Origin of the sequence: Thauera sp. WB-2, from assembly GCF_027594845.1 — a bacterium.
Classification (GTDB): Bacteria; Pseudomonadota; Gammaproteobacteria; order Burkholderiales; family Rhodocyclaceae; genus Thauera; species Thauera mechernichensis.
The window spans coordinates 856,013-1,079,048 of record NZ_CP088935.1 but is presented as its reverse complement, the minus strand read 5'-3'; the positions used below and the strand labels follow the sequence as shown (position 1 = coordinate 1,079,048).

The 223,036-nt window shown below is 66.7% G+C and carries 223 protein-coding genes, 1 tRNA gene, 1 other RNA gene and 1 riboswitch (2 of these 226 cut by a window edge); of the genes, 73 read left to right on the top strand and 152 right to left on the bottom strand.

The features are described from left to right. The 10 genes from LQF09_RS04990 to rsmI all read right to left on the bottom strand — a co-directional run. A protein-coding gene (locus LQF09_RS04990; RefSeq protein ID WP_002926951.1) for a UDP-N-acetylmuramoyl-tripeptide--D-alanyl-D-alanine ligase crosses the window boundary here: on the bottom strand, window positions 1-1,355 show its 5' portion. It extends 73 nt beyond the left edge of the window; 1,355 of the gene's 1,428 nt are visible here — the first part of the coding sequence; it begins with the start codon at window positions 1,353-1,355; its stop codon lies beyond the left edge, outside the window. Next, window positions 1,352-2,857, bottom strand: a complete 1,506-nt coding sequence (locus tag LQF09_RS04985) for a UDP-N-acetylmuramoyl-L-alanyl-D-glutamate--2,6-diaminopimelate ligase (RefSeq protein ID WP_002926952.1) — start codon at window positions 2,855-2,857, stop codon at window positions 1,352-1,354. Before LQF09_RS04985 ends, LQF09_RS04990 begins: the two co-directional genes overlap by 4 nt. After that, on the bottom strand, window positions 2,854-4,623 hold the full coding sequence (locus LQF09_RS04980; protein WP_002926953.1) for a peptidoglycan D,D-transpeptidase FtsI family protein: 1,770 nt from the start codon (window positions 4,621-4,623) through the stop codon (window positions 2,854-2,856). The genes LQF09_RS04985 and LQF09_RS04980 overlap by 4 nt, the downstream gene beginning before the upstream one ends. Continuing rightward, the gene (gene ftsL, locus LQF09_RS04975) at window positions 4,620-4,886 is read right to left on the bottom strand and encodes a cell division protein FtsL (RefSeq protein WP_002926955.1); all 267 of its coding nucleotides are present in this window, start codon (window positions 4,884-4,886) and stop codon (window positions 4,620-4,622) included. Before ftsL ends, LQF09_RS04980 begins: the two co-directional genes overlap by 4 nt. Further along, window positions 4,883-5,818 (bottom strand): 16S rRNA (cytosine(1402)-N(4))-methyltransferase RsmH, encoded by a 936-nt coding sequence (gene rsmH, locus LQF09_RS04970; protein ID WP_002926957.1) that lies wholly within the window; start codon window positions 5,816-5,818, stop codon window positions 4,883-4,885. Before rsmH ends, ftsL begins: the two co-directional genes overlap by 4 nt. Next, window positions 5,815-6,258, bottom strand: coding sequence for a division/cell wall cluster transcriptional repressor MraZ (mraZ, locus tag LQF09_RS04965; RefSeq protein ID WP_002926958.1), 444 nt, complete (start codon window positions 6,256-6,258; stop codon window positions 5,815-5,817). The genes rsmH and mraZ overlap by 4 nt, the downstream gene beginning before the upstream one ends. A gap of 436 nt (window positions 6,259-6,694) precedes the next feature. Then, window positions 6,695-7,124, bottom strand: an RNA gene (rnpB, locus tag LQF09_RS04960) — RNase P RNA component class A. Window positions 7,125-7,149: 25 nt separating this feature from the next. Then, the gene (locus LQF09_RS04955) at window positions 7,150-7,584 is read right to left on the bottom strand and encodes a hypothetical protein (protein WP_002926959.1); all 435 of its coding nucleotides are present in this window, start codon (window positions 7,582-7,584) and stop codon (window positions 7,150-7,152) included. 2 nt (window positions 7,585-7,586) lie between these two features. Continuing rightward, window positions 7,587-8,630: a dihydroorotase gene (gene pyrC / locus LQF09_RS04950; RefSeq protein ID WP_002926962.1), complete on the bottom strand. Its 1,044-nt coding sequence runs from the start codon at window positions 8,628-8,630 to the stop codon at window positions 7,587-7,589. Window positions 8,631-8,726: 96 nt separating this feature from the next. Next, window positions 8,727-9,608: a 16S rRNA (cytidine(1402)-2'-O)-methyltransferase gene (gene rsmI, locus LQF09_RS04945; RefSeq protein ID WP_270069345.1), complete on the bottom strand. Its 882-nt coding sequence runs from the start codon at window positions 9,606-9,608 to the stop codon at window positions 8,727-8,729. Between rsmI and LQF09_RS04940 the strand changes: the two genes are divergently transcribed. From LQF09_RS04940 to LQF09_RS04930, 3 genes are read left to right on the top strand one after another with little or no spacing between them, the layout of a single operon-like run. Then, entirely contained in the window at window positions 9,607-10,017 is a 411-nt protein-coding gene (locus tag LQF09_RS04940) for a YraN family protein (RefSeq protein ID WP_002926966.1), read from the top strand. The genes rsmI and LQF09_RS04940 overlap by 2 nt on opposite strands. Window positions 10,018-10,061: 44 nt before the next feature. Then, window positions 10,062-10,655: an SIS domain-containing protein gene (locus tag LQF09_RS04935; protein WP_002926969.1), complete on the top strand. Its 594-nt coding sequence runs from the start codon at window positions 10,062-10,064 to the stop codon at window positions 10,653-10,655. Next, window positions 10,655-11,329: a BON domain-containing protein gene (locus tag LQF09_RS04930; RefSeq protein WP_270069344.1), complete on the top strand. Its 675-nt coding sequence runs from the start codon at window positions 10,655-10,657 to the stop codon at window positions 11,327-11,329. The genes LQF09_RS04935 and LQF09_RS04930 overlap by 1 nt, the downstream gene beginning before the upstream one ends. Before the next feature lie 4 nt (window positions 11,330-11,333). On the opposite strand, the gene mpl is transcribed toward LQF09_RS04930, so the two are convergent. Next, window positions 11,334-12,692 (bottom strand): UDP-N-acetylmuramate:L-alanyl-gamma-D-glutamyl-meso-diaminopimelate ligase, encoded by a 1,359-nt coding sequence (gene mpl, locus LQF09_RS04925; protein ID WP_270069343.1) that lies wholly within the window; start codon window positions 12,690-12,692, stop codon window positions 11,334-11,336. An 81-nt stretch (window positions 12,693-12,773) separates the two neighbouring features. Here mpl and LQF09_RS04920 point away from each other — a divergent pair, with 81 nt between their 5' ends. The 6 genes from LQF09_RS04920 (at window position 12,774) to LQF09_RS04895 (ending at window position 18,338) form a co-directional block, all read left to right on the top strand. Continuing rightward, on the top strand, window positions 12,774-13,391 hold the full coding sequence (locus LQF09_RS04920; protein WP_270069342.1) for a hypothetical protein: 618 nt from the start codon (window positions 12,774-12,776) through the stop codon (window positions 13,389-13,391). After that, window positions 13,388-13,939, top strand: a complete 552-nt coding sequence (locus tag LQF09_RS04915) for a TlpA family protein disulfide reductase (RefSeq protein WP_002936317.1) — start codon at window positions 13,388-13,390, stop codon at window positions 13,937-13,939. Before LQF09_RS04920 ends, LQF09_RS04915 begins: the two co-directional genes overlap by 4 nt. Before the next feature lie 339 nt (window positions 13,940-14,278). Then, window positions 14,279-14,734, top strand: a complete 456-nt coding sequence (gene accB, locus LQF09_RS04910; RefSeq protein WP_002926980.1) for an acetyl-CoA carboxylase biotin carboxyl carrier protein — start codon at window positions 14,279-14,281, stop codon at window positions 14,732-14,734. Between the two features lie 7 nt (window positions 14,735-14,741). Beyond that, window positions 14,742-16,100: an acetyl-CoA carboxylase biotin carboxylase subunit gene (gene accC / locus LQF09_RS04905; RefSeq protein ID WP_002926983.1), complete on the top strand. Its 1,359-nt coding sequence runs from the start codon at window positions 14,742-14,744 to the stop codon at window positions 16,098-16,100. Window positions 16,101-16,107: 7 nt separating this feature from the next. After that, on the top strand, window positions 16,108-17,010 hold the full coding sequence (gene prmA, locus LQF09_RS04900) for a 50S ribosomal protein L11 methyltransferase (RefSeq protein ID WP_002926986.1): 903 nt from the start codon (window positions 16,108-16,110) through the stop codon (window positions 17,008-17,010). After that, window positions 17,007-18,338 carry a DUF3426 domain-containing protein gene (locus LQF09_RS04895; protein ID WP_270069341.1) on the top strand — a complete coding sequence of 444 codons (1,332 nt, stop codon included), beginning with the start codon at window positions 17,007-17,009 and terminating at the stop codon, window positions 18,336-18,338. The genes prmA and LQF09_RS04895 overlap by 4 nt, the downstream gene beginning before the upstream one ends. A gap of 51 nt (window positions 18,339-18,389) precedes the next feature. On the opposite strand, the gene LQF09_RS04890 is transcribed toward LQF09_RS04895, so the two are convergent. The 3 genes from LQF09_RS04890 to LQF09_RS04880 all read right to left on the bottom strand — a co-directional run bounded on the left by LQF09_RS04890 (window position 18,390) and on the right by LQF09_RS04880 (window position 20,330). Next, window positions 18,390-18,863 (bottom strand): glycine zipper 2TM domain-containing protein, encoded by a 474-nt coding sequence (locus LQF09_RS04890; RefSeq protein ID WP_270069340.1) that lies wholly within the window; start codon window positions 18,861-18,863, stop codon window positions 18,390-18,392. After that, on the bottom strand, window positions 18,857-19,792 hold the full coding sequence (locus tag LQF09_RS04885) for a carbohydrate kinase family protein (RefSeq protein ID WP_270069339.1): 936 nt from the start codon (window positions 19,790-19,792) through the stop codon (window positions 18,857-18,859). Before LQF09_RS04885 ends, LQF09_RS04890 begins: the two co-directional genes overlap by 7 nt. Window positions 19,793-19,910: 118 nt before the next feature. After that, a complete protein-coding gene (locus LQF09_RS04880) occupies window positions 19,911-20,330 on the bottom strand; it encodes an HIT family protein (RefSeq protein WP_002936320.1) in 420 nt (139 codons plus the stop codon). Window positions 20,331-20,441: 111 nt separating this feature from the next. Here LQF09_RS04880 and LQF09_RS04875 point away from each other — a divergent pair, with 111 nt between their 5' ends. Together LQF09_RS04875 and LQF09_RS04870 are read left to right on the top strand one after the other, a co-directional pair. After that, window positions 20,442-21,209, top strand: a complete 768-nt coding sequence (locus LQF09_RS04875) for a GNAT family N-acetyltransferase (RefSeq protein ID WP_002926998.1) — start codon at window positions 20,442-20,444, stop codon at window positions 21,207-21,209. 89 nt (window positions 21,210-21,298) lie between these two features. Next, window positions 21,299-22,093, top strand: a complete 795-nt coding sequence (locus tag LQF09_RS04870) for a lysophospholipid acyltransferase family protein (RefSeq protein WP_270069338.1) — start codon at window positions 21,299-21,301, stop codon at window positions 22,091-22,093. Here LQF09_RS04870 and LQF09_RS04865 read toward each other — a convergent pair. Next, complete coding sequence (locus LQF09_RS04865) at window positions 22,078-22,875, bottom strand: symmetrical bis(5'-nucleosyl)-tetraphosphatase (protein WP_002927006.1); 798 nt, start codon at window positions 22,873-22,875, stop codon at window positions 22,078-22,080. The two genes, LQF09_RS04870 and LQF09_RS04865, sit on opposite strands and share 16 nt — an antisense overlap. Window positions 22,876-22,896: 21 nt before the next feature. Next, window positions 22,897-23,904, bottom strand: a complete 1,008-nt coding sequence (locus LQF09_RS04860) for an NAD-dependent epimerase (RefSeq protein WP_270069337.1) — start codon at window positions 23,902-23,904, stop codon at window positions 22,897-22,899. 169 nt (window positions 23,905-24,073) lie between these two features. On the opposite strand from LQF09_RS04860, the gene waaA reads away from it, so the two are divergent. After that, window positions 24,074-25,378, top strand: a complete 1,305-nt coding sequence (gene waaA / locus LQF09_RS04855; protein ID WP_270069336.1) for a lipid IV(A) 3-deoxy-D-manno-octulosonic acid transferase — start codon at window positions 24,074-24,076, stop codon at window positions 25,376-25,378. Here the strand turns inward: waaA and LQF09_RS04850 are convergent. From LQF09_RS04850 to LQF09_RS04835, 4 genes are all read right to left on the bottom strand, one after another. Beyond that, a complete protein-coding gene (locus LQF09_RS04850) occupies window positions 25,356-26,657 on the bottom strand; it encodes a TolC family outer membrane protein (RefSeq protein ID WP_270069335.1) in 1,302 nt (433 codons plus the stop codon). The genes waaA and LQF09_RS04850 overlap by 23 nt on opposite strands. Before the next feature lie 37 nt (window positions 26,658-26,694). Further along, window positions 26,695-27,018: a rhodanese-like domain-containing protein gene (locus LQF09_RS04845; RefSeq protein WP_002927010.1), complete on the bottom strand. Its 324-nt coding sequence runs from the start codon at window positions 27,016-27,018 to the stop codon at window positions 26,695-26,697. A 7-nt stretch (window positions 27,019-27,025) separates the two neighbouring features. Further along, a complete protein-coding gene (locus LQF09_RS04840; protein WP_002927011.1) occupies window positions 27,026-27,679 on the bottom strand; it encodes a protein-L-isoaspartate O-methyltransferase family protein in 654 nt (217 codons plus the stop codon). 132 nt (window positions 27,680-27,811) lie between these two features. Further along, window positions 27,812-29,635 carry a carbonic anhydrase gene (locus LQF09_RS04835; protein WP_270069334.1) on the bottom strand — a complete coding sequence of 608 codons (1,824 nt, stop codon included), beginning with the start codon at window positions 29,633-29,635 and terminating at the stop codon, window positions 27,812-27,814. 96 nt (window positions 29,636-29,731) lie between these two features. Beyond that, a riboswitch (TPP riboswitch) is annotated at window positions 29,732-29,826 on the top strand. Between LQF09_RS04835 and thiD the strand changes: the two genes are divergently transcribed. The 3 genes from thiD (at window position 29,819) to LQF09_RS04820 (ending at window position 36,199) form a co-directional block, all read left to right on the top strand. Further along, window positions 29,819-30,706: a bifunctional hydroxymethylpyrimidine kinase/phosphomethylpyrimidine kinase gene (gene thiD / locus LQF09_RS04830; RefSeq protein WP_002932729.1), complete on the top strand. Its 888-nt coding sequence runs from the start codon at window positions 29,819-29,821 to the stop codon at window positions 30,704-30,706. Its footprint overlaps the riboswitch before it by 8 nt. An 82-nt stretch (window positions 30,707-30,788) precedes the next feature. After that, a complete protein-coding gene (thiC, locus tag LQF09_RS04825; protein ID WP_270069333.1) occupies window positions 30,789-32,705 on the top strand; it encodes a phosphomethylpyrimidine synthase ThiC in 1,917 nt (638 codons plus the stop codon). Window positions 32,706-32,908: 203 nt separating this feature from the next. Continuing rightward, complete coding sequence (locus LQF09_RS04820; protein WP_270069332.1) at window positions 32,909-36,199, top strand: DEAD/DEAH box helicase; 3,291 nt, start codon at window positions 32,909-32,911, stop codon at window positions 36,197-36,199. 276 nt (window positions 36,200-36,475) lie between these two features. Here the strand turns inward: LQF09_RS04820 and LQF09_RS04815 are convergent, their stop codons facing one another. Then, window positions 36,476-37,141, bottom strand: a complete 666-nt coding sequence (locus LQF09_RS04815) for an OmpA family protein (RefSeq protein WP_270069331.1) — start codon at window positions 37,139-37,141, stop codon at window positions 36,476-36,478. 102 nt (window positions 37,142-37,243) lie between these two features. Continuing rightward, window positions 37,244-37,627 (bottom strand): fluoride efflux transporter CrcB, encoded by a 384-nt coding sequence (crcB, locus tag LQF09_RS04810; protein WP_270069330.1) that lies wholly within the window; start codon window positions 37,625-37,627, stop codon window positions 37,244-37,246. 182 nt (window positions 37,628-37,809) lie between these two features. Between crcB and LQF09_RS04805 the strand changes: the two genes are divergently transcribed. From LQF09_RS04805 to mnhG, 15 genes are all read left to right on the top strand, one after another. Further along, window positions 37,810-39,543 (top strand): glutamine--tRNA ligase/YqeY domain fusion protein, encoded by a 1,734-nt coding sequence (locus LQF09_RS04805; protein ID WP_270069329.1) that lies wholly within the window; start codon window positions 37,810-37,812, stop codon window positions 39,541-39,543. Between the two features lie 23 nt (window positions 39,544-39,566). After that, complete coding sequence (locus tag LQF09_RS04800; RefSeq protein WP_002932713.1) at window positions 39,567-39,899, top strand: nucleotidyltransferase domain-containing protein; 333 nt, start codon at window positions 39,567-39,569, stop codon at window positions 39,897-39,899. Further along, window positions 39,883-40,302 (top strand): HEPN domain-containing protein, encoded by a 420-nt coding sequence (locus tag LQF09_RS04795; protein ID WP_270069328.1) that lies wholly within the window; start codon window positions 39,883-39,885, stop codon window positions 40,300-40,302. Before LQF09_RS04800 ends, LQF09_RS04795 begins: the two co-directional genes overlap by 17 nt. After that, window positions 40,299-40,448 carry a hypothetical protein gene (locus LQF09_RS04790; protein WP_002942897.1) on the top strand — a complete coding sequence of 50 codons (150 nt, stop codon included), beginning with the start codon at window positions 40,299-40,301 and terminating at the stop codon, window positions 40,446-40,448. The genes LQF09_RS04795 and LQF09_RS04790 overlap by 4 nt, the downstream gene beginning before the upstream one ends. Before the next feature lie 13 nt (window positions 40,449-40,461). Next, window positions 40,462-41,604 (top strand): efflux RND transporter periplasmic adaptor subunit, encoded by a 1,143-nt coding sequence (locus LQF09_RS04785; RefSeq protein ID WP_270069327.1) that lies wholly within the window; start codon window positions 40,462-40,464, stop codon window positions 41,602-41,604. Window positions 41,605-41,640: 36 nt separating this feature from the next. After that, window positions 41,641-42,336 (top strand): ABC transporter ATP-binding protein, encoded by a 696-nt coding sequence (locus tag LQF09_RS04780; protein WP_270069849.1) that lies wholly within the window; start codon window positions 41,641-41,643, stop codon window positions 42,334-42,336. Further along, window positions 42,333-43,541 carry an ABC transporter permease gene (locus LQF09_RS04775; protein ID WP_002932690.1) on the top strand — a complete coding sequence of 403 codons (1,209 nt, stop codon included), beginning with the start codon at window positions 42,333-42,335 and terminating at the stop codon, window positions 43,539-43,541. Before LQF09_RS04780 ends, LQF09_RS04775 begins: the two co-directional genes overlap by 4 nt. 6 nt (window positions 43,542-43,547) lie before the next feature. Continuing rightward, window positions 43,548-44,747 carry an ABC transporter permease gene (locus LQF09_RS04770; protein WP_002942910.1) on the top strand — a complete coding sequence of 400 codons (1,200 nt, stop codon included), beginning with the start codon at window positions 43,548-43,550 and terminating at the stop codon, window positions 44,745-44,747. Window positions 44,748-44,916: 169 nt separating this feature from the next. Next, window positions 44,917-45,132 carry a hypothetical protein gene (locus LQF09_RS04765; RefSeq protein ID WP_270069326.1) on the top strand — a complete coding sequence of 72 codons (216 nt, stop codon included), beginning with the start codon at window positions 44,917-44,919 and terminating at the stop codon, window positions 45,130-45,132. Window positions 45,133-45,339: 207 nt separating this feature from the next. Further along, window positions 45,340-48,126 (top strand): hydrogen gas-evolving membrane-bound hydrogenase subunit E, encoded by a 2,787-nt coding sequence (gene mbhE, locus LQF09_RS04760; RefSeq protein ID WP_270069325.1) that lies wholly within the window; start codon window positions 45,340-45,342, stop codon window positions 48,124-48,126. A gap of 3 nt (window positions 48,127-48,129) precedes the next feature. Continuing rightward, a complete protein-coding gene (locus LQF09_RS04755; RefSeq protein WP_002932681.1) occupies window positions 48,130-48,555 on the top strand; it encodes a Na+/H+ antiporter subunit C in 426 nt (141 codons plus the stop codon). After that, window positions 48,552-50,045, top strand: a complete 1,494-nt coding sequence (locus tag LQF09_RS04750; RefSeq protein WP_002932680.1) for a proton-conducting transporter transmembrane domain-containing protein — start codon at window positions 48,552-48,554, stop codon at window positions 50,043-50,045. Before LQF09_RS04755 ends, LQF09_RS04750 begins: the two co-directional genes overlap by 4 nt. Before the next feature lie 2 nt (window positions 50,046-50,047). Further along, complete coding sequence (locus LQF09_RS04745; RefSeq protein ID WP_232433309.1) at window positions 50,048-50,557, top strand: Na+/H+ antiporter subunit E; 510 nt, start codon at window positions 50,048-50,050, stop codon at window positions 50,555-50,557. Then, complete coding sequence (locus LQF09_RS04740; RefSeq protein ID WP_002932674.1) at window positions 50,554-50,922, top strand: monovalent cation/H+ antiporter complex subunit F; 369 nt, start codon at window positions 50,554-50,556, stop codon at window positions 50,920-50,922. Before LQF09_RS04745 ends, LQF09_RS04740 begins: the two co-directional genes overlap by 4 nt. After that, on the top strand, window positions 50,919-51,293 hold the full coding sequence (gene mnhG / locus LQF09_RS04735; protein ID WP_270069324.1) for a monovalent cation/H(+) antiporter subunit G: 375 nt from the start codon (window positions 50,919-50,921) through the stop codon (window positions 51,291-51,293). The genes LQF09_RS04740 and mnhG overlap by 4 nt, the downstream gene beginning before the upstream one ends. Window positions 51,294-51,312: 19 nt before the next feature. Here mnhG and LQF09_RS04730 read toward each other — a convergent pair whose 3' ends face one another. From LQF09_RS04730 to LQF09_RS04700, 7 genes are read right to left on the bottom strand one after another with little or no spacing between them, the layout of a single operon-like run. After that, window positions 51,313-52,398, bottom strand: a complete 1,086-nt coding sequence (locus tag LQF09_RS04730) for a pseudouridine synthase (protein WP_270069323.1) — start codon at window positions 52,396-52,398, stop codon at window positions 51,313-51,315. After that, window positions 52,395-52,778: a Na+/H+ antiporter subunit G gene (locus LQF09_RS04725; protein ID WP_002932391.1), complete on the bottom strand. Its 384-nt coding sequence runs from the start codon at window positions 52,776-52,778 to the stop codon at window positions 52,395-52,397. The genes LQF09_RS04730 and LQF09_RS04725 overlap by 4 nt, the downstream gene beginning before the upstream one ends. Window positions 52,779-52,785: 7 nt before the next feature. Beyond that, entirely contained in the window at window positions 52,786-53,055 is a 270-nt protein-coding gene (locus LQF09_RS04720) for a K+/H+ antiporter subunit F (protein WP_002932388.1), read from the bottom strand. Further along, window positions 53,052-53,576, bottom strand: a complete 525-nt coding sequence (locus LQF09_RS04715) for a Na+/H+ antiporter subunit E (protein ID WP_002944701.1) — start codon at window positions 53,574-53,576, stop codon at window positions 53,052-53,054. Before LQF09_RS04715 ends, LQF09_RS04720 begins: the two co-directional genes overlap by 4 nt. Beyond that, window positions 53,576-55,099, bottom strand: a complete 1,524-nt coding sequence (locus tag LQF09_RS04710) for a monovalent cation/H+ antiporter subunit D (protein ID WP_002944700.1) — start codon at window positions 55,097-55,099, stop codon at window positions 53,576-53,578. The genes LQF09_RS04715 and LQF09_RS04710 overlap by 1 nt, the downstream gene beginning before the upstream one ends. After that, window positions 55,096-55,518, bottom strand: coding sequence for a Na+/H+ antiporter subunit C (locus LQF09_RS04705; RefSeq protein WP_002932377.1), 423 nt, complete (start codon window positions 55,516-55,518; stop codon window positions 55,096-55,098). Before LQF09_RS04705 ends, LQF09_RS04710 begins: the two co-directional genes overlap by 4 nt. Next, entirely contained in the window at window positions 55,518-58,379 is a 2,862-nt protein-coding gene (locus tag LQF09_RS04700; protein WP_270069322.1) for a monovalent cation/H+ antiporter subunit A, read from the bottom strand. The genes LQF09_RS04705 and LQF09_RS04700 overlap by 1 nt, the downstream gene beginning before the upstream one ends. Window positions 58,380-58,635: 256 nt before the next feature. Here LQF09_RS04700 and LQF09_RS04695 point away from each other — a divergent pair, with 256 nt between their 5' ends. Continuing rightward, complete coding sequence (locus LQF09_RS04695) at window positions 58,636-59,433, top strand: IclR family transcriptional regulator (RefSeq protein ID WP_002944693.1); 798 nt, start codon at window positions 58,636-58,638, stop codon at window positions 59,431-59,433. Between the two features lie 34 nt (window positions 59,434-59,467). On the opposite strand, the gene LQF09_RS04690 is transcribed toward LQF09_RS04695, so the two are convergent. From LQF09_RS04690 to LQF09_RS04680, 3 genes are all read right to left on the bottom strand, one after another. Continuing rightward, on the bottom strand, window positions 59,468-60,577 hold the full coding sequence (locus LQF09_RS04690; RefSeq protein ID WP_270069321.1) for a serine hydrolase: 1,110 nt from the start codon (window positions 60,575-60,577) through the stop codon (window positions 59,468-59,470). A gap of 165 nt (window positions 60,578-60,742) precedes the next feature. After that, entirely contained in the window at window positions 60,743-61,882 is a 1,140-nt protein-coding gene (locus tag LQF09_RS04685; protein ID WP_002932365.1) for a patatin-like phospholipase family protein, read from the bottom strand. Between the two features lie 86 nt (window positions 61,883-61,968). Then, complete coding sequence (locus tag LQF09_RS04680) at window positions 61,969-64,242, bottom strand: NADP-dependent malic enzyme (protein ID WP_270069320.1); 2,274 nt, start codon at window positions 64,240-64,242, stop codon at window positions 61,969-61,971. 430 nt (window positions 64,243-64,672) lie between these two features. On the opposite strand from LQF09_RS04680, the gene LQF09_RS04675 reads away from it, so the two are divergent. Further along, window positions 64,673-66,520: a phosphoenolpyruvate carboxykinase (GTP) gene (locus tag LQF09_RS04675; RefSeq protein ID WP_270069319.1), complete on the top strand. Its 1,848-nt coding sequence runs from the start codon at window positions 64,673-64,675 to the stop codon at window positions 66,518-66,520. Window positions 66,521-66,622: 102 nt separating this feature from the next. After that, a complete protein-coding gene (locus LQF09_RS04670) occupies window positions 66,623-67,795 on the top strand; it encodes a pyridoxal phosphate-dependent aminotransferase (protein ID WP_270069318.1) in 1,173 nt (390 codons plus the stop codon). Between the two features lie 36 nt (window positions 67,796-67,831). Here the strand turns inward: LQF09_RS04670 and LQF09_RS04665 are convergent, their stop codons facing one another. From LQF09_RS04665 to LQF09_RS04620, 10 genes are all read right to left on the bottom strand, one after another. Beyond that, on the bottom strand, window positions 67,832-68,713 hold the full coding sequence (locus tag LQF09_RS04665; RefSeq protein WP_270069317.1) for a transglycosylase SLT domain-containing protein: 882 nt from the start codon (window positions 68,711-68,713) through the stop codon (window positions 67,832-67,834). Between the two features lie 294 nt (window positions 68,714-69,007). Continuing rightward, on the bottom strand, window positions 69,008-69,592 hold the full coding sequence (gene ampD, locus LQF09_RS04660) for a 1,6-anhydro-N-acetylmuramyl-L-alanine amidase AmpD (RefSeq protein WP_443081779.1): 585 nt from the start codon (window positions 69,590-69,592) through the stop codon (window positions 69,008-69,010). Between the two features lie 41 nt (window positions 69,593-69,633). Further along, window positions 69,634-69,945 (bottom strand): hypothetical protein, encoded by a 312-nt coding sequence (locus LQF09_RS04655; protein ID WP_002932341.1) that lies wholly within the window; start codon window positions 69,943-69,945, stop codon window positions 69,634-69,636. Between the two features lie 152 nt (window positions 69,946-70,097). Then, window positions 70,098-70,649, bottom strand: coding sequence for a hypothetical protein (locus tag LQF09_RS04650; protein WP_270069316.1), 552 nt, complete (start codon window positions 70,647-70,649; stop codon window positions 70,098-70,100). A 63-nt stretch (window positions 70,650-70,712) separates the two neighbouring features. After that, window positions 70,713-71,537, bottom strand: a complete 825-nt coding sequence (locus LQF09_RS04645; RefSeq protein ID WP_270069315.1) for a transposase — start codon at window positions 71,535-71,537, stop codon at window positions 70,713-70,715. 165 nt (window positions 71,538-71,702) lie between these two features. Next, window positions 71,703-72,038 carry a type II toxin-antitoxin system HicB family antitoxin gene (locus tag LQF09_RS04640; protein ID WP_002932339.1) on the bottom strand — a complete coding sequence of 112 codons (336 nt, stop codon included), beginning with the start codon at window positions 72,036-72,038 and terminating at the stop codon, window positions 71,703-71,705. After that, window positions 72,035-72,289 carry a type II toxin-antitoxin system HicA family toxin gene (locus tag LQF09_RS04635; protein WP_270069314.1) on the bottom strand — a complete coding sequence of 85 codons (255 nt, stop codon included), beginning with the start codon at window positions 72,287-72,289 and terminating at the stop codon, window positions 72,035-72,037. Before LQF09_RS04635 ends, LQF09_RS04640 begins: the two co-directional genes overlap by 4 nt. A gap of 126 nt (window positions 72,290-72,415) precedes the next feature. Continuing rightward, window positions 72,416-73,429 carry a porin gene (locus LQF09_RS04630; RefSeq protein WP_270069313.1) on the bottom strand — a complete coding sequence of 338 codons (1,014 nt, stop codon included), beginning with the start codon at window positions 73,427-73,429 and terminating at the stop codon, window positions 72,416-72,418. Between the two features lie 174 nt (window positions 73,430-73,603). Next, window positions 73,604-74,005 (bottom strand): type II toxin-antitoxin system VapC family toxin, encoded by a 402-nt coding sequence (locus LQF09_RS04625; protein WP_270069312.1) that lies wholly within the window; start codon window positions 74,003-74,005, stop codon window positions 73,604-73,606. Continuing rightward, window positions 74,002-74,232: a type II toxin-antitoxin system Phd/YefM family antitoxin gene (locus LQF09_RS04620; protein WP_270069311.1), complete on the bottom strand. Its 231-nt coding sequence runs from the start codon at window positions 74,230-74,232 to the stop codon at window positions 74,002-74,004. Before LQF09_RS04620 ends, LQF09_RS04625 begins: the two co-directional genes overlap by 4 nt. Window positions 74,233-74,382: 150 nt before the next feature. Here LQF09_RS04620 and LQF09_RS04615 point away from each other — a divergent pair, with 150 nt between their 5' ends. The 6 genes from LQF09_RS04615 to rpoH all read left to right on the top strand — a co-directional run bounded on the left by LQF09_RS04615 (window position 74,383) and on the right by rpoH (window position 77,039). After that, complete coding sequence (locus tag LQF09_RS04615) at window positions 74,383-74,691, top strand: type II toxin-antitoxin system Phd/YefM family antitoxin (RefSeq protein WP_270069310.1); 309 nt, start codon at window positions 74,383-74,385, stop codon at window positions 74,689-74,691. Then, window positions 74,688-74,978 carry a type II toxin-antitoxin system RelE/ParE family toxin gene (locus LQF09_RS04610; protein ID WP_270069309.1) on the top strand — a complete coding sequence of 97 codons (291 nt, stop codon included), beginning with the start codon at window positions 74,688-74,690 and terminating at the stop codon, window positions 74,976-74,978. Before LQF09_RS04615 ends, LQF09_RS04610 begins: the two co-directional genes overlap by 4 nt. A 189-nt stretch (window positions 74,979-75,167) precedes the next feature. Continuing rightward, complete coding sequence (locus LQF09_RS04605; protein WP_270069308.1) at window positions 75,168-75,416, top strand: type II toxin-antitoxin system Phd/YefM family antitoxin; 249 nt, start codon at window positions 75,168-75,170, stop codon at window positions 75,414-75,416. Next, a complete protein-coding gene (locus LQF09_RS04600) occupies window positions 75,409-75,819 on the top strand; it encodes a putative toxin-antitoxin system toxin component, PIN family (protein WP_270069307.1) in 411 nt (136 codons plus the stop codon). The genes LQF09_RS04605 and LQF09_RS04600 overlap by 8 nt, the downstream gene beginning before the upstream one ends. Continuing rightward, complete coding sequence (locus LQF09_RS04595; protein ID WP_443081772.1) at window positions 75,816-76,100, top strand: PIN domain-containing protein; 285 nt, start codon at window positions 75,816-75,818, stop codon at window positions 76,098-76,100. Before LQF09_RS04600 ends, LQF09_RS04595 begins: the two co-directional genes overlap by 4 nt. An 87-nt stretch (window positions 76,101-76,187) precedes the next feature. Next, the gene (rpoH, locus tag LQF09_RS04590) at window positions 76,188-77,039 is read left to right on the top strand and encodes an RNA polymerase sigma factor RpoH (protein WP_270069306.1); all 852 of its coding nucleotides are present in this window, start codon (window positions 76,188-76,190) and stop codon (window positions 77,037-77,039) included. Between the two features lie 85 nt (window positions 77,040-77,124). On the opposite strand, the gene LQF09_RS04585 is transcribed toward rpoH, so the two are convergent. The 11 genes from LQF09_RS04585 to LQF09_RS04535 form a co-directional block, all read right to left on the bottom strand. Beyond that, window positions 77,125-77,742, bottom strand: a complete 618-nt coding sequence (locus LQF09_RS04585) for an SCO family protein (protein WP_270069305.1) — start codon at window positions 77,740-77,742, stop codon at window positions 77,125-77,127. A gap of 191 nt (window positions 77,743-77,933) precedes the next feature. Beyond that, window positions 77,934-78,392 (bottom strand): nuclear transport factor 2 family protein, encoded by a 459-nt coding sequence (locus LQF09_RS04580; protein WP_002932320.1) that lies wholly within the window; start codon window positions 78,390-78,392, stop codon window positions 77,934-77,936. A gap of 11 nt (window positions 78,393-78,403) precedes the next feature. Continuing rightward, entirely contained in the window at window positions 78,404-79,234 is an 831-nt protein-coding gene (locus tag LQF09_RS04575; RefSeq protein ID WP_270069304.1) for an SDR family NAD(P)-dependent oxidoreductase, read from the bottom strand. A gap of 40 nt (window positions 79,235-79,274) precedes the next feature. Continuing rightward, window positions 79,275-79,805, bottom strand: a complete 531-nt coding sequence (locus LQF09_RS04570; protein WP_270069303.1) for a DUF3833 domain-containing protein — start codon at window positions 79,803-79,805, stop codon at window positions 79,275-79,277. 2 nt (window positions 79,806-79,807) lie between these two features. Beyond that, on the bottom strand, window positions 79,808-81,199 hold the full coding sequence (locus LQF09_RS04565; protein WP_270069302.1) for an MFS transporter: 1,392 nt from the start codon (window positions 81,197-81,199) through the stop codon (window positions 79,808-79,810). Then, on the bottom strand, window positions 81,196-81,786 hold the full coding sequence (locus tag LQF09_RS04560) for a chalcone isomerase family protein (protein ID WP_270069301.1): 591 nt from the start codon (window positions 81,784-81,786) through the stop codon (window positions 81,196-81,198). Before LQF09_RS04560 ends, LQF09_RS04565 begins: the two co-directional genes overlap by 4 nt. Further along, a complete protein-coding gene (locus LQF09_RS04555) occupies window positions 81,786-83,027 on the bottom strand; it encodes an SAM-dependent methyltransferase (RefSeq protein WP_270069300.1) in 1,242 nt (413 codons plus the stop codon). Before LQF09_RS04555 ends, LQF09_RS04560 begins: the two co-directional genes overlap by 1 nt. Further along, a complete protein-coding gene (locus LQF09_RS04550; protein WP_270069299.1) occupies window positions 83,027-83,785 on the bottom strand; it encodes a DUF1365 domain-containing protein in 759 nt (252 codons plus the stop codon). The genes LQF09_RS04555 and LQF09_RS04550 overlap by 1 nt, the downstream gene beginning before the upstream one ends. Next, window positions 83,785-85,131, bottom strand: coding sequence for an NAD(P)/FAD-dependent oxidoreductase (locus tag LQF09_RS04545; protein ID WP_270069298.1), 1,347 nt, complete (start codon window positions 85,129-85,131; stop codon window positions 83,785-83,787). The genes LQF09_RS04550 and LQF09_RS04545 overlap by 1 nt, the downstream gene beginning before the upstream one ends. A gap of 4 nt (window positions 85,132-85,135) precedes the next feature. Next, entirely contained in the window at window positions 85,136-85,942 is an 807-nt protein-coding gene (folE2, locus tag LQF09_RS04540; RefSeq protein WP_002928678.1) for a GTP cyclohydrolase FolE2, read from the bottom strand. Continuing rightward, window positions 85,939-86,259 (bottom strand): hypothetical protein, encoded by a 321-nt coding sequence (locus LQF09_RS04535; protein WP_270069297.1) that lies wholly within the window; start codon window positions 86,257-86,259, stop codon window positions 85,939-85,941. The genes folE2 and LQF09_RS04535 overlap by 4 nt, the downstream gene beginning before the upstream one ends. 345 nt (window positions 86,260-86,604) lie before the next feature. On the opposite strand from LQF09_RS04535, the gene LQF09_RS04530 reads away from it, so the two are divergent. Next, complete coding sequence (locus tag LQF09_RS04530) at window positions 86,605-88,230, top strand: Na/Pi symporter (protein WP_083491449.1); 1,626 nt, start codon at window positions 86,605-86,607, stop codon at window positions 88,228-88,230. A 33-nt stretch (window positions 88,231-88,263) separates the two neighbouring features. Here the strand turns inward: LQF09_RS04530 and LQF09_RS04525 are convergent, their stop codons facing one another. Further along, a complete protein-coding gene (locus tag LQF09_RS04525; protein WP_270069295.1) occupies window positions 88,264-89,175 on the bottom strand; it encodes a MerR family transcriptional regulator in 912 nt (303 codons plus the stop codon). A 1,129-nt stretch (window positions 89,176-90,304) separates the two neighbouring features. Here LQF09_RS04525 and recQ point away from each other — a divergent pair. Further along, window positions 90,305-92,194 (top strand): DNA helicase RecQ, encoded by a 1,890-nt coding sequence (gene recQ, locus LQF09_RS04520; RefSeq protein ID WP_002940845.1) that lies wholly within the window; start codon window positions 90,305-90,307, stop codon window positions 92,192-92,194. A 47-nt stretch (window positions 92,195-92,241) separates the two neighbouring features. Here the strand turns inward: recQ and cyoE are convergent, their stop codons facing one another. The 4 genes from cyoE to LQF09_RS04500 form a co-directional block, all read right to left on the bottom strand. Continuing rightward, entirely contained in the window at window positions 92,242-93,150 is a 909-nt protein-coding gene (gene cyoE, locus LQF09_RS04515; RefSeq protein ID WP_270069294.1) for a heme o synthase, read from the bottom strand. Window positions 93,151-93,239: 89 nt separating this feature from the next. Continuing rightward, the gene (locus tag LQF09_RS04510) at window positions 93,240-94,301 is read right to left on the bottom strand and encodes a COX15/CtaA family protein (protein ID WP_002940842.1); all 1,062 of its coding nucleotides are present in this window, start codon (window positions 94,299-94,301) and stop codon (window positions 93,240-93,242) included. After that, window positions 94,298-94,828 (bottom strand): hypothetical protein, encoded by a 531-nt coding sequence (locus LQF09_RS04505; RefSeq protein ID WP_002940840.1) that lies wholly within the window; start codon window positions 94,826-94,828, stop codon window positions 94,298-94,300. Before LQF09_RS04505 ends, LQF09_RS04510 begins: the two co-directional genes overlap by 4 nt. Beyond that, window positions 94,815-95,582, bottom strand: coding sequence for an SURF1 family protein (locus tag LQF09_RS04500; RefSeq protein ID WP_270069293.1), 768 nt, complete (start codon window positions 95,580-95,582; stop codon window positions 94,815-94,817). Before LQF09_RS04500 ends, LQF09_RS04505 begins: the two co-directional genes overlap by 14 nt. A gap of 26 nt (window positions 95,583-95,608) precedes the next feature. On the opposite strand from LQF09_RS04500, the gene LQF09_RS04495 reads away from it, so the two are divergent. Then, a complete protein-coding gene (locus LQF09_RS04495; protein ID WP_002928648.1) occupies window positions 95,609-95,818 on the top strand; it encodes a DUF2909 domain-containing protein in 210 nt (69 codons plus the stop codon). Between the two features lie 26 nt (window positions 95,819-95,844). Here the strand turns inward: LQF09_RS04495 and LQF09_RS04490 are convergent, their stop codons facing one another. The 4 genes from LQF09_RS04490 to coxB are packed head-to-tail and all read right to left on the bottom strand — an operon-like array spanning window position 95,845 to window position 100,109. After that, window positions 95,845-96,726: a cytochrome c oxidase subunit 3 gene (locus LQF09_RS04490; protein ID WP_002940831.1), complete on the bottom strand. Its 882-nt coding sequence runs from the start codon at window positions 96,724-96,726 to the stop codon at window positions 95,845-95,847. Between the two features lie 60 nt (window positions 96,727-96,786). Then, window positions 96,787-97,311: a cytochrome c oxidase assembly protein gene (locus LQF09_RS04485; RefSeq protein ID WP_002940819.1), complete on the bottom strand. Its 525-nt coding sequence runs from the start codon at window positions 97,309-97,311 to the stop codon at window positions 96,787-96,789. A gap of 32 nt (window positions 97,312-97,343) precedes the next feature. Further along, window positions 97,344-98,942, bottom strand: coding sequence for a cytochrome c oxidase subunit I (gene ctaD / locus LQF09_RS04480; protein WP_002928641.1), 1,599 nt, complete (start codon window positions 98,940-98,942; stop codon window positions 97,344-97,346). Between the two features lie 3 nt (window positions 98,943-98,945). Further along, the gene (gene coxB, locus LQF09_RS04475; protein ID WP_270069292.1) at window positions 98,946-100,109 is read right to left on the bottom strand and encodes a cytochrome c oxidase subunit II; all 1,164 of its coding nucleotides are present in this window, start codon (window positions 100,107-100,109) and stop codon (window positions 98,946-98,948) included. A 215-nt stretch (window positions 100,110-100,324) separates the two neighbouring features. Between coxB and LQF09_RS04470 the strand changes: the two genes are divergently transcribed. From LQF09_RS04470 to LQF09_RS04460, 3 genes are all read left to right on the top strand, one after another. Then, window positions 100,325-100,516, top strand: a complete 192-nt coding sequence (locus LQF09_RS04470) for a hypothetical protein (RefSeq protein WP_270069291.1) — start codon at window positions 100,325-100,327, stop codon at window positions 100,514-100,516. 200 nt (window positions 100,517-100,716) lie between these two features. After that, window positions 100,717-101,133 carry a hypothetical protein gene (locus LQF09_RS04465; RefSeq protein WP_270069290.1) on the top strand — a complete coding sequence of 139 codons (417 nt, stop codon included), beginning with the start codon at window positions 100,717-100,719 and terminating at the stop codon, window positions 101,131-101,133. A 152-nt stretch (window positions 101,134-101,285) separates the two neighbouring features. Next, window positions 101,286-101,414 (top strand): PEP-CTERM sorting domain-containing protein, encoded by a 129-nt coding sequence (locus LQF09_RS04460; RefSeq protein ID WP_270069289.1) that lies wholly within the window; start codon window positions 101,286-101,288, stop codon window positions 101,412-101,414. Window positions 101,415-101,480: 66 nt separating this feature from the next. On the opposite strand, the gene LQF09_RS04455 is transcribed toward LQF09_RS04460, so the two are convergent. Both LQF09_RS04455 and LQF09_RS04450 read right to left on the bottom strand, forming a co-directional pair. Continuing rightward, window positions 101,481-102,530 (bottom strand): Glu/Leu/Phe/Val dehydrogenase dimerization domain-containing protein, encoded by a 1,050-nt coding sequence (locus LQF09_RS04455; RefSeq protein WP_270069288.1) that lies wholly within the window; start codon window positions 102,528-102,530, stop codon window positions 101,481-101,483. 100 nt (window positions 102,531-102,630) lie between these two features. Next, a complete protein-coding gene (locus LQF09_RS04450) occupies window positions 102,631-106,224 on the bottom strand; it encodes an indolepyruvate ferredoxin oxidoreductase family protein (protein ID WP_270069287.1) in 3,594 nt (1,197 codons plus the stop codon). 524 nt (window positions 106,225-106,748) lie between these two features. Here LQF09_RS04450 and LQF09_RS04445 point away from each other — a divergent pair. Next, window positions 106,749-108,092 carry a sodium-dependent transporter gene (locus LQF09_RS04445; RefSeq protein WP_002940808.1) on the top strand — a complete coding sequence of 448 codons (1,344 nt, stop codon included), beginning with the start codon at window positions 106,749-106,751 and terminating at the stop codon, window positions 108,090-108,092. Window positions 108,093-108,143: 51 nt separating this feature from the next. Here LQF09_RS04445 and LQF09_RS04440 read toward each other — a convergent pair whose 3' ends face one another. The 16 genes from LQF09_RS04440 to LQF09_RS04365 all read right to left on the bottom strand — a co-directional run bounded on the left by LQF09_RS04440 (window position 108,144) and on the right by LQF09_RS04365 (window position 126,549). Continuing rightward, window positions 108,144-108,602: an Lrp/AsnC family transcriptional regulator gene (locus tag LQF09_RS04440; protein ID WP_002928610.1), complete on the bottom strand. Its 459-nt coding sequence runs from the start codon at window positions 108,600-108,602 to the stop codon at window positions 108,144-108,146. A gap of 12 nt (window positions 108,603-108,614) precedes the next feature. Then, on the bottom strand, window positions 108,615-108,959 hold the full coding sequence (locus LQF09_RS04435) for an FKBP-type peptidyl-prolyl cis-trans isomerase (RefSeq protein ID WP_002928608.1): 345 nt from the start codon (window positions 108,957-108,959) through the stop codon (window positions 108,615-108,617). A gap of 33 nt (window positions 108,960-108,992) precedes the next feature. Then, the gene (gene msrA, locus LQF09_RS04430; protein ID WP_002928607.1) at window positions 108,993-109,559 is read right to left on the bottom strand and encodes a peptide-methionine (S)-S-oxide reductase MsrA; all 567 of its coding nucleotides are present in this window, start codon (window positions 109,557-109,559) and stop codon (window positions 108,993-108,995) included. A gap of 92 nt (window positions 109,560-109,651) precedes the next feature. Beyond that, on the bottom strand, window positions 109,652-113,785 hold the full coding sequence (locus tag LQF09_RS04425) for a translocation/assembly module TamB domain-containing protein (RefSeq protein WP_270069286.1): 4,134 nt from the start codon (window positions 113,783-113,785) through the stop codon (window positions 109,652-109,654). 9 nt (window positions 113,786-113,794) lie between these two features. After that, the gene (gene trpC, locus LQF09_RS04420) at window positions 113,795-114,595 is read right to left on the bottom strand and encodes an indole-3-glycerol phosphate synthase TrpC (RefSeq protein ID WP_270069285.1); all 801 of its coding nucleotides are present in this window, start codon (window positions 114,593-114,595) and stop codon (window positions 113,795-113,797) included. Then, on the bottom strand, window positions 114,592-115,632 hold the full coding sequence (gene trpD, locus LQF09_RS04415) for an anthranilate phosphoribosyltransferase (RefSeq protein WP_270069284.1): 1,041 nt from the start codon (window positions 115,630-115,632) through the stop codon (window positions 114,592-114,594). Before trpD ends, trpC begins: the two co-directional genes overlap by 4 nt. Window positions 115,633-115,653: 21 nt before the next feature. Continuing rightward, on the bottom strand, window positions 115,654-116,241 hold the full coding sequence (locus tag LQF09_RS04410; protein WP_002928596.1) for an aminodeoxychorismate/anthranilate synthase component II: 588 nt from the start codon (window positions 116,239-116,241) through the stop codon (window positions 115,654-115,656). A gap of 62 nt (window positions 116,242-116,303) precedes the next feature. Continuing rightward, window positions 116,304-117,776: an anthranilate synthase component I gene (gene trpE / locus LQF09_RS04405; protein ID WP_002928589.1), complete on the bottom strand. Its 1,473-nt coding sequence runs from the start codon at window positions 117,774-117,776 to the stop codon at window positions 116,304-116,306. 261 nt (window positions 117,777-118,037) lie between these two features. After that, window positions 118,038-118,718, bottom strand: coding sequence for a phosphoglycolate phosphatase (locus tag LQF09_RS04400; RefSeq protein WP_002928588.1), 681 nt, complete (start codon window positions 118,716-118,718; stop codon window positions 118,038-118,040). Next, complete coding sequence (gene rpe / locus LQF09_RS04395) at window positions 118,715-119,410, bottom strand: ribulose-phosphate 3-epimerase (RefSeq protein WP_270069283.1); 696 nt, start codon at window positions 119,408-119,410, stop codon at window positions 118,715-118,717. The genes LQF09_RS04400 and rpe overlap by 4 nt, the downstream gene beginning before the upstream one ends. Before the next feature lie 70 nt (window positions 119,411-119,480). Beyond that, window positions 119,481-121,841: a GspE/PulE family protein gene (locus tag LQF09_RS04390; RefSeq protein ID WP_270069282.1), complete on the bottom strand. Its 2,361-nt coding sequence runs from the start codon at window positions 121,839-121,841 to the stop codon at window positions 119,481-119,483. Between the two features lie 68 nt (window positions 121,842-121,909). Further along, window positions 121,910-122,677, bottom strand: coding sequence for an MBL fold metallo-hydrolase (locus LQF09_RS04385; protein ID WP_002928572.1), 768 nt, complete (start codon window positions 122,675-122,677; stop codon window positions 121,910-121,912). A gap of 121 nt (window positions 122,678-122,798) precedes the next feature. Next, a complete protein-coding gene (locus tag LQF09_RS04380; RefSeq protein WP_270069281.1) occupies window positions 122,799-123,530 on the bottom strand; it encodes an FHA domain-containing protein in 732 nt (243 codons plus the stop codon). Window positions 123,531-123,681: 151 nt separating this feature from the next. Beyond that, window positions 123,682-124,575, bottom strand: a complete 894-nt coding sequence (gene sucD, locus LQF09_RS04375) for a succinate--CoA ligase subunit alpha (protein ID WP_002928570.1) — start codon at window positions 124,573-124,575, stop codon at window positions 123,682-123,684. Between the two features lie 12 nt (window positions 124,576-124,587). Continuing rightward, the gene (sucC, locus tag LQF09_RS04370) at window positions 124,588-125,748 is read right to left on the bottom strand and encodes an ADP-forming succinate--CoA ligase subunit beta (RefSeq protein ID WP_002928569.1); all 1,161 of its coding nucleotides are present in this window, start codon (window positions 125,746-125,748) and stop codon (window positions 124,588-124,590) included. Window positions 125,749-125,982: 234 nt separating this feature from the next. After that, complete coding sequence (locus LQF09_RS04365; RefSeq protein ID WP_002928568.1) at window positions 125,983-126,549, bottom strand: DUF2889 domain-containing protein; 567 nt, start codon at window positions 126,547-126,549, stop codon at window positions 125,983-125,985. A gap of 228 nt (window positions 126,550-126,777) precedes the next feature. Here LQF09_RS04365 and LQF09_RS04360 point away from each other — a divergent pair, with 228 nt between their 5' ends. Further along, window positions 126,778-128,652 carry a type IV pilus assembly protein FimV gene (locus LQF09_RS04360; RefSeq protein WP_270069280.1) on the top strand — a complete coding sequence of 625 codons (1,875 nt, stop codon included), beginning with the start codon at window positions 126,778-126,780 and terminating at the stop codon, window positions 128,650-128,652. 33 nt (window positions 128,653-128,685) lie between these two features. Here LQF09_RS04360 and LQF09_RS04355 read toward each other — a convergent pair whose 3' ends face one another. Continuing rightward, a complete protein-coding gene (locus tag LQF09_RS04355; protein WP_002940786.1) occupies window positions 128,686-129,441 on the bottom strand; it encodes a Nif3-like dinuclear metal center hexameric protein in 756 nt (251 codons plus the stop codon). An 88-nt stretch (window positions 129,442-129,529) separates the two neighbouring features. On the opposite strand from LQF09_RS04355, the gene LQF09_RS04350 reads away from it, so the two are divergent. Beyond that, a complete protein-coding gene (locus LQF09_RS04350; protein ID WP_002928564.1) occupies window positions 129,530-130,687 on the top strand; it encodes a Do family serine endopeptidase in 1,158 nt (385 codons plus the stop codon). 41 nt (window positions 130,688-130,728) lie between these two features. On the opposite strand, the gene tatC is transcribed toward LQF09_RS04350, so the two are convergent. The 10 genes from tatC to hisB all read right to left on the bottom strand — a co-directional run bounded on the left by tatC (window position 130,729) and on the right by hisB (window position 136,282). After that, window positions 130,729-131,550, bottom strand: coding sequence for a twin-arginine translocase subunit TatC (gene tatC / locus LQF09_RS04345; RefSeq protein WP_002928562.1), 822 nt, complete (start codon window positions 131,548-131,550; stop codon window positions 130,729-130,731). Beyond that, on the bottom strand, window positions 131,547-132,008 hold the full coding sequence (gene tatB, locus LQF09_RS04340; RefSeq protein WP_002940782.1) for a Sec-independent protein translocase protein TatB: 462 nt from the start codon (window positions 132,006-132,008) through the stop codon (window positions 131,547-131,549). The genes tatC and tatB overlap by 4 nt, the downstream gene beginning before the upstream one ends. 96 nt (window positions 132,009-132,104) lie before the next feature. Then, complete coding sequence (gene tatA / locus LQF09_RS04335; protein WP_002928559.1) at window positions 132,105-132,335, bottom strand: Sec-independent protein translocase subunit TatA; 231 nt, start codon at window positions 132,333-132,335, stop codon at window positions 132,105-132,107. 10 nt (window positions 132,336-132,345) lie between these two features. After that, window positions 132,346-132,693, bottom strand: a complete 348-nt coding sequence (locus tag LQF09_RS04330; RefSeq protein ID WP_002928558.1) for a histidine triad nucleotide-binding protein — start codon at window positions 132,691-132,693, stop codon at window positions 132,346-132,348. Window positions 132,694-132,702: 9 nt separating this feature from the next. After that, the gene (locus LQF09_RS04325) at window positions 132,703-133,026 is read right to left on the bottom strand and encodes a phosphoribosyl-ATP diphosphatase (protein ID WP_002928557.1); all 324 of its coding nucleotides are present in this window, start codon (window positions 133,024-133,026) and stop codon (window positions 132,703-132,705) included. After that, complete coding sequence (hisI, locus tag LQF09_RS04320; protein WP_002928556.1) at window positions 133,023-133,418, bottom strand: phosphoribosyl-AMP cyclohydrolase; 396 nt, start codon at window positions 133,416-133,418, stop codon at window positions 133,023-133,025. The genes LQF09_RS04325 and hisI overlap by 4 nt, the downstream gene beginning before the upstream one ends. Further along, complete coding sequence (gene hisF / locus LQF09_RS04315) at window positions 133,415-134,173, bottom strand: imidazole glycerol phosphate synthase subunit HisF (RefSeq protein WP_002928554.1); 759 nt, start codon at window positions 134,171-134,173, stop codon at window positions 133,415-133,417. The genes hisI and hisF overlap by 4 nt, the downstream gene beginning before the upstream one ends. Before the next feature lie 22 nt (window positions 134,174-134,195). After that, window positions 134,196-134,945, bottom strand: a complete 750-nt coding sequence (hisA, locus tag LQF09_RS04310) for a 1-(5-phosphoribosyl)-5-[(5-phosphoribosylamino)methylideneamino]imidazole-4-carboxamide isomerase (protein WP_002928550.1) — start codon at window positions 134,943-134,945, stop codon at window positions 134,196-134,198. Between the two features lie 43 nt (window positions 134,946-134,988). Next, complete coding sequence (gene hisH, locus LQF09_RS04305) at window positions 134,989-135,627, bottom strand: imidazole glycerol phosphate synthase subunit HisH (protein ID WP_002940776.1); 639 nt, start codon at window positions 135,625-135,627, stop codon at window positions 134,989-134,991. A gap of 67 nt (window positions 135,628-135,694) precedes the next feature. Continuing rightward, window positions 135,695-136,282 (bottom strand): imidazoleglycerol-phosphate dehydratase HisB, encoded by a 588-nt coding sequence (gene hisB, locus LQF09_RS04300; protein ID WP_002928543.1) that lies wholly within the window; start codon window positions 136,280-136,282, stop codon window positions 135,695-135,697. A 166-nt stretch (window positions 136,283-136,448) separates the two neighbouring features. Between hisB and hisC the strand changes: the two genes are divergently transcribed. Then, window positions 136,449-137,522: a histidinol-phosphate transaminase gene (gene hisC, locus LQF09_RS04295; RefSeq protein WP_270069279.1), complete on the top strand. Its 1,074-nt coding sequence runs from the start codon at window positions 136,449-136,451 to the stop codon at window positions 137,520-137,522. Between the two features lie 43 nt (window positions 137,523-137,565). Here hisC and hisD read toward each other — a convergent pair whose 3' ends face one another. After that, on the bottom strand, window positions 137,566-138,873 hold the full coding sequence (hisD, locus tag LQF09_RS04290) for a histidinol dehydrogenase (RefSeq protein WP_002940771.1): 1,308 nt from the start codon (window positions 138,871-138,873) through the stop codon (window positions 137,566-137,568). A gap of 10 nt (window positions 138,874-138,883) precedes the next feature. Then, on the bottom strand, window positions 138,884-139,528 hold the full coding sequence (hisG, locus tag LQF09_RS04285; protein WP_002928533.1) for an ATP phosphoribosyltransferase: 645 nt from the start codon (window positions 139,526-139,528) through the stop codon (window positions 138,884-138,886). A gap of 164 nt (window positions 139,529-139,692) precedes the next feature. Here hisG and rnk point away from each other — a divergent pair, with 164 nt between their 5' ends. Beyond that, complete coding sequence (rnk, locus tag LQF09_RS04280; RefSeq protein WP_002928531.1) at window positions 139,693-140,100, top strand: nucleoside diphosphate kinase regulator; 408 nt, start codon at window positions 139,693-139,695, stop codon at window positions 140,098-140,100. Between the two features lie 82 nt (window positions 140,101-140,182). Here the strand turns inward: rnk and murA are convergent, their stop codons facing one another. Genes murA through LQF09_RS04230 form a run of 10 tightly spaced genes read right to left on the bottom strand, consistent with a single transcriptional unit; the run spans window position 140,183 to window position 147,350 of the window. Beyond that, a complete protein-coding gene (murA, locus tag LQF09_RS04275; RefSeq protein ID WP_002928528.1) occupies window positions 140,183-141,433 on the bottom strand; it encodes a UDP-N-acetylglucosamine 1-carboxyvinyltransferase in 1,251 nt (416 codons plus the stop codon). A gap of 7 nt (window positions 141,434-141,440) precedes the next feature. Next, window positions 141,441-141,698 (bottom strand): BolA family protein, encoded by a 258-nt coding sequence (locus tag LQF09_RS04270; RefSeq protein ID WP_002928523.1) that lies wholly within the window; start codon window positions 141,696-141,698, stop codon window positions 141,441-141,443. Between the two features lie 12 nt (window positions 141,699-141,710). Continuing rightward, the gene (locus LQF09_RS04265) at window positions 141,711-142,484 is read right to left on the bottom strand and encodes an ABC transporter permease (RefSeq protein WP_198291802.1); all 774 of its coding nucleotides are present in this window, start codon (window positions 142,482-142,484) and stop codon (window positions 141,711-141,713) included. 37 nt (window positions 142,485-142,521) lie between these two features. Further along, on the bottom strand, window positions 142,522-143,418 hold the full coding sequence (locus tag LQF09_RS04260; RefSeq protein WP_002928516.1) for an ABC transporter ATP-binding protein: 897 nt from the start codon (window positions 143,416-143,418) through the stop codon (window positions 142,522-142,524). Then, a complete protein-coding gene (locus tag LQF09_RS04255; RefSeq protein WP_443081778.1) occupies window positions 143,415-143,657 on the bottom strand; it encodes an STAS domain-containing protein in 243 nt (80 codons plus the stop codon). Before LQF09_RS04255 ends, LQF09_RS04260 begins: the two co-directional genes overlap by 4 nt. A 47-nt stretch (window positions 143,658-143,704) precedes the next feature. Next, complete coding sequence (locus tag LQF09_RS04250) at window positions 143,705-144,358, bottom strand: MlaC/ttg2D family ABC transporter substrate-binding protein (protein ID WP_002928510.1); 654 nt, start codon at window positions 144,356-144,358, stop codon at window positions 143,705-143,707. A gap of 9 nt (window positions 144,359-144,367) precedes the next feature. Next, window positions 144,368-145,201 (bottom strand): MlaA family lipoprotein, encoded by an 834-nt coding sequence (locus LQF09_RS04245; protein ID WP_270069278.1) that lies wholly within the window; start codon window positions 145,199-145,201, stop codon window positions 144,368-144,370. A 27-nt stretch (window positions 145,202-145,228) separates the two neighbouring features. Further along, a complete protein-coding gene (gene mlaD / locus LQF09_RS04240) occupies window positions 145,229-145,696 on the bottom strand; it encodes an outer membrane lipid asymmetry maintenance protein MlaD (protein ID WP_002940762.1) in 468 nt (155 codons plus the stop codon). Continuing rightward, a complete protein-coding gene (mlaE, locus tag LQF09_RS04235; RefSeq protein WP_386040592.1) occupies window positions 145,696-146,490 on the bottom strand; it encodes a lipid asymmetry maintenance ABC transporter permease subunit MlaE in 795 nt (264 codons plus the stop codon). Before mlaE ends, mlaD begins: the two co-directional genes overlap by 1 nt. Before the next feature lie 5 nt (window positions 146,491-146,495). Further along, on the bottom strand, window positions 146,496-147,350 hold the full coding sequence (locus tag LQF09_RS04230; protein ID WP_270069277.1) for an ABC transporter ATP-binding protein: 855 nt from the start codon (window positions 147,348-147,350) through the stop codon (window positions 146,496-146,498). 197 nt (window positions 147,351-147,547) lie between these two features. On the opposite strand from LQF09_RS04230, the gene LQF09_RS04225 reads away from it, so the two are divergent. The 12 genes from LQF09_RS04225 to LQF09_RS04170 all read left to right on the top strand — a co-directional run bounded on the left by LQF09_RS04225 (window position 147,548) and on the right by LQF09_RS04170 (window position 160,114). Then, entirely contained in the window at window positions 147,548-149,296 is a 1,749-nt protein-coding gene (locus LQF09_RS04225) for a type II secretion system protein GspD (RefSeq protein WP_270069276.1), read from the top strand. After that, the gene (locus LQF09_RS04220; RefSeq protein ID WP_270069275.1) at window positions 149,293-150,987 is read left to right on the top strand and encodes a GspE/PulE family protein; all 1,695 of its coding nucleotides are present in this window, start codon (window positions 149,293-149,295) and stop codon (window positions 150,985-150,987) included. Before LQF09_RS04225 ends, LQF09_RS04220 begins: the two co-directional genes overlap by 4 nt. Then, window positions 150,984-152,180 carry a type II secretion system F family protein gene (locus LQF09_RS04215; protein ID WP_270069274.1) on the top strand — a complete coding sequence of 399 codons (1,197 nt, stop codon included), beginning with the start codon at window positions 150,984-150,986 and terminating at the stop codon, window positions 152,178-152,180. Before LQF09_RS04220 ends, LQF09_RS04215 begins: the two co-directional genes overlap by 4 nt. A 6-nt stretch (window positions 152,181-152,186) precedes the next feature. Further along, window positions 152,187-153,563: a hypothetical protein gene (locus LQF09_RS04210; RefSeq protein ID WP_270069273.1), complete on the top strand. Its 1,377-nt coding sequence runs from the start codon at window positions 152,187-152,189 to the stop codon at window positions 153,561-153,563. Then, window positions 153,560-154,795: a hypothetical protein gene (locus LQF09_RS04205; RefSeq protein ID WP_270069272.1), complete on the top strand. Its 1,236-nt coding sequence runs from the start codon at window positions 153,560-153,562 to the stop codon at window positions 154,793-154,795. Before LQF09_RS04210 ends, LQF09_RS04205 begins: the two co-directional genes overlap by 4 nt. A 92-nt stretch (window positions 154,796-154,887) precedes the next feature. After that, the gene (locus LQF09_RS04200) at window positions 154,888-155,508 is read left to right on the top strand and encodes a type II secretion system protein (RefSeq protein WP_270069271.1); all 621 of its coding nucleotides are present in this window, start codon (window positions 154,888-154,890) and stop codon (window positions 155,506-155,508) included. Between the two features lie 45 nt (window positions 155,509-155,553). Next, the gene (locus LQF09_RS04195; RefSeq protein ID WP_002938583.1) at window positions 155,554-156,192 is read left to right on the top strand and encodes a prepilin-type N-terminal cleavage/methylation domain-containing protein; all 639 of its coding nucleotides are present in this window, start codon (window positions 155,554-155,556) and stop codon (window positions 156,190-156,192) included. 109 nt (window positions 156,193-156,301) lie between these two features. Continuing rightward, on the top strand, window positions 156,302-157,291 hold the full coding sequence (locus LQF09_RS04190) for a KpsF/GutQ family sugar-phosphate isomerase (RefSeq protein WP_002928486.1): 990 nt from the start codon (window positions 156,302-156,304) through the stop codon (window positions 157,289-157,291). Beyond that, window positions 157,292-157,867 carry an LPS export ABC transporter periplasmic protein LptC gene (gene lptC / locus LQF09_RS04185; RefSeq protein WP_002928484.1) on the top strand — a complete coding sequence of 192 codons (576 nt, stop codon included), beginning with the start codon at window positions 157,292-157,294 and terminating at the stop codon, window positions 157,865-157,867. Beyond that, window positions 157,864-158,421: a lipopolysaccharide transport periplasmic protein LptA gene (gene lptA, locus LQF09_RS04180; RefSeq protein ID WP_002928481.1), complete on the top strand. Its 558-nt coding sequence runs from the start codon at window positions 157,864-157,866 to the stop codon at window positions 158,419-158,421. The genes lptC and lptA overlap by 4 nt, the downstream gene beginning before the upstream one ends. 53 nt (window positions 158,422-158,474) lie before the next feature. Then, window positions 158,475-159,251 (top strand): enoyl-CoA hydratase, encoded by a 777-nt coding sequence (locus tag LQF09_RS04175; RefSeq protein WP_002928478.1) that lies wholly within the window; start codon window positions 158,475-158,477, stop codon window positions 159,249-159,251. A 296-nt stretch (window positions 159,252-159,547) separates the two neighbouring features. Further along, a complete protein-coding gene (locus tag LQF09_RS04170) occupies window positions 159,548-160,114 on the top strand; it encodes a phasin family protein (RefSeq protein ID WP_002928474.1) in 567 nt (188 codons plus the stop codon). A 73-nt stretch (window positions 160,115-160,187) separates the two neighbouring features. Here LQF09_RS04170 and LQF09_RS04165 read toward each other — a convergent pair whose 3' ends face one another. The 11 genes from LQF09_RS04165 to LQF09_RS04115 all read right to left on the bottom strand — a co-directional run bounded on the left by LQF09_RS04165 (window position 160,188) and on the right by LQF09_RS04115 (window position 171,826). Further along, a complete protein-coding gene (locus tag LQF09_RS04165; protein WP_002938578.1) occupies window positions 160,188-160,562 on the bottom strand; it encodes a 4a-hydroxytetrahydrobiopterin dehydratase in 375 nt (124 codons plus the stop codon). Between the two features lie 241 nt (window positions 160,563-160,803). Next, a complete protein-coding gene (locus LQF09_RS04160) occupies window positions 160,804-161,577 on the bottom strand; it encodes a lysophospholipid acyltransferase family protein (RefSeq protein WP_270069270.1) in 774 nt (257 codons plus the stop codon). Between the two features lie 63 nt (window positions 161,578-161,640). After that, window positions 161,641-162,174 (bottom strand): D-glycero-beta-D-manno-heptose 1,7-bisphosphate 7-phosphatase, encoded by a 534-nt coding sequence (gmhB, locus tag LQF09_RS04155; protein ID WP_270069269.1) that lies wholly within the window; start codon window positions 162,172-162,174, stop codon window positions 161,641-161,643. Window positions 162,175-162,235: 61 nt separating this feature from the next. Continuing rightward, a complete protein-coding gene (glyS, locus tag LQF09_RS04150; protein ID WP_270069268.1) occupies window positions 162,236-164,323 on the bottom strand; it encodes a glycine--tRNA ligase subunit beta in 2,088 nt (695 codons plus the stop codon). Next, window positions 164,323-165,249, bottom strand: a complete 927-nt coding sequence (glyQ, locus tag LQF09_RS04145) for a glycine--tRNA ligase subunit alpha (RefSeq protein ID WP_002928462.1) — start codon at window positions 165,247-165,249, stop codon at window positions 164,323-164,325. The genes glyS and glyQ overlap by 1 nt, the downstream gene beginning before the upstream one ends. A 423-nt stretch (window positions 165,250-165,672) precedes the next feature. Continuing rightward, entirely contained in the window at window positions 165,673-167,163 is a 1,491-nt protein-coding gene (lnt, locus tag LQF09_RS04140; protein ID WP_270069267.1) for an apolipoprotein N-acyltransferase, read from the bottom strand. Beyond that, window positions 167,163-168,002, bottom strand: coding sequence for an HlyC/CorC family transporter (locus LQF09_RS04135; RefSeq protein ID WP_051018563.1), 840 nt, complete (start codon window positions 168,000-168,002; stop codon window positions 167,163-167,165). The genes lnt and LQF09_RS04135 overlap by 1 nt, the downstream gene beginning before the upstream one ends. A gap of 64 nt (window positions 168,003-168,066) precedes the next feature. Continuing rightward, window positions 168,067-168,876: an rRNA maturation RNase YbeY gene (gene ybeY, locus LQF09_RS04130; RefSeq protein ID WP_270069266.1), complete on the bottom strand. Its 810-nt coding sequence runs from the start codon at window positions 168,874-168,876 to the stop codon at window positions 168,067-168,069. After that, the gene (locus tag LQF09_RS04125) at window positions 168,857-169,882 is read right to left on the bottom strand and encodes a PhoH family protein (RefSeq protein ID WP_002928457.1); all 1,026 of its coding nucleotides are present in this window, start codon (window positions 169,880-169,882) and stop codon (window positions 168,857-168,859) included. The genes ybeY and LQF09_RS04125 overlap by 20 nt, the downstream gene beginning before the upstream one ends. Then, a complete protein-coding gene (gene miaB, locus LQF09_RS04120) occupies window positions 169,883-171,247 on the bottom strand; it encodes a tRNA (N6-isopentenyl adenosine(37)-C2)-methylthiotransferase MiaB (RefSeq protein ID WP_270069265.1) in 1,365 nt (454 codons plus the stop codon). A gap of 57 nt (window positions 171,248-171,304) precedes the next feature. Continuing rightward, complete coding sequence (locus LQF09_RS04115) at window positions 171,305-171,826, bottom strand: hypothetical protein (RefSeq protein ID WP_232433256.1); 522 nt, start codon at window positions 171,824-171,826, stop codon at window positions 171,305-171,307. 32 nt (window positions 171,827-171,858) lie between these two features. Here LQF09_RS04115 and LQF09_RS04110 point away from each other — a divergent pair. Both LQF09_RS04110 and LQF09_RS04105 read left to right on the top strand, forming a co-directional pair. Continuing rightward, window positions 171,859-171,935: transfer RNA gene (locus tag LQF09_RS04110), tRNA-Met, on the top strand. Between the two features lie 263 nt (window positions 171,936-172,198). Continuing rightward, window positions 172,199-172,513 carry a hypothetical protein gene (locus tag LQF09_RS04105; RefSeq protein WP_270069264.1) on the top strand — a complete coding sequence of 105 codons (315 nt, stop codon included), beginning with the start codon at window positions 172,199-172,201 and terminating at the stop codon, window positions 172,511-172,513. A gap of 93 nt (window positions 172,514-172,606) precedes the next feature. On the opposite strand, the gene LQF09_RS04100 is transcribed toward LQF09_RS04105, so the two are convergent. The 9 genes from LQF09_RS04100 to LQF09_RS04060 form a co-directional block, all read right to left on the bottom strand. Beyond that, the gene (locus LQF09_RS04100) at window positions 172,607-173,185 is read right to left on the bottom strand and encodes a hypothetical protein (protein ID WP_270069263.1); all 579 of its coding nucleotides are present in this window, start codon (window positions 173,183-173,185) and stop codon (window positions 172,607-172,609) included. A 167-nt stretch (window positions 173,186-173,352) separates the two neighbouring features. Beyond that, window positions 173,353-173,889 (bottom strand): hypothetical protein, encoded by a 537-nt coding sequence (locus LQF09_RS04095; RefSeq protein WP_270069262.1) that lies wholly within the window; start codon window positions 173,887-173,889, stop codon window positions 173,353-173,355. Beyond that, window positions 173,879-175,849, bottom strand: a complete 1,971-nt coding sequence (locus LQF09_RS04090) for a DUF927 domain-containing protein (RefSeq protein ID WP_270069261.1) — start codon at window positions 175,847-175,849, stop codon at window positions 173,879-173,881. Before LQF09_RS04090 ends, LQF09_RS04095 begins: the two co-directional genes overlap by 11 nt. Continuing rightward, window positions 175,839-176,726: a toprim domain-containing protein gene (locus LQF09_RS04085; RefSeq protein ID WP_270069260.1), complete on the bottom strand. Its 888-nt coding sequence runs from the start codon at window positions 176,724-176,726 to the stop codon at window positions 175,839-175,841. Before LQF09_RS04085 ends, LQF09_RS04090 begins: the two co-directional genes overlap by 11 nt. After that, on the bottom strand, window positions 176,726-177,118 hold the full coding sequence (locus LQF09_RS04080; protein ID WP_270069259.1) for a helix-turn-helix domain-containing protein: 393 nt from the start codon (window positions 177,116-177,118) through the stop codon (window positions 176,726-176,728). The genes LQF09_RS04085 and LQF09_RS04080 overlap by 1 nt, the downstream gene beginning before the upstream one ends. Window positions 177,119-177,128: 10 nt before the next feature. Beyond that, window positions 177,129-177,356 carry a helix-turn-helix domain-containing protein gene (locus LQF09_RS04075; protein ID WP_270069258.1) on the bottom strand — a complete coding sequence of 76 codons (228 nt, stop codon included), beginning with the start codon at window positions 177,354-177,356 and terminating at the stop codon, window positions 177,129-177,131. 132 nt (window positions 177,357-177,488) lie between these two features. After that, a complete protein-coding gene (locus LQF09_RS04070; RefSeq protein WP_270069257.1) occupies window positions 177,489-178,049 on the bottom strand; it encodes a hypothetical protein in 561 nt (186 codons plus the stop codon). Between the two features lie 109 nt (window positions 178,050-178,158). Further along, window positions 178,159-179,379 (bottom strand): tyrosine-type recombinase/integrase, encoded by a 1,221-nt coding sequence (locus tag LQF09_RS04065; RefSeq protein ID WP_270069256.1) that lies wholly within the window; start codon window positions 179,377-179,379, stop codon window positions 178,159-178,161. A 341-nt stretch (window positions 179,380-179,720) separates the two neighbouring features. Further along, window positions 179,721-181,352, bottom strand: coding sequence for a methyl-accepting chemotaxis protein (locus tag LQF09_RS04060; protein ID WP_270069255.1), 1,632 nt, complete (start codon window positions 181,350-181,352; stop codon window positions 179,721-179,723). A 210-nt stretch (window positions 181,353-181,562) separates the two neighbouring features. Between LQF09_RS04060 and LQF09_RS04055 the strand changes: the two genes are divergently transcribed. Further along, complete coding sequence (locus LQF09_RS04055; protein ID WP_002938554.1) at window positions 181,563-182,594, top strand: nucleoid-associated protein; 1,032 nt, start codon at window positions 181,563-181,565, stop codon at window positions 182,592-182,594. A 21-nt stretch (window positions 182,595-182,615) separates the two neighbouring features. Here the strand turns inward: LQF09_RS04055 and LQF09_RS04050 are convergent, their stop codons facing one another. From LQF09_RS04050 to LQF09_RS04010, 9 genes are all read right to left on the bottom strand, one after another. Then, window positions 182,616-184,781, bottom strand: coding sequence for a methyl-accepting chemotaxis protein (locus LQF09_RS04050; RefSeq protein ID WP_270069254.1), 2,166 nt, complete (start codon window positions 184,779-184,781; stop codon window positions 182,616-182,618). Window positions 184,782-185,119: 338 nt separating this feature from the next. Then, on the bottom strand, window positions 185,120-186,076 hold the full coding sequence (locus tag LQF09_RS04045) for a D-2-hydroxyacid dehydrogenase (protein WP_002930512.1): 957 nt from the start codon (window positions 186,074-186,076) through the stop codon (window positions 185,120-185,122). A 22-nt stretch (window positions 186,077-186,098) separates the two neighbouring features. Beyond that, window positions 186,099-188,078 carry a transketolase gene (tkt, locus tag LQF09_RS04040; protein ID WP_002930509.1) on the bottom strand — a complete coding sequence of 660 codons (1,980 nt, stop codon included), beginning with the start codon at window positions 188,076-188,078 and terminating at the stop codon, window positions 186,099-186,101. Window positions 188,079-188,177: 99 nt separating this feature from the next. Further along, the gene (locus LQF09_RS04035) at window positions 188,178-189,425 is read right to left on the bottom strand and encodes a TRAP transporter large permease (RefSeq protein ID WP_270069253.1); all 1,248 of its coding nucleotides are present in this window, start codon (window positions 189,423-189,425) and stop codon (window positions 188,178-188,180) included. An 8-nt stretch (window positions 189,426-189,433) separates the two neighbouring features. Continuing rightward, window positions 189,434-189,997: a TRAP transporter small permease gene (locus tag LQF09_RS04030; protein WP_232433279.1), complete on the bottom strand. Its 564-nt coding sequence runs from the start codon at window positions 189,995-189,997 to the stop codon at window positions 189,434-189,436. Between the two features lie 2 nt (window positions 189,998-189,999). Beyond that, on the bottom strand, window positions 190,000-190,971 hold the full coding sequence (locus tag LQF09_RS04025; RefSeq protein WP_002930504.1) for a TRAP transporter substrate-binding protein: 972 nt from the start codon (window positions 190,969-190,971) through the stop codon (window positions 190,000-190,002). Between the two features lie 102 nt (window positions 190,972-191,073). Next, complete coding sequence (locus LQF09_RS04020) at window positions 191,074-191,838, bottom strand: SDR family NAD(P)-dependent oxidoreductase (RefSeq protein WP_270069252.1); 765 nt, start codon at window positions 191,836-191,838, stop codon at window positions 191,074-191,076. A gap of 83 nt (window positions 191,839-191,921) precedes the next feature. Further along, the gene (locus LQF09_RS04015) at window positions 191,922-192,923 is read right to left on the bottom strand and encodes a transketolase family protein (protein WP_002930499.1); all 1,002 of its coding nucleotides are present in this window, start codon (window positions 192,921-192,923) and stop codon (window positions 191,922-191,924) included. Then, window positions 192,920-193,771: a transketolase gene (locus LQF09_RS04010; protein ID WP_002930497.1), complete on the bottom strand. Its 852-nt coding sequence runs from the start codon at window positions 193,769-193,771 to the stop codon at window positions 192,920-192,922. The genes LQF09_RS04015 and LQF09_RS04010 overlap by 4 nt, the downstream gene beginning before the upstream one ends. 201 nt (window positions 193,772-193,972) lie before the next feature. On the opposite strand from LQF09_RS04010, the gene gcvA reads away from it, so the two are divergent. After that, window positions 193,973-194,872 (top strand): transcriptional regulator GcvA, encoded by a 900-nt coding sequence (gcvA, locus tag LQF09_RS04005; RefSeq protein WP_232433278.1) that lies wholly within the window; start codon window positions 193,973-193,975, stop codon window positions 194,870-194,872. A 78-nt stretch (window positions 194,873-194,950) separates the two neighbouring features. On the opposite strand, the gene LQF09_RS04000 is transcribed toward gcvA, so the two are convergent. Then, window positions 194,951-195,640: a LysE family transporter gene (locus LQF09_RS04000; protein WP_270069251.1), complete on the bottom strand. Its 690-nt coding sequence runs from the start codon at window positions 195,638-195,640 to the stop codon at window positions 194,951-194,953. A 149-nt stretch (window positions 195,641-195,789) separates the two neighbouring features. Here LQF09_RS04000 and LQF09_RS03995 point away from each other — a divergent pair, with 149 nt between their 5' ends. Beyond that, window positions 195,790-196,635 carry an SIR2 family NAD-dependent protein deacylase gene (locus tag LQF09_RS03995; RefSeq protein ID WP_270069250.1) on the top strand — a complete coding sequence of 282 codons (846 nt, stop codon included), beginning with the start codon at window positions 195,790-195,792 and terminating at the stop codon, window positions 196,633-196,635. 72 nt (window positions 196,636-196,707) lie between these two features. Here LQF09_RS03995 and LQF09_RS03990 read toward each other — a convergent pair whose 3' ends face one another. Both LQF09_RS03990 and LQF09_RS03985 read right to left on the bottom strand, forming a co-directional pair. Beyond that, the gene (locus LQF09_RS03990) at window positions 196,708-197,142 is read right to left on the bottom strand and encodes a bacteriohemerythrin (protein WP_232433277.1); all 435 of its coding nucleotides are present in this window, start codon (window positions 197,140-197,142) and stop codon (window positions 196,708-196,710) included. A gap of 141 nt (window positions 197,143-197,283) precedes the next feature. After that, complete coding sequence (locus tag LQF09_RS03985) at window positions 197,284-197,892, bottom strand: DUF938 domain-containing protein (RefSeq protein WP_002930487.1); 609 nt, start codon at window positions 197,890-197,892, stop codon at window positions 197,284-197,286. Window positions 197,893-198,018: 126 nt separating this feature from the next. Between LQF09_RS03985 and LQF09_RS03980 the strand changes: the two genes are divergently transcribed. Both LQF09_RS03980 and paaG read left to right on the top strand, forming a co-directional pair. Continuing rightward, window positions 198,019-199,218, top strand: a complete 1,200-nt coding sequence (locus LQF09_RS03980; RefSeq protein WP_270069249.1) for a CaiB/BaiF CoA transferase family protein — start codon at window positions 198,019-198,021, stop codon at window positions 199,216-199,218. 52 nt (window positions 199,219-199,270) lie between these two features. Continuing rightward, the gene (paaG, locus tag LQF09_RS03975; protein ID WP_270069248.1) at window positions 199,271-200,068 is read left to right on the top strand and encodes a 2-(1,2-epoxy-1,2-dihydrophenyl)acetyl-CoA isomerase PaaG; all 798 of its coding nucleotides are present in this window, start codon (window positions 199,271-199,273) and stop codon (window positions 200,066-200,068) included. A gap of 4 nt (window positions 200,069-200,072) precedes the next feature. On the opposite strand, the gene LQF09_RS03970 is transcribed toward paaG, so the two are convergent. The 7 genes from LQF09_RS03970 to LQF09_RS03940 all read right to left on the bottom strand — a co-directional run bounded on the left by LQF09_RS03970 (window position 200,073) and on the right by LQF09_RS03940 (window position 206,700). Then, window positions 200,073-201,287, bottom strand: a complete 1,215-nt coding sequence (locus LQF09_RS03970) for a multidrug effflux MFS transporter (protein ID WP_270069247.1) — start codon at window positions 201,285-201,287, stop codon at window positions 200,073-200,075. A 114-nt stretch (window positions 201,288-201,401) separates the two neighbouring features. Further along, window positions 201,402-202,046 (bottom strand): maleylacetoacetate isomerase, encoded by a 645-nt coding sequence (gene maiA / locus LQF09_RS03965; protein WP_002930480.1) that lies wholly within the window; start codon window positions 202,044-202,046, stop codon window positions 201,402-201,404. Window positions 202,047-202,072: 26 nt separating this feature from the next. Then, window positions 202,073-203,398 (bottom strand): TRAP transporter large permease, encoded by a 1,326-nt coding sequence (locus LQF09_RS03960; RefSeq protein ID WP_002930478.1) that lies wholly within the window; start codon window positions 203,396-203,398, stop codon window positions 202,073-202,075. Beyond that, window positions 203,395-203,937 carry a TRAP transporter small permease gene (locus tag LQF09_RS03955; protein ID WP_002930476.1) on the bottom strand — a complete coding sequence of 181 codons (543 nt, stop codon included), beginning with the start codon at window positions 203,935-203,937 and terminating at the stop codon, window positions 203,395-203,397. Before LQF09_RS03955 ends, LQF09_RS03960 begins: the two co-directional genes overlap by 4 nt. Window positions 203,938-204,008: 71 nt before the next feature. Beyond that, the gene (locus tag LQF09_RS03950) at window positions 204,009-205,043 is read right to left on the bottom strand and encodes a TRAP transporter substrate-binding protein (protein ID WP_002930470.1); all 1,035 of its coding nucleotides are present in this window, start codon (window positions 205,041-205,043) and stop codon (window positions 204,009-204,011) included. A 98-nt stretch (window positions 205,044-205,141) separates the two neighbouring features. Next, complete coding sequence (locus LQF09_RS03945; RefSeq protein WP_002930468.1) at window positions 205,142-206,152, bottom strand: fumarylacetoacetate hydrolase family protein; 1,011 nt, start codon at window positions 206,150-206,152, stop codon at window positions 205,142-205,144. Then, entirely contained in the window at window positions 206,149-206,700 is a 552-nt protein-coding gene (locus tag LQF09_RS03940) for a VOC family protein (protein WP_002930467.1), read from the bottom strand. Before LQF09_RS03940 ends, LQF09_RS03945 begins: the two co-directional genes overlap by 4 nt. Before the next feature lie 138 nt (window positions 206,701-206,838). Between LQF09_RS03940 and LQF09_RS03935 the strand changes: the two genes are divergently transcribed. Beyond that, window positions 206,839-207,750: a LysR family transcriptional regulator gene (locus tag LQF09_RS03935; protein ID WP_002930466.1), complete on the top strand. Its 912-nt coding sequence runs from the start codon at window positions 206,839-206,841 to the stop codon at window positions 207,748-207,750. Between the two features lie 34 nt (window positions 207,751-207,784). Here LQF09_RS03935 and LQF09_RS03930 read toward each other — a convergent pair whose 3' ends face one another. The 3 genes from LQF09_RS03930 to LQF09_RS03920 form a co-directional block, all read right to left on the bottom strand. Continuing rightward, the gene (locus tag LQF09_RS03930; RefSeq protein ID WP_002930465.1) at window positions 207,785-208,021 is read right to left on the bottom strand and encodes a DUF2783 domain-containing protein; all 237 of its coding nucleotides are present in this window, start codon (window positions 208,019-208,021) and stop codon (window positions 207,785-207,787) included. Window positions 208,022-208,032: 11 nt separating this feature from the next. Further along, on the bottom strand, window positions 208,033-209,700 hold the full coding sequence (locus LQF09_RS03925; RefSeq protein WP_002930464.1) for an FAD-dependent oxidoreductase: 1,668 nt from the start codon (window positions 209,698-209,700) through the stop codon (window positions 208,033-208,035). A gap of 136 nt (window positions 209,701-209,836) precedes the next feature. Further along, entirely contained in the window at window positions 209,837-210,799 is a 963-nt protein-coding gene (locus LQF09_RS03920; RefSeq protein ID WP_002930461.1) for an MBL fold metallo-hydrolase, read from the bottom strand. Window positions 210,800-210,958: 159 nt separating this feature from the next. Between LQF09_RS03920 and LQF09_RS03915 the strand changes: the two genes are divergently transcribed. After that, window positions 210,959-211,795 (top strand): IclR family transcriptional regulator, encoded by an 837-nt coding sequence (locus tag LQF09_RS03915; protein ID WP_270069246.1) that lies wholly within the window; start codon window positions 210,959-210,961, stop codon window positions 211,793-211,795. Here LQF09_RS03915 and LQF09_RS03910 read toward each other — a convergent pair. The 7 genes from LQF09_RS03910 to ftsY all read right to left on the bottom strand — a co-directional run bounded on the left by LQF09_RS03910 (window position 211,771) and on the right by ftsY (window position 220,922). Then, window positions 211,771-213,540 carry a diguanylate cyclase domain-containing protein gene (locus LQF09_RS03910; protein WP_270069245.1) on the bottom strand — a complete coding sequence of 590 codons (1,770 nt, stop codon included), beginning with the start codon at window positions 213,538-213,540 and terminating at the stop codon, window positions 211,771-211,773. The genes LQF09_RS03915 and LQF09_RS03910 overlap by 25 nt on opposite strands. Before the next feature lie 38 nt (window positions 213,541-213,578). After that, window positions 213,579-215,474: an ABC transporter ATP-binding protein gene (locus LQF09_RS03905; protein WP_002930455.1), complete on the bottom strand. Its 1,896-nt coding sequence runs from the start codon at window positions 215,472-215,474 to the stop codon at window positions 213,579-213,581. A gap of 242 nt (window positions 215,475-215,716) precedes the next feature. Continuing rightward, window positions 215,717-217,276 carry an alkyl hydroperoxide reductase subunit F gene (gene ahpF, locus LQF09_RS03900; protein ID WP_270069244.1) on the bottom strand — a complete coding sequence of 520 codons (1,560 nt, stop codon included), beginning with the start codon at window positions 217,274-217,276 and terminating at the stop codon, window positions 215,717-215,719. Between the two features lie 130 nt (window positions 217,277-217,406). Continuing rightward, window positions 217,407-217,970, bottom strand: a complete 564-nt coding sequence (gene ahpC, locus LQF09_RS03895) for an alkyl hydroperoxide reductase subunit C (protein WP_002930451.1) — start codon at window positions 217,968-217,970, stop codon at window positions 217,407-217,409. Between the two features lie 185 nt (window positions 217,971-218,155). Beyond that, on the bottom strand, window positions 218,156-219,052 hold the full coding sequence (gene ftsX, locus LQF09_RS03890) for a permease-like cell division protein FtsX (protein ID WP_002938475.1): 897 nt from the start codon (window positions 219,050-219,052) through the stop codon (window positions 218,156-218,158). Further along, the gene (locus LQF09_RS03885) at window positions 219,049-219,741 is read right to left on the bottom strand and encodes a cell division ATP-binding protein FtsE (RefSeq protein ID WP_002930448.1); all 693 of its coding nucleotides are present in this window, start codon (window positions 219,739-219,741) and stop codon (window positions 219,049-219,051) included. The genes ftsX and LQF09_RS03885 overlap by 4 nt, the downstream gene beginning before the upstream one ends. Next, entirely contained in the window at window positions 219,738-220,922 is a 1,185-nt protein-coding gene (gene ftsY / locus LQF09_RS03880; RefSeq protein ID WP_270069243.1) for a signal recognition particle-docking protein FtsY, read from the bottom strand. Before ftsY ends, LQF09_RS03885 begins: the two co-directional genes overlap by 4 nt. 164 nt (window positions 220,923-221,086) lie before the next feature. Here ftsY and LQF09_RS03875 point away from each other — a divergent pair, with 164 nt between their 5' ends. Both LQF09_RS03875 and LQF09_RS03870 read left to right on the top strand, forming a co-directional pair. Continuing rightward, window positions 221,087-222,463: a M16 family metallopeptidase gene (locus LQF09_RS03875; protein ID WP_002930446.1), complete on the top strand. Its 1,377-nt coding sequence runs from the start codon at window positions 221,087-221,089 to the stop codon at window positions 222,461-222,463. Window positions 222,464-222,491: 28 nt separating this feature from the next. Further along, window positions 222,492-223,036 carry the start of a M16 family metallopeptidase gene (locus LQF09_RS03870; protein WP_270069242.1) on the top strand. The gene runs 829 nt beyond the window's last position, so only the first 545 of its 1,374 coding nucleotides appear in the window; it begins with the start codon at window positions 222,492-222,494; its stop codon lies beyond the right edge, outside the window.

Here is a 223,036-nt window from a genome sequence, read left to right as displayed (position 1 = left end):
ATGAACCGCGAGCCTTTCACCAGCACCACCGAGTCCGCATCCAGCCGCGCCACGAGCGCTCTCACGAGCGCTTCGGGCGAGCCGAAGTGATGGCCGCCATCGCCGAAGTTGCGCACCGCCACGGCGCTCATGTCGCCGAGCGCGAACAGGCCATCGATACCCTTGCTCTTCGCGTAGCCACCGATCTCGTCATGAACCTGTGCGCTGCTGTCGCCCACCTCGCCCATGTCGCCGAGTACCAGCCAGGTGTGGCCGGGGGTCGCGGCGAGCACGTCGATCCCCGCCCGCACCGAATCGGGATTGGCGTTGTAGGAGTCGTCGAGGATCAGCGCCCCCTTCGGCCCCGGGCGACGCTGCAGGCGCCCCTTGGTGCCGGAGAACCCACCCAGCCCCTCGACCACCGCCTCGAGCGCCACACCCGCAGCGAGGCAGGCAGCCGCCGCGCATACGGCGTTGCGTGCGTTGTGCAGACCCGGCACCTGCAGGGCGAACTCGACCTGCCCCTGCGGGGTGTCGAGCTCGAGCCGCGAGCCGAGGCCGCGCAGGGTACACCGGCCGCGCACGTCGGCCGCCTGGTCGACACCGAATGTCACAATCGCACGATCGGCATTGAGACCGCGCCAATAATCGGCATGCGCGTCGTCGGCATTGATGATCGCGGTACCGGCGGCCCCCAGTCCTTGGTAGATGCAACCCTTCTCGCGTGCCACCTCGTCGACCGAGCCCATGCCCTCCAGATGCGCACGCTGGGCGTTGTTGACAATGGCCACCGTGGGCAGCGCGAGGCCGCTCAGGTAGGCAATCTCGCCGGGCTTGTTCATGCCCATCTCGACCACGGCTGCACGGTGGTAGTCGCGCAGCTCGAGCAGCGTCAGCGGCAAACCGATGTCATTGTTCAGGTTGCCGCGGTTGGCGAGCACCACCTCCTCGCCGAATCCCTCCCGCTGCGCCTGGGCGCGCAGGATTGCGGCACACATCTCCTTCACCGTGGTCTTGCCGTTGCTGCCGGTGACGCCGATGAGAGGCAGCGCAAAGCGCGCACGCCAGGCGGCTGCCAGCGTACCCAGCGCGTACCGCGTGTCGTCCACGACGATCAGCGGCAAGGTCTCCCCAGCCGAGCCCGCCGCCTCGTGCGCCGCGGCCCAGCGGGCATCGACCATCGCAGCAACTGCACCGGCAGCCCCCGCCAAAGTCACGAAATCGTGGCCATCGAAGTGCTCACCGCGCAACGCGACAAAAAGCTGGCCTGGAACGACGGCGCGACTATCGGTGCCGACACGTTCGAAACGGGCCGCGCCAACGACACGGGCACCATGTACGGAAAGCGCGCGCAGCGCATCATGCAGGGTCATCATCGAGCAACTCCGCGCGCATGCCACCCCTGCAGGGCCAGGCGCGCCTGTTCAAGATCCGAGAATGGAATACGCTCACCGAGCACCTCCTGGTAGGGCTCGTGGCCCTTGCCAGCGATGAGGACAACGTCGTCAACTCCAGCCTCGGCGATCGCACGCGCGATCGCCTGCGCGCGATCCACGATGCGCTCGGCGCCCGGCCCGGCCCCCTCGGCAACAGCATCCATGATGCGTACCGGATCCTCGGAGCGCGGATTGTCACTGGTAACGACGACCCGGTCGGCAAGAGCGCGGGCCACCTCGCCCATCATCGGCCGCTTGCCCGGATCGCGGTCACCACCGCAACCGAACACGCACACCAGACGCCCCTTGCGGGTGTGCACCGTGGTGCGCAAGGCCTCGAGCACCTTGGCGAGGGCATCGGGAGAGTGAGCGTAGTCGATGACCACAAGCGGCTCGCACACACCGCCCACCAGCTGCATGCGCCCGGACGGCGGCGTCAGCCGTGACAGGACGGGGGGCAGCGCCTCGAAATCGATCCCCCGGGCGAGCAAGGCCGCAGCCACGGCAACCAGGTTCGAGACGTTGAACGGGGCGACCATGCGCACATTGACGTCGGCGCTGCGCCCTTCCCAGGCGAGGTTGAAGCGCAACCCCGCCGGCGCCGCCTGCAGACGATCGGCAAGCAGGACGCGCACGCCTGGCACCGCCTCCGTGTTCGCCGGATAGAGCGTGCACGCAATCACATCCCTGCCCTCGGCGACCAGGCGGCGCGCGAGCGCAAGTCCGAAGCTGTCGTCGATGTTGACGATGGCGGTGCGAAGCTCCGGCCTTGAGAACAGGCGGGATTTGGCTTCGCCGTAGGCCTCCATGCTGCCGTGGTAGTCGAGATGGTCGCGGCTGAGATTGGTGAAGATTGCGACATCGAAGCGGGCGCCATTGACGCGCCCCTGGTCGAGGCCGATCGACGACACTTCCATGGCCGTCTCGGCCGCACCAGCGGCGGCGAAGCGGGCGAACCAGCGCTGCAGTTCGAGCGCATCGGGCGTGGTGTTGAGCCCTTCCTCGAGCTCACCGGGAAAGCCGCAGCCCAGGGTGCCGACGATGCCGCAACGACTGCCGAGCTCTTCGAAGGCGCGGGCAAGCATCTGGGTTACCGTCGTCTTGCCATTGGTGCCGGTCACTCCGCACAACCACAAACGCTCCGACGGCCGACCGTGGATCTCGTGCGCAAGGTGGCCCGCCATCTCGCGCAAGCCCTCGACAGCCAGCCCAGGCACAGTCAGGTCGCCCGGCCGGAAGCCGTCCGCCGACTCCCAGAGCAGTGCCGAAGCCCCATGCGCAACAGCATCGCCGAGATAACGACGACCGTCTGTGCGCACGCCGGGCCAGGCGGCAAACACGCACCCCGGTCCGGCCTTGCGCGAATCGGCGCTGATGTCCCGAGCCTCGACGCCAAGCGCGCGCAGGCGTTCGAGCACAGCGAGAGCCTTGTCTGCGCTCACATGTTCTCCCGCGGATCTGCACCACGCGTTGCCGCCTCCTCGGCACCACGCCGGGCAAGCTGCAGCGGTGTCAATGGAATGTCGGGCGCCACGCCGAGGGTGCGCAGCGCCCCCTCGGTGACGCGCGAGAACAGCGGTGCGGCTACTGCACCGCCAAAATACTGGCCGGCCGTCGGCTCATCGACCATCACGGCAACCACGACGCGCGGATTGGAAGCGGGCGCAAAACCCACGAAGGACGAGATGTACTTCTTCGCGTAGCGTCCGTTCTCGAGCTTGTGGGCAGTCCCGGTCTTGCCGGCCACGGTGTAGCCCGCAACCTGGGCACGCGGTGCAGTGCCACCCGGGCCCGCAGCATGCTCGAGCATGGTTCGCATCTCACGCGCCGTACTTGCGGAGAACACGCGACGCCCCGAGCTGGGCTGACCATCGACGCGCGTGAGCGACAGGGGTACGAGTTCGCCGTCGCGGGCGAAGACAAGATAGGCACGGGCCATCTGGATCAAGCTTACCGAGATGCCGTGACCATAGGACATGGTGGCCTGCTCGATCGGGCGCCAGCTCTTGGCAGGCCGCAGGCGGCCGGAAGCCTCCCCTGGAAAGCCGAGGTTGAGCGCCGTACCGAAGCCGAGCTGATCAAACAGATGCCACATCTCGTCGGCGCTGAACTGCTGCGCCAGCTTGACCGTGCCGATGTTCGAGGACTTCTGGATGACTTCGGAGACGGTCATGACACCACGGCGCTTGACATCGGAGATGGTCGCAGTGCCAATGGTCATACGCCCATTGCCGGTATCGATAAGGGTATCGGCCTTCGCCTTCCCGCGCTCGATCGCCAGCGCAGCGATGAAAGGCTTCATCACCGAACCAGGCTCGAAGGTGTCGGTAAACACACGATTGCGCAGTTGCGCGCCACTCAGATTGGCGCGGTTGTTGGGGTTGAAGGTCGGCGCATTGGCAAGCGCCAGCACCTCGCCGGTACGCGCATCCAGAACGACGACAGCGCCAGCGAGCGCCTTGTGCTCGTGCATCGTGTCGCGCAGTGCAGCCCAGGCGTGATACTGGATCTTGCCGTCGATGGACAAGGCGACGTCCGCACCGTCGCGCGGCGGGCGGATGGCCTCGACATCCTCGACGATCTGGCCGCGGCGGTCCTTGATCACGCGCCTCGCCCCGGACATGCCGGCAAGCTGCTTCTCGAAGGCGAGCTCAATGCCCTCCTGGCCCTTGTCCTCGATATTAGTGAAACCGAGGATGTGGGACATCACCTCGCCGCCCGGGTAGTAACGGCGATACTCCTGCTGCTGATGGATGCCCGGCAGGCGCAACTCGGCAACCTGCTTGGCCACCTCGGGCGGCAACTGGCGCTTGAGATAGACAAAGTCGCGACTGGCCGCGAGACGGCGATTGAGCTCGTTGGCATCCATCTCGAGCAGGCGAGCAAGCTCACGCGCCTGCGCCGGCTCCAGCTGAGCGTCGGACGGCAGCGCCCAGACCGATCGCACCGGCGTACTGATCGCGAGGATGTCGCCATGGCGGTCGGTGATACGACCGCGAGTGGCCGGCACCTCGAGCGTACGCGCATAGCGCGACTCGCCCTTGGCCTGCAGGAAGTCGTTGTTGATACCCTGCAGATAGAGCGCGCGCCCCGCCAGCGCCAGCGAGCAGCCCATCAACGCCAACATGACCACGCGTGGCCGCCATGCAGGCAGGTCGCGCTTGAGCAAGGGATTGTGATTGAAGGTCACGGGGCGAGGATTCTTCATGATTTCGGCTCCACCACCAGCATCTGACCCGGCGCCGGATGGCGCATGCCAAGCCGTTCGCGAGCCATGCGCTCGATCCGGCCATGTGTTGCCCAAGTACTCTGCTCGAGTTGCAACTGCCCCCACTCCACCGCAAGCGCCTGAGCCCGCGCCTGCTCACGCTCGTACTGGGTGTGAAGCTTGCGTGCCTGGTGCTGGGCAGCCACCACGCCAAGCGCACTCGCAACCACCAGGGCAACCAGAACGGCGTCGGCGCGGATCATGCGACCTCCCGCGCGCGTTCGGCCACGCGCATCACCGCACTGCGCGCACGCGGATTGACCGCAAGCTCGGCCTCGCCTGGCCGTACAGCCTTGCCCACCAACAGCAAGCGCGGCGGCGGCAGGTCGGCCGCACGCAGCGGCAAGCGGCGCGGCAGCACAGGCGGACGCGATTCGTCACGCATGAAGCGCTTGACGATGCGGTCCTCGAGCGAATGAAAGCTGATCACCACCAGCCTGCCGGCCGGCGCCAGCCGCGCCACGCAGGCCGGCAGCACGCGACTCAGCTCCTCGAGCTCCTGATTGATGAAAATCCGAAGAGCCTGGAAGGTGCGTGTCGCAGGGTGCTGCCCCGGCTCGCGCGTACGGACCGCTTTTTCCACGAGCGCGGCAAGTTGTCCAGTGGTTGCGACAGCCCCCCCTGCCCGAGCAGTTGCAATCGCCTTTGCAATCGCATGAGCAAACCGTTCTTCTCCATATTCCCTGATGACCTCCGTGATCTCGCCGACGGAGGCATCCGCCAGCCATTCCGCCACGGTCTGGCCGTGGCTGGTATCCATGCGCATGTCGAGCGGCGCATCGAAACGAAAACTCATACCGCGCGATGCGTCGTCGAGCTGGGGCGAGGACACCCCGATGTCGAGCAGGACGCCATCAACCGTCTCGACGCCCAGCTCTGCAAGCTGCTCATCGAGCGCACTGAAGGCGGAGTGCACGAGCGTCAGACGCGGATCCTTAAGGGCACGACCTGCTTCGATCGCCGCAGGGTCGCGATCGAAGGCGATCAGACGCCCGCGCTCGCCAAGGCGCGCGAGTATCGCCCGACTGTGTCCGCCACGACCGAAGGTGCCGTCGACATAGACGCCATCTGCACGGATCGCGAGCGCGTCGACTGCCTCGTCGAGCAGGACGCTTACATGGGCGGCGGCGTTCACAGTGCGAGGCTCTCGAAGCCGGCAGGCAGATCTGCGGTCGCCATCTCGAACATGGCCTGCTGCTGACGCTCCCAGCCTTCGTCGGACCAGAGCTCGAAATGCGACCCCTGGCCAACCAGCCAGACCTGCTTGTCGAGCTTGGCGAACTTGCGCAGCGAAGCGGCAACCAGCACGCGACCTGCGCTGTCGAGCGCTTCCTCCTGGGCGAAACCGACCAAGAGCCGCTTGAGCATCGCAGCCTTCGGATCGAGGCTGGGCTGGGCGAGCACCTGATCGCGAATCGGCACCCAGGCGGGCACGGGATAGACGAGCAGGCAGCCATGGGGGTGCGCAGTCAGCACGACCTGCCCGTCCTGGACGGCCAGGGCGTCACGATGCCGCGAGGGAATCGCGAGGCGACCCTTGGCATCGAGATTGAGCGCTGCGGCTCCCTGGAACATCGTCCCCCCTGACGGCACCGGAAAAGCATCGGAATGACACTTTTCCCCACTTTTTTCCACTTGATCCCACTTTAGTGGAAAGGCCATACCCGGTCAAGGACGGTTCGCGCGAATACCGTTGTTACACAATGACTTATCGAATGCACACCAATCGTCGATAAATCCTGAAAAATCAAGGCCGCAATGCATTTCAGCTCAGGTTGAACACGAACTGGACGAGAAACGCGGGCGATGTGGGAAAAAGTGGGGATGCAGGCACACCACGACCCGGCATCGGGGCCGCAGGGAGGAAATCTGGGAACCAAGAACTGCGGATTGCCGCACAGACCGCAAGGCGGCGACCCAAAGTGGGAAACGCGCGCGCAGCATGAGGGGAATCTGCAAGCTTGCCTTGGCGCGTCCGCCGAGCGGTGACGCACCAACAGCAAAATGGGGGGGGGGAAGTTCGCCGATAAGCCGGGTTCTGTCGAACGGCAGCGGCCTAAGCCACCGCCATCGGGCAGTCATTCCTCTGGGAGCCGCGTTACCGCGACCCTCTAGCAGCCTACCCGGGAGCGACGCGAGCCACGCCAATGCTCCCCTATTTGGCCTTGCCCCGGATGGGGTTTGCCGTGCCAGTCCTGTTACCAGTCCTGCGGTGGGCTCTTACCCGCCGGCGCTTTCGCACCCGCCCGCGTCGTGCTTGCGCACGCCACGACACCGTTTCACCCTTACCTGATCACGCTTGCGCGAGCCATCGGCGGTCTGCTCTCTGTTGCACTTTCCGTCGCCTCACGGCGCCCGGCCGTTAGCCGGCATCCTGCTCTGCGGGGCCCGGACTTTCCTCCACGCACGACGAGGTGCGCAGCGACTGCCTGGCGAACTTCCTGTGCCGGATTATACGCGCTCGGCTCAATTCGCGCCGGACGCGCGCACGAACGCCGGCTTGCCATCCTTCAGGACAAAGGTGCCAAGGAGCTCACCGGGCGGCTGACCGCCCGGATTGTCCCAGTCCTGCACCACGCACTGCTCGGTACTGGCGAGATACCAGCGCCCACCCTGCTGCAGCGCCCAAAGTGCGTCGCCCGCTTCATAGACCTGCATTTCGACCAGGGTGGTACTGCTGGGATGGATGCGCACCCGCTTCTGGCACGCGGGCAGGCGCGAAACCACCACCGCCTGCCTGAGTTCGTCATGCCAGGGAAACTTCTGCTCGCGCACCAGGACGAGGGCATGCTGACTGCCGTCAATCATGAACGCGGTCGCAGTGTTCTCACAACCGGCAAGCGCCAGTGGCAAAGCTGCCACTGCCAGCATGCGCTTCAAGCCACACGATACCGCAGCCATGCTCAGGCGTCCTCCGTAACGAGCTTCCAGCCAACCTGCTCACCTGCACGCAGGGGGACGAGCGGATCGCTGCCAAGATAGGGGTAATTCACCGGAACCGTCCATGCTTCACGCACCAGGGTGATGGTGTCGGGGTTGGGTCGCAAGCCATAGAAGGCAGGGCCATTGAGGCTGGCGAAGGCCTCCAGCTTGTCGAGCGCGCCAGCAGCATCGAACACCTCGGCATACAACTCGATCCCCGCATGAGCCGTGTAGCAACCGGCACAGCCGCAGGCATTCTCCTTGGCACTCAGCGCATGCGGCGCCGAATCGGTGCCTAGGAAGAAGCGCGGATTGCCCGAGGTCACCGCCGCCACCAGCGCCTCACGATGCGACTCACGCTTGAGCACCGGCAGACAGTAATGATGCGGACGGATGCCACCCGCGAAAATCGCATTGCGATTGAGCAGCAGGTGATGGGCCGTCACCGTGGCAGCCACGTTGACGCCGGCCGCACGCACGAACTGCGCGGCCTCGGCCGTGGTGATGTGCTCGAACACCACCTTGAGCGCGGGGAACCTGCGCACCAGCGGCGACAGCGTGCGCTCGATGAACACGCGCTCGCGATCGAAGACGTCAACCTCATGCCCGGTGGCCTCTCCGTGCACACACAGGATCATGCCGAGCGCTTCCATGCGCTCGAGCACCGGGTAGACCTTGTCGATGGCGGTGACGCCAGCGTCGGAATTCGTGGTTGCCCCTGCCGGATAGAGCTTGCAGGCCACCACCCGACCGCTTGCCTGGGCCCGATCAATCTCGTCGGGCGACAGGTTGTCGGTCAGATACAAGCTCATCAGCGGCTCGAATCCGGTACCCGGCGCGGCGGCAACAATGCGCTCGCGATAGGCGAGCGCCTGTGCGGTGGTCGTTACCGGCGGCTTGAGGTTGGGCATGATCAGCGCACGGCCGAAGCGCGCAGCGGTATGCGGGACGACCGCGGAAAGCGCATCGCCGTCGCGAACGTGAAGGTGCCAGTCGTCCGGACGGACGAGGGTTATCGATTGCATGGAGTAGTCCTCATGACAGCCGCCGGATTATAGGCGCTTACGCCGGTCACTGGCGCGGCGCCAGCCGCGAGGATCTGAAGGCAGGCGCACCGGCGTCTACTGCGCATCACGCCCGCGCAGCTCCAGCGCACGCGCATACAAGGCCTTGCGCGGCGCACCGGTGATCTCCGCGGCCAGGCGTGCGGCAGTCTTGAGCGGGACCTCATCGAGCAGCAGTGCCAGCACACGCTCGATCTCGCCACCCAGGCCGTCGCGCGCCGGCGCACCGGCGACCACGAGCACGAACTCGCCGCGCAAGCGATTACTGTCGGCGGCAAGCCACGCAGCAGTATCGGCAAGCGACATGCGCACGATCTGTTCGTGCAGCTTGGTCATCTCGCGCGCAATGAGCACCTCGCGCTGCGCGCCGAACACCGCTTCCATGTCGGCCAGGCTCTCCGCAATGCGGTGCGGCGCCTCGTAGAAAACGAGGGCTTCGCCCGCGTCCACCAGCGCCTGCAGTGCCGCCTGTCGCGCACCCGGTCTGGCCGGCAGGAAACCGACGAAACGGAAGCCGGATTCGCCAAAGCCCGACACCGACAACGCCGCAACTGCGGCGCACGGCCCAGGCAGTGGGACGACCGGGTAGCCGGCGGCGCGCACCCGCGCCACCAGGCGCGCCCCGGGATCGGACACGGCCGGCGTGCCGGCGTCGGTGATGAGCGCGACCTGCTTGCCATCGGCGATGAGTTCGATGAGTTGTCCGGCCGCAGCCTGTTCATTGTGCTGATGCACCGCCAGCATGCGGCAGCGCAAGCCGAAGGCATCGAGCAAGCGCTGGCTGTGGCGCGTGTCCTCAGCAGCCACCACATCCACCGCGCCCAGCACGGCGAGCGCACGCAGCGTAATGTCATGCAGATTACCGAGCGGCGTAGCCACCACATACAATGACGGCGTACTTGAAAGCGGATGATCGGGGAGGCGGAAGGAAGCTGTCATGGAGAAGAACCGGAGCGCGCAGGCGCACAGTATCGACGGGCGCCGGACACCGGCGCAAGCGCGCGGCGCGGCCGCCGAGGCACTCGCATGCACCTACCTCGAGGCGCACGGGCTGCGCACCCTGGCGCGCAACGTGCGCTGCCGAGGCGGCGAGCTGGACCTCGTCTGCCTCGATCGCAACCATGTCGTGTTCGTCGAGGTGCGCCTGCGCACCAATGGACGCTTTGGCGGCGCCGCGGAAAGCATCACACCTACCAAGCAGCGCCGCGTGCTGATCGCCGCCCAGTGGTGGCTCAACGGCGCCGGACGGCGCTTCCAGAACGCCCCTTGCCGTTTCGACGCCGTGCTTCTCGACGACCTGTCCGTCGATCGCATCACTTGGTTACCCGGTGCCTTCAATGCGACATGAGGGGCCGTGCTAGACTCTAACGCCCTTCAGACGACACTGGCAGCATGAATCTGATCGATCGCATCTCAGCGCAGTTCGAGGACAACATGCGCACCACACTGGAGGCGCTCGAACTCCTCGCCGCACCGATCGCAGGCGCGGTAGAACTCATCACCGCCAGTCTGCTCGACAACGGCAAGGTTCTGGTGTGCGGGGGGAGCGGCTGCGCCGGAGATGCACGCCGCTTTGCAGCACAACTGGTCAACGGTTTCGAGCTCGAGCGACCGTCGCTTGCAGCCCTTGCGCTGAGTGCCGACACCTCGACGCTGGCGCCGCTCACAGGCGAACCCGACGCGGCATCGATGTTCGCACGCCAGATCCACGCCTTCGGCCACCCTGGGGACATACTGATCACCTTGTCGACGGGTGCCGACTCGGCGCGCATCGAGCAGGCGATCCACGCCGCCCACGAGCGCGACATGCACGTGATCGCTCTCACCTCCGGAAAGCCGGGGCGGATCGCCGAGTGCCTCGGCCCCGCCGACATCCACATTTCCCCGCCTGCCGATCGCAGGGCCCGCATTCAGGAACTTCACCTGCTCACCCTGCATTGCCTGTGCGACGGCATCGACTGTCTATTACTAGGAGTGGAAGACTGATGAAGACGCCCCCCCAAGCACTCGCCCCGTCCGCGGCCTCCGCAACCGCCGATGGCCGTCGTCGCACGCTTGTGCTCGGCCTTGCCGCCGCATCCACGCTCCCTTTGCTGCAGGGCTGCTTTCCGGTCGTCGCCACCGGGGTCGGAGCCGGCGCCGCCATGGTGTCGGATCGCCGTACGAGCGGCACCTACGTCGAGGACGAGAGCATCGAATGGAAGGTGTCGGGACGCATCCGCCAGCGCTTCGGCAACACGGTCAATGTGAACGTGACCTCGTACAACCGCAACGTGCTGCTCACCGGCCAGGCGCCGAACGCGACCGTGCTGGGCGAACTCGAAGGCATCGTGGCCGGAGTGGAGCATGTGCGCGGCGTGATCAACGAGGTCGTGGTGGGCCCGAACTCAACGCTCACCGCACGCGCCAACGACGCGCTCATCACCTCCAACGTCAAGGCCCGCTTTGTCGATGCAAAGCGCTTCTCGGCGCACCACGTCAAGGTGGTGACAGAGGCCAACGTGGTGTTCCTGCTCGGCATCGTCACCCGCACCGAGGCCGACGCCGCCGCCGAGGTGGCACGCACCAGCCAGGGCGTGCGCAAGGTGGTGCGCGTGTTCGAGTTCATCAGCGACGATGAGGCCCGCCGCCTGGACAACCCGACCGGCGCCCGGCGCTGACGCCTCAGCGCGCGCCGACGCTACCGAGTGCGTCGAGCAGCTTCTGGTGCACACCGCCGAAGCCGCCGTTGCTCATCACCAGCACGTGGTCGCCGGCGCGCGCCATCGCCGCGACGTCGGCAACAAGCGCCTCGAGCACGTCATAGCTGCGCGCGCGCGCGCCGAGCGGCGCGAGTGCTTCGCCCGTATCCCAGCCCAGGCCATGGCCGTAGCAGAACACCGCATCGGCAGCTGTCAGGCTGCCCGCCAGCTGCGCCTTCATGACACCGAGCTTCATGGTGTTGGAACGCGGCTCGAGCACCGCGAGGATACGCCCCTCGGGCTCGCGCCGACGCAGGCCATCGATGGTGAGGGCGATCGCGGTCGGGTGATGAGCGAAGTCGTCATACACGCTCACCCCCCGCTCGCTGCCGCGCAGCTCCAGCCGGCGCCGGATGCCGCGAAAAGCGGCCAGGCTGGCGATCGCTTGCGCCGGAGTGACGCCCACGTGACGCGCCGCCGCGATCGCCGCAAGTGCATTCTCACGGTTGTGGCTACCGGGAAGCGCCAAATCCACCCTGCCCAGCTCCGTCCCGGCCAGGCGGAACACCGCCTCGACATCCCGCCCGCCCGCGGCCGCCGACCACTGGGCGGCGTCATTGAACCACTCCAGTTCGGACCAGTTGCCACGCGCAAGAACCCGTCTCAGGCTGTCCTCGCGGGCATTGGCGATGATCCTCCCGCTGGCGGGAATCGTCCTCACCAGATGATGGAACTGTGTCTCGATCGCGGCCAGGTCGGCAAAGATGTCGGCATGGTCGAACTCGAGGTTGTTGAGGATGACGGTGCGCGGCCGGTAATGAACGAACTTGGAGCGCTTGTCGCAGAACGCGGTGTCGTATTCATCGGCCTCGATGACGAAGAATGGCGCCTCGGTGAGGCGCGCCGAAACGCCGAAATTCTGCGGCACGCCGCCGACCAGGAAGCCGGGATTGAGCCCCGCATCCTCCAGCATCCAGGTCAGCAGCGATGTCGTCGTCGTCTTGCCGTGGGTACCGGCGACCGCCAACACCCAACGCCCGGCAAGCACATGCTCGGCCAGCCACTGGGGGCCGGAAACATAGGGCAGGCCACGATCGAGAATCGCCTCCAGCAGCGGATTGCCACGCGACACTGCATTGCCGATCACGAACACGTCAGGCTCGAGCTCGAGCTGGGCGGGGTCATAGCCCTCGATCAGCCCGATACCCTGCTCTTCGAGCTGGGTGCTCATCGGCGGATAGACGTTGGCGTCGCAACCGCTGACGGTATGGCCTGCCGCGCGCGCCAGCAAGGCGACCCCGCCCATGAAGGTGCCGCAGATGCCGAGAATGTGGATATGCATGAGGCAATGTGCTCCGAAGGGCCGTCATCCGTATGAAACCGGCCCGTGTACAATGACTGCGCATCTTACCCGAGCCCCGTCATGCCCTCACATGCCCACGTATCCCGCAGCGGCGGCCTGAGACGCGAAATCGCCGCGCTCGCTGCCCGCATGATGGCCGAGGACGGCATCAGCGACTTCGGCTTCGCCAAACGCAAGGCCGCCAAGCAACTCGGCGCCACCGACGCCGATGCCCTGCCCAACAACGCCGAGATAGAAACCGAGCTGCGCGCCTGGCTGGCGCTGTACCAGGACGAGGAGCAACCCGAGCGCCTGCACGAGATGCGCAGCGTCGCTGTCGAGGTCATGCGCTTGCTCGCAGACTTTCGCCCCTACCTTACCGGCGGCGCACTCGATGGCACTGCGGGCCGCTACTCCGAACTCGAGATCGAGATCTTCCCGGAGAGCACCAAGGATGTGGAGATCTTCTTCCTCAATCTCGACCTGCCCTATGACCACCGCGAACCACGCCGCCCGGCGCCACACGCCCCCGAGGCGGTGCTGAGCTTCGACTGGAACGACGTACCGGTGAAGGTCTCGGTCTACCCCTCGTCAGCAGAGCGCAACGTCCGACGCGGCCAGGAGCGCGCCCGCCTGGCGCAGGTCGAAGCGCTACTCGCCGCGGGCGAGCACACAACACAAGGAACGCCCCAGGAATGAAACGCAAGATCCAGGCCGCGCTGTTCGCGACAGTCGCCATCGCCGCCGCAGCCGGCGGCTTTCTGCTCAACCGCGAGCAATCCCAGATCGCACCTGCGGGCATGCACACGGTCAGCCAAGACACAGTGGATGCCCTGCTCGCCCTGCGCTTGCCGGACACCAACGGCGAGGAGCAGGCCATGGCGCAGTGGCAGGGCAAGGTCGTCGTTGCCAACTTCTGGGCGACCTGGTGCCCACCCTGCCGCAAGGAGATCCCCGATTTCGCAGCAGCCAGCCAGGCGCTGGCGGACGAGCCGGTGCAGTTCGTCGGCATCAGCATCGACTCGGCCGCAAAGGTGCGCGCGTTCAATGAGGAATTCCGCGTCCCCTACCCCTTGCTGATCGCCGGCAACCACGTGCTTGACCTTGCCGAAGGCTTCGGCAACGCCGCCCGCGGCCTGCCGTTCACCGTCATCCTCGACACCGAAGGAAAAGTGCGCCACATCAAGCTCGGCGTCTTGCACCGCGAGGAACTCGAGCGCAAAATCCGCGCACTCCTGCCCTCCTGAGCCCGCCTCAGGCTGCGCAGATTCCAGCCAAAAGGTGGACAACGTGCAGCCATTTACGGCAAACTTGCCGGCATGAAGCATTCAAGCCGCCGGCAAGCACGTATCGCCACGCTTCCATCCGGATCGTGGCGAGAGGGCTCTTTTGCTGCCTGCAGCACGCCCTACAGGCCTCTTCGCCCCCCACGACGACGATCTTTCTGAGCCTCGCCAGGGCGGTCCGCATCAGCGGCGCGCTCGCGCCACACCTGCGTGCCCGGCGCCATTCGTCGTCCGAACCGAACCATCAATCATCCAACCGTGCAGCGCAATATCGTGCCGCGGTCCCGTACGGAGAACATCATGGATCTGCGCAAGCTGAAGAAACTCATCGACCTCGTCCAGGAATCGGGCATCTCCGAACTCGAGGTCACCGAAGGCGAAGAGAAGGTCCGTATCGCCAAGCATGCCGCCGCAGCCCAACCTGCCGCCTACTACGCGCAGATTCCGGCGCAAGCACCCGCAGCCCCTGTCGCCGCCGCCAGCAGCGCGGCACCGGCCGCAGCCGCTGACGCCCTGCCCGAGGGCCACATCGTGAAGTCGCCAATGGTCGGTACCTTCTACCGCGCCAGCGCACCGGGCGCGAAGCCGCTGGTCGAAGTCGGCCAGAGCGTGAATGAGGGCGACCGCCTGTGCATCATCGAAGCGATGAAGCTGATGAACGAGATCGAGGCCGATGCCAGCGGCGTCGTCAAGGCCATCCTGGTCGACAACGGCGAGCCGGTCGAATACGGTCAGCCCCTGTTCGTGATCGGCTGAGCCTGCCATGTTCGAGAAGATCCTGATCGCGAACCGCGGCGAGATCGCGCTGCGCATCCTGCGCGCCTGCCGCGAGCTCGGCATCAAGACCGTCGCGGTGCATTCCGAGGCCGACACCGAGGCCAAGTACGTGCGCCTGGCCGACGAATCCGTCTGCATCGGCCCGGCCTCGTCGACGCTGAGCTACCTCAACGTGCCGGCCATCATCTCGGCCGCCGAGGTCACCGACGCCGAGGCCATCCACCCCGGCTACGGATTCCTGTCCGAGAACGCCGACTTCGGCGAGCGTGTCGAGCAATCCGGCTTCGTCTTCATCGGCCCACGCCCGGAGACCATTCGCCTGATGGGCGACAAGGTGTCGGCCAAGGACGCGATGAAAGCGGCAGGCGTACCCTGCGTGCCCGGCTCGGAAGGCGCCCTGCCCGATGACCCGAAGGAGATCGTCAAGATCGCACGCGCCATCGGCTACCCCGTCATCATCAAGGCCGCCGGCGGCGGCGGCGGGCGCGGCATGCGTGTCGTGCACACCGAAGCCGCGCTGCACAATGCGGTGACCACCACCCGTGCCGAAGCCCAGGCGGCCTTCGGCAACCCGGTGGTGTACATGGAAAAGTTCCTCGAAAACCCACGCCACGTCGAGATCCAGGTGCTGGCCGACCAACACGGCAACGCGGTTTATCTGGGCGAGCGCGACTGCTCCATGCAGCGCCGCCACCAGAAGGTGATCGAGGAGGCCCCTGCGCCCGGCATCGACCGCAAGCTGATCGCCCAGGTCGGCGAGCGCTGCGCCGAGGCCTGCCGCAAGATCGGCTACCGCGGCGCAGGCACCTTCGAGTTCCTGTTCGAGAACGGCGAGTTCTACTTCATCGAGATGAATACCCGCGTGCAGGTCGAGCACCCGGTCACCGAGCTCATCACCGGCATCGACATCGTGCAGGCCCAGATCCGCATCGCTGCCGGCGAGAAGCTGTGGTTCCGCCAGCGTGACATCGAGTTCCGCGGCCACGCCGTCGAATGCCGGATCAACGCCGAGGACCCGTTCAAGTTCACCCCCTCGCCGGGACGCATCACCAACTGGCATACGCCGGGCGGCCCGGGCGTGCGCGTGGACTCGCACGTCTACAACGGCTACATGGTGCCGCCGCACTATGACTCGATGATCGGCAAACTGATCACTTACGGCGACACACGCGACCAGGCGATCCGCCGCATGCGCATCGCGCTCTCCGAGATGATGGTCGAGGGCATCAAGACCAACATCCCGCTGCACCAGACGCTGATGCTCGACCCGCGCTTCATCGAGGGCGGCACCAGCATCCACTATCTCGAGCACAAGCTCGCCGACCGCAGCGAAGTCAAGGAGTAAGGCGGCAATGTGGATCTCCGTCACCCTGCAGGCCGACGCCGACAAGGCAGAGGCCCTGTCCGACGCCCTGATGGAGGCCGGCGCGCTGTCGGTCTCGATCGAGGATGCGGACGCCGGCACCGAGGCGGAGAAGCCGCAATTCGGCGAACCCGGGCACCTGCCCACCGGACTGTGGGACCACAGCCGGGTGATCGCGCTGTTCGATGGCGACACCGCCGGCGACGCGCTCGCCGCCATGCTGGCAGAAGCCGCGCAAGCTGCCGGCCTGGGTGCAGTTCCGCCATTCACGACCGAGAAGATTGCGGAGCAGAACTGGGTGCAGCTCACGCAGAGTCAGTTCGACCCCATCCGCATCACCGACCGGCTGTGGATCGTGCCGTCCTGGCATGCGGCACCAGACGCGAACGCGATCAACATCGAGCTCGATCCCGGCATGGCCTTCGGCACCGGCTCGCACCCGACTACCCGGCTGTGCCTGCAGTGGCTGTGCGATGCGGTCACCCCAGGCTGCAGCATGCTCGACTACGGCTGCGGCTCCGGCATCCTCGGCATTGCTGCTGCCAAGCTCGGCGCAGGGGACGTCATCGGCGTCGACATCGACGCCAAAGCCGTGGAAGCAGCGCAGGACAATGCCGCCCGCAATGCCGTTGACATGCGGCTGCAGCACTCCGCGGTACCGCTCGATGAACACTTCGATCTCGTCGTCGCCAACATCCTCACCAACCCATTGTGCGTGCTGGCCCCGGCAATCGCGGCTCGCGTCGCCGCGGGCGGGCGGGTCGCCCTCTCGGGCGTTCTCGAGACCCAGGCCGAGCAGGTGATCGAAGCCTGGGCCCCCTTCATCACACTGCACGTAGGCGGCAGCCTGGATGGCTGGATACGCCTGGAAGGACAGCGCCCCAGGCCATGATGCTCACGCGCTGCCCCGCCTGCCAGACGGTGTTCCGGCTGCGGCCGGAGCAGTTGCACGCCAGGCGTGGAGAGGTCCGCTGCGGCCATTGCTTTCACCCCTTCAACGCGCCTGAGCACGCAATCGAGGCACCGCCTGCCGGCGCGACTCACGATCACGCCCACGGCACCGACTCGACGGCAGCCCCCGCGTCCCGCCAGGACGGCGCCCTACAGGCACGAGAAGGCACCGAGCGGACCGGGGAGGCATTCTTCGCCCTCGGCGGCAGGCGGACGGAAGAACCTTCCGCAGGTATCGGGCTCGACTTCGAGATTCCCGATTTCCATTTGCCGGACCTACCCGATGCCCCCACGCAGCCCCCCGCCCGACCGCCTGCCGACAGCAAGACGGATCCGGTAGAGGCGCCACTCGCCTTCGATCCGGTTTTCGACCCGGCTTTCGACACTGCACCCGCGCCGGTACAGCAGCGACACGACCCGCTGCCTCCTGTGTGGCCGGCAGCGGACGTGTCGACCACCAGCCAGGCGAGCCCCCTCGGGCACGACAGCCAGGACGAAAGACGCACCGCACCCACTCCAATGCCCGGGGTATTGCGCAGCGGCAGGCGCGGAACCGAAGCGCTTCATGAAGCGGGCATCGATGCAGCGCCGGGAGATCAGCTCGCCGCTGCGCCCTTTGCGCATGACGAAGCATTCGAGCGCGCCATGGATCGCGCCCTTGCGAGGGCGGAACCACGCCTCGCAGCGGACGCTGCAGCGCAACGTGCTCTGCCGATCGACGAAGGCCTGCATTCGGACGACGACATCCGCCGCCTGGACGCAACGTATGGCAAGCCCAGGCACACGCCCCACCCGGCCGCACGCGCGGCCGCGACGCTCGCCTTCACCGTGCTGCTCTTCCTGCTGGGCGCACAGCTGACCTATCTGTACCGCGTTGAAATCGCCCGCGACCTACCGGGCCTGCGCACAGTCCTGAGTGCAGCCTGCGCCCATGCCGGCTGCACCGTCCCCTACCCGCGCGATGCCGACCGCATCGCGATCGACTCTTCGGACCTGCAGTCCGAACCCGGACGCCCGGGCCACTACCTTTTGCATGCGACGCTCAACAACCGCGCCGACTACCCTCAGCAGTGGCCCCATCTCGAGCTGACGCTGACCGACGCTGGCGACAACCCGATCTCGCGCCGGGTCTTGGCCCCTTCCGACTGGCTACCTGCCGGACAGGTGGCGCCGGCCTTTCCAGCACGCAACGTGGTCGGCCTGCGTATTCCGTTCGCGGCGCCGGGGCTAGCGCCGACCGGCTACCGCATCTACGCGTTCTTCCCCTGAAGCGCCGAAGGGCAGCATTGCAGCGCCGCCCTCGTCAGGGACGAGCCGCAGTCAGCGCGTCACGCGCGTCGTCCCGCCGTCGCGCAGCACCCGCACACGCTCACCCGGCCGCAAACGCTCACCCTCATCGGCCTGCACGACAGCAAGGAACTGTCCGTTGTCCAGCCGCACGGTAACCTCCACGCCGGGAGTCCGCGTCATCCCCTCCTCCAGGGCGGAGCCAGCCGCCCCACCCGCCACCGCGCCAATCACGGTGGCCACAGCCTGGCCGCGGCCACCGCCTATCGTACTGCCGGCAATACCCCCCACCGCAGCCCCGGCAACGGTACCAACCGGCGACTTCGTGCCCTCCAGTTGAACACCGCGCACCGACTCGACCGTGCCGAACTGCACCGTCATCGCCCGCCGCGCCTCGGTACGCGAATAGGTACCGCCACCGAGCCCTTGAGCGCATCCGCCCAGCACCAGTACCGCAACGATCGCGCCTGCCGCAGCACGCAACTTCAATCCCTTGTGATTCACCATAGCTCCTCCCCAAATGCCGCTGCAAAGCGGGCGGCAATGTCGGCGCGCGTCGGCTGGTGGTTCTGCCCTCCACGATGAGCAATCTTGATTGCACCCATGACGGCAGCCAGGCGCGCGCTTTTCAATACATCCCAGTTGTTTACCAGGCCGTGCAACAGGCCCGCCCGGTAGGCGTCACCGCAGCCCGTCGGGTCAATCACCGCCGTGGCAGGCACCGCCGGCACATGGATCAACTCGCCGCGCCAGTGGATGCGCGAACCCTCCGCACCCAGTGTGACAACCAGCGCCTCGACCTCGCGCGCCAACGCCTCTTCGCTGCGCCCGGTCTTGTCGCACATCAGGCGGGCCTCGTAGTCATTGACCGTGCAGTAGCGCGCCTGTTGCAGGCAATTCAGTAACGCTTCGCTACCGAGAATCGGCAGCGCCTGACCCGGATCGAAGACGAACGGCACGCCCGCCTCGGCGAAACCGGCTGCATGGCGCAGCATGCCATCGGCACCATCCGGCGACACGATACCCAGACGCACGCCCTGCGCCTCGCGAACGTCGTTGAGATGAGAGTGGAACATCGCGCCCGGATGGAACGCGGTGATCTGATTGTCGTCAAGATCGGTGGTAATGAAGGCCTGCGCGGTGAACGTCCCCGGCACCTCACGTACGTGATCCTCACGCAGCCCCAGCGCCCGCATGCGTGCCCGATAAGGCCCGGCATCCTCGCCGACCGTCGCCATGATCAGCGGATCGCTGCCCAGCAGCTTGAGGCTGTAGGCGATGTTGCCCGCGCATCCCCCGAACTCGCGGCGCATGTCGGGTACCAGGAAGGACACGTTCAGGATGTGGATCTGGTCGGGGAGGATGTGGTGCTTGAAGCGATCGGGGAACACCATGATCGAGTCGTAAGCGACCGATCCGCAGACGAGAATGGACATTTTTGGGGGACCAGGATGGGAAAACCGCGATTATCCCAAAATGGCTGCACTGGCGCCGCGCCTGCATGGGACGATGTGCGCCGCGAGTTGCCCCCCGGCGCACATCCCCAGGCCGACATCAAGCGTCGGCGAGCACAGCACGCAGGCGGATCGCCATTTCCTCCAGCGCCTCGCGCGGCGGGTTCTTGGCCGGCCAGGCGAGCGCCATGCCGTCGCCCTCCCAGCGTGGCAGCACATGGATGTGGAAATGAAATACCGTCTGGGCGCCGGCCGGCTCGTTCGCCTGCAGCAAGGTCACGCCTTCACAGCCGAAAGCCTTCTTGACCGCACGCGCCATACGCGCTGCGGTGCGCATGGCAGCGCCGGCCAGCTCGTCCTCGAGCGCGTACACGTTTGCCCGATGCGGCTTCACCAGCACCAACATGTGCCCAGGATTGACCGACTGGATATCCATGATGACCAGGGTATTCTCATCCTCGTACACCCTCGAGGCAGGCAGCTCGCCGCTGACGATGCGGCAGAACACGCAGTTCTCCATGCTTTCAGTTCTCCATGCTGGTTTGTCGTCACCGCATCGTAATCAGGGCGTCACCGCATCGCAACGCGGGCTCTCGAGAATGCGTCCATCAGAACAGGACGGAAGCCTGCCATGCTCCAGCACATCAAGCCCCGCCAGGACGCGAATGCGCGCAAGTCGCGCAACCTTCACGTTGGTCTCGCCACCTGCGAAACGGAGATCCTCGAAGCGCAGAAGCTGCGCTACCGCGTGTTCGCGGACGAGATGGGCGCACGACTCAACCCGCGCAGCCCGGGCGTGGATCGCGACATCTACGACCCGTTCTGCGAGCACCTGATCGTACGCGATGAGGATGCCGGGCGCATCGTCGGCACCTATCGCATCCTGTCTCCGGCCGCAGCGCGCAAGGTTGGCGGCTACTACTCGGAGAACGAGTTCGACCTCACCCGCCTGCAGCACCTGCGCGGCAGCCTGGTCGAGATCGGGCGCTCTTGCATCGACGCCGATTACCGCAGTGGCGCGGTCATCGCCCTGCTGTGGTCCGGGCTCGCGCGCTACATGCAGGAAGGCGGCTACGGCTACCTGATCGGCTGCGCCTCGGTCAGCATGGCCGACGGCGGCCATGCTGCGGCCAGCTTGTATAATCAGCTCCGCGACAAGCATCTCGCGCCGCTCGAATACCACGTGTTCCCGCGCTGCGCGCTGCCGCTCGACGCCCTGCGCCACGACCTGCCGGCCGAGGCACCGCCGCTGGTCAAGGGCTACCTGCGCGCCGGGGCGTGGATCTGCGGCGAGCCGGCCTGGGATCCCGACTTCAACACCGCAGACCTGCCGATCCTGATGCCGATGGGCAAGGTCGATGGCCGCTACGCAAAGCACTTCCTGGGACGCAAAGACTGAACACGCCCGCGACACCACCCGAGATCGAGCAGGCCGCAACCGAGGCTCGCGACGCCATTGCAGCACAGGCAGCGACCGTCCGGCCTGCCGTGGCATCGCCCACGCTGCGCGCCTGGCGCGCGCTGCGCCTGGGCCTCCATCTGCTGCTCGGCCTGCTGACGATCGCGCTGGTGTTCCCGTTCTGCGGGCGCACTAGCCAACAGCGTCTGCGCCAGCGCTGGTCCAGCGGCCTGCTGCGCACGCTCGGGATTCGGCTCGAGCACGAGGGTGAGGCGGTGGCACCGGGCTGCATGCTGGTCGCCAACCACATCTCCTGGGTGGATATCTTCGTCATCAACGCGCTCGCTCCTGCCGCCTTCGTCTCGAAGGCGGAAGTGCGTCAGTGGCCGGCAATCGGCTGGCTGGCCGCACGCAACGACACCATCTTCCTGCGCCGCGGCAGCCGCGGCCACGCCCGCATCATCAACATGGAAACGGCTGCCCTGCTCGAGACCGGCTGCAACGTGGCGATCTTTCCTGAGGGGACAACAACCGACGGCTCGCAGGTGCTGCACTTTCACGGCGCACTGCTGCAACCGGCGATCGCGTGCAAGCACCCTGTGCAGACCCTCGCATTGCGCTACCAGACGGCAGACGGCCGCTACACGCGCGCACCGGCCTATGACGGCGACCTTAGCCTGGGCCAGTGCGTGCGCAACATCATCTCCACACCGGTCATCGTCGCCCGGGTCTGCGTCGCCGCACCGCTACCGACCGGTGACGGCACGGACCGCAGAGAACTGGCGCGTCTTGCACGCTCCCTGATCGTCGCGGCCCTCGAACTACCCGCCGACGCGGAGCAGCCAAGGGCAGCCCCCGCGTCCGGCACTCAGCCCGGGACCTGAAACACGGCGTCATCCTCGATGCGCAGTGCAGTAAGTTTGCCGCCCCACACACACCCCGAATCGAGCGCGATGAGCCCAGGCTCGCGATAGAAGCCGAGTGCGGACCAGTGGCCACAGACGATCGTGTGCGTGCGGCTGAAGCGGTCGGGCACCCGGAACCAGGGCATCATCCCCGCCGGCGCCTTGTGCGGCGCCCCCTTCGCGCTGAGGTCCATACGCCCGTCCGCCGAACAGAAGCGCAACCGCGTCAGTGCATTGACGATCACACGCAGGCGATCCCAACCCTTGAGCTTGTCCGACCAGCGCTCCGGACGGTTACCCGCGAGCTGGAGCAGGAAGTCCCTGGCCTTCGGCCCGGCAAGCGTGTCGCTGACTTCCTGGGCAAGCGCACACGCGCGCGTCACAGTCCATCCGGGCAGCAGACCGGCGTGAACCAGCACGTGATCACCCGCCACATGCATCAGAGGCCGCCGCGCCAGCCAATGCAAAAGCTCATCGCGGTCAGGCGCTTCGAGCACCTGGTACAAGGTGTCATCGCCCAGGCGGCGCTTGAGGCCGGCTGCGATCATCAGCAGGTAGAGATCATGGTTGCCGAGCACAACCACCGCAGCATCACCGAGGTCGCGTAGCGCGCGTAACACGCGCAGTGACTCCGGGCCGCGGTTGACCAGGTCGCCCACGATCCACAATCGATCGCACGCCGGGTCGAAATGCACCAGGTCCAGCATGCGCGCAAACGGGGTATGGCAGCCCTGGATGTCTCCGATCGCGTAGGTGGCCATCGTTGCGGGTGCTGCGCGGGATCAGACCCGGTAGTAGTCGCGGTACCAGGCGACGAAGCGCGCAACCCCGTCCTTGACGCTGGTCGCAGGCGCGAAGCCGGTCCAGGCGTTGAGCGCTGCCGTGTCGGCGTACGTGGCCGGCACGTCGCCATCCTGAAGCGGCATGAAGTTCTTCTGCGCCGTCATGCCAAGCGCGCCCTCGATCGCCGAAACGAACTCCATCAATTCGACCGGGTCATGGTTGCCGATATTGAAGACGCGGTAGGGCACGTTGCTCGTGCCCGGATCGGGCTGGTCGGCGTCGAAGGCGGGATCCGGCGCGGCAACGCGGTCGAGGGTGCGGAGCACGCCCTCGACGATGTCGTCCACATAGGTGAAGTCGCGCTTCATGCGCCCATGATTGAAGACGTCGATCGGCCGCCCCTCGAGGATGGCCTTTGTGAACAGGAACAAGGCCATGTCAGGCCGGCCCCAGGGGCCATAGACGGTGAAGAAGCGCAGGCCGGTGGTCGGCAGCCTGTACAAGTGACTGTATGTGTGCGCCATCAGCTCGTTGGCCTTCTTGGTCGCCGCGTAGATGCTGACCGGGTGATCGACACTGTCGCGCTCGGCGAACGGCATCTTGGTGTTGCCGCCATAGACGCTGGAGCTCGAGGCATACACCAGGTGCTTGACGCGCGCATGGCGGCAACCCTCGAGGATGTTCATGAAGCCGACGAGATTGCTATCGACGTAGGCATGCGGGTTCTGCAGCGAGTAGCGCACGCCGGCCTGGGCCGCGAGATGGATCACACGATCGAAGCCCTCCTCAGCGAACAGGCGCTCCATGCCCGCACGATCGGCCACGTCCAGCTTCACGAAGCGGAACTGCGGATGCGGCGCAAGCCGGGCGAGTCGCGCCTCCTTGAGCGAGGGGTCATAGTAGTCGTTGAGGTTGTCCAGTCCGACCACCTGGTCACCGCGAGCGAGCAGGCGCTCGGTCGTGTGCATGCCGATGAAACCGGCGGCACCAGTTACGAGAATCTTCATTGGGAGTGCATGAGCGAGGAGTGGGATCAGGGGCGGATTATCGCATGTAGATCCGTGCGCACGTGTGACAGAGGTCTTGCAGCGGCAGTGACGCCGCACGCATGCCGATGCACGGACCTCGACCACCATCCTTGCTTATACTTGCGCAGTCGCCTTCAGTCCGTGATCGATGCTGACCCGCCTGCCTTACACCCTGCTCTGGCTCCTCGCACTGCCCTTCGTACTGCTCAGGCTGTTGTGGCGGGCACGCCGCCAGCCCGGCTACATCCGCCACCTCGGCGAGCGCTTCGCGAGCTACCGCGTACGCGCGCCCGGCCCGGTGATCTGGGTGCACGCCGTCTCAGTGGGCGAAACGCGCGCGGCCGAACCACTGGTGCGTGCCCTGCTCGAGGCCTGGCCCGAGCACAGCGTCGTGATCACGCACATGACACCCACCGGCCGCGAGACCTCCAGGGCCTTGTTCGGCAGCAACGCCCGCGTGCTGCGCGCCTACCTGCCCTATGACCTGGGCTGCCTTGCAGAACGATTCCTGCGTCACTTCCGCCCGAGCTTCGGCGTAATCATGGAAACCGAGCTGTGGCCGAATCTGCTCGCTGCCTGCCGCCACAACCGCGTTGCCGTGATGCTCGCCAACGCTCGCCTGTCGGAACGCTCGGCGCGGCGCTACGCGCGCGCGCCAGTGCTGACTGGCCTGACCATGAAGGCTCTCGACGTGATCGGCGCGCAAACGGCCGCCGACGCTGCGCGCCTGCAGCAGCTCGGCGCAGCGCGTGTCAGCGTCACTGGCAACATCAAGTTCGACGTCACACCCACCGCGGCGGCACTGGCGCTCGCGACCCAGCTGCGGGAACGCGCAGGCGAGCGCCCGGTCGTGCTCGCCGCAAGCACCCGCGAAGGCGAGGAAGCGCTGCTGATCGACGCCTTCGTCCGCCTGGCACCGGCAAAAGCCTTGCTGCTACTCGTACCCCGCCACCCACAGCGCTTCGACGAGGTCGCCCGCCTCGTCGCCGGCCGCGGCGTAAAACTGCAGCGACGCAGCGCCGAGGAGGCGATCGAAGCGGACACGCGGATCCTGCTCGGGGACTCGATGGGCGAGATGTTCGCCTACTACGCCGCAGCCGACGTGGCGCTGATCGGCGGCAGCTGGCTGCCGCTGGGCGGCCAGAACCTGATCGAAGCCTGCGCCGTGGGCACGCCGGTGGTCGTCGGCCCGCATACCTTCAACTTCATGCAGGTGGCCGAAGAGGCTGTGCGCACCGGCGCAGCGCGCCGGGCCAAGGACGCCGCGGACGGCATCGCCGCCGCACTGGCCGTGCTGGGCGATGAGGACATGCGCGCGCAGATGGCTGCGGCCGGACGCGCCTTCGCCACGCAGCACCAAGGGGCGACGCGACGCACCATCGAGCTGCTACGCGGACTGCAGGTGCAGTCGCCCGCTCCGCGCCCGGGACTCAGGGCGCCAGCAGCGCGTTGATCGCCTGCACATCGTCCTCGCCGAGCGTTCCAGCGGCCGCCTTCAGGCGCAGTTGAGCGAGCAGGGTGTCATAGCGCGCGCGCGACAGCTGTTGCAGGGTGTCGGCAAGCTGAGTCTGCGCATTGAGCACATCGATGTTGATGCGCACGCCAACCTCGTAGCCAAGCTTGTTGGCCTCGAGCGCCGAAGTGGACGAAACCCGCGCCGCCTCCAGCGCCCGCACCTGCGCCATGCCGCTGGTCACGCCGAGCCAGGCCTGACGCGCCGCGAGCGCAGCGCTGCGGCGCGCATCATCGAGTTCGGCATCGGCCTTCACTCGCAGCGCGGCTGCTTCGCGCGTTACCGAAGACACCCTACCCCCGGCGTAGAGCGGCATGTTCAGCTGCACGCCGATGGCACTCGCCTCGGCACGGTCGGTCGAGGGCTGCGGACGACGATTCACGCCATGCGAGGCAACCACATCGATGGTCGGAAGGTGGCCGGCACGCTGACGCTCGACTTCGCGCACGGCGATCTCGCGTGCCAACTGCCTCGCCTGCACGCCAAAGCTGCCGGATTCAGCGGCAGCCACCCAGTCGGCGATGTTGTCGGGCTGCGGACGCTGGAGCGCCACCCCCTCGCGCAAGCCGGAAAGCCCCCCCGGCTCCTTGCCAATGATCTGCGCCAGCGTCTGGCGCGCGACCTCGAGCTGGTTTGCAGCAGCGATCTCCTGTGCCGAGGCAAGATCGAAGCGCGACTGCGCCTCGTGCACGTCGGTGATGGTGACCGTGCCAACTTCGAAGCTCGTTCGCGCCAGTTCAAGCTGCTCGGCTGCAGCGGCGCGCAACTGGTCCACGGCTGCGAGCGCATCCTGGGCAATCAGCACATTGAAATAGGCTTCCGCGACCCGCAGCACGAGATCCTGGCGGGCGATGCCGAACTGGGTTTCGGACAGCGCAGTCTGCAGTTCGCCCTGCTTGTACTGTACCCAGTTTTGCCAGCGGAACAGCGGCTGGGTGAGCTGCACGCCGTAGCCATTGCTGTTGTAGCTGCGCTCAGGACTGCCACTGGTAGGGCGCAGTTCGGAATCGTTCCAGGTCGTGTTGGCCGACAGGCCGATCTGCGGCAGCAAGCCAGCACGGCCCTGAACGACACGCTCCCGGCCGGCCTCGAGCTCGGCACGTGCAGCGGCAAGGCGCGCATCGTTGGCCAGCGCATCCTGATAAGCCTGCATCAGATCCGCTGCCATTGCACCGGCCGAGAACAAGCCTGCGATGCACACCGCCAACAGTCGCTTCATCCGAACCTCCGCTCCTTGCCTCATCCAGGGCGTGGCATCAGTACTGCGGCATGCGCGGGTCGACCTGCGCTGCCCAGCCAGCCACGCCACCTGCCAGGTTGATCACATTACTGAAGCCCTGGCGCTGCAGAAAGACGCATACCTGGGCACTGCGCCCGCCATGGTGGCAGACAACGATGGTCTCGCGGTCGCGGTCGAGTTCGCCGACGCGCGCGGGGACGCTTGCCATCGGCATCAGCACCGAGCCGTCGATGTGACAGATCTCGAACTCCCAAGGCTCGCGCACGTCGAGCAGCAGCGGCAGTCCCTGCTCTGATTCCGCGAGGCGCTCGGCAAGCTGCACTGGAGTGATCTGGTGCATGGCGGGCTCAGAAACTGAAAGTCTCGCCGCGCGCGGCGTTGCTGATCATGGGCACGACGGTCTCGAAGATGTCCTCGGTACGGAAACGCCCCTCGGCTTCGCAGGTGACCAGCCGCGCCTTCATGACCGGCGCCTCGCCAACGAACGCGAACAGACGGCCGCCGACCTTGAGTTGCTCTAGCAGCGCCTGAGGTACGAACGGCAGCCCACCGGAGACCACGATGACATCGTAGGGCGCGCGCTCGGGCCAGCCCGCGACACCGTCGCCCTGGATGACGACCACGTTGTCGACACCATTGCGCTCGAGGTTCGCGCCAGCGAGCCTGACCAGCTCCGGCTCGATCTCGATCGTGCGCACCCAGTCGCAGCGCGCCGCGAGCAGGGCGGCAAAATAGCCCGAGCCGGTGCCGATCTCGAGCACCGAATCACCCTTGGCAACGCGCAGCGCCTGCAACACCTTGCCCTCGATGACAGGCTTGAGCATCACCTGGCCGCAGCCAATGGGAATCTCGACATCGGCGAACGCCAGTTCGCGATGCGCCTTGGGCACGAACTCCTCGCGCTTGACGGTCATCAGGAGGTCGAGCACATCCTGATCCAGCACCTCCCAGGGGCGGATCTGCTGCTCGACCATGTTGAAGCGCGCTTTCTCGAAGTTCATCGGGGACTCCATGCAATATATTAGCACACGCTAATGGATAGCGTTATCCGGAAGGCCAAAACCTTGGCATTCTAGCGCAGATGCTGCAGCGCGATCCGCTGCATGTCACCAAGGCACATCCGAACGGAGCAATCAGCGTGACTCGAGCAGCAGACGACCGTTGTGCGGCTGGATGGGCCGGCCGTTGCGGGGATAGAGGCGCGCGAAGACCGCGAGTTGGTCATGGGAGATCGGCACCGGCTGCTTCATCACCACCCAAAGTACGTCTTCGGTGCAGGGAGGCGCAGGGAGTGAGCCGATGTAGAGGAAATGCCCCGGATTCGACGGCACCATCGAAGGCAGATCGAGCACGGCGTCAGGCGCGAACGCCCGTCCGCGATCCAGCGGCAGATTGTTGAAAATGGTCTGCAACACCTCGTTGGGCGTATCCCCAGCCTCGAGCAACAAGGACAGAATCGCAACCTGCCCGTCTTCGCTGCGGTGCTCCAGATACATGGCCATGTCGTGCGCCATGCCGCCGATGCGATCCTGCGAGGGACGATGCAGCGTGAAGCGCTCGAGCGCGTAGCGGGTGCCGCGCACCACGATGCTCAGGCCCTCGCCCACATCCACCTGAAGGGTGTTTCCGGTATCGCGGATGCGAAATCCGCTGCGGCGGTAATCGAACTCGACAGGCGCCAGATCCACAGCGATGCCGTCGCGCAGGTCGATCGGCGACTGACGCCGCCCCTCTGCGCACAGGCGCCACTCCGGCCGCAACGCGGCCCAATGCTCGGGGCCAGTCTCACCCGCGTAACTCCAGCTGGGCTCGAGCGCCGGCCGTGTCACACGGACGCCACCACGCTCGCCGACGGACTGCTCAGCGGCACGCGCGATACGGGCGCGCTCCGCTGCGCCGCCGTCGGCGGGCAAGCGCGGCCGGACCGGCTCGGTGCGCACCGGCGTGCGCGGTTCGGGCGGACGGGCGACTGGCCGCTGGGGCGCAGCCGCGGATGAACGGGGAGCGGGCTGCGCGACGGCTGCAGCGGACGCCGGCCGTGAAGCGGTAGCCTCGCTCCGCGGAGCAGGCGCCGAAACAGGCGCCGAAGCGGGCGTCGGAGAGGGCGTCGACACCTGCGCGGCCGCCCCCTGTGACGGGCCAATGCGGGGCAGTGCCGGCAAAATGGAGGGCTGCGCCTCCTGCGTGGCAGGGGACGCGTCCCCAGTGCGAATGGTGCCTGAGGCGAATTTCGCGGGGATGCGAACCACGGGCTCGGGAAGTGAAGGAGCAGGCTCCGCAGCCACGGCAACCGGCGCCGGAGCGGGCGGCGCCGAAGCAGCGGGCGGCATCGGCGCCGCGGCAGGCGTCACCGGCGGCGCTGGCTGCACCGGCGGCACGGATGGCCCCGGGGCCGATACCGGAGGCTGCACGGTAGCCGGCGCCACTGCAATGGCGGCAGGCGCGGCCGGCAGCACTGCAGCGGCAGGCCGGGCAGGCGGCGGCGCAGGAGCGGCATTGGCAACTGGCGCGGCAGCCGGTGCAGCAAGCCGAGCCGCCTCGTTGGCGAGCTTGAGCAACTCTGCGGCACTGGGCGGATCGCACACCTCCCGCCACATGCGCTCGTCCACGGAATTAGGCGTAACCATGACCGACGCCCCATCCACAGCCTCCTCGCGGAGGATATTGTCCGCGGCATCGACGTAGACGCGCTTGATCGTGGTAAAGCTGCGGTTTCGGCAATCGTAGCGGTTGAGCGCCTTGATCATCGCGTAGCCTGCGCTGCGTGCCTCGTCCGTCGTCAGCACGACACGTCCCCAAGAGATCTTCGTGCCCGCATCCGAAGACAGGATGCTGTCGCGGTCGATCTCGATGCGGCGATTACGGTCGCTCAACACGAGCTGCCAGTCAGCCGCAAGCACGGCGTGCATGGGCTGGGCGAGTAAGCAGGCGGCGAGCAGGAGTCGGATGGGCTTCATGGGCACTGAGCAAATTCGGCTGGCACGATGCTAAACGACCATTTCGGCGATATCTTGAGCACCTTGCCACATGCTGACGCATCCAGTATCGTGCGGCGATCTCGTTAGGGGTGCCCGCAGCACGGGGCTGAGAAAGACCCTTTGAACCTGATCCGGCTCATACCGGCGTAGGGAAACGTATCCATGCATACCCGCAACACCCCCTCCGGCGCCAGCGGCGCCGCTTCCGCCATTGTCAATGTCGTCTCGATCGCAGGCGTCGACCCCTCGGGCGGCGCCGGCGTGCTCGCCGATCTCAAGGCCTTCTCGGCACTGGGCGCCTACGGTTGCGGTGTCGTCGCCGCACTGACCGCTCAGAACACCCAGGGGGTGGCTGGCGTACACGTGCCGCCGACCGACTTCCTGCGCCTGCAGATCGACACCCTGTTCGGCGATGTCCAACTTCACGCCACCAAGATCGGCATGCTCGGCAGCGCAGAGGTCACGACCACCGTTGCCGAGCGCCTGGCACACTGGCAGGCAGCCAATGTGGTGCTCGACCCCGTGATGGTCGCCAAGAGCGGCGACAGCCTGCTCGCCCGCAGCGCGATCTCGGCAATGCGCGAGGCGCTCTTCCCACAGGCGTTCATGATCACGCCCAACCTCCCCGAGGCGGGCGTGCTGCTCGAACAGCGCGCGCCGGACACGGTAAAGGAAATGTACCGCGCCGCCGAGCGCCTGCGCGAGTTGCTACCGCTGTCTTCCGAACGCTGGGTAATGCTCAAGGGCGGCCACCTGCCCGGCAACGACCTGGTCGACCTGCTGTTCGACGGCGATCGCATGGTCGAACTGTCGTCGCCGCGCATCGACACCAAAAACACCCACGGCACCGGCTGCACGCTCAGCTCGGCAATCGCGGCGCTGCTGCCGCAAGCCAAGGGGCAGCTGCACCCGGTCGAGGCCGCCGTGCGCCATGCACGCCAGTGGCTGCTCGGTGCCATCGCACATGCGGGCGAACTCGCCGTCGGCAGCGGTCACGGCCCCGTGCATCACTTCCATGCCCTGTGGCGACGCTCGCAGAAGTCACCCTGAAGGCACAGCCCCAGGCCGCCCCGAGGACGAGCGGCATTTGCACACTCACACATAAACAGACCACCCCCAGGAGACTCAGCCCATGAACGCCAACGAAAAATTCATCGCCGCCGAAGCCCACGTCGACGAAGCCGCGATCGCCCCGCTGCCCAACTCGCGCAAGATCTACGTCGAGGGTTCGCGCCCGGACATCCGCGTGCCGATGCGCGAGATCACCCAGAGCGACACCCCGGCCTCCTTCGGCGCCGAACCCAACCCGCCGATCTTCGTCTATGACTGTTCGGGCCCCTACACCGACCCAGCGGCCAAGATCGACATCCGCTCCGGCCTGCCCGCGCTGCGCCAGCCGTGGATCGAGGCGCGCGGCGACACCGAAGTGCTGCCCGGCCTGTCCTCCGAGTACGGCCGCGCCCGCGCCGCCGACACGGCGCTCGACGAGCTGCGCTTTCCCGGCCTGCACCGCGCCCCGCGCCGCGCCAAGCCGGGTGCCAATGTCACCCAGATGCATTACGCCCGGCGCGGCATCATCACCCCCGAGATGGAATACATCGCCATCCGCGAGAACCTGAACCGCGAGCAGTACATCGCCTCGCTGCGCGCCACCGGCCCCAAAGGCCAGAAGATGGCCGACATGATGCTGCGCCAGCACCCGGGCCAGAACTTCGGCGCCAGCCTGCCGCCGGTGATCACCCCCGAGTTCGTGCGCGACGAAGTGGCGCGCGGGCGCGCCATCATCCCCAACAACATCAACCACCCCGAGAGCGAGCCGATGATCATCGGCCGCAACTTCCTCACCAAGATCAACGCCAACATCGGCAACTCGGCGGTCACCTCGTCGATCGCCGAGGAAGTCGACAAGATGACCTGGTCGATCCGCTGGGGCGGCGACACGGTGATGGATCTCTCCACCGGCAAGAACATCCACGAGACGCGCGAGTGGATCATCCGCAACTCGCCCGTGCCGATCGGCACCGTGCCGATCTACCAGGCGCTGGAGAAGGTCAATGGCAAGGCCGAGGAGCTGACCTGGGAGATCTTCCGCGACACCCTGATCGAGCAGGCCGAGCAGGGCGTGGACTACTTCACCATCCACGCCGGCGTGCTCTTGCGCTACGTGCCGCTCACCGCCAACCGCATGACCGGCATCGTGTCGCGCGGCGGCTCGATCATGGCCAAGTGGTGCCTGGCGCATCACAAGGAGAGCTTCCTCTACGAGCACTTCGAGGACATCTGCGAGATCATGAAGGCCTACGACGTGGCCTTCAGCCTGGGCGACGGCCTGCGCCCGGGCTCGATCTACGACGCCAACGACGAGGCCCAGCTGGGCGAACTCAAGACCCTGGGCGAGCTCACCGACATCGCCTGGCGCCACGACGTGCAGGTCATGATCGAGGGCCCCGGCCACGTGCCGCTGCACCTGATCAAGGAGAACATGGACCTGCAGCTCGAGTGGTGCAAGGAGGCGCCCTTCTACACCCTGGGCCCGCTCACCACCGACATCGCCCCGGGCTACGACCACATCACCAGCGGCATCGGCGCGGCCACCATCGGCTGGTACGGCACCGCCATGCTGTGCTACGTGACGCCCAAGGAGCACCTGGGCCTGCCCAACAAGCAGGACGTCAAGGAAGGCATCATCACCTACAAGCTGGCCGCGCACGCCGCCGACCTGGCCAAGGGCCACCCGGGCGCGCAGATCCGCGACAACGCCTTGAGCAAGGCGCGCTTCGAGTTCCGCTGGGAAGACCAGTTCAACCTCGGCCTCGACCCGGACAAGGCCAAGGAATTCCACGACGAGACCCTGCCCAAGGACTCGGCCAAGGTGGCGCACTTCTGCTCGATGTGCGGGCCGCACTTCTGCAGCATGAAGATCACCCAGGACGTGCGCGACTTTGCCGCACAGCAGGGCATCGACGAGGCCGAGGCGCTCAAGAAGGGCATGGAGGTGAAGTCGATCGAGTTCGTCAAGAGCGGTGCCGAGGTCTATCGCAACGTGTAAGGTCAATCGCCAGAGCGTAAGCCTCGACGGGCCGCACATGCGGCCCGTCGGCTTTTTGTACATCACGCTCGGAATTCGAAAGGCAACCGCCCCGGCAAACTGCAAGCCGCAGTTTCCAACGCGCTACACGAGCCAGCCCTCACGTTCGACGTGTAAACTGACGGGTTTTCCGCTCAAGCCCGTCTCGGGCGCGCCCCAAGCCCATGACCCCGCTCGACCGCTTCACCCAGGATGACCTGATCGCCCAACTCGGCATGGAGACCGTCGCCAAGGGGCTGGGCTATCTGAGCCGGGTGAGCGCACTCTCCGCCGACGGCTGCTCGGTGTCAGCCCTGGTCAAGGGCAGGCAACGTACGCCCTACGACGTTTCCGCTGACGTGATCGAGGAAGAAGGACGCCCTGCGCTTGTCAGCGCATGCACCTGCCCCATGGGTTACGGTTGCAAGCATGTCGCCGCGATGATGCTGGTATGGCTGCACCAGCGTCGCCGACCGGACCGCCCGCGCGAGCAGGTGCGGGCGTGGGTGGAGGGCTTTCGCCAGGCCGCTCGGGCGCTTGAGCCAGGAGCCGCGGGCAAGCCCCAGTCCAGCAAGACGACCCACGCACTGCACTACGTCATCGAGCACGATGCCTACAGCAGCGATCACCGCGTCGCTTGCTACAAGGTGCGCCTGGACCAACATGGACAGATACGCCAGCATGAACGCTGGAACAACATCGAGCGTGCGCTGCAGGCACCGCCCGCCTTCGTTGCCGATGACGACCACGAGATCCTGCGTCTGCTGTGGGCGCACAGGCCGCATGGCCGCCCCATCCCGGGCGATGGCGTGACACTGGAGGGCAGGCACAGCAACGCGCTGATGGCGAGCCTGCTCGCCAGCGGTCGCGCGCACTACGACAGTCTCGCCACACCGGTACTGAGCGCCGGCGAAGCGCGCCCGGGCACCCCGGACTGGACGCTCACCGCCGACGGCCTGCGCGCTCCGGTGCTCAAGCTCGACCCCGCCGCTGCCCGGGTCCTGCCACTGCTGCCGCCCTGGTACATCGACACGGCCAGCGCGAGTGCCGGCCCGATCACGCTCGACCTTGCCCCCGAACTGGTGCAACGCATGCTGTGGCTGCCGCCGCTGACACAGGCGGAGTCGGAACTGGTGGCCGAAACCCTTGCCGAAGTCGCCCCCACCTTGCCCCCGCCGACCCTGCGCGGCGAGCCGCCCGTCGAAGTGAGCGGAACACCGGTACCCATACTGCGCCTGGAGACTCGGCCGGTGCTGCAGGCGCGCTATCGCAGCTATGCGGCCTATGGCACCTATGTCTTCGACTTCGCGCTGCTGGCCTTCCGCTACGGCCCGGTAACCATCGACGCCGGCGACGGCCGCCTCTTCCTCCCCCTGCCGGACGGCCGCAGCGCCCGCCTCACGCGTGACGAGACAGCCGAGCGGGTCGCGGCCCAGCGGCTCGCCACCGCTGGCTTCACCCGCATTCCGCCGGGTGCGATACAGGGCAGTTTCGGCCCCCTGCCGGCAGACGCACTCGGACTCGCAAGCGAGGCCGAGTGGCCGATCTTCATGGCCGACACAGCGGCCGCACTACGCGCCGAAGGCTGGACAGTCGAGTTCCCGAGCGACTTCCGCCACCACGCCATCGACATCGACCACCTGATGCTCGAAATCGACGAGCATGAGGACGGCTGGCTGGGCCTGTCGCCCGGTATCGAAGTGGATGGCAAGGCATTGCCACTTGCACCTTTGCTGGCGGGGCTGTTCGCACACGATGCACGCTGGCTGTCGGGACGGCTGGACGACATCGACGACCACGAGGCGCTCATCCTCGAGGACCAAGAGCTCGGCCGCCTGCGCATCAGCGCCGGCCGCGTGAAGCCGCTCGTGCGCGCGCTCGTCGACCTCTTCGACCGCCCCGACCACGACTGGCGTCTTTCAAGGCTCGACGCCACACGACTGGCCGAGCTCGACCTGCCGGGCCGCGGCCACGATCTCATCGCACAACTCTCCAGCCGCCTGCGCGGCGCCACCGGCATCGCCGCAGTGCAAACGCCGAAAGGCTTCGGCGCCGAACTGCGCCCCTACCAGCTCGAAGGCCTGGCCTGGCTGCAGCACCTCGTAAGGCACGACCTCGCCGGCATCCTCGCCGACGACATGGGCCTGGGCAAGACAGCGCAGACGCTCGCTCACCTGCTCACCGAGAAGCACGCCGGCCGGCTGGATGTGCCCGCACTGGTCATCCTGCCTACCTCGCTGGTGTTCAACTGGCAGGCCGAAGCCGAGCGCTTCGCGCCCGAGCTGAAGGTGCTCAACCTGCACGGCTCGGATCGTCATGCGCGCTTCGACGAGCTCGATGCCGACGTGAAGATCGATGTGGCGCTCACCACTTATCCGCTGCTGTGGCGCGACGCAGAACAGCTGCAGGCGCGCCAATGGAGCCTTCTGATCCTGGACGAAGCGCAGACGGTAAAGAATGCCGCCAGCAAGGGCGCGCAGGTGATCCGACAGCTCAAGGCCCGCCACCGTCTCGGCCTTACCGGCACGCCGCTGGAGAACCACCTCGGCGAGCTCTGGGCGCAGTTCGACTTCCTGCTGCCGGGTTTCCTCGGCACGCACAAGCAATTCACCCAGACCTGGCGCACACCGATCGAGAAGCATGGCGACAGTGACCGCCGCGACCTGCTCGCCGCCCGCCTGCGCCCCTTCATCCTGCGCCGGCGCAAGGAAGACGTCGCCACCGAATTGCCGCCCAAGACCATCATCGTGCGCAGCGTCGGTCTCGAGGGCGGACAGCGCGACCTCTACGAGACGGTGCGCGCGGCCATGGACGAGAAGGTGCGCGCCGAGATCGCCGGCAAAGGCTTCGCGCGCAGCCAGATCGTGATCCTCGATGCTCTGTTGAAGCTGCGCCAGGTGTGCTGCGATCCGCGCCTGCTGAAGTCACCGGCTGCGGCGCGCGTCAAGGAGCGCGCCAAGCTCGACCTGCTCATGGACATGCTGCCCGAGTTGATCGACGAAGGCCGGCGCATCCTGGTGTTCTCACAGTTCACCTCCATGCTCAGCCTGATCGCTGCGGAGCTCGACAAGGCGAAGATTGGCTGGGTGGCGCTGACCGGCGACACCCGCGACCGCCGCATTCCGGTCGAAGACTTCCAGAAGGGCCGCGTGCCCGTGTTCCTCATCAGCCTGAAGGCGGGCGGCGTGGGTCTCAACCTCACCGCGGCCGACACCGTGATCCACTACGACCCGTGGTGGAACCCTGCCGCCGAGAACCAGGCCACCGATCGCGCCCACCGCATCGGCCAGGACAAGCCGGTGTTCGTGTTCAAGCTGGTATGCGCAGGCAGCATCGAGGAGAAGATCCTCGCCCTGCAGGAGAAGAAGGCCGCACTCGCCGAGGGCGTGCTGTCTGAAGACGCCAACGCGCTCGCCAAGTTCGGCGAGGCCGACATCGCCGCGCTGCTGGCGCCCCTGCCACCCGCCGGGCGTTGAGCCCGGGCGGCGAGGCGCTCCCGGCAGGAGCGGCACCAACCACGGGGTTGAAGGCAATGCGAGTCGGTCAGGACCGACGAGAAGCGGGACCGGTGGGGGCGGCGCCAGCCGCGATGGGTTGAGGGCGACACGGCTGAGCGGAACCGATGAAAAGGCTCGCGGCTTGCGCCGCTCCTACTAAGGGTGCGAAACATGCGCCCCAAAGGCGCTCTGGAAGCGCGTGCCGTTGTCCCGCGGGGCACGCCTCTAAGGCATCTTGGGGCACGGAGGCGCTCGTCAGCGTGCCTGCTCGGCGATGAATATCTCGACGCGGCGGTTCATCGCTCGCCCCGCCGCAGTCGCATTGTCGGCGATCGGCTGATAGGAACCGCGACCATCGATCGAGATACGCTGCGCCGAAACCCCACGCATGACCAAGTAGTCGCGCACGGCAGCCGCACGATTCACCGACAGCGGGTTGTTGACCGCGTCCGAGCCCGTGCTGTCGGTATGGCCGATGATCGAGACGGTGGTGACCGGGTGCTGATTCAGGGTGGACGCCAGGTTGTCGAGCACCGGACGCATATTGGGCTTGATGTCGAAGCGACCAACGTCGAAGGACAGGTCGGAGGGAATCTGCACCTTCAACTGGTTGTCCGCAGTCTGGCTGACGCCAATGCCGGTACCGGCGGTGGCCTGCTCCATGGCAGCGCGCTGCTGCTGCATATTCTGCGACCACAGATAGCCACCTGCCGCACCGAGCGCTGCGCCGACAGCCGCACCGGTTGCAGTGCTCCGCCCCCGGTTACCGCCTGCCGTCGCACGGCCAATGACAGCCCCTGTCACTGCACCAATCCCCGCGCCCACGGCGGTGTCACGCTGAGTCTCGGTCATCGTCGCGCAACCGCTGAGACCAGCCATCGCAAGGGTGAGCGCCGAAAGGGTAATAGCGAGTTTCTTCATGTCGTTTTGCCTCCGTTATTGTCCGGATCCGTGATTATCGTCTTGCTGCCGTTTCACTCTAGCCCATTCGAGTGCAACAGAAAATGACGCTGCACGCTGTCTTCAGCCGCGTAAGGCGTTGAACAGCGCAAACCCTGCCCAGGTCATCAGCAGGGAGCCCAGGACATGGGTCAGCAGATGCACGCCCAGCCAGCCCAGCGCCCCGCGCTGCAGCAGGTGGAATGCCTCGGCCGAGAAGGTCGAAAAGGTCGTCAGGCCACCCAACAGCCCCGTCGTCAGCAGCAACTTCAGGGCGGACGACATCGCCGGCCAGGCCTGCACCGCAGCCAGCGCCACGCCCATCAGCAGACCGCCGACCAGGTTGGCCGCCAGAGTGCCGAGCGGTACCAAGGCGAACACCGGGTTCAGCCACAGCCCAAGCCCCCAGCGCAGCCAGGCGCCACACGCCGCGCCCACCCCTACCGCCGCAAATGCCGCAAGATTCATTCCCACCGCTCCATCGTCAAGCGTTCGCACATACGCGCCCCGAGGCATCAGGCTCACATGCGGATTCTAACCGCGGCGGTGCAGCATCCGAGCCGGCGGGGCGGATCGGCTACAATTGGCGGGTTATCGCACCCTGGCAAGCACGGCCCGGGCCGCAGCGCCCTCACCAGAACGCTCAACAGATGAAACCCGAAAAAAACTCCGCCACCGAAGCCCCCGTCGTTTCCAATTTCATCCGCAACATCATCGACGAGGACATCCGCACGGGGAAATGGGGTGGCCGCGTCGAAACGCGCTTCCCGCCCGAGCCCAACGGCTACCTGCATTACGGCCACGCCAAGTCGATCTGCCTGAACTTCGGCCTGGCCGAGTCCTATGGCGGAGCCTGCCACATGCGCTTCGACGACACCAACCCCGAAAAGGAAGAGCAGGAATACGTCGACGCCATCATCGAGGCGGTGAAGTGGCTCGGCTTCGAGTGGGGCGAGCATCTGTACTTCGCATCCGACTATTTCGATCGCATGCACGACTGTGCGCTCAGCCTGATCAGGGCCGGCAAGGCCTATGTGGATTCGCAGTCAGCCGAGGAGATGCGTGCCAACCGCGGCACGCTGACCGAGCCGGGCAAGGACAGTCCGTACCGCAACCGCAGCATCGAGGAAAACATCGGGCTGTTCGCGCGCATGCGCGCAGGTGAGTTCGCCGAAGGCACGCACATCCTGCGAGCGAAGATCGACATGGCGAGCCCCAACATCAACCTGCGCGACCCGGCGATCTACCGTATCCGCCATGCCACACACCACCGCACGGGCGACGCCTGGTGCATCTACCCGATGTACACCTTCGCCCACCCGATCGAAGACGCAATCGAGAGCATCACCCACTCGGTGTGCACGCTCGAATTCGAGGACCAGCGCCCGTTCTACGACTGGCTGCTCGACGCGCTCGCCGCTGCGGGCCAGTTCCCGCGCCCGCTGCCGCAGCAGATCGAGTTCGCCCGCCTGAACCTGACCTACGTGGTGCTCTCCAAGCGCAAGCTGATCCAGCTCGTCAATGAAGGCCATGTGGACGGCTGGGACGACCCACGCCTGCCCACGCTCATCGGCGCCCGCCGCCGCGGCTTCACCGCTACGGGCTTCCGCCGCTTTGCAGAGCGTATCGGCGTGTCCAAGGCGGACTCGTGGATCGACATGAGCGTGCTGGAGGAATGCATGCGCGACGACCTCAACGAAGCCGCCGAGCGTCGCGTCGCCGTGCTCGATCCGCTCAAGCTGGTCATCACGAACTACGCCGAAGGCGCCTCCGAACTGTGCCAGGCGCCGAACCACCCGCTCAAGCCCGAGCTCGGCAAGCGTGACATGCCCTTCGGCCGTGAGCTGTGGATCGAGCGCGAGGACTTCATGGAAGAGCCGGTCAAGGGCTTCCACCGTCTGTACCCCGGCAACATGGTGCGCCTGCGCTACGGCTTCGTCGTCAAGTGCATTGGCTGCGAAAAGGACGCCGCCGGCAACATCACCGCCGTGCTCGCCGAGTACATGTCCGACTCCAAGTCCGGCACGCCCGGCGCCGACAACTACAAGGTCAAGGGCAACCTGCACTGGGTGTCGGTCGCGCACGGCTACGAGGCAGAGGTGCGCATCTACGACCGCCTGTTCGCCCACCCCCATCCCGGCCAGCGCCGCGAGGGCGACGCGCCCGACGCCGAGCGCAGCTTCCTCGACGACATCAACCCGGACAGCAAGCGCATCATCACCGCCTACCTGGAACCCGCGCTCAAGGATGCACAACCGGAAGAGCGCTTCCAGTTCGAACGCCACGGCTACTTCGTGGCCGACCGGGTGGACTCCAGGCCCGGCGCACCGGTCTTCAATCGCACGGTGACGCTGAAGGATTCGTGGGCGAAGGGCGGGAAGTAAGCCCCAGCCAAAGGAGAGCGAGCATGGCCATCTCAGCCCGAACGACCGACCCAATCGCAGCCTCGCTCGACTGCCTGCGCGGCCACCTGCCACCCGGCAGCCGCGTGATCGTGTTCGGTTCACAAGCACGCGGGGAGGCTCGCGATGACAGCGACCTCGACCTGCTCGTAGTGGAGCCGGAGGTGCACAACCGTTTCGACGAGATGGCCCGCCTCGCCTCCCTGCTCGGTCGTCAATTGATCCCGGCCGACGTGGTCGTGATGAGCGATGAAGCGTTCGAGCAGGAGTGCACCCAGCCGAACACCCTCGCTTGGCGCGCCACTCGCGAAGGACGGGTCCATGCATTCCCCCGGTGAACCCGCGCTCGGGTTGCTGCGCAGGGCGCGGGACGATGCCTACGTGGTCGACCGTTTGGCGCAGGATCCCGCAGCACCGGACTGGGTCATCGGATTCCACGCCCAGCAGACGGCAGAAAAAGGTATCAAAGCCGTTCTCGCAAATGCGAACGTCCTCTTTCCGAGGACGCACAACATCGCGATGCTGCTCGCTCTGCTAAAGCAGAACGGAATTCAGCCTCCCGACCAGGACATATTCCTCGAGAGGCTTACCCCCTTCGGAGTTGCGGCCCGATACGACACGGAACTGGATCAAAGCTTTTCCCTGAACCGGGAACGCACCCGATTGGAAACACTGGCGCTGCTCGAGTGGGCTGAAGCGATTTTGAGTAACGCCAAGAATGGCTCAGTGGGATCTCCATGACGGTACCCAAGTACCACGAACTCATTCGTCCCCTGATCGATGGCGAGGAGTTCGCCCGGCTCGCGGTCGAACACAAGGTCGGCGTGTCGGTGAAGCGCAGGATCGAGTTGAAACGCCTCGACTCCGACTTCTTCGACGAGCTCTGAACGTCCACGCTCGATGAATGCCCTGCGCCGTCTTCTTCTCCTCGCACTCCTCGCCGCGCTGCTAGGCGCGGGGATCTGGTGGCTCACCAGACCGAAGCCGGTCGAGGTGGTGGTGCATGAGGTCGCCCGCGGCACGGTCGAGGCCACGCTGACCAATACCCGTGCGGGCGAGATAGAGGCCTGCCAGCGCACACGGCTGGCCACCATAGTGGGCGGCCGTATCGACTGGCTGGGGGTGGAAGAGGGCGACCGGGTGGAAGCCGGGCAGGTGCTGATGCGCCTGTGGCACGGCGACCTGGATGCGCGCGCGGCGGTCAATCGGGCCCAACTCGCAACCGCCCGCCAGCGCGTGCACGAAGCCTGCACCCTGGCCGACAACGCCGAGCGCGAGGCGGCACGCCAGGCGCAGCTGGTGCGGCGTGGTTTTGTTTCCGCCAGCGTCGAGGAGCGTGCGCGCACCGAGGCGCGCGCACGCCGCGCCGCCTGCGACACCGCCCGTGCCGACATCGCCACCGCCGAGGCCCAGCTCGCCGCCACCGAAACCGAACGCCAGCGCCTGGTGCTCACCGCGCCCTTCTCCGGCACGGTGGCCAAGATCAGCGGCGAGCTGGGCGAATACTCCACGCCCTCTCCCCCCGGTGTGCCGACACCGCCGGCCATCGACCTCATCGACGATTCCTGCCTCTACGTGAAGGCACCGATGGACGAGATCGACGCGCCCAGAATCCAGCCTGGGCTGCCGGTTCGGATCACGCTCGAAGCCATGCCCGGCACCGTGTTCGAAGGCCGGGTCAAGCGCGTCGCACCCTACATCACCGCGGTCGAGCGCCAGGCCCGCACCGTGGCGGTCGACGTGGACTTCGTGCGCCCCGAGGAGGCGCGCGGCATGCTCGTGGGCTACAGCGCCGACGTCGAGATCGTGCTCGCCACCCGCGCCGACACGCTGCGCATCCCCACCAGCGCGCTGCGCGAAGGCAGGCGGGTGCTGGTCGTCGAGGGCGACACCCTGATCGAGCGCGAACTCGAGACCGGGGTGGCGAACTGGGCGTTCACCGAGGTCCTGTCCGGACTGGCCGCAGGTGAGCGTATCGTGACTTCGCTGGAGCGCGACGGCGTGTCTGCGGGCGCGAAGGTGACCCTTCAGGCTGCGCCCTGAGCACACATGCAGCACAGCCGAGACGTACGCACGGCCATGGCCCAGATCGAACTCGACGGCATACATCGCATCTTCAGGCTCGGTGACAGCGAGGTGCATGCGCTGCGCGACGTGAGCCTGCGCATCGAGGCCGGCGACTACGTCTCGGTGATGGGGCCCTCCGGTTCTGGAAAGTCCACCCTGCTCAACCTGCTCGGCCTGCTCGACCGCCCCGACGGCGGCAATTACCACCTGGAAGGTCGCGACGTCACGACGCTGTCGGCGGACGAACAGGCGGCAGTGCGCAGCGCACGCATCGGCTTCGTGTTCCAGAGCTTTCACCTCGTGCCACGGCTGACGGCAGCGGAGAACATCGGCTTGCCGCTGATGCTGGCCGGCCTGGCGGCCACCGAGCGTAGTGCGCGCATCGCGCAGGCGCTGAGGGACTTCGGCCTCGAAGGCCGCGCCCACCACCGACCGGAGGAACTCTCCGGTGGTCAGCGCCAGCGCGTGGCGATCGCCCGCGCCACCATCATGCGCCCGGCCGTCCTGCTGGCCGACGAACCCACGGGCAACCTTGACCGCAGCACCGGTCACGAGGTCACCGCCCTGCTCGAGGCGCTCAACACTGCGGGCACCACGCTGATCGTGGTCACCCATGACCCAGCGATGGGCGAGCGTGCCCATCGCTGGCTGCGCATGGAGGACGGTGCCATCGCCCAGGATCTGCGCCGGCACGAGCTGCCTGCATGAGCCCGACCGACACCCTGCGCTTCGCCACCCGCGCCGCCACCGCCTACCCGCTGCGCACCGCGCTGATGACGCTGGCGATGTCGATCGGCGTCGCCGCAGTCGTGGTGCTGACCGCGCTCGGCGACGGCGCGCGCCGCTATGTGGTGGGCGAATTCGCTGCGCTCGGCGCACAGCTGCTGATCGTGCTGCCTGGGCGCACCGAGACCGGCGGCGTCAATCCGGGCAGCTTCGTCACCAGCACCCCGCGCGAACTCACCAATGCCGACGCCGCAGCCCTGTTGCGCCTGCCACTGGTGCAGCGCGTGGCACCGATCACGGTGGGCAACACCGAGGTTGCAGCCGCTGGCCGGCTGCGCGAGGTGATGGTGGTCGGCACCAGCACCGATTTTCTCGAACTGCGCGGCATGCGCATGGCACACGGCAGCTTCCTGCCCCGCGAGGACTTTGAGCGCGCCAGTGCGCTGGCGGTACTCGGCGACGCCATCCGCGCCGAACTGTTCGGCCACGAACCGGCGGTCGGCCGCATGATCCGGGTCGGCGACACCCGGCTGCGCGTCATCGGTACGCTCGCTCCGGGCGGCCAGGGCCTGGGCATGACGACCGACGAACTGGTGCTGGTGCCGGTCGCCACGGCGCAAGCCATGTTCAACACCAATGGCCTGTTCCGCATCCTGGTCGAGACCACCCGGCGCGATGCCCTGCCCGCCGCCCAGCGCCAGCTCGAGGAGTTGCTGCGCGCACGCCGCGACGGCGAACTCGACGTCACCGTGATCACCCAGGACGCCGTGCTCGGCACCTTCGACCGCATCCTCGGCGCACTCACACTGGGCGTCGCCGGCATCGCCGCGATCAGTCTCGCCGTAGCCGGCATCCTGGTGATGAACGTGATGCTGGTGGCGGTCACCCAGCGCACGGCCGAGATCGGCCTGCTCAAGGCACTCGGCGCCAGCACCGCGAGCATCCGTGCCGCTTTCCTCACCGAGGCCGCGCTGCTGTCGGTCGCGGGCGCGCTCACCGGCTTCGCGCTCGGCCACCTCGGCGCCTGGGGCGTGCGCCTGACCTGGCCCATGCTGCCTGCCTGGCCGCCCGACTGGGCGGTGATCGCCGCGCTTGGCACCGCGCTCGGCACCGGCATCGCCTTCGGCGTGCTGCCCGCGCGCCGCGCCGCCGCGCTCGATCCGGTACAAGCCCTGGCCAGGCGCTGACACAGCATGCGCTGGCAGGACAGTCTCCACCTCGCCCTGCGCGCGCTCACCGCGCACCGGCTGCGCAGCTTCCTGACCCTGCTCGGCATCGCCGTGGGCATCGCCGCGGTGATCTTGCTGACGTCGATCGGCGAGGGCCTGCACCGCTTCGTGCTCGCCGAGTTCAGCCAGTTCGGCACCAATGTGCTCAGCATCACGCCTGGCCGCCAAGGCGCGCGCGGCGGCCCCCCCGGCCTGCCCTCCACCGCGCGCGACCTCACCCTTGACGATGCGGCAGCGCTTGCACAGCTGCCCCATGTGCGCCAGGTCAGCGCCTCTGTGAGCGGCAACGCCGAGGTCCGTGCCCAGGGGCGTGTGCGACGCACGATGGTGCTCGGTGTCGGACCGCAGATGCAGGAGGTGTACTCGATCCGCGTGCGCATCGGCCAGTTCCTGCCGCCAGACGAAGCAAGCAGCGCGCGCGCCTTCGTCGTGCTGGGCGCAAAGCTGAAACGGGAGCTCTTCGGCGTCGGCAACGCACTCGGCGAACGCGTGCAGATTGGTGACGAGCGCTTCCGCGTCGTCGGCATCATGGAGGAAAAGGGTCAGTTCCTCGGCGTTGACCTGGACGACGCCGCCTACATCCCGGTGGCGCGCGGCCTGGCCTTGTTCCGCCGCGACGGCGTGATGGAGATCGCGCTCACCTATGCGCCCACGGTACCGGCCGCACAGGTGGCCGAGAGCGTACGCACGCTGATGAGCGCCCGCCACGGCCGCGAGGACTTCACCATCATCACGCAGGAGGACATGCTCGCCACCTTGTCGAACATCCTCGCCATCCTTACCGCCGCGGTCGGCGCACTCGGCGGCATCTCGCTGGTGGTGGGCGGCGTCGGTATCGTCACCATCATGACGATTGCCGTCAGCGAGCGCACCAACGAGATCGGCTTGCTCGTCGCCCTCGGCGCACGCCGACGCACCATCCTCGCAATCTTCCTCGGCGAAGCAGTGGTGCTGGCAAGCCTGGGCGGCCTGCTCGGCCTGGCCGCCGGCATCGGACTCGCTCAGGGCATCGGCCTGCTGTTGCCGGCGATGCCGGTCAGCACCCCATGGCATTTCGTTGTCATCGCCCAGGCGCTCGCGATGATGGTCGGCCTGCTCGCCGGCGTCCTGCCAGCGCGGCGCGCTGCGGGCATGAACGCCGTCGACGCGCTGCGGGCGGAATAGCACGCCTGGTGACGAGGCCGCAGGTGCTTGATTTTTGTCAAACTCCTGGCAGATCGAGCAGCGCGGCAACGCACATCGGCTAGATTGAAATCAAGCGTGACGTGAAATATTTCACGCGCACAACGAATGGACTTCAGTCATCGCAAAAGAACGACACGAGGAGATGATCATGTGCACGCTGGATGCCCCCATCGCCCGCTGCGAAGCCGCCCGTACCATGGTAGTGCTGGATGAAACCCAGATGGAATGCGCAGCCGAGCATGAATGCCCGCCAGGGCGCAAGTGTCCGCTGCAGGGATGCTTTGCCAAGGTGAGCGGCCTGTACGAGGCCCACCCCGAACTCGATGCGCGCATGCGCAGGACTTCACGCGAGGCCGCGCACTGACGCCGCAGTTCAAGCGCTGCGGCCTGCACCGAGCGTCGCGGCGAACGCGGCGAGCACGCCCGACCTGGCGCCCGGACTCCACGCCCGAGGACGACGGCTGGTGCCCTGACAAGGCGCCAGCCGTTCGCTTTTTGACGACATTGAGGAACCCCGGGCTGACGCGCATAGTCAGTTTCTCCCGCATAGAACGATAATGTGCCGCGCGCCATGGTGCCGACGGCAGCCTCGAAGGGAGATCACGAACATGTGCATGAAGCGGGTGAAGGCGTGCTGACCAGCATCGGACTGATCGCGTTGGCGATGCTGGCCGCGCCGTTGCTGACCCGTCCGCTGGACGATCGCGCGGGCTGGATCCTCGCGCTCGCGCCGCTTTCGGTGTTTGCCTATTTCGTCACGCTGGTGCCCGAGGTCGCACAGGGCGGCGTCATCACGCAGAGCGTGACCTGGGTCGGCACGCTCGGCATCGAACTCGCATTCCGCCTGGACGGACTGTCGTTGCTGTTCGCCCTGCTGATCAGCGGCATTGGCACGCTGATCGTGCTGTATGCCGGCGCCTACCTGTCCGACCATCACCAGCTTGGCCGCTTCTACGCCTACCTGCTGGGCTTCATGGCCGCCATGCTCGGCCTGGTGCTTGCGGACGACCTGATCGTGATGTTCGTGTTCTGGGAGCTGACCAGCGTCACCTCCTTCCTGCTCATCAGCTTCCAGCACGACCAGGCGGAGTCTCGGCGCTCGGCGCTGCAGGCCCTGCTCATCACCGGCGGCGGCGGCCTGGCCCTGCTCGCCGGCCTGATCCTGCTCGGCGATGTCGGCGGCAGCTGGCAGTTCTCGGGGCTCTCTCCCGCGCTGATCGCCGATCACGCACTCTACCCCGCCATCCTCGCCCTGGTGCTGCTCGGCGCCTTCACCAAGTCGGCCCAGGTGCCTTTCCACCTCTGGCTGCCAAACGCGATGGCCGCACCCACACCGGTGTCGGCCTACCTGCACTCGGCGACCATGGTCAAGGCGGGCGTGTACCTGCTCGCACGCCTGAACCCATCGCTCAGCGGCTCGATGAGCTGGAGCACGATCCTGATCACTGTCGGCGCCACCACCGCGCTGGTCGGCGCCGTACTGGCAATCCGCCAGACCGACCTCAAGCGCGTACTGGCCTACACCACGGTCACCGTGCTCGGCCAGCTCACCATGCTGCTCGGCACCAATACCCCCTATGGCCTGCAAGCCTTCGCGATCTACCTGGTCGCGCATGCCTTCTACAAGGCAGCGCTGTTCATGGCGGTGGGCTCGATCGACCACGCGACCGGCACACGCCAGATCTCCAGGCTCGGCGGCCTGCTGCGCTACATGCCGCTCACCGGCTTTGCCGTCGCACTGGCGGCGTTCTCCAACGCCGGCCTGCCACCGTTCTTCGGCTTCATTGCCAAGGAGTTCAAGTACGCCGGCCTCATCGAGCTCGGCATGGCGGGCTGGGTCACCACGCTGGTTATGATTCTCACCAATGCCTTGCTGCTCACCGCTGCCGGTCTCGTGTTCGTGCGCGCCTTCCTCGGCAAGGAAGGCCGCTATCCGCACACGCCACACGAGGTGAGCCTGCCGATGTGGATCGGCCCCATGCTGCTGGCCGTGGGTGGCTTCGTGTTCGGCGCCTTCAACAACCTCGCCGAGGTCTGGCTGATCGACGCCGCCGTGCAGGCGGTGTCCGGCACCGCCGTGCCGGTCAACCTCTACCTGTGGGGCGGAATCACGCCGGCTCTGGTGGCCAGCCTGCTCACGGTTGCCCTGGGTGTGTTCTTCTACCTGCGGCGGACCCGCGTGCGGCGGCGCCTGTCGCTGTGGCGTGTGCTGTGGCGCACCAGCGGCGACATGATCTGGGACCGCCTGCTCAAGCGCGTCTTCCTGTTTGCAGGCGGGGTGGCCGACCGCTTCCAGCATGGTTCGCTGCGCCAGCACATCAGCGCGCTGGTGGTCGCGATCGTCGGTTTCGCCCTCATCGGGGTCTTCGCCTCCACCGGAGAAGACCTGGCCTGGCCCGAAGTCACCAACCCGGTCAATCTCGCCGCCCTGGTCGGCTGCGTGCTTGCGGTTGCCGGTGCCGCCGCCGCCGCGGTCATGCCGGGCCGCGTGGCCCTGATCGCGACCCTGGGTGCGAGCGGTCTCGGGCTGGCGCTGTTCTTCCTCGCCGCACGCGCGCCCGACGTGGCCATCACGCAGCTGATGGTGGAGACGCTGACCGTCATCTTTCTGGCCCTGGTGCTGCGCAACCTGCCGCCAACGCGGATGGTCGGCTCGCGCAAACCGGCAGCCAAACGCTTTCATGCCCTCATCGCCGGCGCGATCGGGCTGGTCGTGAGCGCGATGATGCTGATGACCGTCAGCCAGCCCTTGCCGGGCGACATCGCGCGCTGGTACCTGGACAACAGCCTGCCGGGCGGCCACGGCGCCAACGTGGTGAACGTGATCCTGGTCGATTTCCGCGCCCTGGACACCCTGGGCGAGATCCTGGTCGTCGGGCTGGCCGCACTCGCGGCCGCGCCCCTGCTCGGCAGCGGCAAACCCGGCAAGGTCGCAGCCGAAGGCAGTTCGGACTTCGGCTCGGTGCTGCTGCGCCACGGCATCCGCCCGCTGTCTGCGCTGCTCGCGCTGATTTCGCTGATGCTGCTGTGGCGCGGCCACAACCTGCCCGGTGGCGGCTTCATCGGCGGGCTGGTGGCGGCGACCTCGGCGGTGCTGCTGGCACTGGCTTTTGGCGTCAACCGCGCGCGCGCCGTGCTGCGCGTACCGCCGACCACCGTCCTCGCCGTCGGCCTCGCCCTGGCTGCATCAGCGGGCGTGATCGGCCTGCTGCAGGGCCAGGCCTTCCTCACCGGCGGCTGGCTGTTCCCCGGCGGGCTGCCGCTGGGGACCCCCCTGCTGTTCGATGTCGGCGTCTTCTTCACCGTGCTGGGCGGCGTGCTGCTGATGCTGTTCCGACTGCTCGAGCGCGAGGACTGAACCATGGAAATCATCGCCTCCATCACCGTCGGCCTGCTCGTCGCCATCGGCATCTGGATGATGCTTGACCGCGGCCTGCTGCGCGTCGTGCTCGGCGTCATCGTGCTCGGCAACGGGGTCAATCTCGCCGTGTTCGTCTCCGGCCGCCTCGATGGCCGCGCCGCCGCCTTCGTGGGCGAGAGCGGCGCCCCCGCGCTGGCCGCCAACCCGCTGCCCCAGGCGCTCGTGCTGACCGCAATCGTCATCGGCTTCGCTCTCTTCGTGTTCGCACTCGCCGTACTCAAGCGCAGCTGGGAGCTGCACGACAACGTCGAGACCGATCGCATCACGGCGGTGGCCGAGGAGCCGGCACCGGACCTGGCGCCCAAGCCCGTCGCGGACGGCCACGCCACGCCCGCAAGGGCAGCGGAAACGGAGGGCAAGGCATGAACGCCCTCATCATCGCACCCATCCTGATCCCGCTCGCCACCCTGGTCCTGACCCTGCTCGCACGTCGCCACGACCGCCTTGCGACCTTCTTCAGCCTTGCCGGCGCTACCGCCCTGGCCGCGGTCGGCCTGGCGCTGGTGGTGTTCGCCGCGGAGGGGCGCATCCTCGCCAGCCAGGCCGGCAGCTGGGCGGCACCCTACGGCATCAGCGTGGTGATCGACCGCCTCTCCGCCGCCATGGTGGCGATCACCGGCATCATCGGCCTTGCAACCGTGGTGTTCGCGCTGGCGCGCGACGACGACCCGGCGCGCAGCCGCGGCTTCCACCCACTGGTGCACGGCCTGCTGGTCGGCGTGTGCGGCGCCTTCATCACGGGCGACGTGTTCAATCTCTACGTCTGGTTCGAGGTGCTGCTGGTGGGCTCGTTCGCCCTGCTGGTGCTGGGTGGCGGCAAGCGCCGGCTATCCGGCACCGTGGTGTACGTGGTGCTCAACCTGGTCGCAACGATGATGTTCCTGCTCGCCGCCGGCATGCTTTACGGCGCCAGCGGTAGCCTCAACATGGCTTTGCTGGCGCAGGCCTTCGCCGCCGGCGAGGTGCCGGCCACGGCCAATGCAGCGATCGTACTGATGCTCACCGCGTTCTCGATCAAGGCGGCGCTGTTCCCGGTGTTCGGCTGGCTGCCGGCGTCCTACCACGTCGCGTGGACGCCGATCTCCGCACTGTTCGCCGGCCTGCTCACCAAGGTGGGGGTGTATGCACTGATCCGCATCGTCACCCTGTTCTGGCCGGACGCAGGTATCGCCCACGACGTGCTGCTGTGGGTGGCGTGCGCGACCATGCTCATCGGCGTGCTCGGCGCCGCGGCCCAGGTCGAGGTACGGCGCATCCTGTCCTTTCACATCGTCAGCCAGGTCGGCTACATGATCCTGGGCCTGGCGCTGGCCACGCCGCTCGCGCTCGCCGGCGCCGTGTTCTACCTCATCCACCATATCGTCGTGAAGGCAAACCTGTTCTTCATCGGCGGCATCGCCGCCCGCCTGACCGGCTCGGAGCGCCTGGCCGCAATGGGCGGTCTGTACGCCCATGCGCCCTGGCTGGCGATCCTGTTCGCCATCCCTGCCCTGTCGCTTGCGGGCATCCCGCCGCTGTCCGGGTTCTGGGCCAAGTTCGTGCTGGTCAAGGCCAGCCTCGATGCGAGTGCCTGGATCGCCGCCGCGGTGGCCCTGGTCACCGGCATCTTCACGCTGCTGTCGATGAGCAAGATCTGGAACGAGGCCTTCCTCAAGCCCCACCCCGCGGGCGGTATCAGCGCACGCAGCGCGGCCGGCCTGCGCCCGGCGCTGTGGGCCGTGAGCGCGCTGGCTGCGATGACCGTGGCGATCGGCCTTGGTGCCGGCCCGGTGATGGACTACGCGGTCGCCGCGGCCGACCAACTCGCCGCACCACAGGCCTACATCCAGGCCGTGGTCGCGGCCGGAGGGCGATGAACATGTTGGGCTTGCATATTCTGCTTGCGGTGGGCCTGGCGGCCTTCGTCGGTGTTCTCAGCCCGCTCGGCGTGCTGGCCGCCTTTGTGGTGATCCACATCGGGCTGCGCCTGGCGAGCGACCTGCTCGGCATTCGCCGCTACGTGTGCCGGCTCGAACACGGCACGCGCTTCGCGTTCTGGTTTGCCGCCGAGATCTTCAAGGCCAGCATCGACGTCGCCCGCGTCGTGCTCGGCCGCAGCGTGCGGCCACAGCCTGCGGTGATCAAGCTGCGCCTGGCGCGCCGGGACGATCGCGTCGCCACCCTGCTCGGCTGTCTGCTGACGCTCACACCGGGCACCCTCGCCCTCGACTACGCGCCCGAATCGGGCCTGCTGTACATCCACGCCATCGACGCCCGGGACGCCGACGCAGTGGAGTCCGGCGTGCGCGAGATCGAGCGCCGGCTGCTTGCCTGGATCGATGGCGGCGAGCCGCCCGCCCCCAAGGCCACCGATGGAGGACAGGCATGATCAGCGAAATCGCCGGCGCCAGCTGGGTACTGCCCCTCACCTTCGCACTCCAGGGCATCAGCGCGGTGCTCGTGCTCGTGCGCCTGATCCGCGGCCCGCACGCAACCGACCGCGTGGTCTCGATCGATGCGCTGACCTTGCTCGGGATCGGCGTCATCGCCCTGCTGGCGCTGGCGACCGCGGAACCGATGCTGCTCGATGGCGCCGTGGTGCTGGCGCTGGTGTCATTCCTCGGTACCACGGCCTTCATCTTGATGTTCCGCCGCCGCGGCCGCGGTGCGGACGAAAAGGTGACCTGGGTGGACCGCCCGCCGCCGGACGAACCCGCCGCGCTCAGCCCGCAACCGATGGAGGACAAGCCATGAGCAACGGATTCCTCGCCTGGCTATCGTCTGCCCTGCTGTTGCTGGGCGCCCTGATCGGCCTGATTGGCGCCATTGGCGTACTGCGCCTGCCCGACAGCTACACCCGCATGCACGCTGCGAGCAAGGCGGGCGCGCTCGGCGCCGCGCTCATCCTCGGCGGCGTCGCGGCAGCCACCAGCGGCGCCTTTGCGCTGGCGGCAGTGTTCGCCCTGGTCATCGTGCTCGCCACCGCACCGCTCGCCGCGCACGCCATGGCGCGCGCTGCCCACCGCTCGGGAATGACACCTAAGACCGGGCCGCTGGGCGACGAGCTCGCCGCCGACGTCGCGCGCGAACGCGCTCAGGCCTCTGCATCCCGCCATGGAGACTGAGCGCAGACCTGGGTAGCGCTCAGAACCCCTCGTCCGCGCGCAGAAAACGCCACTGCCCGAGTGGCAGATCGCCGAGCTTGACGCGGCCGATACGCACGCGCTTGAGGCCAACGACCTTCAGGCCCACAAGTTCGCACATGCGGCGGATCTGGCGTTTGCGGCCTTCGTTGAGCACGAAGCGCAACTGGTCGTCGTTGATCCACTCGACCTTGGCGGGGCGCAGCGGACGGTCGTCGAGCATGAGGCCATGGTTGAGCAAGGCCAGGCCGCCGTCGATGATGCGGCCTTCGACCCGTACCAGGTACTCCTTGTCGACCTTGGAGTCCTCACCGATGAGCTGGCGGGCGATGCGGCCATCCTGGGTCAGCACCAGCAGGCCGGTGGAGTCGATGTCCAGCCGCCCCGCAGGCGCGAGCTGCTTGAGGTGGCTGGGGTGGAAGCGCTGCGCCGTGTCGCGGTCGAACTGGTTGTCGGCACCGATCAGGCTCACCGCGGGCGCATAGCCAGGCTCGGGTTGGCCGGAAACAAAGCCCACTGGCTTGTGCAGCAGGATGGTGACGCGCTGCTGCTGGCTGCGCGTGGCCTCGGGCGCGAGCGTGACACGGGCATCGGGGTCGATACGCACACCGAGTTCGGACACACGCTTGCCTTCGACGAAGACCCAACCGCGCTCGATGTACTCGTCGGCCTCGCGTCGCGAGCACAGCCCGCGCTCGGCCATCACCTTGGACAGGCGCACGCCCTCCGGCAGGGGGCGATCGGCAGCCGGATGCTCAGCCGGCCGCGGCGTCGGCGCCAGCGCGCGCGCAGTCGCCGGCGCCGGCCTGGCGCGCGGCGGGCGATCGGCTTGCGGCGGCCGCTCCCTGGACCGTTGCGGGCGCTCTTCGGCGCGCTGTGTACGCTCGCCACGTGGCGAGCGCTCGTCCTGGGCTTGGCGTGCCGATCCAGGCTTGCGCGCAGGCTTCTCGGCCACGGTCTTCTCGGCTGCTGTCTTCGCTGCCGGAGGGGGAGCAGCCTCGCCCTGCGTGGCACGCGGGCGCAGCTTGAGCGTGCCTTCGATGGTCGAGGGCGCGGGCTTGGGTGGGTTGCGGCGTACGGAGCTCACACGTGATCCTTGTGCTCGGCCTCGGGCAAGCCGTCGAAGGTGCTCCAGCCCTGCTCGCGCCCGGTGGGCGGCAGGTCCTCGCGCAGTTCGACATGCTCGTGCAGATGGGCCTTGGCGATGAAATGGGCGGTAATCGGGGCGGTCAGGAACAGGAAGACGCTGATCAACACCTCGTGGATGGAAAGCGTGCCCTCGATACCGAAGAAAAACAGCATCGAGGCCACCAGCGCGCCACCGACCCCGAGCGTCGTCGCCTTGGTCGGCGCGTGCAGGCGGGTCAGCAGATCGGGCAGCTTGACCAGACCGATCGAGCCCACCAGGGCGAAGATGCCGCCGAGCACGATCAGCGCCGAGATCAGCAGTTCGAGCAGGAAGTTCATGGGCCGCTCACTCGATGACGTCGCCGCGCAGGATGAAGCGGCAGTAGGCGACGGTGGAAATGAAACCGAACATGGCGAACAGCAACGCGCCCTCGAAGAATACCGTGGTGCGTTGCTGGATGCCGAACAGGATGATGAGTGCGATGATGTTGATCACCATCGTGTCGACCGCGAGCACGCGGTCCATCAGCGAGGGCCCGCGCAGCAGGCGCCACAGGTTGAGCAGCACGGCAACCGACACCGCCGCATAGCCAAAGTTGAGGGCGTATTCGATCATGGGAAGATCTCCTTCAGGCGGGCCTCGTAGCGCGCCTTCATCTGGCGCACCGCCTCCTCCGCGTCAGGGGCGTCCAGGCAATGCACCAGCAGGCTGCGGCCATCGGCCGACAAGTCGCAGGACACCGTGCCCGGCGTCATCGTGATGGTGCCGGCGAGCACGGTGATCGCCTCGGGCGAACGCAGCTCGAGCGGCAGCGTCACCCAGCGCACGCGCAGCTGGTCGCTACGGCGGAACAGGATCAGGCGCGCGACCTGCAGGTTGGCCACTACGACGTCCCAGGCCACCAGCCCCATGTAGGCGAAGGCCTTGCCATAGGCCTTCACCGGCGGCCGTTCCGGCCAGAAACTGCTCGTCATGATCGGGATGATCACACCGAGGATCGTACCCATCACCAGCCCGCCGAAGCTGAAGCTGTTGAGCAGCAGCATCCACAGAACGATCAGCACTACGGTCAGCAGCGGATGCGGCAACCAGCGCTGGATGAAGGGGCGTTTGTCCACGCTCGCTTTCTCGGCCATCAGCGTACGCCTCCTGCGGCACCGAGCACCGCCTCGATATAGCCGGCCGGCGCAAACAGCTGCGCCGCCACGAGATCAAGCCAGGCATGGACCGGCCCGGCAAGCACGGTCAGGGCGACGAGGCCGGCAAGCAGGCCGCCCACCGCCACGAAGGGCAATGCAGGGGCCGCGCGCAGCGTGGCTGGCGGCGGCGCCTCGAGTGCATGGCTCTTCCAGAACACCAGGCTGCCACCGCGCGCGAAGCCGACGACGGCCAGCAGCGAGGTCGCCAGGATCAGCGTCCAGAACCAGGCGGCCTGCGGGTGGCTGCGCACGCTGTCGAGGACGAGCAGCTTGCCAAGGAAGCCCGACAGCGGCGGCATGCCGGCCACCGCAATCGCAGCGGCGAAGAACAGCCCGGCGATGAGGGCACCCTGGGCGAAGCGCGGCGCCTGCGTGAGCCGGTCGCGGTGCATGCCACGGCGCTCGGCCACCATGTCGGCAATCAGGAACAAGGCCCCTGCCCCAAGGGTGGAGTGCAGCAGGTAGAACAGCGCAGCGCTCATGGACTGCGGGGTGAATACCGCGACCGTCGCCAGCAGCATGCCCATCGAACCGATCACCGCGAAGCTCGCCATCTGGCCCAGGCTGCGCGCCGCCAGCACACCGGTCATGCCCAGCACCAGGGTGAGCAGACCGGCCGGCAGCAGCCAGGGCGCCGCCAGCCAGGCTGCGTCGCCGGCATCTGCACCGAAGGCCAGCACGTAGAGGCGGATGATGGAGTAGGCGCCGACCTTGGTCATGATCGCAAACAGCGCCGCCACCGGCCCCGGCGCGTTGGCGTAGGTGCCGGGCAGCCAGAAGTGAAGCGGCACCAGCGCCGCCTTGACGCCGAACACCAACAGCAGCAACACGGCCCCCGTCTGCAGCAGGGCCTGGTCGCCTGCCGGCACCTGCGGCACCTTGAGCGCGAGGTCGGCCATGTTGAGCGTGCCGGTCACGCTGTAGATGAGGCCGACCGCAATCAGGAACAGCGAGGAGCCGACCAGGTTGGTCACCACGTACTGCACGCCCGCCTTCACCCGCAGGCCGCCCCCGCCATGCACCATCAGCCCGTAGGAGGCGATGAGCAGGATCTCGAAGAACACGAACAGGTTGAAGAAGTCGCCGGTAAGGAAGGCGCCGTTGAGCCCCATGAGCTGGAACTGGAACAGAGGGTGGAAGTGCTTGCCGCGCTCATCCCAGCCGTTGATCGCATATAGCAACACGCCAAGGCCCAGGGTTGCGGTCAACACCAGCATCAGCGCCGCCAGGCGGTCGAGCACGAGGACGATGCCGAAGGGCGCCACCCAGTTGCCCAGCGCATAGACGCGGACGCTGCCATCGCTGGCCATGGCGAGCAGCACCAGGGCAACCGCCAGCAGCAGCCCCGCAGACAGGACCGAGAACACGCGCGAGAGCACGATGTCATGACGCGCCGCAATCACCAGCACGGCACCGAGGATGGCCGGCATCAGGATGGGCAGGATCAGCCAGTGGTTCATGCGCGCTCCTCGAGGCCCGCAGCGGCACGCGCGGCCGGCTCGCCCTGCTTGCGGCCGAGCAGCTTCCAGTCGTCCTCGCGTGCCTCGGGCGAGGCGTCGCCGGGCAGATCGACGTGGTCATTGCCGGTCTCTAGATAGGCGCGCAGGGACATCACCACGATGACGGCGGTCATGCCGAAGGAGATCACGATGGCGGTCAGTACCAGGGCCTGTGGCAAGGGATCGGTGTAGGCCGCGGCATCGGCGCTGATCACCGGCGGCAGATTGACGGCAAGCCTGCCCGTCGCGAACAGGAACAGGTTGGTCGCGTAGGTGAGCAGGGTGAGGCCGATGATGACCGGGAAGGTACGCGCGCGCAGCACCAGGTAGACGCCCGCGGCCGTCATCGCGCCGATCGCCGTGGCGACGAGGAATTCCATCAGTTGTGCTCCTTGCTCATGCCCATGCTGGGATCGACATCCATCGCCGTGCGGTTGACCGGCCGCTGCCCGGTCAAGCGCCCCATGCGCGACAGGTTGGCCAGCGCGAGCATCACCGCACCGACCACGGTCAGGAACACCCCGGTATCGAAGGCCATCGCACTCGCCAGCTCGAACTCGCCGACCAGCGGCAGGTGGAAGTGGTCGAAGGCCGAGGTCAGGAAGGGACGGTCGAGCACCATGGAGGCAATCCCCGTCCCCGCCGCGATCAGCACGCCGGCGCCGATCATGGCGTGGTAATTGACCCTGACGCGCTGCGCCGCCCAGCCGAAGCCGCTTGCCATGTATTGCATGATCAGCGCGATCGACACCACGAGCGCGGCGATGAAGCCGCCACCGGGCTGGTTGTGGCCGCGCAGGAAGATGTAGGCCCCCACCAGCAGCGCCAGCGGCAGCATCACCCGGGTGGCGACCACCATGATGATCGGGTGGCGGTCGACCGACACCGGCAGGTCGGGCGTCCACGCGCTCAGGCGGCGGGCAACGCGGCCATGCAGGGCACCGTCGAGCAGCGCGTAGATTGCGAGCGCGGCAATGCCGAGCACGATGATCTCGCCGAAGGTATCGAAGCCGCGGAAATCGACCAGGATCACGTTGACCACGTTGGTGCCGCCGCCGCCCGACACCGAATTCTCGAGGTAGTAGGTGGACAGCGAGCTGCCATCGCGGGTGAGCATGGCCCAGCTCACCAGCCCCATGCCGCCGCCCGCGATCAGCGCGAGCACCCCGTCACGCAGGTGGCGCAGCGGGTCGGCGCTGACGGTGGAGCTCAGCGGGCTCGCCTTGGGCAGGAAATAGAGCGCCAGCAGGATCAGGATGACGGTGGTGACTTCGACGGAGATCTGCGTCAGCGCAAGGTCGGGCGCGGACAGGTAGATGAAGGCCACGCACACGATCAGGCCCACGGTGCCCACCACCAGCACCGACAGCAGGCGCTGGCGGAAGAACATCACGGTCAGCACGCAGCCGCCGAGCAGCAGCAGCCAGGCGACCACCGCCACCGGCTCCGCCGGCAGCAGTTCGCGCGTACCGGCTTCGTGAGAAGCGCCGATGAAGGTCGCGAAGCCTGCCAGCGTCATCGCACCGATGGCAAACGCCAGGTAGCGCTGCAGCGAGCCATTATGCAAGCCATGGGTCACGCGCTGTGCCAGCGCCAGCGCAGCCGCCATGACGGCGTCGAACATCGCCTTGGCTTCCGGATGCGGCCCCGCCTGCCAGACTGCGCGCACGCGCGGATAGGCACGCAGCGCCCCCAGGCCGACCACCACGGCCACCACCGACAGCGCGAGCGCGATGTTCACACCATGCCACAGCGCCAGATGGTAGTCAGGCAGCGCGCCACCGATCACCGCCTGCGCCACCACGGCCACCAGCGGCCCCGCCACCGTCGCCGGCAGCAGCCCGATCAGCACCACCAGCATCACCAGCAGGGCTGGCGGCAGCCACAGGCCGGCGGGCGGATCGTGCGGCGTGTGCGGGTAATCGCTGCGCTGCGGCCCGAAGAAGACATGGACGATGTAGCGCAAGGAATAGGCCACCGAAAAGCAGGCCGCGAGCGTGGCCAGCGCCGGCACCACCCAGCCGTTACCCAGCCAGGCGGTCGCTGCCGCCTCGTGCAGCATCATTTCCTTGGACAGGAAGCCATTGAGCGGCGGCAGCCCCGCCATCGACGCTGCCGCGACCATGGCCAGCGTGGCGGTGACCGGCATCAGGTGCAGCAGGCCGCCCAGGCGCTTGATGTCGCGCGTGCCGGCCTCGTGGTCGATGATGCCGGCGTTCATGAACAGCGCGGCCTTGAAGGTGGCGTGATTGAGGATGTGGAACACCGCCGCCACGGCCGCCATCGGCGTGCCGAAACCGAGCAGCATGGTCACCAGGCCGAGGTGGCTGACGGTGGAGAAGGCTAGCAGGCCCTTGAGGTCGTCCTTGAACAGCGCGATCACCGCCCCCACGAGCATGGTGATGAGCCCCGTGGTGGCGACGATGTAGAACCATTCCGCCGTGCCGGCGAGCACCGGCCACATGCGCGCCATCAGGAACAGTCCCGCCTTCACCATGGTTGCCGAGTGAAGGTAGGCCGACACCGGCGTGGGCGCCGCCATCGCATGCGGCAACCAGAAGTGGAAGGGGAACTGCGCGCTCTTGGTGAAGCAGCCGGCGAGAATCAGCAGCAATGCCGGCAGGTAGAGCGGCGAAGCCTGGATGGCGTCCTTGTGCTGCAGGATGTCGGTGAGATTGTAGGAGCCGGCGATGTCGCCCAGGATCAGCATGCCGGCGATCATCGCCAGTCCGCCTGCACCGGTGACGGCAAGCGCCATGCGCGCACCCTGGCGGCCCTCGGGCAGGTGCTTCCAGTAGCCGATGAGCAGGAAGGACGACAGGCTGGTCAGTTCCCAGAACACCAGCAGCAGCAGGATGTTGTCCGACAGCACGATGCCCACCATGGCGCCCTGGAAGAGCAGCAGGTAGGTGTAGAAGCTGCCCATCGGATCGTCCTTGGCGAGATAGAAGCGCGCATAGACGATGATCAGCAGGCCGATGCCGAGGATGAGCCCGGCAAAGAAGAAGCCCAGGCCGTCGAGGAAGAAGTTGGCGTTGAGCCCGAGCGCCGGCAACCAGTCCCAGCCCGCCTGCACCACCTCGCCGCGGAACACCGCCGGCGCATGCGACAACAGCAGCGCGAAGGCAAGCAGCGTGAAGGTGAAGGTGCTGGTCGCACAGGCATTGCGCCCGGCACGGATCATCAGCGCCGGCAACAGGGCTCCGACGAAGGGTAGCAGCACGATCAGGACCAGGCTCATCAGGGCATCCGGAAGCGGGGGACAACGAACGGAGAGGGCAGGCGGAAGACGACGCCGGGCGAGAAGCATCGCAGTGGCGACGCCGCTCGATGATCACCTGCAAACGTCCGGCCCGCGCGCATTCCGGCCAAAGTATATCTTTGAAGCAATCGGGTCACCACACGGCACTGTATTTCACTAGGCGAAATCAGCATGCCCGGTTACCATCGCCCTCCAACAAACGACCGTTCCGACATTGTCCAAGCAGAGCCCCGCCTTGTCCGCACCCAAGCCCGACGCCGCCCCCCCGGAAGGCAAGAATTCGATCCAGGTCATCGAGCGCATGATGAAGCTGCTCGACGTACTCGCGCAGCATGCCGACCCAGTGCCGCTCAAACAGCTCGCGCTCGAGACCGGACTGCACCCCTCCACAGCGCACCGCATTCTCGGCGCCATGACCGGCACCGGCTTCGTCGAGCGCTCGGAAGCCGGCGTCTACCGCCTGGGCATCCGCCTCCTCGAACTGGGCAGCCTCGTGAAGTCGCGCATCTCGCTGCGCGAGACCGCAATGCCTTTCATGCTCAAGCTGCACGCGGCAACCGGCGAAAGCGTCAATCTGGGCGTGCGCGCCGGCGACGAGATCGTGTATGTGGAGCGAACGTCCAGCGGTCGCGCGTCGGTGCGCGTGGTGCATATCGTCGGCGCTCGCGCGCCGCTGCACACGACGGCAACCGGCAAGCTGTTCCTGGCCGAGGATGGCGCCGAACGCATCCGCGATTACGCTCGCCGCACCGGCCTGCCCGCATCGACGCCGGCCTCTATCACCACCCTGCCCGCGCTGGAAAAGGAACTCGATCGCGTCCGCCGCCACGACGTCGGCTTCGACCTCGACGAAGTCGAAGCGGGTGTGCGCTGTATCGCGGCGGGCATCCGAGACGACAGCGGCGAGTTGATCGCCGGGCTGTCGCTGTCGACCCCGTCGGATCGTTTCAACCCGGACTGGGCGCCACTCGTGCGCGAAACGGCCGACGAGATCTCGCGCGCCCTCGGCTTCAGCGCACCACGCACTCGCTGATCCTGTCGGCGCGCCGCCCGGCGCAAGGGGCGGCTCAGCCGCCAGCGCGTTGCGGCGCGACCGCGAGGCGTTGCGGCATGCCTTGTTCGAGCCACTTGCGCACGCGCTTGGCGTCGGCGGTACGCGTGTAGCGCCCGCTCGAATCCATCAGCACCATCACGACCGGCTGCTGCTGCAACCAGGTCTGCATGACCAGGCAACGCCCGGCCTCGGAGATGTAGCCGGTCTTGGACACACTGATCGCCCACTCGGGACTGCGCACCAGGCCATTGGTGTTGCCAAAGCGCAGCATGCGGCCACGCACGTCAACGTAGCGCTCGTGCGCAGTCGAGAACTCGCGAATGAGCGGGAACGCGGCCGACGCGGCAACCAGGCGGGCGAGATCCTTCGGGCTGGACACGTTGCCGGGATTCAGTCCGGTGCTGTCGCGGAAACGCGTATCCCACAGCCCGAGCAACCGCGCCTTCACGTTCATGGCCTCGACGAATGCACTCTCGCCACCGGGGTAATTGCGTGCCAGCGCCGAGGCGGCTCGGTTCTCCGAGGACATCAGCGCCAGTTGCAGCATCTCCTCGCGGCTGAGCGTCGTGCCCAGCGCCAGGCGAGAGCCAGTACCCTTGAGGCGGTCGATGTCACCTTCGGTGATGGTGAGGCGCTCGGACAGGCTCTGGCCCGCCTCGAGCACGACGATCGCCGTCATCAGCTTGGTGATCGAGGCGATCGGCACCACCGCGGAACCATTGCGCTCGAGCAACACCTCGCCGGTGTTCTGGTTGATCACATAGAAAGCGCTCGAACCCAGCAATGGCAGGCCGTTGGCGTCCAGCGCAAGCGGCGCATCCTCGTCGGCCCCCAGCGCGGCCGGAGCCGCTGCTGCTGCCGCGGCCGGTACGGCCTTGCGCGCCACCACCTTCTTGGCCGCGGGCTTGGCATTGGTACCGGGCTTGGCAACCGCCTTCTTGGGCGCAGGCTTGCTGGACACCGCCTTCTTGGGCGCCGCCTTCGCCGGAGCCTTGGCCTTGGGCGCGGGCTTGCTCGCAGCGGTCTTGCCAGCGGACTGAGACTTCGTGGACGAGGCCAGCACGGCCCCCGACTGCAATGCGAACAGCGCGGCAAGGCTGGCAACGAGGAGTCTGAGCTTCATGGTGAGCGGCAAGCCTAAAAGACAGAAAGAAACCGGAAAGCGTTTTGTATGAAAAATAAGCAGATACAAAACTGATTTCAAGTAATTTCGAATTGTGTCTTCACATTTTCCCACATTCGGCGACCGCGTGCGGCCGTCGTTTCGGCACATTGCGGGCGCGCGCCGCTAGCCGATGCGCAGGAAGTCGCTCAACTCGGACTTGCGCGCCATCGCATCGTCGTAGCCAAGCTCGATCAGGGTGCGAGTGAAGCCCGGCTCGAACAGCAGATAGGACAACAGGGTGGAGCCCTCACGGCGCATCGTCCCCAGACCACGCAGCACCATGCGCAGCAGGCGCGGCAGCTGATGGCCATGACGCCCGGCGATGGTATCGAGCCGCTGCGAGGGCTGGATCACCAGGGTCTCTATCGCGCGCAGACCGATGCCAGCGAACTGGCGCTGGGCAGGCTCGAGACGGGACACCGTGTCGTTGATACGTGCGAGACGCTCCAGATCGACCGCAAGCGTGTCGAGAAAGATGCTCGACAAGGCATGGCCGGCAATCTGCGCAGGCGAGGGATAGCGCTCGGCGCGCTGCCGCCCCTCCTCCGCCGTGCGTCCCGCGCCGACCACCAGGATGCGCTCCGCCCCCAGATGGATGGCAGGGCTCACCGGCGCGAGCTGGCGCATCGAACCATCGCCGAACCACTCGCGATGGATCCTGACCGCCGGAAACACGAAAGGCAGGGCGCTGCTCGCCATCAGATGCTCGATAGTCAGCTCGGTACGCACGCCCATGCGCTGCTCGCGCCGCCACGGGTGAATGTCGAGCGAACCCTGGAAGAAGGCCAGGCTCTGGCCGCTGGAGTAGCCAGAAGCCGTGACACTGAGCGCATAGAGCGCCCCGCTCTTGATCGCCTGGTCAATGGCACGGAAGTCGAGTGCGCGCTCGAGCAGTCCGCGCAGCGGCGCGTTGTCGAGCAGGGAGCGCGGCGTCTGGCGCAACAGCCAGCCGCCGAACAGCGCCGACCCCCAATGGATGCCGCTGCCAAGCAAGGCGGGTGCATCGACGCGATAGACCTGCTCGGCATGCAGGTTGCGCCAGATGCGCTCGATATGGCGGACGGCGCGATTGAAATCGACCGCATGCGAGGCCAACGCGGCGGCGTTGATTGCACCGGCCGAGGTGCCGCAGAGGATGGGAAAGGGATTGCCAGGGGACGCGCCCCGGAGCTCGCGAATGGCGCTCAGCACACCGACCTGATAGGCCGCACGTGCGCCACCGCCGGTCAGCACCAACGCCGCCCGCCCCTCCTGCATCCGCATCCGCCCGCCTCCGATCACCCGTTGCCTCAAGCATGAGGCAGCGGGCGATCGTCATGCAAGCATGTATGGCGGACGACCGATGCGAATCAGCCGACCTGTCCCGCCTCCACGACGGTGAGCGCCGTCATGTTGATGATGCGGCGCACGGTCGCCGACGGCGTCAGGATATGGACCGGCTTGGATGCACCGAGCAGGATCGGCCCCACCGTCATGCCCTCGCCCGCCGCGTTCTTCAACAGGTTGAAGGCGATGTTCGCCGCATCCAGGGTGGGGAAGATGAGCAGATTGGCATCTTCGCGCATCCTGGCGTTGGGGAAGATCTGCAGGCGATGCTTGGCGTCGAGCGCCGAGTCGCCGTGCATCTCGCCCTCGACCTGCAACTCGGGGTGACGCTCATGCAACAGGCGCAAGGCCGCGCGCATCTTCTCGGCGGTCGGCGAGTCGGCCGAACCGAAGGACGAATGCGACAACAAGGCGATGCGCGGCTCGACACCAAAGCGCTTCATCTCCTCGGCGGCCAGCAGCGTCATCTCGACCACCTGCTCGGGCGTCGGGTCGTAGTTGACATAGGTATCGGCCAGGAACAGCGTGCGTCCGGGCAGGCTGAGCAGGTTGACCGTGTACAGGTTGTTGACCCCCTCGCGCCGGCCGAGCACGGTTTCGACGAACTCGCGGTGCAGGCGGTGCATGCCGTAGGTGCCGCAGATCAGGCCGTCGCCGTAGCCGAACTTGAGCAGCAACGTGCCGATGAGCGTGGTGCGGCGGCGCACTTCCTTCTTGGCGTACTCGACCGAGACGCCGCGACGCTCCATCAGGCTGTGGTAGTGCTGCCAGAGTTCGTTGAAGCGCGGATCGGAGTCCGGGTTGACCAGCTCGAAGTCGCGCTCGGCCGCCATGCGCAGACCGAAGCGCTCGATGTTGTGGATCACCACGTCCGGGCGGCCGATCAGGATCGGACGTGCCAGGCCCTCGTCGACCACCTGCTGCACAGCGCGCAGCACCTTCTCGGATTCGCCCTCGGAGAAGATGATGCGCTTCGGATCCTTGCGCGCGGCGGCGAACACCGGCTTCATGATCAGGCCCGAATGCCAGACGAAGTTGTTGAGCTGGCCGCGGTAGGCGTCCCAGTCGCTGATCGGCCGTGTCGCCACGCCCGAGGCCTCGGCTGCCGCAGCGACTGCGGGGGCGATCTTGACGATCAGGCGCGGATCGAAGGGGCGCGGGATGATGTACTCGGGGCCGAAGCCGCCCACCTTCTCGCCATAGGCGGCCGCGACGATATCGCTCTGCTCCACGCGTGCGAGTTCGGCGATCGCCTTCACCGCGGCGAGCTGCATCTCGTCGGTGATGGTGGTCGCGCCGACGTCCAGCGCACCGCGGAAAATGAAGGGGAAGCACAGCACGTTGTTGACCTGGTTCGGGTAGTCCGAACGGCCGGTGGCGATGATGGCGTCGCTGCGCACCTTCTTCACCTCATCAGGGAGGATCTCGGGCGTGGGGTTGGCAAGCGCGAGGATCATCGGGTTGGGCGCCATCTTCGCGACCATCTCGGGCTTGAGCACGCCGCCCGCCGACAGGCCGAGGAAGACGTCGGCGCCCTCGATGACCTCGGCGAGCTTGCGCGCATCGGTCTTCTTCGCATAGCGCGCCTTGATCGGGTCCATGAGCACCGTGCGGCCCTCATAGACCACGCCTTCGATGTCGGTCACCCAGATGTTCTCGACCGGAATGCCAAGCTTGACCAGCAAGCCCAGGCAGGCCAGCGCCGCAGCACCCGCGCCCGAGGTCACCAGCTTCACCTTGTCCAACGCCTTGCCCTGCAGATGCAGCCCGTTGAGCAGTGCGGCGCCGACCACGATCGCGGTGCCGTGCTGGTCGTCGTGGAAGACCGGGATCTTCATGCGCTCGCGCAGCTTCTGCTCGATGTAGAAGCACTCGGGCGCCTTGATGTCCTCGAGGTTGATGCCGCCGAAGGTGGGCTCGAGCGCGGCGATCATGTCGATCAGCTTGTCGGCGTCGGGCTCATCGATCTCGAGGTCGAAGACGTCGATGCCGGCGAACTTCTTGAACAGTACGCCCTTGCCTTCCATCACCGGCTTGGCGGCGAGCGGGCCGATGTTGCCCAGGCCGAGCACAGCCGTGCCGTTGGTGACCACGCCGATCAGGTTCGAGCGCGCGGTGAGCTCGGCGGCCTGGGCCGGATCCTCGACGATGGCATCGCAGGCGGCCGCCACGCCGGGAGAATAGGCCAGCGACAGGTCGCGCTGGTTCGACAGCACCTTGGTCGGTGTCACCGAGATTTTCCCGGGGCGCGGATAACGGTGGTAATCGAGCGCGGCAGCGCGGATCAGTTCGTCCATGGTCTCTTCCTTTCTGTTCTTCGGCGTGGAGTGCGCGAGCAACGCGCCCCACCCCAAAAGACGACGGAGCAGGACGACTCGCGCACGATCCTGCGCAGCATACCGCAAAGGCCAGTCTTTCGCATTACGAAAAACGTCTTTGCATCGTGAAACAAACACTGCCCGGCCTGCGTGCGCACTTCCATGATAGCCATGCGTTTGCTCACCGATAGTTACGAGCGCATTCATAAGTCTGCGCTCCTCATGGCATAATTACGGGCTTTCACCGATTGCAATTCGTTCGCGCACGTTTCACCCGCAAACGCATCGCATCGGTACGTCGGGGCGCCCCAGCCGGCGCCCGAGCAGCCCGCCGGCCAGGCAGCACCTGCTTCAACGATGGCCGACCGACGGGAATGGTTACGCATCACAGCACGGGAGAGCTGTACACATGTCTCAGAACCACGCCCAGGCGGCCATTGCCGCTGCCCCCGAATATGTCCGCCACGAAGGCCTGAAGCAGTGGGTCGGCGAGATCGCCGCCCTGACCGAGCCTGACCGTGTCGTCTGGTGCGACGGCTCCCAGGAAGAGTACGACCGCCTGTGCGCAGAGATGGTCGAATCCGGCATGCTGATCAAGCTCAACCCGGAAAAGCGCAAGAACTCCTACCTCGCCTGGTCCGACCCCTCGGACGTCGCCCGCGTCGAGGACCGCACCTTCATCTGCTCGCAGAACAAAGGGGACGCCGGCCCCACCAACAACTGGGAAGACCCGGCGGTGATGCGCGAGACGCTCAACGGCCTGTTCAAGGGCGCGATGCACGGCCGCACCATGTACGTGGTGCCGTTCTCGATGGGCCCGCTCGGCAGCCCGATCGCCCACATCGGCGTCGAAATCTCCGACAGCCCCTACGTCGTCACCAACATGCGCACCATGACGCGCATGGGCCGCGGCGCCATCGAGGTGCTCGGCACCGACGGCGAGTTCGTGCCCTGCGTGCACACCGTCGGCGCCCCGCTCGCCCAGGGCGAGAAGGACAGCCGCTGGCCGTGCAACCCGACCACCAAGTACATCGTGCATTACCCCGAGACGCGCGAGATCTGGTCCTACGGCTCGGGCTACGGCGGCAACGCCCTGCTCGGCAAGAAGTGCTTCGCGCTGCGTATCGCCTCCACCATGGCGCGTGACGAAGGCTGGCTGGCCGAGCACATGCTGATCCTCGGCGTCGAATCGCCGCAGGGCGAGAAGACCTACGTCGCCGCCGCCTTCCCGTCGGCCTGCGGCAAGACCAACTTCGCCATGCTGATCCCGCCCAAGTCCTTCGACGGCTGGAAGATCACCACCGTTGGCGACGACATCGCCTGGATCAAGCCCGGCCCTGACGGCAAGTTCCGCGCCATCAACCCCGAGTTCGGCTACTTCGGCGTCGCCCCCGGCACCTCCGAGAAGACCAACTTCAACGCCATGGCCACGCTCAAGGAAAACATCATCTTCACCAACGTCGCGCTCACCGACGATGGCGACGTGTGGTGGGAAGGCATGAGCAAGGAAGCCCCCGCGCACCTGATCGACTGGCAGGGCAAGGACTGGACGCCCGAGATCGCCCGGGAAACCGGCCGCAAGGCCGCGCACCCCAACGCGCGCTTCACCGCGCCGGCGAACCAGTGCCCGTCGATCGACCCGGCCTGGGAAGATCCCGCCGGCGTGCCGATCTCCGCCTTCATCTTCGGCGGCCGCCGTGCCACCACCGTACCGCTGGTGTACCAAGCGTTCAACTGGAACTTCGGCGTTTACATGGCCGCTACGCTCGGCTCCGAGACCACCGCCGCTGCCTTCGGCGCTCAAGGCGTGGTGCGCCGCGACCCGTTCGCCATGCTGCCCTTCTGCGGCTACCACATGGGTGACTACTTCAACCACTGGCTGCGCATGGGCCACGTCGTCGAAGATACGCCCAAGATCTTCTGCGTGAACTGGTTCCGCATGAACGAGAAGGGCGAGTTCATGTGGCCGGGCTTCGGCGAGAACATGCGCGTGCTCAAGTGGATCGTCGAGCGCTGCCAGGGCAAGATCGCCGCCAAGGAAACCGCGCTCGGCTGGATGCCGCGCTTCGAAGACCTCGACTGGACCGACGCCGAGATCACCCGCGAGGAATTCGACGCCCTGACCAAGGTCGACGCAGACGCCTGGCGTACCGAACTCAGCTCGCACAAGGAGTGGTTCGACAAGCTGCAGGACCGCCTGCCGCGCCAGCTCGTGCTCAAGCGCGAACTGTTCGAGCTCGCACTCAACGCCGACTGATCCACCGCACGCCCGACCGAAAAAAGCGCCGCAGGTCGGCGCTTTTTTCATTTCGGCGCAGAATGGCGCCGCTCTCACCACCCGTCATCGCCGGAGCCCACGATGCAAGCTTTTTCCCGCCGCGCAGCCGACATCCAGCCCTTCCACGTCATGGAGCTGCTGCGCCGGGCGCGCGAGCTCGAGGCCCAGGGGCGCGACATCATCCACATGGAGGTCGGCGAACCCGATTTCGGCACGCCGCAACCCGTCATCGAGGCTGCCACCCGCTTCCTTGCCAGCGGCGACGTCCATTACACCCCGGCGCTCGGCCTACCCAGGCTGCGCGAGGCGATCGCACGCTTCTACCAGGATCGCTTCAAGGCCGAGGTCGCACCCGAGCGCATCATCATCACCGCCGGCGCCTCCGGCGCCTTGATGCTCGCGCTCGCCGCCACCACAGACCCCGGCGACGAATGGCTGCTGCCTGACCCCGGCTACCCCTCCAACCGCCACCTCGTGCGCGCCTTCGAAGGTGTCGCCCAGGCACTGCCGGTCGACGCGCAGACCCGCTACCAACCCACTCCGGCCCAGGTCGACGCAGCCTGGACCGCACGCAGCCGCGGGTTGATGGTAGCCACGCCATCCAACCCCACCGGCACCCTGCTCGACATCGACGAGATCGCCGCCCTGCACGCGGTCACCCGCCGGCGCGGCGGCCTGCTGCTGGTCGATGAGATCTACCAGGGCCTGACCTACGGCATCGACTCCGCCACCGCACTGGCACACCCGGCACTCAACGCGGCCGATGACGTCTTCGTCGTCAACAGCTTCTCCAAGTATTTCGGCATGACGGGCTGGCGGCTCGGCTGGCTGGTGGCGCCCACGCCCCTCGTGCGCGAGATCGAGAAGCTCGCCCAGCACTTCTTCATCTCGCCCTCGTCGCCCGCGCAGCATGCAGCCCTCGCAGCCTTCGAGCCCGCCACGCTGGAGATCCTGGAGGCACGGCGGACGGAGTTCGCCGCCCGCCGCAACGTACTGCTGCCCGCGCTGCAGGAAATCGGCTTCACGATCGCGACCGAGCCGCAAGGAGCCTTCTATATCTACGCCGACATTTCGAAGCTCGCGGACGACTCCGAAGCGCTCGCCCGCCGCATGATCGAAGAGGCAGGCGTGGCAGCCACGCCCGGGCTCGACTTCGGCCACCACCTGCCGCGCCGCCATCTGCGCATCGCCTACACCACGCGCGAATCACGCCTGCTCGAGGCCGTTGAACGCATCAGCGCCCTGCGGGCCTGATCGGCCGGCAGGGCGCTGTAATGAGCAGGCGCGGGCTTAGCTCGCCTGCTCGAGGCTGGTGCGGACCACGTCACGCCCGGCGATCAGCATGAGCCGCTTCTTCAGCGACATCACCTTGCGCGTGTAGCGGGCCTGCGGGTCCTTCAAGGCTCCGTTGTAATACTGCAGCGCGCGCTGCAGGCTACCATAGCGCTGCAGGCCTTCGTGGAGCACCAGGGTACCCACGCGCACATTCACCTCGGGGTCGAACAGCGCGTTCTTGCCGCGGTTGGCGCCGAGCTTGTCCTGGTGGTAGCGCGGAATCACCTGCATCAGCCCTTGCGCCCCCATGTTGCTGACCGCACGCGGGTTGAAGCTCGACTCCACGGCCATCATCGCCACGATCAACAAGGGGTCGAAGCCGAGTTCCTGCGCAGAAGCCTCGGCGGCCGCCAGTGCGGGGACGATGGCCGTCTCGGATACACGATAGTTCTCGGTGATCCAGTCGCGCACGCGCGCCATCTCGATCGACAGCTCGCCCTCTTCCTGCGCGAACGGATCTTCGCCCAACACCTCCAACCCGGTCACTGCCGGACTGAAGGCCTTGAGCGCCGGCTCGACAGGCTGTTCGGTCGCACGCCTGAACGGCACCGACGGCGTGTAGGAGACATCGGCGAGCGTCACTGCCGGACTGACCGGCGGCGTTACCCGCAAGCCAAGGCCAGAGACCATCGACAGCTCGGAGGTGGTCGGCTCCGCTGCCGGGAGCGCAAACGCATCGCTGAACTGCAGGGGCGCACCGCCATCGGCAGCGCCATTGGCAGCCACCATATGGACCGTACCCAGGAGGCCGGCAGAAAACAGTGCACCGTAGACGAGGCTGGTCGCCGCACCGCCCGTTCTGCGCGCAAGCGCATTGAATCGAGTTGCGTGTTTCATGGTGTCCTCCATGCTGTGGCCTGAGCCGCCACCCTGGCCGCACCCTGTTGGAGTGCTGCGCCCGCGCCACCCTTTGAGGGCAGCGCGCATGCCGCGTGGCCGATTGGCCACGCCGGCAGATGGCCGGCTCGGTCGCCAGTAGGTGTTAAAGCCCGCCGCCGCAACCAGACGACAGACCCCGCGGTGCGCGCGTCCATGAAACTGCGTCTCCCTCTCAGAGAGGCGCCGCACCGAGATTGATTGAATTGTTGCGATGCAACAGGAAGCGAATTCTATTCTTCGACAAACATTTTGTCAAAACTTGACATGCGGGTGCCCTGGCGCCCGCATGTCATCACCCATGCGCAGCAGCCGCTCCAGCCGCTGCCAGTCGAAGAACGGCCCAGGGTCGGTCTTGCGCCCGGGGGCGATGTCCGAGTGCCCCACCACGGCCTCGATCGGGTAGCGCGTGCGCAACTCGGCGATCAATCCGGCCAGGCGCACATACTGCACGGGCTCGAATGGCTGTGTGTCACAGCCTTCGAGTTCGATGCCTATCGAGAAATCGTTGCAGCGCTCACGCCCATTCCAGCACGACACGCCTGCATGCCAGGCGCGGTGCTCGGGGGCGACGAAGCACACCACCTCGCCGTCGCGACGGACGAAATAGTGCGCCGACACCCGCAGATGCTGGATGTCCGCGTAATAGGGATGCTCGGCCGGGTCGAGCGTATTGGTAAACAGCTGCTCTACCCCAGGACCGCCGAAAGAATCGGGTGGCAGGCTGATGGCGTGCACCACGACGACATTCGGAACCACCCCCTCGGGTCGTGCATCGTAGTTGGGCGATGCACACAGCCGCAGCACCACAGCGTCGCGCTCGCCGCCGCCAGCCCTCACTGCCAGTAGATCACGAATCAATCGCCGACACTCCCTGCCGCTCAGCGCCGGGTATCGACATAGCCAATGCTGGCCTGCGGAGCACTGTTGATCACATCCCACCCGACCGTCGCCGCGCCGTTCTGGAAGGTACGCCCGACACCCAGATCCAGGCCGACGCGATTCATCATCGGATAGTAACTGGCACCGACCGAGCCCACCGTACGATCTTCGCGGTCACTCGTCAGCACCTTCACCGACAAGCCCGGCCCACCGCCGCCAAAGTTGTAGTTGATACCGAACATCACGGCCGGATCGGCCTGCGCCGCGGTCGCGGCAAGGGCGAAAGTGGAAGCGACAAACAGCTTGCGCATCGGACTCATCTCCTGACTGGGTCTATCGGACGCCGCACTTCATGCGGGCGCAAGACTGACCACAGGAGACGAAAAAAGATTGGCGTGGAGATATCTCGAAACATCTTGGCGAGTGCGTGGTGCGAACGGGTCATCGAGCGGGGTCAGGTCTTTCATTTACTCACAGTCCGTTGAGGCCGCCGTAACACACGCCCCTTGCTGACGATGCGGCTGATCGAACTGTAATGCAAGCCGAAGAAAGCAGCGAGTTGGGCGTAGGTGAACTCACCGGAATCAGCCGCCTCGAGGATGGCCTGGTCTCTCGAAGGGAAACGCTCGACGTAGGCGTCGAGGGCCACACCCTTCGGGCGACGCTGCATCCTGGGCACCTCGCTCAAGTTTTCATCGTCGGCAAACCTGCTCGCCATGCGACCTGCAAAATCCGCGCTGCCCAGGTAGATCTGCGCATTCAGGCCTTCCCAGATCGGCGGAAGACCAACACCGGCGCGCACGAAGTCTTCGTAGCGGCCGATGGCGCGCGTCCGCACTTCACCGAACTGGCCAAGGACCCAGTTCGTCGCCAACCATGACGGGGCCTCCACCCGGCCGAGCAGCGCGCGATGACTGCTCCACGGCCAGTCCGCCGCATCCTTGCACAGGCCGGCGCGAACCGGATTGAGCACGACATAGCGCGCGAGTTCCACGAGGTAGGCGTCCGCCTCCACGAGGATCGCCTTGTAGCGCCCCTGAAAAACGTGACCGACGCGGTGCGAGCGGGGTCAGGTCTTTCATTTACTCACAGTCCGTTGAGGCCGCCGTAACACACGCCCCTTGCTGACGATGCGGCTGATCGAACTGTAATGCAAGCCGAAGAAAGCAGCGAGTTGGGCGTAGGTGAACTCACCGGAATCAGCCGCCTCGAGGATGGCCTGGTCTCTCGAGGGGAAACGCTCGACGTAGGCGTCGAGGGCCACACCCTTCGGGCGACGCTGCATCCTGGGCACCTCGCTCAAGTTGTCATCGTCGGCAAACCTGCTCGCCATGCGACCTGCAAAATCCGCGCTGCCCAGGTAGATCTGCGCATTCAGGCCTTCCCAGATCGGCGGAAGACCAACACCGGCGCGCACGAAGTCTTCGTAGCGGCCGATGGCGCGCGTCCGCACTTCACCGAACTGGCCAAGGACCCAGTTCGTCGCCAACCATGACGGGGCCTCCACCCGGCCGAGCAGCGCGCGATGACTGCTCCACGGCCAGTCCGCCGCATCCTTGCACAGGCCGGCGCGAACCGGATTGAGCACGACATAGCGCGCGAGCTCCACGAGGTAGGCGTCCGCCTCCACGAGGATCGCCTTGTAGCGCCCCTGAAAAACGTGACCGACGCGGCCATAGCGGCGATTGACCGCCTGCGTATACACCCCGTTGAGCTGCCGCATGCCGCGCGCCAGGTTGGCTTCGGCAGTCTCCACGACAACATGGTAGTGGTTGCCCATCTGGCACCACGCATGGCAGCGCCAGTTGAAGCGCTCGCAGACCTCGCCGAAGAGATCGAGCCACGCCCGCCGGTCGACGTCATCACCATAGATCATCTCGCGCCGGTCACCGCGCGACGTCACGTGGTACACACCGCCCGCAAGCTCTATTCGCAACGGCCGCGCCATGATGCCCGTCCCTTGAAAGGAGAGCCCGAATTATGCGTACGCCATTTTTAGATCGCAAGCCCGTCACGCATCGCCCGGCACGTGGGATGAGCAAATGAAAGCTGACCCCGAGGAACTCCCTCACCCCGCCCGGGCGGCCTGCCTGATCGCCTCGGCTGCCCACTGATTCAAGCTCTGCCCGTGCGCAGCGGCAGCGACGACCGCCGCCTCGTGCACAGCGGGATCGACGCGCAGCGAGAACTTGCCCGAGAAACGCTTTCGTGGCTCGATGCCCCGCCGTTCGCACGCATCCAGGAACATGCGGAGAGACACCTCACCTTCGCGCCTCAGTCCAGCCACATCTGCCGCATAAAAATCCGCACCACCATTCAAACCGACGAACTCGCCGCGAAACATCTGGATGTCCGGATCGAAGGTGATCACGGCCTCGTAGCCCCCGATGTTCATGGTGTTCATGGTTGCACTCCGTTTTCTTCAAGCCACTTCCGAATTGCTGCGACTGCGCCCTTGTCGGTATCCGGGGACGGGTGCGGGCGATGAAAGACACGCACCACACCGAACAGGAACACCTCCACCCGAGAACCTTCGCGCTCCGAAATCTCGGCACCCAACTCCCGGAACAAAGCCTCGATGTCCCCCCAGCGCACATTGGCCGAGACCGGCCGGGCATGGATCAGTTCAAGGGTGCGCTGGTGTTTGCGTTTCACGATCCTATGGTATCAAAAAACGATACCAGGCCAAAATGAGCAAATGAAAGACCTGACCCCAAAACCCCCAAAAAAAACGGGAGCCGAAGCTCCCGTTTTTACTTTCAGACCTGTCTGGAGGACAGATTAGAAGGTGTGACGCATACCAACGGCGAAGACGTCGGAATCCTTGCCGGTCACGCCAGCGGGCGCGCCGACGACGCCATAGGCGAGGCCGTTGTCGTTGTCGGTGCGGTTGAAGCCGGTGTAGACCGTGGTGCGCTTCGACAGGGCGTGGGTGTAGGCGATCGAGTACGACTTGGCCTTGGCGTCGACAGCATCGACATCAGCCTGGCCGTAGCCGACGTGGACATTGCCAGCGGCGCTGACCGGAACGACAACACCGATCTGCCAGATGTCGGAGTCACGACCCTTGACATGACCAATCGACTTGGCGTCCTGGTAGTTCGCAGCCAGGGTCAGCACACCGAAGTTGTAGCTCGCACCGATCGACCATTCCTTCTGGTCTTCGGCGGTGTCTTGCAGCAGCTGATACACCGCGGCGACACGCAGCGGGCCGTTGCTGTAGTCCAGACCCAGACCGAAAGCATCGTCATCACCTTCCTTCGGAGCAAGCTCAACAGCGTCCATCGAGTAGATGGCGCGGACCTTCAGGCCAGAGAACGAGCCGTTGTAGGCGATCGAGTTGTTCCAGCGGGCGTCGCCACCAGCGTCGATGCTCGAGCCGGTGCCAGCAGCCAGGATGGACTGCGGCGACAGGATGGCGGAGTTGCCGAAGGCGTCAACAACGTGGTCGAAGCCCGGAGCGTACTGACGGCCGAGGCTGACCGTACCGAAGCCACCCGACAGACCGACGAAGGACTGACGCGAGTTGCCACCCAGGCCGGTGCCGTCATCGACGTTGTAGCCTTGCTCGAAGGTGAACACAGCCTTCAGACCATTGCCCAGGTCTTCAGCGCCACGGAAGCCCAGACGGCTACCCGACAGGCCACCGCTGTTGACGGCCGACAGGTCGTTGGCGCCATGCGAACCGAAAGCCATGTAGGCGTCGGCCACACCGTAGATGGTCACGTTCGACTGAGCGAAGGCCGGAGCCGAAACCAGGCCAGCAACAGCCAGCGCGATCAGTTTCTTCTGCATGTATTTCTCCTCAAATTTGAAGTTGAGACCGCGGCACCTGCCTCGGCCCTACTCACCTCTCTGGCGAGAAGTTGGGGCGATTCTGCAAACCTGTGGCCGGGCATGCAAGCGCGAATGCCGGAAAACACCACATTCCAGCCATTGTTGTTGCGAGCATGCAACAGAACACCCGGTTCAGCGCCGCGCGTCGAGCCGCGGCAGGGCCGTGTTCCAGCCCAGCAGCCGCTCGTCCGCCGTCACCAGCGCCGCGCTGCGCACCGCCGCGGAGGCGGCAATGAAGCGGTCCGCGGAGTCGCGATGCAGGTCGGCGAACCCCGCGGCCGCGAGCGCAATGCGGCCATCGAGCGGGATCTCGAGCAGCCCCGCGCTGAGCAGGCCTGCCCGCCAGCCTTCGACCGCGAGCGGCAAAACGATACGGCCTTTCTCTGCAAGCATCGCGCACTCCCAGAAGCTGATCGCACTCACCGCGACCTCGCCAGCACGCCAGGCCTGCTCGATGCGCGCACGCGCCTGCGGGCCGAGCGCGGCATCGTCGGCATCCATCCAGATGAGGACGTGCGTGTCGAGAACGATCACGACAGCACCTCCCAGTCATCGTCGGCAACCGGTGACACGATGTCTCCGAGGATACGTAAGCCTGGATGCAGACCAAAAGGCGAAGATGCGCGCGCGCCCTGATAGGGATGCAGTTCGGCTACGGGCTTACCGTTCTTCGTGACGACAAGGATCTCGCCGGAGGCCGCCACCTGATCCATCAGGGCGAGACAGCGGGCCTTGAATTCGGAGGCCTGGATGGTTTGCATGGTCGTACTCCCTGGGTAGCAGATGACCATGATCATGACCATGGTTACAGATGAGATCAAGCCCAATCCACCATTCCAGAAACAGACGCTTGCTGCGCCGCCTAAAGTAGCTACTACGGACCTATCTCGACACTACTCAGGACACTGATCATGAAAGTCATGACCGCACGCGAAGCAAAGAACCGGTTCGGCGAATTTCTCGATGCATCGCGCCGGGAGCCGGTCGTCATCACCAGGGACGATCGCCCCGTCGGCATCATGGTGTCGATCGAGGACGCAGCGGACACGCTGCTGCCCGAATTCCTGCTCGACAAGACCCCCGGTTACGACGGCTGGCTCTTCGAGAAGGTCACGGCGACGCTCGAACGCACGGATGCAGGCCAGACCACGCTACATGCCCACGACGAAGCCATGGCGCTGCTACGCGAGCGTGTGGCAGCACGGAATCGCCGTGCATGAACACCCTCTGGGCTGACGAGGCGCTGGACGACCTCGAGGAGATCCTTGTTCATTACCACTCGGAGGCAGGCCCCCTGACTGTGGAAGCCGTCCATTCGCGCATCGTTGCCGAGATCGAAGCCTTGCGCGTGCTCCCCGAGCGCATTCGGGCAAGTATGCGAATCCCGGGGGCACGTCAGCTCGTCGTTCGCCGACTGCCCTTTGTTGCCTTCGTGAAAGTGAGGGATGACTCGGTGATCGTGCTCAACGTGGTTCATACCGCACGGGAGTTTCCTGCGCGCCGCTGACGTGCCACGAAGGAAGTGGCGAAGGCTTACCGAACGCTTCCAGGCGAGTCGCAGGCCGGGTGGTGGTGGACGCCCCCCCCTGCGCAGACTGACCAAACCCATTGGCGGAAGGTCTCCAGCATGAAAATTGCGCACATTTTGTACAAAACGTACAATTAAACCTCACCAGAACGAAAAGGAGTGGCAACCATGCGCACCGTCTCCGCCACCGAGGCAAAGCAAGGACTGGCAGGCGTGCTCGACCTGGCCGCTCACGAGCCCGTCGTGATCCGCCGCCAGAGGCGCGATGTCGCGGTTGTTCTTTCGATGAAGGAGTACGAGCGCCTCACACGGCTCAACGTCGCCGAGTTTCAGCGCTTTTGCGACGCAGTCGGCGAGAAGGCTGCAGCGGCAGGGCTGACCGAGGACAAGCTCGCCGAATTGCTCGCCGATGACTGAATTCCTGCGCTTCGTCGTCGACACGAACGTTCTCGTCAGCCGCCTGTTGGCGCCGCGCAGCACCGCCGCCAAGGCGGTCAACCTGGCACTCGCCCAAGGCAGCCTGCTCGGCTCGGACGAAACCTTGGCCGAACTCGCCAAGGTGCTGGCACGACCCAAGTTCGACCCGTATGTATCTCGAGAAGACCGGCGCGAGTTCATCCGCATGCTTGGCGGTGTCATGCAGATCGTGCCGATCATTCGCAGGGTAGCGGCCTGCCGCGATCCGCGCGACGACAAATTCCTGGATGTGGCGCTTGCAGGCGAAGCGGCGGCAATCATCAGTGGGGACAAGGATCTGCTTGTGCTGAACCCATGGCACGGCATTGCCATCATGACGCCAGCAGCGTTCGTCGTGCGTTGAATGAAGAGCGCAGCACTCGCAAGACGGAGGTGCTACGCCGGCTGAACGCGCTGGCGCGCCAGGTACCGGTGCGCTATCCCGCCGACCCCGCCATCTGCAGGCATTACGCGGAACAGGCCACCCGCCTCAGGGAGGCAGGCACAGCGATCGGCGCGAACGACCTGTGGATCGCCTGCCATGCGCTGGCCGAAGACGCCACACTGATCACCCACAATACGCGCGAGTTCAGGCGGATTGCGGGTTTGCGCGTCGAGGACTGGGTAGCCTCCGACACAGACTGAAGCAGGCCACCCCGGAACTCCCGCCGCCCCTTAGCACTCTCACGCCCCGAGTGCTAATATTGAGGCGCACAAGGAGGACCCAAGCCCATGTCACACGCCCTGACCTTCCCCGTTCCCGCCGCCGGCAGCCTGGACCAGTACATCCAGAGCGTGAATCGCATGCCGATGCTGAGCGAGCAGCAGGAGGTGGAGCTCGCAACGCGGCTGCGTGACGAGGGCGACGTGGATGCGGCACGGCAGCTGGTGATGTCGCATCTGCGCGTCGTCGTCGCCATTGCGCGCGGCTACCTCGGCTACGGCCTGCCTCACGCCGACCTCATCCAGGAGGGCAACGTCGGCCTGATGAAGGCCGTCAAGCGCTTCGACCCGAGCCGCGGCGTGCGTCTGGTGTCGTTCGCGATCCACTGGATCAAGGCGGAGATCCACGAGTACATCCTGAAGAACTGGCGCCTGGTGAAGATCGCCACCACCAAGGCGCAACGCAAGCTGTTCTTCAACCTGCGCGGCATGAAGAAGGACAGCACCACGCTGCAGCCTGCCGAGGTGCAGGCGATCGCCGCCCAGCTCGACGTCAAGCCCGAGGAAGTGGTGGAGATGGAAACGCGGCTCACCGGCCGCGACATTCCGCTCGACGCCGGCAGCGACGACGAGGACGAGCGCTTCGCGCCGATCTCCTACCTGCCCGACCCCCAGGCCGAACCTTCCGAGCTCATCGCCGAGGCCCAGCTGGCACACCTGCAGGACACCGGCCTGCGCAATGCGCTCGCCAGCCTCGACGACCGCAGCCGTGCCATCGTGCAGCGGCGCTGGCTCGCCGAAGGCGACAGCGCCACCCTGCACGAGCTGGCGGCCGAATACGGCGTCTCAGCCGAACGCATCCGCCAGATCGAAGCCAAGGCCATGCAGAAGATGCGGGGGATGCTGGCGGCAGTGGTGTAACTACAGCGCCAAGGCACTCTCCAGACAACAACGGCAGCTCGAAGGCTGCCGTTGTGCTTTCATGCGCCACGCTCGCACATCGCTGCTACTTCCCATCCAGCAGCGCCTTGATGTCCGCCGCGACCACCTGCGGCTCCTCGCCGTGCCTCATGTACAGGCGCAACCGTCCATCGGGACCGAAAACGTAGGTACCGGCGGAATGGTCGATGGTGTAGTGGCCGGCCAGATCGCCGCTCTTGCGGTAGAACACGCGGAAGTCCTTGGCAATGGCAGCGATCTGCTCGGGCGTGCCGTGCATGCCGAGAAAGCGCTGGTCGAACACCGGCACGTACTCGGCAAGCAGTTCGGGCGTGTCGCGCTCGGGGTCGACGGTGACGAAGACCACCTGCACGCGGTCGCTGTCGGCGCCGAGCAGGCCCATCACCTCGCTCATGCCCACCAGCGCCGTGGGGCACACGTCCGGGCATTGGGTGTAGCCGAAGAAGATGGTGACCGCCTTGCCCTTGAAATCGGCCAGCGTGCGCTCCTGGCCGTGATGGTCGGTGAGGCGGAAGTTTCTGCCATAGTCGGCGCCGGTGATGTCGGTGCTGCGGAACACCGGCTCGGCAGGCGTGCAGGCGGCGAGGACGCCGAGAGCCAGGGCGGGCAGAACGAGGGCACGCAGGCGCGCAAAAAGCGTTGATGACGAGAGAGCGGACGACATGGGCTTGCCTGTTTGACTGCAGAATCAGCGCTCGATGATAGACCCATCGCCTGCCCACCGGAACCCGCTGCGGCATTCGGCCGCAGCCGCCGCAGCGCTTGTCCGCCATCAAGGCACACTGGAATGGCGCTGTCCGACTGCACCTCCGCCAGCCCCACCCTCCCCTGTGCTCCTCGGGGCACCCGCCCGCGTCAGCCTGCCGACAGTCGCCTGCGCAGCGCGCGCATCAGCGCCCCCAGCAGCGGCAGCTTCTCGTACAGTTCCTCGGCGGCGTCCCAGTAGTCGCGGTGCAGCAGCACGCGGCCACCGGCATCGAAACGCAGGTGAGTCACGCCATGCACCACCACCGGCCGGCCGCGCAGCAGGAAGTGGAAATCCCAGCCCAGCATGGCCTGCGCACCCTGCTCGATGCGCTCGGTGACCACGAAACGCGGCGCATCGACGGTATCGAACATGTGCTCGAAGATTCTGCGGATGGCTGCGGTACCGACGACATCGTTGAACGGATCCTTGAAACGCGCGTCGGCGGCATAGAGTGTGTCGACACCGGCCAGCGAGTGCGGCGCGAGTTTTTCGTAGAAGCACGCCACGCGGCCGGCCGCGCTCGCGGCGGCGTCCGCAGTGGCGGGCGCCATGCCCTCCGAGCCCATGTGCGTCGACCTCATAGTCCAGTGGCTCGCCGCACGAGCCGGAAATAGAAGCGCCGCGGCAGCCACTGCAACGCCTTGAGCACGCGGGTGAAGCGCTTCGGGAAGTGGATCTCGAAGTCGCCGCGCGCAAAGCCGCCTACGATCGCCTGCGCCGCCTGGACCGGCGTCTGCAGGGCCGGCATGTGGAAGTCATTGGCGGCTGTGAGCGGCGTGGCGACGAAGCCGGGGTCGATCAGGAAGACATCGACGCCGCGCGGCGAAAGATCCAGGTAGAGCGTCTCGGCCAGGTTGATCAGCGCCGCCTTGGTCGGGCCATAGACCGTGGCCTTGGGCAGCCCGCCGTAGCCAGCGACGCTGCCGACCAGGGCGATCGCCCCGCTGCCCTGGCGCAGCAGCACGGGCACGAGTTCGCCGACGCCGCACAGCGTGCCCACCAGGTTGAGCTCGACCGTCTCGCGCACGGCCTCGGCGCTCAGTTCCCAGGCGCGCAGCGGGCGATAGGTGCCGGCGTTGAACACCACCAGGTCCACGCCACCCCAGCGCGCCAGCACGGCGGCCTGCGCACGCGCGAAGTCGCCGTCGCGCGCGAGATCGAGCGCTTCGACCACGCAGTCGGACGCGGCCACCCCATGCGCCATGCAAGCCGCGCGCACCGCCTGCAGGCGCTCGACGCCGCGCGCCGACAGCGCCAGGCGCGCACCGCGCGCGGCCAGGTCCAGCGCCAGCGCCTCGCCGATGCCGGTGGAGGCGCCGACAATCCACACCCGCCGCCCCTGCCAGTCACGGATCGGCGTGTTGAGCGGGGCGAACAGCCCGCGCCCGCTCCGGGTCACCGTCGTCATCGCTGCATCCTCGCTGCCATGCGCGTCCGGTCCTCGCCGCTCAATCGGCGCGCTTGAAGAAGGACAGCGTGACCTCGCCGAGGCGGAAGCCCCACTTGCTCATCAGCGAACGGTTGAGCATCACCTTGTCGTCCATCAGGAACATCCAGTCGTCGAAATCGACGTTGTAGACCTTGTCGCCGACCGGCAGCGCCAGCACGTAGCGCCAGCGCAGCGCATTGCCCGCAGCCTCGCCGCTGGCCTCGCCGACGACATCGTCGGCGCGCCCGCTGTAGCGCCCGGGGCCGAGGCGGGTGATGGTCCACACGCGGCGCTGGGTGCTGCCGTCGGCGTAGGTGAAGTGCTCGTCGAGGGTGCCGACCTCGCCCTCCCAGCTCGCCTCGATCAACACGTGGAAGCGCTTCACCACCTTGCCCGAGCGGTCCTGGAACATGCCGTAGGCGTCGAGCGTGCCGTTGAAGTAGTCGCGCAGTTCGAGCACCGGCTGCTCGGCGCGGTAATGATCGACATTCACCGTCGTGCACCCCCACAGGCCGACCACGGCCACGATCCACAAGAAAAGACGTTTCACGATCACGATTGCACTCCCTCACAGACGGTCGCCTTGCGCAGGCCGTCGGCCGACGGCACATCCGGCTCGATCCAGGCGCGCCAGCGCCACAGCAGCACGATCGCCCCCAGCTTGAGCACGACCGGCACGAAGCCATACACCGCCGCCAGCGCCGTTACCGCTGCAGGCTCGCGCGCGCCCGGCGCATAGCCGAGCAGCGCGAGCAGCGGCAAGGCAAGCCCCGCGGCGAGCGCGAGGTTGGCCTTGGTGACGAAATTCCACCAGCCGAAGCATGCCCCCGCCTGCAGAGGGGGCTGAGCGCGCCCGGTCGCGCTGCGCGCGACGAGGTCGGCGAGCAGCGAGGGGGGCAGGCTGAGGTCGGCGCCGAGCGCGAGCCCCGACAGCACGCAGATGAGCGCGTAGGCGAACACGTCGCCGTCCCCGAGCAGTCCGGCCCAGGCGAACACCGCGACCGCCAGCACCATGCCGGCGAGCCAGGCGCGCAGCTTGCCAATGCGCTGCGACACCCGCACCCACAGCGGCAGGCTGGCCGCCGCGGCGACGAAGTACAGCACCAGGAAGAGACCCGCGAGCCGTTCAGCGCCGAGCACGTCAGCGACGAAGAACAGTACGGTGGCCGACGGAATCGCGGCGGCGATGCCATTGGCGGCGAACACCGCGAGCAGGCGGCCGAAGCCGGCATCGCGCACGGTGGCGCGCAGGCCGGACCACAGCGGCGTCGCCCGTACCGGCACGCGGCCTGAACCCTGTCCGGCCAGGCCGGCCAACGGAACTGCCGGCGCGCGCCACAGCGTCCACAGGCCGAAGCCGGCGAGCAGCGGCAGGAACAACCAGGCCAGGCGCGCCAGCCCGGTCGCCTCGTCGGCGCCCAACGCAAGCACCGCCGGCAAGGCCGCGGCCAGCACCACGCCGCCAAGCCCGAAAGCCTCACGGCTGGCGACGTAGCGCGTGCGCAGAAGCGGCGTGTGCGCCACCTCCGCACCCCAGGCGTTGTAGGCGATGGTCGCTACCGACCACGCCAGTGACACGCCGACCAGCAGCAGGAACAGCCAGCCAAGACCCGCCCCTGCGGGCGGCGCAAGCAGGCCGAGCATGCCAGCGCCCAAGCCCGGCAAGGCCAGCGCAACCCACAGCCGGCGCCTTGGCAGGCGGTCGTTGGCCCAGCCGATCAAGGGGTCGGTGAACGCGTCGACGATGCGTGCGGCGAGCAGCACCGCCCCCACCAGCGCCAGCGGCAGGCCGAGTCCTTCAGCGTACAGGCGCGGCACGTGGACATAGATCGGCAGCGCGGCAAAGGCCAGGGGCAGGCCGAGCGCGCCATAGGCAAGCAGCGCCCGGCGCGAATCGGTGCCAGCGCCCGGGTCGGGTGCAGCGCCGACGGCGGCGGAACTCATCGCGCGCGCTCCGCCAGGCCGAGCAGTTGCGCGCGCAGACGCGGTTCGCGCGTGCGCGGATCGAGCCAGATTGCAAAGAAGGCCGCCGCGAGCTCGGCGTCTTCGAGCGCCGCGGTCGGCTGACCCTGGTGCCAGAACTGCGCGCCTTCGCCCGGGCGGTGCAGCCCGACCAGCGTCTCGCCCGCCTCCACCGAGGGCAGTGCGCGCGCCAGGGCCTGCGCCCAACGTGCCAGTTGCGCTTCATCCTCATAGCCAAGGCGACGCATTTCACCCAGACTGAGCTCGACCAGGCGCGCGGACGACACCGCCCGTGCGTAGCGGATCGACAACGCATGGTCTGCAGCCAGCACCTGCGCCACCTCCGCCTCGTCGTCCACTGGCTCGGCGGCTGCATCGGGCATCGCCCACAGCGCCGCATCGTAGAGCTTGAGGCCGAACCAGCGCAGCTCACCCTCGCCCACGCGCTGAAGGCCGCCCTGAAGCGCCGGCGGCAGCTCACGCGCGAAGGACGGCGCGGCAGCGAGCAAGGCGCCGGCGAGCAGCAGGGGCGCCAGCCAAGGATCGAGTGCAGCGCGTGGGCGTGGCATCAGCGCCTCCCGCCCCCTGCATCCGCATGCGCGAACACATAGTGGTGGACGTCGATGTCGCCCGTCTCGAAGCCGGCCTCGCAATAGGACAGGTAGAAGCGCCACATGCGCATGAAGCGCTCGGGAAAGCCCTGCGCGCGTACCGCAGCGGCCTGCGCCTCGAAGCTGCGCTGCCAATGCGCGAGCGTGCGCGCATAGTCGCGACCGAAGGCGAAGTCGCCGACGATGCCAAGCCCGGCGCGTTGCGCCTGCTGCGCCACCCTGCTCGGGCTGGGCAGCATGCCGCCGGGGAAGACGTGGCGCTGGATGAAGTCAGTGCCGCGCCGGTAACGCGCGAACAGTGCGTCGGCGATGGTGATGGCCTGCACCACGCAGCGCCCACCCGGCTTGAGCAGCGCACCGAGCTGGCCGAAGTAGGTCGGCCAGAAGCGCTCGCCGACCGCCTCGATCATCTCGATCGACACGATGTGGTCGTACTGGCCGCGCACGTCGCGGTAGTCGCACAGTTCGAAGTCCGCGCGGTCGGCAAAGCCGCCGCGCTCGGCGCGCGCACGCGCGAAGGCGAGCTGGGACGGCGACAGCGTGATGCCGAGCACCTTGCAGCCGAACTCGGTGGCGGCGACCTCGGCAAAGCCGCCCCAGCCGCAGCCGACCTCGAGGATCGTCTGCCCCGGCTGGGCGCCGAGCTCACCGAGGATGCGGCGGTACTTGCGCAGCTGGGCATCGACCAAGGACTCATCGGGGGTAGCGAAGACCGCGGCCGAATAGGTCATCGTCGGGTCCAGCCAGAGCGCGTAGAAGTCGTTGCCGAGGTCGTAGTGGGCCTCGATGTTGCGCCGCGAGCCGGTGCGGGTGTTGGCGCGCAGCAGATGCTGCAGACGGTGGCCGAGCAGGCGGAACATGCGGCCGTAGATGGCGCCATGCAGCTGGTCGCGGTTGGCCGACAGCAGGCGCAACAGGCCGGTGAGGTCCTCGGTGTCCCACAGGCCGTCCATCCAGGCTTCGCCGAAGCCGATGTCGCCGCGTGCGAGCGCCTCGTCGAACACGGCGTGGTCGCGCACCCGCAGGTGGGCCACGAGCGGTCCGTGGCCGGCGCGCAGGCGCAGGCCGTCGGGCAGTTCGACGGCGAGCGCGCCGCCCTGCAGGCGGTCGAGCATCTCCAGGGCGAGCCGGGTGGCGCGCGGGCGGCGACCGAGGCGCACGGTGGCCAGCGGCTGCAGGGCATGGTCGAGTGCGTTCATCAGGTGGTCTCCTCGAGCGGGGGCGCAGGTTTGCGATGGAAGCTCACCCGGCGCAAGGCCAGGCGCAAGGCCTGCCAATGGATGCGGGCGACGACGCCCAGGGTCATGAAGGGTTGGCGCAACAGCCACTTGCGCATCGCGGAGCCGTCGAGCGCCTGGGCGCGGCCGGACAGGCGGGTGCTCAGGCGCAGCGCACCCTCGTCCCACAGGTCGACCGACACCGCGTGCACCTCGCCCTGGCGCTCGAAGCGGAAGCGGTACTCGCCGCGCACCGGGAAGAAGGGCGAGACGTGGAAGCACTTGCGCGCGCGCAACTCGTCGCCCGCCGCAATCGGGCGCAGGTCGGGGTGGTGCACCAGATAGTTGTGACGCTCGCCGAAGGTGTTGTTGACCTCGGCAAGCACGACACGCAGGTTGCGCGCGTGGTCATGGCAGAACCAGAAACTGACCGGGTTGAAGACGAAGCCGAAGATGCGCGGCATGGTCTGCAGCACCACCTCGCCGTCGCACAGCTCACCCACGCCATGCCGGTCGAGCACGCCGCGAATCCATGGCAGCAGCGGGCTACCGTCGCGGGCGCCGTGGTCGCGGCTGTATATGGCGAACACGTTGGGGCGGTCGATGCCGAGCAGGGGCACCTGCAAGGTGTCGAGCCCGCCCAGCGGCAGGCGCAGGAAGGCGGTGGGGTAGATGAAGCGGTTGTGCGCCTGGACGTGGCGCTCATGCATCACCGCACCGAAGCATACGGCGGCGTTCATCAGGCCGCGAGCTCCAGCGCAGGCTCGACGGCCGTGACACGACCGCGCCGCCATGGCACCTCGACGCCCATTGCCTCGGCAACGGCCACCGCCGACTTGAGGCCATCTTCATGGAAACCGTAACCGGTCCAGGCCCCGGCGAACCAGCTGCGGTTGTTGCCCTGGATGGCCGGCAGCGCGGCCTGGGCGTCGATCGCGCCCTGGTCGAACACCGGGTGGGCGTAGTGGAAGCGGCCGATGACACGCTCACTGTCCGGCTCGAGGAAGGGGTTGAGCGACACCACCACCGGCGTCTCGAAGGGCAGCGGCTGCAGGCGGTTGATGAGATAGCTCACCGACACCGGGCGGTCGTCGGGCTCGCCCTCGCCGGACAGGTAGTTCCACGCCGACCACACCTTGCGCCGCTGCGGCAGCAGCGCGGGGTCGGTATGCAGAATGGCAAGGTTGTCCTGGTAGCGCACCGCGCCGAGGATGCGGCGTTCCTGCTCGCTCGCCCCCTCGCCCAGGATGGCGAGCGTCTGGTCGCTGTGACAGGCGAACACGACCTCGTCGAAGCGCTCGACGCCGGCACGCGTATGCACGCGCACGCCCAGCGCGTCGCGCTCGACGCGCAGCACCGGGTGGCCAACGCGCACATCGTCCAGGCGACCGAGCATGCGGCGCACGTAGCTGCGCCCACCGCCTTCGACCGTGAGCCAGCGCGGACGGTCGAGGACCTGCAGCAGGCCATGGTTGTGGCAGAACTGGACGAAGGTGGCGAGCGGGTAGTCGAGCATGGTGCGCGTCGGACACGACCAGATCGCGGCCGCCATCGGTAGCAGGTACCAGTCGCAAAAGGCCTGGCCGTAGCCCTCGAGCTCAAGATAGTCACCGAGCGAGATCGCCGGCATCCCACCTGCGGCCGCCAGACGCGTCGTCTCGCGGTTGAAGCGCATGATGTCGCGCACCATGCCCAGGAAGGCGGGGCGCAGCAGGTTGGCACGCTGCGCAAACACCGTATCCAGGTTGGTACCCGCCCACTCCAGCCCGGGGCCGGCGAGGCTGACGCCGAAGCTCATCTCGGTTTCCACCGCCTCGACGCCGAGCAGCGCAAAGAGCGCGCACAGGTTCGGGTAGGTGCGGCGGTTGAAGACCAGGAAACCGGTATCGACCGGATGGGTGCGCCCCTCGAGGGTGACGTCCACCGTGTTGGTGTGGCCGCCGACGTAGTCGCCCGCTTCGAACAGCGTCACACGGTCACGCTGTGCCAGCAGCCAGGCCGTGCCGAGGCCGGCGATGCCGCCGCCGACCACCGCCACCCGGCGCGTGTCACCCGCACCCAGGCGCTCGAGCTCACCCATCCTCATGACGTCACTCCGCCGCGTTCTCGCCCTCGATCAGGGCGTACGCGGAATGGTTGTGGATCGACTCGAAGTTCTCGGACTGCACCGACCACGCGGCGATGCGGGCGTCGGCGCGCAGGCGCAGTGCGATGTCGCGCACCAGATCCTCGACGAACTTGGGGTTGTCATAGGCGCGCTCGGTGACCCACTTCTCATCCGGGCGCTTGAGCAGGCCGAAGACCTCGCAAGACGCCTCCTCCTCGGCCATGCGCACCAGTGCGTCGATATCCAGGTCGCCACGCAGGCGAGCCTTGAGCGTGATGTGGGAGCGCTGGTTGTGCGCGCCATAGGCGGAGATCTTCTTCGAGCACGGACACAGGCTGGTCACCGGCACGGTCACTTCGAGCGTCGTCGCCACCACGCCATCCTCGACGCGCTCGACCACCACGCAGGCGTCCATGTCGAGCAGGCTGGCCACGCCCGAGACCGGCGCGAGCTTGTTGATGAACCAGGGAAAGCGCGCCTCGATGCGCCCGCTGTCCGCCTCCAGGCGCACCAGCATGTCGGCGAACAGGCGACGCAGACCGGCTAGGTCGAGCGCCTCGCGCTCGGCCTCGAGCAGTTCGACGAAGCGCGACATGTGCGTGCCCTTGACGTCGGCCGGCAGGCCAACCGTCATCTCCAGCGTGACCACGGTGTGTTGCACCGAACCCGCACTATCGCGCAGGGACATCGGGTAGCGCAGGCCGCGCACGCCCACGCGCTGGATCGGGAGGGCGCGGTGGTCGGCACTGGCCTGCACATCGGGCAGGAAGAACTTGTCAGGGGCGTTCATGAGCGTTCCTTGTGGCGGATGGCGCCGGGGTTGGCGATGGGGAGGGCGTCGGGTTGCGCGCTGGGCAGTGCAAGCGGTGCCGCGCGCAAGGGCAGATCCGGGCGATGCATGAAGATGAGCAGATCGATCGGCACCGCCCTGGCGCCCTTTACGGGCATCGGCGCGCCGTCCTGGGTCACCACAGCGACCATGACCGGTGCCACCGCCAACGGCGCGCCCGGCGCGAGCCGCTCGGCTTGGGCGACATGAGGCAGCAGCGAACAGACGGCTGCGACCGACAGACCGCCGAGCCAGCGTGGGAGCGTCTTCTCGTTCATAGCTATGTCCTGGACAGAAGTAAGTGACGATCAAACGATAGGCCAGCCCATCAGAGATGTCAATGTTTTGTCCTGGACAAATAGATAAAAGAACAGAAGGACAAGTGCCCCAAGCCGCCCGGCGCGATGCCGCGCCGCGCAGTCCCCCGAGCAGCTCCGGCCAGCACGGGACGCCCTCGGCGGAACAAAGTCGCACCACAACCGGGGCTTGCGGTATTACGCTTGCGGTTCGCCGACACAAGACACGTAATCAAAGCGCGGAGACAGCCCCTGGATACCAACCCCATCAGCACCTTCGAGGTCGTCGCCGGCCTGCTCGGCGGCATCGGCCTGTTCCTGCTCGGCATGCACATGCTCACCGAAGGCCTCAAGCTGGCCGCGGGCCGCGCGCTCGAGGGCATGCTCGAGCGCGGCACGGCGACGCCGCTGCGCGGGCTGGCGGCAGGCATGACCATGACGGCCCTGGTGCAGTCCTCCACTGCCGTGACCGTTGCCAGCATCGGTTTCGTCAACACCGGCCTGCTGTCGCTCAAGAACGCGATCTGGGTGATCTTCGGCTCCAACGTCGGCACCACGCTCAATGCCTGGCTGGTGGCCGCGCTCGGCTTCAGCTTCAAGATCGACGCCTTCGCCCTGCCCTTCGTCGGCATCGGCGCCGCGCTCATGCTGGCCGGACGCAGCCTGCGCATGCGCGCACTGGGCCAGGCACTGGCCGGCTTCGGCGTGCTGTTCCTCGGCATCGACGTGCTCAAGGACACCTTTTCCGGCTTCGGCGCCGCGCTCAACCTGCAGGACTACATCAGCCCGGGGGTGATGGGCTGGATCATCCTGGTCGGCATCGGCACCTTGCTCACCGTGCTGATGCAGGCCTCGGGCGCAGTGATCGCGATCATCATCACCGCCGCTCAGGGCGGGCTGATGTCGGTGGAAGCGGCTTGCGCGATGGTCATCGGCACCAACATCGGCACCACCTCCACCGCCATCCTGTCGGCCATCGGCGCCACCTCCAATGCGCGCCGCCTGGCCGCCGCGCACGTGATGTTCAACCTCGTCACCGGCACCGTGGCGCTGCTGCTGCTGCCGCTGCTGATCACGCTGCTGGGCATGACGAGAGAATGGATGGAGCAGCCCGCCACGCCGGCGGTCACGATCGCCATGTTCCACACCCTGTTCAACCTGCTCGGCGTGCTGCTGATGGTGCCGCTGGCCGGCGGCATGCTGCGCCTGCTGTCGAGCCGTTTCCGCAGCCGCGAGGAAGAGATCGCCCGCCCACGCCACCTCGATGCCAACTCGCTCGCGGTGCCCGACCTGGCATTACGCGCACTCCGCCTGGAGCTGGGGCGCACGCAGAGTTTTGCGGTGACCGCGTTGACCGCGAGCACGCGTACGCCGCCCGACGAACCCTGGATCGAACGCCAGGCCGGCGCACTCGACGCACTCGGCCCTGCAATCGCCGCCTATGTGCGCAAGCTCAGCGTGGCAAGCCTGCCGCCCGCGCTGGTCGAGGCGCTTGCGCACAGCCTGCGCACACTGCAGTACCAGCAGAGCGCAGTCGGCGCCGCACGCCTGGCGTGCAACCTGGGCACGGTACTGGGCCCGCCGTCCGAGCCCGAGCTGGTGGCTGCCGCCGATGCCTTCCGCCAGGCCGCGGCCAACCTGGCTGCCAGCGCAGACGCGAGCCAGACCGATTTCAACGCGGTCCGCGTGGAGCAGTTGCTGCTCGATACCGAGAACCGCTACCAGGCGCTCAAGGAGGCGCTGCTGCTGCAGGGCGCGCACGCGCGGCTGGACATCAACACCATGCAGGAGTGGCTGCGGCTGGCGAGCCTGCAGCGCCGGGCAGCGGAACAGGTCGCCAAGGGGGCACGCATGCTCGCAGTGCTCGATGGCGACCTGCTGCCGCACCAGGTCGAAGACGGTCCGGACACCGACAACGACGGTAACGGCGAGCCGGCACGCGTCGCCGGATAACGGCCGGCACCAGGGGAGCGGCTGCGCGCGCCCTCAGCTGTGCTGCGCGCGCCACTGCTGCAGCGCGGCCAGCGTTCCGTCGAGATCGCCGACGACGCGGATGCCCGGCAGGCGCTTCTGTTTGTCGCGCACTGCGGCCCCGCCGGCCCAGATATCCACCGTCGTCGGCAGCATTTCGCGCAGCGCCAGCAAGCCCTCGATGGCCTGGCGCGCCGGGTAGGCAATGCTGAAGGACAGGCCGACGATGTCGAAGCCGCCCGCCACCGCCGCACTGCGGATGTCGGCAGGCGGCGTGCGCGTGCCGAGCGAGACACAGCAGGCGCCCTCGGGTACGAGCATGGCTTCGGCCATCAGCAGGCCGAGCACATGCTCCTCCTCGGGGAAGGTGGTGAGCAGCACACGCGGCCGGCCACCGCTTGCCGCCTGGGCACCAATCGCGCCGCGCAGCACGTTCTGCACCTGCTCTGTAAACAGGTGCTCCTCGGGGACGTCGACCTCGCCGCGCATCCAGGCCTCGCCCACTGCGGCCGCGAGCGGCGCCACCGTGTCGGCCACGAAACGCTGCAGGCCTTGCTTCATCAGCGCATGGCGCAAGGCCTGCGCAAGTTCGACGCTGCGATGCAGGCGCACGAGCTCGAGCAGGCTGCCGTCGCAGCCGGGCGCTGCCGCACTCGTGGCAAGGCACTCGTCGAGCATGCGCGCGAGTTCGTCCGCGCTCGCCCCCACGATGCGCGCAGGCCGTCGTCCGTGGTCTAGCAAACGACGGATCAGGCGCAGCTTGTCGACCTGCTCCGGCGCGTACAGACGCTCGCCGTTGGCGTCACGCGCCGGCGTCGGAAAGCCGTAGCGTCGCTCCCACACCCGCAAGGTATCCTTCGCAATGCCGGTGTCGCGCTCGACGGCAGCGATGTTATGGACGGGTTCGAAGCGGGCGATGTCGTTCATGGGCGGGCCGGACGTCCAGACTGGAACCTCGGGACGGGTTGCATCAGTGATGCGAATGTTAGGCAGCGCCCTCAACTTTGTCCAGGACAAACTTGGATTTCGTCCGCCCAACTCCCCTTCTCCCACCCCCCGTAGGAGCGACGCCAGTCGCGAGGGGTTGAAAGCGACAGGGCTCGTCGCAAGCCCCGCAAAGCTCACGGCTGGCGCCGCGCCTACGGCGGACCGACGTGCGCGGCGCTTCTCCTGTAGGAGCGACGCCAGTCGCGAGGGGTTGAAGGCGACAGGGCTCGTCGCAAGCCCCGCAAAGCTCGCGGCTGGCGCCGCTCCTACGGCGGACTGACGTGCGCGGCACTTCTCCTGTAGGAGCGACGCCAGTCGCGAGGGGTTGAAGGCAACAGGGCTCGTCGCAAGCCCCGCAAAGCTCGCGGCTGGCGCCGCGCCTACGGCGGACTGACGTGCGCGGCACTTCTCCTGTAGGAGCGACGCCAGTCGCGAGGGGTTGAAGGCGACAGGGCTCGTCGCAAGCCCCGCAAAGCTCGCGGCTGGCGCGGCGCCTACGGCGGACCGACGTGCGCGGCGCTTCTCCTGTAGGAGCGACGCCAGTCGCGAGGGGTTGAAGGCGACAGGGCTCGTCGCAAGCCCCGCAAAGCTCGCGGCTGGCGCCGCGCCTACGGCGGACTGTTGTGCGCGGCGCTTCTCCTGTAGGAGCGACGCCAGTCGCGAGGGGTTGAAAGCGACAGGGCTCGTCGCAAGCCCCGCAAAGCTCACGGCTGGCGCCGCGCCTACGGCGGACCGATGTGCGCGGCGCTTCTCCTGTAGGAGCGACGCCAGTCGCGAGGGGTTGAAGGCGACAGGGCTCGTCGCAAGCCCGGCAAAGCTCGCGGCTGGCGCCGCGCCTACGGCAAACTGTTGTGCGCGGCGCTTCTCCTGTAGGAGCGACGCCAGTCGCGAGGGGTTGAAGGCGACAGGGCTCGTCGCAAGCCCCGCAAAGCTCGCGGCTGGCGCCGCGCCTACGGCGGACCGATGTGCGCGGCGCTTCTCCTGTAGGAGCGACGCCAGTCGCGAGGGGTTGAAGGCAATCGCGCCCAACCGTCTGCCCGGTCAGCGGCGCGGAGGCTAAAATGGCAGGATGCTCGAAGACCTCCCCTCCCAGCCGGCACGGACGCAGGCCCCAGCGCTGACGGCACCCGCCCCCGGTCATGATGACCCGTCACCCGCGCACCGCATCCTCGAGCACGTCTTCGGCTACCCCGCTTTCCGCGGCGAGCAGCAGGCCATCGTCGAGCATGTCGCCGCAGGCGGCGATGCGCTGGTGCTGATGCCCACCGGTGGCGGCAAGTCGCTGTGCTACCAGATCCCGGCACTGCTGCGCACCGGCACGGCAATCGTGGTGTCGCCGCTGATCGCGCTCATGCAGGACCAGGTCAGCGCGCTGGTCGAAGCCGGCGTCAACGCCGCCTTCCTCAATTCCAGCCTGGATATGGAGCGCGCCCGCGCAGTCGAGCGCGCGCTGTGGGACGGCACGCTCGAGCTGCTCTATGTCGCCCCCGAGCGGCTGATGACGCCGCGCTTCCTCGACCAGCTCGACCACCTGCGCGACACCGGCCGGCTGGCGCTGTTCGCCATCGACGAAGCGCACTGCGTGTCGCAGTGGGGCCACGACTTCCGCCCCGAGTACCTGCAGCTCTCGATCCTGCCCGAGCGCTACCCGTCCATCCCGCGTATCGCGCTCACCGCCACCGCCGACCGCCAGACCCGCGAGGAGATCGCCGAGCGCCTCAACCTGCGGCATGCGCGCCGCTTCGTCTCCAGCTTCGACCGCCCCAACATCCGCTACACCATCGTCGACAAGGACGACGCACGCCGCCAGCTGCTCGCCTTCATCCGCGAGGAATGCCCGTCTGAAGCCGGCATCGTGTACTGCCTGTCGCGCCGCAAGGTCGAGGAAACAGCCGCCTGGCTGCAGGAACAGGGGCTCAACGCCCTGCCCTACCACGCCGGCATGACCCAGGAGACGCGTGCCGAACACCAGACCCGCTTCCTGCGCGAGGACGGCCTGATCATGGTGGCGACGATCGCCTTCGGCATGGGCATCGACAAGCCCGACGTGCGCTTCGTGGCGCATCTGGATCTGCCGCGCTCGATCGAGGGCTACTACCAGGAAACCGGCCGCGCGGGGCGCGATGGCCTGCCCGCGCAGGCGTGGATGGCGTGGGGCGCACAGGACGTGGTGCAGCAACGGCGCATGATCGACGAGTCGGAGGCAAGCGAGGAATTCAAGCGCCTGGCGCGCAACCGCCTCGACGTGCTGGTCGGCCTGGTCGAGGCCACCACCTGCCGCCGCCAGCACCTGCTCGCCTACTTCGGCGAGGAGTCGGGTCCCTGCGGCAACTGCGATAACTGCCTCAACCCACCGCAGACCTGGGACGCCACCGAGGCTGCGCGCAAGGCGCTGTCCTGCGTATACCGAACCGGCCAGCGTTACGGCGCCGGCCACCTTATCGACGTGCTGCGCGGCGAACTCACCGACAAGGTGATCGAACGCGGCCACCAGGACATCACCACCTTCGGCATCGGCAGCGAGCTCGACGAGAAGCGCTGGCGCACACTCTTCCGCCAGCTGGTGGCGCGCGAGTTCGTCGCCGTCGACCACGAGCGCTACAACGCCCTGCGCCTCACCGACGCCGCCCGCCCGCTGCTGCGCGGCGAGGCCGAGTTCCACCTGCGCCTCGAGCGCGAACGCAGCCGCAGCCGCGCCAAGCGGCGCAGTGCCGCCCACCTCGAGATTCCCGACGGCATCCCCACCACCCTCTTCGATCGCCTGCGCGCCTGGCGCTTCGCCACCGCGAAGGAGCGCAACGTGCCCGCCTACGTGGTGTTCCAGGACGCCACCCTGCGCGAGATCGCCATCACCCGCCCACGCACCCTGACCGAACTCGGTCGCATCAGCGGCGTCGGCGATCGCAAGCTGGAGCACTACGGCGCGGCGATCCTCGAGCTCGTCACCGAGGCGGGCTGAGGCGGATCACGCCCCCGATCGGCCGGACCAAGCGGTCGGACCGGCGATTACAGGTAGTGGTCGGCCAGCAGCACCAGGAACAGCAACATCAGGTGGGTGATCGAGAAGCGGAAGGTTCGGATCGCGGTGTCGGCGCGCGGCGCGAACTTGAGCCGCCAGGCGTGGCGCAGGAACTGCAGGTTCAGCACCAGGCTGCCCACCAGATAGAACAACCCGCTCATGCCGACCAGGTAAGGCAACAGGCACACCGCCAGCAGCAGTACGGTATAGAGCAGCACCAGCGTGCGGGTGAAGGCGATGCCATGGGTCACGGGCAACATCGGCAGGCCGGCGCGACGGTAATCCTCCACGCGGTGGATGGCCAGCGCCCAGAAGTGCGGCGGCGTCCAGGTGAAGATGATCATCATCAGCAGCAGGGCTTCGGCGCCCACACTGCCGGTCATCGCCGTCCACCCCAGCACCGGGGGCAGCGCCCCTGCCACACCGCCGATCACGATGTTCTGCGGCGTCGCGCGCTTGAGAAACACGGTGTAGACCACCGCATAGCCGAACAGGCCGGCGAGCGTCAGCCACGCGGTCAGCGCATTGACCGCCACCAGCAGCAGGGCAAAGCCCGCACCGGCAAGCGCAAATGCAAAGCTCACCGCCTGCACGTTGCTCAAACGCCCGGCCGGTAGAGGACGCATGCGCGTGCGCGCCATGCGGGCATCGATCTTCTGGTCGAGCACGTGGTTGAAGGCCGCCGCCGCACCCGACACCATGGCGATGCCCAAGCTCGCCAGCGCCATCAAGGCAAGATCGGGCAGCCCGGCGCTGGCGAGCATCATGCCCACCCAGGCCGTGAGCACCAGCAGCGCCACCACCCGCGGCTTGGTGAGCTGCCAGAACGCACGTCCGAGCGTGAGCGCCTCGCCCACGCTGGCTGCCACCGTCGGAATCCGCTTGTAGCCGTCCATGTCCGTATCCCCTGGCTCTGACACCCTGTATCTGACACCCTGTATCTGACACCGATAGGCCGCCCCGTGCGCAACACCCGGCTCGGTGGCTAGCGCAGCTTCATCGGGCCTTGAACCGCCACCCCATAGGCCGCCCCCGGTCTTGCACGCCCTCGCGCATGCAAGGCCTGGCCCGACTGCACATGCAACTGGCGGACCAGCAGCACGAGCGCGGCAAGCAGGCATGCCGCTGTCACATTGTGGGCAACCGCATTGAAGAGCGGCACCTGCCCGACCACGTTGATCAAGCCAAGCGTCACCTGCAACACCAGCAATACCCCCACTGACGCGGCAAGCCCGCGAAGGCGCGCACTCATGGCTCGGCGCATGCACAACAGCACCAGGCCGGCCAGCACGGCAGTGACGACCAGAGCCCCCATGCGATGCAACACATGAATGCTCATTCGCGCCTCGTAGGGCAGCACGCCATACTCATAGGTCTCGTGTCCCAGCGGCAGGCTGAAAGCTGCGCGCAACGAAAACTGCGCATGCCAGCCGCCTTCGCAGAAGGGCAGCTGGTAGCACACAGCCGCGGCATAGTTGGCCGAGGTCCAACCGCCAAGCGCAATCTGCGCCAGCAGCACGGCAAGGCCCAGCCAGGCGAGCGGCAGCAGACGGGTCAGCCGGGGCTCGACAGGGTCGGCAGGGTCGCGGCCAAGCTCGACGCGCAGCAGCACCAGCATCGACAGCAGCGCGAAGCCGCCGAACAGGTGCGCCACCACCACCACTGGCATCAGGTTCATGGTGACCGTCCACATGCCGAGCGCGGCCTGGAACATCACCAGCGCCAGCAGCGCCGCACTCAGGCCTCGGGCGCGACGCAGGCGCTGGGCGAGGATGAAGACCGCCAGCACGCACAGGCCGAGCAGGCCCGCTATGTAGCGGTGCATCATCTCATTGCGGGCCTTGAAGGGGTCTATCTGGGCGTCTGGAAAACGTGCCTGCGCGGCCTCGATGTGAACGTCCTTCACCGGAGGGGTGAGGCGGCCGTAGCAGCCCGGCCAGTCCGGACAGCCAAGGCCGGCATCGGTGAGCCGGGTGTAGGCGCCGAGCGCGATCACCATCAGGGTCAGCGCGAGAGTGAGATTGACCAGCCAGGTGAAGCGCCTCATACCCCGCTCCTGTCGTAGTTGAGCAGACGCAGCAGGTCGCTACGGATGTCGGCGGCGACCTGGACCGCGTGCGCCGGGTCACCGTCCACTGCATAGCGCAGCAAGGCCAGGCCCGCTCGATTGACGATCACGATGTGACGCATGAGCGCGGCATCGGCGAGCGCTGCGGCCTCCCAGCGTACGCTCGGGAAGCGCTCGAGCACGGCCGGACTGGCGGCGGCGACAACAACCGGACGCACCTGTTCCTGCTTGCGGCCGAGCCCCGCATGCAGTTGCTGCAGGATGTGCAGGGCCGCTTCGACGGCGGCCTCGCAGGCGGCGTCGCAGTCGCTTGGCTGCACGTAGGCCAGGCGCCAGTGGGCGTCGCCCCCCGCCGATGCCGGCAGCACCTGCACCTCGTGGTCCAGCCATTGGCCGCGATTGCTGGCGTGGCCGGCAAACCAGCCCTGCGTCAGCGCCAGCCAGGCTGCGGCGAGCGGCAACAGCGCACAGAGCAGGAACAGGGCCAGGAATTTACGGCTGCTCATGCGGGCGCTCCTTGCACTGCCCCGCCGCCAGAGCGACAACGATCACCGCCAATGCCAGCAGCGCCCACTGCAGGGCATAGGCGCGATGGCGCTCGGCGGGCAGCACCACCGGCCGGTAGTGGATATGAAAGGGCGAGCCCTGCTGCTGATGCACCAGACCTCTCACGAGCGCTACCGGCACCAGGGGAGAGAGCGCGTCCACATCGACCTGCTGTATGCGCATCGGCCAGCTGCCGCGGTCCTCGAAGTTGGTGCCGAGCAGCAGTCCCCCCACGTCGGTGCGGAAGATGCCCTGCACACGCAGTTGCGTGGGGATGGCCGGCAATGGCAGGACATCGCGTGCGGCCGGCGCCTCTATCCAGCCGAGGTTGAGCAGCACGGCCAGTCCCGCAGCGCGCGGGTCGCTGCGATCGGCGACCGCAATCAGCACGTCGTAGCCGGCGCGCCCGTCGACGATGCGGTTGTCGATCAGCCACACGGCGGGCGCCAGCCAGCGCGCCTCGAAGTCTACCTGCAGGCCGTCGACCGCGCCCTCGCCCGCCCCAACGCCGGCCTGCACCAGATGCGCCAGCCGCGTCAGGCCGACCGCGCCCTGCGCCTGCCACGCCGCGATGCGCGCCAGCGTCTGCGTCTTCTCGGTAGCGCGCTGGAGCTGCCACATGGACAGGCTCGCCAGCAGCGCACTTGCCGCCAGGCTGACCAGGGCCCACTGCCAGCGAATGGTCCAGCGGCGCCCGAAGGCTGTTATCTTCATCGCCATCCCGCCTGCGGAGCCTCGCCATGTTCATCAAGATCCTGCTCGTCATCCTGCTCGCCGTGGTGATCGTCAGCCTGTTCCAGGCGCTCTACGTGATGCTGAAGAACGATGGCTCGCACACCCGCATGTCGCGCTATCTCGCCCGTCGCGTGTACTTCTCGGTGGCGGTGATGGCACTGCTGGTGGTGTTGCTCGCCACCGGGGTGCTGACCACCAATCCACGCCCCTACTGAACGCCGCCCCGCCATCCGGCGCCCGTTCAGAGCACGTACACGAAGATGAACAGGTTCAGCCACACCACATCCACGAAGTGCCAGTACCAGGCCGCAGCCTGAAACCCGAAGTGCTTGTCGGCGGTGAAGTGGTCCTTGATCACGATGCGCAGCCAGATCACCAGCAGCAGGATGGCGCCGATGGTGACGTGCAGGCCGTGAAAGCCGGTGAGCAGAAAGAAGGTGTTGCCGTAGATGCCCGAGTCCAGGCGAAGGCCAAGGTCGCGATAGGCGTGCACGTACTCGTAGACCTGGAAGCCGAGGAACACCGCACCGAGCACGATGGTGAGCCCGAGAAAGATCTTCAGGCGCGCTCGGTTGCCGAGCTCGATGGCGGTGTGCGCGACCTGTAGCGTCACCGAGGAAGCGAGCAGTATCAGCGTGTTGATGAGCGGGATGCCCGACCAGGGCATAGGCTGCGTCTCGGTGCCACCCGGCGTCTTCAGCACCGGCCACACCGCGTCGAACTGCGGCCACAGCAGTTCGCCGGTCATCGCATTGTTGCCTGCCCCGCCCAGCCAGGGGACCGCGATCACGCGTGCGTAGAAGAGCGCGCCGAAGAAGGCGAGGAAGAACATCACCTCGGAAAAGATGAACCACGCCATGCACTGGCGGAAGGAACGGTCGAGCTGGTCGCTGTAAAGGCCGCTGGTCGATTCGCGGATGACGGTACCGAACCAGCCGAACAGCATGACCACCAGCAGCGCGATGCCAGCCCAGAAGATGTAGACACCATTGCCACCCTCGGGCTTGCCCGCCTGCGTCACCCACGATGCGGCCCCGTAGCCCACCAGCAACAGCGCGACCGCGCCGAAGATCGGCCAGCCGCTGTCGTGCGGCACGTAATACCTCTGATGCGTGGTACTCATGCTCATGCCTCCATTTGTGCGTGGGCCGCGGTGCGTGCGAGCCCGCCCGGATACGGACGCTCAGCGGCTGGCGGTGTGGGCGCTCTTGTACAGGCGATAAGACAAAGTCATGTTCCGAAAACGCTCGGGCAGTGCAGGATCGATGTAGAACTGCACCGGCATGGATCGCGTCTCGCCGGCGGCCAGTGCCTGCTCCTCGAAGCAGAAGCATTCGATCTTCTTGAAGTAGCGCGCAGCCTCGCCGGGTGATACCGAGGGCACGGCGGTCGCGACCAGGGCTTCGCCGCTGCGATTCGCGACCTCGAACTCGACGATCTGCAGGTCACCCGGGTGGATCCTTACGCGCTCGGTCAGCGGCACGAAGGTCCACGGCATGCCGGCATCGCTGCGCGCAAGGAACTCGACGCTGACCTCGCGCGACAGATCTACACCGGCAGGCTGCGCCGCGGCCACGCCCTCGGTCTTGCCATTGATGCCGGTGATGCGACAGAACACGTCGTACAGCGGCACCATCGCAAAGCCGAAGCCGAACATCGCGACGCACACCAGCAGCAGGCGCCGTACCAGGCTTGCGTTGCTCGTCATGATCCTTGCTCCTTGCTACTGGCGCCATACGCTCACTTGACGACCGGCGGCGTTTCGAAGGTGTGGTATGGCGCCGGCGAGGGGATCTCCCACTCCAGCCCCTGGGCACCCTCCCAAACCCGGTCGCTGGCCTTGTCGCCGACACCGCGCATGCAGCGCACCACACCCCATACGAAGAGCAGCTGCGACAGGCCGAACAGCAGGCCACCGATGCTCATCAGGGCGTTGAGGTCGGCAAACTGCAGGGCGTAGTCGGGAATCCGGCGTGGCATGCCGGCCAGGCCGACGAAGTGCATCGGGAAGAACAGGATGTTGACCGACACCAGCGAGCACCAGAAGTGGGTCTGTGCCAGGCGCTCGCTGTACATCACGCCGGTCCATTTCGGCAGCCAGTAATACACGCCGGCGATGATTCCGAACACCGCGCCGGTCACCAGCACGTAGTGGAAGTGGGCGACGACGAAATAGGTGTCCTGGTACTGGAAGTCGGCCGGCGTAATGGCCAGCATCAGGCCGGACAGGCCGCCGATGGTGAACAGCACGATGAAGGCGAGCGCAAACATCATCGGCACTTCGAAGGTCATCGAGCCGCGCCACATGGTCGCCACCCAGTTGAACACCTTCACCCCGGTAGGCACGGCGATCAGCATGGTGGCATACATGAAGAACAGCTCGGCAGCCACCGGCATGCCCACCGTGAACATGTGGTGGCCCCACACCAGGAAGGACAGAATGGCGATGCTGGCGGTGGCCACCACCATCGACTCGTAGCCGAACAGCGGCTTGCGTGCGAAGGTGGGGATGATTGCCGAGATGATGCCGAAAGCCGGCAGGATCATGATGTACACCTCGGGGTGGCCGAAGAACCAGAAGATGTGCTGGAACATCACCGGATCACCGCCGCCTGCCGCATCGAAGAAGCTGGTGCCGAAATACTTGTCGGTCAGCACCATCGTCACCACGCCGGCCAGCACCGGCATCACCGCGATGAGCAGGAAGGCGGTGATGAGCCAGGTCCACACGAATAGCGGCAGTTTCATCCAGGTCATGCCCGGTGCGCGCATGTTGAAGATGGTGACGATGATGTTGATCGCGCCCATGATCGAGGACACGCCCATCAGATGCACTGCCAGCACGAAGAAGGCGGTGGAGTCGCTGCTGTAGGTGGTCGACAGCGGCGCGTAGAAGGTCCATCCGGCCGCCGGGGCACCCCCCTCCATGAACAGCGTGGACAGCAGGATGGCGAAGGCGCAGGGCAGGATCCAGAAGCTCCAGTTGTTGACCCGCGGCAGCGCCATGTCGGGCGCGCCGATCATCAGCGGCACCATCCAGTTGGCCAGCCCGACGAAGGCCGGCATCACCGCACCGAACACCATCACCAGCCCATGCACGGTGGTCATCTGGTTGAAAAAGTGCGGATCGACGAACTGCAACCCGGGCTGAAACAGCTCGGCGCGGATCACCATCGCCAGGCTGCCGCCGATGAACAGCATCGCCAGCGAGAACAGCAGGTAGAGCGTACCGATGTCCTTGTGGTTGGTGCTGTAGAGCCAGCGCGTGATGCCGCGCGGCTTGTGCTCGTGGTCCAGATGCTCGCCGGGGTGCAGGGCACCGGTCTGTTCTGTGCTCATCGCTCACTCCCCTCCCTGGATCGCGGCGGCCACATCGGCCGGCTGCACCATGTCTCCGGTGTCATTGCCCCAGGCGTTGCGCTCGTAGGTGATCACGGCCGCCAACTCGCTGGTGCTCAACTGGCGGGCGAAGGCCTGCATCGCCGTACCCGCCTTGCCAAACACGACAATGCGGATGTGACCGGGAATGTCGGCGGTAACCATGGCGCTGCCCTTGAGGCCCGGGAACACGCCAGGCAGGCCCTCGCCGGAAGCTTGATGGCAGACCGCGCAGGCCGTGCCGTAGACCTTCTCGCCGAGCGTCATCAACTCGTCCATGCTCATCGGGGTCGCTGCCGCATCGGCCGTGCGCGCCGCCTCCTGCAGCGCGACCTGCTCGGCCGCCCAGGCTTCGAAGTCGGCCTCGCTCTTGACCTCGACCGCCACCGGCATGAAACCGTGATCACGCCCGCACAGCTCAGCACACTTGCCGTAGTAGAGGCCGGGCTTGTCGACCCGCGTCCAGGTCTCGTTGATGAAGCCGGGGATCGCGTCCTTCTTGATCGCGAAATCGGGCACCCACCAGGAGTGGATCACGTCGTCGGCGGTGAGCAGGAAGCGCACCTTCTTGCCGGTGGGGATGACCAGCGGCTTGTCGACCTCGAGCAGGTAGAGCGCGTCCTTTTCCGCCTCGTTGGAGATCTGCGCCCGCGGGGTGGCGAGGACCGAGAAATACTCGATCGGGTAGTCGAGGTACTTGTAGTGCCACTTCCATTGCGAGCCGGTGACCAGCACGGTCAGATCGGACTCGGAAGCATCCTCCATCGCGATCAGGGCCTGCGTGGCCGGAATGGCCATGACGACGAGGATGACCACCGGAATCGCGGTCCACAGCAATTCGATCTTCATGCTGCCGTGGAACTGCGCAGGGACAGCGCCGGCCGACTTGCGATGGCGCACGATGGACCAGAACATCAGCCCGAACACGATGATGGCGATCACCACGCAAATGTAGAAGATCGTCATGTGCAGGCCATACACGCGCTGGCTGATCTCGGTCACGCCACGCGTCATGTTGTATCTGCTTTCCTGGGCAATTGCCGCCTGGCACAAGAGCATGAACAAACCGCCAAGGCACAGCCGCGAATACCTTGCCGAATACAACGCGCTCAGGATGTGGTGTCTCACTGCACGACTCCTAATTATCGTTTGGGGGCTTGGCAACCCTGTAGGCGGAGGTCTGATGCAAAGGCCTTGGCGGACGCGTCGTGCACGCGGCCTGACGATTCACTATATGCAGGGAATCGGGAAACGCAAGAATCAGCGAGAACCTTAAGGAGAATTAGTCCAAGTTGAGAAAAAGCACAAAATCAATGGGCTACGGTCAATTGGGGATTACCTGCATGAGGCTGGTGCTCCGATGCTGCGACATCGCACCGCCCGACTCGACTGATGGCATCAGAAATGGCGTGTGTCGGCTTTTTTTACACCCCGCACATGGCTGGATCATGGCGTTTGGCGATGAATGCGCGCGCGCCCGCAAGAAGGGCGCGACCGTCAAGCTCCACATCCGGCAGTCGGCGAATCATCCGTGACACACATCACAAATGAATGAGGGTACTGGGCGCTGTGTGAGCGCAAAAACGCCCTGAAGAACGTCTCGCCGCGACGGAATCCCGCCTGGCACGGCTATTGCTTAGAGTCCTGCACTGAAAAACCGCTGCCTCGAAATCAGCAAAAAGCACAGCAGGCTTCTCCGCTGCTGGTCTGAACAGCCTCTGACGGAACGTAAGAAATGCTCAAGAAACTCACGATTGCCCTTACCGCATCCATTGCCCTCGCCAGCAGCGCCAATGCTGCAGTGATCAACACCTTCAGCAATCTCGCAGCCTTCAGCGCAGCGGCAGGCACGACCGCGCTGGAAGACTTCAACGATAGCGCACTCGGGCGCTTCAGCTATGGCGTCGCCTACGACTTCGACGGTTTCACGCTCACTGCGGCAGCAAACCCGCGCGGCACGGGCCCCGGCGTCGGGATCGAGAACACGGCACGAAGCACGATCGACAACACGGCAAGACTGATCTGGGGCTCTCAGACCTTCGGCGCCAATGGCAGCGGCTGGGGTCCCCAGATCGAATCATCTTCGACGCCCCGACCTACGCCTTCGGCTTCGACTGGCGCGACACGGACTCGACGGACTCCTACAAGCTGACCGTACTCGGCGTCGATTTCGGTGGCGCTACCACCGGTGGGCTCTTCCCGCGCAATGGCACGAGCACCTCCGGCTTCTTCGGCCTCGTAAGCGACACCGCATTCAGCTCGGTGCTGTTGCAGCAGGTTGCTCGAGGCGGCGTCCTCGACGATATGTCCATCGACAACGTGCGCTTCACCCCAGCGCCTGCCAGCGCGGTACCCGAACCCACGGTACTCGCCCTGCTCAGCCTGGGCCTGCTCGGTCTTGGCGCGGTCCGCCGCAAGCAGCGCACCGCCTGAAGCTGAGTGCAAGCCACGAAAACGGCGACCCGCGGGTCGCCGTTTTCGTGCCAGCACAGGCCCGGCTCAGCGCTTGAAGCGCTCCTCGGCTATTGCGTCAGCCACCTCGCCGGTCGGACGCTCCTCCTTGCGCGCACGCTCGAAGACTTCCATGAGGTTGTCATGAATACCCTCAATGTGCTTGAGCAATGCGGCGCGATCGAAGCCGATGCGCTCGTGATAGACGTCGATGATGCCGCCGGCGTTGATGACGTAATCTGGCGCGTACAGGATGCCACGCTTCATCAGTTCGACGCCGTGGCGCGGCTCGGCGAGCTGGTTGTTCGAGGCGCCCGCGACGACCTTCGCCTTCAACTGCGGAATGGTGCTGTCGTTGAGGATGGCCCCTAGCGCGCACGGTGCGAACACGTCGACGTCGAGGCCGAAGATCTCATCCGGCGCAACCACGGTCGCGCCCAGTTCCTTGCCCGCCTGCAGCAGCGGCTCGCGGTGGATGTCGGTTACCCACAGCTGGACACCGGCCGCCTTGAGCTGGCGAGCGAGGTCGAAACCGACATTGCCGACACCCTGCACGGCGACGCGCAGGCCCTCGAGCGAATCGCGCCCGAGCTTCTCCTTCACCGCCGCCTTGATGCCGATGAAGGTCCCGTAGGCGGTGGCGGGCGAAGGATCCCCGCTGCGCGTGCCTTCGTCGGAGGGCTTGTCGTGAATGCCGGCCACATGCTGGGTGAATTGCGTCATGTACTTCATGTCGGCGACGCTGGTGCCGGAGTCCTCGGCGGCGATGTAGCGCCCGTTCAGCTGTTCGAGCGCGCGGGCGAAGGCGGCAAGCAGCTCGGGCGTCTTCTGCGTGCGCGGGTTGCCGATGATCACGGACTTGCCGCCACCGAGCTTCAGGTTGGCCATCGCCGACTTGTAGGTCATGCCGCGCGACAAGCGCAGCACGTCGCGGACCGCCTCCTCCTCGGAGGCGTAGGGCCACATGCGGCAACCTCCGAGCGCAGGGCCGAGGTTGGAATTGTGAACGGCGATGATCGCCTTCAGTCCGCTCTTGTCGTCGCTGACGAACACCACCTGCTCGTGGTCGGCGAAGTCGCTCAAAAAAAATACGGCCATGTTGTGTCTCCTTCCTTTTGGGAACGTGGGGATGAGCCGTCCCGCCGGCACCGCTCGTGGCGGGCCGGTGAGGCGGCGGGGGTAAGAAACGGGAGCGGGCTCAGCCCGGGATGATTGCGATCGTCTTGCGCACCTTGGTCGCCACCGGCGCGCTCACCGGGCGGCGGTGGCGGAAGTCCTCGAGCAGCGCTGCCTGGCGCTTGCGGGCGCTGGCGACATAGCGCTCGCGGACATGACCAAAGCCACGGATCTGGTCTGGAATCGCCGCCAGCTCGATGGCAGCCTCGACGTTGGCCTGGTCGAGATTGACCAGGATCTCCTCGACGATGCGCTCGTAGTCGGCGATCAGCTCGCGATCAAGCTTGCGGTCGTGGCTGCGCGCAAAGGGATCGAGCATCGAGCCGCGCAGATGGCGGAACTTTGCCAGCACACGCATCGCCTTGAGCATCCACGGGCCGTAGGCCTTTTTCTTGAGCTCGCCGGTCTGGGCATCCTTGTCTGCCATGGTCGGCGGAGCAAGGTGGAAGACGAGCTTGTAGTCGCCCTCGAACTGCTCGTCGACACGCTTGAGGAAGTCGCTGTCGGTGTAGAGGCGCGCCACCTCGTACTCGTCCTTGTAGGCAAGCAGCTTGTGATAGCCGCGTGCCACCGCCTCGGTGAGCAGGCTGATGCCGGGAGCAACCCTCGCCTCGGCAGCACGCACGCGCTCGACCAGCCTGGTGTAGCGCGTGGCGTAGGCCGCATCCTGGTAGTCGTTCAGATGCGCCTTGCGGCGGGCGATGACCTCATCGACGCTGGTCGACAGGCGGTGGTGCTCCGGCGTCCCAAGCTGCGGCTTGGCCGCCTCGACCACTGCCTTGAGATCCACCGCGGCACGGCGCCCCCACAGGAAGGCAGCCTTGTTGGCGTCGACCGCGGCGCCGTTGATCTCGATCGCGCGCTCGATCGCCTGCCGCGACAGCGGCACCAGGCCGCGCTGCCAGGCAAAGCCAAGCATGAACAGGTTGGTCGCGATCGAGTCGCCCAGCAGGTCGGTCGCGAGCTTGGTGGCGTCGAGGAACTCGGCCTTGTCCGCACCCACCGCATCGACGATCTGCGCTTCCATGGGCTGCGCAGGGAACTGCGGATCCGGGTTGGCCCCGACGTCGCCACTGCGCGCCTGGGCGGCAAAACCACGCACGAACTCGCTGGTGTTGGTCTGGTCGCGGTTGATGACGACGCGCGTGAGCCCCTTCTGCATCTTGGCCAGCGACTCATCGCTGGCCGCCACCACCAGGTCGCAGCCAATCACTGCGTTGGCCTCGCCGGCGGCGACGCGAGCGGCGTGGAGCTGGTCCTGGCGGTTGGCGATGCGCACATGCGACCACACCGCGCCGCCCTTCTGCGCCAGGCCCGCCATGTCGAGAACGGAGATGCCCTTGCCCTCCAGGTGGGCGGCCATGCCGAGCAGGGCGCCGATGGTGACCACGCCGGTGCCGCCCACGCCGGTGATGAGGATGCCCCAGGGCGCGGCGGTGTCGGGCAACTGCGGCTCAGGCAGCTCGGCCGCCAGTCGACCGGGCGCGCTCGCGCCACTCGCCTTGCCACGCCTGAGCGCGCCGCCCTCGACGGTGACGAAGCTGGGGCAGAAGCCCTTCACGCAGGAATAGTCCTTGTTGCACGACGACTGGTCGATGAAGCGCTTGCGGCCGAACTCGGTCTCCACCGCACCCACCGACATGCAGTTCGACTTGTCGCTGCAATCGCCACAGCCCTCGCACACGAGGTCGTTGATGACCACCCGCTTGGCCGGGTCGGGGAACTTGCCGCGCTTGCGGCGACGGCGCTTTTCGGCTGCGCAGGTCTGGTCATAGATGATCGCTGTCACGGCCGGCACCGTACGCAGCTCACGCTGCACGGCGTCGAGCTCGTCGCGGTGCCGCACGCCGACGCCGTGCGGCAGGTCGGCCGGACCATAGGCACGCGGCGTGCCGTCATTGACCACCACCACCGTGCCCACACCTTCGGCCAGCAGCTGGCGGGCGATGATCGGCACCGACAGCGTGCCGTCGTGTGGCTGGCCGCCGGTCATCGCGACCGCATCGTTGTAGAGGATCTTGTAGGTGATGTTCACCTTGGCCGCTACCGCCGCACGGATGGCGAGGATGCCCGAGTGCATGTAAGTACCATCACCCAGGTTGGCGAACACGTGCGGCGTGGCGGTGAAAGGCGCCTGGCCGATCCAGGGCACGCCCTCGCCGCCCATCTGGCAGAAGGTCTGGGTGTGCTCGGGCGACAGCCAGGTCGCCATGTAGTGGCAGCCGATACCGGCGATGGCACGCGAACCTTCCGGCACCTTGGTCGAGCTGTTGTGCGGACAGCCCGAGCAGTAGTGCGGCACGCGCTGGATGGACAGCCGCGGCTTGGCAAGCGCCGCCTCCTTGGCCTCGATGAAGGCGAGCCGCGCCTTGATGCGGTCGGAGGTGTAGAAGCGCGCGATGCGGCCGGCGATGGCACGGGCGATCATCGCCGGGGTGAGCTCGCCGGCAGCGGGCAACAGCCATTCACTGTGCGGCAGGGCCCACTCGCCCTTGTCGTCGAACTTGCCGATCACGCGCGGGCGCACCTCGTCCTTCCAGTTGTAGAGCTCCTCCTTGAGTTGGTACTCGAGGAACTGGCGCTTCTCCTCGATCACCAGGATCTCATCCAGCCCTTCGGCGAACTTGCGCACGCCTTCGGCCTCCAGCGGCCACACCATGCCGACCTTGTACAGGCGCAGGCCGATGGCGGCCGCCTTCGCCTCGTCGATGCCGAGGTCGTCCAGCGCCTGGCGCACATCGAGGTAGCTCTTGCCGCTGGTGATGATGCCGAGCTTCGCGTTCGGGCTGTCGATGATGGTGCGGTTGAGTTGGTTGAGCCTGCAGTAGGCGAGCGCAGCATAGAGCTTGTGGTGCAGCAGGCGCTTCTCCTGCACCAGCGGCGGGTCGGGCCAGCGCAGGTTCAGCCCGTCCTCGGGCAGCGGAAAGTCCGCGGCAGTCGGGATCAGCGTCTGCACCTGGAACGGATCGACATTGACCGACGAGGACGTTTCCACCGTGTCGGTCAACGCCTTGAACGCCACCCAGCAGCCCGAATAGCGCGACAGCGCAAAGCCGTGCAGGCCGTACTCCAGGTACTCCTGGATACCGGCCGGCGCGAGCACCGGCATCATCAGGCCCTTGAACACATGCTCGGTCTGGTGCGGCAGCGTGGAAGACTTGGCGGCATGGTCGTCACCGGCGATCACCAGCACGCCGCCGTGCTTCGAGGTGCCGGCAGCATTGGCGTGGCGGAAGACATCGCCCGTGCGGTCGACGCCAGGGCCCTTGCCGTACCAGATCGAGAATACGCCGTCGAACTTGGCATTCGGATCCAGGTTGACCTGCTGCGTGCCCCACACCGAGGTCGCTGCGAGATCCTCGTTGAGGCCGGCCTGGAAGCGGATCTGCATCGGCTCGAGATACTTCTTCGCCTTCCAGAACTCCTGGTCGACGTTGCCGAGCGGCGAGCCGCGGTAGCCGGTGACGAAGCCGGCGGTATTGAGGCCAGCGGCTTCGTCGCGCATCTTCTGCATCATCGGCAGGCGCACCAGAGCCTGGATGCCAGTCATCCAGGCGCGGCCGGTCTTGAGGGTGTATTTGTCGTCGAGGCTGACGGGGGGCATGGTGTTCGACATGGTGGTGTGAACTGCCGCCTGGCGGTGAGCGGCGCGCGGTTGGCGCGGGCTTCCGGCGGGCCGGCGTTGTCTCCTCTGCATTAGGGGTTGTGGGCGCGTCACTCTGGCCACCGCAGGACGAATCGCTCCCCGTCCCACAGCGGCTTACGAACCGAATGCTAGAACGAAGTCGAGAAAAGAAATTCCGCATTCGGCCCGGATTCGGTCGATATAAGAAATATTTTTCCGCTCATCAGCACTTACGATCCGCGTCATCCTGACCGCACACCACGGCCACGGATACGACATGGCACGGTGCCGGGTCGAGCCGCCTGCGTGCCAGCACTGGCCGCAGCCCGCCAACAAGCCTAGAATCCGCGGCTTTGCCCGGGCCAGAGGCCCACCGCGCCACAAGCGCAGAAAACTCGAGGAGACCAAAATGAACCATCACGCCGCCAGCGGCGGGCAGCCCATCCGGCAGCCGCGCCCCTGCATCGCCGCACGCCCCACTGCACCCGATCACGCTTTGCAGGGAGCGTACTGACATGCAGAAGACGCACACCCACGGCCAGTGGACCTCGCGCATGGGCTTCGTGCTCGCGGCCACCGGTTCGGCAGTCGGCCTCGGCAACATCTGGAAGTTCCCCTACATGATCGGCCAGAGTGGCGGCGCAGCCTTCGTGCTGGTCTACCTGCTCTGCATCGCACTGATCGGCCTGCCGATCCTGGTCGCCGAATGGATGATCGGCCGCCGCGGCCAGAAGAATCCGATCAGCACAATGGGTGAGCTGGCGAAGAAGAACGGCCGCAGCGGCGCCTGGGCGCTGATCGGCTTCACCGGCGTGCTCGGAGCCTTCCTCATCCTGTCCTTCTACAGCGTCATCGGCGGCTGGGCGCTGTCCTATACCGGTGATGCGATCACCGGCGGCTTCACCGGCATGGACAAGGATGCCGTGGGCAATGCCTTCACCGGCTTCCTGGCCAATGCCGGCAGCCTGCTGACCTGGCACACCGTGTTCATGGCGCTGACCGTGGGTGTGGTGGCCATGGGCGTCGCAGGCGGCCTCGAGCGTGCCTCCAAGCTGCTGATGCCCTCGCTGGGCGTGCTGCTCTTCATCCTCGTCGGCTACGGCATGACCACCGGCGGCTTCGGCCAGGCCATGGCCTACCTGTTCAACCCGGACTGGAGCAAGCTCACCGGCGACGTCGTGCTGGCTGCGCTCGGCCACGCCTTCTTCACCCTGTCGCTGGGCATGGGCATCATGATGGCGTACGGCTCCTACCTCGGCGAGGACGTCGACCTGCTGCGTACCGCGCGCACCGTGGTGATCATGGACACGGTGATCGCGATCGCCGCCGGCCTGGCCATCTTCCCGATCGTCTTTGCCAACGGTCTCGACCCTGCCGCCGGCCCCGGCCTGATCTTCGTCACCCTGCCGATCGCCTTCGGCAACATCACCGGGGGCGTCATTCTCGGCACCCTTTTCTTCGTGCTGCTGACCTTCGCCGCGCTGACCTCGGCGATCTCGCTGCTGGAGCCGGTGGTGGAACTGGTCGAGGAGCGCACGCCGCTGTCGCGTGCAGGCGCGACCTTCGTCGCCGGTATCGCCACCTGGGCGCTGGGTATCGCCGCGCTGCTGTCCTTCAACCACTGGAGCGACGTGACGATCATCGGCCTCAACATCTTCGACCTGCTCGATCAGCTCACCAGCAAGTTCATGCTGCCGCTGACCGGACTGGGCGCCATCCTGTTCGCGGCCTGGTGCCTGGACCGTGACAGCGTGCGCAAGGAGCTGGGCCTCGGCGAACTGGGTTTCAGTGTGTGGAACGTGGTGGCGCGCTTCGTGGCACCGGTGGGCGTGCTGATCGTCTTCGTCAGCAATCTCTGATCATCGCGTGCGCCGCACAGGCGCGATGAAGGCGAAAACGGCCCTGACCGCTTACAGCGGCAGGGCCGTTTCGTTCTTGATCTCGCGCAACGCCACCGCGGAGTGGGTGACGTCGATCTCCGGAATCTTGAGCAGGAAATCGTGCATGAAGGAGGACAGCGCCTCCAGATTGGGCAGGTAGAGCTTGAGCAGACAGTCGGTCTCGCCGAGCAGTTCGTAGCATTCGACCACCTGCTGGCAGCCCTTCACCACGCGCTCGAAGCGCTCGAGCACGTCTGCGCTGTGCTGCTTGAGCTTGACCCGCACCCAGACACAGGTGCCCAGACCGACCTTATGGCGGTCGACGAGCGCCACGTAGCCGCTGATCACCCCCGCCTCCTCCAGCTCCTTCACCCGCCGCCAGCAGGGCGTCGGCGACATGCCGACGCGCTCTGCAAGCACCTGGGTGCTGAGCGTGGAGTCCCGCTGCAGCAGGCTCAGGATATGACGCTGGGCCGGATCGAGTTTCATCGCGCGCCCGGCTCAGATCACCTTGAGCAGTTCAACCTCGAACACCAGCGTCGCATTGGGCGGGATCACACCGCCGGCGCCGCGCGCACCATAGCCAAGCGCCGGCGGAATGGTGAGCTTGCGCTTGCCGCCTTCCTGCATGCCTTCGACGCCTTCGTCCCAGCCGCGGATGACATGGCCGGCGCCGAGCGGGAAATTGAACGGGTCGTTGCGATCCTTGGACGAGTCGAACTTGCGACCGTCGGTCAGCCAGCCGGTGTAGTGCACCGACACCATCTTGCCCTTGACGGCGGTCTCGCCGGTACCAACCTCGAGTTCATCGATGACGAGGCCGCTGGCTGTGGTGGTCTGGGTCATGCGCTTCTCCTGTGTGCGTGCAAAGGCGGCATTCTACCTGCCACTTCCGCGCCGGCGCTCGGCGAGTTTGGCGCGGTACTTGGCAATCTTGGGCGCCACCACGTACTGGCAGTAGGGCTGATCGCTGTTGTTCATATAGTAGTCGTGATGCTCGGCCTCGGCCGGCCAGAATACCGGCGCCCGCTCCACCCGCGTCACGATCGCCTTCGGGTAGACGCGCTGCTCGCCGATGTCCTCGATCAGCGCGAGCGCATCGTGCAGTTGTGCATCGCTGGTGACGAAGATCACCGAGCGGTACTGCGGGCCGACATCATTGCCCTGACGGTCGACCGTGGTCGGATCATGGATCAGGAAGAAGATCTCGAGCAGTTCGCGATAGCTCACCCGCGCCGGATCGAAATCGACCTTCACCACCTCCGCATGGCCCGTGCCGCCGGTGCACACCTGACGATAGCCCGGGTTATCGACGTGCCCGCCGCAGTATCCCGGCACCACCGACTCGACCCCATCGACGAGATCGAACACGGCCTCCAGGCACCAGAAACAGCCTCCTCCGAGGATGGCGGTCTCGAGCACGGGGCCCTTCGCTTCTTCAGTCATTCATCCACTCCCTACAAGGAAATGCAGCACTTGCTGCAGACCACGGACAGCCTCATTCATTCCCCATGCGGCCGGCTCGGCATCACTGCGGCTCAGCGGAAGGAGAAGCCGTAATGCAGATCGACCGAGGTGTCGGTCCCGCCACGCGCCACGAGCGACAGCCGGCGCGAGAGCTGGTAGCTCAGCTTGACCAGTGTGGCCGCCCCGCCCAGGCTCTGCTCGAAGGACAGGAACAGGTCGGGTCCAAGGCGCTTGCCCAGGCTGAGCACCTGGCCGGACACGGTGGGGCCGCTGGCAACCGTCGAGCCACTGCCGAGCACCCGGCTGCTTTGCGTGCGCGAGGTGCTGGTGAGCTCGCCCTGGCCAATGGAGAATGCGTCGAAGCCGAGGCTGCGCGAGAGCTCCTCGGTCATGCCGCCCCCAGGGCCGCCGAGCAACGCCGCGGCCGCCGGCAGCAACAGGCCCAGATCGGCCCCCGAAGCAGCGTCCGGGGCACGGCCAAGGACGATCCACGACAGCTTGGCGGGGTCGGGCACGTTGGGCTCGGACACCAGGCGCACCTGAGGGCGCTTGGCGCTGCCGGTGACGGCGACCCCAGCCTCCACCTCGAGCCCCTTGCGCAGTGCGACGATATTGAGCCCGGGCGCATCGAGCGGCCCCTGGAAGTTGACGACCCCGCGCTCGATCACCAGGTTCTGGCCATAGCCGCGGTAGCTGCCCCCTACGGTCGATACGGTACCGACGGCCGACAGCGCACGTCCGGGCTGCAGGCGGATACGCAGATCGCCAGCAAGGCGGGTCTCCAAACCCATCGCGGACAGGTATAGCGCATCGCCCAGTCCGACGCGGACATCGGCAGTGACGGCAAAGGCGCCGGCCTCGGCCACCTCGTCGCGGCCGAGCACCACCACGTCATCCGACAGGCTGGGGGGCATCGCCTCGGCGAACTCGATGTAGCCGGCATCGGCACGAAACTCGGCGTCGAGCGCCAGCGACGACCAGGTGCTGCGCGCACTCCCCTGGCCCGACAACAGCATCCAGCGGTCGTCACGCTGGAGTAGCGGCAGCCGATCGGCGGCAAAACGGAAGCGGCCGGCGCCGTTGTCGAGCGCCACCTCTCCGCTGGCCTCGAAACGCCCCGGACTGGCCGTCAACGCGGCCACCGGGATGCGTCCATCACGTGGCTGCACCCGGTTCGGCGATACGAACTCGAGGCGCAGAAGGCGCACGCGCTCTTGATCGAAGGCGAGATCGAGCTCGCCACCGGACAGCACCAGGCCCTGATCGACCAGCGTGAAGCCCAGCTCGCGTCCATTGATCGTGCCGCTCGCACGCGGCGCAGCCAGTGTCCCGGACACGGCGACCGCCCCCCCGATGCGTCCGGCGGTTTCCACATTCTCGCGCACGAGCCGGCCGAGCCAGGTGATCGACGGCATGTCCAGCCTGGCCGACGCACTGAGGGCTGTATCTGGCGGCAGGCTCCAGATGCCTTCGGCACTGCGCCGCGCACGCACGCTCGCTTCACCGGCGAGACTGCCTAATTCGCTGCCGCGCACGTCGAGCGCAAGCTCGAGACGGTCTCCGCGTGCCCGCAGGACGGCGTCGAGACGCTCCAGCCCCAGCCGGGTGCGCAACTCCCCTTCCAGGCGCACATCGCCCGCCTCGCGAAAGACCCGCGCTTCGCCGTCGAGCGTGCGGCCGACGCTCAGATCCCAGCGCGCGCCCAGCACCAGCGGGTCGGCGCCACGCCGGCGCTGGCCATCGGCGCGCCGCGGCTCGAGTTCGAGCACGAGCCCGCTGAGCTCGCCACGCAGCACGCTGCGGGTCGGCGACCATGCCGTCTCGAGCAAGCGGATGCGGCCCTTGTCTCCGGCATTGAATTCGGCCGCACCCAGGCGTACCGCATCGGGCGCGAGCTCGAGGGCCACCGGGGCCAGCAGGCGCGCCGCCACGCGCCCAGTCGTCTGCAGCGCCGACAACTCGCCGCGCCAGCGCAGCGCAGTCCCTGCTGCCAGTCCGCCCTTCAACCCGAGCTCGAGGGCATCGGCTTCAACACCGGCCGGCGCCACGTTCCCACCGGCAATTGCAGCAAGCTCGATACGGTGGCTGGCGCGCGTACCCTCGGCCGCCAGGCGCAGGCTGGACACCCAGTCGGACTGCGGCCGGCCGTCCTCATCCGGCGCGCTGCTGCCAAGCCCGCTCACGCCGAGTGCGAGCGCGAACGGCCCGTCGGTGCCAGCATCGAGCTGTACGACACCGTTGACGCCGCCGATGCGCACCTCGCCCGGCAGGCGCAGGCCCTCGCCGAAGAACTGCACGCGCCCCACGGGCGCTGCAAGCGCGCCACCGATCGAGCCCTCTGCCGAGGCCCGCCCGCCGAGGCCCAGGCCAAGCGCTTCGAGCGCCGGCGCATCGAGACGCAGCGCGAGACGATCCTGTGGTGCGCCCAGCGCCCCCTCGGCAACCAGGCTGTTGCCCGCCAGCTGCACATCCAGTGCGAGTTCGGGCAAGCGCTCACCCTCGACCCTGAGCTGGCCCTTGCCGCGCAGCGGCAGACCTTCGAGCAGGCTGTCGAGGATGTCGAAACGCAGCGCCACGGACAGCGGCTCGTCGGCCACCGGCAGCGCGCCTTCGGCATGCAGGTCGAGATCGAGGCGCGCCGACGGCGCCTCGGCCACAAACGCACGCGGGTCGGCCCCGCGCAGACGGGCACTCAGTTCGAACACCTGGCGGCCGGCCGCAGCGGGTCCTGCCGATGTACTGCCGCCGGACTCGGTCTCCGCCGCGGCAGCGTCGGCAGTCACTGCCATGCCTTGCAAGAGCGCCTGGATGTCGATGCGGGCGCTCCCCGCCTCGAGCGCAACACGCGCCTGCTGCCGGGCCTCGTCGCCCTCGGCGTCGATGCGCCCCGCCAGCCGTTGCCGCGGCAGGCGACTGTCGAGCAAGCCCGGGTCTATGGCATCGAGCTCGAGCGCGGCATGGATGCGACCGAGGCCCCCCTCGCGGCGCGCATCGTCATCAGCCTGACCGCCGCGCTGCCACGCCACGCGACCGCCGATGCGCCCCGCGCCGGGCAGGCGCAGGTCGAGCGCATCGACGGCGAGGCCATCGTCCCGCCAGTCCAGGCGGCCATCGAGACTGAGCAGCGGAATACCCCCCTGGTCCACCGCCTGCGGCAGGCGATTGGTGACACGAATCGGCCCGCCAAGCAGGCTCGCCGCATCGGGCGTCGCCGCGAGTTCGGCCTCGAGGCTGAGCGCGGCGCGCGGCGCCCCGTCCACGAACGCAGCCGGGTCGATCTCGCCCGCCTTGACCGAAAGCCGACGCAGCGGCATCGCCGCCAGGCTCTCCGCCTCGACCTCGACCCGGGCGGTCAGCCCCTCGCCCTGGGCGTCGATGCTCAGATGGGGCTCGAGCAGGGTGTTGGTGGCGCCAAAGCGTGCGACCACGGCACGCCCGTCGATGACACCATCGAAGCGGCCCTCGCCATCGAGCGCGTGCGGTGCGGCGCCTTCGACACCCAGCGCGAGCTGCAGTCGTCCCTGGGGCAAGCTGAGCGCGAGCGTGCGCAACCGATGCCGACGGCCATCGCTGTCGAACGCGGCCTCGAGTTCGGTAAACAACGGTTGCGCGGCGTGATGCCCGGCACCGGAGCGGGCATCGAGATCGGCAGCGCCGCCATCCCCGGCCGGCTCGCCGGCACGCTCGTCGGCCTGGCCATGCGCCTCCTCTTCACCCAGCGTACGCATGACGAAAGCGCCCAGCACGAGGCTGCGCAGCTCGATGGCCAGCGGCACGGCGAGGGAGTCCGGCAGGGTGGTGGGGGCCGCGGGCGCAGTGTCGTCCGTGCTTGCCCTGGCGAGCTCGACGTGTGCCGCCGCGAGACGCTCGACCAGAAGGCGGCGCTCGAACAGCGCAGCAGGCTTCCATTCGAGTTCGAAGTCACGTACCTCGAGTTGCAGCCCGGGCGTTTCATAGCGCAGCACGTCGAGCTCGAAACCGCCGAGCACACGGCCGCGCGGACGCTCCGCATGCAGCGCGCCATCGGTGAGGCGGGTGCCGAGCGCCAGCGCGGTCTCAAGTCCGGACTGGGTACCGAGCAGCCAGGCCCCCAGTCCGGCCGCGCCCACAAGCGGCAGCAGCAGCGCGGCAGCCAGGCCTCGCAGCCAGCGGCGCCCACGTAGCTCGGGCGGGCGTGTTGCGGGAGTGGCCGGATGCGCCGTCATTGCGCTCGATCAGCCGCCGAACAGGGCCTTGAGCTCCAGGCCCGGATCCGGCGCACGCATGAAGGCCTCGCCAACGAGGAAGGTATGCACGCCCTCACCCTGCATCAGCGCAACATCCTCGGCACGCAGGATGCCCGATTCGGTGACGACGATGCGACCAGCGGCGCCACTGGCGATGCGCGGCAGCAGGTCGAGCGTGGTCTGCAGCGAGACCTCGAAGGTGCGCAGGTTGCGGTTGTTGATGCCGATCAGCGGTGTCTGCAGCTGCAGTGCCTGCTCGAGCTCGGCGCCGTCGTGGACCTCGACCAGCACCGCCATGCCCAGCGTCTGGGCGATCGCCTCCATGTCGCGCATCTGCGCAAGGTCGAGGCAGGCGGCGATGAGCAGGATGGCGTCTGCCCCCATCGCGCGCGCCTCGAAGACCTGGTAGGGATCGACCAGGAAGTCCTTGCGCAGCACCGGCAGCGCGCAGGCCGCACGTGCCGCCTGCAGGTATTCGGGAGCGCCCTGGAAGAAGCCGCGATCGGTCAGCACGGACAGGCAGGCGGCGCCGGCCGCCTCGTAGCTGGCGGCGATGGCGGCCGGGTCGAAGTCGGCACGGATCACGCCCTTGGAAGGGCTGGCCTTCTTGATCTCGGCGATCACCGCGGGCAGGCCACCCGCATGGCGGTTACGAATGGCGGCAACGAAACCACGTGCAGGGGGCTCGGCCTCGGCCAGCGCGCGCACGACGACGAGCGGTGCCGCAGCCGACGCGGCCGCGACCTCCTCGACCTTGACTGCACAGATCTTCTGCAGGATGTCGCTCATGCTGCGGCTCCGAACTGGCGGGTGAACCGTACGAAGGCATCGAGCTTGGCACGTGCCGCGCCGCTCTCGATCACCTCGCGCGCGCGCGCCACGCCAGCGCCGATCGACTCGACCAGGTTGGCGGTGTAGAGCGCGACCCCCGCGTTCAGGACGACGATCTCGCGCGCTGGCCCGGCACGGTTTTCCAGCGTAGCGAGCAGCACGGCGCGGGATTCGTCGGCATCTGCGACACGCAGGTTGCGCGTACCGGCCATCTGCAGGCCGAAGTCCTCCGGGTGGATCTCGTACTCGCGCACCACGCCGTCCTTGAGCTCGCCGACCAGGGTCGAGGCACCGAGGCTGACCTCGTCCATGCCGTCCAGGCCATGCACGACCAGCACATGGTTGGCGCCCAGGCGCTCCATGACGCGCGCCTGGATGCCGACGAGGTCGGGATGGAACACCCCCATCAGGGTGTTGGGCGCGCCCGCTGGATTGGTGAGCGGACCGAGGATGTTGAAGATGGTGCGCACGCCCATCTCGCGCCGCACCGGCGCGACGTTCTTCATCGCACTGTGATGGTTGGGCGCGAACATGAAGCCGATACCGGTCTCCTCCACGCAGGCGGCAACCTGCCCGGGCGTGAGGTCGAGCCTGACGCCGAGCGCCTCGAGGACGTCGGCCGCACCGGACTTGGACGACACGCCGCGCCCGCCGTGCTTGGCCACGCGCGCACCGGCCGCGGCAGCGACGAAGATGGTGGCGGTCGAGATGTTGAAGGTGTGCGTGCCGTCGCCACCGGTACCGACCACATCGAGGAAGTGGTCGTGCGGCGGCTTGACCACCACCTTGGTGGACATCTCGCGCATCACGGTGGCAGCTGCGGTGATCTCGCCGATGGTTTCCTTCTTGACGCGCAGTCCGGTGAGGATGGCCGCGGTCATCAGCGGCGAAACCTGGCCCGCCATGATCTGGCGCATCAACGACAGCATCTCGTCGAAGAAGATCTCGCGGTGCTCGATCGTGCGTTGCAGGGCTTGCTGGGCGGTAATCGTCATGTCGTGTTCTCCGACCGGTACTCAGGCGGCAGCCGGCAGTCGCGCGTCGCGGTCGAGGAAGTTCCTCAACAGCTCGTGGCCGCATTCGGTGAGGATGGACTCGGGGTGGAACTGCACGCCCTCGACGTCGAGCGTGCGGTGGCGCACACCCATGATCTCGCCGTCGTCCGTCCATGCGGTCACTTCAAGACAGTCGGGCAGGCTTGCGCGTTCAATGGCCAGCGAGTGGTAGCGCGTGCAGGTGAGCGGATTGGGCAGGCCGCGGAACACCCCTGCGTCGAGGTGGTGCACCGGCGAGGTCTTGCCGTGCATGAGCTTTCGCGCATGCACGATGCGCCCGCCGAAGGCCGCGCCGATGCTCTGGTGGCCAAGGCAGACGCCGAGGATGGGCAGCTTGCCGGCAAAGGCCTTGATTGCCGCCACCGAGATCCCGGCCTCGGCCGGCGAGCACGGCCCCGGGGAGATGACGAGCTGGTCCGGCTGCAGGGCCGCGATCTGTTCGAGCGTGATCTCGTCGTTGCGGAACACCTTCACCTGTGCCCCGAGCTCGCCGAAGTACTGCACGAGGTTGTAGGTGAAGCTGTCGTAGTTGTCGATCATCAGCAGCATGGTCTTCCCTTCGCGAAGGCCGGCCGCGGCCGGCTTCGTCAACATGAACGGCGCCGAGGCGCTCAGACGCGGGTGTCGAGCCCGCCTTCGGCCATTTCGGCAGCGCGCAGCATGGCGCGCGCCTTGCTCTGGGTTTCCTGCCATTCCGACTCGGGATCGGAATCGGCGACGATGCCGGCACCGGCCTGGACGTGGATCTGACCATCCTTGACCACCGCGGTGCGGATCGCGATGGCGAGGTCCATGTCGCCATGAAAGCCCAGGTAGCCCGCCGCCCCGGCATAGATGCCGCGCTTGACCGGCTCGAGCTCGTCGATGATCTCCATCGCGCGCACCTTTGGGGCCCCCGACACAGTGCCGGCCGGGAAGGTGGCGCGCAGCACGGCGAGCGCGTTGAGACCTTCCTTGAGCCGGCCCTCGACGTTGGAGACGATGTGCATCACATGCGAATAGCGCTCGATGGTGAAGCGCTCGGTGACCTTGACGGTACCGGTCTCGGAGACGCGACCGGCGTCGTTGCGGCCAAGGTCGAGCAGTTGCAGATGCTCGGCACGCTCCTTCTCGTCGGCGAGGAGCTCCTGCTCGAGCGCGAGGTCCTCGGCCACCGTGGCGCCGCGCTTGCGCGTGCCGGCGATCGGGCGCACGGTAACGACCTCGTCCTCGAGCCGGGTGAGGATCTCGGGCGAGGCGCCGACGACGTGGAAGTCCTCGAAGTTGAAGTAGAACATGTAGGGCGAGGGGTTGAGCGAGCGGATCGCTCGGTACAGCGCCATCGGGCTGGCGGCGTAGGGCTTGCTCATGCGCTGCGACAGCACGACCTGCATGACGTCGCCATCGACAATGTACTGCTTGGCGCGCCGTACCGCGTCCTTGAAGGCGTCCTCGCCAAAGCTCGACACCGCCGCGGCCGGTTCGGCACGCACCTCGTCAGGGATCTGCACCGGCGCACGCAGACGGGCGAGGAGTTCGCGCAGGCGCTTCTGCGCACGCTTGTAGGCGCCGGGCACCTCAGGCTCGGCATACACCACGAGGGTGAGCTTGCCGCTGAGGTTGTCGACGATGGCGACCTCCTCCGAGAGCAGGAGCAGGATGTCGGGCGTGCCGACCGGATCGGGCTTGTCGGCCTTGGCGAGCTTGGGCTCGATATAGCGCACCGTGTCATAGCCGAAGCAGCCCACCAGGCCGCCCGCAAAACGCGGCAGGTGCTCGCGCGGCGGCACCTTGATACGGTTCATGAACTCGGCGACGAAGTTGAGCGGGTCACCATAGTCGCGACGCTCGACCAGGCGATTGCCGGTGAGCAGCAGCGCAGAGCGCTCATAGACCTCGATACGGGTAGGCGAGGACAGGCCGATGAAGGAGTAGCGCCCGAAGCGCTCGCCGCCCTGCACGGATTCGAGCAGATAGGTGTAGGGCTCGTTGGCGAGCTTCAGGTAGATGGACAGCGGGGTGTCGAGATCGGCAAAGGTCTCGAGCGTCAGCGGGATACGGTTGTAGCCCTCGGCGGCGAGGGCATTGAACTCTTGTTCGAGCATGGCGGCTCCACGTGCAGCAGATTGTTCTTCGGACGGTGCAGCGAATGCGGGGACAGGTTGGCGACAGGGTGCAGGCTGGCCTGCAGCGTGCGCCGCCCCGCGACAGGGTTGGCGTTCAGTGGCCCAAAGGCCAACGCCAAGCGCCGCGCCAGCAGGACTGGACGGTGAGGCAGGTGGCGGATGCGGAGCTGACCCTGTGTGCGAGCGTCACGATGGCGATCTGTCGTGGAGGTGAATGATGAGGGGGCGCAGCCCCTGTATTCATGCCGTAGCGATGTATTGCAGCGCCTCGGTGGCGATCGATAGTAGCCCATCGCATTCGATGGTGTCCACCGGCACGCCCTCGCTATAGCCATAGGTCACCAGCAGCACCGGCATGCCCGCAGCCTGTGCGGCAAGCGCATCGTTGGCCGAGTCGCCGATCATCAGTGCGTCGGCCGTTGCAACACCGAGTCGCTCGCAGGCCAGCCTGACCACGGCGGGGTCCGGCTTCTTCACGTCAAGCGTGTCGCCACTGATGACGGTATCGAAATGGTGCGCGATGCCCATGCGCTCGAGCAGCGGCAGGGAGAAGGCCTCGGCCTTGTTGGTGACCACTGCCAGCTTGAGTCCAAGTGCACGCATCGCATCGAGGGTATCCGTTATACCCGGGTAGATGCGCGTACGCGCACCATTGACCACCGCGTAGTGGCGGCGAAACACGCCGATGGCGACGTCGATCTCGGCATCGCTGGCCTGCGTGCCCTCGGTCATGCAGCGCCGCACCAGGTTCGGGATGCCCTTGCCGACGAAGCTGTGGATCTCGTCCTGGCTGCGCAACGGGCGCCCGAGCTCGGCGAGGGTGAGGTTGGCGGCATCCGCGAGATCGGTAATGGTGTCTAGCAGGGTGCCGTCGAGATCGAAGAGCACTGCGCGGGCGGCAAAGCGCGGCCGCGCGCTCATGCCGCCACCCCCGCGAGCTCGCTGCGCAGCGCACCGATGATCGAGTCGTAGCGATGCGGGTCACTGTCCTTGCCGGCACCGAACACGGCCGATCCGGCAACGAAGGTGTCGGCGCCGGCACGGGCGATCTCGGCAATGTTGTCGGCCTTCACCCCGCCATCGATCTCGAGCAGGATGCGCCGCCCGCTGCGGGCCGCGTAGGCGTCGATCTTCTCACGCGCTGCACGCAGCTTGACGAGCGTCTCAGGGATGAACTTCTGCCCGCCGAAGCCTGGGTTGACGCTCATCAGCAGCACCACATCGAGCTTGTCCATGACGTGGTCCATGTGGTGAAGCGGCGTGGCCGGGTTGAACACCAGCCCGGCCTGACAGCCGGCATCGCGGATCAGGCCCAGGCTGCGGTCGATGTGTTCGGAGGCCTCGGGATGGAAGGTGATGACATTGGCGCCGGCCTTGGCGAAGTCGGGGATGATGCGATCGACCGGTTTCACCATCAGATGAACGTCGATCGGCGCCGTGGTATGCGGGCGGATGGCCTCGCACACCAGTGGTCCGATGGTGAGATTGGGGACGTAGTGGTTGTCCATCACGTCGAAGTGAATCCAGTCGGCGCCAGCGGCGATGACGTTGCGGACCTCTTCGCCGAGGCGGGCAAAGTCGGCGGACAGCAGGCTGGGGGCGATACGGTACATGGCGAACTCCGGGAGGGCTGAGGGCAGCCCCGATTCTACCCGCCTCGCTGCCCCCGGCGCCCGCCGCGCGTCAGCGCACGCAGACCTTGCGCACCTGGCGAATGTCGGTGATGCCGGCCAGGATTTTCTCGATGCCATCCTGGCGCAGCGTGCGCATGCCCTCGGCAAGCGCCTGACCAAGCACCTGCTCGACGCGACCACGCTCCTGGATCAGGCGCTTGATCGCATCCGAGCCAAGCATCAGCTCATGCAGACCAACTCGCCCCTTGTAGCCCTCGGTGCAATGCTCGCAGCCAACCGCCCGGTAGAACGTGAAGCGCCCCTCCTTGTCCGCGAACTCCGCCCGCCAGCGCTCGAGGACCTGCTCACGAGCGCGCTCCGGGTCTGCGCTGAACGCGGGCGTCAGGTGCATGTCCTCGCAGTACTCGTCGAGCAGATGCCCGATCTCCGCCGCTTCCGGCTCGTAGCGCTCGCGGCATTTGCCACAAAGGCGCTTTGCCAGGCGCTGGGCGAGCACGCCAAGGAGCGCATCGGAGAAATTGAACGGATCCATGCCCATGTCGAGCAGACGCACCACCGACTCGGGCGCACTGTTTGTATGCAGGGTGGAGAACACCAGGTGGCCGGTGAGCGAGGCTTCGATACCGACCGATACCGTCTCGTGATCGCGCATCTCGCCGACCATGATCACATCGGGATCGGCGCGCAGGAAGGCGCGCATCATGGTCGCGAAGTCGATCCCTGCCTTGCGGTTGACCTGCACCTGGCGCAGTCCCTTCTGGGTGATCTCCACCGGATCCTCGACCGTCCAGATCTTGGTGTCCGGCGTGTTGATGTGGCGCAGGATTGAATGCAGCGTGGTGGTCTTGCCCGAGCCGGTGGGGCCGCACACGAAGAAGATGCCATAGGGCTTGGCGATCGCAGCCTTGAGGCGCTCGAGATTGAACGGTAGCAGGCCAAGCTGATCGAGCGGAATGGGCTCGTTGCTCGCCAGCAGGCGCATCACCACGTCCTCCATGCCGCCCTGGGTAGGCAGGGTGGCGACCCGCAGCTCGATATCGAGCGGCGCGAACTTGCGGAACTTGATCTTGCCGTCCTGCGGGCGGCGGCGCTCGGCGATGTCCAGGTCGCACATGATCTTGATGCGGGTGATCAAGGGGTTGCGATAGCTGGCCGGAACCTCGATGTAGGGCACCAGCGAGCCGTCCTTGCGGAAACGGACCAGGGTCTTCTCGCGCCCCGGGCGAGGCTCGACATGGATGTCCGAGGCGCCCTGCCGGTATGCGTCGATGATGATCTTGTTGACCAGCTTGACCAGTTCATTGTCGGCCGCCGCCGTGACATCGTCCTTGAGCGACAGACCATCGTCATCGTGTTCCCCGAGGTCGGACAGCAGGTCGGTGACCGAGGCGTCATCGAGGGTGGCCCCGAAATACTGCTCGACCGTACGCTCGAAGTCATGCGTCGTCGTCACCCGGAAACTCAGGCGCTTCTTGAGCAACACGTTCTGCGCCACCCCGGAACTGCGCACCTGCTCGGGGTCGACGCACAGCACGACCACGCCCTCGTTGCTCTCCTCGTAAGGCAACCACAGCATCTGCTCGACGTACTCGCGCTTGATGTTGCGCAGCAGGTCCATCGGCTTGACATGATTGGCCACGAAGGGCTGGTAGGGCACGCCGAAGAAGCGCGCCGCAGCGGCACCGAGCTCGGCGTAGGACAGGCCGAACTGCTCGACGAGCAAGGTCTCCACCGACGTGCCGCTCGCCCGCCCCTCGCGCGTCGCATCGGCGAACTCCTCGGCGGTGATGCGGCCGTCGGCAACCAGCGCATCGAAGCGCGAACGCAAGCGTGCGGGCTGTCGCGTATGCCTGAGAAACGCGACGCCGAGCGTCTGCGCCAGTCCGAGCACGCCCTCCTCGGCCACCTTGGAAAAAGGCTGGCCGTTTCGCGTGTTGATCAACTGCACCACGCCAAGGAGGCTGCCTGTGTCGGGATCACGTATCGGCGCCACCAACATCTGCCGCGAGTGAAAACCAGTGCTCGCGTCGACTTCGCGCCGCAACTTCAGCCCGGGCGAAATCGCACGCAGCTCGGAGTCGTCGTACACATCGCGCACGTTGACGAGCTCGCCGCTCAGCGCGACGTAGCCCGCGATGCTGTTCTCCCCGATCGGCAGTCGGATGCTCTGCACCCCGCTCAACCCGGTCTTGACCCGGGTCACGATCGAGCCCCCACCCTCCTCCACCGCGTAGATGGTGAAGCGCTCGGCCTCGAACAGCTCGCACAACTGCGGCGCCAGCTCGAGCATGATCTCCTCGACATCCTTGCTGGCATGGATGCGGTTGGTCAACGCCTGCAGGCCCTTGAAAAAGGAGAGACGGCCGGACACGGCACGACCCTGCGTCGTTGCAGCAGAGGATTCGCTCATGGTTTTCAGCTCATTCAGCGATTGGTCGGCGACTGCACGCCCGCACGACGATGACGGGCAGCAAGAAGCTAGAACTCCAGCACGTCGCCCTGCTCGAGGCGGCGAGGCGCGAGTGCTGGAAGGCCTGCGCACAATTCTTCCATGATGCGCGAACTGCCGCCAGGCTTCAAATGGCTGATATGAACGACCGGTGCGACGTTCAGTTCCGCAAGCACAGTCAGCGACATGCTCGGGCACAGGTGGCGCGACGCCAGCGCAAGCCCGTGCTGCTCGTCGGCAAACGCCGTCTCCAGGATCAAGTGGCGGAGCTGCGGCTGGGCATTGATCGCGTCGATCAACTCGGGACAGTAGGCGGTATCGCCGGAAAACACCAGCTGCCCGCTACCGCTGTCGAGGCAGAAGGCGACCGCCGGTACCGTATGCCGCGCTGGCAGCGCGGTGATCCGACGTCCCCTCAGGTCGACATGCTCACCCACCATCATGGGCTGGAAACGCATGAAGGGCTGGTGTTGGTCCGGGATGGCCGAGAAGTCCGGCCAGACGAGCCAGTTGAAGATATGAGAATGCAGGATGCGGATCGTCTCTGGTGTCGCGTGCACCAGCAGTGGCTTGCTGCGCAGCTCACCGACCGAATCAATGAGCAGCGGCAAGGCCGCGATGTGATCCAGATGGGCATGCGTCAGGAAGACGTGGTCGATACGGGACAGGACCTCGAGCGGCAGATCGCCCACGCCCGTACCACAATCGACGAGGATGTCATCGTCGACAAGGAAGGAGGTGGTCCGCGACTGCGACCCCCCGATTCCACCACTGCAGCCGAGTACTCTGAGCTTCATCACCCCGTCCACCCGAATCGCCGGCCGCCTCCGCGCGCTGCGAGTCGATTCCTCATGACTGCAAAACGTAACACCGCGCACCGCCCCTGCGCGCGGAATAAAATCACGTCAGTAGACCGACTCAGGTGCGCAGGAAGAACTCCATCTTCACCCCGGCCAGTTCGATGATGTCATGATCATCGAGATGGCGGGCCTGCGCATCGATCGCCTTGCCATTGACGAGCGGAAAACTCGCACCCTCGACATGGGTGATGAAATAGCCATGCGGCCGACGGGTGATGACGGCGACCTGGCGACCTGGCTTGCCGAGTGTGGTCATCGACTTGGTCAGCTCCAGTTCGCGGCCGGCATTCGCACCACTGAGCACCTGAATCACGCCGACGAGATCGGTCGCGGCGGCTTGGGGCGTGCCTGGCTGCTGCCGCGCAGCGGCAGCCACAACCTGGGTTTCCGTCGGCGCCGGTCCGGCCGGCGTGGCAGTCACATCGGTGCTCACGCCCGGCATCTCGAAGGCCTTGAGCGCCGCGGTATCGACCATCTCCGACTGCGATGTGCCCGGCTTGGCATCGTCGGCGATGAACTTGATCCTGTACTTGCCTAGCTCGATGACGTCGTTGGCGCGCAGCACGTTCTTCTTGACTGGCTGACCATTGAGGTAAGTACCGTTGGTGCTGTTCTGGTCCTCGAGAAAGGCATCGCCGGTGATGCAGGTGATCACCGCGTGATGACCGCTGATGGCCAGGTTGTCGATCTGGATGTCGTTGTCGGGCTTGCGCCCGATGGTGGTGCGCTCCTTGTTGAGCGTCATCTCCTTGAGCACCAGACCATCCATGCTGAGGACCAGTTTCGGCATGCACCTACCCGTTCAATGATTGCTTCGACGACACCCGCGCGGCCTTGTGCCGGCGCGTGATCAACCTGCTCATTCTAACGCTGTCCCAAGGCGGGTTAACAAAAAAGGCGCCGGACCAGCCGGCGCCTTCGTGCAGGGACCCTGCAATGGATCAGAGCATGGCCTTGAGCAGCTTGGCCATCTCGGACGGGTTGCGCGTGACCTTGAAGCCGCACTCTTCCATGATGGCGAGCTTGGCGTCTGCGGTGTCAGCACCGCCGGAGATCAGCGCACCGGCGTGGCCCATGCGCTTGCCAGCCGGGGCGGTGACGCCAGCGATGAAGCCGACGATCGGCTTCTTCATGTTTTCCTTGCACCACAGCGCGGCTTCCGCCTCGTCCGGGCCACCGATCTCGCCGATCATGATGACCGCGTCGGTATCAGGATCGTCGTTGAACATGCGCATCACGTCGATGTGCTTGAGACCGTTGATCGGGTCGCCGCCGATGCCGACCGCCGAGGACTGGCCCAGGCCAATTTCGGTGAGCTGGGCAACGGCTTCATAGGTCAGCGTGCCAGAACGCGACACGACACCGATGCGGCCCTTGCGGTGGATGTGGCCGGGCATGATGCCGATCTTGATCTCGTCGGGCGTGATCAGGCCGGGGCAGTTGGGGCCCAGCAGCAGGGTTTCCTTGCCGCCAGCGGCGACCTTCTGCTTCATCTTGTTGCGCACGACCAGCATGTCGCGAACCGGGATGCCTTCGGTGATGCAGATCGCCAGGTCGAGATCGGCCTCGCAGGCTTCCCAGATGGCATCGGCAGCACCCGCGGGCGGCACGTAGATGACCGACACGGTAGCACCGGTCTCGGCGGCGGCTTCCTTGACCGAGGCGTAGATGGGGATGTCGAAGATCTTCTCGCCGGCCTTCTTCGGGTTAACGCCGGCAACGAAGCAGTTCTTGCCGTTGGCGTACTCCTGGCACTTCTCGGTGTGGAACTGACCGGTCTTGCCAGTGATGCCCTGAGTGATGACCTTGGTGTCTTTGTTGATCAGGATGGACATTCGAAGCTCTCCTTACTTGACCGCAGCGACGATCTTGGTCGCAGCTTCCGCCATCGTGTCGGCGGTGATGATCGGCAGACCCGACTCGGCGAGGATCTTCTTGCCGAGGTCTTCGTTGGTGCCCTTCATGCGCACCACGAGCGGGACGGAGAGATGAACTTCCTTGGCTGCAGCGACCACGCCGGTGGCAATGGTGTCGCAGCGCATGATGCCACCGAAGATGTTGACCAGGATGCCCTTGACCTTGGGGTTCTTGAGCATGATCTTGAAGGCTTCGGTGACCTTCTCGGTGGTTGCGCCGCCGCCGACGTCCAGGAAGTTGGCCGGCTCTGCGCCGAACAGCTTGATGGTGTCCATGGTGGCCATGGCCAGGCCGGCACCGTTGACCAGGCAGCCGATGTTGCCATCGAGGCTGATGTAGGCCAGGTCGAACTTGGAGGCTTCGATCTCGTCGGCATCCTCTTCGTCGAGGTCGCGGTAGGCGACGATCTCGGGGTGACGATAGAGCGCGTTGGAATCGAAGTTGAACTTGGCGTCGAGCGCCTTCACCGTACCGTCACCCTCGTGGATCAGCGGGTTGATCTCGGCCAGCGAGGCGTCGGTTTCCATGTAGCAGGTGTAGAGCTTCTTGAGCGCATCCACGGCCTGGGCAGCCGAAGCCTCCGGCATGCCGATGCCCTTGACCAGCAGCAGCGCCTGCTCGTCGGTGAGGCCGACCAGCGGATCGACGAAGACCTTGATGATCTTCTCGGGCGTGTTGTGAGCGACTTCCTCGATGTCCATGCCGCCTTCGGACGAGGCCATGATGGCGACCTTCTGCGTGGCACGGTCAGTCAGGGCAGCGACGTAGTATTCGTGCTGGATGTCGGCGCCTTCCTCGATCAGGAGGTTGCGCACCTTCTGGCCTTCGGGGCCGGTCTGGTGGGTGATCAGTTGCATGCCGAGGATCTGGGACGCGTACTGGCGCACTTCGTCCAGCGACTTGGCGACCTTGACACCACCGCCCTTGCCGCGACCGCCAGCGTGGATCTGGGCCTTGACCACCCAGATCTTGCCGCCGAGCTCCTGTGCTGCCTTGACCGCGTCATCGACGCTGGTGCAATGGATGCCTCGCGGCGTGACGACACCGTACTTTCTCAGTACTTCTTTTGCCTGATACTCATGAATCTTCATGGTTGCCCTTCGTTCTAAGTCGCGACGGCCGACCCGCCGCAAACAGGTTGATGGCATGCTTCGGAGCGCGCGCTCCACGACCGGCGCCGTCTCCCTCGACCGTCGCCCGCCGCCAAGAATCGGGACCCCCCGACCCGACCCGCGGCACGCACGCAACACACGCGCCACGCCCGCAAGACTCCATAATTATAACCAGTTTTGCGCAGTGCACAGGGCCGGCCGGCGTACGGCCGCTCAGCCCCCTGCCCGCTCCTTGCCGGGCTGCGCACGGTACCATCTGGGATAGTAGGCGCGGACCGCTGCCGCCGAGGTCTCGAGCGCATGACAACGATCGAGCTGGAAGGGCTTCACACCGTCATCCTCGTTATCGCGCCGGAAGGTTGCAAAGGTCTGGATTGCCGCGGTCGGCAAGGACAGAAGCATTTCGGTTAGATGAGTACAGCCGCGCACGTCGGCGAACATTTCGCCCACCGTGCGACGAAAGCCGCGCACCAGGTTCAGGCCGATCAAGCCGCGATAGACAGGCCCGATCGTGTCGCACATCCCCGGATAGGGCACGCCGTCCGAACAGGCCTCGGCATCGACGATGTCGAAACTGTGGTCGATGGTGATGCGCACACGCATCAGATGCACCGGCTCGCCAGCCGGGCGCAGACCGGACGCAATCGGGTAATCGACATCCTTGACGTCGGTCAGCGAGGCCTCGAGTTCGTACAGGCCGTCGTCTCGCAAGAAGCCTTCGACTTCGATGCGCCGGGTGTGAAGGCGCCTGCGCGGCACCGCGGGGGCATTAAGGGGCATTGCGGTCCTCAGCGTACGCTAGCGTATGGATTGCCGCATCTTAAACCATTTCGCCGCACACCCGGAGCCAGGCCGCGGGCGACCTCGCAGCGGTCGAATCAAGCGCGCAACCCCCCAAAACATCACGTCTTGGCACATTTCTTCATACCCTGCGTGACGGCGACGCTGGAACACATACCAAGAGTCTGTTACAACCCCGGAATCGATCTCCCGCCGGATGCGCGGAACATGAAGACCCAACGTACGACTCTCGCTCTCGTCATCGCCCTCGCCCTGACCGGCATTGCACCAGCACATGCCTTTGTCCTCGGCGAACCCCAGGCACTCTCCGCAATCGGGGAACCCTTCAGGGTGGAGATCCCGCTCAGCGGCCAAGGGCGCGATGCCGCAGGCTGTTTTCAGGTCGCTGCAGCGACGGGGGCCTCATCCGAGTTGCCGCAGTTGACCGGGGCACGGACCGCAGTCGCAGGCACGGGCGCAAGCGCACGACTGGTCGTGACGCGCAACCGCCCCGTCAACGACCCCATCGTCACCCTGGTAATCGAGAACGTGTGCGAATCGCGCCTGCGCCGCGAGTACACCCTGCTCCTGCCGTATCCTTCCAGCGCAATCAGCCCTGCACAGATCACGCCCGCAGCGCCCCCTCCCTCCGTGCAGACAGCCCGCCCGGCCCGTCCCGCAGCCGTCGCGCCCGCCAACGTGCGCACCTGGAACACGGCGCCTGGAGAGTCGCTCGAGTCACTTGCCCACGCACTCTATCCGGACGACACCGGAGCGCGCAGCCGTTTCATCCGCGCTACTGCGGGCGCAAACCCCGACCTGTTCCCCGACGACGCCTCGCGACGACGCCCCCTGCCGACAGGGACGGCTGTCCTGGTTCCGGACCTTCGCCGACTCTCGGGCTCCGCCCCCTCCACCCCCCCCAAGGCAGCGGCAGCCCGCGCACCTCGGCCCGCCGCCGCGAGCAGTGCTGCACGCGTGGCGCAGGATCGCGTCGAAGTCGACAAGGCGGTGTCCCCCGGGGCTCAGCGCAAGACCGCCCCGGGCGGGACCGCAGTTCCTCTCGACGTACAGGCGCGCGAGCGCGAACTTGCCGCGGCGATCGACCGCAGCATCATCGTCGAGATGGAGTTGCTGGCGCGGATCAAGGAGCTTGAAGAGCTGCAGGCGCGCCTGGAGGCACGCATCCGCGCGCTCGACACCGCTCCCGTGGCTGCACCACAGCCCCCGGCGCCGCTGGTGGCACCGCCGGCAGTGGCCGCGACGCCGGCCGTAGCGGCCACTGCCCCTGCAGCGCCGCCTTCACCCCCCTTGGCGCGCGTTGCCGACCCGAACCAAGACCGTTACCTCATCGGCGGACTCGCGCTCGCGGCCCTGCTGCTGACCCTGGCCCTGCTGCGCCGCCGACGCACGCCCGCGTCAACCGTCGGCTCGCCGCATACAGCCATCCACACCCAGGCGCCCGCGGCCGACGCCGCACTCGCGCGCCTGCAGGCCAGAACCGCGGACAGCCCACCGCCAACGGTGGCCCCGTCCGTACCAGAAGGTCCCATGAGCCTGGTCGATTGGAACCCGCACGCAGTCGTCGAGCAGTCGATCGGCACGAAAGTGGACTCCAACCTGGACCTGAACGACGAGCACAAGTCGGCCGTCGAACTCGCCGACATCATGATGAGCTTCGGCCGCCTTCACGGCGCTGCCGAAACCCTGGCCGAGTTCATCCGCGGTAACCCGAAGCAGGCCATCACGCCCTGGCTCAAGCTGCTCGAGGTCTATCGCGCGGCCGGTCTGCGCGCCGAGTTCGACGCGATCGCGAACGAGCTGCACCGCACCTTCAACGTCAATACCGTGTATTGGCAGAACTACGACGCCTTGCGCGCCGTTGAAGCGAGCCTAGAAGATTACCCGCACATCGCCACCAAGCTCGAGAAGTCATGGCGCACGCCTGAATGCCAGCAGTTCCTCGAGGTGCTGCTGCGCGACAACCGGGATGGCAGCCGTAACGGCTTCCCGTTCCCGGTCATCGACGAGATCCTGCTGCTGTCGGCGATCCTCGAAGACGAGCTCGGCCCGTTCCGCCCGCCTCCCCCCTCAGCCGAATGACGCTTGCGACGCCGAGCGCCACGAACTGAGCGCTCAGACGGGATTGTCGAGATCGACGAAATCCGCCGTCAGCCCCGGCAGGGCGCTCAGGTGCGCGGCAATCGCACGCGCACCATAACGCTCGGTGGCATGGTGTCCTGCGGCGATGTAGGGCACGCCCGACTCGCGCGCAAGATGCACAGTCTGCTCGGAAATCTCGCCGGATACAAAAACATCTGCCCCCGCGAGGATCGCCTGCTCGAAATAGCCTTGCGCCCCTCCGGTGCACCAGGCGACACGGCGAACGATACGCTCGCCATCCCCCACCAGCAGCGGCAAACGCCCCAGCCTGTGCGCGATCTCGCGCGCCAGCACAGAGGCACCGACCGGCCCCTGGGGGGGCGCGACACGGCCGATCCACCCCAGATCCTGGTCGGCAAACCGACCTTCGGCCTGCCACCCCATGACCTGCGCCAGCTGGGCGTTGTTGCCCAGCTCCGGGTGAACATCAAGCGGCAGGTGATAGGCAAAGAGGCTGACATCGTTTGCCAGCAGGGTACGCAGGCGCTGACGGCGGATCCCGCAGATCCGGCCATCCTCGCCCTTCCAGAAGTATCCATGATGGACGAACACCGCGTCATATCCACCCGCCACCGCGTGGTCCAGCAGCGCCTGGCTGGCGGTGACGCCGCACAGCACGCGCGCGACCTCGGCGCGTCCTTCCACTTGCAGACCGTTTGGGCAATAATCCTTCAGCCGCGGCGCATCGAGCAGGGTATCGAGGTAATCCCTGAGCTCCGACAGTTGCATGCAATCTCCTTTGGTCGAAGGGGCTGGCCAGCGCCCCCATCACAACCGTCCCGGCCTCCAGGAGGCCGTCGTTCCAAGAGTCTCAATTATGCGCCGCTTGTGGCTCATTTTCGCCCAGGCCGTGACCATCAGCGTCGCGGTCCTGTTCGTCCTCAACACGCTCAAGCCCGAATGGCTGCGCGGCGCGACGCCTGCCTCCGTGATCGCGATCCTCGAGGCACCGAGCACAGGCGAGCGCACGCCAGCCACCGGCTCGTATGCCCAGGCCGCACAGCAATCGATGCCTGCGGTGGTCCACATCTTCACCAGCAAGGCTGGGCGCAGCCAACGCCATCCCCTGTTCGACGATCCCCTGTTCCGTCATTTCTTCGGCGAGCGCCCGGGCAACAGCCCAAACCAGCGCGAGTCAGGCCTTGGCTCGGGGGTGATCGTCAGCCCTGACGGCTACGTGCTGACCAATAACCACGTTATCGAAACCGCCGATGCGATCGAGGTCGCGCTCAACGATGGCCGCAAGTATCCGGCCCAGTTGATCGGCCGTGACCCCGAAACCGACCTCGCCGTGTTGCGCGTCGACACCGGCGGGCAGCTACCCGCCATCACCCTGTCGGCCAGCGACAGCCTCAGCGTGGGTGACGTCGTGCTGGCGATTGGCAACCCCTTCGGCGTCGGCCAGACCGTAACCATGGGCATCGTCTCGGCACTCGGCCGCAGCCAGCTCGGCATCAACACCTTCGAGAACTACATCCAGACCGACGCGGCCATCAACCCGGGCAACTCGGGCGGCGCACTGGTCGACAGCGCCGGCCACCTGGTCGGCATCAACACGGCCATATACTCGCGCTCGGGAGGCTCGCTCGGCATCGGCTTCGCCATCCCGGTATCGATCGCACGCAACGTCTTGACGCAGATTGTTTCCACGGGGGAGGTCATTCGCGGCTGGGTCGGCGTGGAAATCCAGGACCTTACCCCCGAGCTGGCCGAATCCTTCGGCTTTGCGGACGCGCGTGGCACGCTGATTGCCGGTGTACTGCGGGGCAGCCCGGCCGAGCGCGCAGGCATACGCCCGGGTGACGTGCTGATCGAGCTGGACGGTGCCGCAGTGCGCGATCCGAAGACCATGCTCGACATGGTTGCCGCACTGCCGCCGGGACGTGAGGCCACGTTCCGCATCCGCAGGGGCGGCCAGGAGATCGAGCTTGGCGTGGAGATCGGCCGCCGGCCGACACCACAGCCCAGTCGCTGAGAACTTTCAGCGTCCTGGCTGGGCGGGGTGTGCAGCCCGGATCAACCCTTGTCGCGCTCGCCGTCCTTGGCCTCGATTCGGCCCACCTCGCTGTCCCCGCCCGCAATCGACGGCGGCACGTAATCCGCTGCGGCTGCGGCCTGCGGCGAAGATTTGCTCATCCAGCCGGCGAGGATGATCCCGAGTTCGTAGAGCAGGCACATCGGCACTGCCAGCATGAACTGCGAAATCACATCGGGCGGCGTGACGATCGCTGCGATCACGAACGCGCCCACGATGACATAGGGGCGGGCCTCCTTGAGCTTGGCGACGTCCACAATGCCGGCCTTCACCATCAGGATCACCGCCACCGGCACCTCAAAGGTGATGCCGAAAGCGAGGAACATCGACATCACGAAGGACAGGTACTGTTCGATGTCCGGCGCGGGCACGATGCTCTTCGGCGCAAACTCGGCGATGAACTTGAACACCATGCCGAACACGAAGAAGTAGCAGAACGCCATGCCGATGAGAAACAGCAGCGTGCTACCCAGCACCAGAGGCAGCGCCATGCGCTTTTCATGCGCATACAGGCCCGGGGCGATGAAGGCCCACGCCTGATAGAGCACCCATGGCAGTGCAAACACGAAAGCGACCATCATCGTCACTTTCACCGGAACGAAGAACGGCGTGACCACGCCGGTGGCGATCATGTTGGTCCCCTCAGGGAGGGTATTCATCATCGGTCGCGCGAGGATGTCGTAGATGTCTCCCGCCCAGGGCATCAGGCAAACGAAGACGACGATCACCGCAAGCAGCGCGCGGATCAGCCGGTCGCGCAGCTCGATGAGGTGGGCGATGAAAGTTTCCTGTTGTGCGCTCATGCCTTTGTCTTGTCTGCGTTGGCTGACTCACGCGCTGCGGCATCCAGGCCAAGCTCGAGTTGCGGTCCGGCCTCTGCACCCGCGACAGGCGACGTGTCACCGCCGGCCACCGATGGCGGCACTGTCGCGCTGTCCGCAGGCGCCACCGGATTGCCGTCGGGCAGCATCGTGCGCAACTCCTCCGCGGTACGCCCGACCTCGGACTCGACACCCGCGACCCCGGAGCGCACCGAGGACTCGAGCTCCTGCGCCTGCTGCTTGACCTGCTCCTGCAGCTTCTTGAGCTCCTCGAGCTGCATTTCGCGCTGTATGTCGGATTTCACGTCCGACACGTAGCGCTGCACTCGTCCGAGCACATGACCCGCCGTGCGCGCGACCTTGGGCAGGCGCTCAGGCCCGACCACGACCAGCAGCACGACGCCGATCACCATGAGTTCAGTAAAACCGAAATCGAACATGTCCGCCCGCTCGATACGCGGCGCACCGGATGCGCACCGCAGTAAAACGAAGGGGCGCTCCCGTCAGGGCGCCCCTCCTGCTTCGAGTCGCGAAGCTCAGGACTGGGTCTTGTCGACCTTCTCCCGCGCTTCGCCTTCTATCGTCCTGCCATCGCCAGCAATCTTCTGCTGCGAAGCTGCGTCGGCATCGCCTTCCTTCATGCCGTCCTTGAAGCCCTTGACTGCCCCACCGAGATCAGAGCCGATGTTGCGCAGCTTCTTGGTGCCGAACACCAGCAGGACGATGACCAGCACGATCAGCCAGTGCCAGATGCTGAAAGAACCCATACCGCTCTCCTTAACGCTTCAACATGGGCGGCAGGGGATCCGCGCCGCCCAGAATATGAAGGTGCAGATGATACACCTCCTGCAAACCAACCCTTCCGGTGTTGATGATGGTCCGGAAGCCGTCGGTGCATCCTTGATCACGGGCAATCTGCCCGGCCGCAACCATCAGACGCCCCATTGCCACCTCATGTTCCGCCGTCAGGTGGGCCATGGAGTCGACATGCTGCTTCGGGACGACCAGAACATGCACGGGAGCAACCGGATTGATGTCGTGAAAGGCGTAGACGTGCTCGTCTTCATACACCTTCTTCGACGGAATCTCGCCGCGGACGATACGGCAGAAGATGCACTCGCTCATCGCGCCCCCTCAAGCCGTCCGCGACTTCTTCTCGTCGATGCCGGACACGCCCTCGCGACGACGGAACTCGGCGAGCACGTCGTCCACCGACAGGCCGTTGTGGGCAAGCAGGACCATGGAGTGGAACCACAGGTCGGTCACTTCCCAAACAAGGTGCAGCATGTCCTTGTCCTTGGCCGCCATGATGGTCTCTGCAGCCTCCTCGGCAACTTTCTTGCAGATCGCATCCGTCCCTTTCTGGTACAGGCTGGAGACGTAGGAGGAGTCAGGATCGGCCTTCTTGCGCGCGGCCAGGGTGTCGGACACACGATGCAGCACTTCGATATCGATCATTTGTAGATCTCCTGCGGGTCTTTCAAAACCGGTTCGACAGCCTCCCAGCGGCCATCTGCGAAATACTTCTGGAAGAAGCAGCTGTGCCGGCCGGTATGGCAAGCGATCCCGCCAACCTGCTCGATCTTCAACAACACGACGTCGTTGTCGCAATCGATGCGGATGTCGAGCACCTTCTGCACATGCCCGGACTCTTCCCCCTTGTGCCACAGCTTACGGCGCGAACGTGACCAGTAGATGGCTTCGCCGGTCTCCGCGGTACGCTGCAGCGCTTCGCGGTTCATCCAGGCGAACATCAGCACGTCGCCCGTTGCGGCCTCCTGGGCGATCACCGGCACCAGGCCATGCTCATCCCACTGCACCTCGTTCAACCAGCGCGTGTGCTCACTCACAGTCTCACCTCGATACCTCGCGCACGCATCAATTCCTTGGCCTCGCGCACGGTGTGCTGTCCGAAATGGAAGATGCTCGCCGCCAGCACCGCATCCGCACGCCCCTCGGAAACGCCCTCGGCAAGGTGCTCGAGGCTGCCGACGCCTCCGCTGGCGATCACCGGAATGCGGACCGCGTCGGACACTGCCCGTGTCAAGGCCAGATCGAAGCCGCTCTTGGTGCCATCGCGGTCCATGCTGGTGAGCAGGATCTCACCCGCCCCCAGGGCCTCGACCTTGCGCGCCCATTCGATGGCGTCCAGCCCGGTGTTGTTGCGCCCGCCATGGGTGAACACTTCCCATCTGCCCGGCGCCGTCTGCTTGGCGTCGATTGCGACCACGATGCACTGGCTGCCCACCTTGCTCGAAGCGTCGTGCACGAGCTGGGGGTTGTTGACGGCCGCAGTGTTCATGCTCACCTTGTCGGCACCGGCATTGAGCAAACGACGCACGTCCTCGACCACACGTACACCGCCGCCGACAGTGAGCGGAATGAACACCTGCTCTGCGACCTGCTCGACGACGTGGAGAATGATGTCGCGATCGTCGGAACTGGCCGTGATGTCGAGGAAGGTGATCTCGTCCGCGCCTTGCTCGTCGTAGCGGCGGGCGATCTCGACAGGATCGCCTGCATCGCGCAGCTCAACGAAATTTACGCCCTTGACCACACGCCCGGACTTCACGTCCAGGCAGGGAATGATGCGCTTGGCCAACATCAGCTGCGCTCGCTCGGAAGAATCATTCGGTCACACCGTTGAGCTCGTCTGCACGCGCCTGGGCGGCAGCGAAGTCGAGCGTGCCTTCGTAGATCGCCCGCCCGGTAATGGCGCCGAGGATGCCTTCCTCCTCGACCGCACACAGCGCATCGATGTCGCGCATGTCGGTGATGCCGCCGCTGGCGATGACCGGTATGCGCAGCGCACGTGCCAACCGCACGGTGGCCTCGATATTGACGCCCGACAGCATGCCGTCGCGGCCGATGTCGGTGTAGATCACCGACTCGACACCGTAGTCCTCGAACTTCTTCGCCAGATCGACGACGTCGTGCCCCGTGAGCTTGGACCAGCCGTCGACCGCCACCTTGCCGTCCTTGGCATCCAGACCGACGATGATGTGCCCTGGAAAGGCACTGCAGGCGTCGTGCAGAAAGCCGGGATTCTTGACCGCGGCAGTGCCGATGATGACGTAGCTGATGCCGTTGTCGAGGTAGTGCTCGATGGTATCGAGATCACGAATCCCACCCCCGAGCTGCACGGGAATGTCTTCGCCGACCACGTCGGTGATCGCACGAATCGCAGCGCCGTTCTTGGGCTTGCCGGCAAAGGCGCCGTTGAGGTCCACCAGGTGCAGACGACGGGCACCGGCGTCGAGCCAGTGGCGCGCCATGGCGCCCGGATCTTCGGAGAAGACCGTGGCGTCGTCCATTTCGCCTTGCTTCAGGCGCACGCAGTGACCGTCCTTGAGGTCGATGGCGGGAATGAGCAGCATACCGGGAGATATAGTGTGACTGAAAGTGGGTCGGATCCGGCGCTCAGGGCTGCCAGCGGATGAAATTGGCGAGCAGGCGCAAGCCCGCTGCGGCGCTCTTTTCCGGGTGGAACTGGGCGGCGAAGATATTAGCCCGCGCTACCGCACTGGTAAAGCGAAGGCCGTAATCGGTCTGGGCAGCAACGATGTCGTCATCGGCCGGCGCAACGAAATAGCTGTGCACGAAATAGAAGCGCTCACCATCGGGAATGCCGTCCCACATCGGGTGCGGCTGGCGCTGCCAGACCTCGTTCCAGCCCATGTGCGGAACCTTCAGGCGCAAGCCGTCCGCCCCCTGCATGGCCGCATCGGGAAAGCGGACGACCTCGCCGCGCAGAATGCCGAGCCCAGGGACGTCGCCTTCCGCGCTGTGATCGAACAACATCTGCTGGCCGATGCAGATCCCCAGGAAGGGCTTGCTGGCAGCAGCCTGCATCACCGCGGGACGCAAACCGCGGACATCCAATTCACGCATGCAATCGGGCATGGCTCCCTGACCGGGAAAGACGACGCGCTCTGCAGCAGCGACGCGCGCGGGATCGGACGTAACGAAGACTTCATGGCCGGGCGCCACATGCTCGATCGCCTTGGCGACGGAGCGCAGATTACCCATGCCGTAATCGAGGATGGCCACGGTGGTCATCGGTTTGACTCGCAGTTGAACGGGTGGGCGGCCGCTGCCGTGGGCCGCGAAGCGATGCGAAAGCGACTCAGAGCGCGCCCTTGGTCGAGGGAATGGTGCCGGCGGCACGCTCGTCGTGCTCGGCTGCCATGCGCAGGGCACGCGCAAAGGCCTTGAACACGGTCTCGCACTGATGGTGGGCGTTGTCGCCACGCAGGTTGTCGATGTGCACCGTAACCCCGGCATGATTGACGAAGCCCTGGAAGAACTCGCGCGCCAGATCCACATCGAAGTTGCCGATGCGGGCGCGGGTGTACTCGACGAAGTAGTGCAGCCCCGGGCGCCCGGAGAAATCCACCACCACGCGCGACAAGGCCTCATCCAACGGCACGTAGGCGTGCCCGTAGCGACGCAACCCCTTCTTGTCACCCAGCGCCTTGGCAAAGGCCTGGCCGAGCGTGATACCGACATCCTCGACGGTGTGGTGGTCGTCGATATGGGTATCGCCTTCGCAATGGATGTCCAGATCGATCAGGCCATGGCGCACGATCTGGTCGAGCATGTGATCGAAGAAGGGCACCCCGGTGTCGAGCTTACCCTTGCCGCTGCCATCGAGGTCGATGCGCACGGTGATCTTTGTTTCGAGTGTATTGCGAGTGACTTCGGCTTGCCGCATGACTGACTGGAGGCTGGAGAATGTAAGGTTCGGAGCATGATAACATCGCCCGACAACTTGGCTGCAATGCACAATCCATCGCCGTGATGGCGCCTGGCTATGGCAGACGCAGCCCAATCCGCCCGCAGATCCAACAGGCTTGCCGCCTGCACCGAGCCCAATCCGCATGAGCCGCTTCTGGAGCGCCGTCGTCCACGGCCTGACCCCCTACGTTCCGGGCGAACAGCCCAAGCTCGACAACCTGGTCAAGCTCAACACCAATGAGCATCCCTACGGCCCCTCACCCAAGGCGCTGGAGGCGATCCGCGCGGCGACCAGCGACGGCCTGCGCCTCTACCCCGACCCCAACAGCGATGCGCTCAAGTCGGCGCTCGCCCGTCGTCATGGCGTGCAGCCGCAACAGATCTTCGTCGGCAACGGCTCGGACGAAGTGCTGGCACACGCGTTCATGGCGCTGCTCAAGCACGAGCGCGCGCTGTGGTTCCCGGATATCACCTACAGCTTCTATCCGGTGTATTGCGGGCTGTATGGCATCGCACAACGCACCATCCCGCTTGCTGACGATTTCTCGATCCGAGTCGAGGACTACCTGCCCCAGGGCGACGAGCGTCCGGGGGCAATCATATTCCCCAACCCCAATGCACCCACCGGCATGCCGCTCGCACTCGTCGACGTCGAGCGCATCGTCGCCGGCAACCCGGACGTCGTGGTGGTCGTGGACGAAGCCTATGTGGACTTCGGCGGCGAGAGCGCGATCACGCTGATCGACCGCCACCCCAACCTGCTCGTCACCCACACTTTCTCCAAGAGCCGTTCTCTGGCAGGCCTGCGCGTCGGCTACGCCGTAGGCCATGTCGACCTGATCGAGGGCCTGGAGCGGGTCAAGGACAGTTTCAACTCCTACCCGCTCGACCGCCTGGCGACGGCGGGCGCAGTGGCATCGGTAGCGGACGAGGCCCACTTCCAGGACAGTTGCGCCAAGGTGATCGCAACTCGCGAGAAGCTGGTGACCAGCATGCAGGCACTGGGCTTCGAGGTGCTGCCATCAGCGGCGAACTTCATCTTCGCCCGCCATCCCGGTCGCGACGGCGCCGAGCTGACCGCGGAGCTGCGCAAGCGCGCAATCATCGTGCGCCACTTCAAGGCTGCGCGCATCGATCAGTTCATGCGCATCACGATCGGCACGGACGAACAGTGCGGTATTCTGGTCGACGCGCTGAGGGACATTCTCGGCCGCTGAAGCGGCCCTGAACCTGGCCGGCGGCCTGGAGCCGCCGCCGGGGTCAAACCTTCAGCCGCATCTCCGCCGAGCGCGCATGCGCCTGCAGGCCTTCGCCATGAGCAAGAATGGACGCGACCTTGCCCAGGTGCTGCGCCCCGGCCTGCGAGATATTCACGATGCTGGTGCGCTTCTGGAAGTCGTAGGTGCCGAGCGGCGACGAGAAGCGCGCACTCCGCATGGTCGGCAGCACATGATTGGGGCCGGCGCAGTAGTCACCCAGCGCCTCCACCGCCCAGTGGCCGACGAAAATCGCGCCAGCATGACGGATGCGGTCGATCCAGACCTCGGCGTTATCCATCGACAGCTCGAGATGCTCGGGCGCGATCCGGTTGGCGATGGCGCAGGCCTGCTCCAGGCTATCAACGTGAATGAGTGCACCACGATTGGCCAGCGACTTGGCGATCGTATCGCGGCGCGGCATGGTCGGCAGCAGCCGATCGATCGCTTCATGCACCGCGTCAATGAAGGCCACATCGGTGCACAGCAAGATGGACTGCGCAAGCTCATCATGTTCAGCCTGGGCGAAGAGATCCATCGCCACCCAGTCCGCATGCCCCGAGCCATCCGAGATGATCAGCACTTCCGAGGGCCCTGCGACCATGTCGATGCCGACGGTACCGAACACCCGACGCTTGGCCTCGGCCACATAGGCGTTTCCCGGACCGACGATCTTGTCCACCTGCGGGATGGTCTGCGTGCCATAGGCCAACGCCGCCACTGCCTGCGCGCCGCCGATGGTGAAGACACGATCCACGCCGGTAATGGCCGCAGCAGCCAGCACCAACGGGTTCTTCTCGCCACGCGGCGTGGGCACCACCATGATCAGCTCGCCGACGCCAGCCACCTTGGCCGGGATCGCGTTCATCAGCACCGAGCTCGGGTAGGACGCACGCCCACCCGGCACATAAAGACCAACGCGATCGAGCGGTGTCACCTTCTGTCCCAGGCGAGTGCCATCGGCTTCGGCAAACTCCCAGGATTCGCCCTTCTGGCGCTCGTGGTAGATGCGCACGCGATCAGCGGCGATGGTGAGCGCCTCGCGCTGCGCGGACGCCAGACTGTCCAGGGCCGCATGCAACTCCGTCCGCGGCAACTCCAGAGCCCCCATCGAATGCACATCCAGGCCATCGAAGCGTCGGGTGTACTCCACCACCGCAGCGTCGCCGGTAGCGCGCACCGCGCGCAGGATCTCGGTCACCGCGGCATCGATGCGCTCGTCGGCCTCGGATTCGAAAGCGAGCAGGGCATCGAGCGTGGACAGGAATTCGGGCTCGCGCGCATCGAGGCGGCGGATGGGCGTCTGGCTCATGAAACAGTCCTTACGGTTTGATCGCGCCGGAAAACGCTTCGAGTACCGGCTGCAGCAGATCGCGCTTGAGTTTCAGCGAGGCCTGATTGACGATCAGGCGCGAGCTGATCGGCATGATGTCCTCGACCTCTTCCAGATTGTTGGCACGCAGCGTGCCGCCAGTCGACACCAGATCGACGATGGCATCGGCCAGCCCGACCAGGGGCGCAAGCTCCATCGAACCGTAGAGCTTGATCAGGTCAACATGCATGCCCTTGCCGGCAAAGTGCGCCTTGGCGGCATTGATGTACTTGGTGGCAACGCGGATGCGCCCTCCTGGACGCGTGGCCGCCGCATAGTCGAAGCCCTTTTGTACCGCAACGCACAGGCGGCACCTGGCGATATTGAGATCCAGCGGCTGGTAGAGTCCTGCACCGCCATGCTCGATGAGCACGTCCTTGCCCGCGATACCGAGGTCGGCTGCACCATACTGGACGTAGGTCGGCGTGTCGGTCGCGCGCACGATGACCAGGCGCACGTCGGGCCGGTTGGTACCGATGATGAGCTTGCGCGAAGACTCCGGATTGTCGGTTGGTACGATGCCCGCTGCAGCGAGCAGCGGCAGGGTTTCTTCGAAGATGCGCCCCTTGGACAGGGCGAGCGTGATGCTGGACACGTGAAAAGCCTTGGTCTGGTCGAGTGCGCATTGTAACCCGGCGCCGCATCTGTTAACCTCTGCCTCGACTGGCTGAACCGCAAGTGGCGGTTCGGCCTTTTCTTTTGCTTCGCCCCCATTACAGCCGTATGGCCGGCGAACCCCGCTTGCAGGAAGCCCGTACCATGAAACCGTCGATCATCGTCTCCAGCAACGACCTCGAACGCCTCGAGGGCCTGCTTACCCTCCCCGCCTTCCGCAGCCGCAGCGACCTGGACGGCCTGCGCGCGGAGCTCGAGCGTGCCGACGTGCGCGAACCGCAGGACATGCCGGCCGACGTCATCACCATGAACAGCCGCGCCCGTTTCCGCGAGGAAGGCACGGGCCGTGAGTACGAACTGACGCTCGCCTACCCCAAGGACGCCAACGCCGAGGCACAGCGCGTATCGATCTTCTCGCCCGCTGGCAGCGCACTCCTCGGTCTGTCCGCCGGGCAGTCGATCGACTGGATCACACCCGACGGCAAGGCGCTGCACCTCAAGGTACTCGAGGTTACGTGGCAGCCCGAGGCGAACGGCGAATACGAACTCTGACCGCGCGAACTTCGACCGCAGCGCCCACAGACCATTGATCCAGGTCCGAGGGCGCGCAAGCAGAGCTGCCTTGGCGCGCGGATCAGCCCAAGCGCCTGACCTTCGCCCCCAGCGCAGCGAGCTTCTCCTCAAGGCGCTCGTAGCCGCGGTCGAGATGGTAGATGCGCTCGATCGTGGTTTCGCCTTCCGCCACCAGGCCGGCCACGACCAACGAGGCCGAGGCACGCAGGTCGGTCGCCATCACCGTCGCCCCCTCGAGCTTCGCCACCCCTTGCACCACCGCGGTATTGCCGTCGATACGGATATCGGCCCCCAGGCGCTGCAACTCGACCGCATGCATGAAGCGGTTCTCGAAGATGGTCTCGCGGATCATCGCCACACCATTGGCCACGCAGTTGATGGCCATGAACTGCGCCTGCATGTCGGTCGGAAAGGCCGGATAGGGCGCAGTACGCAGACTCACCGCGTTGAGCCTTGACGGCGCCGACAGGCGGATCGCGTCACGCTCGGACACAACCTCGCAGCCGGCATCCATGAGCTTGTCTATGACCGCGTCGAGGTAGCACGACGAGGTCCCGGTGAGCCGCACCGAACCGCCGGTGGCCGCGGCCGCGCACAGATAGGTGCCGGTCTCGATACGGTCAGGCATGATGCGATGGGTCGCACCATGCAGGCGCTCGACGCCGCGAATGCGGATGACGTCGCTGCCCGCGCCGGAGATCTGCGCACCCATCGCCACCAGGCAGTTGGCCAGATCGAGAACCTCGGGTTCGCGCGCGGCATTCTCGATGACGGTGACGCCATCGGCGAGCACGGCCGCCATCATGAGGTTCTCCGTCCCGGTCACCGTCACCATGTCGGTGAACAGACGCGCACCCTTGAGGCGCGGCACGGTCGCATGCACATAGCCATGCTCGACCCGGACCTCGGCACCCATCGCCTGCAGGCCCTTGATATGCTGGTCAACCGGACGGGCGCCGATCGCACACCCCCCCGGCAGCGACACCCGCGCCTCGCCGCAGCGTGCCACCAGGGGACCCAGCACGAGGATGGATGCGCGCATGGTCTTGACCATGTCATAAGGCGCAACCGGGTTGTCGAGCCCCGAGGCGTCGAGCGTGACGGTGTCACCCGCGCGCTCGACCTTCACCCCCATCTGCGCAAGCAGTGCGAGCAAGGTGCCGATATCCTTGAGCTGCGGCACATTGGTATAGGTCACCGGCTCCGCAGTCAGCAGCGCGGTACACAGGATGGGCAGCGCGGCGTTCTTGGCGCCGGAAACAGCGATCTCGCCCGACAGGCGGGCGCCGCCTTCGATCAACAGCTTGTCCATGAAGCGATCACATCCCCAGTTCGCCGCGACCCTCTTCCCACTGCGCGGGCGTGAAGGTCTGCAGTTGCAGGGCGTGGATCTCGTTGCCCATCAATCGGCCCAGGGTTGCATAGACGGCCTGGTGCTGGCGCACCTTGGGCTTGCCCTCGAAGGCGGCGCTCACCACGATGCCGCGGAAATGCACGCCATCCTCACCCTCGATGACGACCAACTCGCAGGGCAACCCCTGCTCGATCAGGCGCTTGACTTCGCTTGCTTCAAACATGTCTTGAATCCTTTACGAACGCAGCTTGTACCCCCTGGCCAGCATCGCCAGGGTGAGCGCCGCGAGTACGACGAAACAGGTGCTCACCACGCCGAGCGAAAGCCAGGGCGAAGTGTCCGATTGACCGAAAAACCCATAGCGGAATCCGTCGATCATGAAGAAGAACGGGTTGAAATGCGACACGTCCTGCCAGAACTGCGGCAGCGAATGAATGGAGTAGAACACGCCCGACAGCATCGTCAGCGGCATGATCAGGAAGTTCTGGAATGCGGCGAGCTGGTCGAACTTGTCGGCCCAGATGCCAGCGATCACGCCGAACGATCCGAGGATCGCGCCACCCAGCACGGCAAAGCCGAGCACCCACAAAGGGTGAGCCATCGGCAGTTCGACGAAGGGCGTTGCCACCAGCAAGACCCCGGCGCCGACCATCAGCCCGCGCAGGATGGAGGCGATCACGTAAGCGGCAAAGAACTCGCGATAGGACAGCGGCGGCAGCAGTACGAAGATGATGTTGCCGGTGATCTTGCTCTGGATCAGCGACGACGAGCTGTTGGCGAAGGCGTTCTGCAGCACCGACATCATCACCAGCCCGGGCACCAGGAAGCTGGTGTAGGCGACGTCGCCATACACGGTCACATGGCGGTCGAGCACATGCGAGAAGATGAGCAGGAACAGCAGCGCATTGAGCACCGGTGCAGCCACGGTCTGGAAGCTGACTTTCCAGAAGCGCAGCGTTTCCTTGTACAGCAGGGTGCGGAAACCGGTAAGCGGCGACTCGGCCACCATCGGCTCGATGCGCGCACGCACGGCGCGAGGCTCGACATCAGGCACGATTCATTACCTCAACGAAGACGCGCTCGAGATCAGGCTCGCCGAGCTGCAGCTCGCGCACGCCGGCGCCCTCCTCGCGCAGGCGTGCAAGCAGCCCCTCGACCTCGGCGTAGGCGTCGAACTCGAATACGATCCAACCCTCTGCGTCCGTTCGCCCCCCGGCAGCAAGTGCCGCACCGGGCTGATCGACCCGCACACGCAGGCTATGCGTGGCAAAACGCCGCAACAGATTTCCGGTGGTATCGAGTGCCACCACCTTGCCCGCCTTGAGCATCGCAATGCGCCCGCACAGGGTCTCTGCCTCTTCGAGGTAGTGCGTGGTGAGGACAATGGTGTGGCCGTCGCGGTTGAGCTTGCGGATGAACTGCCACAACCCCTGGCGCAGCTCGACGTCGACGCCCGCGGTCGGTTCATCGAGCACGATCACCGGCGGCCGGTGCACCAGGGCCTGCGCCACCAGCACACGTCGCTTCATGCCGCCTGACAGCGCGCGCATGTTGGCCTGCGCCTTATGGCTGAGGTCCAGACTGGCGAGGATCTCGTCGATCCAGTCGTCGTTGTTGCGGATGCCGAAATAGCCCGACTGCATGCGCAGCAGCTCACGCACCGAAAAGAATGGATCGAAAACCAGTTCCTGCGGCACCACACCCAGGTTGCGGCGAGCATTGCGGTAATCGGCCACCACATCGTGCCCCATGATCTCCAGGCTACCCGCATCGGGGCGCACCAGGCCGGACAGCGCGGAGATCAGCGTCGTCTTCCCGGCACCGTTGGGCCCGAGCAGGCCGAAAAACTCGCCCTGCCCGATCTCGAGGTCAACGCCACCCAAGGCCTGAAGCGTGCCGTAGCGCTTGGCAACGCCGCTGATGCGAATCGCAGGCAGGCTCAAGCGCTACCCTCTACAGGCAGCAATGCATCGATGTCGTACAACCGTGACAGACTGGCCAGCCCGGCAGGCAGACCACGAACCGAGAGCGCATACCCCTCCGCCCGCGCGCAGCGCATCCACTCGAGCAGCAAGGCGAGCGCTGACGAATCGGCCGCGGTGACGGCAGAGAAATCGACGACGAGGTCGCCCGCCGCCGCCAGCCGCCGCCCCTCCTCGAGCTGCGCGGGCGCCGACTGCATGGTCAGCTCACCGACGGGTGCGAACACGCGCACCGCCGCCTCTCCACTCACGAGGCAGCTCCCGCGCCCGCGGGCGCCAGGCCCTGCTCGGTGGCGAGCGCGTTGTTGCGAGATTCGAGCGCGCGGATCAGGCCGTCGATGCCACCGCTTCGAACCTCCTGGCTGAAGCTGCTGCGGTAGTTGGTCACCAGGCTGACGCCGGCGACGACGACGTCGAACACCTTCCAGCCCTGCTCGCCCTTCTCGAGCATGTAATCGATACCGATCGGCTGCGCACCCGGACGCACGACCTCAGTGCGGATCTGCACGCGGGTATCGGCCGCTGCAAAGCGCGACGGCGGGAACACCACACGCTCGTCACGGTACTGGGTGAAGGCATTGGCATAGGTACGCACGAGCAGGGTACGGAAGCCCTCGATCAGGCGCGCCTGCTGCTCGGGCGAAGCGTCACGCCAATCGCGCCCCACGGCGAGCATGGTCATGCGACGGAAATCGAAGTGCGGCAGCACGAGCGCCTCGGCCAGCTCAACCACGCGCCGGATGTCACCCGAGCGCAGCGCGACATCGGTGCGCACGATCTCGAGGACTTCGTTGGTGACGTCGCGGATGAGCACATCGGGGGCCTTGGGCTCCGCCGCCGCGGCCACGCCCGGCAGCAATCCAGCGAAGAGGAAACAGACGAGGGTGATGAACTTGTTCATGTGCTTGCTTTATCGGATATCGGTTGGGGACAAGGCCGGCGCATCGAGCTCGGCGAACTCGAGGCGCTCGACCGCGGCCGCTGCGGCGGTGTCGACCTCATCGCCAAGCGGCACCGCCGACTGCTCATCGAAATCTTCGTACACCCGCTCCACCTGTCCATCACTGACTTTGTAACGGCGTTGCTGGAGATAGAAGTCGCGCACGAAGGCATAGCGGTCGACCGCCTTTTCATCCAGGGTGCGCTCGGTGCCGAGCAGGGTGGAGCGCTGATGCACGATCTGCGTGGCGCGCACCGTGTTGCGCGTCGGCACGTGATCCATGCGCAGCGGCATGTTGCCCATCATGTCAGCCGGCATGGCCACAGTGTCACGCACGGTGCGCGGCCCGAAGAAGGGCAGCACGACGTAAGCGCCCTCGCCCACCCCCCAGCGGCCAAGCGTCTGGCCCAAATCCTCATCGTGCTTGGCGAGGCCGGCCTCGCTGGCGATATCGAGCAGACCGAACAGCCCCCAGGTAGAGTTGAAGGCGAACCGCATGAAGTCACTCATCGCCTCTGCCACCTTGCCCTGCAACAGGTTGTTGAGCCCGATCCAGGGGTCGGCGAGGTTACCCAGCACGTTGCCGACGCCGGTGCGCACTGGACGCGGCAAGACCGCTTGATAGACCTCGGCCGCGGGCTTGACCACCACCTTGTCGACCTGCTCGTTGAAGGCGAACATCGCGCGGTTGTAACCCTCGAGCGGATCGTCGGGATTGGCAGTGGTCGCACAGCCAGTCGTCAGCACGATGGACGCGGCAAGCACGGCAAGGCCACGCTGGCCGGGAACGGGTCTGGTACGCATTGTTGTTTTCTCCCGAACGATGTTTGCTTACTGCGCCGGCGCATCGGCCGCGCGGTCGAAGAGGAACTGACCGATGAGCTTCTCGAGCACGACGGCCGACTGGGTGATCAGGACGCGATCGCCGTCCTTGAGCATGTCGACGTCGGCCCCAGCCTCCAGGCCCACATACTGCTCGCCAAGCAGGCCGGAGGTCAGGATCGAGGCCGTGGTGTCGGCAGGAAAAGGGTAGCGCGCATCGAGTTCGAGCACCACGACGGCGCGATAGATCTCGGTATCGAAGCGGATACTTGCAACCCGCCCGACGAGCACGCCCGAACTCTTGACCGGCGCGCGCACCTTGAGCCCGCCGATGTTGTCGAAGGGCGCCTCTACGCGATAGGCCGTGGAGGCATCGAAACCGGAAAAATTCGCCACCCGCATCGCCAGAAAGATCAGCGCTGCAAAGCCCAGCGCCACGAAAATGCCGACCCACAAGTCGAGCGTCGTACGGCTCATCATAGCCCCCGGAACATGAAGGAAGTGAGGACAAAGTCCAGCGCCAGGATGGCGAGCGCGGAGGTCACCACGGTACGGGTGATCGCCCGCGAGACGCCCTCGGCCGTGGGCTGGCAGTCGTACCCCTCGAACACCGCGATCAAAGACACCACCGCGCCGAACACGAAGGACTTGATCACACCATTGACCACGTCATAGCGAAACTCGACGGTCGCCTGCATCTGCGACCAGAAGGCGCCGTCGTCGACGCCGATCACCACGACGGTGATCAACCAGCCGCCGAAGATGCCCATTGCCGAGAACAGGGCCGCGAGCAGCGGCATCGACAGCACGCCGCCCCAGAACCGTGGCGCCACCACACGGGCGATCGGGTCTACCGCCATCATGTCCATCGCCTTGAGCTGCTCGGTGGTCTTCATCAGGCCGATCTCGGCGGCGATTGCCGAACCTGCCCGGCTCGCGAACAGCAGGCCGGCGATGACCGGCCCCAGCTCGCGCAACAGCGACAGCGCCACCATCACCCCGACCGCATCGGCCGAGCCGAAGCGCTGCAGGATGTCGTAGCCCTGCAGCCCCAGCACCAGGCCAACGAAAAATCCCGACACCGCGATGATCAGCAGCGACAGTACGCCGCTGAAGTAGAGCTCGCGGATCGTGAGATGGAGGCGCCGGATCGACTGTCCGGAGGCGAGCAACACGGCGAGCAGGAAGCGGGCCGCAAAACCGAGCCGCCAGATACCGCCGATGGTGAGCGCGCCGATGTGGCGCAGGCCGCTTGCCAGCGCAGCGAACATGCCGTTCATACGCCCCTCCCGCCGAGCAGGCTGTCGATCGGTGGCGCCGGGTAATGGAAAGGCACCGGACCGTCGGCCTCGGCATTGACGAACTGGTGCACGAAGGGGTCGCTGGAAGCACGAATCTCATCCGGCGTTCCGCGCGCGACGATGCGGCCGTCGGAGACGAAGTAGATGTAGTCCACGATCTCGAGCGACTCATGCACGTCGTGGGTAACCATCACGGAGCTTGCTCCGAGCGCGTCATTGAGCCGCCGTATCAGCTGGCCGATGATGCCCAGCGAGATCGGGTCGAGGCCGGCGAAGGGCTCGTCATACAGAATCAGCATCGGATCGAGCGCCACCGCCCGCGCCAGCGCCACGCGACGTGCCATGCCGCCCGAAAGCTCGCCCGGGCTGAGTGTCGCCGCGCCGCGCAGCCCAACGGCCTGCAGCTTCATCATCACCAGGTCGCGGATCATGCCTGCGGGCAGGCTGGTGTGCTCGCGCATCGGAAAAGCGACGTTGTCGAACACGCTCATGTCGGTGAACAACGCACCGAACTGGAACAGCATGCCCATGCGCCGGCGCAGCGCATAAAGCTCCCCACCCGAGAGGCTCGCCATGTTGCGCCCTTCGACCTCGACCGTACCCGACGAAGCGCGCAACTGCCCGCCGATCAGTCGCAACAGCGTGGTCTTGCCACAGCCGCTGCCCCCCATGATGGCCACTACCTGGCCGCGGTGCACGCTCAGATCGATGCCGCGCAGGACCTCACGCTCGCCATAGGCGAAACGCACGTCGCGCAGCGAAACCAGCGGGGCGGAGGGCTCGGGGGGAAGGGACACGAGAGGTAGACGGGACTGAAAAAAGCTACGCATTGTATCAGAGCGGTCCGCGACTGAGCGGCGATGGTGCTGCAACGCAACACCATCGCCTGGCCCCGCACCGAGAGCGTGACCAGACAAAGAGCGCTTCTGCCGCAGGCACTTGCAACAGACCACCCAAGGCTGCAGGCGTTCCCGAATTATCCCAATATCGTATTCCAATTGGCACCGAATGCATTTAGCATTGCGACATGACCCGATGCACCTTCGCCCCTGCTCGTCTCGCTGGCATGGCCATGGTCTCCGCGCTGATCGCCGGATGCACCCCACTCGCCCCCGCCCGGCTGCCACCGGGGCACCTCCACGCCACGGGTACGGCTGCGCTCGCCACCTCCCCTGCAGCAACGCAGACCGCCGAAGAAACAGCGCCAACGCATGAGCCGACGCCCGCCACGGGCTGGACGGGCACCTCCCCCCCCGGCATCGACGCGGCAGCACCCGAGCCTGTCGAAACCTACTCCCTGTCGGTCAACGACCTGCCCGTACACCAACTGCTGTTCGCGATCGGCCGTGACGCCGGGCTCGAACTCGACCTCCACCCGGGCATCGAGGGCCGGGTCACCATCCATGCGGCCGGCCAGCCACTCGGCCTGCTGCTCGAACGCATCGCGGCACAGGCAGAGATCCGCTACGAGTTGCGCGGTCGCCACCTCTCGGTCCGTCCCGACACCCCATTCATCCGCAGCTACGCCCTCGACTACGTAAATCTCAGCCGCGAGATGCGCGGCTCGGTCGCCACCAGCACGCAGATCGCCACCACGGGCGCCCACCAGCAGGGCGCTGCCAACACCGCCGGGAACACCTCGGTGACCCAGATCGAGACCCGCGCCAGCAACGACTTCTGGAACTCGCTCGAGAGCAGCCTGGGCGCAATCCTCGAGGAGGCTGGCGGCACGCCCCGTCCTTGCCGCACCAACAGCGCCGGTCCGTGCAGCGCCGACGTCATGGTCAACCGCGAGAGCGGCGTCGTCACCGCACGTGCAAGTGCACGCCAGCACGCACACCTGAAAGCCTTCCTGGACCAGGTCCAGCAAGCAGCGCGCCGTCAGGTCATGATCGAAGCCACCATCGTCGAGGTCACGCTTGCCGACGGCTACCGCCAAGGCATCGACTGGACGCGTATCGGCGTGCCGGGCTGGAACGTGCGCCCGCGCGGCACGGGCGATGCCGCAAGCGGACTGCCCACGCTCAGCTACCTGTCATCGAGTGCAGACGTGCAGATCGAGCTGCTCGAGACCTTCGGCACGGTGAAGGTCCTTTCCAGCCCGCGCCTTTCTGTGCTCAACAACCAGACGGCCATGCTCAAGGTGGTCGAGGAAGTGGTGTATTTCCTGGTCGACAGCACGACCACCGAGTATGACGACCGCCAACAATCGCGCATCACCGCAACCACCACCCCGCAGTCGGTCTCGGTCGGCATGGTGATGTCGGTCACGCCACAGATCAGTGCCAACGGCGAGATCACCCTCAACGTGCGCCCCACCATCTCCGGCATTTCGGGCTTCAAGGACGACCCCAACCCCTCGCTGCGCAGCATTCCAAATCGCGTGCCGCAGATCCGCACGCGCGAGATCGAGTCCATGCTGCGCCTGCGCAGCGGCGAAACCGCCGTGCTCGGCGGCCTCATGGAAGACCGCGTCGACCTCGATACCGGCCGTATCCCCTTGCTCGGCGACCTACCCGTGGTCGGCGAGCTATTCACCCGCCGCGCCAACGCAGTGCGCCGCACCGAGTTGCTCATCTTCCTGCGTCCGCTGTTGATCTCCGAGCCCGGAATTCACGGCGACTACGCCGGTTACGCCACACACCTCCCCGCCGACGACTTCTTCACCCGCGCCCCCTCGCCCGGTCAGCGCAACTTTCCCACCATGCCGCTGCGCCCCACGGTGCTGCCGGCTGCTTCCCCAGCCGCCACGGCGATGCCAATCACCACGCCATGAACGCACCCCAATCCATTGGCCAGACCCTGCTCGCCGCCGGCCTCATCGGCGAGGATCAGCTGCGCATCGCCCTGCGCGAACAGCCCGCGCGCCGCCAGCCGCTCGGTCGGGTGCTCGTAGACATGGGCTTCGTCAGCGAGGCAGCCCTGCGTGAGACCCTCGCTACACGCAGCGGGCTGCCCTTCGTGGATCTCTCGGTTGCACTCGCCGACCCCGACGCCGTCGCTCGCGTACCGCAGGCACTTGCCCGCCGCCACCGCCTGCTTCCACTGCAATACGATGCCGCTCGCCACCGCCTGATCGTCGCCATGGCCGATGCGCATGACATCGTCGCCCTCGACCGCCTGCGTGGCGAGCTGGGCCCCGACGTGCACATCGAACTCCGGCTGGCCGGCGACACCGAGCTGGGCCGCGCAATCGACCACCACTACGGTGAAGCAGGCTCGATCGAGGATCTTGTGCGGGCGCTCGAATCGCGCACACCGTCCGAGGTGCGCGACGGACAGCTGGTCGTGCGCCTCGTCGATGCGCTCCTCGCCGACGCTGCCGCGCGCGGCGCATCCGACCTCCACTTCGAGCCCGAACCCGCATTTCTGCGCATCCGCCACCGCATCGACGGCACACTGCGCCAGGTACGGGCAATCCACAAGGCATGCTGGCCGGAGCTCGCCGTGCGCCTGAAGGTCATGGCCGGCCTGGACATCGCCGAATCGCGCAGCCCCCAGGACGGCCGCATCAGCGTCGCCGTCGGCGGCCGCGCCATCGACTTCCGCGTCGCCACCCAGCCGACCTTGCATGGCGAGAACATCGTGCTGCGCATTCTCGACCGCGACAAGGGCATCGTCCCCCTTCCCGCGCTCGGCCTGGACGAGGGCCAGGCGGCCACGCTCGCGCGCATCCTCGGCCGCCCCGACGGACTCACCCTCGTTGTCGGGCCAACCGGGAGCGGCAAGACCACGACGCTCTACTCCATCCTCAACCACCTCAACACCGAGGCGGTCAACATCATGACCCTGGAGGATCCGGTCGAGTATCCGCTCGCCATGATCCGCCAGACGCAGATCGGCGATGCCGCCCGCCTGGGCTTTGCCGACGGCGTGCGCGCCCTGCTGCGTCAGGACCCCGACGTGATCCTGGTCGGCGAGATCCGCGACGCCGACACCGCCGCAATGGCCCTGCGCGCGGCACTCACCGGCCACCAGGTGTTTGCCACCCTGCATGCGAACTCGGTATTCGGCGCCCTGCCGCGCTTGCTGGACATCGGACTCAACGCCGAACTGCTCGCAGGCAACCTCGCCGGCATCCTCTCCCAGCGCCTGGTGCGCTGCCTGTGCCCCCACTGCCGCACAGCCCATGTCGCGGACGGGGCCGAGCGCGCACTGCTCGGCCTCGCCACCGACACCCCCGTTCTGTACCACGCCGCAGGCTGCCCGGCCTGCGACTTCCGCGGCTATCGCGGGCGGCGCGCCATCTTCGAGATCCTGCATCTCACGCCCGAGCTCGACGAGCTCATTGCGCGCAAAGCCAGCCCCGGCATGCTCCAGGCCGCGGCGCGCGAGGCAGGGCATCGCAGCCTGCTCGAAGACGGTCTGCGCCGCGTGGCCGACGGCACCACCTCCCTTCACGAACTGGCGCGCGTGGTCGATCTGGGCCAGGCAGGCAAGGCGGCCGCGCGCGGGGCGTGCGCATGACCCTCTTCAGATACCGTGCGCTCACCCTCGCCGGCACGCGTCAACGCGGCCGCATGGAAGCCACGGACCTGCGCGACCTCGAGCAGCGCCTGCACGCAAGCGGGCTCCAACTCATCAACGGCGAGCCCTGCCGCATGACGCTGCCACGGCGGCGCCTGCCGCGGCGCGAGCTGATCCCCTTCTGCTACCAGCTCGAACAGCTCCTTGGTGCCGGTGTCCCCCCGTTCGAGAGCCTCGCCGTGCTGCGCGATTCACACCCCGACAGCCGGGTCAAGAATATGGTTTCGGGGCTGCTCGACGACATCGAGAACGGCTGCCCCCTGTCGCAAGCGGCGGCCCGCCAGCCGGGCGCGTTCTCGGCCGTCGCCGTGAGCCTGCTGCGCGCGGGCGAAGAAGCCGGGCGCCTGCCCGAGGCCGTGCGCGACATCGGCAGCGCCCTGGCGCGCGACGAGGCGCTCGCCGCGCACGCACGCCGGATCGCGATCTACCCGGCGATCGTCGCCAGCGTGCTGCTGCTGGCCGTGGTCGTCGCCCTCACCCAGGTCGTACCCGAACTGGAGAAGCTGCTGCGCAGCAGTGGGCAAGTACTGCCGCTGCAGACACGGCTGCTCGTCGGCCTGTCGCAGGCGGTGCGCGACTGGGGCGGCTACGCGCTGCTGGCGCTATGTGCCGGCATGGGTGCGTCATGGCAGGCGCTGGCCCGCTCGGCAAGGCTGCGCACCCACGCCGACGCACTCATCCTGCGCCTGCCCGTAGTCGGCGACATCCTGCGCAAACTCGCGCTTGCACGCTTTGCCGGCCTCTTCGCAACCCTCTACACCGCCGGGATCAACGTCATTGACGCACTGCGCGCGAGTGAGGGCGCCACCGGCAACCTGGCCCTGCGCGAAGGCCTGCGCAGCGCGCGGGACGCCATCGAGCGCGGCCGCCCCATTTCCACCGCCTTCGAGGCCGCAGGCATCTTCCCGCCTCTGGTCACCCGCATGCTGGCCCTCGGCGAACAGACAGGCAGCCTCGACAACGCCCTCCACAAGCTCAGCGAGCTTTACCAGCGCGACGTCAGCGAGGGCACGGCCCGCCTGCAGGCGGTGGCCGAACCCGCACTCACCCTGTTGATGGGTGGCCTGCTGCTCTGGATCGCCAGCGCGGTGCTGGGGCCGATCTACGACATCATCACCCGCCTGCCGGTCTGATCCGCGATGCGCACACCACTGCTGCTCCGCATCGATGCACTCGGCCTCGACGCATGGCAAGTGCATGAAAACGAAGTCATCCGGGTCGCCGTCTTCGACAGCACTGCACAGCCCGCATTCCGAGCCTGGCTGGAAGAGCGCCCCACCCGCGCCCCATGCAGGCTTCTGGTCGACCTGGCCGATGAGGCCTACGAGAGAGAGGACATCCCGCGCGTTCGCGGAGCCGATCGACGCGCACTGATCACACGCAGGCTGGCCGCCTGGTTCCCAGACCCCGCCTACGCACGTGCCATCAGGCTCGACGACACGAGCGGCCAGACAACGCCCGGTCGCGAACGCATGCTGTTCTCCGGCCTCAACCAACCCGCAACGCTGCAGGCCTGGATAGACCCCCTGCGCGCAACCGGCCGTCGCGTCGAACGCATCGTAACCGCGGCGGAGTTGCTGGCCCATCTCCACGCCCGGGCCGTCGGCACGCGAGCACAGGTGATGGTGCTCGGCCGCACGCGCGCCGGCCTGCGCATCAGCCTCCTCATGCACGGCCAGGCGCTGTTCTCGCGCATCGTAGGCCATTCGGCAGCGTGGCAGGACGAACTCGCACGCACACGCAACTACCTGCGCGCCCAGCATCGTGTGGCCAGCAAAGACGCACTCGACGCACTCGTCATCGGCACCCCCGAGCAGTTCCACACCACGGCCGCCGTCACCGAAGATGACCCGTCAATCACCTTCATTCCATCCGAGCGCCTCGGTCCCAACCGGATGCGCGCCGACACGGATGCACCGACCACAGCCGACGAACTCGCGCCGCTACTGCTGCACGCCCTGCGCCGGGCACCCGCCCGCCTGGGCTGGGCCGCAGCGTCGGCGCCACGCCGCCCAGGCGGGCTCCTGCTCGGTGGCGGGCTGCTCGCAGCCTGCCTGGCGTTGGGCGCCGGATACTGGCTGCACGCCCAGGCCGCAGCGCGTGCCGGTGCCGAGCACAGCGCACGCCCGTCCCCCCTCGAAGCTGTGCCCGCGCAGCCGACACACGACGCCGCGCCTGCGCCTCCCGACGACCTCGCCCCGCCACCCGAGCCGGTCGCAACCGCCGCGCCGCAGCCCCCCCTGCCAGCCGCGCCCACGCCAGCCCCCGCCGCACGCGTGCAAGTGCCCGAGCCGAAACGCATCGACGGCGTTCTCAGGCGCCCCGACGGCCGTCACACCATATGGCTCGACGGCAAACCCATCGAGCCTGCGCAGGCCGGCCTGAGGATGGTGCCGGGCAACGAACCCGCGCTTGCTCCCAGCGGCCTCAGCGCCCCCCGGCTGCGCGTCGGCGACCTCTGGCCTGCCCCCGCCACGACCGCACACGACACCTCCGACGAGGACGCACGACAATGAGCGCACATCCATCACCACCTCGAGCGCACGGTGGGCAGGCCCTGCTCGCAGCACTCGTGCTCTTGCTGGTACTGGGAGCGGGCGCCCTGCTCGGCGCTGGTGAGTTGCGCACGCGTGCCACCATGCTCACCCACGCCCGCAGCGTCATCGCTCTCGCCCAGGCGCGCGCAGCGCTCATCGGCTACGCCGTCAGCTATGACGAGAGCCACCCGGGCGAGGGCTACGGATTCCTGCCCTGCCCGGACAGCGGCAACACCGGCTCGACACCGATCGGCGCCTGCGGCGCCCGAGGCCAGGGCGCGATCGGCCGCCTGCCCTGGCGGACGCTCGGCCTCCCGGACCTGCGCGACGGCTGGGGGGAATGCCTGTGGTACGCCGTCGCAGGCAGCGTCAAGCACAACCCCAAGGCGCTCATGCTGAACTGGGACAGTCCGGGCCAGTTCGTCGTGCACGGCGCGGACGGCCACCGAATCGCCGCCGCCGGACCGGACGGGCGCGCCGTCGCGATCGTCTTCGCCCCAGGGCCCGCACTGCCCGGCCAAGTGCGCGCACCGGCGAGCGGTCGCACCTGCCCCGGCGGCGACTCGGCCGTCGCCGATCTCGCGCACTACCTTGATGGCGACTATCCGGCCACGGTGGATGGCACGCTCGACGTGTTCTCGGGGGGTAATCTGCCGGGCGCCGACCTGATCGCCTGGATCGGCATCGACGACATCTTCGACGCCCTGCGCCGACGCGCCGACCACGCGGCACGGATCGACGCGCTCATCTCGGACATCGCCTCCGCGCTCGATGCTCGCCTCGCCGAACCTGACTTCACTCACCGCCATTTCGACACGGAGGTCGGCGCACTGCGCTCCGGCGTCCTGCCCAACGCCGCCGACCTGGGACTGCCCGCGGCCGAGCGGGCGCGCATCGACCATTGGCGCGACCAGATCCGCGTCGCCATCTGCACCGACAGCGACGCCTGCATCGAGATCACCTCCTCAGACACTGCCACCACCCGGCACTGCCGCGCGGCGCTGCTGTTCGCCGGCGAACGCATCCGTCACGGCGCTGGCCGCCAACTGCGCGCAACCGCCGCCCAGCGCGCCGATCCCGCACAGTACTTCGAGGGCACGAACGCGCTCCACCTCAAGGCCGGCGTTCCTCGCTTCGAGGGCGCCGAGCGCTTCGCGGCCCACGAGCGCGGACAACCGGCAGTGCAAGACATCGTCCGCTGCCTGTCATGACACAGACGCCCCCGCTCCGCGCTATCGAGAGGCCGAAGCGAGCCCTTGCGCGACACCCCCGAGGCCGCGGCTTCACCCTCGTGGAGCTGGCCATGGTCCTCGTCATCCTCGCCGTACTCGGTGCAGGCCTGCTGGTGCCACTGGGCAGCCGGATGGACGCCCGCGACCGCCAGGCCAGCCTCGAACGCCTCGGCGACATCCAGCACGCCCTCATCGGCTTCGCACTCATCCACGGCCGTCTGCCCTGCCCGAGTACCACCACCGACCCCGCCAGTCCGCTCTATGGCATCGAGGACCCGGCGCCGTGCAGCTTCGCAAGCGAAGGCCGCCTGCCCTGGCGCAGCCTGGCCGTGCCCGCCACCGACGCGTGGGGCTCACCACGCACTGCGGTGGGTGACGACTGGGGCGGGCACTGGCACTACCGCGTCGACCCGCGCTTCGCCGAGGCCCCGATCACCGCCGCCACCCTGCCATCGGCCAACCTTCAGATCCGCGGCCACGACGGCAGCCGCATCACGACCTCCGACTCGCAGGCCGTCGCCATCGTCTATTCCACCGGCCCCAACCGGCATGCCGACGGCCTCAACGCCAGCTACACCGTAACCGCCCCTCTTTACCAGGCAGGCCCGCCCACACCCGACTACGACGACCTGCTCGCCTGGCTCGGCCGGCCGTTGCTGATTGCCCGCCTGGCACAGGGCGGACGACTGTAGGGCAAGGACATCCGTGTTTTTCATCCACCATCGAAGGAGACCACCATGAACACCAAACAGGACGGATTCACCCTCGTCGAGATCGCCATCGTGCTGCTCGTCGTCAGCTTGCTGCTCGGCGGCGTCATGAAGGGGCAGGAACTGATCGACAGTGCCAAGGTGAAGAACCTCGGCCAGGATTTCCGCAGCATCCCCGCGATGGTCCATGCCTACCAGGACAAGTACCGCGCCCTGCCCGGCGATGACCGCAATGCACGCATGCATCTGTGCCCAGGCAGCAGCGAGTGCACAGCCCTCGGCAACGGCAACGGCGTCATCGATGGCAACTGGGACGACAGCAGCGGCAGCGAGAGCGTGCGCTTCTGGCAGCACTTGCGCCTCGCCAACGTCGCCAGCGGCAGCACCGACCCAGACGATGCCGGCTTCCTGCCGCGCAATGCGGTCGGCGGCAGGGTCGGCGTCCAGCGCGGCGGCACCGTGCTGGGCATCCCCGGCGCGATGGTCGTGTGCTCGGACGCAATCGTCGGCAAGCTGGTGCGCCAACTCGACATCGCGCTCGACGATGGCAACCCGGCAACTGGATCAATGCGCGCCGGCACGGCTGGCGAAGGCGCACTGGTGCCGATCTCGGCAACCAATCCGCTCGACGACAGCGCCAGCCACACCGTCTGCGCCAGTCTCTGAGCACGGGTAGCGCTTGATATACAATCGGGGGTTCGCACACGGTGCTGCGCGCAGCGATACATTCCACGCGCGTCGCACCGCGCCCCCGTCAGTCTCAAGCATGGACCGCATGGACTCAACTCCAGAAACGGGTGACAGCCGCGCCGTCGCCCTCGCCCGCCGGGTATTGCGCATCGAGGCCGATGCAGTCGCCGCCCTTGCGGACCGCATCGGCGCAGACTTCGAGCGTGCCGTCGACATCATCCGCCAGCGCCACGGGCGCGTGATCGTCACCGGTATCGGCAAGTCCGGGCACATCGCACGCAAGCTCGCGGCTACGCTCGCGAGCACCGGCACGCCCGCCTACTTCGTGCATGCCGCCGAAGCCGCACACGGCGACCTCGGCATGATCACCCCCGAAGACGTCGTCATCGCCCTGTCGAACTCGGGGACGAGCGAGGAGGTGCTCACCATCGTGCCGCTGGTCAAGCGCCAGGGCGCACGCCTGATCTCGATGACGGGACGCCCGGAGTCGCCGCTCGCGGTACAGGCCGACGTCCACCTCGACGCCGCCGTCGCCGAGGAAGCCTGCCCGCTCAACCTCGCCCCCACCGCCAGCACGACCGCCGCACTCGCACTTGGCGATGCACTCGCGGTTGCCCTGCTCGACGCGCGCGGTTTCGCCGCGGAGGACTTCGCACGCTCGCACCCGGGCGGTGCACTCGGCCGTCGCCTGCTCACCCACGTCGCCGACGTGATGCGCCCCGCCGACGCCGTACCGCGCGTGCGCCCCGACGCCCTGCTCAGCAGCGCCCTGCTGGCGATGACAGCCGGTGGCATGGGCATGACCGCCATCGTTGACAGCGACGATCGGCCGCAGGGCATCTTCACCGATGGCGACCTGCGCCGCGCGCTCGAGAAAGGCTGCGACGTGCGCAGCGCGCACGTGACCGCGGTGATGAGCCACAATCCGCGCAACATCGGCCCCCAGGCCCTGGCGGCCGAAGCCGCCGAGGTCATGGAGCGCCTGCGCATCAGCCAGCTGCTGGTGGTCGACGGCGACAACCGTCTCGTCGGCGCGCTCACGACTCACGACCTGATGCGCGCCAAGGTGATCTGAGTGATCGACACCTGGCGCCTCTACCCGGTTCTCGCCCTCGCCGCACTGGCAGGCGCCTCGCTCTGGCTCGAGCGCATCACCCGCATCGAAGAGCCGGTTGCCGCGGTCGAGCATGGCGGTCCGGACTTCGTCGCCGAACACACCCGCCTGGTGGGGTTCGGTGAAGACGGCCGGCAGCGCTACGAACTGCTCGCCGAGCGCCTCGAGCACTTCCCTGGCAGCGACATCACCCGACTCCACGAACCGCGCCTGCACATGCAGGACGCACAACGCGACACCCACATCAGCGCCACGCGCGGCGACGTCTCCCCAGGGGGCGAGCGCGTCGATCTCGAAGGCAAGGTGCAGGTCCGCCGTCCTGGCTCCGCGGACGCCCTGCCACTCGCACTCGACTCCGAAACGCTGACGGTGTGGCCCGACGCCCACCGCGCCCAGACCGACTCCCCGGTGGTCCTGATGCGCGGCGACAGCCGGGCCACCGCCCAGGGCATGCGCGCCGACAACCTGTTCGGCACGCTCGAACTGACCGGCGAGGTCCGCACCCACATGCCTCGCCGCCAAGGACCCTCCTCATGAAGCACACTCATCGCATATCCCTCACCCGTTGCCTGGCCACCCTGGGGGTGGCAGCGCTCGCCGCATTTTCCGCCCCTGCCATCGCCGAGAAGGCCGACCGCGAGCAGCCGGTCAATATCGAGGCCGACCGCCTGACGGTGGACGACCGCAACAAGGTGCACGTGTTCGAGGGCAACGTGATCCTGTCGCAGGGCTCACTGACGATCCGTGGCGACAAGCTGGTCGTGACCCAGGACGCCGCGGGCTTCCAGAACGGCGTCGCCACCGCCACCGGCAACCGCCTGGCCACCTTCCGTCAGCGCCGCGAAGGCACTACGGATCAGTACGTCGAAGGCGAAGCCGAGCGCATCGAATACGACAGCCGCAGCGAGAAAGCGCGCCTGTTCAACCGCGCCCGCGTCACCAGCGGCGGCGATCAGGTCAGCGGCCACTACATCGAATACGACGCCATCACCGAGAACTACCTGGTCACCAACGCCCCCGGCAGCCAGCCGGGCGCACCATCCAGCCGGGTGCGTGCCGTGATCCAGCCCAAGTCGGACGGCCAACAGTAAGCGCACTCAACCTTCTTCCACCGACACGCAGCACCCCGACAACAGGAGAACCCATGAGCTTTGAACTGATCATCGCCGAGAAGCGCGGCCGCGTCGGCCTCATCACCCTGAATCGCCCCAAGGCACTCAACGCCCTCAACGATCAGGTCGTCGACGAAATCACCGCCGCGCTGAACGACTTCGAGTCCGACGAAGGCATCGGCGCCATCGTCATCACCGGCTCCGAAAAGGCGTTCGCCGCTGGTGCCGACATCGGCGCGATGGCTACCTTCTCCTACATGGACGCCTACAAGAGCGAATACATCACCCGAAACTGGGAACGCGTGAAGACCTGCCGCAAGCCGGTCATCGCCGCAGTGGCGGGCTTCGCCCTGGGCGGCGGCTGCGAGCTGGCGATGATGTGCGACATCATCATTGCCGCCGACAGCGCGAAGTTCGGCCAACCCGAAGTCAAGCTCGGCATCCTGCCGGGTGCAGGCGGCACGCAACGCCTGCCGCGCGCGGTCGGCAAGGCCAAGGCCATGGACCTGTGCCTGTCCGCCCGCTTCATGGATGCCACCGAAGCCGAGCGCGCCGGTCTGGTGTCGCGCGTGGTGCCGGCCGACAGACTCCTCGACGAGGCCCTGGCCGCCGCCGAGACCATCGCCAGCTTCTCGCTGCCGGTGGTGATGATGATCAAGGAATCGGTCAACCGCGCCTTCGAAAGCAGCCTCAACGAAGGCCTGCTGTTCGAGCGCCGCGTCTTCCACGCCGCTTTCGCCCTCAACGACCAGAAGGAAGGCATGGCCGCCTTTGTCGAAAAGCGCAAGGCCAACTTCACCCACGACTGATCGCTCACCCCCCTCCTGCACTGCGGCAAGGCCATGCCACGCCGCAGTGCCTTGGTCATCGGCCCGCAACAAGGGTGTTGCACACTGCATGTGGATCGCTCGGCAGACCAAGCGTTTGCTGGGCCGGACAGCGGCGCACATGATTGGATAAAGCAATCGAATAGCGATTGTGCGATGCACAAATTTTCGCTTGACAGCTTGAGGCGCCTCCGTATAATCCGAACCATGCTGCAACGCAACATGTGGCATGAAACCACGATGTGCATGCAATCCGGGCTTGATTACAGGAGATTCAAATGAGCAACTTCACCACCCCCGAGCAGTTCGCCGCCGCCAACAAGGCCAACATCGAGACCCTGCTGACCCTGGCCAACACCGCCTTCGCCAGCGCCGAGCGCCTCGCTGCCCTGAACCTGAACACCGCCCGCTCGATCCTCGAGGACGGCGTTGCCAACACCAAGACCCTGCTCGCCGCCAAGGACGTCCAGGAACTGGTGAGCCTGCAGGCTTCGCTGGCCCAGCCGATCGTCGAGAAGGCCGTCGCCTACGCTCGCAGCGTCTATGAGATCGCCTCGCAGAGCCAGGAAGAAATGTCCAAGGTCTTCGAAGGCCAGGTCGCCGAGCTGAACAAGGGCGTCGCTACCGCCCTCGACAAGGCTGCCAAGTCGGCTCCCGCCGGTTCGGACGTCGCCGTCGCCGCCGTCAAGTCGGCCATCGCCGCCGCCAACAGCGCCTACGACAGCATGAGCAAGGCTGCCAAGCAAGTCGCCGAGATCGCCGAAGCCAACGTGGCTGCCGCGACCAACGCCACCGTCAAGGCCGTCAGCACCACCGCCAAGACCACCTCCAAGAAGGCTGCCTAAGCTTCCTCGGTAAAGGTCTGACGAAGCGGCCCCTCGTCGAGGGGCCGTTTTGCGTTTACCGCCCGCCGACGCATCAGTCGTATTTGATGTAGCGGAAGCGCTGGTCATCATTGGGAGTGCCTTCAAGCACACCCCCCTCGCGGCCGGGTTGCCACTGGATCAGCGCCTCGATCCTGCTGGCGAGCGCGAAGTCGCGCTCGGTCACCCCTTTCGCGGAATGGGTGCACAGTTTCACGATCACGAAGGCATAGGACACAACAAGGTCCGGGTGATGCCAGGCCGCTTCGGCAAGGTGGCCGACGGCATTGACGACCATCAGCGTGCCCTTCCAGCCTTCCGTGCGGTACTTGCGCCGGATCCAGCCATTTTCGTAATACCAATGCGGCAGTTCGCGCGCCAGGCGCTGGCGAATCTCATCCTCGCCCAGCGCGGGCAGTGTGTCGCTCATATCGACCTCCTGCGGGTTCGGGCTTTCAATGTAGCCCGCGGTGCAGCGCACGTCCAAGGCGTAGACGAGAGGCCGTCGAAGCCCCCCGTGACGACGAAAAGCTCGCGGCTGGCGCCGCTCCCACCGGTGGAGAGACCCGCGGCGGCGGGCTTTGCTGTAGGAGCGGCGCGAGCCGCGAGCTCTTCGGGCACGCCACAAAAGACTATCGCCTTCAAACCCTCGCGGCTGACGTGTAACCAGATCAGGCTTCGGGCGCGCCCGTGCCACCGTCCTGGTCATGCACAGCCGACGCCTCGCCGGCATAGTGATGAGGGAAAAGCCTCTGCATCTCGCTCTCGACCCAGGCCTCGGCGCGCGCGTTGATCTGCGCTGCCTTCACGCCCTTGACGTCGATCACCGGACCAATGCTGACGATGATCTCACCAGGGCGCTTGACGAAGGCATTGCGCCGCCAGAACTCGCCCGCATTGTGCGCCACCGGGACCACAGGCACGCCCGCACGCTTGGCGAGGATGGCGCCGCCCGGCTTGTAGCGTTTCACCGTCCCCGGGGCAACACGCGTACCCTCGGGGAAGACGACAACCCATAGGCCCTCCTTCAGGCGCTCGCGGCCCTGCTCGACAACCTGGGCGAGCGCATCCTTGCCCGCATTGCGATCGATCGCAATGCCCGGAATGCTTGCCAAACCCCAGCCAAAGAAGGGCACGCGCAACAGTTCGCGCTTGAGCACGAAGCACAGCGGCGGAAAGATCTGCTGCAGCGCGATCGTTTCCCATGCGGACTGATGCTTGGACAGCACCACGGCCGGGCCGGCAGGCATGTTCTCGGCACCGATCACCCTGTAGCGGATACCGAGAACATGGCGGATCACCCACATCATCACCGGCACCCAGGACGTGATCAGGCGATGGCGGGTCATCGGCGGTAGCCAGAAGATCAGCGTGGCAAAGATCGCATAGGGCACGGTGATCAGTGTGAGCAGTATTGCGAACAGGAATGAGCGGATGAGATGCACGGTGTGGTCCAGGCGTCATTGGGCGCAGATCGCACCGCCCTGACGGTGCGCCTGCCATGAGTTTCAGGCCGTGAGCGTAGCGGCCACGGCGTCGAGATCGGGGAAGATCCGGGTCGAGGGCGGCAGTTCGGGACTGTCCTTGGTGTGCAGCCCCTTGCCCGTCAACACGAGGAAGGGCTGGCAACCTACGGCCACCCCCGCCTGCAGGTCGCGCAGGCTGTCGCCCACGCAGGGTACGTCCTGCAGCGCGACATTGAAGCGCTCGGCAATCTGCAGGAACAGGCCGGGCTTGGGCTTGCGGCAGTCGCAGGTGGAGTCCGCCGCATGCGGACAGAAAAAAACCGCATCCAGGCGACCGCCGACCTGCGCCAGGCTGCGCACCATCTTGTCATTGATGGCATTTAGCGTATCCATGCCGAACAGACCGCGCCCCACGCCGGACTGGTTGGACGCCACCACCACGCGCCAGCCCCACTGATTGAGGCGCGCGATCGCCTCGAGCGAGCCGGGGATCGGCTTCCATTCCTCGGGCGACTTGATGAACTGCTCGGAGTCGACGTTGATGACGCCGTCGCGGTCGAGAATGATGAGCTTCATCTGCAGACTCCCTGGGATGCATACATACCCGCGACGGCGCGCGCCGCGGGTCTCGTGACGCTCAGGCCGACAGGCGCGAGATATCAGCGACCTGGTTCATCAGGCCAGCCAGTTGCGCCAACAGCGCAAGGCGGTTGGCACGGGTCAGCGGCTCCTCTGCCATCACCATGACGTCCTCGAAGAACTGGTCGACCGCCGCACGCAGGCCGGCGAGCGCACACAGCGCTGCAGTGTAGTCCTCGTTGGCGACATGTGAGCGCACCAGCGGCGCGACCTCGACCACCTGACGGAAGAGTGCCTTCTCGGCCTCCTCCTGCAGCAGTGCGAGATCGGGCTCGCCCGGCGCACCCTCGGCCTTCTTCAGGATGTTGACGATGCGCTTGTTGGCGGCCGCCAGAGCCTCGGCCTCGGGCAGCGCGCGGAAAGCCTCCACCGCGGCGAGCTTGGCGGGCACCAGATCGATGCGTACCGGCTTGAGCGCGAGCACGGCGTCGATCACCGCGCCGTCGCGCCCTGTCTCTCGCAGCAGGTTCTTCAGGCGCTCGAACATGAAGTCCTGCAACTGCGCGGCGAAACCCTCGGCGGTCAGCAGGCCGGGCTTGAAGCCGGCGGCAGCGGTGTCGATGAGCTTGGGCAGCTCGAGCGGCAGCGGCGCTTCGATGAGGATGCGCAGCACGCCGAGGGCTGCGCGGCGCAGCGCAAACGGGTCCTTGTCGCCCGTCGGCACCATGCCTATGCCGAAGAAGCCGACCAGGGCGTCGAGCTTGTCGGCCAGTGCCACCGCAGCGGCGACATTGCCCGCGGGCAACTCATCGCCGGCAAAGCGCGGCTGGTAATGGGCCTGGATGGCATCGGCCACCACCTGCCCCTCGCCGTCGGCGAGCGCGTAGTAGCGGCCCATGATGCCCTGCAGCTCGGGGAATTCGCCCACCATGTCGGTGACGAGGTCGGCCTTGGCCAGGCGTGCGGCGCGCTTGGCCGCGGCGACGTCGCCGTGCAGTTGGGCGACGATCGCGCCGGCCAGGGCTTCGAGGCGCTCGACACGCTCGAACTGACTGCCGAGCTTGTTGTGATACACCACCGGCGCCAGGCGCGGCAGGCGAGCCTCGAGCTTCTGTTTCTTGTCCTGCTCGAAGAAGAAGCGCGCGTCCGACAGCCGCGGGCGCACCACACGGGCGTTGCCGGCGACGATGTTGCTCGGGTCGGCCACCTGCATATTGGAGACGATCAGGAAACGGTTGAGCAGTTTGCCGGCACCGTCGAAGAGCGGGAAATACTTCTGGTTGGCGCGCATCGTCAGGATCAGGCACTCCTGCGGCACGGCAAGGAACTCGGCCTCGAACTCGCCCACATACACCGTCGGATGCTCGACCAGCGCCGCGACCTCGTCGAGCAGGTCGGCATATTCGTTGAGCAGCGCGCCCTGCTTCGCGGCCTCGGCAAGAAGCTGGCGCTCGATGTTGGCGCGGCGCTCGGCGAAGTTGGGAATGACCTTGCCCTCGGCGAGCAGCGTGGGCTCGTAGGCATCCGCAGTCACGATGTCGATGTCGCCGCGACTCATGAAGCGGTGGCCACGCGTGGTGCGCCCCGAGTCCAGGTCGAGCACGCGGCCCGGCACCACATCGGCGCCGTGCAGGAAGGTGAGCTTATGCACCGGGCGCACGAAGGTCGCGTCGCCGTCGCCCCAGCGCATGACCTTGGGAATCGGCAGCGCCTTGATCGCGTCCTGCACGATCGCCGACAGCACGTCGGCGAGCTTGGCGCCCGGCACCATGGCGGTGTGGAACAGCGCCTCGGCCTTGCCGTCCATGCGGCGCTCGAAGCCGGCGACGGCCCCCACCGGGATGCCCTTGGCTTCCATCTTCTTGAGCAGCGCCGGCGTCGGCTTGCCCTCGGCGTCGAGTGCCACGGACACGGGCATCAGCTTCTCGGTGACCTCCTTGGCAGCGGCCTCTGAGCTCACCTTCGCAACCGTCACCGCCAGCCGGCGCGGGCTGGCGAAGGTGCGGAAGGCGGCGTCGGCAGGCGCCAGCCCCTTGGCCTTGAGGCCATCGGCGATCCTGGTGGCGAAAGTCTCGCCCAGGCGCGGCAGGGCCTTGGGCGGCAGTTCTTCGGTGAGCAGTTCAACGAGCAGGGTCGCGCTGGTCATCACGCGGCCTCCTTGGTGGTATTCAGCATCGGGAAGCCAAGGGCTTCGCGGGATTCGAAATAGGCCTGGGCGACGGCGCGCGACAGGTTGCGGATGCGGCCGATATAGGCGGCGCGTTCGGTGACCGAGATGGCGCCGCGGGCGTCGAGCAGGTTGAAGGTGTGCGCGGCCTTCAGCACCATCTCGTAAGCCGGCAGCGCGAGGCCGACTTCCATCACGCGCCTGGCCTCGGATTCGTAGTTGTTGAACAGCGAGAACAGGAAGTCGACGTTGCTGTGCTCGAAGTTGAAGGTCGACTGTTCGACCTCGTTCTGGTGATAGACGTCGCCGTAGGTCACCTTGCGCCCGTCCGGCGCGATCGACCACACCAGGTCATAGACGTTTTCAACGCCCTGCAGGTACATCGCCAGGCGCTCGATGCCGTAGGTGATCTCGCCCAGCACCGGCTTGCAATCGAGGCCGCCGACCTGCTGGAAATAGGTGAACTGGGTGACTTCCATACCATCCAGCCACACTTCCCAGCCCAGGCCCCAGGCGCCGAGGGTGGGGTTCTCCCAGTCGTCCTCGACGAAGCGGATGTCGTGCACCATCGGGTCGATGCCGAGCGCGCGCAGGCTGTCGAGGTAGAGTTCCTGGATGTTCAGCGGCGAGGGCTTCAACACCACCTGAAACTGATAGTAGTGCTGCAGGCGGTTGGGGTTCTCGCCATAGCGGCCATCCTTGGGGCGGCGCGAGGGCTGAACGTAGGCGGCGTTCCAAGGCTCTGGGCCGATGGCGCGCAGGAAGGTGGCGGTATGGCTGGTGCCGGCGCCCACCTCGAGGTCGTAGGGCTGCAGCAGCACGCAGCCGCGCTCGCCCCAGAAGTGCTGGAGCGTGAGGATGACTTGCTGGAAGGTCGGTTTCACGAGTCGGGATTCGGTGGTCATGGTCTCGGGCAGCCTCCGGGCTGCGCAGCGCACGCAAAGACCGTGATTTTACCGGGCTTCGGCAAGTGCGGGGGCTTCGGCTCGGCGCAATCGCGCCGAAGCCCTCACCCGCTCGACCCGGCGCGGGCGCGATCGCCTTCAACCCCTCGCGGCTCGCGCCGCTCCTACGGGGGAATCGAGCGCGCGACGCCCTGCTGTAGGAGCGGCGCGAGCCGCGAGCCTTTCGTCACAGCCGACCACACCCGTCACCTTCAAAACCCTCGCGGCTGGCGCCGCGCCTACGGGGGAATCGAGCGCGCGACGCCCTGCTGTAGGAGCGGCGCGAGCCGCGAGCTTTTCGTCACAGCCGACCACACCCGTCACCTTCAAAACCCTCGCGGTTGGCGCCGCGCCTACCGAGGGTCGCGGCGGGTGGCTATGCGCTCAAACCCTCCGGCGGGAAAGAGGGAGCGCGGCAATGACGAGGAGCGCGACAATCAGGGCAAGGCCATCGCCCCAGCGGGCGTAGGGGGTCATGCCGTTGAAGCCCTGAACCTGCACGCGCAGCACGCCACGCTCGAACTCGGGCAGCACGCCGGCGACCCGGCCGTCGGGCTGGACCAACGCGGTCATGCCGGTGTTGGTCGCGCGCAGCATCGGCCGCCCGGTCTCGAGCGCGCGCACGCGCGCGATCTGCAGGTGCTGCGGCTGGGCAAGCGAATCGCCGTACCAGGCCAGATTGGAGAGGTTCAGCATCAGCGTGGCCTGTGGCAGGGCGCGGATCAGCTCCGCGCCGAACAGGTCCTCGTAGCAAATATTGATCGCCACCCGCTGCCCATCGATCAGCATGGGCGGCTGATCGGGCGCGCCACGAGTCTGGTCCGCCATGGGGATGTCGACCAGGCGGTAGAACCAGCCGAACAAGGGCGGCGAGTACTCACCGAACGGCACCAGGTGCTGCTTGGCGTAGTGCTGCTCCGGCGCGCGCCCCAGGCTCATCGCGGCGTTGTAGATCCGTCCCGCCTCGTCACGCCGGAATACGCCGAGCACAAGGTCTCCACCGGCCTCGCGTGCAAGCTTTGCGAGCACCTCCAGGTAGCCCGCAGGCAGGCGTTCGAGCAAGGTGGGCAAGGTGGTCTCAGGCAACACCGTGATCGCGGGAGGCGCCGGTCGGCCAAACTGCTCGCGTACGAGATCAAGGTTGACCTGCAGCACATCAGCGAAATGATCGGGATCCCACTTCAGGCTTTGGGCAAAGTTGGTCTGCACCAGCGCGACCTCGAGCGGCTCGCCAACGGGCTGTGTCCACGGCCGCCCCTGCAGGCCAGCCCCGGCGGCGAGCACCACGACCGCAGCCAACACGGCCGGCCAGGCACGCACAGCGCTGGCCGCGCTGGCGACAAGCGCCGCCAGGAAGGCAACGAGCCCGCCCACACCGTACACGCCGACCACCGCCAGCCAGCCGCCGAGCGGACTGGGCGGCGTCTGCGAATAGCCGATGGCCAGCCACGGGAAGCCGGTGAATACGACGCCGCGCAACCATTCCGCAAGCAGCCACAAGGCGCCGAACAACACGGCCTGGACCAGCCCGTGCGCCAAGCCCAGCCGCCGACGCAGGGCGACGAAGACGCCACCTGCCAGTGCGGGATAAAGCGCGAGGTAGGCACAGAACAGCGCAATGGCGAGCGCAGCGAGCGGGATCGGCATGCCGCCATAGCGCTCGAGCGCGACATACAGCCACGACACACCACCGATGAATGCACCGAAACCCCAGGCAAAGCCGAGCGCGAAGCCCTGGCGCCAGCACCCGGCACGCCCGAGCAGCCAGGCCAGCACGGCCAGGCTCGCGAAGGCAAGCGGGAACAGCCCGAAGGGCGCAAACGCGAATACCGACGCGCCGCCCGCGAGCAACGCGGCAAGCAGGGCGACACGCATCACTCGGCGGCGGGCTCGGGCTGCGGCAGATGCTCGACGACCAGGGTGTAGACCCGCCGGCTGTCGGCGCGCAGTACCTGGATCTTCAGACCCTCGAGCTCCACGGCTTCACCGCGCTTGGGCAGACGCCCGAAGTGGCGTATGACGAGACCGCCAACGGTGTCGTATTCCTCGTCGCTGAAGTGGGTTGCGAACGCTTCGTTGAAGTCCTCGATCTCGGTCGTGGCCTTCACACGGTAGCGACCGCTGTGATCGAGGCGGATGCTGTCGCCGACCTCGTCGAAGTCGTACTCGTCCTCGATATCGCCGACGATCTGTTCGAGCACATCCTCGATGGTGACCAGCCCGGCCACGCCGCCGTACTCGTCGACCACGATCGCCATGTGGTTGCGCGACACGCGGAACTCGCGCAACAGCACGTTGAGGCGCTTGGACTCGGGCACGAACACGGCAGGACGCAACATGTCGCGCAGGTCGAATTCGCGCCCGGCGAAGTAGCGCAGCAGGTCCTTGGCAAGCAGAATGCCGGCGACATCATCCTTGCCATCACCAATGGCGGGGAAGCGCGAATGCGCGGTGTCGATGGCGAAATTGACGATCGCGTCGATCGGATCGTCCAGGTGCACGCAGTCCATCTGCGCGCGCGGAATCATCACGTCACGCACCTGCATGTCGGACATCTGCAGGGCGCCTTCGATGATGGAAAGGGCATCGGCGTCGATCAGGTTGCGATCGAAGGCCGCGTGCAATTGCGCGAGGAGTTCTTCGCGATCTTCCGGCTCGCGCGAGAGAAAGGCCGAAAGTCGCTCAAGTAACGACGGTTTAGGGGAACTGTCCATTTTTTGGGTCGGGGTCTCCACTCAAGCCCAGGGGTCGTGCAAGTCAGCCTCGCGCACACCGCGCTCAGGCATAGGGGTCTGCATAGCCCAGCCCGCGCAGGACGTCGGTTTCGAGCCGCTCCATCACCGCTGCCTCAGCCTCATTCTCGTGGTCATGGCCCTGCAGGTGGAGCATGCCATGCACGACCAAGTGCGCGAAGTGAGCTTCGGGCGTCTTGCCCTGCAGCGCTGCCTCGCGCATCACCACCGGTACGCACAGCACGAGATCGCCCGCGAGCACGGCGCTGTTGTCCTGCGCCGGCAGCGACAGATCCTCACCGTCAGCATAGGCGAAGGTGAGCACATTGGTAGCGTAGTCCCTGCCGCGGTAGGCACGGTTGAGCTCGCGCCCCTCCTCTTCGCCGACCAGGCGCACGGTGACCTCGGCATCCCGCTGCAGCGCGGCCTGCGCCCAGCGCCGGATGTGGTTCTTCTTGGGGGCGTTGGCCTTGTCCTCGCCCTCCACCGCCTTCTGCACGGACAGCCGGAGCGCCGGCGGGCGGGCGTGCTCGGGCAACCCAGGCACATCGACGAAGCTCATGTCATGATGCACGTCGACACGCAAGGTGAGCAGATTGCAGGCGCCGGGCTGCAGCGACAGCATCGGCACCGCGTCCGCGTCGTCGGCATCGGCCTCGATCTCGAGATCGCCCCAGGCGCGCTCGGGGAAAGCAAGCACCAGCTTGCGGCCATCGCCAAAGTCGATCTCGAGCCGCTCCGCCTTCAAGCGCGTGGCCTTGCCTTCGGCGTCGATGGCGACGAGCTTCGGCTTGCCTGCTGTCGCCGCGATCCCCTTGTCCTGCCCTGCGTCCTGCTTACTCCCCGTCTTCGGCATCCTGTGATTCCTTGTCCTGCTGTTGTTGGGCGCGTGCCGCCACCCTGGCCTGCTCGATACGCGCACTTTCGCGGTCGTAAGCATCCACGATGCGTGCGACAAGCGGATGACGCACCACGTCTTCCTTGGCGAACTCGGTGAATGCGATGCCGCGCACGTCCGCCAGCACCTTGCGCGCCTCCTTGAGGCCGCTGCGCTGGCCGCGCGCCAGGTCGACCTGGGTGAGGTCGCCGGTCACCACCGCCTTGGCACCGAAGCCGATGCGGGTAAGGAACATCTTCATCTGCTCGGGCGTGGTGTTCTGCGCCTCATCAAGGATGATGAAGGCGTTGTTGAGCGTGCGCCCGCGCATGAAGGCGAGCGGCGCGATCTCGATCAGGCTGCGCTCGAAGAGCTTGCCGACGCGGTCGAATCCCATCAGGTCGTAGAGCGCGTCGTAGAGCGGGCGCAGGTAGGGGTCGACCTTCTGCGCCAGATCGCCGGGCAGGAAACCCAGGCGCTCGCCGGCTTCGACCGCCGGGCGGGTGAGGATGATGCGCTCGACCAGGTCGCGCTCGAAGGCGTCCACCGCGCTCGCCACCGCAAGATAGGTCTTGCCGGTACCGGCCGGGCCGATGCCGAAGGTGATGTCGAACTCCTGGATGTTCTTCAGGTATTCCACCTGGCGCGGGGTGCGGCCGTGCAGTTCGGTGCGCCGCGTCATCAGCACGGGGGCGGGCTGCAGCGGATCGGCGCCGGCGCCACGGCTGCCGATCTCGATCAGGCCGAGCTGCACATCGTCGAGCGACAGGTCCTTGTCGGCGCGCTCGTAGAAGTGCTTGAGCGCCATCTCGCCGCGCAGCACCTGGCTGGGGTGGCCGTTGAGGGTGAAGTGCTCGCCGCGCCGGCTGACCGTGATGTCGAAGGCGTTCTCGATCTGGCGCAGGTTCTCGTCCAGCACGCCGCACAAGCGGGCCAGCCGGGGGTTGTCCACCGGCTCGAAGAAGACTTCCAGGGTTTTCGCCATTCAGGATTCCCGAACGATGATCTCGCCGCGCAGGCTATGCGGCAGCGCAGCGGTGATGCGCACATCGATGAACTGGCCGATCAGGCGGTCACGATTGGGCGAATCGGAAGGGAAGTTGACCACGCGGTTATTGTCGCTGCGGCCCATCATCTCGACCTCGGCGTTCTTCTTCGCCGCACCCTCGACCAGAATGCGCTGCACCGTGCCGACCATGGCCTCGCTGTTGGCCTGGTACTGCTCGTCGATGCGCTTCTGCAGGCGGGCCAGCCAGGCGAGCTTGGACTCCTGCGGCACGGGGTCTTCGAGGTCGGCCGCCGGCGTGCCGGGGCGGGCGCTGTAGACGAAGCTGAAGGCGCCGTCGAAGCCGATATCGTCGATCAGCTTCATGGTCTTGTCGAAGTCCTCTTCGGTTTCGCCCGGAAAGCCGACGATGAAGTCCGAGGTCAGCGACAGGTCCGGCCGTGCCGCGCGCAGCTTGCGCACGACGGACTTGAACTCGATCACCGAGTAGCCACGCTTCATTGCCGCCAGCACGCGGTCCGAGCCCGACTGCACCGGCAGATGAAGCTGCGACACCAGCTTGGGGATCTTCGCGTAGCAGTCGATCAGGCGCTGCGTCATCTCGCGCGGATGCGAGGTGGTATAGCGGATGCGCTCGATGCCGGGGATCTCGGCCACGCATTCGAGCAGGAAGGCGAAATCTCCAACGTCGGCACCGTCCTCGCCATCCTCGCGCGTCAGCACGCCGCGCCAGGCGTTGACGTTCTGGCCGAGCAGGGTCACCTCCTTGACGCCCTGAGCGGCCAGGCCGGCGATCTCGGCCAGCACATCCTCGAGCGGGCGCGACACCTCGTCACCTCGGGTGTAGGGCACGACGCAGAAGGTGCAGTACTTGGAACAGCCTTCCATGATCGACACGAAGGCGCTCGCGCCCTCGACACGTGCCGGCGGCATGGCGTCGAACTTCTCGATCTCGGGGAAGGAGATATCCACCTGCGAGCGCCCGGTCTGCTTGCGCGCCTCGATGAGCTTGGGCAGACGGTGCAGGGTCTGCGGCCCGAACACCACGTCCACATAAGGCGCACGCTTGACGATGGCCTCGCCTTCCTGGCTGGCCACGCAGCCGCCCACGCCGATGATCAGCCCCGGCTTCTGCTGCTTGAGCAAGCGCACGCGGCCGAGGTCGTGGAACACCCGCTCCTGCGCCTTCTCGCGCACCGAACAGGTGTTGAAGAGGATCACGTCGGCCTCTTCCGGGTTATCGGTCTTGACCAGTTCTTCGTGGGCGCCGAGCACGTCCGCCATCTTGTCGGAGTCGTACTCGTTCATCTGGCACCCGAAGGTGCGGATGTAGAGCTTTTTCATGATGAGAGGGAAATCACTGCGGGGCGGGATGCGAGCGGCGCGAACATCGCGGGCCGCTCAGCGTGTGGGCGCGGACGCCGCGACCTCTTGCGGGGTGAGGACCCACACCCGGTGCACCTGGCCGTTGTTGTCGAGCAGCATCCGCACGATGTATTCACCACCGATGTGCGAGGGGAGCACGATTCGGTTGTGAATGTCGCGGATCTGCGCACCGGGACTCAGCAGCAGCACCGCCTCAACGTCCTTGCCATTGACCTTGCCCTTCACCTGGACCTTACCAGGCTGGGCGAACGCCATCTTCACCAGGAACGCAGCCTCGGGAATGTTGCGCGGTAGCGCCGCAGACACCAGGCCGGGCAATACACCGAGCACCAGGAACAGCAGGGCAGGAAGAGATAACGGGCGCAAGGACAGACCGGAACGAGCCGGAACCGAAAAGGACAGGCGTCGAATGATCCCCGATCCCCCCTGCCCTGTCAATGCAAAAGCCTTATAAATCAAGACTTCGATGAGACCCTGACGCCACCGCCCCGACAACACCCCCGGACACGCCAAGCCATCAAACCTGTTGACGCCCACTCACCTGAACCGCTATATTCGCGAGCTCGGTTGGTGATGTAGCTCAGACGGTTAGAGCGACGGATTCATAACCCGTAGGTCGGCGGTTCGATTCCGCCCATCACCACCAACAAAATCAAGGGGTTGCAGCGATGCAGCCCCTTTTCATTTTCAGCCGGGCTAGCACCGGGCTAGCACCAGCGCCAAAAACGCTAGCCCGCGCCCGTCGCCCGCCGCGCCTCAGCAGCCCCCACAAAGCCCGACAGTCTGTCGGACTCCACGCCCACGCGCCGCCGCTTCGGGCGGATCGTGCTCGCCAGCGCGAAGCCGGAAACCCGCCACTCGGACGGGTTCAGTTTGAATTCATTTTGAAAACGGGGATTTTTTCTACGCGTGCTGAACCGGGCGGTTTCTCAGGTCGGCACCTTCCAGACTTTCAACCCGCCCCCCCCTTCACCGTTGAAGCTCGGCAAGCTCTCGCGCCAGACGGTCGCGCTTGGGCAGCAGGTGCGGCAGTCGGTGCGCGCCCCACGCCGACGGGTGCGCGTTGTGCCGCTCGATCTCAGCTTCTACCCCGGCCAGTGCAGCCCGCAGTCTGTCGACGGCAGCCTCTTGAGCGCGTCGGCAGGGGATGCCGCAGTAACGCCGCTTGCGCCCCCTTCCAGACTGTTCCAGCAGCTTGCCGCAGGTGCGGCAGGTGTCAGGTAGCACGGCGAAAACTCCGGCGATTCGGTCGAAAAAAACCACGTTTATGAAAACAGCTTGAACCGTGCGGTTCCCGCTTCGCCGTGTTCAGACTTTTCACCCGCCCCTACCCCGCAGCCCGTCGAGCCGCGCCCCCACAATTCCAAGTTGCCGCGCCCACGCCTGCATCGCGCCGCCCGTCAGCCGCTCATGCTCGGCTCGCAGTCGCCAGAAGGTGCGCCAGTGCATCCCCTTCGGCTTGCCGCCTTCGCCGTTCAGGATGCCGGGTTCCCACCCTAGCCTCGCCCGGATCGCATCGGCCCGCCTGATTGCGCGGTCGGTGTCCGTCTCGCGCTGCACCTCATAGGCCAGCCGGTAGCAGCGCCGACAGGCGAACGCCGCGCCGCCGTACAGGATCGCCACGCGCCGCCCGCAGCAGGGACACAGGAACCACGGTCGAGCGCCGCCGTAGTTGCATCCGGTGCGCGTCAGCATCACCGGATAGTCGTAGTGCTTGCGCTCGCCGTTGCTCGTTGCGGTGTAGCGCAGCCTGATTGATGCCTCGCCCGCCTCGATATTGATTTCCGCCACCTTGGCCCCGCGCCGATACCAGCACCACCCGCCGCGCCATCCCGCACTCAGCGCCCCCGCACGATGCAGCGCCCGCACGTCGAGCCGCCGATAGTGCGCGGTCACGTCACGCCCACCGCGCCGCCCGCTACCAAATCCGCCCATTGCGCCCTCGCAGATTTACCGAAAACATCAGGCAGATTGAACGCATGAAAGCGGCCCCGAGTCGCCCACATCCCGCGCCAGCAAAGGGACTCAGCCGGTTTCCACGATGTACGTTTTTCCGCATCGTGTCAGCCCTCGTGCGGCAGGTAGCTGGCGCAGCTTTCGCCCTGGTCGGCAGGCAGCTTGCGCAGCGGGTGATGCAGCCCATACGCGCCAGGAAGATCGTCGCGCCCGCCGCCGCAGTAGCCCGCCGACAGGCCCGGCCTCTTGCGGTGTCGGCAGGTCGAGCAGCCCCGCGCCGCCGATTGCCGCGCCGGTTCATGCGCCGATTGCGCCAGCATCTCGGGCAGCGGTTCAGCCGCCACGGCATCGGGATAGCGCACCAGCGCCTCGTCATGGTCGGCAGCGGGCGCGAACCACACTTCAAGCGGCTCGCGGTCGGCGTAGTGCAGCAGCCAGCGCGTTGCCCGGATGGGCGGCGCGGTGTCGCTCGGCAGCGTTTCGCTGGAATCGACCCCGCCTTTGCCTTTTTCTGCCGTTCCAGCCGTTCCAGCCGTTCCGGCCAGTGTTTGCAAGGGATTCGCTGGAACGTCTGCGGGAACGTCTGCCGTTCCAGCCGTTCCAGCGGCCCGTTCCAGTCTGGCGAGCAGGTCATCAAGCCCCATTGCCCACCCCATGCAGCGCATCGGCCCGGACGGAATAGACGCGCACCTTGCGCCCGCCGATGTTCTCTGTTTTCGAGCGTTCGCCCGTCGCGCTCGCCTTGGGGATCGCGCCGCAGGATTCCAGCACGTCGAGCGCCCGCTTGAAGTCGAAGCCCTTCAGCGCCTCGCGCAGCCCATCCGCATTGAACAGGTACAGCCGCCCGCCCGCATCGTCAGGCTTCCACCATCCCGCCCGGTCACGGATCGTCGCGCCGTCTGCCGTCCAGCCGGAGAACCGACTATCCCCATGCCGTTCGAGGAACCCGGCCAGCTTGTCGAGGATTTGCCGCCGCTCGTCGTTGCCGCCGCCACGCATGGCTCGCCACGCCTGGAACCCGATCACCGCAGCGTCGAGCGCCGCCTGTTCCGGCCAGCCGGTGATGCCGTACTCGGTCGCCAGTTCGCCCGCCAGCGCCAGCAGTGCAAAGCGGGATGCCGCCCGCTTGTCCTGCCCTTCGGCCTCTGGCGGATTGAAGGCAGGCAGCGCCTTGAAGCGTTCGAGCCGCCCGGCCATATCGCGCTCGTCGTGCGTCAGCCGTTCGAGGAACGCCCGCCCGACTCGGCCATGATGTTGAGTCGCCGCCCGCTTGATCGCATCGGACAGCGCGGTGCCGGTCGCCATGCCGTGCAGTTCATCGAAGCAGCCGAAGCGCCGGGCCGCTGGAATGTCGAGCAGCCGCACAGCCTGCCCGGCCTTCGTGCGTTGCCCGCCTTCCATCATCGTCGTGCCGATGGTGCGCTCACCCGTCGATACGATGAACGCCTGCCACCGGGTCACGGATCGCGCCGCGCCCGTTCGGCTCGCCCGTTGTTTCCCGCGCCCGTTGCCCAGGCTATAGACGATTGCGCCCACCTCACGGGGATCGCATTCGCTGATTTCGTCCAGCGCCAGCAGGCAGTCATTGAACAGCGCCGCCGCGCCTTCCATGCCGTTCGCGGTTGCCCGCCAGCTCCGCCGATACCCAGGCCCACCCCACACGGAACACGCGGCTTCCAGAATCGTCGTCTTGCCGGTCGAGGAATCGCCCACGAAATGCAGCCCGCCGCCTTCGGTATTGGTGCGCTTGAGCAGCGGCCCCGCGAACGCCGCCGACAGCGCCAGCACGAACAGCGGATTTTCCACCGCCCGCGCCGCGATCTCGGCTTGCCACCCGTCGAGAGTTCCGGCCATTCCATGCTCGTCGTGCGAGCGTTCGCCGCTCTGGAAGATCACGCCCGCCGCGTTCGGCCCGATCACCGCATCAGGCAGCACGAACACGCCGCCGCACCACCCCACTTGCAGCGCGCACCGGATGCGCTTTTTCGGCGTGCGCTCTTGCAGGTAGCGTGCAAGCGTCTGACGTGCGAGCGGATCAAGTTCCAGCCCCATCGCCAGCAGTTCGCCGCGCAGGTCGGAACCGTCGCCCTTCAGCAGTTCCATCGGCATCGCCCACGAACGCCACCGGCCCGCCGTGTTCTTGAAGCGCAACAGCCGCCCGAAATTGTTTTCTCCGCCGTCGAAGGTCTGCGCCTCGATATGCAGCGGCCCGCAAACCCAGGAATCGACGGGAACCGGCATTTCCTCCTTCTTCGGCTTGCTCATGCCGTGCAGCCATACGCCCGGCCTCAGCTTCCGCCCGGTGTCGAGAATCGTCCAATCGTCATACACCTTGAAGCAGGGTCGCTCATCCTCTGGCACGGACGGCACCACCTTTCCCTCGGTGTCGCCGCCATCGCCAGCGGTCGCGGCCTCGATCAGTTCAGCCAGCGCCGGAACGCCTGGAACGTCTGCCGTTCCGCCTGCCGTTCCGCTGGAACCCGCGCCGTTATTGGGCGGAACGTCTGGAACGTCTGGAACGCCACCAAACGGATGAAGCGATGCGCAATCAGCCTCAGCGCCGAAAAGGTCGGCGGTCGCGGTGTCGAGCAGGTCATTCACCATGACGCGCCCCCTTCCGACGGATCGCCGCCAAGTCGTTGAAGTCTGAGCCCGGCTCGCCCTCGGGGAACTCGGGAACGATCAGCTTCGCCCCGGTCGCCTTCGCCGCAGCGGTCGCATACGTCACGCCCGGATTGCCTTCGGTCTGGCGGTCGTTGTCCGCGCAGATCACCAGTTCAGCGCCAACCCAGGCGGAACGCGCCGCCTTCGCCGCAGCCAGCAGGTTGCCCGCGTTCATCGCGCACAGCACCGGATGCCCGGTTTCCTCGTGCAGCGTTGCGCCCGTCGCCCATCCTTCACAAATCAGGATCGTGCGCGGCTCGTTGAAGTCGCCAATCGGAGAGAACAGGCCACCGGCCCGGCCCGGCTTGAACCGCTTGCCGCCGTCCGCCTGGATGCGCTGCACGTTCCACAGCAGCCCGAAAGCATCGAACAGGGGAACGACCAGCAGCCCGCCACGCTGGCGCAGGTTGTGCGGCTTCACCGCCTTTTTCACAAGGTACGGGTGCGCCGGGTCAGCCGGTGCCGCAGCATCCCATTCTGCCCGCGCCTCGATAGCCCGCGCCTCGTGTTCCGCCCGCCGCTCGGCTTGCGCCTTGATCTTCGCCGCCTCGATCAGCTTGGCGAACGCCTCGCGCTCGGTGTCGCTCATGCGCTTGCCGTCCGCCGCCCACGTCGAGCGCAGCCCGGTTTTCCACGAACCGAAAACGCCAGCGGCCCGCCCGTCGAGGTGCAGCGCATACCAGCCGTTGCGGGAACCGGCCTTGTCGCCTTCAACGTGGAAGCGGTGCAGTTGCCCGTCCGCCTCGATCACGTCAGGCGGAACCACCCCGGCCTCGCGCATGGCGGCGCGGAACAGTCCAATGGTGTCGTCACTCATCAGGCCACCCCCACCAGCAGCAGCCCGGCCACCGCCGCCAGCACCAGCAGCCCGGCCACCTCGGGATCAATGCCGCCCGCCTGTTTCGGGATCAGCACATACCGCGCCATCCGGTGCGGTGCGCGGCCCGCCTCGGACGGTTCCGCCGTCCATGCGGTGTCGATTTGTTCGCCCTGGTCGCGCAGTTCGCAGATACGCTGCGCCGGGTTCATGATTTCGAGGTAGAGCCGCGCCTCGGTCGTCGTCACCCATCCGGCTTCACGCATTGCAGCCTGAAGTCGCGCCCGTTGCGCATCGCAGCCGTTGCCCGGAAAATCCGCGTGAATCTGCTGAAGCAAGCTCTTACGGGTCGCGCCGTCGCCACGGTCGCGGCCCGTTACTTTTTCGGTCATGGCTTGCCCCTTACGCAGTCGCGCCGGTTTCGCGCACACGCGCCGCCAGCCATGCGTCAAGGTCAGCCCGACGGTAGCGGACTTTCCTGCCGATCTTCAGGAACGGCAGTCGATAACGCCCGGTCGAGCGCCATACGGACAAGGTGCCGGGCGATACGTCGAGCATCGCGGCAGCGGCTTTGTCGTCGAGCAGATCAGCGCCCGCCGCGATCAGGCTTTGCAGGTTTTGGGTTGTCATGGTTCGCACTCATTGAAGCCCCGCGTTGTGCGGTATGAGTGCGAACTTTGAAGAAAGGCAGGATGCCTGTTCAGCCTGTCAGCATGTAGCGCGGACGGTCTGCGTGCATGCTGTCCGAGATACGTGCAGAGGCTACGCTTTGCGTGCAGGGGGCAGGTTTTTGGCCGCAGCGCCGATGTGTTTTCGCGCCGTTCGCCACGCAACAGGCTCAAGCTTCACCACAGCTTCCGCCGCCTGATCCATGCTGCGGTATAGATGCCGGTTCTCGGCGTACCACGCCTGGATGCGCTCTGCGATCTCGCGGTTCTCGGCGTGCCGTGCGTCAGCAGCATTGCGGGCGTTGGTGGACAGGGATCGTTTTCGTTCAGCAAGCGTACAGCGCATACCGTGCATGAGTGCGCATACCTTCCCGAATTGTGGAAGGAACCAGCCAAACGGCACGCCATGTTCAACACGTCGCTTCAGGTCGAGAGCACCACCGACAATCACCGCCGCGTACCCTTCGACCCCCTCTTCCGGCTCAATTCCGTCGGATCGTCCATCTAGCCAAGCAAAGCAGTCTGCGAGTCTCGTTTCGGAAAATCGACTTCTGTCTAGATCGAGAACCTCGGACGCATGCCGCCAACCAATCTCGATCAGCTCTTCGACTTCCTTGACTAATACGTTCGCCGCGCTTTCAGTGTGAAGAATCATTTACGCCCCCTTCGGCGTCACCCTTGAATCAGGTGCCGCGCCAGCCGGGCAAGGGAACCCGGTTTTCGGCCCGTCGGCCTAGGCGCGGCAGAACTCAGGTTTTGTCAGGTCATGCAGCGCCGCGCTTCGTCGGCAGCGTCACCACGTCCGCCGCATCCTTCAGGCCCGCCGCTTCGAGCATCGCGCTCGTTGCCGTATTCACGGACTGGCGAACCGGGTCGAGGTCGAGCCGCGCATAGATCGCGGTCGCTTGCGGGGATTTGTGGTTCAAGCTCTTGCCGATGATCGCCAGCGATGCGCCGGTTCTCGCCTGCCACGATCCCAAGGTGCGCCGCAGGTCATGCAGCGTTACCCCGTTCGGCACGTCGCGCCCGTAGGGGATGCCTGCCCGCGCCATGACGCGCTCAACGGCCTTCTTCGGCTCAACGATATGGCCCGTCCGCCCGGTGCCAGGGAACACGAACCCGCCGCCCGTCGCATCCTTGCGCGCTTCGAGGATCGCCACCGCTTCCGGGCATAGGGTCACGCTCTGCGGCTCGTCGTTTTTCGTGCGCGGAATGCGCCACACGCCCGCCGACAGATCAAGTTCGCGCCAGTGCATCGCGCACAGGTTGGCCCGCCTCGCGCCCGTCAGCAGCGCCAGCAGGATGAAGTCGCGCATGGCGGGTTCTTCTTCGGCCACCGCAGCGAAGAAACGCGGCAGTTCATCGGCTTGCAGGAAGCGGTCGCGGGAAACCTTCTTGCCCGCCACCTTCACGCCTTGCGCCGGGTTGTAGTCGAGGAATCCCCACTCCACCGCCTTGCCGAACACGCCCGATGCGAGCGCCCGGATGTTGCGCACGGTCGCCACGGACTTGCCCGCCTTCTCCGCGTCGTGCAGCACCTTCGCAATCATGGCGCGGTCGATCTCGGACAGCTTTTTGCCGCCCATCGGCTTTTGCAGGTAGTCGCGGAACCGCTGCACGTCCGCAGCCCATGCCCGCTTCTTCTCGCCGTGCCGGGTGCCGTACTCGGTGAAAAACTCGGACAGCGTAGGTTCAGCCTTGAACGCCCGCCGCGCCGCCGCAGGGTTCGCACCGCTGGCGAACTCGCCCAGCGCCAGCGCCGCCGCCTTCCGCGCTTGCTCCACCGTCATCTCGGGGAAGGTGCCAAGTTTCACCCAGGCCATCGAAGCGCCCGCCCGCTTCACCACATAGAAGGTCTTGGTGCCCGCCGCCGTCGCCCTCAGCGCCAGCTTTGGCGTCTCGGTGTCGTAGATCGTCAGCCGCTTGCCCACCTCGGGGAGTTCGAGCGCCTGAAGCGTCGTTTTCGAGAACTTGAGACTTGCCATTTACTCACCTCGCATCGTCCGGGCTATCACCGGGCTATCACCGGGCTAGCATTTCAGGTCAAAAACCGTCAAAAACCGTGCTAGCCCGTTAAGGCGAGTATCTTCTAAGTGCTCTGTTTCGTAAAGGTTTATTAAGCTCCGATAACCCATAGGTTTGACGCGAAACACGGATTCATAACCCGTAGGTCGGCAGTTCGATTCTGCCCATCACCACCAAAAAATTCAGGGGCTTGCAGCGATGCAAGCCCCTTTGCTTTTCTGCCGGGTCTTGTCGAAACCGGCTGGTGCGAGTGTGGTCTGTGCGCCGTTCGGCCCGAACCCACCAGCCCAGCCGCCGCGGCTCAAACCTTGAAGCGCTCGACCTGACGCCGCATCTGCGCCGCAACGCCTTCCATTTCCTGTGCGGCCACCACGATGCTGCTTGTGGCGCTGCTGCTCTGCTCTGCCCGCAGCGCGATGTCCTCGACCCGCCGCGCCACCTCGGACGAGGCCGTTGCCTGCTCACGCAAAGCCAGGTCGAGCTCGGAGACGATGCCCGCCACCTCGCCCGAGAGTTCATGCAGGCGGCCGATCGTGCCACCGGTCTCGACTGCCTCCGCGCTGCTGCGCCTGACGACCTGGACCCCACGCTCGATCCCGGCAACGGCCTCCTTCGTCCCTGCCTGGACGGATGCCACCATGCCGGTAATCTCCTCGGTGGACGTGGCGGTGCGTTCGGCGAGCTTGCGCACCTCATCGGCCACCACCGCAAAGCCCCGCCCCTGCTCGCCGGCCCGCGCCGCCTCGATCGCAGCATTGAGCGCCAGCAGGTTGGTCTGCTCGGCGATCTCGCGGATCACGGCGACGATATGAGAGATCTTCGCGGATTGCGCCTCCAGACCGGTGATGCGAGTCGCCGCGTCACCCACCACCTGCTCGACTTCGCGCATGCCCGCAACCAACCGCTCCATCGACTGCTTGCCGGCCGTCGCGCCTGCGCCTGACTCCGCGGCTACGCGGCTCGCATCGCTGGTGCGATCGGACACATGCGAGATCGAAACAGTCAGCTCCTCGACATTGGCTGCGATGCTGCTGGCCGCCTGGCTCTGCGCCGAGGCGCCTTCGCTGACCTGACGTGAGGCCTCGAGCAGGCTCGTTGCCGAGTCACCCACCTGCCCCGCACCGTCACGGCTGAGCGCGATGGTCTCGCGTAGCGAGGACTGCATTTCGCGCATCGCGCGTACCAGGTCGCCGATCTCGTCGGCGCTCGGCTCGGGCAGGGCTGCGCGCAGGTCGCCCGCAGCGATCTGCTGAGTGCCGCTGACCGCCGCGCGCAAGCGACCACTCATACGCCCGGCAAACACCAGGGTGAGGGTGATGGCGACCGCCAGACCAATCGCGGCGGCGGAAAGCCCGCCAATGAATGCCGTCCGCACCTCGGCCGTTACCTCGCCCACATTGCCTTCGGCCGCAGCGCGATTGTAGGCAATCAACTCTGCGACGGTATCGCGCGCCGCATCCGCACGCTGCACCCACACCGTTCGGCGTAGCGTGTCAGCCCCATTGCGATCACCGCGCGCGAGCAGGTCCCGGGCCTGCTGCACCACCTCGTGGTAGCCCAGCACACTGCGCTCAACCGCATCGAGCAGCGTACGCTCACGCTCTGAAATCTGGCGCGTCCGATAGCCGGCAATCTCCTTCATGAAACCCTGGTGCAGTTGGTCGAGCGAGGCCGTCATGCGCTCCGTCTCCGCTGCACCGGTCGCCATCATGAACTCGAGGCTGCGCACGCGGTAGCGCAGACGCCACTCGCCCATTGCCCCCGCAGCCTGCAAGCCCGGCAGGTCGTGATGCCCGATGGTATCCACCTCGCGCTCGATCAGACGTACTTCGTAGAGCGCGAAGGCGATTGCAAACAACAGGACACCACAGGAAAGACCGGAAAGCAGGAACAGCTTGCCACGCAGGCTGAGGTTGTCGAGGGCATTCATCATGTATGTCTCCGGGGATGCGACCTCACATGAGCAAGGCCTTGTTCATGTATTCATCGGTCCCGGCAAGCATAACTTTAGTCGTATCCAAACGCTGACTGCACAGCCATCGGAACGCACCGGGTCAGCATGAGCCCTCAGGACGTCACCGGGGCCTGCGCAGGCTCCGCACATGCGAGAATTCGGCCCCGCCCTACCGCGAGCCCCACCCGCATGCGCCCCCTCGAGCACACCGTCACCCACCTGATCATCCACACCCTGGAAAAGGCCCCCGGCTCGCCGGCTCGCCTGATCCTGCGCGAAGGACCATGCACGCTCGACGCTGCAGCGCTGCGGCTTGCAGAACGCCTGTGCAGCCAGTACGACAGTCGCTCGGCCAAGGGCTTCGGCCGCTTCGAGGAGGATGAGGAAAGCTACCCGCTGGCACGCTGGCTGCGCGAACACCTCGTCGACGAGACGCTCGACTTCGCAGGCCTATCTCGCGCCTTCGCCGAGCGCGTGCAGGCGCTCACCGACGCGGAGGAGCTTGAAGAAGGCGGCCAACTGGTCATGGCGCGCATCCGCGAAGGGGGCGCCAACGGAGGCGGCACGGACTGCCTGTGGCTGGCGCTGATTGGTGAGGCCGAAGGCGTACGCATCGGCGGTGCGCTCGAAGCGCTCGACTGCTGCCACCTCGACTTCACCGCCCTGCATGCGGCCGGGCGCATCGACCTGTCGGGCTGGCGACGTGGTGACGAGCGCTATATCGGCTTCCTGCGCGGGCGCGGCAAAGGCGGCATGTGGTTCAAGAACGCACTCGGATGCAGCGACGTCATGGTGGCACTGCAGGAGACCAAGAAGCTGGTCGCCACGCTCGACCGCTTCGTCGACACCGAGGGCCTTGCCCCCGCCACCCGCGATGCCGTGCTCGAGCGCGCCCACGACTACCTCGACACCCTGGGCGAGGCAGGCGCCCCGGTGGTGTTCGAAGAGCTCGCGCGCGAGGTCTTTCCCGAACAGCCCGCTCGGCTCGACGCCCTGCTGCGTGCCGAGGAGACCAGGATCGCCCCCGGCTTCGTTCCCAACCGCCGCGCCATCCGCCCGCTGGTGCGCTTCAGCGCCAGCGGCGACAACTGGAAGCTCGAGTTCGAGCGCAGCGGCCTGCACTCGGGCGCAGTACATTACGACCGCGCCACCGACACCCTGGTCCTGTCGGGCCTGCCCGACTACCTCAAGCGCATGCTCGACGAGGCGCCCGAGGACTGACGCGCCCGGACTGCCCCGCGATCAACGCATGCGTTCGTATGCGTGCTCACCCGGTTGCACCTTGAACCAGCCTACGGTCTCGCGCAACTTGCCGGCGAGCGCGTCGAGATGTCGCGCAGTCTCGGCCGCATTGCTCGCGGCAGCCGTGTTCTCCTCGGTCATCTGCGCGATGTGCTCGATGCGCCGGGCGATCTCCTGAACTGCGGCATCCTGTTCGCGCACCGCATCGGCGATGTTGCGCACCGACGTCGTGACCCGCCCGGTATCGGCACTGGCGGCGTCGAGCGCACCGGTGGAAGCCACCACGCGGGTGCGCGTCGACCCGGCTTTGTCGTTTGCCTTCTGCATGTGCGCCACTGCGGCATCGACCTGGCCCTGGATGCCACCGATGAGGCCGGAAATGACGTTGGTTGCCGCGGAGGTGTTCTCCGCCAGCTTGCGCACCTCGTCGGCGACGACGGCGAAACCACGCCCCTGCTCGCCCGCTCGCGCCGCCTCGATCGCGGCATTGAGCGCCAGCAGGTTGGTCTGGTCGGCAATATCCTTGATGGTGCGCACGATGCCGTCGATCTGGCGCGAACTCTCGGCCAGTCGCACGATGTCGCCGCTGGCGGCGTCGATCATGCCGGCCAGGCTATCGACGTTGTCCGCAGTCTCGCGCACCGCGGCCAGTGTAGTTTCGATGTCGGCACGCGCCTGCACTGCAGTCGCGTCCGCCACGCGGGCATTGCTGGCCGTCTCGGAAATGCTCACCGCGGTCTGCTGCACGCTGGCGACGACAGCCGACGCCGCCTCCGACTGCGCATCCGAGCCCTTCTCCACCTGAGCCCCTGCAGCCGACATGGACTGTGCGGCCGCAGCAATGGCATCGGCCGACTGCCGGGTCTCGCCGATCAGGGCGGCAATACGCGCCATCATGCGGTCGAACGCGGCCGCGGTACGCCCCACTTCATCCCGCCCGGTGAGGCCCGCGCGCAGGCTGCAGTCGCCGCTCGTCTCGACCCGCACGAGAACATCCTGCAAGGTGGCGAGCGGGCGGGTGATGGAGCGGATGATCACCATGCCGAACACCAGCGTCAGTGCGATCGCGAGCGTACCGAGCAGCGCCGCCACGAACATGGCCCTTTGCGCCTCTTCCGCCTGCTCACCGGCCCAGGCCAGCAGATCGCCGCTGACCCGCTGCTCGACGGTGAGCATGGCGTCGATCCGGGCAGTGGTGGTCGAGAACCATGTCTCCGGCGTCACGCCGAACCCCTCGGCAGAATCATGCAACCTGGCACGCAGGGCCTCCACCGCAGTCTCGGGCTGGCCGTTGACCGCCTGGAGGTAGGCCTGCCAGTGAGTGGGCTCTGCCAGCGATGACAAGGCCGAAACGAACGCAAGCTGCTTGCCGATGCGCTCGTTCAAACCACGGTACTGTGCGCGTTCGATTCGGTCGGCAGTAAACACCGGCACCATCGTCGCGCGCTCCTGGCCCGCATACTCCTTGGCATGCAACAGCATCTCCAGGGCAGCCAGGCGCTTTGCCGCACCGCCATCGGCAACCGCTGAACTGGCCACATTCACCGTCTTGAGCAGGGTCGCGATGGTGCTGGTATAAAACGCGCTCGACTCCGCCGCCGCGATCGCGAAACGGTCGGCACCGGCGCGCGTATCGCGCAACTGCGCCAGGCTCTGCCGGGCCGCCTGCGTCGCCGCGCTCAGCGCCTGGGCGGCACCCGCTTCGGCCGCGAGTTCGGCAAAGGCCTGCTCCACCCCCTGGACGGCCTGGTCCGTGTTGGCGCGATAGCCTGGCAGCACATCTGCAAAGCGCTTGCCGCCGCTTTGCAGATAGCCTGCCGTCGCGCCACGCTCGATCTGCAGGTAATGCGCAGCAGCCCCCGCCTTCACCGCAAGCGCCACGGTACGCTCGGTATCGAGCGCCGTACGCCACAGCGCATGGTTCGCCAGCATGCTGGAGACGACAAAGCCCGCCACGATGAGCAAAGGCAGAATCAGTACCGCCAAAAGCCGTTCACGAATGCCGATGTTCATGGCCCCTCCCGGGCATGCGTCACGCGAAAGAAAAATGATCGCGATTGTCACCACCGGCAGTACGGGCAATCTATACGGAATGTCAAATCCAGACGCTGCAGCGCAAAAATCGCACACCACATGCGGCGCTACAGACTCACCGGCTTCAGGCATGTCGCCGCCTTCAACCCCTCGCGGCTCGCGCCGCGCCCACTGGGGAGCACGCGCCGCGCTCGGTTCCGCGGTAGGAGCGGCGCGAGCCGCGAGCCTTTTCGGGCGCTTCCGATCCGCCACGTCGCCTTCAACCCCTCGCGGCTGGCGCCGCTCCTACGACGACCCCACGCGCAGCTGTTCGCTGTAGGAGCGGCGCGAGCCACGAGCCTTTTCGGGCGCTTCCGATCCGCCACGCCGCCTTCAACCCCTCGCGGCTGGCGCCGCTCCTACGACGACCCCACGCGCAGCTGTTCGCTGTAGGAGCGGCGCCAGCCGCGAGCTTTTCGTCGGAGGGCCCTTTACTGCAGCAGGTTGCGCGGCGAGCCGGCGACGAAGTGCTCGATGTTGTCGATGAGCTGGTCGGCCAAAGCCTGCTGGGCCTCGTCCGAGGCCCAGGCCACATGCGGCGTCAGGATGACGTTGGGGCGCGCGGCGATGCGCATCATCGGGCTGTCGGCCGCCGGCGGCTCGCCGTCGGCGACGTCGAAGCCCGCGCCGGCGATCAGGCCTTCGTCGAGCGCCTGTACCAGCGCGGCCTCGTCCACCAGGCCGCCGCGCCCGGTGTTGATGATGAGCGGACGCCGCACCATGGCGCGGAACTCGGGCATCGCGATCATGCCGCGCGTCTGCGGCGTGAGCGGGCAATGCAGGGTAATGATGTCGCTGGTCGCCAGCATTTCATCCCAGGGCGTGTACAGGCTGCCGGCACCGGTCCTGCCCTTGCGTGCTGCGAACAGCGGCACCATGCCGAAGGCGCGCGCGATGTCGGCCACGCGCTGGCCCAGCACGCCTTCGCCGATGATGCCCAGGCGGGCGCCGCGCAGGTCGTGGATGGCATGGTTGAAGAAGCAGAACTGGCCCGAGCGCTGCCACTCGCCCGCGAGCACGTCGTCGCGGTAGGCGACCAGGTTGCGGCGCAGCGCCAGCATCAGCGCGAAGGTGTGCTCGGGGACGGTATTGACCGCATAGCCGCGGATGTTCGCCACCGCAATGCCACGCTGCTGACAGTAGGCCTTGTCGACACAATCGGTGCCGGTGGCGGCGACCGCGATCAGGCGCAGCGCAGGCAGTTGCGCCAGCACTGCGGCGGACAGCGGCACCTTGTTGGTAATGGCGATGCTGGCGCCGGCCAGGCGCTCGACGATCTGATCGGGCGCGGTCCTGTCGTAGACGACCAGCTCGTGCGCGAACGCGGGGCTGCGCAGGCGGATCTGCGGCGCGATGGTCTCGCGGTCGAGGAAGACGATCTTGTGCATGTGGACTCTTGTCTCCAGGGGGTCAGAGGTAGCGCTTTGCTTCGGCAACGATGTTAGCCGGGGTGATGCCGAAGTGTGCGTAGAGCTGCTCGTAAGGGCCGGACGCACCGAAGCCAGCCATACCTACAAAGCCGCCGCGCGGCCCCAGCCAGGCATCCCAGCCGAAGCGCATCGCCGCCTCGACGCCGACGCGCACGCAGCCCTCGCCCAGCACGGCACTGCGGTAGCCTGCATCCTGGGCCTCGAAGAGCTCCCAGCACGGCATCGACACCACCGCGGTAGGGATACCCTCGGCCTGCAGCAGCCGGCGCGCCTCGACCGCCAACTGCACCTCGGATCCGGTTGCGAGCAGGGTCACGGCACGCGCGCCGCCTTCGGCTTCGGCCAGCACATAGGCGCCGCGGCGCGACCGGTTGTCCGCGCTGTGCGTGGTGCGCAGCGTGGGCAACGCCTGGCGGGCGAAGATCAGGCTGGCCGGCGTGCGCCGGAGCTCCAGCGCGACCTCCCAGCATTCGGCCGCCTCCACGGCGTCGGCCGGGCGCATCACCAGCATGTTGGGCATGGCACGCAGCGAGGCGAGGATTTCCACTGGCTGGTGAGTGGGGCCGTTCTTGCCGACGCCGATCGAGTCGTGGCTGAACACGAACTTGACCGGCAGGCCCATCAGCGCCGCCATGCGCATGGCCGGGCGTTCGTAGTCGGAGAAGGCAAGATAGGTGACCGCAAGTGGGATGGCGCCGCCGTGCGCGGCGATACCGTTGGCCATCGCACCCATCAGGTGCTCGCGCACGCCGCAGTGCACGTACGCGCCGCCGCGGTCCTCGGCGGTGAAGGCGGCAAGGCCGCGCTTGTGGGAGGTGGGGGCCTCCAGGTCGGCGCAGCCGACGATGCGCTCGGGCAGCACGCCCACCAGCAGGTCGTTGATCTCGGCCGAGGCGAAGATGCCTGGCTTGGGCTCGGTATCGGCAGCGGCCTTGCGGCGGTAATCGGTCAGTACCTCGCGCCAGCCGGTGGGCAGTTCGCCGGCCTGCACGCGCTCGAACTCGGCGCGCTCGGCAGCCGGCAGTGCGGCCAGGCGCGCCTGCCAGGCACGGTAGTCGGCAGCGCTGCGGCGGCCTGCGGCACGCCAGGCACCAAGGATGTCGGCCGGGATCTCGAACGGCGCGTGCGGCCAGCCCAGCAGCTCACGCGTGGCCTGTGCGTCCTCGGGGTACAGGCGCGCGCTGTGGCCGGCACGCTGGCCCTGCACGCGCGGGATGCCGCGGCCGATCACGGTGCGGCAGGCGATCAGCGAGGGGCGCGGATCCTGCTTGGCCAGCGTGATCGCGGCCGACACGGCATCGATGTCGTGGCCATCGACTTCGACCACGTGCCAGTCGGCAACGCGGAAGCGCGCCGCCACATCCTCGCTGATCGACAAGTCGGTGCTGCCATCGTCGGTAATCTTGTTGTCGTCCCAGAACAGGATCAGCTTGCCGAGCTTCAGATGGCCGGCGAGCGAGATCATCTCCTGACCGAGGCCTTCCTGCAGGCAACCGTCGCCAACGAAGGCCCAGGTGCAGTGGTCGACCAGGCCGGCGCCGAAGCGCGCATTCAGATAGGCCTCGGCTACCGCCATGCCGAAGGCGTTGGCAATGCCCTGGCCGAGCGGACCCGTGGTGACCTCGATGCCGCAGGCGGGCTCGAACTCGGGGTGACCGGCGCAATGCGAGCCCAGCTCGCGGAAGGACTTGACCTGTTCGAGGCTGATCTTGTCGTAGCCGGTGAGGTGCAGCAGCGCGTACAACAGCATCGAGCCATGGCCGTTCGACAGCACGAAGCGGTCACGGTCGGGCCAGGTGGGATCGGCCGGGTTGAACTTGAGGTGACGGGTGAACAGCGCGGTGGCGATCTCCGCCATGCCCAGCGGCACGCCCTGATGGCCCTCGGCGGCGTGGACGATGGTATCGAGCGACAGAAAGCGGATGGCATTGGCGAGTTGGCGAGGTTCTACGGCATGCATGGCAAGGGTTCTCCCTTGCCTCCCCCTGTGAGGGGGAGGCAATAGCGGGGTGGTTACGGAGGCGGGGTGGGCTGGCGGGGCGCTACGCCGCGCGCGGGATCAGTAAAGCGTGAAGGCGGGCACGAAGGAGATCAGTAACAACACCGTGATCGCGACCAGGTAGAAGGGCCACAGCTCACGCACCACGGCCCCCACCTTCTGACGCGAGATGGCGGCAGAGATGAACAGCGTGGTCCCGACCGGCGGGGTGAACAGGCCGATGCTCAGGTTCACCGCCATCATGATGCCGAGCTGCACGAGGTCGAGACCGATCGCATTGCCGATGGCGACGAAGGTCGGCCCCAGAAGCAGGATCGCAGCCGGCAGATCGAGAAACATGCCTACCGTGACCATGATGAGGTTGAGCATCAGGATCACCATCCACGGCGACTTCAGCGTCTCGACGGTCCATTCGGCCACGGCGGTCGGCACCGCCTCGACGGTCAGCACGAACCCCACCAGGTTGGACGCCGCGATCACCAGCATCACCACGCCGGTCGTGACGGCGGTGTGCACCAGCGCGTCGTAGAGCCGCTTGAAGCTCAGGTCGCGATACACCAGGGCGCTCACCATCAGGCCGTAGAACACCGCCAGCACGCTCACCTCGGTGGGTGTGGCGATCCCGGCCCGCAGCAGGATGACGATGAAAGCCGGCATCGCCAGCGCCGGTGCGGCAGACACCGTGGCACGCAGCACGCCCTTCCAGGTCACCCCCTCGGCTAGGCGCTTGAAGCCGCGCAGGCGTCCCGAGAAGTAGCACACCAGCATGAAACCGCCGCACAGCATCAGCCCGGGAAGAATGCCGGCAAGAAAGAGCGCGGCGATCGACTGGTTGGACACGGCTGCATACAGGATGAGCGGAATCGAAGGCGGGATGAGGCCGGCGATGACCGACGACGACGCCGTGGCCGCCGCGGCAAAGGCCGGGGGATAGCCTTCGCGCTTCTGCCACGGGATGAGCATCGAACCCAGCGCCGAGGCTTCGGCCACGGCCGAGCCCGACACCCCGCCGAACACCGTCGAACCCACCACCGTCACCTGCCCCAGCCCGCCATGGAAGCGGCCGACCAGCTTGGTGGCGAAGTCGATCAGGCGCTTGCCCAGCGTGCCGCCCATCATCAGGTTGCCCGACAGCATGAAGAAGGGAATGGCCAGCAGCGGAAAGCTCTGCGTGGGCTGGAAGATTTTCACCACCGCGGCCACGCTCGGCATGCCGCCGGCAGTCACCGCGGCCAGGCCGGAGCTGATCACCAGCGCGTAACCGACCGGCAGGGCCAGCACCAGCAGCGCGCTGAATACAAGAAGCATCACGACAGTCATACGTCCTCCTCGATGTGGTGGGCGCGGACGGAGAACGGATCGTTCGCGATCAGCAGCCGGACCAAGGTGCTCAGCGCCGTGATGCCGAGGCCGACGAAGCCGACGATCATCGCCATGTAGGCCCAGCGGGCCGAGATACCGGTCACCGGGTACACCTCGCTGCCGGTGATCTCGATGACATCGAGGCCGACCCAGGCAAGATAGAAGAAGGCCGCGGCGACAAGCACCTGATGGCCGACCATCAGCATGCGGTTGGCAGCGCGCCCGAGCCAGCCGTGGATGGCGGTGACGGCAATGTGCTGGCCACGCTGGGCGGCGAGCACGATGCCGCCCATGACCAGCCAGGGGAACAGGATGTTGGGCATCTCGGTCGGCCAGCCCATGCCCTGGTTGGTGAAGTAGCGGACGATCACTTCGGCCATCAGGGATACGAACATGACGACCAGAGCACTGATCGCGACCGCCACACCGGCGGCCACGATCGCAGCGTCCACCCACTTCACCACCCGGGCCGGGACACTGCTCGAGGTCGCGGCGGGGGAAGTGGCGTGGGTCGACATCTTTACTTACCCGCTTCCGAGACGATCAGCTTGACCAGGTCGGGGAACTGCGCCGCCCACTTGTCGTAGACCGGCTGGGTCTTGGCGACGAAGGGCGCCTGGTCGACCTCGTTGATCTGCACGCCGGCTGCTGCCAGCTTCTCGCGCAACTCGGTATCGGCTGCCAGCGACAGCTCGCGGTTCAGTTTGCCGGCCTCGACGGCAGCCTCCTTGATCGCCTGCTGGTCGGCCTTGGACAGTCCGGCCCAGATCATCCGGCTGGCCAGCACCGGCGTGGTCTCGTACTTGTGGCCGGTGAGCGAGATGTACTTCTGCACCTCATGGAGCTTGGACGCGTAGACGTTCATCAACGGGTTCTCCTGGCCGTCGAATACGCCCTGCTGCAGCGCGATGTACAGCTCGGAGAAGGCCAGCGGGCCGGGGTTGGCGCCGAGCGCCCTGAAGATGTCCAGGGTCATCGTGTCGGGCGGCGTACGCAGCTTGATGCCCTGCAGGTCGTCCGGCGTGGTGATGGGGCGCTTGTTGTTGCTGGTGTGGCGGATGCCGTTATCCCACAACGCGAGGAGCACCAGGCCCTTGCCGTTGGCAGCCTCGTCGAGCTTGGCGCCGACCGGGCCATCGACCACGCGGTAGGCGTGGTTGAGGTCGCGGAACAGGAAGGGCAGTCCGATCAGGTTGAATTCCGGCACCACGCCCGCAGTGGCCCCCTGCGAATTGGCGCTGAAAGCCAGTGTACCCAGACGCATGTTGGTGATCGACTCGACGTCGTCGCCGAACTGCGCGCTGCCGCCCACCTCGACCTTCACCCGGCCGGCGGTCTTGGTCTCGACCAGCTCGGCGAACTTGAGCGCTGCTTCGGAGCGCGGGTTGCCCGGCGCCGCGCCATGCGCCATACGCAGCACCTGTTGCGCCCAGCTGGTGGAAGCGCCCATGGCCAGGGTGGCGACGAGTGCGATCAGGGTCTTCTTCATCATGGTGGTCTCCTTCTCTTGCCTTGTGTGGACCGGGCTGCGGTGGCGGCACCCGGCTGCTGCAGCGATGCGAAAGCGGGCCCGGCCGGCGCCGGGCCGAGGGGGTCAGCCGTGGATCAGCATGCCGCCGTTCACGTCCAGGGTGATGCCGGTGCAGTACTTGGACAGGTCGCTCGCCAGGAAGACGATGCAACCGCCCACATCGCTGGGCTCGCCGATACGGCCCAGCGGGATGCCGTCGAGAATCGCCGCGCGCTTGTCCTCGGGGATCTTGCCCTTGTTGATGTCGGTGGCGATCAGGCCCGGAGTGATGCAGTTGACGCGGATGTTGTCGGCGCCGAACTCGCGCGCCATGGCCTTGGCCAGGCCGAGCACGCCCGCCTTGGCGGCCGAATAGTGCGGACCGCCGAGGATACCGCCACCGCGCTGTGCCGACACCGACGAAATGCACACGATCGAGCCGCTCTTCTGCACCTGCATGGTCGGGATGACCGCCTGCGACATGAACAGCGTGCCGCGCAGACTGACGTCGAGCACGGCATCGTAGTCGGCCGAGGTGATGTCGAGCGTCTTGCGCGGCTGGGTGATGCCGGCGTTGTTTACCAGCACGTCGATACGGCCCAGGCGCTTGACGATTTCGGCGGCGGCCGCATCGCAGGCCGCCTTGTCGGTGACGTTGGCCACCAGGCCGATGTGCTGCGGACCGAGTTCGGCTGCAGCCGCCGCCGGGTTGGCCTGCTCTAGGTCGAGCAGGGCGATGCGCGCACCTTGCGCGGCCAGCATGCGGGCAGTGGCGAAGCCCAGGCCGTTGAGGCCGGCGCCGCCGGTGATGACGGCAACCTTGCCGTCAAGAAGAAGGGAGTGGGACATGGACGGATCCTGTTCAGAGCGGCGCCCTTGAGGGCGCCCGGTTTCGAGGGAGGGAGCGAGGGGGGAAGAAAGGAAGCGATCGTTCAGCCGATCCAGCGCTTGATCGTGGCCGACATCGCCTCGGTGGAGATACCGTAGCGGTCGTGCAGCGTGGGCAGCGCGCCGGCATCGAGGAAGGCGTCGGGCAGCGCGATCTGGCGGAACTGCGGCGTCACGCCTGCGGTCAGCAGCGCTGTCGCGACCGCCTCGCCCAGGCCGCCGACCGAGGTATGGTTCTCGGCCACCACCACCAGGCGGCCGGAGCGGCCGGCCTCGCGCAGGATGGTCGCGGTGTCGAGCGGCTTGATCGTCGGCACGTGCAGCACGCCGACGTCGACCTTGTCCGCCTCCAGCGCCTTGGCGACTTCCAGCGCACGCATGGTCAGAATGCCGGACGAGATCACCAGCACATCCCTGCCGTCGCGCAGCAGCTTGGCCTTGCCGAGCTCGAAGCTGTAGTCGTACTCGTCGAGCACCAATGGCACATTGCCGCGCAGCAGGCGCATATAGACCGGACCGTTGTGGGCAGCGATCTGGGGCACGGCCTGCTCGATGTCGAGGGCGTCGCAAGGGTCGATGATGGTCATGCCGGGAATGCCGCGCATCAGCGCGATGTCCTCGGTGGCCTGGTGGCTGGGGCCGTAGCCGGTGGTGAGGCCGGGCAGCGCGCAGCACATCTTGACGTTGAGGTTCTCCTCGGCGATCACCTGGTGCACGAAGTCGAAGGCGCGACGGGTGCCGAATACCGCGTACGTGGTGGCGAAGGGCACGAAGCCCTCCTTGGCCATGCCGCCCGCCGAGGCCATCAGCAGCTGCTCGGCCATGCCCATCTGGAAGAAGCGCTCGGGGCAGGCCTGGGCGAACAGGTGGAGGTCGGTGTACTTGGCGAGGTCGGCGGTAAGGCCGACGATGTCCCGGCGCTGCATGGCCAGTTCGACGAGGGCCTTGCCGAACGGGGCAGCCTTGACGCGCTGGCCCTCGGAGGCGATCGAGGCAATCATCGCCGAGGTTGTCAGGCGCGGCTTCTTGGCGGTGGTGGTACTCATCGTGCAGCTCCCTGGGCTTGGTCGAGGATGTCGATGGCCTGCTGCCATTCGGGCGGATCGACACGGATGAAGTGGTTCTTCTCGCGAGTCTCGAGGAAGGGCACCCCCTTGCCCATCAGGGTGTCGAAGAGGATCACCCGCGGCCTGGCTTCGGTCAGCCTGCGTGCGGTGTCGAAGGCGGCGATCACGGCAGCCAGGTCGTTGCCATCGACACGCTGCACATGCCAGCCGAAGGATGCCCACTTGTCGGCGAGGGGCTCGAAGCCCATCACCTTGGTCGAGGGGCCGTCGGCCTGTTGGTTGTTGATGTCGACCAGGCAGATCAGGTTGGAGAGGCCGTGATGGGCTGCACCCATCGCTGCTTCCCAGGTCGAACCCTCGTCGAGCTCGCCGTCCGACATCGAGTTGTATACAAAAGCGGGATTGCCCTTCAGGCGCAGGCCCAGCGCCATGCCTACAGCGATCGGCAGCCCCTGGCCAAGAGAACCACCCGACATCTCCATCCCCGGCGTGTAGGTCGCCATGCCCGACATCGGCAGCCGGCTGTCATCGCTGCCATAGGTCTCGAGCTCGTCCTCGGGGATGATCCTGGCCTCGATCAGCGCGGCGTAGAAGGCGATGGCGTAGTGACCATGCGACAGCAGGAAGCGATCACGGCCCTCCCACTCCGGGTCGTCGGCACGGAAGTTCATCGCATGGCAGTAGGCTGTCGCCAGCACGTCGGCGTAACCCAGCGCCTGGCCGACATAGCCCTGGCCCTGCACCTCGCCCATCCGCAACGCAAAGCGGCGGATGCGGTAGGCGCTTTCGGCGACCCGGGCGTAGTCCTCGGTAAGACTTGTTTGCACGCAGTTCTCCTTGACTTGAACCCGGCAACGCAGGGGCGCCAGGCAGATTCGTTTCGCTTGGCCAGAGACCCATCGCCCCGGCCCTGCCGGCAGCCGATGAAGGGCGTCCAGCGAGTGAGGGAAAGCTTATTCGCTTGATTTATCGGCCTCAAACGATTATTTATGGGCCTATAGATGAATTGATCTCATGTGAATGCCGCGATGCACAATCGAGTTTCCCTCAAGGCCATTCAGGCATTCGAGGCCGCCGCGCGGCTGTCCTCCTTCGCGCTTGCAGCAGACGAACTCTTCGTCACGCCGTCTGCAATCAGCCATCAGGTCAAGCAGCTGGAAGAGCAGTTCGGCGTTCAGCTCTTTCATCGCGTACATCGGGCGGTGGTGCTGACGGACGCCGGGCGGCGCTATGCCGAGGAGGTGTCGGCAGCTTTCTCGCGCATCGAGTTGGCAACGCGCGAACTGGGACGGACGGAAAAGATCGACATCCTGACGGTGCACTCCACCCCCAGCTTTGCCACCCAGTGGCTGATGCCGCGGCTGGCTCGCTTCAGCTCGCTGAACCCGGACGTCGACGTGCGGCTCAACGCATCGACCGACGCGGTCGACCTCGTCTCGGGAGCGGTCGACATCGACATCCGCTACGGCATGCGCCGCCTGCAGCCGGCAGGCACCATGGTGCTGAGCTTCCCCGCCGAGACCATCGTGCCGCTGTGTGCGCCCGCGCTGCTCGAGGGCGAACACCCCATCCGCAGCCCCGAGGACCTCGCTCTCCACACGCTGATCCATAGCGAGGTCTGCCTGGTGAGCTGGCGCGACTGGATGCGCCAGCACCGCAAAGTCAAGCTCGACATCTCACGCGGCCTGCGCTTTGACCGCTCGTTCATGGCCATCAGCGCTGCAGTGGACGGTTTGGGCGTGTGCCTGGAGAGCCTGCTGCTGGTGCAACGCGAACTGGAAACCGGCCGCCTCGTCGCACCCTTTGGCCTGGCTGGCCCCAAGGTGCAGGGCTACACCTTCAACCTGCTCAAGTCGCGCGCCGAGCTGCCCAAGATCCGCAGCTTCCAGGAATGGCTCTTCGATGAATTGGACGCCCCACGGCGCTGAAGCCTGCCAACGCCTTTCGGGGCTGCAGCGGAGACGCGCGCTCACCTCACGGGCAGAGGGTGCGCACCCCCAAGGCCACTACGCCGCCGGTGCCGCATGCCCGGCGCGCCGGACGGTCGCCAGCAGCAGCGCCGCCGCCACGAACAGGCCGCCGAAACTGCGGTTGAGCAGACGCTGCTGATGCGGCTCGCGCAGCAGGCGCAGCACGCGCGCAGCGAGGCCGGTATAGCCTGCCATGACGACCAGGTCGACCGTGATCATGGTGGCTGCGAGGATCAGGTATTGCGCCAGCAGCGGACGCGCCGGGTCGAGGAACTGCGGCAACACCGCGAGGATGAACACGATCGCCTTCGGATTGCTGGCATTGACGATGAAGCCTCTCATCACCAGCGGCCATGGCCGCCCATGAGCGGCATCGCCCGACTCGACCGCCACCGCCGCGGGCGGTGCCACCCACTGCTTCCAGCCCAGGTACACCAGATAGGCGACGCCGAACCACTTGATGACCGAGAAGGCAAGCTCGGACGCAGCCAGCACCGCCCCCAAACCAGTGGCGACAATGCCGATCTGGAGCACCAGCGCAAGCTGAAGCCCAAGGGCATTCCAGTAACCGCGGCGGAAACCGTAGTTCAGGCCGGAAGACATTGACGCCACCGCGCCCGCGCCAGGGCTGAGGCTGATGACCCAGCAGGCAACGAAGAAGGAGATCCAGGTATCGAGCAGCATCGGGAAGGTATCCAGGCAGTTGCAGCGCACACAAGCCGCCATGTTAATCCGCCTCTGCGCCGATGCATGACCCTGTGTGCGTTACAGGCAGATGAATCGCCACAGCCATGCGGCAACCAGGCCACGGCGCATGCGCCTGCCTGCCCCGGCGCCCACCGCAAGCCCCACAATGGCGCCTCGTGGAGAAAACGATGGAAACAGACTGGACAGAGGAGTTCTCCCGCTGCGCGGACCTGATCGCGCAGGCAGACGGCCTGCTGGTCACCGCTGGCGCGGGGCTGGGGGTCGACTCAGGCCTACCGGACTTTCGCGGCAGCGGCGGGTTGTGGCGCGCCTACCCGGCGCTTGGCCGCGCTCGCCTGCAGTTCGCCGAGATCGCAAACCCGGCCGCCTTCCGCACCCACCCACGGCTGGCCTGGGGCTTCTACGGCCACCGCTTGCGGCTATACCGACAAACCACACCAGGGCCCGCCTTCGGCATCCTGAAGTCGATCGCAAGCCAACTGCCTGCTGGCGCCCGCATCTTCACCAGCAACGTCGACGGCCACTTCCAGAAGGCGGGTTTCGACCCACGGCACATCGTCGAGTGCCACGGCTCGATTCATCACCTGCAATGCATGACAGGCTGCCGGGGCGAGGTGTGGCCGGCCGACGACTTCGAGCCCGAGGTTGACGAGGCAGCCTGCCTGCTCCTCAACGCGGCTCCCGTCTGCCCCTGGTGCACGAGCCTGGCGCGACCGAACATCCTGATGTTCGGCGACGCCGACTGGATCGACACCCGAACGCAGCACCAATACGCTCGCTACGCCAGCTGGCGCAGCTCACTCGACCGGCTGCTGGTGATCGAGATCGGCGCAGGCACGGCCGTGCCATCCGTACGCCTGTTCGGCGAACAACAGGGAACACCCCTCATCCGCATCAACCCCGACGATGCTTCGACCGCCGCCGACCGCGGCGTATCCCTGCCGATGAGCGGGATCGCCGCCCTGCGCGGAATCGAGGCCGCGCTGCGGACGCGGGGTTTCCTGGCGGACTGACCGCAACGCACCAGCCCCCGCCACAGCGTCACCGCGCCATCCGAGTACCGAAGACCCGCACCGCGCGGCGTGTCAGAACACCTTGGATTTCTTGAACAACGGCACGAGCTGCATGTCGGATTTCATCACATGGTCCACCAACCAGTGGCGCAGGAAGTTGGTGAGCTCCTGGCTTCGGTCGCGCAGTCCTTCCGGACCGACGGCTGGATCGTCGAGCAAGACCTCGATGCTGTTGACCAGCACATCAAGCTCGCGCAGCAGTTGGCGATGCGCCTGCCTGTGCTCGTCGAACTGGATGTAGCCCCAGGCGATCTGGATGCGCTCCTCGCGCTCGAAGTGCCCCGCCGCATACCGCCTGAGCTCCTCGAGCGCCATCTCGATATGCGGCCGGTTCTCGGGAAAGCGCAATACGAGCTCGACGGTGTTGATCAGCAGGATCAGATAACGATGGTCGGCGTCGATCTCGTCGTGGCCGATGGCCATTTGTGGACGCCAGAAGATGGGCATGATGCGTTGCCTTTGGATCGCATGAAGGGGCGCAGCAGCGGATGCAGGGATCCGAGTGCAGGGGCCGCATGATGACAGCCTCACGCCCAACCCGAAAGCGGCGAACAGGTAGCGCCCCCGCGGCTCGTGGCCCCCGCCCCCTCAACCACGGCGAAACACAAGACTGAAATTGTTGGCTGGCATGTCGATCACCTCGGCCAACCGAAACCCGCAGCGCAGGGCCTCGGACTCGACCGCCTCGAGGTCGCGCACGGCAAAGCGTGGATCGACGCTGCGCAGCCATCCGTCGAACTCGGCGTTGCTCGGCGCGGTGTGGGCGCCGCCGCGGCGATAGGGGCCATAGCAGTACACGACCCCGCCCGCAGGCAAGACCGCGGCAGCCGCGGCAAACAATGCGGGCGTGCTTTCCCAGGGCGAGTAATGCAGGACGTTGATCGCCACGACGGCGTCCGCGGCGTCGACTGGCCAGGGCATGGTGGCCAGGTCGAAGCACAGGGGTGGCAACAGGTTGGCCAGCGCACTGTGGCCTCGCCAGTCCGCGATCGACGCCAGGGCTGCAGGATCGGCCTCGCTCGGCTGCCAGCGCAGCGCGGGCAGATGGCGGGCGAAATGCACGGCGTGCTCGCCCGTGCCGCTGCCGAGTTCAAGCACCAGCCCCTCGGCCGGCAACACGCGTTGCAGCACGGCGAGGATGGGGTTGGCGTTGCGGGCCACTGAGGGTGAATACTGACGGCGGTCGAAGGTCGGCATGGGGCGCGGCGGGTCATGATGAGGGGAGCGCCGATTATCGCCCGCCCGGCACCTGCTGACAGATTCACTGACGCTGGCGCCAAGGCGGGGATAATGACGCACTTGCCTCCACTGTCCAGCTCCGCCATGACCTCGCCCACCAGACCCCTCGCCGGCCTCAAGGTCGTCGAACTCGGCTCCCTCATCGCCGGCCCCTTCGCCGCCCGCATCATGGGCGAGTTCGGCGCCGAGGTGATCAAGATCGAATCGCCCGACGGTGGCGACCCGCTGCGCAAATGGCGCAAGCTCTACGAGGGCACCTCGCTGTGGTGGTACCTGCAGTCGCGCAACAAGAAGTCCGTGACCGCCAACCTCAAGCACCCGGACGGGCTCGAAGTGGTGCGCCGACTGGTGGCCGAGGCCGACATCGTGGTCGAGAACTTCCGCCCTGGCGTACTCGAGAAGCTGGGCCTGGGCTGGGAAACGCTCTCGGCACTCAACCCCGGGCTGGTCATGTTGCGCCTGTCGGGCTTCGGCCAGAGTGGGCCGATGGCTCAGCAGCCGGGCTTCGGCGCGATCGGCGAGTCGATGGGCGGGCTGCGCTACGTCACCGGCTTCCCCGACCGCCCGCCGGTGAAGACGGGGATCTCGATCGGCGATTCGATCGCCGCGCTGTGGGGCGTGATCGGCACGCTGATGGCGCTGCGCCACAAGGAGATGAATGGCGGCAAGGGTCAGGTGGTGGACGTGGCGCTCTACGAGGCCGTGTTCGCGATGATGGAATCGCTGGTGCCCGAGTTCGACGTGTTCGGCTTCGTGCGCGAGCGCACCGGTAACATCATGCCGGGCATCACACCGTCCAACACCCACACCACGCGCGACGGCCGCCACATCACCATCGGCGCCAATGGCGACGCCATCTTCCGCCGTCTGATGCTGGCCATGGGCCGCAGCGACCTCGCCGACGACCCCACGCTTGCCGACAACGCCGGGCGCGACGCCCGCCGCGATGAACTCTATGCGCTCATCGACGCCTGGGTGGCAGGCCACGACGAGACCGACGCCCTCGCCGCCCTGGCCGCGGCCGAGGTGCCTGCTTCGCGCATCTTCTCGGTGGCCGACATGTTCGCCGACTCGCAATTCCTCGCCCGCGAGATGCTGCAGAGCGTCAAGCTGCCCGACGGCCGCGACTGCCGCATGCCCGGCGTGGTGCCCAAGCTGTCGGCGACACCCGGTCGCTGCGAGTGGGTCGGCCCTGCCCTCGGCGAGCACACCAACGCCGTGCTGCAGACCATCGGTTACGATGCGGCTGCGATCGCTGCGCTGCGGCGCGACGGCGCGATCTGAACGGTGCCCGGAGTGCTGCACCACCGGGCCTCACTACAACCAAGGAGTATCGATGCAATACGCGAACATCCTGTTCTCGGTCGAGCAAGGCGTCGCCCGCCTGACACTCAACCGCCCCGACAAGCTCAACAGCTTCACTGGCGACATGCATGCCGAACTGCGTGACGCACTGGACCGCGTGCACGCCGACCATGCCGCGCGCGTGCTGGTGCTGAGCGGCGCCGGGCGGGCCTTCTGCGCCGGCCAGGACCTCGCCGACCCCGACATGGCCACGCAGCCCGACGGCCGCCTACCCGACATCGGCGACGTCGTCGACAAGAACTACAAGCCGCTGGTGCTGCGCCTGCAGAACCTGCGCGTACCCACCATCGCCGCCGTCAATGGCATCGCCGCCGGTGCCGGCGCCAGCCTGGCGCTGGCCTGCGACCTGGTGGTGGCGACGAAGTCAGCGTCCTTCCTGCAGGCGTTCAGCAAGATCGGCCTCATCCCCGACACCGGCGGCACCTGGTTCCTGCCCCAGCGCGTCGGCATGGCACGCGCCATGGGCCTGGCCCTGCTCGCCGACAAGCTGCCCGCGGAGAAGGCCGCCGACTGGGGCCTGATCTGGGCCGCGTACGACGACGCCGAGTTCGGCGCCAAGGTCGACGCGCTCGCCACCCAGCTCGCCGCCATGCCCACCAAGGCGCTGGTGCGCACCCGCCAGGCCATGCACGCCGCCCCCGGCCACACCCTCGAACAGCAGCTCTCCTTCGAAGGCGGCTTCATGCGCGAGCTGGGCTGGAGCGCGGACTACGCCGAGGGCGTCGCCGCCTTCATGGAAAAGCGCGCGCCGAAGTTTACCGGCCAGTAAGCGCTCAGCGCTGCATCCGCAGGCGGCGGACGAGCCCCCAGGCCACCGCCGCCGTAACGGCTGCCGACACGCCGATACCGGTGATCATGGGCTGCGCGCTCCCGTCCATGCTCGCACCCAGCCACTGCCCCACCGCAAACGCCGACAACATCATCAGGCAGCCGCTGAGCGCCGAGGCCGCACCGGCCGCGTGCGGAAACGGGCCCACCGCGCCCGCCTGTCCGCAGGGCTGGTGAATGCCATGGCCGAGCATGTAAAGCAACATCGGCAGCATGATCGGCCACACCCCGGCAACGCCCGACCACGCCAGCGCGGCCATCACGCCGCCGCCCGCGAGCGACAGCGCACCCCCGACCACGACTGTCCGCTGCACCCCCAGGCGCTTGAGCAGGGCGCGGCAAAGGAAGGTGCCGACCAGGTAGGCAAGCGCCATCAGGCACATCAACAAGCCGTAGTGAACCTTCGTTACCCCGAACAAGGTGATGAAGACGAAGGACGAAGCCGCGAGAAAGGTGAACAGGCCGGCATACGTCGTCATCGCCAGCAGCGCAAAGGCGATGAACTGGGGATGGCGGACGATGCCCATCCACGTTGCCAGCAAGGCTGAGGGACGCAAGGCGCGCGGATCCGGACAAGCCAGGGTCTCCTCGAAGCGCATCGCGATCAGCGCCAGCGTACCGCCGCCGAACACGGCGAGCGTCAGCAGGGCCGCGCGCCAGCCCCACAACTCGGCCACGACGCCGCCGAGCGGAATGCTCAGGCACGCGATGACACCGAGCCCGGACAGGCCCTTGCTGATCGCGCGCGCGCCAGCCTCGGGGGCGTAAAGATCGCGTACCAGTGCGCGCGCGCACATCACCACCGCCCCCATCGCCGCCCCCTGGGCAAGCCGCCACGCCAGCAGCGTATCGATCGTCCCGGCAAACGCACTGCCGACCGCCGCCAAGGTGTAGATCGACAGACCGAGCAAGAGCACAGGCTTGCGCCCGAAGCGGTCCGACACCGGCCCCCACACCAGCTGCGAACACCCGAAGGCCAGCAGCAGCCCCGACAGGGTGAGCTGCGCCTGCCCGACCGACGCGCCGAGCGCATGCGTGAGCGAAGGCAGCGCCGGCAGGTAGAGGTCGGTGGTGACGGGCTGGATGCCCAGCAGCAAGGACAGGGCAAGGACCACGAAGGCCCCCGACATGGCTGGCGCCGAGGCGCTTGCGGTCGTCATGACAGGGGCCCGTTGCAGCACTGCGGGGGCGCGGGGCCCGGGGCAGCGGCGGTGTTGATCTTCTTCATGCAGGTGGGGCCCATTCGGTTGCGCAGCCCCCGTGGCGCGGCGGCATCATTCGGCGTCAGGCTGGTTGCCGGGTGCCGCCAGCCTGAAAGCCTCGATGGTCTCGCAATTCGCGGCGATGCGCACGATATTCGGCATCGTCGACAGGTCGCAGCCGAAGCGCCGGGCATTGAACACCTGCGGCACCAGGCAGCAGTCTGCAAGCCCTGGCACATCGCCATGACAGAAGTCGCCGGTACGCCTGTCGCCGGCCAGCAGCGCCTCGACCGCGCCCAGCCCGGCAAGCACCCAGTGCCGGTACCAGTCGGTTTTCTGGCTGTCGGCGGCGCCGAGCACCTCGCCCAGATACTGCAGCACACGCAGGTTGTTGATCGGATGGATGTCGCACGCGATGGCGAGAGCGATCGCACGCACGCGGGCTCGATCGAGCGGCGCCTGCGGCAGCAAGGCCGGCCGTGGATGGACCTCCTCGAGGTACTCGATGATTGCCAGCGACTGGCCGAGCACCTCGCCCCCATCCTCCAGCGCAGGCACGAGCCCGGCCGGGTTCAGTTGCAGGTAGGCAGGCTGGCGATGTTCGCCGCCGCCGCGCACGAGGTGTACGGGCACCGCGTCGTAGGCCAGCCCCTTGAGCCCGAGCGCGATGCGCACGCGATAGGCTGCGGAGCTGCGGAAATAGGTGTAGAGCCTCATCGTCTATCCTTTCAGATGCAAGGGCGTCAGCCACCCAGCAGATGCACCAGCCACAACGAAAGACCGGGGAAAAGCGCCAGCAGGATGATGCGCACACCGTCCGACGCCAGGAAGGGCAGCACGCCGCGGAAGGTCTCGCGCATCGGAATGTCGCGCGCCAGGCTGTTGATGATGAACACGTTCATGCCCACCGGCGGCGTGATCAGGCCGATCTCGACCACCATCAGGGCAAGGATGCCGAACCAGATCGCCTTGTCCGTCGGGTTGAGCCCCCAGAAATCGAGCCCCATCACGATCGGCAGGAAGATCGGGATGGTGAGCAGGATCATCGACAGGCTGTCCATGACGCAGCCCAGCACCAGGTAGATGAGGATGATGCCGATCAGCACCGCAGCAGGCGTGAGGCCGCTCTCGAGCACCCAGCCGGCCAGGGCCTGCGGCATCTGCGACAGGGCCAGGAAGGCATTGAGCACGTCGGCACCGAGCAGGATCAGGAAGATCATCGCGGTCGACTCGGCGGCACCGAACACGGCGTGCGCGAGCCCCTTGAGATCGAGCTCGCGCGACGCCACTGCGAGCGCCGCGGTGGCGATGGTCCCCACCGCCGCCGCCTCGGTCGGGGTGAAGATGCCGCCATAGATGCCGCCGATCACCACCACGAATACGGTCACGATCGGCCACACGCGGGCGACCGCCGTCATGCGCTCGGCCCACGACTTGCGCGTCGAGGCCGGGCCGGCGTCGGGCACCACGCGGGCATAGATGGCCACCACCAGCATGTAGCCGAGCATCGCGATCAGGCCGGGAATGAGCGCGGCCATGAACATCGCCGCGACGTTCTGCTCCGCGAGGATGGCATAGATCACCAGCACCACCGAAGGCGGGATCAGGATGCCGAGCGTGCCGCCGGCGGCAAGTGCCCCTGTGGCGAGGGCCGGCGAATAGCGGTTGCGCCTGAGTTCGGGCAACGCCACCTTGCCCATCGTCGCCGCGGTGGCGAGCGAGGAGCCACAGATGGCACCGAAGCCGGCGCAGGCGCCGATTGCACTCATCGCCACGCCGCCGCGGTAGTGGCCGAGGAAGGCGTTGGTGGCCTCGAACAGCCGGCGTGACAAGCCCCCGTGTGAGGCGATGTTGCCCATCAGCAGGAAGAGCGGCACCACCGACAGGTCGTAGACCGAGAAGCGCCCGTAGGCGAGGTGCTTGAAATAGCTCATCAGCGGGTCCCAACCGGAGACTGCGATGTAGCCAATGGCGCCGCCAAGCAGCATGGCCATGCCGATGTGGATGCGCAGGGCGAGCAGGACAAGGGTCAGCCCACCCACCAGGAAGCCAATGGTCACGCTACTCATTGCTCGCCCACCTCGTTGTGCATCTGCCCCTTCCAGGCGGTGTACAGGGCGGTGAGGGCAAGCAGCAGGAAGCCCGGCCCAAGCGTGAGATAGGACCACCACAGCGGCCAGCCCAGGATCATGGTGCTCTCACCCGTTTGCGAGGCTTCCCAGGCACCGACGAAACTGCGCCAGGCGATCACTGCAGCCCCCAGCGCAAGCACGACCGAGGCGATACGATCGAGCACGCGGCGCACCCGGGCCGAGGCGTTGTGGGTGAAGAAATCGACAATGACGTGGGCGTTCTTCATCTGTGCATAGGGCAGACAGGCAGCGATCGCGAGCGCACACGCCATCTGCACGAGTTCGACGTCGCCCAGCACCGGCGCATCGAACAGCCAGCGTCCGAGCACGCTGTACACCGAGACACCGCAGGCAGCGAACAGCAGCACCGCGCCCCCCAGCGCAGAGAGCTGCGACCATGCAAACAGAAAGTGCCCGACCGGATCGCGCGGGCCGGGGTCGCGCTGGTCGTCGAGCTGGGGAATGACTTCGGCCATGGCGGGGCCTCCGGACTGCCGGGGTTGTGCGATTGGCGGCCCGCCCGCGGGCGCGGCAGGCCGCCAGCAGGTCAGCGGGCGCTGTGCGTGGCGATCAGCGCGCGCGCGGTATCGAGCATCTCCTGGCCCGGATAGCCCTTGCCGCTGACCTCCTTCACCCACTCTGCGGCGAGACGATCGCCAACCTTCACCCATTCGGCCGCCTCGCTCGCCGGGATGGTATGGAACTGGTTGCCGCGATCGACCGCCTGCTGGCGAGCCGCAGGTGCCGACTCGTCCCAGGCGCGACCGATCGCCGCCGAGAAATCGGCACCGGAGTTGGCATCAATGACCTTCTTGAGCTCGTCCGGCAGGCTGTCGTAGCGGGCCTTGTTCATCGCAATGGTGAAGAAGGTGGTGTAGAGCGAGGGCTGCGAGGCGTCCATCTCGGTGTGGTACTTGGTCATCTCATGCAGCTTCATGGTCGGGATCACCTCCCATGGCAGCACGTAGCCGTCGACCACGCCCTTGGACACCGCCTCGGGCGTCTGCGGCATCGGCATGGCCACCGGGGTCGCGCCGAGATGGGCGATCATGCGGTTCGTGAGCCGCGTCGGCGCGCGCATCTTCAGGCCGCGGAAGTCGGACATGCGGGTGATCGGACGCTTGTTGTTGTGGATGTGGCCGGCGTCATGCACATGGAAGGCGAGCGGCTTGACCGACTCGAAGTCCTTCTGGCCGAACTGCTCGTAGTAGGCCCAGGCCGCACGGCTCGCGCCTTCGGCATTGTGGGTCATGAAGGGCAGTTCGAAGACCTCCACCGACGGGAAGCGGCCCGCCGTGTACCCGGGCAGGGTCCACACGATGTCGGCAACGCCGTCTGCCGCCTGCTGGATGAGTTGGGCAGGCGTGCCTCCAAGCTGCATGGCCGGGAAGATCTGGCACTTGAGCCGGTTGTCCGACTCGGCGGCAATCTTCGCGCACCAGGGTTCGAGGATCTTCTGCTGGCTGAGCGCGGTAGCAGGCCAGAAATGCGCGACCTTGAGCACGATCTCCTCGGCGCGGACCGGGGCAGCGAACAGGGTGGCAGTGGCGGCGGCCAGGCCGATCAGGGCTTTCAGCTTCATGTGTCTCACTCCTCTCAAGCGTTTCTGTGTGACTGCGGGTTTTGCCGGCGCTGGTGCGAGCCTTCTGCGGGTCATCGCCAGGCCGGGGGGGGGGAAGCTCAGGACTGGACTGCGGTGACGCGGTTCTCGATGGCGCCGAAGATGCTGCGCCCCTCGCGGTCGAACATCTCGATGCGTACGACGTCGCCATCGCGCATGAAGGGCGTGGCGGGCGTGCCCTGTTCGATGGTTTCGTAGGTGCGCAACTCCGCCAGGCAGCAGTAGCCGACGCCACCGTGCTCGATCGACGAGCCCCACAGGTCGCCCTGCTTGTTGGATACCGTCCCCGAGCCGATGACGGAGCCGGCCTCGAGCTCGCGGGTACGTGCCACATGGGCGACGAGCTGGCCGAAGTCGAAGGTCATGTCGACACCCGCCTCGGGCTTGCCGAACAAGGCGCCGTTCAGGTGCACGACGAGCGGCAGGTGCAGCTTGGCGTCCCTCCAGGCATCGCCGAGTTCATCGGGCGTGACCGCTACCGGACTGAACGCAGAGGCGGGCTTGCTCTGGAAGAAACCGAAGCCCTTCGCGAGCTCGTTGGGGATCAGGTTGCGCAGGCTGACATCGTTGACCAGCATCACCAGGCGGATCGCGCGCGCCGCATCGGCGGGCGTCGCCCCCATCGGCACATCGCCGGTCACCACCGTAACCTCAGCCTCGAAGTCGATCCCCCAGCGCTCATCAGCCACCACCGCGTCGCGCGGCCCGATGAAGCTGTCCGAGCCACCCTGGTACATCAGCGGGTCGGTGTAGAACGAGGGCGGCATCTCGGCATTGCGTGCCCTGCGCACCAGCTCCACGTGGTTGATGTATGCAGAACCGTCGGCCCACTGGTAGGCGCGCGGCAACGGCGAATGGCAGGCGGCCTGGTCGAACGGCTGCGACTCGATCGCTGCGCTGTTCAGGGCTTCGTACACCTGGCGCAGCTGCGGCTCGCAGGACTGCCAGTCGTCGAGCGCGGCCTGCAGGCTGCGCGCAATCGCCGGGACGGCCCGGCAGCGCGCCAGGTCACGGCTGACGACGACCAGGGTGCCGTCGCGGCCGCCGTGCTTGAGGGTGGCGAGTTTCACTGGAACATCTCCTTGTAGCTGCCGTCGTGCATCCAGGCAGCATGCTTGGGCGCCTTGCGGGTCTGCGCCCACTCCTCGAGCATCTCCCACTTCACCTTGTCGAGGGCTTCCAGCATGCCGGGCCGATGGGTATTGCAGGCCAGCTCGAGACGGTGGCCGTTGGGATCGAAGAAGTAGATCGACTGGAACAGCGCATGGTCGGTCGGCCCCACCACGTCGATGCCCTCGGATTCGAGGCGAGCCTTGGTGGCGAGCAGGGTGTCCATGGAATCGACCTCGAGCGCGAGGTGCTGCGTCCATGCCGGGGTGTTCTCGTCGCGCCCCATCGGCGCACGGGTGGGGAGCTCGAAGAAGGCGAGCACGTTACCCATGCCGGCATCCATGAAGATATGCATGTAGGGATCAGGCTCTCCGGTCGACGGCACCGCGTCCTCGGCGATCGACAGCACCAGCTTCATGCCCAGGTGCTTCTCGTACCAGCGCGCAGTCTGGAGCGCGTCCTTGCAGCGGTAGGCTACGTGATGAATCTTGTTCACGATCGGCGTCATTGCAGTCTCCTTCTCCTTCCTGGTTCCAGGGTTCGCGCCCCATGTTTCGTTTATCGCCCGATAAGGCATGCCCACATTACAGGCGAAAAACTAATATCATTCCAACAGCTTTTTCAGATTCATTTATCGGGATATCTGATGAATATCACGCTCCGCCAACTCCGCGCCTTCGTCGCCGTGGCGCGCAACGGGAGCTTCACCCTGGCGGCCGAGAGTCTGTTCCTGACCCAGTCGGCGTTGAGCGGCCTCATCAAGGAACTCGAACAGTCGCTCGGCGTGCGCCTGTTCGACCGCAGCACGCGACGCATCCAGCTCTCGGAGATCGGTCGCGGCATCTATCCGCTGATCGACAAGATCCTCACCGACCTCGATGGCGTGGTCGACGAGGTCACCAACCTGAAGGCACTCAAGAAAGGCGTGGTACGGGTGGCAGCCCCACAGTTGATGGCATGCACCCTGCTGCCCGAGGTGATCGCAGCCTATCGCGCACGGCATCCCGAGGTGGATATCCGCCTGATCGACTGCGCCGTGGAGAGCGTGACCTCGCGGGTGTTCTCCGGAGAGGTGGATTTTGGTGTCGGCCCCGAGCGCGACCCGAGCTCGGACATCGACGCTGCACCGCTTTTCGAACTGCCCTTCCATGCGGTGTTCCCGCACGGACACGCGCTCGGTGCGCTACAGGCCGTGCGCTGGTCGGACCTGGTGCACCACCCGCTGATCACCCTGCAGGGCCAGTTCACGGAACGCCTGTCGGTGGACCTGCACAATGCAATGCGCGAAGTCGACCTCGACCCCGCCACCACCGTGACCTTCATGTCGACCGCCCTCAGCATGGTGGCATCCGGGCTCGGGGTGACAATCTGCATCCCCTATGCCGCTTCGCTGGTGCGTCTTTACCAGCTCGACATGCGCCCGCTGGTGGAGCCCGAGGTCACGCGCCGCTTTTACGTCTTCAGTCGCAATGGGCGCTCGCTGTCGCCCGCGGCACACAGCTTCCGCGACATGCTGTTCGAGCATGTCGCGGACATCGGCTGCGGCGCCCGGGACTGAGCGCCGCAGCCGACGAGGGCGTGGCGAGCGCGGCTCAGCCCTCGGCCGCCACGCCCTCACGCGCGAGTTTCAGCGCCTCGCGCAGCACGGCGATGTCACCGACATGGTTGGCGAGGAGCAGGATCAGGCGGGCGTTGAGCATCTCGCTCTGCTCGTCGCTGAGTTCGCGGTGGGCGTCGATGAGCGCCTCGTAGAAATCGTCGCCGGGCGAAAAGGCACGGAAGTAACGCTTGCCGGGTTCGGCCAGGTTGGGCTGCAGGTTCAGGGCCATGACGATCTCCTTCAGGCGTTGCAGGTGGCACGGACGAGGGCCGCTCGCACCCGCTCGGTGTCGAGCAGGCGCCAGCGCGCAGCCACATGCTGGTCGGGACGGATGAGATAGGTGGTTCCGGGCCTCATGTCGTAGCGCTCGCGCACACGCCCCTTGGCGTCGATCAGCGTACGCAGGCCGGCAGGCGCCCGCCCGCGGGCCGCGACGATGACGGGCTCGAGCGCGATACCGCCATCAGCGAGCGCCTGCACGGTGGCGAGGTTGGTGTCCGCGAGGGCGGATGCATCGTCGACGTAATGCAGTACCTGGAAGCGGTTCCCGAGCACCTGCAGCAGCCAGGCGTGGCCATCGGCCGCGAGCACCGGCGCGTCGTCCATCGGCGCTCCCGGCACCATGGTGCCGGCAAAGTCGTCCTCGTCGGGCGTGTTGAGGCTCGATGCGGTCAGGTAGCTCGGCACCGACAGGCGCCCGGAATTGACGAGGGCGCGAGCGAAGGGATGATGTTCGGCCAGGCCCAGGACGGCGTTACGGAAGGTCTTGCTGGTGCGGCTCTTCGGGGTGATGAAGTCGGTCGAGCGCGTCGAGTTCATGATGTTCTCGTCCGCCGCGAAACCGCGCTCTTCGGTGTAGCTGTCGAGCAGCTTCGGCGGCGCCTTGCCGTCCATCACGAGCTTGAGCTTCCACACCAGGTTGTCGGCGTCCTGGATGCCCGAGTTGGCGCCGCGCGCTCCGAACGGCGATACCTGATGCGCCGCATCGCCGACGAAGAGCACGCGCCCATGGTTGAAGCTGCTCATCCGCCGGCACTGGAAGGTGTAGACGCTGACCCATTCGAGCTCGAACTCGCGCTCGTCCCCGATCATGGCCTTGATGCGCGGAATCACGTTCTCGGGCTTCTTTTCCTGCTCGGGATCGGCGTCCCAGCCGAGCTGGAAATCGATGCGGAAGACGTTGTCGGCCTGGCGATGCAGCAGCACCGACTGATTGGGATGGAACGGTGGGTCGAACCAGAACCAGCGCTCGGTCGGGAAGTCGGCCTTCATCACCACGTCGGCGATCAGGAAGCGGTCCATGAAGATCTTGCCCTCGATGTCGAGGCCGAGCATGCTGCGGATCGGGCTGCGCGCGCCGTCGGCGACGACCAGCCAGTCGGTGGTGAGCGAATAGGCTCCGTCCGGCGTCTCCACACGCAGCCCCGCCTTGTCGTCGCCGGGCGTGACGCCGATGACGTTGTTCCGGAAGCGGATTTCCAGGTTGGGAAGCTGGCGGGCGCGGCGGACGAGGTATTCCTCGAGGTAATACTGCTGCAGGTTGATCATGCCCGGACGATGATGGTCAGGCTCAGGGCAGAGGTTGAAGTTGAAGACTTCGTCCTCCCGAAAGAAGGTGCGCCCGACGTTCCAGGACACACCTTTGGCGACCATCTCCTCGCCGCAGCCGAGGCGGTCGAGGATCTCGAGCGCGCGCTTGGCGTAGCACACGCCACGCGACCCGATGGATACGGTGTCGTCGTTGTCGAGCACCAGCACGCGCTGGCCCTGCTGGGCGAGGTCGATCGCAGTGCACAGGCCAACCGGGCCGGCACCGACGATGATCACGGGATGGTGCCCTTCCCGCCCCTCGTCGATCTCGGGTGGTCGGACATATTCGAACTTCGGGTATGTGTACGTGCTCAGCACGGCGGTCTCCTCCTGGTGTTGGTTCGCTCCGGCCTCACGTCTGGGCGTGAGTTCGACCGGATACGGGCGCCCACGGCGGGCACCCGATCCCTCTGCTGCGGGGCCTGGCGCAATCTGCGTCCTTCAGTGCGGCACCTCAGGCCTGCAGCGCATGCCACATCTGCTGGTCGCGCTCGGCCGTCCAGATGCGCGGGTCGGCGATGCCGCTCGCCTCGTCATGGGCACGCGTCACATCGAACGGCAGGCAGTGCTCGTAGATGAAGACGTGGCCGAACTTCGGGTCCATGTTCTTGCGCGTGTGCGCCATCGCCGCCTTCAGGTCCATGCCCTGCGCCACCGCCTCCTGTGCGCTGAGGTACAGCGTGGAGACGAAATCGCGCGTGTAGGCCAGCCCTGCCTGCACGGCAGCAGGCGTCATCAGGGCGGGGCCGCGCCCCGGGACGAGCTTGGCGAAGTTCATCGCGGCAAGCCTGTCGAGCGTCTGCGGCCACTCGGCGAGATAGGCGTCGCCGGTGTAACAGGCCGCGTCCGCCTCGACCAGATCACCCGAGAAGCAGATCTGCTGAGCAGGCAGGTACACGATGGTGTCGCCCTTGGTATGGCCTCGGCCGATCTGCTTGATCTTCACCTCGAGCTTGCCCAGCCAGAGCGTCATCTCGCCCTCGAAGCTCATCGTCGGCCAGGTCAGGCCGGGCACGCTCTCGACAGCCTGGAACAGGCGCGGGAAGCGGCCGATCTCCGAATCCATGTCCTGCTGGCCGCGCTCAACGATCAGATCGTAGGTGTCGCGGCTGGCGATGACCTCCTGCAAGCCTTCGCGCTTGTAGCCCGAAGCGCCGAGCACGCGGACAGCGTGATAGTGGGTCAGCACGACATACTTGATCGGCAGGTCGGTGATCTCGCGAACCTTGGCGATGACGCCCTGCGCTGCTACCGGCGTCGCCGTCGCGTCGATGATCATGACGGCGTCGTCGCCGATGATGACGCCGGTGTTGGGGTCGCCCTCAGCAGTGTAGGCGTAGGCGTTATCGGACAGCTTCTCCCAGCTGATCTTCTTCTCTTCGACGTCGGCCTGCGATGCAAACTTCTTGCTGTTCATGATCGTGTGTCTCCTGCATTGACTGGGTGCGTCGAATCCTAGACCGCGATTTGCCTATAGTCAATCGATTTGCTATTAACAAATCCGAAGGCCATGATGAGACCGACCGTGGCACGCGCACGGAAGCTGCTAACATTCGCCGCGATTCAGGAGGGAGTCATGCAGGACAACACGCCGGCGGTAGCCGACACCGAACGCAGCGAACGGCGCGGCATCCAGTCCATCGAGGTCGGCGGCGCCCTGCTGCAGGCCCTGGTGCGCAGCGGCAAGCCGATGATCCTGAAGGAGCTCGCGCGCGAGGCGGGCATGCCGCCCGCCAAGGCCCACCCCTACCTGGTGAGCTTCGGCAAGCTCGGCCTCATCGAACAGAACCCGCTGACCGGGCGTTACGGCCTGGGGCCCTTTGCCCTGCAGGTCGGGCTGACTGCCCTTCACGGACTTGACCCGCTCAAGGCCGCGATTCCCGAGGTCGCTCGCCTGGCCGACGACATCGAGCTCAACGTCGCCATCGCGGTATGGGGAAACCTGGGTCCGACCATCGTTCACATCGAGGAATGCAGCAAGCAGATCCACGTCAACATGCGCCCCGGCACGGTGATGACGCCCTTGCTGCTGTCGGCCACCGGACGGGTGTTCGCGGCTTTCCTGCCCGAGCGCATCGTCGCGCCGATCCTCGCCGGCGAGACTGCGGCTGAGCCCGCCTCGGCGACCGACCTGACGGCCACCTCGCCCGAGGCGGCAGAGCAGCTCCTACAGGAAGTGCGCCGGCACCGCCTGGCGCGCGCGCTCGGCAACCCCATCCCCGGCATCAATGCGTTCTCCGCGCCGGTCTTCAACGACGTCGGGCAGCTCACGCTCGCGATCACGGCGATGGGCCCCGCAGGCAGCTTCGACACCGCCTGGGATGGCGCGACCGCACAACGTGTGCGCACCTGCGCACAGGTCGTCGCGGCCCGCCTGGGCGCCGCGGCTCAGTCGCCCAGCGCGGGCGTGTAGAAGCGGTGGTGGCCGCGGCCGCCGTGCTTGACCGCATAGAGGGCGAGGTCGGCCCGCCTGAGCAGGCTCTGCGCGTCGCCTCCGTGCTCGGGCGCCAGCACGATGCCGATCGAGGCCGACACGCACCCCTCGCCCTTCTCCAGCACGAAGGGCGTTGCGATCGCCTCGCCGATGCGCAGGGCAATCTCCTCGACGTCGTCCATACCGCCGATCTCGTTGAGGATGACAGCGAATTCGTCACCGCCGAGGCGGGCAACGGTGTCCGATTCGCGCACACAGGCGTTCAGGCGCTCGCCCGCTTCGACCAGCAGGGCGTCACCGGCGAGATGCCCCAGGCGGTCGTTTACAGCCTTGAAGCGGTCGAGGTCCACGAACAGCAGCGCGAAGGCCGAACCTCGCCGGTGCGCCCCCGCCAGCGCGGAAGCGAGGCGGTCGTCGAACAGCGCCCGGTTCGGCAGGCCGGTCAGCGGATCATGGTCTGCCCGGTAGCGGATCTTGTCCTCGAGCGCCTTGCGGCTGGTAATGTCGCTGAGGGTGGCGATGTAGCCCTGAATGTCGTCGGCGGCACCGACGCGGACGATCGAAATCCACTGCACGTAAAGGTCGCCGCTCTTGCGCCGGTTCCACATCTCGCCCTGCCAGTTGCCCTCGCGGGCGAGGCTGTCATACATCTGGGCAAAGTAGTCGGCATCATGACGCCCGGACGCAAGCAGAGCAGGCGTGCGGCCAAGCACCTCCGCAGCGGCATAGCCGGTAATGCGGCAGAAGGCGGGATTGACCTGGGTGATGCGGGACTCGGCGTCGGTCACGATGATGCCCTCGGCTGCGCCGTCGAACACCGCGCGGTAGCGCGCCTCGCTCTCTGCAAGCTGGCGCGCGCTGTGCCGATGCAGATCGACCTCGTCCGCCAGCTTGCGATTGGCGTCGGCAAGCTCGCCTGTGCGCAGCGCGATGAGGCGCTCCTGGTCGGCATTGATCGCGCGCACCACGCGCAGGTGGCGGCGGTTGACCAGCAACAGGCCATGGATCAGCCCGGCGGAGATCAGGAAGGCGAGCAGGTGCATGGCCCCGGTGCGCAGGCGCTGGGTGTCACGCATGGCAATCAGCGCCTGCGCAGGCATGGTGACCGAGATGCCGCCGCGGACGTCACCGACCTCGTAGCCCTGATTGCCATGGCACTGCAGGCAGGCCGGCACCACCAACAGCGGCGCCATGTAGCGATGGGTCTGGGTGTCGCCCGCAGCGACGAGCTCCAGCACTTCCGCCTCGCCACGCTCGAAGCGCCGTAGCGCCTCGCGCTCCCAGGGGTCGGGCGCATTGCCCGGGCGGATGGGGGACAGGCTCGTGATACGCACGCGCACGCCCTGCTTGGCCTCGGCGAGTTCGGCGATCTGTCGCGTCATGTAGGCCGGATTGACCATGGTGAGACGGCGCCCGTCCGCGCTGTCGATATCGCGCGCAGGATGCTCGAGGTAAGGATTGGGCTGGCCCTCGTCCGAGACAAGGACATACACGCCTCCGTGGCGCGCATTCCATTCGCGCGTGGTCTCGACCAGCGCGAACAGCGTCGCGCCACGCTCGCGCGCCAGGGCGAGCACGCTGCGATCGATCGACCGCCACTCGAGCGCCAGCAGGACGCCGAACAACAAGGCGCACACGAGATACCCCAAGGCGACAGCCGAGGCAAAGCCCCCCTCGCGCAGCGCGCGACGGCCTTCGGGGATGGGCTCGCGGGGCGGACTCATACGCCTAGTCTAGACCGTCGGAAAGATGGCTGGGAAGCTCATGCATCCACAGTGGAGACCGTCGTCCGCCCGGGCGCGGCCACTGCCTCCTCGTCCTCGCTGCCCAGAAAACCGCCGCTCTGATGCGCCCAGAGGCGCGCATACAGCCCCCCCTGGGCAAGCAGGCTGCGGTGATCGCCCTCCTCCACGATCCGCCCACGGTCCATCACCACCAGGCGGTCCATGGCGGCGATCGTAGACAGCCGGTGCGCGATCGCCACCACGGTCTTGCCTTCCATGAGACGGTAGAGGCTCTCCTGGATCGCGGCCTCGACCTCGGAGTCGAGCGCACTGGTGGCCTCATCGAGCAGCAGGATGGGCGCGTCCTTCAGCATCACGCGCGCGATCGCGATGCGCTGGCGCTGGCCGCCGGAGAGCTTGACGCCGCGCTCGCCCACATGGGCGTCGTAGCCGCGCCGCCCCTTGGGGTCGGTGAGGCCGAGAATGAAGTCGTGCGCTTCGGCACGCTTGGCTGCCGCAATCATGTCCGCATCGGAGGCATCGGGGCGGCCGTAGAGGATGTTGTCTCGCACCGAACGGTGCAGCAGCGAGGTGTCCTGGGTGACCATACCGATCTGCGCGCGCAGGCTGTTCTGGGTGACGCTGGCGATGTCCTGGCCGTCGATCAGGATGCGGCCCTGCTCGAGGTCGTAGAAGCGCAACAGCAGGTTCACCAGGGTCGACTTGCCCGCGCCCGAGCGCCCGACCACGCCGATCTTCTCGCCCGCGCGGATGGTGAGCGTGAAATCGTCGATCACCCGCCGCGCCTGCGCGCCCGTCGCACCATAGGCGAAGCCGAGGTGCTCGAAGCGGACTTCGCCACGGCTCACCACCAGCGGCCTGGCATCCGCGCGATCCACAACCGCATGCGGGCGCGACAAGGTGTTGATGCCGTCCTGCACGGTGCCGACGTTCTCGAACAGCGAGGCCATCTCCCACATCACCCAGTGCGACATGCCATTGAGGCGCAGCGCCATCGCGGTCGCCGCCGCCACCGCGCCAACGCCGACCTGGCCCTGGCTCCACAGCCACAGCGCCACCCCGCTGGTGGAGAGGATGAGGCCCATCGACAAGCTGTGCACGACGATCTCGATGCCGCTCACCAGGCGCATCTGCGCATGCACCGTGTGCAGGAACTCCTGCATCGCGCCCCGTGCGTAGCCTGCCTCACGGCCAGCGTGGGAGAACAGCTTGACGGTGGCGATGTTGGTGTAGGCGTCGGTGATGCGCCCGGTCATCAGTGCACGGGCGTCGGCCTGGACGCGCGACACCTTCGACAGGCGCGGCACGAACCAGCGCAGCACCAGTGCATAGAGCGCCAGCCAACCCAGGAAGGGGGCGAGGAACCAGACGTCGAAGCTCGCCACCACCAGGGTGAGAGTGACGAAGTAGATGGTCACGAAGACCAGGATGTCGGTCATGATCAGGCAGGTATCGCGCACCGCGAGCGCGGTCTGCATGACCTTGGCCGAGACCCGGCCGGCGAATTCATCCTGGTAGAAGCTCATGCTCTGGCCGAGCATCAGACGGTGGAAGTTCCAGCGCAGCCGCATCGGGAAATTGCCCGCCAGGCTCTGGTGCTTGAGCATGGTCTGCACCGCCACCAGCGCGATGCTGCCGACGATAATGGCCGCAAGCAGCAGCAGGGTGCCACCCTCGTCGGCCCACAAGCGCGCGGGTTCGACCGCAGCGAGCCAGTCGACCACCTTGCCGAGCATGGCGAACAGCAAGGCCTCGAAGGCGCCGATGCTCGCGGTGAGCAGCATCATGCCGAGGATGAAGGGCCGCATGCCCTCTGTACCCGCCCACAGGAAGGCGAAGAAGCCGCGCGGCGCAGGGCCGGGCGCGGCTTCGGGATAGGGGTCGATACGACGTTCGAACCAGCTGAAAGGCACTGATGGGCTCCTCGATGATCTCGGCATGTGACAGCCAGAGTGTGCCGTGGTTGCCCGCACAATGGCAAAAAGCCCCGTACGGGGCTGGGCCGCGCGAGGCCGCGCGAGGACTGCTGTAGGAGCGGCGCCAGCCGCGAGGGGTTGAAGGCGACGGCGCCAGGGCGCTGCACAACAACACCTCGCGGCTGGCGCCGCTCCTACATGGGGGGCAGCAGCACGGGGGGCAGCGCCCCCGTGTGAGCTTACATCGCCGGTGCGCTGCTGCGAATCAGGTGATCGAAGGCCGACAGCGAAGCCTTGGAGCCTTCGCCCATGGCGATGATGATCTGCTTGTACGGCACCGTGGTGCAGTCGCCGGCAGCGAAGATGCCCGGCACCGAGGTCTGACCCTTGGCATCGACGATGACCTCGCCGAAGCGCGACAGCTCGACCGTGCCCTTGAGGAAGTCGGTATTGGGCAGCAGACCGATCTGCACGAAGATGCCCTCGAGCTCGACGCGGTGCACCTGCTCGGTGTTACGGTCCTTGTACACCAGGCCGTTGACCTTGTCGGTGCCGGTAACCTCGGTGGTCTGCGCGCTCTTGATGACGCTGACGTTGGGCAGGCTGTAGAGCTTCTTCTGCAGCACGGCGTCGGCACGCAGGTCATCGGCGAACTCGAGCAGGGTCACATGAGCGACCACGCCGGCGAGGTCGATCGCGGCCTCGACACCCGAGTTGCCACCACCGATCACCGCGACGCGCTTGCCCTTGAACAGCGGGCCGTCGCAGTGCGGGCAGTAGGCCACGCCCTTGCCGCGGAACGCCTTCTCGCCGGGCACGTTCATCTCGCGCCAGCGCGCACCGGTGGCGACGATCACGGTCTTGGCCCTGAGGCTGGCGCCGTTCTCCATCTTTACTTCGTGCAGGTTCTCGCCCGGCACCACGGCGGCGACGCGCTGCAGGTTCATGACGTCGACTTCATATTCCTTGACGTGCTCCTCGAGGGCCGCGACCAGCTTGGGACCTTCGGTGTACTTCACCGAGATGAAGTTCTCGATCGCCATCGTATCCATCACCTGGCCACCGAAGCGTTCGGCGACCACGCCGGTGCGAATACCCTTGCGTGCAGCGTAGATCGCCGCCGCCGCACCCGCTGGGCCACCGCCCACCACCAGCACGTCGAATGCAGCCTTCTCGGCCAGTTTCCTGGCGTCGCGCGCCGCAGCGCCGGTGTCGACCTTGGCCAGGATCTGGCCCAGTTCGAGGCGGCCCTGGTCGAACTCCTCGCCATTCAGATAGACGGTGGGCACCGCCATGATCTGGCGCTCCTCCACTTCCTTCTGGAACAGTGCGCCGTCGATCATGGTGTGGCGGATCTTCGGGTTGAGCACTGCCATCAGGTTCAGGGCCTGCACCACATCCGGGCAGTTATGGCAGGACAGCGAGATGTAGGTCTCGAAATTGAGCTCGACGTCGAGGGTCCTGATCTGCTCGATCACCTCGGCCTCGACCTTGGGCGGGTAGCCACCGGCCTGCAGCAGGGCAAGGATCAGCGAGGTGAATTCGTGGCCCATGGGCAGGCCGGCGAAGCGCACACGCGCCTCTCCACCACGCGGCCCGACCGAGAACGAGGGCTTGCGCTCGTCGTCATCGCGGCGCTCTACCAGGGTGATGAGCTTGGACTGCTCGACCACGTCGTGCAGCAGTTCGAGCATTTCCTTGGACTTGGGACCATCGTCCAGCGACGCCACGATCTCGATCGGCTGCGTCACCCGCTCCAGGTAGGCTTTCAGTTGAGTCTTGATGTTGGCGTCAAGCATGACGGTTGTTCCTTTGGATGATTCCGGCCGCTGCGGTTTTGAGCGGTCCTGATACGACACAGCCGGCACGGGGCCGGCTGCTGGATTCACGGCCCGGACCCCATGGGCCCGGGCAGATGCTGCGGCCTGCTTAGATCTTGCCGACCAGGTCGATCGACGGCGCCAGCGTGGCTTCGCCTTCCTTCCACTTGGCCGGGCAGACTTCGTTCGGGTGCGACGCGACGTACTGGGCGGCCTTGAGCTTGCGCACGGTTTCGGTCACGTCACGGGCGATGGCGTTGTCGTGCACTTCCATCGTCTTGATGACGCCTTCCGGGTCGATCACGAAGGTGCCGCGCAGAGCCAGACCAGCTTCCTCGATATGCACGCCGAAAGCGCGGGTCAGCTGGTGAGTGGGGTCGCCAACCAGGGGGAACTGGGCCTTGCCGACCGCCGGCGAGGTTTCGTGCCAGACCTTGTGCGAGAAGTGGGTGTCGGTGGTGACGATGTACACCTCGGCACCAGCCTTCTGGAACTCGGCGTAGTGCTCGGCAGCGTCCTCGATCTCGGTCGGGCAGTTGAAAGTGAAGGCAGCCGGCATGAAGATCAGCACGGACCACTTGCCCTTCAGGTCGGCTTCGGTCACTTCGATGAACTTGCCATTCTTGAAGGCTTGGGCTTTGAACGGCTGGACTTGGGTGTTGATCAGCGACATGTAGTTGCTCCAGGAGGGGTTGCAGGACGTTGGGTGAAACTCGACGGATGACAGTCTAGATCGGCGCCATGCATTGATCTAATTGATTATCGAGATACTCTCGATTGAAACAACCTATCAGAGAAAGCAGGCGCCAGGGCGCCCCATCGATTTCAGCATCATACGTCAGGGCATACGCGCGGATTTCAAGCCCCGGCAAGGTGCCTGCGCACCGAGATGGCAGCCCCCAGCCAACCGAGCAGCGCGGCGAAGGCAACGATGGCCAGTGCAGCACGCCAGTCCGGCCCACTGAGCACGAACACCGCGCCGTAGGTCTCGGCCAGCGCGGTGACCGGGGCAGAGAGCGCCCGCACGCCCAGCGACACCGTACCCAGGGCAACCAAGCCGCCGAGCGCGCCCTGGAGGCCACCAAACCAGTAGAACGGCCGCCGGATGAAGGGGTCGGTGGCGCCCAGCAGGCGGCTGACGGCGATCTCCTGGCGTTGCGTCAGAATCTGCAGGCGGATGGTGTTGAAGGTGACGATCACCAGCGCAAAGCCGAGCAAGCCCGCCAGCATGAGCACGGCAGAGCGTCCGAGCCCAAGCAGCGCATGCAGGCGCTTGACCCAGGCCGAATCGAGCTGGACATGGGCCACCTTGGGCCACGCCGCCATCTGCTCGGCCATGCGCTCGAACAGCTCCGGATCCTCCTCACGCAATGACAGCACGAAGGCATCGGGCAGCGGGTTGGCGCTGAGCCCGCCGAGGACGTCACCCAGGCCGCTCGCTTCGAGCTGGCGCAGAGCCTCGTCGCGCGCCACGAAACGATAGCTGCCGAGGTCGGGCGTTGCCTTCAGGCGCTGCTCGATGGCGGCGCGATCCTCGGGCCCGGCGTCCATGTCGAGAAAGAGACTGATCTCGGGAGCGCCCGAGACGCCGCGCGCCAGCGAGGACACATTGTCCAGCAGCAGGTAGCCGCCGCCCGGCAGCGACAGCGCGATGCCGACCACCAGCGCGGACAGCAGGGTGCTCAACGGCTGGGCGGCAAGGCGGCGCAACGCATGGGCGATGGCGCGCAGGTGCAGGTAAAGCCAATGGATCATGCTGCCTCCATGGCCGGGCGCCCGGTGGGACGCGAGTCCTCCACGAGTTGCCCCTTCGCGAGCACGAGCCGGCGCGGCCGGCTCGCCGAGAACAGACTGGCATCATGCGTGGAGATGAGCACGGTCACCCCGGCCTGATTGAAGGAGCGGAACAGCTCGGCAATGTCCGCCGCATAGGCGGGATCAAGATGCGCCGTAGGTTCGTCGGCAATCAGGATGGAGGGCCTGTTGACGATGGCACGTGCGATCGCTACCCGCTGCTGCTCGCCACCGGAGAGACCTGCGGGCATTTCCTTGCCACGCCCGTCCAGACCGACACGCTCGAGCGCCGCCCCGACCCGGCGAGCGGCATCACCCGGCGGATGGCCAGTGATGACGAGAGGCAGCATTACGTTGTCGAACACGCTGCGGTCGAACAACAGGCGGCTCTCCTGCAGCACCAGGCCGAGGTTGCGCCGCAGGTAGGGAATGGCGGTGCGCGGCAGATGGGAAACATCCTGCCCATTGATGAGCACACGCCCGGCGCTCGGACGCTCGATCACCGGGATGAGCTTGAGCAGCGTGCTCTTGCCCGCACCCGAGTGACCGGACAGCACGACGAGTTCGCCGTGGCGGACCTCGAAACTGATCCCGGCCAACGCCGTATAGCCGCCCGCATAGCGCTTGGCCACGCCCTCGAAGACGATCATCTGCGCGCTTCCGCTCCCGCCTTTACCGCACCTGCACCAGGTTCGAACAAGGCATCCACGAACTCGCGCGCCCTGAAGGGCTGCAGGTCGTCGATACCCTCGCCGACACCGATGAAGCGCAGCGGCTTGGGGCATTGGCGCGCGATCGCCGCCAGCACACCGCCCTTGGCGGTGCCATCGAGCTTGGTCACCACCAGGCCGGTGACGCCGATCGCCTTGTCGAAGGCCTTGACCTGGGCGAGCGCGTTCTGGCCGATGTTGGCGTCGAGCACCAGCAGCACCTCATGCGGGCCGCTCGGGTCGGCCTTGGCGATCACCCGGCGCACCTTGGCGATTTCTTCCATCAGGTGGAGCTGGGTGGGGAGGCGCCCGGCGGTGTCGGCGAGCACGACGTCGATCTTGCGCGCACGCGCGGCGTTGATGGCATCGAAGATGACCGCTGCGGCATCGCCGCCCTCCTGGGCGACCACGGTGACGTTGTTGCGCTCACCCCAGGTCATCAGCTGCTCGCGCGCAGCGGCGCGGAAGGTATCGCCGGCCGCCAGCAGCACACTCTTGCCCTGGGCCTGGAAATACTTTGCCAGCTTGCCGATCGAGGTCGTCTTGCCCGAGCCATTGACGCCCGCGATCATGATGATGAAGGGCTGGTGGCTGCCAAGCTCAAGCGCCTGCTCGAGCGGCGCAATGATGCCGTGCAGGCCGTCGGCGAGCGCCTTCTGCAGCTGGTCGGCGGTTTCCAGGCGGTCGCGCTTCCAGCGCATGCGCAGGTCGTCGATGAGGTACTGGGTGGCATCTACACCGCAATCGGCCATCAACAAGGTGGATTCGAGTTCCTCGAGCAGATCCTCGTCGATCTTGCGCAGGCCGAAGAGGTTGGCCAGGCCACCGCCGATCTGCTGACGCGTGCGCGCCAGCCCTGCCTTGAGGCGCTCACCCCAGGACAGGCGCGGCGCCGGCGCCACCACCGTCTCGGCCACGGCTGCAGGCTCCCCCTTCGCAGGCACCACTTCGGCGACGGCTTCAGCCGCTGGCTGCGCGACCTCGACCGCCGGCACTGCAGCGGCCGCTGCGGCCGGGTCGATCGCCGCAGGCGCGGGAACGCCAACCTCGGCCGTCGGTTCCGCTACTGCGGGCGCCACGTCCTCGGGCTTTGGGGACTTCTTCTTCAGGAAACCAAACATGAAACGCTCGGGTCAGAGAGGTCGTTTTGCGTCGGCACGCACGGCACCCGTTGCGTGGGCGCCCGCCTCCGATCACGCTAAGATGCGGCTCCGCGGCACGCGCCGGCCCTGCCTGCGCCCGTACTGCGAAATGCCGCGAATTCTAACAGATGCAGGACAACTCCATGTTTCGCTCACCCCGCCTTCGTTCAGTGCTGCTGGGCATTGCGGCAGCCACCCTGGCCGCATCGCCCGCCCTCGCCAACCCGTTCGAGACCACGCTTGCAAACGGCATGAAGCTGATCGTAAAGGAAGACCGCCGCGCGCCCTCCGTGGTGCACATGGTCTGGTACAACGCTGGCGCGATGGACGAGCCGGACGGCGTGTCGGGCGTGGCCCACGTACTCGAACACATGATGTTCAAGGGCACGCGAGAGGTCGGCCCGGGCGAGTTCAACAAGCGCGTCGCCGCCGTCGGCGGGCGTGACAATGCATTCACCGGCAAGGACTACACCGCCTACTTTCAGCAGGTGCCGCCCGCCCATCTGCCGGCGATGATGGCACTCGAGGCCGACCGCATGCAGAACCTGGTGCTCACCGACGACGAGTTCGCGCGTGAGCTCGAGGTCGTGAAGGAGGAACGCCGCCTGCGCACCGACGACCAACCGCGCGCGCTGGTCTACGAGCAGCTGATGGCCACCGCCTTCCAGGCTCATCCCTACCGCCGCCCGGTGATCGGCTGGATGCCCGACCTCGAGGCCATGCAACCCGAGGACGCCCGCGAGTGGTACCGGCGCTGGTATGCGCCCAACAATGCCTGGCTGGTGGTCGTGGGCGACGTCGACCACCAACAGGTCTTCCGCGACGCCGAGCAGCACTACGGCGCGATCCCGGCACGCGCCCTGCCCGAGCGCCGCATCTCGCCCGAGCCTGCCCAGCGCGGTCCGCGCAGCTCGGAGGTGCGGGCACCGGCCGAACTGCCCTACCTTGCCATGGCCTGGCAGGTGCCCACCCTGCGCGACCCGGCAAACGAGCGCGAACCTTACGCGCTGCAGGTGCTCGCCGCAGTGCTCGACGGCTATGACGGCGCCCGCCTCACCCGCCGCCTGGTGCGCGACGAACAGCTCGCGGTGTCGGTCGGCGCGGGCTACGACGGCAGCGGCCGCGGCCCGTCGCTGTTCTACCTCGACGGCGTACCCGCCCCGGGGCGCACGGTAGATGAACTCCAGGCCGCGCTGCGCGCCGAACTGCAGCGCGTCCGCGACCACGGCATCAGCGCGGAAGAGCTCGCCCGCGTCAAGACCCAGGCCATCGCCAGCCGCGTCTACAAGCGCGACTCGCTGATGGGCCAGGCGATGGAGATCGGCTACCTGGAGTCGGCAGGCCTGTCCTGGCGCGACGAGGACAGGCTGCTCGAAGGCCTGCGCGCAGTCACTGCGGACGAGGTGCAAGCGGTGGCGCGGCGCTATTTCGACGACGCCAGCCTCAGCATCGCCCGTCTCGACCCGCAGCCGCTCGGCGAACAACGCCCGCGCTCGCCCTTCGCCCCCGCCCGCCACTGACGCCTCAGCACAGGAAACCGCTGCAACCATGCGCGCATCGATCCGCCCCCTGATCATCCCCGCTCTCGCCCTCGCCAGCTTCCTCGGCCTGGCCTCACCTGCGCTCGCCGGCCCGCAGATCCAGCACTGGGTCGCACCGACCGGCGCGCGCGTGCATTTCGTCGAAAGCCGCGCCCTGCCCCTGGTCGATATCCAGGTGAGCTTTGCCGCCGGCACCGCGCTCGACCCTGCCGACAAGGCCGGCCTGGCCAGCATGACCCAGGCCCTGCTCGATGCGGGCGCCGGCAACCTGGACGAACAGACCATCGCCGACCGCAAGGCCGACCTCGGCGCCCAGGTTCGCGGCGGCGCCGACAACGACCGCGCCAGTCTGGCGCTGCGCAGCCTGTCGTCGCCAGTCGAGCTCGACGCGGCCGTCGAACTCATTGCCACCGTGCTGGCGCGACCGACCTTCCCTGCCGAGATTCTGGAGCGCGAGCGCGCACGCGCGATCGCCGGCCTGCGCGAGGCGCTGACCAAGCCGGGCAGCCTTGCTGCCCGCCAGTTCAATGCCGCGCTCTACGCGGGCCACCC

Bases quoted from the DNA above. Each gene is read 5' to 3' on its own strand.
- LQF09_RS04980 (WP_002926953.1), bottom strand. From the start codon at position 4,623: ATGAAGAATCCTCGCCCCGTGACCTTCAATCACAATCCCTTGCTCAAG.
- ftsL (WP_002926955.1), bottom strand. From the start codon at position 4,886: ATGATCCGCGCCGACGCCGTTCTGGTTGCCCTGGTGGTTGCGAGTGCG.
- mraZ (WP_002926958.1), bottom strand. From the start codon at position 6,258: ATGTTCCAGGGAGCCGCAGCGCTCAATCTCGATGCCAAGGGTCGCCTC.
- LQF09_RS04955 (WP_002926959.1), bottom strand. From the start codon at position 7,584: ATGGCTGCGGTATCGTGTGGCTTGAAGCGCATGCTGGCAGTGGCAGCT.
- pyrC (WP_002926962.1), bottom strand. From the start codon at position 8,630: ATGCAATCGATAACCCTCGTCCGTCCGGACGACTGGCACCTTCACGTT.
- LQF09_RS04940 (WP_002926966.1), top strand. From the start codon at position 9,607: ATGGAGAAGAACCGGAGCGCGCAGGCGCACAGTATCGACGGGCGCCGG.
- rsmI (WP_270069345.1), bottom strand. From the start codon at position 9,608: ATGACAGCTTCCTTCCGCCTCCCCGATCATCCGCTTTCAAGTACGCCG.
- LQF09_RS04935 (WP_002926969.1), top strand. From the start codon at position 10,062: ATGAATCTGATCGATCGCATCTCAGCGCAGTTCGAGGACAACATGCGC.
- LQF09_RS04930 (WP_270069344.1), top strand. From the start codon at position 10,655: ATGAAGACGCCCCCCCAAGCACTCGCCCCGTCCGCGGCCTCCGCAACC.
- mpl (WP_270069343.1), bottom strand. From the start codon at position 12,692: ATGCATATCCACATTCTCGGCATCTGCGGCACCTTCATGGGCGGGGTC.
- LQF09_RS04920 (WP_270069342.1), top strand. From the start codon at position 12,774: ATGCCCTCACATGCCCACGTATCCCGCAGCGGCGGCCTGAGACGCGAA.
- LQF09_RS04915 (WP_002936317.1), top strand. From the start codon at position 13,388: ATGAAACGCAAGATCCAGGCCGCGCTGTTCGCGACAGTCGCCATCGCC.
- accB (WP_002926980.1), top strand. From the start codon at position 14,279: ATGGATCTGCGCAAGCTGAAGAAACTCATCGACCTCGTCCAGGAATCG.
- accC (WP_002926983.1), top strand. From the start codon at position 14,742: ATGTTCGAGAAGATCCTGATCGCGAACCGCGGCGAGATCGCGCTGCGC.
- prmA (WP_002926986.1), top strand. From the start codon at position 16,108: ATGTGGATCTCCGTCACCCTGCAGGCCGACGCCGACAAGGCAGAGGCC.
- LQF09_RS04895 (WP_270069341.1), top strand. From the start codon at position 17,007: ATGATGCTCACGCGCTGCCCCGCCTGCCAGACGGTGTTCCGGCTGCGG.
- LQF09_RS04890 (WP_270069340.1), bottom strand. From the start codon at position 18,863: ATGGTGAATCACAAGGGATTGAAGTTGCGTGCTGCGGCAGGCGCGATC.
- LQF09_RS04885 (WP_270069339.1), bottom strand. From the start codon at position 19,792: ATGTCCATTCTCGTCTGCGGATCGGTCGCTTACGACTCGATCATGGTG.
- LQF09_RS04880 (WP_002936320.1), bottom strand. From the start codon at position 20,330: ATGGAGAACTGCGTGTTCTGCCGCATCGTCAGCGGCGAGCTGCCTGCC.
- LQF09_RS04875 (WP_002926998.1), top strand. From the start codon at position 20,442: ATGCTCCAGCACATCAAGCCCCGCCAGGACGCGAATGCGCGCAAGTCG.
- LQF09_RS04865 (WP_002927006.1), bottom strand. From the start codon at position 22,875: ATGGCCACCTACGCGATCGGAGACATCCAGGGCTGCCATACCCCGTTT.
- LQF09_RS04860 (WP_270069337.1), bottom strand. From the start codon at position 23,904: ATGAAGATTCTCGTAACTGGTGCCGCCGGTTTCATCGGCATGCACACG.
- waaA (WP_270069336.1), top strand. From the start codon at position 24,074: ATGCTGACCCGCCTGCCTTACACCCTGCTCTGGCTCCTCGCACTGCCC.
- LQF09_RS04850 (WP_270069335.1), bottom strand. From the start codon at position 26,657: ATGAAGCGACTGTTGGCGGTGTGCATCGCAGGCTTGTTCTCGGCCGGT.
- LQF09_RS04845 (WP_002927010.1), bottom strand. From the start codon at position 27,018: ATGCACCAGATCACTCCAGTGCAGCTTGCCGAGCGCCTCGCGGAATCA.
- LQF09_RS04840 (WP_002927011.1), bottom strand. From the start codon at position 27,679: ATGAACTTCGAGAAAGCGCGCTTCAACATGGTCGAGCAGCAGATCCGC.
- LQF09_RS04835 (WP_270069334.1), bottom strand. From the start codon at position 29,635: ATGAAGCCCATCCGACTCCTGCTCGCCGCCTGCTTACTCGCCCAGCCC.
- thiD (WP_002932729.1), top strand. From the start codon at position 29,819: ATGCATACCCGCAACACCCCCTCCGGCGCCAGCGGCGCCGCTTCCGCC.
- thiC (WP_270069333.1), top strand. From the start codon at position 30,789: ATGAACGCCAACGAAAAATTCATCGCCGCCGAAGCCCACGTCGACGAA.
- LQF09_RS04820 (WP_270069332.1), top strand. From the start codon at position 32,909: ATGACCCCGCTCGACCGCTTCACCCAGGATGACCTGATCGCCCAACTC.
- LQF09_RS04815 (WP_270069331.1), bottom strand. From the start codon at position 37,141: ATGAAGAAACTCGCTATTACCCTTTCGGCGCTCACCCTTGCGATGGCT.
- crcB (WP_270069330.1), bottom strand. From the start codon at position 37,627: ATGAATCTTGCGGCATTTGCGGCGGTAGGGGTGGGCGCGGCGTGTGGC.
- LQF09_RS04805 (WP_270069329.1), top strand. From the start codon at position 37,810: ATGAAACCCGAAAAAAACTCCGCCACCGAAGCCCCCGTCGTTTCCAAT.
- LQF09_RS04800 (WP_002932713.1), top strand. From the start codon at position 39,567: ATGGCCATCTCAGCCCGAACGACCGACCCAATCGCAGCCTCGCTCGAC.
- LQF09_RS04795 (WP_270069328.1), top strand. From the start codon at position 39,883: ATGCATTCCCCCGGTGAACCCGCGCTCGGGTTGCTGCGCAGGGCGCGG.
- LQF09_RS04790 (WP_002942897.1), top strand. From the start codon at position 40,299: ATGACGGTACCCAAGTACCACGAACTCATTCGTCCCCTGATCGATGGC.
- LQF09_RS04785 (WP_270069327.1), top strand. From the start codon at position 40,462: ATGAATGCCCTGCGCCGTCTTCTTCTCCTCGCACTCCTCGCCGCGCTG.
- LQF09_RS04780 (WP_270069849.1), top strand. From the start codon at position 41,641: ATGGCCCAGATCGAACTCGACGGCATACATCGCATCTTCAGGCTCGGT.
- LQF09_RS04775 (WP_002932690.1), top strand. From the start codon at position 42,333: ATGAGCCCGACCGACACCCTGCGCTTCGCCACCCGCGCCGCCACCGCC.
- LQF09_RS04770 (WP_002942910.1), top strand. From the start codon at position 43,548: ATGCGCTGGCAGGACAGTCTCCACCTCGCCCTGCGCGCGCTCACCGCG.
- LQF09_RS04765 (WP_270069326.1), top strand. From the start codon at position 44,917: ATGTGCACGCTGGATGCCCCCATCGCCCGCTGCGAAGCCGCCCGTACC.
- mbhE (WP_270069325.1), top strand. From the start codon at position 45,340: ATGGTGCCGACGGCAGCCTCGAAGGGAGATCACGAACATGTGCATGAA.
- LQF09_RS04755 (WP_002932681.1), top strand. From the start codon at position 48,130: ATGGAAATCATCGCCTCCATCACCGTCGGCCTGCTCGTCGCCATCGGC.
- LQF09_RS04750 (WP_002932680.1), top strand. From the start codon at position 48,552: ATGAACGCCCTCATCATCGCACCCATCCTGATCCCGCTCGCCACCCTG.
- LQF09_RS04745 (WP_232433309.1), top strand. From the start codon at position 50,048: ATGTTGGGCTTGCATATTCTGCTTGCGGTGGGCCTGGCGGCCTTCGTC.
- LQF09_RS04740 (WP_002932674.1), top strand. From the start codon at position 50,554: ATGATCAGCGAAATCGCCGGCGCCAGCTGGGTACTGCCCCTCACCTTC.
- mnhG (WP_270069324.1), top strand. From the start codon at position 50,919: ATGAGCAACGGATTCCTCGCCTGGCTATCGTCTGCCCTGCTGTTGCTG.
- LQF09_RS04725 (WP_002932391.1), bottom strand. From the start codon at position 52,778: ATGAACTTCCTGCTCGAACTGCTGATCTCGGCGCTGATCGTGCTCGGC.
- LQF09_RS04720 (WP_002932388.1), bottom strand. From the start codon at position 53,055: ATGATCGAATACGCCCTCAACTTTGGCTATGCGGCGGTGTCGGTTGCC.
- LQF09_RS04715 (WP_002944701.1), bottom strand. From the start codon at position 53,576: ATGGCCGAGAAAGCGAGCGTGGACAAACGCCCCTTCATCCAGCGCTGG.
- LQF09_RS04710 (WP_002944700.1), bottom strand. From the start codon at position 55,099: ATGAACCACTGGCTGATCCTGCCCATCCTGATGCCGGCCATCCTCGGT.
- LQF09_RS04705 (WP_002932377.1), bottom strand. From the start codon at position 55,518: ATGGAATTCCTCGTCGCCACGGCGATCGGCGCGATGACGGCCGCGGGC.
- LQF09_RS04700 (WP_270069322.1), bottom strand. From the start codon at position 58,379: ATGAGCCTGGTCCTGATCGTGCTGCTACCCTTCGTCGGAGCCCTGTTG.
- LQF09_RS04690 (WP_270069321.1), bottom strand. From the start codon at position 60,577: ATGAAGCTCAGACTCCTCGTTGCCAGCCTTGCCGCGCTGTTCGCATTG.
- LQF09_RS04685 (WP_002932365.1), bottom strand. From the start codon at position 61,882: ATGCGGATGCAGGAGGGGCGGGCGGCGTTGGTGCTGACCGGCGGTGGC.
- LQF09_RS04680 (WP_270069320.1), bottom strand. From the start codon at position 64,242: ATGGACGAACTGATCCGCGCTGCCGCGCTCGATTACCACCGTTATCCG.
- LQF09_RS04675 (WP_270069319.1), top strand. From the start codon at position 64,673: ATGTCTCAGAACCACGCCCAGGCGGCCATTGCCGCTGCCCCCGAATAT.
- LQF09_RS04670 (WP_270069318.1), top strand. From the start codon at position 66,623: ATGCAAGCTTTTTCCCGCCGCGCAGCCGACATCCAGCCCTTCCACGTC.
- LQF09_RS04665 (WP_270069317.1), bottom strand. From the start codon at position 68,713: ATGAAACACGCAACTCGATTCAATGCGCTTGCGCGCAGAACGGGCGGT.
- LQF09_RS04655 (WP_002932341.1), bottom strand. From the start codon at position 69,945: ATGCGCAAGCTGTTTGTCGCTTCCACTTTCGCCCTTGCCGCGACCGCG.
- LQF09_RS04640 (WP_002932339.1), bottom strand. From the start codon at position 72,038: ATGAACACCATGAACATCGGGGGCTACGAGGCCGTGATCACCTTCGAT.
- LQF09_RS04630 (WP_270069313.1), bottom strand. From the start codon at position 73,429: ATGCAGAAGAAACTGATCGCGCTGGCTGTTGCTGGCCTGGTTTCGGCT.
- LQF09_RS04620 (WP_270069311.1), bottom strand. From the start codon at position 74,232: ATGCAAACCATCCAGGCCTCCGAATTCAAGGCCCGCTGTCTCGCCCTG.
- LQF09_RS04615 (WP_270069310.1), top strand. From the start codon at position 74,383: ATGAAAGTCATGACCGCACGCGAAGCAAAGAACCGGTTCGGCGAATTT.
- LQF09_RS04610 (WP_270069309.1), top strand. From the start codon at position 74,688: ATGAACACCCTCTGGGCTGACGAGGCGCTGGACGACCTCGAGGAGATC.
- LQF09_RS04605 (WP_270069308.1), top strand. From the start codon at position 75,168: ATGCGCACCGTCTCCGCCACCGAGGCAAAGCAAGGACTGGCAGGCGTG.
- LQF09_RS04600 (WP_270069307.1), top strand. From the start codon at position 75,409: ATGACTGAATTCCTGCGCTTCGTCGTCGACACGAACGTTCTCGTCAGC.
- rpoH (WP_270069306.1), top strand. From the start codon at position 76,188: ATGTCACACGCCCTGACCTTCCCCGTTCCCGCCGCCGGCAGCCTGGAC.
- LQF09_RS04585 (WP_270069305.1), bottom strand. From the start codon at position 77,742: ATGTCGTCCGCTCTCTCGTCATCAACGCTTTTTGCGCGCCTGCGTGCC.
- LQF09_RS04580 (WP_002932320.1), bottom strand. From the start codon at position 78,392: ATGGGCTCGGAGGGCATGGCGCCCGCCACTGCGGACGCCGCCGCGAGC.
- LQF09_RS04575 (WP_270069304.1), bottom strand. From the start codon at position 79,234: ATGACGACGGTGACCCGGAGCGGGCGCGGGCTGTTCGCCCCGCTCAAC.
- LQF09_RS04565 (WP_270069302.1), bottom strand. From the start codon at position 81,199: ATGAGTTCCGCCGCCGTCGGCGCTGCACCCGACCCGGGCGCTGGCACC.
- LQF09_RS04560 (WP_270069301.1), bottom strand. From the start codon at position 81,786: ATGCCACGCCCACGCGCTGCACTCGATCCTTGGCTGGCGCCCCTGCTG.
- LQF09_RS04555 (WP_270069300.1), bottom strand. From the start codon at position 83,027: ATGAACGCACTCGACCATGCCCTGCAGCCGCTGGCCACCGTGCGCCTC.
- LQF09_RS04550 (WP_270069299.1), bottom strand. From the start codon at position 83,785: ATGAACGCCGCCGTATGCTTCGGTGCGGTGATGCATGAGCGCCACGTC.
- LQF09_RS04545 (WP_270069298.1), bottom strand. From the start codon at position 85,131: ATGAGGATGGGTGAGCTCGAGCGCCTGGGTGCGGGTGACACGCGCCGG.
- folE2 (WP_002928678.1), bottom strand. From the start codon at position 85,942: ATGAACGCCCCTGACAAGTTCTTCCTGCCCGATGTGCAGGCCAGTGCC.
- LQF09_RS04535 (WP_270069297.1), bottom strand. From the start codon at position 86,259: ATGAACGAGAAGACGCTCCCACGCTGGCTCGGCGGTCTGTCGGTCGCA.
- LQF09_RS04530 (WP_083491449.1), top strand. From the start codon at position 86,605: ATGCACATGCTCACCGAAGGCCTCAAGCTGGCCGCGGGCCGCGCGCTC.
- LQF09_RS04525 (WP_270069295.1), bottom strand. From the start codon at position 89,175: ATGAACGACATCGCCCGCTTCGAACCCGTCCATAACATCGCTGCCGTC.
- recQ (WP_002940845.1), top strand. From the start codon at position 90,305: ATGCTCGAAGACCTCCCCTCCCAGCCGGCACGGACGCAGGCCCCAGCG.
- cyoE (WP_270069294.1), bottom strand. From the start codon at position 93,150: ATGGACGGCTACAAGCGGATTCCGACGGTGGCAGCCAGCGTGGGCGAG.
- LQF09_RS04510 (WP_002940842.1), bottom strand. From the start codon at position 94,301: ATGAGGCGCTTCACCTGGCTGGTCAATCTCACTCTCGCGCTGACCCTG.
- LQF09_RS04505 (WP_002940840.1), bottom strand. From the start codon at position 94,828: ATGAGCAGCCGTAAATTCCTGGCCCTGTTCCTGCTCTGTGCGCTGTTG.
- LQF09_RS04500 (WP_270069293.1), bottom strand. From the start codon at position 95,582: ATGAAGATAACAGCCTTCGGGCGCCGCTGGACCATTCGCTGGCAGTGG.
- LQF09_RS04495 (WP_002928648.1), top strand. From the start codon at position 95,609: ATGTTCATCAAGATCCTGCTCGTCATCCTGCTCGCCGTGGTGATCGTC.
- LQF09_RS04490 (WP_002940831.1), bottom strand. From the start codon at position 96,726: ATGAGTACCACGCATCAGAGGTATTACGTGCCGCACGACAGCGGCTGG.
- LQF09_RS04485 (WP_002940819.1), bottom strand. From the start codon at position 97,311: ATGACGAGCAACGCAAGCCTGGTACGGCGCCTGCTGCTGGTGTGCGTC.
- ctaD (WP_002928641.1), bottom strand. From the start codon at position 98,942: ATGAGCACAGAACAGACCGGTGCCCTGCACCCCGGCGAGCATCTGGAC.
- LQF09_RS04470 (WP_270069291.1), top strand. From the start codon at position 100,325: ATGAGGCTGGTGCTCCGATGCTGCGACATCGCACCGCCCGACTCGACT.
- LQF09_RS04465 (WP_270069290.1), top strand. From the start codon at position 100,717: ATGCTCAAGAAACTCACGATTGCCCTTACCGCATCCATTGCCCTCGCC.
- LQF09_RS04460 (WP_270069289.1), top strand. From the start codon at position 101,286: ATGTCCATCGACAACGTGCGCTTCACCCCAGCGCCTGCCAGCGCGGTA.
- LQF09_RS04455 (WP_270069288.1), bottom strand. From the start codon at position 102,530: ATGGCCGTATTTTTTTTGAGCGACTTCGCCGACCACGAGCAGGTGGTG.
- LQF09_RS04450 (WP_270069287.1), bottom strand. From the start codon at position 106,224: ATGTCGAACACCATGCCCCCCGTCAGCCTCGACGACAAATACACCCTC.
- LQF09_RS04445 (WP_002940808.1), top strand. From the start codon at position 106,749: ATGCAGAAGACGCACACCCACGGCCAGTGGACCTCGCGCATGGGCTTC.
- LQF09_RS04440 (WP_002928610.1), bottom strand. From the start codon at position 108,602: ATGAAACTCGATCCGGCCCAGCGTCATATCCTGAGCCTGCTGCAGCGG.
- LQF09_RS04435 (WP_002928608.1), bottom strand. From the start codon at position 108,959: ATGACCCAGACCACCACAGCCAGCGGCCTCGTCATCGATGAACTCGAG.
- msrA (WP_002928607.1), bottom strand. From the start codon at position 109,559: ATGACTGAAGAAGCGAAGGGCCCCGTGCTCGAGACCGCCATCCTCGGA.
- LQF09_RS04425 (WP_270069286.1), bottom strand. From the start codon at position 113,785: ATGACGGCGCATCCGGCCACTCCCGCAACACGCCCGCCCGAGCTACGT.
- trpC (WP_270069285.1), bottom strand. From the start codon at position 114,595: ATGAGCGACATCCTGCAGAAGATCTGTGCAGTCAAGGTCGAGGAGGTC.
- trpD (WP_270069284.1), bottom strand. From the start codon at position 115,632: ATGACGATTACCGCCCAGCAAGCCCTGCAACGCACGATCGAGCACCGC.
- LQF09_RS04410 (WP_002928596.1), bottom strand. From the start codon at position 116,241: ATGCTGCTGATGATCGACAACTACGACAGCTTCACCTACAACCTCGTG.
- trpE (WP_002928589.1), bottom strand. From the start codon at position 117,776: ATGCTCGAACAAGAGTTCAATGCCCTCGCCGCCGAGGGCTACAACCGT.
- LQF09_RS04400 (WP_002928588.1), bottom strand. From the start codon at position 118,718: ATGAGCGCGCGGCCGCGCTTTGCCGCCCGCGCAGTGCTCTTCGATCTC.
- rpe (WP_270069283.1), bottom strand. From the start codon at position 119,410: ATGTACCGTATCGCCCCCAGCCTGCTGTCCGCCGACTTTGCCCGCCTC.
- LQF09_RS04390 (WP_270069282.1), bottom strand. From the start codon at position 121,841: ATGAGCGAATCCTCTGCTGCAACGACGCAGGGTCGTGCCGTGTCCGGC.
- LQF09_RS04385 (WP_002928572.1), bottom strand. From the start codon at position 122,677: ATGAAGCTCAGAGTACTCGGCTGCAGTGGTGGAATCGGGGGGTCGCAG.
- LQF09_RS04380 (WP_270069281.1), bottom strand. From the start codon at position 123,530: ATGCCGAAACTGGTCCTCAGCATGGATGGTCTGGTGCTCAAGGAGATG.
- sucD (WP_002928570.1), bottom strand. From the start codon at position 124,575: ATGTCCATCCTGATCAACAAAGACACCAAGGTCATCACTCAGGGCATC.
- sucC (WP_002928569.1), bottom strand. From the start codon at position 125,748: ATGAAGATTCATGAGTATCAGGCAAAAGAAGTACTGAGAAAGTACGGT.
- LQF09_RS04365 (WP_002928568.1), bottom strand. From the start codon at position 126,549: ATGCCCCTTAATGCCCCCGCGGTGCCGCGCAGGCGCCTTCACACCCGG.
- LQF09_RS04360 (WP_270069280.1), top strand. From the start codon at position 126,778: ATGAAGACCCAACGTACGACTCTCGCTCTCGTCATCGCCCTCGCCCTG.
- LQF09_RS04355 (WP_002940786.1), bottom strand. From the start codon at position 129,441: ATGCAACTGTCGGAGCTCAGGGATTACCTCGATACCCTGCTCGATGCG.
- LQF09_RS04350 (WP_002928564.1), top strand. From the start codon at position 129,530: ATGCGCCGCTTGTGGCTCATTTTCGCCCAGGCCGTGACCATCAGCGTC.
- tatC (WP_002928562.1), bottom strand. From the start codon at position 131,550: ATGAGCGCACAACAGGAAACTTTCATCGCCCACCTCATCGAGCTGCGC.
- tatB (WP_002940782.1), bottom strand. From the start codon at position 132,008: ATGTTCGATTTCGGTTTTACTGAACTCATGGTGATCGGCGTCGTGCTG.
- tatA (WP_002928559.1), bottom strand. From the start codon at position 132,335: ATGGGTTCTTTCAGCATCTGGCACTGGCTGATCGTGCTGGTCATCGTC.
- LQF09_RS04330 (WP_002928558.1), bottom strand. From the start codon at position 132,693: ATGAGCGAGTGCATCTTCTGCCGTATCGTCCGCGGCGAGATTCCGTCG.
- LQF09_RS04325 (WP_002928557.1), bottom strand. From the start codon at position 133,026: ATGATCGATATCGAAGTGCTGCATCGTGTGTCCGACACCCTGGCCGCG.
- hisF (WP_002928554.1), bottom strand. From the start codon at position 134,173: ATGTTGGCCAAGCGCATCATTCCCTGCCTGGACGTGAAGTCCGGGCGT.
- hisA (WP_002928550.1), bottom strand. From the start codon at position 134,945: ATGCTGCTCATTCCCGCCATCGACCTCAAGGACGGTCACTGCGTGCGC.
- hisH (WP_002940776.1), bottom strand. From the start codon at position 135,627: ATGACCACCGTGGCCATCCTCGATTACGGCATGGGTAATCTGCGCTCC.
- hisB (WP_002928543.1), bottom strand. From the start codon at position 136,282: ATGCGGCAAGCCGAAGTCACTCGCAATACACTCGAAACAAAGATCACC.
- hisC (WP_270069279.1), top strand. From the start codon at position 136,449: ATGAGCCGCTTCTGGAGCGCCGTCGTCCACGGCCTGACCCCCTACGTT.
- hisD (WP_002940771.1), bottom strand. From the start codon at position 138,873: ATGAGCCAGACGCCCATCCGCCGCCTCGATGCGCGCGAGCCCGAATTC.
- rnk (WP_002928531.1), top strand. From the start codon at position 139,693: ATGAAACCGTCGATCATCGTCTCCAGCAACGACCTCGAACGCCTCGAG.
- murA (WP_002928528.1), bottom strand. From the start codon at position 141,433: ATGGACAAGCTGTTGATCGAAGGCGGCGCCCGCCTGTCGGGCGAGATC.
- LQF09_RS04270 (WP_002928523.1), bottom strand. From the start codon at position 141,698: ATGTTTGAAGCAAGCGAAGTCAAGCGCCTGATCGAGCAGGGGTTGCCC.
- LQF09_RS04265 (WP_198291802.1), bottom strand. From the start codon at position 142,484: ATGGTGGCCGAGTCGCCGCTTACCGGTTTCCGCACCCTGCTGTACAAG.
- LQF09_RS04255 (WP_443081778.1), bottom strand. From the start codon at position 143,657: ATGCAGTCGGCGCCCGCGCAGCTCGAGGAGGGGCGGCGGCTGGCGGCG.
- LQF09_RS04250 (WP_002928510.1), bottom strand. From the start codon at position 144,358: ATGAACAAGTTCATCACCCTCGTCTGTTTCCTCTTCGCTGGATTGCTG.
- LQF09_RS04245 (WP_270069278.1), bottom strand. From the start codon at position 145,201: ATGCGTACCAGACCCGTTCCCGGCCAGCGTGGCCTTGCCGTGCTTGCC.
- mlaD (WP_002940762.1), bottom strand. From the start codon at position 145,696: ATGAGCCGTACGACGCTCGACTTGTGGGTCGGCATTTTCGTGGCGCTG.
- mlaE (WP_386040592.1), bottom strand. From the start codon at position 146,490: ATGTTCGCTGCGCTGGCAAGCGGCCTGCGCCACATCGGCGCGCTCACC.
- LQF09_RS04230 (WP_270069277.1), bottom strand. From the start codon at position 147,350: ATGCGTAGCTTTTTTCAGTCCCGTCTACCTCTCGTGTCCCTTCCCCCC.
- LQF09_RS04225 (WP_270069276.1), top strand. From the start codon at position 147,548: ATGACCCGATGCACCTTCGCCCCTGCTCGTCTCGCTGGCATGGCCATG.
- LQF09_RS04220 (WP_270069275.1), top strand. From the start codon at position 149,293: ATGAACGCACCCCAATCCATTGGCCAGACCCTGCTCGCCGCCGGCCTC.
- LQF09_RS04215 (WP_270069274.1), top strand. From the start codon at position 150,984: ATGACCCTCTTCAGATACCGTGCGCTCACCCTCGCCGGCACGCGTCAA.
- LQF09_RS04210 (WP_270069273.1), top strand. From the start codon at position 152,187: ATGCGCACACCACTGCTGCTCCGCATCGATGCACTCGGCCTCGACGCA.
- LQF09_RS04205 (WP_270069272.1), top strand. From the start codon at position 153,560: ATGAGCGCACATCCATCACCACCTCGAGCGCACGGTGGGCAGGCCCTG.
- LQF09_RS04200 (WP_270069271.1), top strand. From the start codon at position 154,888: ATGGTCCTCGTCATCCTCGCCGTACTCGGTGCAGGCCTGCTGGTGCCA.
- LQF09_RS04195 (WP_002938583.1), top strand. From the start codon at position 155,554: ATGAACACCAAACAGGACGGATTCACCCTCGTCGAGATCGCCATCGTG.
- LQF09_RS04190 (WP_002928486.1), top strand. From the start codon at position 156,302: ATGGACTCAACTCCAGAAACGGGTGACAGCCGCGCCGTCGCCCTCGCC.
- lptA (WP_002928481.1), top strand. From the start codon at position 157,864: ATGAAGCACACTCATCGCATATCCCTCACCCGTTGCCTGGCCACCCTG.
- LQF09_RS04175 (WP_002928478.1), top strand. From the start codon at position 158,475: ATGAGCTTTGAACTGATCATCGCCGAGAAGCGCGGCCGCGTCGGCCTC.
- LQF09_RS04170 (WP_002928474.1), top strand. From the start codon at position 159,548: ATGAGCAACTTCACCACCCCCGAGCAGTTCGCCGCCGCCAACAAGGCC.
- LQF09_RS04165 (WP_002938578.1), bottom strand. From the start codon at position 160,562: ATGAGCGACACACTGCCCGCGCTGGGCGAGGATGAGATTCGCCAGCGC.
- gmhB (WP_270069269.1), bottom strand. From the start codon at position 162,174: ATGAAGCTCATCATTCTCGACCGCGACGGCGTCATCAACGTCGACTCC.
- glyS (WP_270069268.1), bottom strand. From the start codon at position 164,323: ATGACCAGCGCGACCCTGCTCGTTGAACTGCTCACCGAAGAACTGCCG.
- glyQ (WP_002928462.1), bottom strand. From the start codon at position 165,249: ATGACCACCGAATCCCGACTCGTGAAACCGACCTTCCAGCAAGTCATC.
- lnt (WP_270069267.1), bottom strand. From the start codon at position 167,163: ATGCGTGTCGCCCTGCTTGCCGCGTTGCTCGCGGGCGGCGCGTCGGTA.
- LQF09_RS04135 (WP_051018563.1), bottom strand. From the start codon at position 168,002: ATGGACAGTTCCCCTAAACCGTCGTTACTTGAGCGACTTTCGGCCTTT.
- ybeY (WP_270069266.1), bottom strand. From the start codon at position 168,876: ATGCCGAAGACGGGGAGTAAGCAGGACGCAGGGCAGGACAAGGGGATC.
- LQF09_RS04125 (WP_002928457.1), bottom strand. From the start codon at position 169,882: ATGGCGAAAACCCTGGAAGTCTTCTTCGAGCCGGTGGACAACCCCCGG.
- miaB (WP_270069265.1), bottom strand. From the start codon at position 171,247: ATGAAAAAGCTCTACATCCGCACCTTCGGGTGCCAGATGAACGAGTAC.
- LQF09_RS04095 (WP_270069262.1), bottom strand. From the start codon at position 173,889: ATGGGGCTTGATGACCTGCTCGCCAGACTGGAACGGGCCGCTGGAACG.
- LQF09_RS04090 (WP_270069261.1), bottom strand. From the start codon at position 175,849: ATGGTGAATGACCTGCTCGACACCGCGACCGCCGACCTTTTCGGCGCT.
- LQF09_RS04085 (WP_270069260.1), bottom strand. From the start codon at position 176,726: ATGAGTGACGACACCATTGGACTGTTCCGCGCCGCCATGCGCGAGGCC.
- LQF09_RS04080 (WP_270069259.1), bottom strand. From the start codon at position 177,118: ATGACCGAAAAAGTAACGGGCCGCGACCGTGGCGACGGCGCGACCCGT.
- LQF09_RS04075 (WP_270069258.1), bottom strand. From the start codon at position 177,356: ATGACAACCCAAAACCTGCAAAGCCTGATCGCGGCGGGCGCTGATCTG.
- LQF09_RS04070 (WP_270069257.1), bottom strand. From the start codon at position 178,049: ATGATTCTTCACACTGAAAGCGCGGCGAACGTATTAGTCAAGGAAGTC.
- LQF09_RS04065 (WP_270069256.1), bottom strand. From the start codon at position 179,379: ATGGCAAGTCTCAAGTTCTCGAAAACGACGCTTCAGGCGCTCGAACTC.
- LQF09_RS04060 (WP_270069255.1), bottom strand. From the start codon at position 181,352: ATGATGAATGCCCTCGACAACCTCAGCCTGCGTGGCAAGCTGTTCCTG.
- LQF09_RS04055 (WP_002938554.1), top strand. From the start codon at position 181,563: ATGCGCCCCCTCGAGCACACCGTCACCCACCTGATCATCCACACCCTG.
- LQF09_RS04050 (WP_270069254.1), bottom strand. From the start codon at position 184,781: ATGCCTGAAGCCGGTGAGTCTGTAGCGCCGCATGTGGTGTGCGATTTT.
- LQF09_RS04045 (WP_002930512.1), bottom strand. From the start codon at position 186,076: ATGCACAAGATCGTCTTCCTCGACCGCGAGACCATCGCGCCGCAGATC.
- tkt (WP_002930509.1), bottom strand. From the start codon at position 188,078: ATGCATGCCGTAGAACCTCGCCAACTCGCCAATGCCATCCGCTTTCTG.
- LQF09_RS04035 (WP_270069253.1), bottom strand. From the start codon at position 189,425: ATGCTTCTTGTATTCAGCGCGCTGCTGGTGCTGGCCCTGCCGGTCGGT.
- LQF09_RS04030 (WP_232433279.1), bottom strand. From the start codon at position 189,997: ATGTCGACCCACGCCACTTCCCCCGCCGCGACCTCGAGCAGTGTCCCG.
- LQF09_RS04025 (WP_002930504.1), bottom strand. From the start codon at position 190,971: ATGATGAAGAAGACCCTGATCGCACTCGTCGCCACCCTGGCCATGGGC.
- LQF09_RS04020 (WP_270069252.1), bottom strand. From the start codon at position 191,838: ATGTCCCACTCCCTTCTTCTTGACGGCAAGGTTGCCGTCATCACCGGC.
- LQF09_RS04015 (WP_002930499.1), bottom strand. From the start codon at position 192,923: ATGAGTACCACCACCGCCAAGAAGCCGCGCCTGACAACCTCGGCGATG.
- gcvA (WP_232433278.1), top strand. From the start codon at position 193,973: ATGCACAATCGAGTTTCCCTCAAGGCCATTCAGGCATTCGAGGCCGCC.
- LQF09_RS04000 (WP_270069251.1), bottom strand. From the start codon at position 195,640: ATGGCGGCTTGTGTGCGCTGCAACTGCCTGGATACCTTCCCGATGCTG.
- LQF09_RS03995 (WP_270069250.1), top strand. From the start codon at position 195,790: ATGGAAACAGACTGGACAGAGGAGTTCTCCCGCTGCGCGGACCTGATC.
- LQF09_RS03990 (WP_232433277.1), bottom strand. From the start codon at position 197,142: ATGCCCATCTTCTGGCGTCCACAAATGGCCATCGGCCACGACGAGATC.
- LQF09_RS03985 (WP_002930487.1), bottom strand. From the start codon at position 197,892: ATGCCGACCTTCGACCGCCGTCAGTATTCACCCTCAGTGGCCCGCAAC.
- LQF09_RS03980 (WP_270069249.1), top strand. From the start codon at position 198,019: ATGACCTCGCCCACCAGACCCCTCGCCGGCCTCAAGGTCGTCGAACTC.
- paaG (WP_270069248.1), top strand. From the start codon at position 199,271: ATGCAATACGCGAACATCCTGTTCTCGGTCGAGCAAGGCGTCGCCCGC.
- LQF09_RS03970 (WP_270069247.1), bottom strand. From the start codon at position 201,287: ATGACGACCGCAAGCGCCTCGGCGCCAGCCATGTCGGGGGCCTTCGTG.
- maiA (WP_002930480.1), bottom strand. From the start codon at position 202,046: ATGAGGCTCTACACCTATTTCCGCAGCTCCGCAGCCTATCGCGTGCGC.
- LQF09_RS03960 (WP_002930478.1), bottom strand. From the start codon at position 203,398: ATGAGTAGCGTGACCATTGGCTTCCTGGTGGGTGGGCTGACCCTTGTC.
- LQF09_RS03955 (WP_002930476.1), bottom strand. From the start codon at position 203,937: ATGGCCGAAGTCATTCCCCAGCTCGACGACCAGCGCGACCCCGGCCCG.
- LQF09_RS03950 (WP_002930470.1), bottom strand. From the start codon at position 205,043: ATGAAGCTGAAAGCCCTGATCGGCCTGGCCGCCGCCACTGCCACCCTG.
- LQF09_RS03940 (WP_002930467.1), bottom strand. From the start codon at position 206,700: ATGACGCCGATCGTGAACAAGATTCATCACGTAGCCTACCGCTGCAAG.
- LQF09_RS03935 (WP_002930466.1), top strand. From the start codon at position 206,839: ATGAATATCACGCTCCGCCAACTCCGCGCCTTCGTCGCCGTGGCGCGC.
- LQF09_RS03930 (WP_002930465.1), bottom strand. From the start codon at position 208,021: ATGGCCCTGAACCTGCAGCCCAACCTGGCCGAACCCGGCAAGCGTTAC.
- LQF09_RS03920 (WP_002930461.1), bottom strand. From the start codon at position 210,799: ATGAACAGCAAGAAGTTTGCATCGCAGGCCGACGTCGAAGAGAAGAAG.
- LQF09_RS03915 (WP_270069246.1), top strand. From the start codon at position 210,959: ATGCAGGACAACACGCCGGCGGTAGCCGACACCGAACGCAGCGAACGG.
- LQF09_RS03910 (WP_270069245.1), bottom strand. From the start codon at position 213,540: ATGAGTCCGCCCCGCGAGCCCATCCCCGAAGGCCGTCGCGCGCTGCGC.
- ahpF (WP_270069244.1), bottom strand. From the start codon at position 217,276: ATGCTTGACGCCAACATCAAGACTCAACTGAAAGCCTACCTGGAGCGG.
- ahpC (WP_002930451.1), bottom strand. From the start codon at position 217,970: ATGTCGCTGATCAACACCCAAGTCCAGCCGTTCAAAGCCCAAGCCTTC.
- ftsX (WP_002938475.1), bottom strand. From the start codon at position 219,052: ATGATCCATTGGCTTTACCTGCACCTGCGCGCCATCGCCCATGCGTTG.
- LQF09_RS03885 (WP_002930448.1), bottom strand. From the start codon at position 219,741: ATGATCGTCTTCGAGGGCGTGGCCAAGCGCTATGCGGGCGGCTATACG.
- ftsY (WP_270069243.1), bottom strand. From the start codon at position 220,922: ATGTTTGGTTTCCTGAAGAAGAAGTCCCCAAAGCCCGAGGACGTGGCG.
- LQF09_RS03875 (WP_002930446.1), top strand. From the start codon at position 221,087: ATGTTTCGCTCACCCCGCCTTCGTTCAGTGCTGCTGGGCATTGCGGCA.